This is a genomic window from Haloferax sp. Atlit-48N (assembly GCF_003383015.2).
GTDB lineage: Archaea > Halobacteriota > Halobacteria > Halobacteriales > Haloferacaceae > Haloferax > Haloferax volcanii.
Genome location: NZ_CP137689.1, coordinates 2076336 through 2297661 on the forward strand (window position 1 = coordinate 2076336; position 221326 = coordinate 2297661).

The 221326-nt window shown below is 67.7% G+C and carries 225 protein-coding genes, 3 tRNA genes and 1 pseudogene (2 of these 229 only partly in view); 112 read left to right on the forward strand and 117 right to left on the reverse strand.

The genetic code is table 11. From position 1 onward, the window contains the following. Together DEQ67_RS11205 and DEQ67_RS11210 are read right to left on the reverse strand one after the other, a co-directional pair. Positions 1–261, reverse strand: the 5' end (the start) of a protein-coding gene (locus DEQ67_RS11205; RefSeq protein WP_004042305.1) for a TatD family hydrolase. It extends 588 nt beyond the left edge of the window; the window shows 261 of its 849 coding nt (coding positions 1–261); the start codon lies at positions 259–261; its stop codon lies off the left edge, out of view. 106 nt (positions 262–367) lie between these two features. After that, entirely contained in the window at positions 368–844 is a 477-nt protein-coding gene (locus tag DEQ67_RS11210; RefSeq protein WP_115802953.1) for an NYN domain-containing protein, read from the reverse strand. Between the two features lie 422 nt (positions 845–1266). Here DEQ67_RS11210 and DEQ67_RS11215 point away from each other — a divergent pair, with 422 nt between their 5' ends. Beyond that, positions 1267–1518: a hypothetical protein gene (locus DEQ67_RS11215; protein ID WP_004062560.1), complete on the forward strand. Its 252-nt coding sequence runs from the start codon at positions 1267–1269 to the stop codon at positions 1516–1518. A 120-nt stretch (positions 1519–1638) separates the two neighbouring features. Here DEQ67_RS11215 and tuf read toward each other — a convergent pair whose 3' ends face one another. Beyond that, the gene (tuf, locus tag DEQ67_RS11220) at positions 1639–2901 is read right to left on the reverse strand and encodes a translation elongation factor EF-1 subunit alpha (protein WP_004042302.1); all 1263 of its coding nucleotides are present in this window, start codon (positions 2899–2901) and stop codon (positions 1639–1641) included. A 412-nt stretch (positions 2902–3313) separates the two neighbouring features. Here tuf and DEQ67_RS11225 point away from each other — a divergent pair, with 412 nt between their 5' ends. From DEQ67_RS11225 to DEQ67_RS11235, 3 genes are all read left to right on the forward strand, one after another. Beyond that, the gene (locus DEQ67_RS11225) at positions 3314–3799 is read left to right on the forward strand and encodes an Lrp/AsnC family transcriptional regulator (RefSeq protein WP_004042301.1); all 486 of its coding nucleotides are present in this window, start codon (positions 3314–3316) and stop codon (positions 3797–3799) included. Positions 3800–4176: 377 nt separating this feature from the next. After that, the gene (locus tag DEQ67_RS11230) at positions 4177–5661 is read left to right on the forward strand and encodes a proton-conducting transporter membrane subunit (protein WP_115860861.1); all 1485 of its coding nucleotides are present in this window, start codon (positions 4177–4179) and stop codon (positions 5659–5661) included. After that, entirely contained in the window at positions 5651–8098 is a 2448-nt protein-coding gene (locus DEQ67_RS11235) for a DUF2309 domain-containing protein (protein WP_115891471.1), read from the forward strand. Before DEQ67_RS11230 ends, DEQ67_RS11235 begins: the two co-directional genes overlap by 11 nt. Before the next feature lie 98 nt (positions 8099–8196). On the opposite strand, the gene DEQ67_RS11240 is transcribed toward DEQ67_RS11235, so the two are convergent. Then, positions 8197–8613 (reverse strand): CopG family ribbon-helix-helix protein, encoded by a 417-nt coding sequence (locus DEQ67_RS11240; protein ID WP_004062563.1) that lies wholly within the window; start codon positions 8611–8613, stop codon positions 8197–8199. 127 nt (positions 8614–8740) lie between these two features. Between DEQ67_RS11240 and DEQ67_RS11245 the strand changes: the two genes are divergently transcribed. From DEQ67_RS11245 to gcvPB, 8 genes are all read left to right on the forward strand, one after another. Continuing rightward, on the forward strand, positions 8741–9397 hold the full coding sequence (locus DEQ67_RS11245; RefSeq protein ID WP_115802957.1) for an energy-coupling factor ABC transporter permease: 657 nt from the start codon (positions 8741–8743) through the stop codon (positions 9395–9397). Further along, positions 9394–9693 carry a PDGLE domain-containing protein gene (locus DEQ67_RS11250; RefSeq protein WP_115860865.1) on the forward strand — a complete coding sequence of 100 codons (300 nt, stop codon included), beginning with the start codon at positions 9394–9396 and terminating at the stop codon, positions 9691–9693. Before DEQ67_RS11245 ends, DEQ67_RS11250 begins: the two co-directional genes overlap by 4 nt. Further along, complete coding sequence (gene cbiQ / locus DEQ67_RS11255; RefSeq protein ID WP_115802958.1) at positions 9690–10502, forward strand: cobalt ECF transporter T component CbiQ; 813 nt, start codon at positions 9690–9692, stop codon at positions 10500–10502. Before DEQ67_RS11250 ends, cbiQ begins: the two co-directional genes overlap by 4 nt. Next, entirely contained in the window at positions 10490–11290 is an 801-nt protein-coding gene (locus DEQ67_RS11260; RefSeq protein WP_006601389.1) for an energy-coupling factor ABC transporter ATP-binding protein, read from the forward strand. The genes cbiQ and DEQ67_RS11260 overlap by 13 nt, the downstream gene beginning before the upstream one ends. Before the next feature lie 230 nt (positions 11291–11520). After that, positions 11521–12612, forward strand: a complete 1092-nt coding sequence (gcvT, locus tag DEQ67_RS11265) for a glycine cleavage system aminomethyltransferase GcvT (RefSeq protein ID WP_004062568.1) — start codon at positions 11521–11523, stop codon at positions 12610–12612. Positions 12613–12614: 2 nt separating this feature from the next. Beyond that, the gene (gcvH, locus tag DEQ67_RS11270) at positions 12615–12995 is read left to right on the forward strand and encodes a glycine cleavage system protein GcvH (RefSeq protein WP_004062569.1); all 381 of its coding nucleotides are present in this window, start codon (positions 12615–12617) and stop codon (positions 12993–12995) included. Between the two features lies 1 nt (position 12996). Beyond that, positions 12997–14340, forward strand: a complete 1344-nt coding sequence (gcvPA, locus tag DEQ67_RS11275; RefSeq protein ID WP_049896299.1) for an aminomethyl-transferring glycine dehydrogenase subunit GcvPA — start codon at positions 12997–12999, stop codon at positions 14338–14340. Then, positions 14340–15761, forward strand: coding sequence for an aminomethyl-transferring glycine dehydrogenase subunit GcvPB (gcvPB, locus tag DEQ67_RS11280; RefSeq protein ID WP_115802962.1), 1422 nt, complete (start codon positions 14340–14342; stop codon positions 15759–15761). Before gcvPA ends, gcvPB begins: the two co-directional genes overlap by 1 nt. Positions 15762–15783: 22 nt before the next feature. Here gcvPB and DEQ67_RS11285 read toward each other — a convergent pair whose 3' ends face one another. The 4 genes from DEQ67_RS11285 to DEQ67_RS11300 all read right to left on the reverse strand — a co-directional run bounded on the left by DEQ67_RS11285 (position 15784) and on the right by DEQ67_RS11300 (position 19130). Next, positions 15784–15960 (reverse strand): hypothetical protein, encoded by a 177-nt coding sequence (locus DEQ67_RS11285; RefSeq protein WP_004042289.1) that lies wholly within the window; start codon positions 15958–15960, stop codon positions 15784–15786. Positions 15961–16135: 175 nt separating this feature from the next. Beyond that, positions 16136–17134 carry a metal ABC transporter permease gene (locus DEQ67_RS11290; RefSeq protein ID WP_004042288.1) on the reverse strand — a complete coding sequence of 333 codons (999 nt, stop codon included), beginning with the start codon at positions 17132–17134 and terminating at the stop codon, positions 16136–16138. Beyond that, positions 17131–18027 carry a metal ABC transporter ATP-binding protein gene (locus tag DEQ67_RS11295; protein ID WP_115802963.1) on the reverse strand — a complete coding sequence of 299 codons (897 nt, stop codon included), beginning with the start codon at positions 18025–18027 and terminating at the stop codon, positions 17131–17133. Before DEQ67_RS11295 ends, DEQ67_RS11290 begins: the two co-directional genes overlap by 4 nt. Next, the gene (locus DEQ67_RS11300; protein ID WP_115891470.1) at positions 18024–19130 is read right to left on the reverse strand and encodes a metal ABC transporter substrate-binding protein; all 1107 of its coding nucleotides are present in this window, start codon (positions 19128–19130) and stop codon (positions 18024–18026) included. The genes DEQ67_RS11295 and DEQ67_RS11300 overlap by 4 nt, the downstream gene beginning before the upstream one ends. Positions 19131–19318: 188 nt before the next feature. On the opposite strand from DEQ67_RS11300, the gene DEQ67_RS11305 reads away from it, so the two are divergent. The 4 genes from DEQ67_RS11305 (at position 19319) to DEQ67_RS11320 (ending at position 20745) form a co-directional block, all read left to right on the forward strand. Continuing rightward, positions 19319–19558, forward strand: coding sequence for a glutaredoxin family protein (locus tag DEQ67_RS11305; protein WP_004062574.1), 240 nt, complete (start codon positions 19319–19321; stop codon positions 19556–19558). Beyond that, the gene (locus DEQ67_RS11310; protein ID WP_004062575.1) at positions 19555–20088 is read left to right on the forward strand and encodes a cob(I)yrinic acid a,c-diamide adenosyltransferase; all 534 of its coding nucleotides are present in this window, start codon (positions 19555–19557) and stop codon (positions 20086–20088) included. The genes DEQ67_RS11305 and DEQ67_RS11310 overlap by 4 nt, the downstream gene beginning before the upstream one ends. A 259-nt stretch (positions 20089–20347) precedes the next feature. Then, positions 20348–20599: a hypothetical protein gene (locus tag DEQ67_RS11315; protein ID WP_004042283.1), complete on the forward strand. Its 252-nt coding sequence runs from the start codon at positions 20348–20350 to the stop codon at positions 20597–20599. 71 nt (positions 20600–20670) lie between these two features. Next, positions 20671–20745 (forward strand) — tRNA-Val (locus DEQ67_RS11320). Positions 20746–21662: 917 nt separating this feature from the next. Here DEQ67_RS11320 and DEQ67_RS11325 read toward each other — a convergent pair. Further along, a complete protein-coding gene (locus DEQ67_RS11325) occupies positions 21663–21950 on the reverse strand; it encodes a winged helix-turn-helix domain-containing protein (RefSeq protein ID WP_147298715.1) in 288 nt (95 codons plus the stop codon). A 109-nt stretch (positions 21951–22059) separates the two neighbouring features. On the opposite strand from DEQ67_RS11325, the gene DEQ67_RS11330 reads away from it, so the two are divergent. After that, positions 22060–22881 (forward strand): hypothetical protein, encoded by an 822-nt coding sequence (locus DEQ67_RS11330; protein WP_147298716.1) that lies wholly within the window; start codon positions 22060–22062, stop codon positions 22879–22881. Here the strand turns inward: DEQ67_RS11330 and DEQ67_RS11335 are convergent. From DEQ67_RS11335 to DEQ67_RS11345, 3 genes are all read right to left on the reverse strand, one after another. After that, complete coding sequence (locus DEQ67_RS11335; RefSeq protein WP_147298717.1) at positions 22864–24771, reverse strand: HsdM family class I SAM-dependent methyltransferase; 1908 nt, start codon at positions 24769–24771, stop codon at positions 22864–22866. The two genes, DEQ67_RS11330 and DEQ67_RS11335, sit on opposite strands and share 18 nt — an antisense overlap. 403 nt (positions 24772–25174) lie before the next feature. Next, a complete protein-coding gene (locus DEQ67_RS11340; RefSeq protein WP_013035537.1) occupies positions 25175–25363 on the reverse strand; it encodes a DUF7511 domain-containing protein in 189 nt (62 codons plus the stop codon). Next, positions 25363–25512, reverse strand: a complete 150-nt coding sequence (locus tag DEQ67_RS11345) for a hypothetical protein (RefSeq protein WP_171810347.1) — start codon at positions 25510–25512, stop codon at positions 25363–25365. Before DEQ67_RS11345 ends, DEQ67_RS11340 begins: the two co-directional genes overlap by 1 nt. Before the next feature lie 499 nt (positions 25513–26011). On the opposite strand from DEQ67_RS11345, the gene DEQ67_RS11350 reads away from it, so the two are divergent. Continuing rightward, positions 26012–27394 (forward strand): DUF7282 domain-containing protein, encoded by a 1383-nt coding sequence (locus tag DEQ67_RS11350; RefSeq protein ID WP_115891469.1) that lies wholly within the window; start codon positions 26012–26014, stop codon positions 27392–27394. Positions 27395–27477: 83 nt separating this feature from the next. On the opposite strand, the gene DEQ67_RS11355 is transcribed toward DEQ67_RS11350, so the two are convergent. From DEQ67_RS11355 to DEQ67_RS11380, 6 genes are all read right to left on the reverse strand, one after another. Next, positions 27478–27849, reverse strand: coding sequence for a hypothetical protein (locus DEQ67_RS11355; protein WP_115802967.1), 372 nt, complete (start codon positions 27847–27849; stop codon positions 27478–27480). An 81-nt stretch (positions 27850–27930) separates the two neighbouring features. Next, on the reverse strand, positions 27931–28635 hold the full coding sequence (locus tag DEQ67_RS11360) for a haloacid dehalogenase type II (protein WP_004062580.1): 705 nt from the start codon (positions 28633–28635) through the stop codon (positions 27931–27933). Positions 28636–28754: 119 nt separating this feature from the next. Further along, positions 28755–30485, reverse strand: coding sequence for an Ig-like domain-containing protein (locus DEQ67_RS11365; RefSeq protein WP_115860875.1), 1731 nt, complete (start codon positions 30483–30485; stop codon positions 28755–28757). Between the two features lie 3 nt (positions 30486–30488). Further along, positions 30489–32666, reverse strand: coding sequence for a hypothetical protein (locus tag DEQ67_RS11370; RefSeq protein ID WP_115860877.1), 2178 nt, complete (start codon positions 32664–32666; stop codon positions 30489–30491). Between the two features lie 4 nt (positions 32667–32670). Further along, positions 32671–34797: a type II secretion system F family protein gene (locus tag DEQ67_RS11375; protein WP_115802971.1), complete on the reverse strand. Its 2127-nt coding sequence runs from the start codon at positions 34795–34797 to the stop codon at positions 32671–32673. Beyond that, positions 34787–37060 carry a type II/IV secretion system ATPase subunit gene (locus tag DEQ67_RS11380; protein ID WP_115860879.1) on the reverse strand — a complete coding sequence of 758 codons (2274 nt, stop codon included), beginning with the start codon at positions 37058–37060 and terminating at the stop codon, positions 34787–34789. The genes DEQ67_RS11375 and DEQ67_RS11380 overlap by 11 nt, the downstream gene beginning before the upstream one ends. A 387-nt stretch (positions 37061–37447) precedes the next feature. Here DEQ67_RS11380 and DEQ67_RS11385 point away from each other — a divergent pair, with 387 nt between their 5' ends. Further along, the gene (locus DEQ67_RS11385) at positions 37448–38590 is read left to right on the forward strand and encodes a CBS domain-containing protein (RefSeq protein WP_004042273.1); all 1143 of its coding nucleotides are present in this window, start codon (positions 37448–37450) and stop codon (positions 38588–38590) included. Positions 38591–38707: 117 nt separating this feature from the next. Here the strand turns inward: DEQ67_RS11385 and radB are convergent, their stop codons facing one another. Then, entirely contained in the window at positions 38708–39397 is a 690-nt protein-coding gene (gene radB, locus DEQ67_RS11390) for a DNA repair and recombination protein RadB (protein ID WP_004042272.1), read from the reverse strand. 171 nt (positions 39398–39568) lie between these two features. Here radB and DEQ67_RS11395 point away from each other — a divergent pair, with 171 nt between their 5' ends. Further along, a complete protein-coding gene (locus DEQ67_RS11395) occupies positions 39569–40315 on the forward strand; it encodes a hypothetical protein (RefSeq protein WP_115802973.1) in 747 nt (248 codons plus the stop codon). Positions 40316–40466: 151 nt separating this feature from the next. On the opposite strand, the gene larC is transcribed toward DEQ67_RS11395, so the two are convergent. Next, a complete protein-coding gene (gene larC / locus DEQ67_RS11400; RefSeq protein ID WP_115802974.1) occupies positions 40467–41948 on the reverse strand; it encodes a nickel pincer cofactor biosynthesis protein LarC in 1482 nt (493 codons plus the stop codon). Between the two features lie 193 nt (positions 41949–42141). Here larC and DEQ67_RS11405 point away from each other — a divergent pair, with 193 nt between their 5' ends. Further along, a complete protein-coding gene (locus DEQ67_RS11405; protein WP_004042269.1) occupies positions 42142–44373 on the forward strand; it encodes a CDC48 family AAA ATPase in 2232 nt (743 codons plus the stop codon). A gap of 91 nt (positions 44374–44464) precedes the next feature. On the opposite strand, the gene phoU is transcribed toward DEQ67_RS11405, so the two are convergent. The 5 genes from phoU to DEQ67_RS11430 form a co-directional block, all read right to left on the reverse strand. Further along, a complete protein-coding gene (phoU, locus tag DEQ67_RS11410) occupies positions 44465–45145 on the reverse strand; it encodes a phosphate signaling complex protein PhoU (protein ID WP_004062587.1) in 681 nt (226 codons plus the stop codon). Between the two features lie 199 nt (positions 45146–45344). Next, on the reverse strand, positions 45345–46193 hold the full coding sequence (gene pstB / locus DEQ67_RS11415) for a phosphate ABC transporter ATP-binding protein PstB (protein WP_004042267.1): 849 nt from the start codon (positions 46191–46193) through the stop codon (positions 45345–45347). A gap of 51 nt (positions 46194–46244) precedes the next feature. Further along, positions 46245–47873, reverse strand: a complete 1629-nt coding sequence (gene pstA / locus DEQ67_RS11420) for a phosphate ABC transporter permease PstA (RefSeq protein ID WP_004062588.1) — start codon at positions 47871–47873, stop codon at positions 46245–46247. Between the two features lies 1 nt (position 47874). Beyond that, positions 47875–48834, reverse strand: coding sequence for a phosphate ABC transporter permease subunit PstC (pstC, locus tag DEQ67_RS11425; protein WP_004062589.1), 960 nt, complete (start codon positions 48832–48834; stop codon positions 47875–47877). 63 nt (positions 48835–48897) lie between these two features. Then, positions 48898–49953 (reverse strand): PstS family phosphate ABC transporter substrate-binding protein, encoded by a 1056-nt coding sequence (locus DEQ67_RS11430; protein ID WP_008605494.1) that lies wholly within the window; start codon positions 49951–49953, stop codon positions 48898–48900. A gap of 346 nt (positions 49954–50299) precedes the next feature. Between DEQ67_RS11430 and DEQ67_RS11435 the strand changes: the two genes are divergently transcribed. After that, complete coding sequence (locus DEQ67_RS11435; RefSeq protein ID WP_004062591.1) at positions 50300–51301, forward strand: phosphate uptake regulator PhoU; 1002 nt, start codon at positions 50300–50302, stop codon at positions 51299–51301. Between the two features lie 169 nt (positions 51302–51470). On the opposite strand, the gene DEQ67_RS11440 is transcribed toward DEQ67_RS11435, so the two are convergent. After that, entirely contained in the window at positions 51471–51848 is a 378-nt protein-coding gene (locus DEQ67_RS11440) for a 30S ribosomal protein S8e (RefSeq protein WP_004042262.1), read from the reverse strand. Positions 51849–51977: 129 nt separating this feature from the next. Here DEQ67_RS11440 and DEQ67_RS11445 point away from each other — a divergent pair, with 129 nt between their 5' ends. Continuing rightward, positions 51978–52424 carry a DUF2240 family protein gene (locus tag DEQ67_RS11445; protein ID WP_008605493.1) on the forward strand — a complete coding sequence of 149 codons (447 nt, stop codon included), beginning with the start codon at positions 51978–51980 and terminating at the stop codon, positions 52422–52424. A gap of 73 nt (positions 52425–52497) precedes the next feature. Next, positions 52498–52902, forward strand: coding sequence for a hypothetical protein (locus DEQ67_RS11450; RefSeq protein WP_115802977.1), 405 nt, complete (start codon positions 52498–52500; stop codon positions 52900–52902). A gap of 19 nt (positions 52903–52921) precedes the next feature. Here DEQ67_RS11450 and DEQ67_RS11455 read toward each other — a convergent pair whose 3' ends face one another. Next, a complete protein-coding gene (locus DEQ67_RS11455; protein ID WP_004062594.1) occupies positions 52922–53581 on the reverse strand; it encodes an HAD family hydrolase in 660 nt (219 codons plus the stop codon). Positions 53582–53730: 149 nt separating this feature from the next. Between DEQ67_RS11455 and DEQ67_RS11460 the strand changes: the two genes are divergently transcribed. Next, positions 53731–55005: a DNA double-strand break repair nuclease NurA gene (locus DEQ67_RS11460; protein WP_004042258.1), complete on the forward strand. Its 1275-nt coding sequence runs from the start codon at positions 53731–53733 to the stop codon at positions 55003–55005. 66 nt (positions 55006–55071) lie between these two features. Here DEQ67_RS11460 and DEQ67_RS11465 read toward each other — a convergent pair whose 3' ends face one another. After that, entirely contained in the window at positions 55072–55485 is a 414-nt protein-coding gene (locus tag DEQ67_RS11465; protein ID WP_115802978.1) for a DUF7113 family protein, read from the reverse strand. 135 nt (positions 55486–55620) lie between these two features. On the opposite strand from DEQ67_RS11465, the gene DEQ67_RS11470 reads away from it, so the two are divergent. From DEQ67_RS11470 to DEQ67_RS11480, 3 genes are all read left to right on the forward strand, one after another. After that, positions 55621–57582: an ATP-binding protein gene (locus DEQ67_RS11470; RefSeq protein WP_115860883.1), complete on the forward strand. Its 1962-nt coding sequence runs from the start codon at positions 55621–55623 to the stop codon at positions 57580–57582. 58 nt (positions 57583–57640) lie between these two features. Further along, complete coding sequence (locus DEQ67_RS11475; RefSeq protein WP_004062599.1) at positions 57641–58075, forward strand: universal stress protein; 435 nt, start codon at positions 57641–57643, stop codon at positions 58073–58075. A gap of 162 nt (positions 58076–58237) precedes the next feature. Continuing rightward, positions 58238–58909, forward strand: a complete 672-nt coding sequence (locus DEQ67_RS11480; RefSeq protein ID WP_006601371.1) for a nitroreductase family protein — start codon at positions 58238–58240, stop codon at positions 58907–58909. A 144-nt stretch (positions 58910–59053) separates the two neighbouring features. Here the strand turns inward: DEQ67_RS11480 and DEQ67_RS11485 are convergent, their stop codons facing one another. Further along, positions 59054–60253 (reverse strand): KaiC domain-containing protein, encoded by a 1200-nt coding sequence (locus DEQ67_RS11485; RefSeq protein WP_115860885.1) that lies wholly within the window; start codon positions 60251–60253, stop codon positions 59054–59056. Between the two features lie 210 nt (positions 60254–60463). Here DEQ67_RS11485 and DEQ67_RS11490 point away from each other — a divergent pair, with 210 nt between their 5' ends. Next, positions 60464–61285, forward strand: a complete 822-nt coding sequence (locus DEQ67_RS11490; RefSeq protein ID WP_004062602.1) for an NAD(+)/NADH kinase — start codon at positions 60464–60466, stop codon at positions 61283–61285. A 15-nt stretch (positions 61286–61300) separates the two neighbouring features. On the opposite strand, the gene DEQ67_RS11495 is transcribed toward DEQ67_RS11490, so the two are convergent. Both DEQ67_RS11495 and carB read right to left on the reverse strand, forming a co-directional pair. After that, positions 61301–62065: an SDR family oxidoreductase gene (locus DEQ67_RS11495; protein ID WP_115860887.1), complete on the reverse strand. Its 765-nt coding sequence runs from the start codon at positions 62063–62065 to the stop codon at positions 61301–61303. A 152-nt stretch (positions 62066–62217) separates the two neighbouring features. Further along, complete coding sequence (carB, locus tag DEQ67_RS11500) at positions 62218–65466, reverse strand: carbamoyl-phosphate synthase large subunit (protein WP_115802980.1); 3249 nt, start codon at positions 65464–65466, stop codon at positions 62218–62220. 144 nt (positions 65467–65610) lie between these two features. On the opposite strand from carB, the gene DEQ67_RS11505 reads away from it, so the two are divergent. Next, positions 65611–66633, forward strand: coding sequence for a S66 family peptidase (locus tag DEQ67_RS11505; protein ID WP_115891468.1), 1023 nt, complete (start codon positions 65611–65613; stop codon positions 66631–66633). A gap of 25 nt (positions 66634–66658) precedes the next feature. On the opposite strand, the gene DEQ67_RS11510 is transcribed toward DEQ67_RS11505, so the two are convergent. The 3 genes from DEQ67_RS11510 to DEQ67_RS11520 all read right to left on the reverse strand — a co-directional run bounded on the left by DEQ67_RS11510 (position 66659) and on the right by DEQ67_RS11520 (position 67988). After that, positions 66659–67189: a DUF5815 family protein gene (locus DEQ67_RS11510; protein ID WP_004042248.1), complete on the reverse strand. Its 531-nt coding sequence runs from the start codon at positions 67187–67189 to the stop codon at positions 66659–66661. Positions 67190–67349: 160 nt separating this feature from the next. Beyond that, entirely contained in the window at positions 67350–67601 is a 252-nt protein-coding gene (locus DEQ67_RS11515; protein ID WP_004062606.1) for a hypothetical protein, read from the reverse strand. A 165-nt stretch (positions 67602–67766) separates the two neighbouring features. Beyond that, entirely contained in the window at positions 67767–67988 is a 222-nt protein-coding gene (locus DEQ67_RS11520) for a hypothetical protein (protein ID WP_004042246.1), read from the reverse strand. A 139-nt stretch (positions 67989–68127) separates the two neighbouring features. On the opposite strand from DEQ67_RS11520, the gene DEQ67_RS11525 reads away from it, so the two are divergent. Together DEQ67_RS11525 and DEQ67_RS11530 are read left to right on the forward strand one after the other, a co-directional pair. Next, complete coding sequence (locus DEQ67_RS11525) at positions 68128–69351, forward strand: GNAT family N-acetyltransferase (RefSeq protein WP_115891521.1); 1224 nt, start codon at positions 68128–68130, stop codon at positions 69349–69351. A 69-nt stretch (positions 69352–69420) separates the two neighbouring features. Further along, the gene (locus DEQ67_RS11530; protein ID WP_006601370.1) at positions 69421–70443 is read left to right on the forward strand and encodes a sodium:calcium antiporter; all 1023 of its coding nucleotides are present in this window, start codon (positions 69421–69423) and stop codon (positions 70441–70443) included. A gap of 126 nt (positions 70444–70569) precedes the next feature. On the opposite strand, the gene DEQ67_RS11535 is transcribed toward DEQ67_RS11530, so the two are convergent. The 4 genes from DEQ67_RS11535 to DEQ67_RS11550 all read right to left on the reverse strand — a co-directional run bounded on the left by DEQ67_RS11535 (position 70570) and on the right by DEQ67_RS11550 (position 72232). Continuing rightward, positions 70570–70698 (reverse strand): hypothetical protein, encoded by a 129-nt coding sequence (locus DEQ67_RS11535; protein WP_004042243.1) that lies wholly within the window; start codon positions 70696–70698, stop codon positions 70570–70572. Between the two features lie 180 nt (positions 70699–70878). Beyond that, positions 70879–71067, reverse strand: a complete 189-nt coding sequence (locus DEQ67_RS11540; protein ID WP_004042242.1) for a hypothetical protein — start codon at positions 71065–71067, stop codon at positions 70879–70881. A gap of 326 nt (positions 71068–71393) precedes the next feature. Further along, a tRNA-Ile gene (locus DEQ67_RS11545) sits at positions 71394–71467 on the reverse strand. 180 nt (positions 71468–71647) lie between these two features. After that, positions 71648–72232: an FxsA family protein gene (locus DEQ67_RS11550; protein WP_013035598.1), complete on the reverse strand. Its 585-nt coding sequence runs from the start codon at positions 72230–72232 to the stop codon at positions 71648–71650. A gap of 171 nt (positions 72233–72403) precedes the next feature. Between DEQ67_RS11550 and DEQ67_RS11555 the strand changes: the two genes are divergently transcribed. Together DEQ67_RS11555 and DEQ67_RS11560 are read left to right on the forward strand one after the other, a co-directional pair. Next, complete coding sequence (locus DEQ67_RS11555; RefSeq protein WP_115802983.1) at positions 72404–74062, forward strand: DUF255 domain-containing protein; 1659 nt, start codon at positions 72404–72406, stop codon at positions 74060–74062. A 74-nt stretch (positions 74063–74136) separates the two neighbouring features. Then, the gene (locus DEQ67_RS11560; RefSeq protein ID WP_004062611.1) at positions 74137–74940 is read left to right on the forward strand and encodes a TrmB family transcriptional regulator; all 804 of its coding nucleotides are present in this window, start codon (positions 74137–74139) and stop codon (positions 74938–74940) included. Positions 74941–75000: 60 nt separating this feature from the next. Here DEQ67_RS11560 and mptA read toward each other — a convergent pair whose 3' ends face one another. From mptA to DEQ67_RS11590, 6 genes are all read right to left on the reverse strand, one after another. Further along, positions 75001–75927: a GTP cyclohydrolase MptA gene (gene mptA / locus DEQ67_RS11565; protein ID WP_115802984.1), complete on the reverse strand. Its 927-nt coding sequence runs from the start codon at positions 75925–75927 to the stop codon at positions 75001–75003. Positions 75928–76008: 81 nt separating this feature from the next. Next, entirely contained in the window at positions 76009–76404 is a 396-nt protein-coding gene (locus DEQ67_RS11570; protein ID WP_004042237.1) for a DUF7124 domain-containing protein, read from the reverse strand. 152 nt (positions 76405–76556) lie between these two features. After that, a complete protein-coding gene (locus DEQ67_RS11575; RefSeq protein WP_144858646.1) occupies positions 76557–76796 on the reverse strand; it encodes a hypothetical protein in 240 nt (79 codons plus the stop codon). 218 nt (positions 76797–77014) lie between these two features. Next, complete coding sequence (locus DEQ67_RS11580; RefSeq protein ID WP_115802985.1) at positions 77015–78256, reverse strand: NAD(P)/FAD-dependent oxidoreductase; 1242 nt, start codon at positions 78254–78256, stop codon at positions 77015–77017. 125 nt (positions 78257–78381) lie between these two features. Then, the gene (locus DEQ67_RS11585) at positions 78382–78750 is read right to left on the reverse strand and encodes a hypothetical protein (RefSeq protein ID WP_004062615.1); all 369 of its coding nucleotides are present in this window, start codon (positions 78748–78750) and stop codon (positions 78382–78384) included. An 88-nt stretch (positions 78751–78838) separates the two neighbouring features. Further along, positions 78839–79747, reverse strand: a complete 909-nt coding sequence (locus tag DEQ67_RS11590) for a winged helix-turn-helix domain-containing protein (protein ID WP_115802987.1) — start codon at positions 79745–79747, stop codon at positions 78839–78841. A 123-nt stretch (positions 79748–79870) separates the two neighbouring features. Between DEQ67_RS11590 and DEQ67_RS11595 the strand changes: the two genes are divergently transcribed. After that, positions 79871–80512, forward strand: coding sequence for a DUF6149 family protein (locus DEQ67_RS11595; RefSeq protein WP_199505989.1), 642 nt, complete (start codon positions 79871–79873; stop codon positions 80510–80512). Positions 80513–80539: 27 nt separating this feature from the next. Here DEQ67_RS11595 and DEQ67_RS11600 read toward each other — a convergent pair whose 3' ends face one another. The 3 genes from DEQ67_RS11600 to DEQ67_RS11610 all read right to left on the reverse strand — a co-directional run bounded on the left by DEQ67_RS11600 (position 80540) and on the right by DEQ67_RS11610 (position 84141). After that, on the reverse strand, positions 80540–82024 hold the full coding sequence (locus tag DEQ67_RS11600; RefSeq protein WP_004062618.1) for an MATE family efflux transporter: 1485 nt from the start codon (positions 82022–82024) through the stop codon (positions 80540–80542). Beyond that, complete coding sequence (locus DEQ67_RS11605; RefSeq protein ID WP_006601366.1) at positions 82021–82680, reverse strand: TetR/AcrR family transcriptional regulator; 660 nt, start codon at positions 82678–82680, stop codon at positions 82021–82023. Before DEQ67_RS11605 ends, DEQ67_RS11600 begins: the two co-directional genes overlap by 4 nt. 147 nt (positions 82681–82827) lie before the next feature. Then, positions 82828–84141 (reverse strand): NAD(P)/FAD-dependent oxidoreductase, encoded by a 1314-nt coding sequence (locus tag DEQ67_RS11610; RefSeq protein WP_115802988.1) that lies wholly within the window; start codon positions 84139–84141, stop codon positions 82828–82830. Positions 84142–84237: 96 nt separating this feature from the next. Between DEQ67_RS11610 and DEQ67_RS11615 the strand changes: the two genes are divergently transcribed. From DEQ67_RS11615 to DEQ67_RS11625, 3 genes are all read left to right on the forward strand, one after another. Continuing rightward, entirely contained in the window at positions 84238–86058 is a 1821-nt protein-coding gene (locus DEQ67_RS11615; protein ID WP_115891467.1) for a histidine kinase N-terminal 7TM domain-containing protein, read from the forward strand. Between the two features lie 55 nt (positions 86059–86113). Then, the gene (locus DEQ67_RS11620) at positions 86114–86995 is read left to right on the forward strand and encodes a homoserine kinase (protein WP_004062622.1); all 882 of its coding nucleotides are present in this window, start codon (positions 86114–86116) and stop codon (positions 86993–86995) included. A 133-nt stretch (positions 86996–87128) separates the two neighbouring features. Continuing rightward, positions 87129–87632 (forward strand): universal stress protein, encoded by a 504-nt coding sequence (locus tag DEQ67_RS11625; RefSeq protein WP_004042227.1) that lies wholly within the window; start codon positions 87129–87131, stop codon positions 87630–87632. Positions 87633–87723: 91 nt separating this feature from the next. Here the strand turns inward: DEQ67_RS11625 and pdxS are convergent, their stop codons facing one another. Both pdxS and DEQ67_RS11635 read right to left on the reverse strand, forming a co-directional pair. After that, positions 87724–88632, reverse strand: a complete 909-nt coding sequence (gene pdxS / locus DEQ67_RS11630) for a pyridoxal 5'-phosphate synthase lyase subunit PdxS (protein ID WP_115860905.1) — start codon at positions 88630–88632, stop codon at positions 87724–87726. A 173-nt stretch (positions 88633–88805) separates the two neighbouring features. Beyond that, entirely contained in the window at positions 88806–89177 is a 372-nt protein-coding gene (locus DEQ67_RS11635; protein WP_049896296.1) for a hypothetical protein, read from the reverse strand. 700 nt (positions 89178–89877) lie between these two features. Here DEQ67_RS11635 and DEQ67_RS11640 point away from each other — a divergent pair. Together DEQ67_RS11640 and DEQ67_RS11645 are read left to right on the forward strand one after the other, a co-directional pair. Further along, positions 89878–90597 carry a DUF1405 domain-containing protein gene (locus DEQ67_RS11640; protein ID WP_115891466.1) on the forward strand — a complete coding sequence of 240 codons (720 nt, stop codon included), beginning with the start codon at positions 89878–89880 and terminating at the stop codon, positions 90595–90597. 69 nt (positions 90598–90666) lie between these two features. Continuing rightward, the gene (locus tag DEQ67_RS11645) at positions 90667–91722 is read left to right on the forward strand and encodes a hypothetical protein (RefSeq protein ID WP_115860909.1); all 1056 of its coding nucleotides are present in this window, start codon (positions 90667–90669) and stop codon (positions 91720–91722) included. A gap of 42 nt (positions 91723–91764) precedes the next feature. Here the strand turns inward: DEQ67_RS11645 and DEQ67_RS11650 are convergent, their stop codons facing one another. The 9 genes from DEQ67_RS11650 to DEQ67_RS11690 form a co-directional block, all read right to left on the reverse strand. Next, positions 91765–92691, reverse strand: coding sequence for a DUF6293 family protein (locus tag DEQ67_RS11650; protein ID WP_004042223.1), 927 nt, complete (start codon positions 92689–92691; stop codon positions 91765–91767). Positions 92692–92742: 51 nt separating this feature from the next. Continuing rightward, positions 92743–93867, reverse strand: coding sequence for a putative sulfate/molybdate transporter (locus tag DEQ67_RS11655; RefSeq protein ID WP_115860911.1), 1125 nt, complete (start codon positions 93865–93867; stop codon positions 92743–92745). 114 nt (positions 93868–93981) lie between these two features. Next, complete coding sequence (locus DEQ67_RS11660; protein ID WP_115891465.1) at positions 93982–94365, reverse strand: hypothetical protein; 384 nt, start codon at positions 94363–94365, stop codon at positions 93982–93984. An 80-nt stretch (positions 94366–94445) separates the two neighbouring features. Then, positions 94446–95030, reverse strand: coding sequence for a cysteine hydrolase family protein (locus DEQ67_RS11665; protein ID WP_115860913.1), 585 nt, complete (start codon positions 95028–95030; stop codon positions 94446–94448). 28 nt (positions 95031–95058) lie between these two features. Then, on the reverse strand, positions 95059–95856 hold the full coding sequence (locus DEQ67_RS11670) for a YqcI/YcgG family protein (RefSeq protein WP_115802995.1): 798 nt from the start codon (positions 95854–95856) through the stop codon (positions 95059–95061). A gap of 156 nt (positions 95857–96012) precedes the next feature. Then, positions 96013–96510, reverse strand: a complete 498-nt coding sequence (locus tag DEQ67_RS11675) for a GNAT family N-acetyltransferase (protein WP_115860915.1) — start codon at positions 96508–96510, stop codon at positions 96013–96015. A 75-nt stretch (positions 96511–96585) separates the two neighbouring features. After that, positions 96586–96870 (reverse strand): amphi-Trp domain-containing protein, encoded by a 285-nt coding sequence (locus DEQ67_RS11680; protein WP_115860917.1) that lies wholly within the window; start codon positions 96868–96870, stop codon positions 96586–96588. A 69-nt stretch (positions 96871–96939) separates the two neighbouring features. Further along, positions 96940–98439, reverse strand: a complete 1500-nt coding sequence (locus DEQ67_RS11685) for a sodium:solute symporter family protein (RefSeq protein WP_004062631.1) — start codon at positions 98437–98439, stop codon at positions 96940–96942. Continuing rightward, positions 98439–98654: a DUF3311 domain-containing protein gene (locus tag DEQ67_RS11690; protein WP_004042215.1), complete on the reverse strand. Its 216-nt coding sequence runs from the start codon at positions 98652–98654 to the stop codon at positions 98439–98441. The genes DEQ67_RS11685 and DEQ67_RS11690 overlap by 1 nt, the downstream gene beginning before the upstream one ends. A 217-nt stretch (positions 98655–98871) precedes the next feature. On the opposite strand from DEQ67_RS11690, the gene DEQ67_RS11695 reads away from it, so the two are divergent. Further along, positions 98872–99621, forward strand: coding sequence for a sugar phosphate isomerase/epimerase family protein (locus DEQ67_RS11695; protein WP_115861305.1), 750 nt, complete (start codon positions 98872–98874; stop codon positions 99619–99621). Between the two features lie 223 nt (positions 99622–99844). Beyond that, complete coding sequence (gene dnaG, locus DEQ67_RS11700) at positions 99845–101263, forward strand: DNA primase DnaG (RefSeq protein ID WP_115802996.1); 1419 nt, start codon at positions 99845–99847, stop codon at positions 101261–101263. 62 nt (positions 101264–101325) lie between these two features. Here the strand turns inward: dnaG and DEQ67_RS11705 are convergent, their stop codons facing one another. Both DEQ67_RS11705 and DEQ67_RS11710 read right to left on the reverse strand, forming a co-directional pair. Then, positions 101326–101781: a GNAT family N-acetyltransferase gene (locus DEQ67_RS11705; RefSeq protein ID WP_233506042.1), complete on the reverse strand. Its 456-nt coding sequence runs from the start codon at positions 101779–101781 to the stop codon at positions 101326–101328. Beyond that, on the reverse strand, positions 101778–103091 hold the full coding sequence (locus tag DEQ67_RS11710) for a DUF92 domain-containing protein (RefSeq protein WP_115802997.1): 1314 nt from the start codon (positions 103089–103091) through the stop codon (positions 101778–101780). The genes DEQ67_RS11705 and DEQ67_RS11710 overlap by 4 nt, the downstream gene beginning before the upstream one ends. 148 nt (positions 103092–103239) lie before the next feature. Here DEQ67_RS11710 and DEQ67_RS11715 point away from each other — a divergent pair, with 148 nt between their 5' ends. The 3 genes from DEQ67_RS11715 (at position 103240) to DEQ67_RS11725 (ending at position 105789) form a co-directional block, all read left to right on the forward strand. Beyond that, positions 103240–103848, forward strand: a complete 609-nt coding sequence (locus DEQ67_RS11715) for an undecaprenyl diphosphate synthase family protein (RefSeq protein ID WP_115860919.1) — start codon at positions 103240–103242, stop codon at positions 103846–103848. A 140-nt stretch (positions 103849–103988) separates the two neighbouring features. Next, complete coding sequence (locus DEQ67_RS11720) at positions 103989–104351, forward strand: Rz1 protein precursor-related protein (RefSeq protein WP_115860922.1); 363 nt, start codon at positions 103989–103991, stop codon at positions 104349–104351. A 76-nt stretch (positions 104352–104427) separates the two neighbouring features. Continuing rightward, entirely contained in the window at positions 104428–105789 is a 1362-nt protein-coding gene (locus DEQ67_RS11725) for a serpin family protein (protein ID WP_115860924.1), read from the forward strand. A 26-nt stretch (positions 105790–105815) separates the two neighbouring features. Here DEQ67_RS11725 and uppS read toward each other — a convergent pair whose 3' ends face one another. Continuing rightward, positions 105816–106745 (reverse strand): polyprenyl diphosphate synthase, encoded by a 930-nt coding sequence (uppS, locus tag DEQ67_RS11730; protein WP_004062639.1) that lies wholly within the window; start codon positions 106743–106745, stop codon positions 105816–105818. A gap of 108 nt (positions 106746–106853) precedes the next feature. Between uppS and DEQ67_RS11735 the strand changes: the two genes are divergently transcribed. The 8 genes from DEQ67_RS11735 to DEQ67_RS11770 all read left to right on the forward strand — a co-directional run bounded on the left by DEQ67_RS11735 (position 106854) and on the right by DEQ67_RS11770 (position 112556). Then, entirely contained in the window at positions 106854–107252 is a 399-nt protein-coding gene (locus tag DEQ67_RS11735) for a DUF5778 family protein (RefSeq protein WP_008575434.1), read from the forward strand. A gap of 179 nt (positions 107253–107431) precedes the next feature. Further along, positions 107432–108493 (forward strand): Lrp/AsnC family transcriptional regulator, encoded by a 1062-nt coding sequence (locus DEQ67_RS11740; RefSeq protein ID WP_115803001.1) that lies wholly within the window; start codon positions 107432–107434, stop codon positions 108491–108493. Position 108494: 1 nt separating this feature from the next. Beyond that, a complete protein-coding gene (locus tag DEQ67_RS11745) occupies positions 108495–109142 on the forward strand; it encodes a precorrin-2 dehydrogenase/sirohydrochlorin ferrochelatase family protein (RefSeq protein WP_115891464.1) in 648 nt (215 codons plus the stop codon). Continuing rightward, the gene (gene hemA, locus DEQ67_RS11750; RefSeq protein ID WP_004062643.1) at positions 109139–110533 is read left to right on the forward strand and encodes a glutamyl-tRNA reductase; all 1395 of its coding nucleotides are present in this window, start codon (positions 109139–109141) and stop codon (positions 110531–110533) included. Before DEQ67_RS11745 ends, hemA begins: the two co-directional genes overlap by 4 nt. Before the next feature lie 61 nt (positions 110534–110594). Beyond that, positions 110595–111128, forward strand: a complete 534-nt coding sequence (locus DEQ67_RS11755) for a hypothetical protein (RefSeq protein WP_223173929.1) — start codon at positions 110595–110597, stop codon at positions 111126–111128. Between the two features lie 45 nt (positions 111129–111173). Continuing rightward, positions 111174–111449 (forward strand): 4a-hydroxytetrahydrobiopterin dehydratase, encoded by a 276-nt coding sequence (locus DEQ67_RS11760; protein WP_004042202.1) that lies wholly within the window; start codon positions 111174–111176, stop codon positions 111447–111449. After that, positions 111446–111841 (forward strand): LWR-salt protein, encoded by a 396-nt coding sequence (gene lwrS, locus DEQ67_RS11765; RefSeq protein WP_008575420.1) that lies wholly within the window; start codon positions 111446–111448, stop codon positions 111839–111841. The genes DEQ67_RS11760 and lwrS overlap by 4 nt, the downstream gene beginning before the upstream one ends. Positions 111842–111887: 46 nt before the next feature. Further along, the gene (locus DEQ67_RS11770) at positions 111888–112556 is read left to right on the forward strand and encodes an HAD family hydrolase (protein WP_004062646.1); all 669 of its coding nucleotides are present in this window, start codon (positions 111888–111890) and stop codon (positions 112554–112556) included. A 71-nt stretch (positions 112557–112627) separates the two neighbouring features. Here the strand turns inward: DEQ67_RS11770 and DEQ67_RS11775 are convergent, their stop codons facing one another. The 3 genes from DEQ67_RS11775 to glp form a co-directional block, all read right to left on the reverse strand. Next, positions 112628–113374 (reverse strand): response regulator, encoded by a 747-nt coding sequence (locus DEQ67_RS11775; RefSeq protein WP_008575417.1) that lies wholly within the window; start codon positions 113372–113374, stop codon positions 112628–112630. A 99-nt stretch (positions 113375–113473) separates the two neighbouring features. Then, a complete protein-coding gene (locus tag DEQ67_RS11780) occupies positions 113474–115378 on the reverse strand; it encodes a molybdopterin biosynthesis protein (protein ID WP_115803004.1) in 1905 nt (634 codons plus the stop codon). Next, positions 115375–116595 carry a gephyrin-like molybdotransferase Glp gene (gene glp, locus DEQ67_RS11785; RefSeq protein WP_115803005.1) on the reverse strand — a complete coding sequence of 407 codons (1221 nt, stop codon included), beginning with the start codon at positions 116593–116595 and terminating at the stop codon, positions 115375–115377. The genes DEQ67_RS11780 and glp overlap by 4 nt, the downstream gene beginning before the upstream one ends. A gap of 142 nt (positions 116596–116737) precedes the next feature. Here glp and DEQ67_RS11790 point away from each other — a divergent pair, with 142 nt between their 5' ends. The 17 genes and pseudogenes from DEQ67_RS11790 to DEQ67_RS11870 all read left to right on the forward strand — a co-directional run bounded on the left by DEQ67_RS11790 (position 116738) and on the right by DEQ67_RS11870 (position 132355). Further along, entirely contained in the window at positions 116738–117106 is a 369-nt protein-coding gene (locus DEQ67_RS11790; RefSeq protein WP_115803006.1) for an Hsp20/alpha crystallin family protein, read from the forward strand. Positions 117107–117114: 8 nt separating this feature from the next. After that, a complete protein-coding gene (locus DEQ67_RS11795; protein ID WP_008605327.1) occupies positions 117115–118791 on the forward strand; it encodes an ABC1 kinase family protein in 1677 nt (558 codons plus the stop codon). 57 nt (positions 118792–118848) lie between these two features. After that, a complete protein-coding gene (locus DEQ67_RS11800; RefSeq protein WP_004042194.1) occupies positions 118849–119277 on the forward strand; it encodes a DUF5518 domain-containing protein in 429 nt (142 codons plus the stop codon). 94 nt (positions 119278–119371) lie between these two features. Continuing rightward, the gene (locus tag DEQ67_RS11805; RefSeq protein ID WP_004062652.1) at positions 119372–119746 is read left to right on the forward strand and encodes a translation initiation factor IF-5A; all 375 of its coding nucleotides are present in this window, start codon (positions 119372–119374) and stop codon (positions 119744–119746) included. 15 nt (positions 119747–119761) lie between these two features. Continuing rightward, complete coding sequence (gene speB / locus DEQ67_RS11810; RefSeq protein WP_115860930.1) at positions 119762–120577, forward strand: agmatinase; 816 nt, start codon at positions 119762–119764, stop codon at positions 120575–120577. Between the two features lie 141 nt (positions 120578–120718). Beyond that, a complete protein-coding gene (locus tag DEQ67_RS11815; RefSeq protein ID WP_115891463.1) occupies positions 120719–121480 on the forward strand; it encodes a Nif3-like dinuclear metal center hexameric protein in 762 nt (253 codons plus the stop codon). 81 nt (positions 121481–121561) lie between these two features. Further along, positions 121562–122641 carry a deoxyhypusine synthase gene (locus DEQ67_RS11820; protein WP_004062654.1) on the forward strand — a complete coding sequence of 360 codons (1080 nt, stop codon included), beginning with the start codon at positions 121562–121564 and terminating at the stop codon, positions 122639–122641. 129 nt (positions 122642–122770) lie between these two features. Beyond that, positions 122771–123460, forward strand: a complete 690-nt coding sequence (locus DEQ67_RS11825) for a helix-turn-helix domain-containing protein (RefSeq protein ID WP_115891462.1) — start codon at positions 122771–122773, stop codon at positions 123458–123460. Positions 123461–123561: 101 nt separating this feature from the next. Then, positions 123562–123896: pseudogene (locus DEQ67_RS11830) on the forward strand (amino acid transporter); the annotation flags it as partial. A 108-nt stretch (positions 123897–124004) separates the two neighbouring features. Beyond that, positions 124005–125099, forward strand: a complete 1095-nt coding sequence (locus DEQ67_RS11835; RefSeq protein WP_115860936.1) for a hypothetical protein — start codon at positions 124005–124007, stop codon at positions 125097–125099. A gap of 290 nt (positions 125100–125389) precedes the next feature. After that, positions 125390–127084: an L-lactate permease gene (locus DEQ67_RS11840; protein WP_049921570.1), complete on the forward strand. Its 1695-nt coding sequence runs from the start codon at positions 125390–125392 to the stop codon at positions 127082–127084. Positions 127085–127153: 69 nt separating this feature from the next. Next, positions 127154–127699, forward strand: coding sequence for a hypoxanthine/guanine phosphoribosyltransferase (gene hpt / locus DEQ67_RS11845; protein ID WP_115803027.1), 546 nt, complete (start codon positions 127154–127156; stop codon positions 127697–127699). Positions 127700–127865: 166 nt separating this feature from the next. Next, entirely contained in the window at positions 127866–129254 is a 1389-nt protein-coding gene (locus DEQ67_RS11850; protein WP_006601296.1) for a uracil-xanthine permease family protein, read from the forward strand. 130 nt (positions 129255–129384) lie between these two features. Then, positions 129385–130200: a hypothetical protein gene (locus DEQ67_RS11855; protein WP_004062661.1), complete on the forward strand. Its 816-nt coding sequence runs from the start codon at positions 129385–129387 to the stop codon at positions 130198–130200. Positions 130201–130282: 82 nt separating this feature from the next. Further along, complete coding sequence (locus DEQ67_RS11860; protein ID WP_115803029.1) at positions 130283–131125, forward strand: ion transporter; 843 nt, start codon at positions 130283–130285, stop codon at positions 131123–131125. Positions 131126–131306: 181 nt separating this feature from the next. Then, positions 131307–131546 carry a hypothetical protein gene (locus DEQ67_RS11865; protein WP_006601294.1) on the forward strand — a complete coding sequence of 80 codons (240 nt, stop codon included), beginning with the start codon at positions 131307–131309 and terminating at the stop codon, positions 131544–131546. 89 nt (positions 131547–131635) lie between these two features. Then, entirely contained in the window at positions 131636–132355 is a 720-nt protein-coding gene (locus DEQ67_RS11870) for a fumarylacetoacetate hydrolase family protein (RefSeq protein WP_115860938.1), read from the forward strand. 61 nt (positions 132356–132416) lie between these two features. On the opposite strand, the gene DEQ67_RS11875 is transcribed toward DEQ67_RS11870, so the two are convergent. Further along, positions 132417–132635 carry a hypothetical protein gene (locus tag DEQ67_RS11875; RefSeq protein WP_004062665.1) on the reverse strand — a complete coding sequence of 73 codons (219 nt, stop codon included), beginning with the start codon at positions 132633–132635 and terminating at the stop codon, positions 132417–132419. A gap of 138 nt (positions 132636–132773) precedes the next feature. On the opposite strand from DEQ67_RS11875, the gene DEQ67_RS11880 reads away from it, so the two are divergent. Continuing rightward, a complete protein-coding gene (locus tag DEQ67_RS11880; RefSeq protein WP_004062666.1) occupies positions 132774–133382 on the forward strand; it encodes a translation initiation factor IF-2 subunit beta in 609 nt (202 codons plus the stop codon). 140 nt (positions 133383–133522) lie between these two features. Here the strand turns inward: DEQ67_RS11880 and DEQ67_RS11885 are convergent, their stop codons facing one another. Continuing rightward, positions 133523–133753 (reverse strand): hypothetical protein, encoded by a 231-nt coding sequence (locus DEQ67_RS11885; protein ID WP_004062667.1) that lies wholly within the window; start codon positions 133751–133753, stop codon positions 133523–133525. 96 nt (positions 133754–133849) lie between these two features. On the opposite strand from DEQ67_RS11885, the gene DEQ67_RS11890 reads away from it, so the two are divergent. Both DEQ67_RS11890 and DEQ67_RS11895 read left to right on the forward strand, forming a co-directional pair. Beyond that, positions 133850–134695: a helix-hairpin-helix domain-containing protein gene (locus tag DEQ67_RS11890; RefSeq protein ID WP_115860940.1), complete on the forward strand. Its 846-nt coding sequence runs from the start codon at positions 133850–133852 to the stop codon at positions 134693–134695. A gap of 120 nt (positions 134696–134815) precedes the next feature. Next, positions 134816–135244 carry a universal stress protein gene (locus DEQ67_RS11895; protein WP_115860942.1) on the forward strand — a complete coding sequence of 143 codons (429 nt, stop codon included), beginning with the start codon at positions 134816–134818 and terminating at the stop codon, positions 135242–135244. 138 nt (positions 135245–135382) lie between these two features. Here the strand turns inward: DEQ67_RS11895 and DEQ67_RS11900 are convergent, their stop codons facing one another. After that, positions 135383–135655, reverse strand: coding sequence for a hypothetical protein (locus DEQ67_RS11900; RefSeq protein ID WP_004042127.1), 273 nt, complete (start codon positions 135653–135655; stop codon positions 135383–135385). A 249-nt stretch (positions 135656–135904) separates the two neighbouring features. Between DEQ67_RS11900 and DEQ67_RS11905 the strand changes: the two genes are divergently transcribed. The 3 genes from DEQ67_RS11905 (at position 135905) to DEQ67_RS11915 (ending at position 137300) form a co-directional block, all read left to right on the forward strand. Next, the gene (locus tag DEQ67_RS11905) at positions 135905–136345 is read left to right on the forward strand and encodes a hypothetical protein (protein WP_004042126.1); all 441 of its coding nucleotides are present in this window, start codon (positions 135905–135907) and stop codon (positions 136343–136345) included. Between the two features lie 206 nt (positions 136346–136551). Continuing rightward, complete coding sequence (locus tag DEQ67_RS11910) at positions 136552–136851, forward strand: winged helix-turn-helix domain-containing protein (protein WP_004042125.1); 300 nt, start codon at positions 136552–136554, stop codon at positions 136849–136851. Then, on the forward strand, positions 136848–137300 hold the full coding sequence (locus DEQ67_RS11915; protein ID WP_004042124.1) for a hypothetical protein: 453 nt from the start codon (positions 136848–136850) through the stop codon (positions 137298–137300). The genes DEQ67_RS11910 and DEQ67_RS11915 overlap by 4 nt, the downstream gene beginning before the upstream one ends. Before the next feature lie 49 nt (positions 137301–137349). Here DEQ67_RS11915 and msrB read toward each other — a convergent pair whose 3' ends face one another. The 5 genes from msrB to DEQ67_RS11940 all read right to left on the reverse strand — a co-directional run bounded on the left by msrB (position 137350) and on the right by DEQ67_RS11940 (position 140546). Then, complete coding sequence (gene msrB / locus DEQ67_RS11920) at positions 137350–137751, reverse strand: peptide-methionine (R)-S-oxide reductase MsrB (RefSeq protein WP_004042123.1); 402 nt, start codon at positions 137749–137751, stop codon at positions 137350–137352. Between the two features lie 63 nt (positions 137752–137814). Next, positions 137815–138231: a hypothetical protein gene (locus DEQ67_RS11925; protein ID WP_008606181.1), complete on the reverse strand. Its 417-nt coding sequence runs from the start codon at positions 138229–138231 to the stop codon at positions 137815–137817. A gap of 10 nt (positions 138232–138241) precedes the next feature. Then, positions 138242–138946 (reverse strand): RAD55 family ATPase, encoded by a 705-nt coding sequence (locus DEQ67_RS11930; RefSeq protein ID WP_004062671.1) that lies wholly within the window; start codon positions 138944–138946, stop codon positions 138242–138244. An 86-nt stretch (positions 138947–139032) separates the two neighbouring features. After that, positions 139033–139809, reverse strand: a complete 777-nt coding sequence (locus DEQ67_RS11935; protein WP_004062672.1) for an aldo/keto reductase — start codon at positions 139807–139809, stop codon at positions 139033–139035. After that, positions 139806–140546 (reverse strand): HAD family hydrolase, encoded by a 741-nt coding sequence (locus DEQ67_RS11940; protein ID WP_115803032.1) that lies wholly within the window; start codon positions 140544–140546, stop codon positions 139806–139808. Before DEQ67_RS11940 ends, DEQ67_RS11935 begins: the two co-directional genes overlap by 4 nt. A 156-nt stretch (positions 140547–140702) precedes the next feature. Between DEQ67_RS11940 and DEQ67_RS11945 the strand changes: the two genes are divergently transcribed. Next, positions 140703–141737 (forward strand): NAD(P)/FAD-dependent oxidoreductase, encoded by a 1035-nt coding sequence (locus DEQ67_RS11945; RefSeq protein WP_006601290.1) that lies wholly within the window; start codon positions 140703–140705, stop codon positions 141735–141737. Positions 141738–141873: 136 nt separating this feature from the next. Next, positions 141874–142743 (forward strand): CehA/McbA family metallohydrolase, encoded by an 870-nt coding sequence (locus DEQ67_RS11950; RefSeq protein ID WP_004062675.1) that lies wholly within the window; start codon positions 141874–141876, stop codon positions 142741–142743. 66 nt (positions 142744–142809) lie between these two features. Here DEQ67_RS11950 and DEQ67_RS11955 read toward each other — a convergent pair whose 3' ends face one another. Further along, entirely contained in the window at positions 142810–143853 is a 1044-nt protein-coding gene (locus DEQ67_RS11955) for an Lrp/AsnC family transcriptional regulator (RefSeq protein WP_115860944.1), read from the reverse strand. Between the two features lie 108 nt (positions 143854–143961). On the opposite strand from DEQ67_RS11955, the gene DEQ67_RS11960 reads away from it, so the two are divergent. Next, complete coding sequence (locus DEQ67_RS11960; RefSeq protein ID WP_115860946.1) at positions 143962–145044, forward strand: anthranilate phosphoribosyltransferase; 1083 nt, start codon at positions 143962–143964, stop codon at positions 145042–145044. A gap of 69 nt (positions 145045–145113) precedes the next feature. Here DEQ67_RS11960 and DEQ67_RS11965 read toward each other — a convergent pair whose 3' ends face one another. From DEQ67_RS11965 to DEQ67_RS11975, 3 genes are all read right to left on the reverse strand, one after another. After that, entirely contained in the window at positions 145114–146139 is a 1026-nt protein-coding gene (locus DEQ67_RS11965; RefSeq protein WP_115860948.1) for a succinylglutamate desuccinylase/aspartoacylase family protein, read from the reverse strand. 91 nt (positions 146140–146230) lie between these two features. Next, the gene (locus DEQ67_RS11970) at positions 146231–146389 is read right to left on the reverse strand and encodes a YgaP-like transmembrane domain (RefSeq protein WP_006601286.1); all 159 of its coding nucleotides are present in this window, start codon (positions 146387–146389) and stop codon (positions 146231–146233) included. 90 nt (positions 146390–146479) lie between these two features. Beyond that, positions 146480–147457 (reverse strand): bile acid:sodium symporter family protein, encoded by a 978-nt coding sequence (locus tag DEQ67_RS11975; RefSeq protein WP_115860950.1) that lies wholly within the window; start codon positions 147455–147457, stop codon positions 146480–146482. A gap of 206 nt (positions 147458–147663) precedes the next feature. Here DEQ67_RS11975 and DEQ67_RS11980 point away from each other — a divergent pair, with 206 nt between their 5' ends. Beyond that, complete coding sequence (locus tag DEQ67_RS11980; RefSeq protein ID WP_004062681.1) at positions 147664–148182, forward strand: peptidylprolyl isomerase; 519 nt, start codon at positions 147664–147666, stop codon at positions 148180–148182. A 30-nt stretch (positions 148183–148212) separates the two neighbouring features. On the opposite strand, the gene DEQ67_RS11985 is transcribed toward DEQ67_RS11980, so the two are convergent. Together DEQ67_RS11985 and DEQ67_RS11990 are read right to left on the reverse strand one after the other, a co-directional pair. Beyond that, on the reverse strand, positions 148213–149556 hold the full coding sequence (locus DEQ67_RS11985; protein ID WP_004042110.1) for a hypothetical protein: 1344 nt from the start codon (positions 149554–149556) through the stop codon (positions 148213–148215). 124 nt (positions 149557–149680) lie between these two features. After that, entirely contained in the window at positions 149681–152242 is a 2562-nt protein-coding gene (locus DEQ67_RS11990; RefSeq protein WP_115860954.1) for a methyl-accepting chemotaxis protein, read from the reverse strand. Between the two features lie 291 nt (positions 152243–152533). Here DEQ67_RS11990 and DEQ67_RS11995 point away from each other — a divergent pair, with 291 nt between their 5' ends. From DEQ67_RS11995 to DEQ67_RS12020, 6 genes are all read left to right on the forward strand, one after another. After that, positions 152534–152878, forward strand: coding sequence for a ferredoxin (locus DEQ67_RS11995; protein ID WP_004062684.1), 345 nt, complete (start codon positions 152534–152536; stop codon positions 152876–152878). A gap of 41 nt (positions 152879–152919) precedes the next feature. Beyond that, positions 152920–153004 (forward strand) — tRNA-Leu (locus tag DEQ67_RS12000). Positions 153005–153229: 225 nt separating this feature from the next. Beyond that, the gene (locus DEQ67_RS12005; RefSeq protein ID WP_004062685.1) at positions 153230–153529 is read left to right on the forward strand and encodes a hypothetical protein; all 300 of its coding nucleotides are present in this window, start codon (positions 153230–153232) and stop codon (positions 153527–153529) included. Positions 153530–153598: 69 nt separating this feature from the next. Next, positions 153599–153775: a hypothetical protein gene (locus tag DEQ67_RS12010; RefSeq protein WP_004042107.1), complete on the forward strand. Its 177-nt coding sequence runs from the start codon at positions 153599–153601 to the stop codon at positions 153773–153775. Positions 153776–153886: 111 nt separating this feature from the next. After that, a complete protein-coding gene (locus DEQ67_RS12015) occupies positions 153887–154066 on the forward strand; it encodes a hypothetical protein (RefSeq protein WP_115860956.1) in 180 nt (59 codons plus the stop codon). Positions 154067–154294: 228 nt separating this feature from the next. Then, complete coding sequence (locus DEQ67_RS12020; RefSeq protein WP_004062688.1) at positions 154295–154792, forward strand: DUF5813 family protein; 498 nt, start codon at positions 154295–154297, stop codon at positions 154790–154792. A gap of 60 nt (positions 154793–154852) precedes the next feature. Here DEQ67_RS12020 and DEQ67_RS12025 read toward each other — a convergent pair whose 3' ends face one another. Both DEQ67_RS12025 and DEQ67_RS12030 read right to left on the reverse strand, forming a co-directional pair. Continuing rightward, complete coding sequence (locus tag DEQ67_RS12025) at positions 154853–155089, reverse strand: Lrp/AsnC ligand binding domain-containing protein (protein ID WP_004062689.1); 237 nt, start codon at positions 155087–155089, stop codon at positions 154853–154855. 2 nt (positions 155090–155091) lie between these two features. Beyond that, positions 155092–155775, reverse strand: coding sequence for a potassium channel family protein (locus DEQ67_RS12030; RefSeq protein ID WP_004062690.1), 684 nt, complete (start codon positions 155773–155775; stop codon positions 155092–155094). A 108-nt stretch (positions 155776–155883) separates the two neighbouring features. Between DEQ67_RS12030 and DEQ67_RS12035 the strand changes: the two genes are divergently transcribed. Continuing rightward, the gene (locus DEQ67_RS12035; protein WP_004042102.1) at positions 155884–156117 is read left to right on the forward strand and encodes an Lrp/AsnC ligand binding domain-containing protein; all 234 of its coding nucleotides are present in this window, start codon (positions 155884–155886) and stop codon (positions 156115–156117) included. Between the two features lie 16 nt (positions 156118–156133). Here DEQ67_RS12035 and DEQ67_RS12040 read toward each other — a convergent pair whose 3' ends face one another. Next, positions 156134–157180: a thiamine pyrophosphate-dependent dehydrogenase E1 component subunit alpha gene (locus DEQ67_RS12040; RefSeq protein WP_004062691.1), complete on the reverse strand. Its 1047-nt coding sequence runs from the start codon at positions 157178–157180 to the stop codon at positions 156134–156136. A 139-nt stretch (positions 157181–157319) separates the two neighbouring features. On the opposite strand from DEQ67_RS12040, the gene DEQ67_RS12045 reads away from it, so the two are divergent. After that, positions 157320–157640: a hypothetical protein gene (locus tag DEQ67_RS12045; protein ID WP_004042100.1), complete on the forward strand. Its 321-nt coding sequence runs from the start codon at positions 157320–157322 to the stop codon at positions 157638–157640. 19 nt (positions 157641–157659) lie between these two features. Here the strand turns inward: DEQ67_RS12045 and tmk are convergent, their stop codons facing one another. Then, positions 157660–158253 (reverse strand): dTMP kinase, encoded by a 594-nt coding sequence (gene tmk, locus DEQ67_RS12050; protein WP_004042099.1) that lies wholly within the window; start codon positions 158251–158253, stop codon positions 157660–157662. An 84-nt stretch (positions 158254–158337) separates the two neighbouring features. Between tmk and DEQ67_RS12055 the strand changes: the two genes are divergently transcribed. The 6 genes from DEQ67_RS12055 to cofG all read left to right on the forward strand — a co-directional run bounded on the left by DEQ67_RS12055 (position 158338) and on the right by cofG (position 163915). After that, the gene (locus DEQ67_RS12055; RefSeq protein WP_006601278.1) at positions 158338–158583 is read left to right on the forward strand and encodes a hypothetical protein; all 246 of its coding nucleotides are present in this window, start codon (positions 158338–158340) and stop codon (positions 158581–158583) included. 146 nt (positions 158584–158729) lie between these two features. Continuing rightward, a complete protein-coding gene (locus tag DEQ67_RS12060) occupies positions 158730–159635 on the forward strand; it encodes a complex I NDUFA9 subunit family protein (RefSeq protein ID WP_013035592.1) in 906 nt (301 codons plus the stop codon). A gap of 211 nt (positions 159636–159846) precedes the next feature. Continuing rightward, the gene (locus tag DEQ67_RS12065; RefSeq protein ID WP_004042096.1) at positions 159847–161034 is read left to right on the forward strand and encodes a tubulin/FtsZ family protein; all 1188 of its coding nucleotides are present in this window, start codon (positions 159847–159849) and stop codon (positions 161032–161034) included. Next, positions 161003–161797: a hypothetical protein gene (locus DEQ67_RS12070; RefSeq protein ID WP_049896265.1), complete on the forward strand. Its 795-nt coding sequence runs from the start codon at positions 161003–161005 to the stop codon at positions 161795–161797. The genes DEQ67_RS12065 and DEQ67_RS12070 overlap by 32 nt, the downstream gene beginning before the upstream one ends. Before the next feature lie 6 nt (positions 161798–161803). Next, positions 161804–162424: a 2-phospho-L-lactate guanylyltransferase gene (gene cofC / locus DEQ67_RS12075; RefSeq protein ID WP_004062695.1), complete on the forward strand. Its 621-nt coding sequence runs from the start codon at positions 161804–161806 to the stop codon at positions 162422–162424. A 315-nt stretch (positions 162425–162739) separates the two neighbouring features. Further along, positions 162740–163915, forward strand: a complete 1176-nt coding sequence (gene cofG, locus DEQ67_RS12080) for a 7,8-didemethyl-8-hydroxy-5-deazariboflavin synthase subunit CofG (RefSeq protein ID WP_115860958.1) — start codon at positions 162740–162742, stop codon at positions 163913–163915. A gap of 36 nt (positions 163916–163951) precedes the next feature. Here the strand turns inward: cofG and DEQ67_RS12085 are convergent, their stop codons facing one another. The 3 genes from DEQ67_RS12085 to cofH all read right to left on the reverse strand — a co-directional run bounded on the left by DEQ67_RS12085 (position 163952) and on the right by cofH (position 166607). After that, positions 163952–164554, reverse strand: coding sequence for a hypothetical protein (locus tag DEQ67_RS12085; protein WP_115891461.1), 603 nt, complete (start codon positions 164552–164554; stop codon positions 163952–163954). Between the two features lie 135 nt (positions 164555–164689). Further along, entirely contained in the window at positions 164690–165238 is a 549-nt protein-coding gene (locus DEQ67_RS12090) for a metal-dependent hydrolase (RefSeq protein WP_115891460.1), read from the reverse strand. A 1-nt stretch (position 165239) separates the two neighbouring features. After that, positions 165240–166607 carry a 7,8-didemethyl-8-hydroxy-5-deazariboflavin synthase subunit CofH gene (cofH, locus tag DEQ67_RS12095; RefSeq protein ID WP_004062699.1) on the reverse strand — a complete coding sequence of 456 codons (1368 nt, stop codon included), beginning with the start codon at positions 166605–166607 and terminating at the stop codon, positions 165240–165242. 126 nt (positions 166608–166733) lie between these two features. Between cofH and DEQ67_RS12100 the strand changes: the two genes are divergently transcribed. Continuing rightward, complete coding sequence (locus tag DEQ67_RS12100) at positions 166734–167156, forward strand: DUF5518 domain-containing protein (protein WP_004062700.1); 423 nt, start codon at positions 166734–166736, stop codon at positions 167154–167156. A 24-nt stretch (positions 167157–167180) separates the two neighbouring features. Here DEQ67_RS12100 and DEQ67_RS12105 read toward each other — a convergent pair whose 3' ends face one another. Together DEQ67_RS12105 and DEQ67_RS12110 are read right to left on the reverse strand one after the other, a co-directional pair. Next, positions 167181–169151, reverse strand: a complete 1971-nt coding sequence (locus tag DEQ67_RS12105) for a GAF domain-containing sensor histidine kinase (protein ID WP_115891459.1) — start codon at positions 169149–169151, stop codon at positions 167181–167183. A gap of 192 nt (positions 169152–169343) precedes the next feature. Continuing rightward, positions 169344–170102: an SIR2 family NAD-dependent protein deacylase gene (locus tag DEQ67_RS12110; protein WP_115803043.1), complete on the reverse strand. Its 759-nt coding sequence runs from the start codon at positions 170100–170102 to the stop codon at positions 169344–169346. A gap of 138 nt (positions 170103–170240) precedes the next feature. Here DEQ67_RS12110 and DEQ67_RS12115 point away from each other — a divergent pair, with 138 nt between their 5' ends. Continuing rightward, positions 170241–171260, forward strand: coding sequence for a phosphoribosylaminoimidazolesuccinocarboxamide synthase (locus tag DEQ67_RS12115; RefSeq protein WP_115891458.1), 1020 nt, complete (start codon positions 170241–170243; stop codon positions 171258–171260). 41 nt (positions 171261–171301) lie between these two features. Here DEQ67_RS12115 and DEQ67_RS12120 read toward each other — a convergent pair whose 3' ends face one another. The 3 genes from DEQ67_RS12120 to DEQ67_RS12130 all read right to left on the reverse strand — a co-directional run bounded on the left by DEQ67_RS12120 (position 171302) and on the right by DEQ67_RS12130 (position 174144). Next, a complete protein-coding gene (locus tag DEQ67_RS12120; RefSeq protein WP_115891457.1) occupies positions 171302–171517 on the reverse strand; it encodes a hypothetical protein in 216 nt (71 codons plus the stop codon). 76 nt (positions 171518–171593) lie between these two features. After that, positions 171594–172577 carry a formyltetrahydrofolate deformylase gene (locus DEQ67_RS12125; RefSeq protein WP_004062705.1) on the reverse strand — a complete coding sequence of 328 codons (984 nt, stop codon included), beginning with the start codon at positions 172575–172577 and terminating at the stop codon, positions 171594–171596. Between the two features lie 145 nt (positions 172578–172722). Beyond that, entirely contained in the window at positions 172723–174144 is a 1422-nt protein-coding gene (locus DEQ67_RS12130; protein ID WP_115803047.1) for a GntP family permease, read from the reverse strand. A gap of 281 nt (positions 174145–174425) precedes the next feature. Here DEQ67_RS12130 and purS point away from each other — a divergent pair, with 281 nt between their 5' ends. Beyond that, positions 174426–174677 carry a phosphoribosylformylglycinamidine synthase subunit PurS gene (gene purS, locus DEQ67_RS12135; RefSeq protein WP_004042081.1) on the forward strand — a complete coding sequence of 84 codons (252 nt, stop codon included), beginning with the start codon at positions 174426–174428 and terminating at the stop codon, positions 174675–174677. A gap of 1 nt (position 174678) precedes the next feature. Next, entirely contained in the window at positions 174679–175353 is a 675-nt protein-coding gene (gene purQ / locus DEQ67_RS12140) for a phosphoribosylformylglycinamidine synthase I (protein WP_004042080.1), read from the forward strand. Between the two features lie 504 nt (positions 175354–175857). Here purQ and DEQ67_RS12145 read toward each other — a convergent pair. After that, positions 175858–176940: an archaeosine biosynthesis radical SAM protein RaSEA gene (locus DEQ67_RS12145; protein ID WP_006601270.1), complete on the reverse strand. Its 1083-nt coding sequence runs from the start codon at positions 176938–176940 to the stop codon at positions 175858–175860. A gap of 78 nt (positions 176941–177018) precedes the next feature. Further along, positions 177019–177852, reverse strand: a complete 834-nt coding sequence (locus DEQ67_RS12150) for a DICT sensory domain-containing protein (protein WP_004062710.1) — start codon at positions 177850–177852, stop codon at positions 177019–177021. 130 nt (positions 177853–177982) lie between these two features. Between DEQ67_RS12150 and DEQ67_RS12155 the strand changes: the two genes are divergently transcribed. Next, the gene (locus DEQ67_RS12155) at positions 177983–179062 is read left to right on the forward strand and encodes a hypothetical protein (protein WP_115803049.1); all 1080 of its coding nucleotides are present in this window, start codon (positions 177983–177985) and stop codon (positions 179060–179062) included. A 126-nt stretch (positions 179063–179188) separates the two neighbouring features. Continuing rightward, the gene (locus DEQ67_RS12160; protein WP_004062712.1) at positions 179189–181120 is read left to right on the forward strand and encodes an aldehyde ferredoxin oxidoreductase family protein; all 1932 of its coding nucleotides are present in this window, start codon (positions 179189–179191) and stop codon (positions 181118–181120) included. 42 nt (positions 181121–181162) lie between these two features. On the opposite strand, the gene DEQ67_RS12165 is transcribed toward DEQ67_RS12160, so the two are convergent. From DEQ67_RS12165 to DEQ67_RS12215, 11 genes are all read right to left on the reverse strand, one after another. Next, complete coding sequence (locus tag DEQ67_RS12165) at positions 181163–181882, reverse strand: hypothetical protein (protein ID WP_115891456.1); 720 nt, start codon at positions 181880–181882, stop codon at positions 181163–181165. Between the two features lie 75 nt (positions 181883–181957). Continuing rightward, on the reverse strand, positions 181958–182296 hold the full coding sequence (locus tag DEQ67_RS12170) for an AzlD domain-containing protein (RefSeq protein WP_004042073.1): 339 nt from the start codon (positions 182294–182296) through the stop codon (positions 181958–181960). Then, positions 182297–182992, reverse strand: coding sequence for an AzlC family ABC transporter permease (locus tag DEQ67_RS12175; RefSeq protein ID WP_004042072.1), 696 nt, complete (start codon positions 182990–182992; stop codon positions 182297–182299). A gap of 36 nt (positions 182993–183028) precedes the next feature. Then, the gene (locus DEQ67_RS12180) at positions 183029–183499 is read right to left on the reverse strand and encodes a hypothetical protein (protein WP_008575287.1); all 471 of its coding nucleotides are present in this window, start codon (positions 183497–183499) and stop codon (positions 183029–183031) included. Continuing rightward, entirely contained in the window at positions 183496–183753 is a 258-nt protein-coding gene (locus DEQ67_RS12185) for a hypothetical protein (protein ID WP_004042070.1), read from the reverse strand. The genes DEQ67_RS12180 and DEQ67_RS12185 overlap by 4 nt, the downstream gene beginning before the upstream one ends. A gap of 1 nt (position 183754) precedes the next feature. Next, positions 183755–184033, reverse strand: a complete 279-nt coding sequence (gene samp3, locus DEQ67_RS12190) for a ubiquitin-like modifier protein SAMP3 (RefSeq protein ID WP_004042069.1) — start codon at positions 184031–184033, stop codon at positions 183755–183757. Positions 184034–184309: 276 nt separating this feature from the next. Further along, positions 184310–184663, reverse strand: coding sequence for a HalOD1 output domain-containing protein (locus DEQ67_RS12195; RefSeq protein ID WP_309139231.1), 354 nt, complete (start codon positions 184661–184663; stop codon positions 184310–184312). Between the two features lie 282 nt (positions 184664–184945). Continuing rightward, positions 184946–186910: an archaea-specific SMC-related protein gene (locus DEQ67_RS12200; protein WP_115860972.1), complete on the reverse strand. Its 1965-nt coding sequence runs from the start codon at positions 186908–186910 to the stop codon at positions 184946–184948. Between the two features lie 35 nt (positions 186911–186945). Continuing rightward, positions 186946–187593, reverse strand: a complete 648-nt coding sequence (gene rdfA / locus DEQ67_RS12205) for a rod-determining factor RdfA (protein ID WP_004062717.1) — start codon at positions 187591–187593, stop codon at positions 186946–186948. A 191-nt stretch (positions 187594–187784) separates the two neighbouring features. Beyond that, positions 187785–188789, reverse strand: coding sequence for a DUF1616 domain-containing protein (locus DEQ67_RS12210; protein WP_006601265.1), 1005 nt, complete (start codon positions 188787–188789; stop codon positions 187785–187787). A 61-nt stretch (positions 188790–188850) separates the two neighbouring features. Beyond that, positions 188851–191034 (reverse strand): DUF4129 domain-containing protein, encoded by a 2184-nt coding sequence (locus DEQ67_RS12215; protein ID WP_115860974.1) that lies wholly within the window; start codon positions 191032–191034, stop codon positions 188851–188853. Positions 191035–191292: 258 nt separating this feature from the next. On the opposite strand from DEQ67_RS12215, the gene DEQ67_RS12220 reads away from it, so the two are divergent. The 3 genes from DEQ67_RS12220 to DEQ67_RS12230 are packed head-to-tail and all read left to right on the forward strand — an operon-like array spanning position 191293 to position 194258. Next, positions 191293–192729 carry a DUF58 domain-containing protein gene (locus DEQ67_RS12220; RefSeq protein WP_115803053.1) on the forward strand — a complete coding sequence of 479 codons (1437 nt, stop codon included), beginning with the start codon at positions 191293–191295 and terminating at the stop codon, positions 192727–192729. Positions 192730–192747: 18 nt separating this feature from the next. Further along, entirely contained in the window at positions 192748–193242 is a 495-nt protein-coding gene (locus tag DEQ67_RS12225) for a hypothetical protein (RefSeq protein WP_004062721.1), read from the forward strand. Next, a complete protein-coding gene (locus DEQ67_RS12230) occupies positions 193239–194258 on the forward strand; it encodes a hypothetical protein (protein WP_115803054.1) in 1020 nt (339 codons plus the stop codon). Before DEQ67_RS12225 ends, DEQ67_RS12230 begins: the two co-directional genes overlap by 4 nt. Before the next feature lie 15 nt (positions 194259–194273). Here DEQ67_RS12230 and DEQ67_RS12235 read toward each other — a convergent pair whose 3' ends face one another. From DEQ67_RS12235 to DEQ67_RS12260, 6 genes are all read right to left on the reverse strand, one after another. Next, positions 194274–195263, reverse strand: a complete 990-nt coding sequence (locus tag DEQ67_RS12235) for an AAA family ATPase (protein ID WP_004062724.1) — start codon at positions 195261–195263, stop codon at positions 194274–194276. A 98-nt stretch (positions 195264–195361) separates the two neighbouring features. Then, positions 195362–196267 carry a DUF4350 domain-containing protein gene (locus DEQ67_RS12240; protein ID WP_006601261.1) on the reverse strand — a complete coding sequence of 302 codons (906 nt, stop codon included), beginning with the start codon at positions 196265–196267 and terminating at the stop codon, positions 195362–195364. Next, entirely contained in the window at positions 196268–196543 is a 276-nt protein-coding gene (locus DEQ67_RS12245) for a hypothetical protein (protein WP_008609409.1), read from the reverse strand. Positions 196544–196617: 74 nt separating this feature from the next. Further along, positions 196618–197907, reverse strand: a complete 1290-nt coding sequence (locus tag DEQ67_RS12250; protein ID WP_115860982.1) for an ABC transporter permease — start codon at positions 197905–197907, stop codon at positions 196618–196620. Continuing rightward, positions 197900–199135, reverse strand: a complete 1236-nt coding sequence (locus DEQ67_RS12255; RefSeq protein ID WP_004062727.1) for an FtsX-like permease family protein — start codon at positions 199133–199135, stop codon at positions 197900–197902. Before DEQ67_RS12255 ends, DEQ67_RS12250 begins: the two co-directional genes overlap by 8 nt. Continuing rightward, entirely contained in the window at positions 199128–199877 is a 750-nt protein-coding gene (locus tag DEQ67_RS12260; protein WP_004042048.1) for an ABC transporter ATP-binding protein, read from the reverse strand. Before DEQ67_RS12260 ends, DEQ67_RS12255 begins: the two co-directional genes overlap by 8 nt. A gap of 153 nt (positions 199878–200030) precedes the next feature. Between DEQ67_RS12260 and DEQ67_RS12265 the strand changes: the two genes are divergently transcribed. Next, positions 200031–200558: a metal-dependent hydrolase gene (locus DEQ67_RS12265; protein WP_004042046.1), complete on the forward strand. Its 528-nt coding sequence runs from the start codon at positions 200031–200033 to the stop codon at positions 200556–200558. 45 nt (positions 200559–200603) lie between these two features. Here the strand turns inward: DEQ67_RS12265 and DEQ67_RS12270 are convergent, their stop codons facing one another. Then, a complete protein-coding gene (locus DEQ67_RS12270; protein ID WP_115891455.1) occupies positions 200604–201680 on the reverse strand; it encodes a cell surface protein in 1077 nt (358 codons plus the stop codon). Positions 201681–201797: 117 nt separating this feature from the next. Continuing rightward, positions 201798–208520, reverse strand: coding sequence for a PGF-pre-PGF domain-containing protein (locus DEQ67_RS12275; RefSeq protein WP_115891454.1), 6723 nt, complete (start codon positions 208518–208520; stop codon positions 201798–201800). A 609-nt stretch (positions 208521–209129) separates the two neighbouring features. Here DEQ67_RS12275 and DEQ67_RS12280 point away from each other — a divergent pair. The 5 genes from DEQ67_RS12280 to DEQ67_RS12300 all read left to right on the forward strand — a co-directional run bounded on the left by DEQ67_RS12280 (position 209130) and on the right by DEQ67_RS12300 (position 213864). After that, positions 209130–209381: a hypothetical protein gene (locus tag DEQ67_RS12280; protein WP_049896263.1), complete on the forward strand. Its 252-nt coding sequence runs from the start codon at positions 209130–209132 to the stop codon at positions 209379–209381. Between the two features lie 450 nt (positions 209382–209831). Then, positions 209832–210122, forward strand: coding sequence for a hypothetical protein (locus DEQ67_RS12285; RefSeq protein ID WP_006601256.1), 291 nt, complete (start codon positions 209832–209834; stop codon positions 210120–210122). Positions 210123–210297: 175 nt separating this feature from the next. After that, positions 210298–212553, forward strand: a complete 2256-nt coding sequence (locus tag DEQ67_RS12290; RefSeq protein WP_115891453.1) for an NADP-dependent malic enzyme — start codon at positions 210298–210300, stop codon at positions 212551–212553. Positions 212554–212672: 119 nt separating this feature from the next. Beyond that, entirely contained in the window at positions 212673–212870 is a 198-nt protein-coding gene (locus tag DEQ67_RS12295) for a hypothetical protein (RefSeq protein ID WP_004042040.1), read from the forward strand. A gap of 88 nt (positions 212871–212958) precedes the next feature. Next, a complete protein-coding gene (locus DEQ67_RS12300; RefSeq protein WP_115803060.1) occupies positions 212959–213864 on the forward strand; it encodes a universal stress protein in 906 nt (301 codons plus the stop codon). Positions 213865–213935: 71 nt separating this feature from the next. Here DEQ67_RS12300 and DEQ67_RS12305 read toward each other — a convergent pair whose 3' ends face one another. The 3 genes from DEQ67_RS12305 to DEQ67_RS12315 form a co-directional block, all read right to left on the reverse strand. Further along, the gene (locus DEQ67_RS12305) at positions 213936–214970 is read right to left on the reverse strand and encodes a sodium:calcium antiporter (RefSeq protein WP_004062733.1); all 1035 of its coding nucleotides are present in this window, start codon (positions 214968–214970) and stop codon (positions 213936–213938) included. Between the two features lie 118 nt (positions 214971–215088). Continuing rightward, positions 215089–216537 carry a phosphomethylpyrimidine synthase ThiC gene (gene thiC, locus DEQ67_RS12310; RefSeq protein WP_049896262.1) on the reverse strand — a complete coding sequence of 483 codons (1449 nt, stop codon included), beginning with the start codon at positions 216535–216537 and terminating at the stop codon, positions 215089–215091. 113 nt (positions 216538–216650) lie between these two features. Beyond that, the gene (locus DEQ67_RS12315) at positions 216651–217808 is read right to left on the reverse strand and encodes a multicopper oxidase domain-containing protein (protein ID WP_004042036.1); all 1158 of its coding nucleotides are present in this window, start codon (positions 217806–217808) and stop codon (positions 216651–216653) included. A gap of 257 nt (positions 217809–218065) precedes the next feature. Here DEQ67_RS12315 and DEQ67_RS12320 point away from each other — a divergent pair, with 257 nt between their 5' ends. Continuing rightward, positions 218066–218434 carry a winged helix-turn-helix domain-containing protein gene (locus DEQ67_RS12320; RefSeq protein WP_049914811.1) on the forward strand — a complete coding sequence of 123 codons (369 nt, stop codon included), beginning with the start codon at positions 218066–218068 and terminating at the stop codon, positions 218432–218434. A gap of 3 nt (positions 218435–218437) precedes the next feature. Here the strand turns inward: DEQ67_RS12320 and DEQ67_RS12325 are convergent, their stop codons facing one another. Further along, complete coding sequence (locus DEQ67_RS12325) at positions 218438–219079, reverse strand: helix-turn-helix domain-containing protein (RefSeq protein ID WP_004042034.1); 642 nt, start codon at positions 219077–219079, stop codon at positions 218438–218440. Positions 219080–219235: 156 nt separating this feature from the next. Here DEQ67_RS12325 and DEQ67_RS12330 point away from each other — a divergent pair, with 156 nt between their 5' ends. After that, positions 219236–220339 carry a halocyanin domain-containing protein gene (locus DEQ67_RS12330; protein WP_115891452.1) on the forward strand — a complete coding sequence of 368 codons (1104 nt, stop codon included), beginning with the start codon at positions 219236–219238 and terminating at the stop codon, positions 220337–220339. A 64-nt stretch (positions 220340–220403) separates the two neighbouring features. Here DEQ67_RS12330 and DEQ67_RS12335 read toward each other — a convergent pair whose 3' ends face one another. Together DEQ67_RS12335 and DEQ67_RS12340 are read right to left on the reverse strand one after the other, a co-directional pair. Further along, positions 220404–220601, reverse strand: a complete 198-nt coding sequence (locus DEQ67_RS12335) for a XapX domain-containing protein (RefSeq protein WP_004042032.1) — start codon at positions 220599–220601, stop codon at positions 220404–220406. A gap of 7 nt (positions 220602–220608) precedes the next feature. Then, the gene (locus tag DEQ67_RS12340; protein WP_158543168.1) at positions 220609–220776 is read right to left on the reverse strand and encodes a hypothetical protein; all 168 of its coding nucleotides are present in this window, start codon (positions 220774–220776) and stop codon (positions 220609–220611) included. Positions 220777–220804: 28 nt separating this feature from the next. On the opposite strand from DEQ67_RS12340, the gene DEQ67_RS12345 reads away from it, so the two are divergent. Next, on the forward strand, positions 220805–221326 hold the 5' portion of the coding sequence (locus DEQ67_RS12345) for a hypothetical protein (RefSeq protein WP_115891451.1). Its footprint extends 102 nt past the window's final position; only the first 522 of its 624 coding nucleotides appear in the window; the start codon lies at positions 220805–220807; the stop codon falls past the right edge of the window.

The following is a 221326-nucleotide window of genomic DNA, read 5'->3' on the forward strand; positions in this document are numbered from 1 at the left end:
GGGGTGGACGCCGAGGACCGGCCACGCGCGCCCGGGGAGAAGCTCGGAGGCCTCGCGGACGACCTCGACCGTCGTCTCGAAGACCGGTCGGAAGTCCTCGCCGGTCTCGACCTCGTGGCCGAGGAGCCACGAGGGCTTGTTGACGACGAGGAGGTGCGTGCCGCCGCTCCGGGCGAAATCCTTCACCGCCTCCAGCCCGCGCCCGTGGTCCGGGTCGAGGTGGAGATGGTTGTCCACGACCGGCGTGTCGAACTCCTGCATGGACGTGTGGTCGGCCGGGGGAGGAAAAAGCGAACCGTTCGCGGTCGGTGCGGCGTCGGGTTGGGTCGGAGAGGGCAGGTCGCCGCCGACTCAGTCGTCTCCCGACTCAGTTGTCGTCGGCGGCGGACTCGTCGAGCGTCATCGCGTGGGTCGCCGCGTTCTGAAGCGCGTCCGAGCGGCCGTAGCTCCCCGGCGCGATGGCGACCGTCCGCAGGCCGTAGGCGTTGGCCGTCTCCAAGGCGGGCTTGAAGTCGGTGTCCCGCGAGGCGACCGCGATGACGTCGGCGCGGTCCTCGACGGCGTAGCGCGTGAGGTCGACCGCGAGCTTCACGTCCACGTCGCCGCTCGTGATGACGACCTCGAACCCGCGCGCTTCCGCGGCCTGAATCAGCCCCGGCGTGGCGTGCTCGTCGAGGTAGAGCCGCGCCGCGCTCAACTGCCCGCCGAGCGAGCGACCCGCCGCCCGGATGTCGTCTAAGTCCACGTCGAACTCGTCGCGGAGGACGTTCGGCCCGTCCACGAAGAGCGCCACTCGGCCCGAGGGAAGCCCGTCGGGGCCGACCAATCGCCGCAGGAGGTCCATACACCACCTCGCCCGGTTTCGGGTTTATAAATTTCGAGGGAGCCTCGCGGGCCAACCCCGTCGCGTCGGCGGCGCGGGCCACTAATGAGGCCGGATATATCAAGCCATTCGGTTAATTGGCTCCACCGCCTAGGATGACTGCGCCCCGTCCCCGATTCGAGAGGCCGTACTTACGCGATGCATTCGTTTCGACGACCCAGCCGCGCTCGACAGCGTGGCCGCGTCGCGTCACGTCCCACGCCGGTCGCAACCCAACCGCCGGCGCACGGCGCGTCGAATCGACCACCGGACGCGGGCCATTCTCGGAAAACCGATAGACGGCGAGCGGACAGTCCCGCCCGAGCGACAATTCTGAGACGGTTTATAATGATTTACCAAACGCGATGGCAGGTTTTATGTGTCTCATTAACATATAATCGAGCATGTCCCAGACAGCGTCCAAAAATAGCCCAGATACATTTACAATCGTAAACGAGGTAAACGACCACGGTGCGGCGACGCTCCGCGGCGACAACGGCTCGACGTACCACGTCACTTCCTACGAGAACAGCAGCTTCCGCGACTACCTCGCGAACCACCACGCCGGCGACCGCGTCCGGATGGATATCGTCAGGGCGGGCGTCCGCGCGAACGTCTGGCGGGTGTCGGCGCTCTACCCCGGCGCTGACGAGTGACGCCGGACGCGACGAACGCTCGCGCGCCGCGTGCGACCGTCGGTCGCGCCGACCGTCCCCGAGGACGGCGCGGTCGCTGTCGCGGCGGCGACGCGGAAAATCCGAGGTCGGGACCGGGCGCTACTCGTTGACTTCGAGCACTTTACCGGCCGCGATTGTCTGTCCCATGTCGCGGATGGCGAAGCTCCCGAGTTCGGCGATTTCTGAGGACGGCTCGATGCTGAGCGGCTTCTGCGGACGTAGCGTGACGACGGCGGCGTCGCCGGCCTTGATGAAGTCCGGCTCCTCTTCTGCGACCTCGCCCGACGCGGGGTCGAGCTTCTGGTCAAGCGACTCGAACGTGCAGGCGACCTGCGCGGTGTGCGCGTGGATGACCGGCGTGTAGCCCGCCGTGATGACCGAGGGGTGTTGCATCACGACGATTTGCGCCGTGAACGTCTTTGCGACCGACGGCGGGTCGTCGGCCGGGCCGCAGACGTCGCCGCGGCGGATGTCGTCTTTGCCGACGCCGCGGACGTTGAAGCCGACGTTGTCGCCGGGGCCGGCCTCCGGGACCTCCTCGTGGTGCATCTCGATGGTCTTCACTTCGCCACCCGCATCAGAGGGCATGAACCGGACGTTGTCGCCCGTCCTGAGCATCCCCGTCTCGACGCGGCCGACCGGGACCGTCCCGATGCCGGAGATGGTGTACACGTCCTGAATCGGGACGCGAAGCGGGGCGTCGGTCGGCGGCGACGGCTCCGGGAGGTTGTTCAGCGACTCCAGGACGGTCGGCCCGTCGAACCACGTCATGTTCTCCGAGGGTTCGGCGATGTTGTCGCCCTCGAACGCCGAGATGGGGATGAAGCCCGCGTCGTCGGAGTTGAACCGCACCTGCTGGAGGAGCTGTTGGACCTCCTCTTTGACCTGTTTGTAGGAGTCTTCGCTGTAATCGACGACGTCCATCTTGTTGACCGCGATGATGAGTTCCTCGATGCCGAGGGTCCGGGCGAGGAAGACGTGCTCGCGGGTCTGCGGCGCGACACCGTCGTCGGCGGCGACGACGAGAATCGCGTGGTCGGCCTGCGACGCGCCCGTAATCATGTTCTTCACGAAGTCGCGGTGACCGGGCGTGTCGACGATGGTGAAGTAGTACTTCTCCGTGTCGAAGCGCTGGTGGGCGATGTCGATGGTGACGCCGCGTTCGCGCTCCTCGGCGAGATTGTCCATCACGTAGGCGAACTCGAAACCCGACTTCCCCTTGGACGCCGCCTCCTCGCGGTGCTGTTCGATGATGTGTTCCGGGACGCTACCAGTCTCGAACAGGAGCCGGCCGACGAGCGTGGATTTCCCGTGGTCGACGTGTCCGATGATGGCTAAGTTCTGGTGTGGTTTGTCTGCCATGGCTATCAGGGCGGTGTCGCCCAGTTTGGTAGAATATGACACCCAAAGGTAAATCCGTTTTCCCGGCGAGAAACGCGTCTCGCGCCGGTTCGAACGGGTCGCTGAAACGGGTTGTCAGGAAACACGAAAACTCAGGAACGCCGTCACGTTACGACGCCGTCGGGCGAACCGAGCGGAGAATCGAAGCGGTAGCAGACGGCTCAGAACCCGCGCATCGTCGCGGCCATGTCGGCGAAGGTGGCCGTGCGGCGAACGGACTGCTCGTGAGCGTCGGACGTACCGGTGTTAGAATTTACAACAATCATAGTAACTAATTCTATCGTTTGGGTAATAAATCTGCCGCCGAGGGCGAGCCGCGACGGGTGTCGCGCGATATCAAAGGCTAAAGTGTCCTCCTCGCGGAGGGAGTGGTATGTCCGGCGAGGATATCGACGACGTCGACAGGGCGATTCTGTACGCACTTCAGGAGGACGCCCGGAACATGTCGTCCGGCGACATCGCAAAGCGAACGGGAACCTCGGACAGCACCGTCCGCAAGCGCATCCAGCGGCTCGAATCCGAGGGCGTGGTCAAGGGATACAGCGCGAGCGTCGACTATCAGAAGTCGGGCTATCCGCTCCGAATGCTGCTGTACTGCACCGCTTCGATTCCCAAGCGGGGCGAACTCGTCCCCGAGATTCTGAAGATGGATGGCGTCGTGGCGGTCCAGGAGTTAGTCACCGGCGAACAGAACCTCCTCGTGACCGCCGTCTGCGAGACGGACGATGACATCACGGCCATCGCACAGGAACTCCTCGACATGGGCGTCACCGTCGCCGACGAGGTTCTCGTCCGCACGCACGAGACGACGCCGTTCGGCGAGTTCGATGCCGAGAGGCACGCCGAGAACGACTCCTGAACGGGCGCGCGCTCGATATCCTCCGACGAACGAAGCGTTCACGAACCGCTCGCTGAGACCGACGAGCGACCGCAGTCGCCGGTCGCCGCGGCGAGGCGACACCGACCGGGCCGGCGCACGGATTCGGTCGCTCACGCCGCGTTATCGTGCTTCAGACCGCGAACAAGCTGTTCTACGCGGGTTTAGCTCGTCAGAGTCGACAGTCTTTGACGCTCCGTACCCGCGAAACCATAATGTTCTATAATGGCTAATTTGCGAACGATTTGTGAATGTAGGTAGATTTAATAGACAATCTGTTCTCGGATAGGCGTAAGGACGACCAATATCGGACGCCGAGTGCGTTTCGGTGACCGGTCTGGTCAACGACGAACCGAACGATGTCAGGACACAGCCCGAAACCGACGGTCGGAGCACTCCCGGACGCGACGGCGGATTCGCCGGTCGCGCCCGTCGCACTAACGCGGCTCGTGTGGGCGCTGTTCGCCGCGAGCGTCGCCGTGCTCTTCGCCCGACTCCGACTCGGCGGCGCGTGGGAGGTCCCCGGCGTCGTCGCCGTCGACGGCCTGACCGTGCTGCTGTGGGTGGTCGTGACGTTCTTCAGCGGTATCGTCCACAGCTACTCGCGCCGCTACATGGCAGGCTCCGTCCACGAGACGAAGTTCTTCGCCGCCGTGTTCGGCTTCACGGTCGCCGTGATGGCCCTCGTCGCGGCCGACCACGTCGCGCTGTTCTGGCTGTGCTGGCTGGCGATGGGACTCCTCATGGCGAAACTCATCGGCATCATCGACGGCTGGCCGCAGGCGCGGGCCGCCTCGAGCGTCGCCCGCAGGTACTTCCTCGCCAGTAGCGCGTTCCTCGGCGTCGCGCTCGCGGCGCTGTGGCAGGCGACCGGCGCGACGACGGTCTCCGGCATCGCCGCGAACGCCGACGGACTCGGCGGCCCGGTGTGGCTCGTCGCCTGTGTCGCGCTCGTGCTCGCGGCGATGATGCAGTCCGCGCTCGTCCCGTTCCACGGCTGGCTCCTCTCGTCGATGACCGCGCCGACGCCCGCCTCGGCGCTGATGCACGCCGGGTTCGTCAACGCCGGCGGCATCCTACTGCTCCGGTTCGCGCCGGTCGTGACCCTCGACGCCACGCTCATGCTCGGAATCGTGACTGTCGGCGCGACGAGCGCCCTCGTCGGAAAACTGCTCAAGAACGTCCAGTCGGACGTCAAGAGCGAACTCGGCTGCTCGACCATCGGCCAGATGGGCTTCATGATTATGCAGGCCGGGCTCGGCTTCTTCGGGGCCGCCATCACCCACCTCATCCTGCACGGCTTCTACAAGGCGTACCACTTCCTCAGCGCGGGCGGCGCGGTCGAACGGACCGCCCCGACCGACCACGAGGACCACGAGACCGGGGCCGTTGGTTCCGCGGTCATCGTGGCGACCGGACTGGCCGGCGGCGCGCTGTTCGCGGCGCTCACCGGGAAGGGCACGCACCTCGACAGCGGGCTCCTGCTCGTGGCGTTCGTCGTGCTCACCACGCTGCACGCGGCTCGCAACGTCGTCGCACACGCCGCGCTCCCGGCGACGGCCCGCTACGGCGCGGTGCCGCTGGTCTTCCTGCCGGCCATCGCCGTGTACGCCCTCGTCTATCAGGGAATTTCGAGCGTGCTGTCCGGGCTTCCGGTCGTCGAGGCCCCCGCCGAGCTGAGCGCGCTCCACGCGCTCGTCGCCGGCGTCTTCCTCGTGACTTACGTCGCGATAGAACTCGGCGTCCACGAACGCAGCCGGCGTCTCTACGTCGCGCTGTTGAACGCGAGCCAGCCCGCGTCCAGCACCATGCTGACCGCCACGGAGGACTACAATGAGTACTGAACACGCCATCGAAGACAGCATCGACAAAGCCGCGACGACCGTCGGCTCGGTCTGGCCGGTTCACTCGTTCGTCACGGCCAACCCGCTTTCGGGGTTCGAAGATATGCCGTTCAGCGAGGCGGTCACGCAGGCCGCGGACCTCGTCGGCGGCCGCGGCTACCCGAGTCCCGAGACGTTCGAAGCGGCCCTCGAAGGGGGGCAAATCGACCCCGCGGCGCTCGACGCGGAACTGGCCGACCGCGGCTACGACGGCGACCCCGAAGCCCTACTGGAGCGCATGGACGCCGGCGTCGAGTCCGCGGGCGCGGGCGACGACGCCGAGACTGACGCCGCCGACACGGACGCCGCGCGGGTCGACCGCGTGCTGACGAAGTGGCTGTCGGCGTTCCTCGACGAGGGTCAAGCCCACTGGCCGATGCCGGACCGCGAAGACGGGTTCTACAACGCCTTCCGGTCGATGGCCGCGTACGACGGCCAAATCCCCGACGACGGCGTCGTCTCCGACCTGCCCGAGTCGCCGGTCGAGACCATCGAGGCCGCGGTCGCGTCGTATCCCGAAAGCCAATGGGTGCCGATATTCGAGGAGCAGCTCGCCGCGCTCCCCGGCTGGACCGGCTTCATCAAGCAACGCGCCGCCGACGGCGGCGAGTGGCAGTCCGCGCACCCGATTTCGCTCGACGGCTACCTCGCGGCCCGCCTCGCGCTCCTCGACGCGTTCGGCGTCGACATCGCGCCGTCGACCGGGTCGAAGAGCGACGAGGCCGAGGCGGCCGACGAACTCGCCGATGCGTTCCTGAGCGCGTGGGAGGCGAGCTACCGCGACGAGGTTGTCGACCGCGTCGCCGCCGAGAGCGAGGCGCTCGACACCAGCGACGCCACGGGCCGCCCGGACGCGCAACTGGTGTTCTGTATCGACACGCGCTCGGAGGTCATCCGCCGGCACATCGAGGCGACCGGCGACTACGAGACCCACGGTTACGCCGGCTTCTTCGGCATCCCGATGGAGTACCGGGGGTACGACGCCGAGGTAGCGGTCGACGCCTGCCCGCCGATTGTCGACCCGCAGCACCGCGTCACCGAGGTCCCGACCGACAGGGACACCGAGGCGACCCGCGACCGTTGGTCGCGCCTCCGCGAGGCCGCGGGCGAGGCCATCGAGTCGCTGAAGACCAACCCCGCCACCGCCTTCGGCTTCGTCGAGAGCGCGGGGAGCGGATACGGGCTGGCTCTCGCGGCCCGCACGCTCGTCCCCGGTCGCGTCTCCGACCTGCTCGGAACCGCCGACGACGCGGTCCCCGACAACCACGAGTTCTGCGACCAAGTGGTCCACCACCAGCACTCGTACGCGGGCGACCTCCCGGTGGGGCTGACCGACGACGAGAAAGTCGAGTACGCCGCGAACGCCTTCGGGCTGATGGGTTGGGAGGAGTTCGGTCGCCTCGTCGTGTTCACCGGTCACGCCAGCGAGACGGCCAACAACCCCTACGATTCGAGTCTGGACTGCGGGGCCTGCGCCGGTCACCCCGGCGGCCCGAACGCCCGCGTCCTCGCGGCCATCTGTAACGACGAGACGGTCAAAGCCGAACTCCGCGACCGCGGGTTCGACATCCCCGAGGACACGGTGTTCGTCGCCGGCGAGCACAACACGACGACCGACGAAATCGAACTGTACGACGGCGACGTACCCGAGAGCCACGCCGAGGACCTCGACCAGTTGCGCGCGGACCTCGCGGTCGCCCGCGAGCACGCGGCCGCCGAGCGCGCCGAGACGATGGGAGCCGGCGGCTCCGCGGCCGTCAGCGAGACGGAGCGCCGCGCGGCCGACTGGGCCGAGACGCGTCCCGAATGGGGGCTGGCCGGCAACGCCGGCTTCGTCATCGGCCCCCGCGAACTGACGAGCGACCTCGACCTCGACGGCCGCGCGTTCCTCCACTCCTACGACCACGCGACGGACCCCGACGGCGACGCGCTCGAAGCGATTCTCACGGGGCCGATGGTCGTCACCCAGTGGATTAACGCGCAGTACTACTTCTCGACGGTCGACAACGCCGTCTACGGCAGCGGGTCGAAAGTGACCCAAAACCCCGTCGGCAACGTCGGCGTCTATCAGGGCAACGGCGGCGACCTGATGACCGGCCTCCCGCTCCAGTCGCTGATGGCCGCCGACGACAGACCGTACCACCAGCCGCTCCGTCTCTCGACGATTATCCACGCGCCGGTCGACCGCGTCACCGACGTGCTGGCCGACCACGCGGAACTGACCGAACTGCTCGACAACGACTGGCTCTCGCTGACGGTCGTCGACCCGACGCAGGACCACCGCGCGTTCCACTACGAAGAAGAACTGACGTGGACGCCGGCGTCCGAACAGGTCGAACCGGACCTCGAGCCGGAGACCCCAGAAACGCCGACCGCGACCGCCGTCGCGGACGACTAAGCGCTCCGAACTCGTCCCGAACGCGCTCTCGGTCGGGCGCTGTGGCTGTCACCCGAAGTTCCTTGGAAGGCCGTCAAAAATCGCTCACGGCTCGTCCGCTACCGGTCCGCTTCGACGACGGCGAGTTTGACCTGGTGGACGCCCTTCAGCGGCCGAATCCGCGAGAGCAACTCCTCGATTCGCTCGCCCGTCCCGTCGACGGCGATGGATTCCAGACAGAGGTGGTCGCCGAGATGGACGTGATGGACCGCGATGATGGTCTCGGTGAAGTCGTGTTGCAGTTCGGTCATCTCGTCGCTCACGCCGCTGTGGTCGTGCTCGTAGAGGACGACTACGGTTCCGCTGAGACTCCCGGAGAGCCCCGTCTGCTGATTGAACTCCGTGACGAACGCGCGAAGCGCGTCTCTGGTCGCTTCCGAGCGGCTGTCGTACTCGCCGGCGGCGACCACGTCGTCGAGTTCGGAGAGCAGACTCGGCGGGAGCGTGACGCTCATCCGGTCGACGTCCTGGCTCATAATCTCGACTTTTCCCAGCAGCCGTTTAGTCGTTGGCAGTAACGCTTTCGAATCGACACCATATCGGCCAGTATTACGATTTGGAAGAAAAGTATTATTGCTTGACCGAATCACACGTGTGATACGAATGCACATTCCGGACGGCTTCCTCGACCCCTGGGTGGCGGGTCTCTTCTGGCTCGGCTCCGGCATCGTAATCGGTATCGCGGTCAGACGCGCCCGCGGCGAACTCGGTGACGAACGGACGCCGCTTCTCGGCGTCGTTGCGGCAGGTATCTTCGCCGCGCAGATGCTGAACTGGCCGATTCCGGGCGGGACGAGCGCTCATTTCGTCGGCGGGGCGTTCGCGGGTATCCTCCTCGGACCGTATCTCGGCGTCCTCGCGATGAGTGCCGTCGTGACGATACAGGCGCTCGTGTTCGGTGACGGCGGCATCATCGCGCTCGGTGCGAACCTCTTTGCGATGGCCGTCGTCGACGTCCTCGTCGGGTACGCCCTCTTCCGGGCGCTCCGAGGGGTTCACGAAACCGGCGCTGCGTTCGTCGCCGGGTGGGGAGCGATTACCGTCTCGGCGCTGGTCGTCGGCGTCGGCATCGGCCTCTCGTCGGCGTTCGCCTACGAACTGAGCGTGACCGTGCTGATAATGGTCGTCGGCCACGCGCTCTTGGGGCTCGTCGAGGGCGCGATTACGGCCGCGGTCTACGGCTACGTCGCGGACGCTCGGCCGGACCTCGTGCTCGGGCGACTCGACGACGACTCGCTTTCCCCGGAGGTGGGCCTGTGAACGCGCTCGTGTCTGACACCTGGGGTCGGCGGGCGCTCATCGGGCTGCTCGTGCTCGTCGTCTTGGCTCCCGTGTTCGGCTGGGCGTCCGGCGCAGTCGGGTACGCCGAACCGCTCGAAAACGCCGCCGAAGAGACCGGGGCGGCCGACGCGGCCGACCCCGTCAGTCCCGGACTACTGCCGGACTACTCCGTCCCGGGGCTCAGTTCGCCGCTCGGAACGCTCGTCTCGGCGGTCGTCGGGACGGGGCTCACGCTGGCGGTCGGAGTCGGAGTCGGTCGCCTCCTCGAACAGTGACCGGCGTCGTCGGCCGCTCGGTCGAATCCATCACGGGGGCGCTTCGGTCCGTGTTCACGGCCGAGCAGGTGGCCTCGTCCGACGGGTTCCTCCAGCGACGGGACCCTCGCGTCTCCCTGTGTTCGGTCGCTGGCCTCGCGCTGGCGGTGATGATTACGCGAACCGTCGCGGTCACCCTCTGTTTCGGCGTCGTGACCGCCCTCTTGGCGCGGCTGTCGGCGGTTCCGCTCCGACAGTTGCTCGCGCGCTCGGCGGTCGTGCCGCTCGTCTCCGCCGGTATCGTCGTTCCCCAAGCCGTACTGCTCCCCGGGGACGCGCTCGTGCGGGCGTTCGGGTTCGCCGTCACTGACGCCGGCGTCGCGTACGTCGTGCTGTTCACGCTCCGCGTCGGCGTCGGCGTCGCGCTCCTGTCGCTCATCGTGATGACGACGCCGTTCTCGTCGGTGGTCGCGGCCATGCGGGAACTGCGCGTCCCGGTCGCGCTCGTCTGGGTTGTCGCCGTCACCTATCGCTACCTGTTCCTGTTTTTCGACGAGTTACAGCGACTCGTGCTCGCGCGGAACAGTCGCACGACCGGACAGTCGAGCCTCCGCGACGGGTGGCGCGATGCGAAGCGGCTCGTCGGGACGTTCCTGTTGCGGACGCTCGACCGCGGCGAACGGGTCGGCCGCGGGATGCGGGCCCGCGGCGGTTCCCGACCGCCGTCACCGTACAGCCGGTCGCGGGACGTCGACGAGGGCGACTACGCGCTGGTCGCGCTCGCCGTCGTGGCCGTCGCCGGCTCGGGGGTGATTCGATGGGGCCTGTAATCGAAGCCCGGGGACTGACACACGAGTACCCGGACGGAACGACGGCGCTCCGAGACGTGACGGTCACAATCGAGGCGGGAGAGCGAGTTGCCGTCATCGGTGCGAACGGGTCGGGAAAGAGCACGCTGCAACTCGTGCTCGGCGGCCTCGTCGAGCCGACGGCCGGAACGGTCGAGTACTTCGGTGAGACGGCGGATGCCGAAGCCGTCAGGGACCGCCTCGGCGTGCTCCTGCAAGACCCCGACGACTACCTGTTCAATACGACCGTCCGCGAGGACATCGAATACGGGCCGGCCCAGCTCGGGATGTCGCGGCAGGCGGCGACACAGCGGGTCGCACACCTCGCGGCCGAACTCGGGTTAGAGAGCCTGTTGGACCGCCCCCCGTTCCGTCTGTCGGGGGGCGAGAAACAGCGGGCGGCGGTCGCGAGCGTCCTCGCGTTCGAGCCGGCGGTGCTCCTTCTCGACGAGCCGTTCGGCGCTGTCGACGCCGGCTACCGAGAACGCATTTTGGAACTGGTGACCGGCCACGAGGGGACCGTGGTGCTGTTCACGCCGTCTGTGGACGCCGTGCCCGAGATTGCCGACCGAGTACTCGTCGTCGGGCAGGACGGGTCGATAGCCGCGGACGGCCCCGTTCGAGACGTGCTGACAGACACCTCCCTGCTGAGAGACAACGGTCTCCGGCCGCCGGCGACGGTGCAGTTGTTCGAGGGGATACTCGACGTTGACGACGTTCCGCTGACCGTCTCGGAGGCACGAGCCCACCTGCTGGACCAAACGCGGTAGCGAACTGTCCCCCGACGCACGCGCAGCGCGCCGAATTCGGTATCGCACTAATCGGTTTATCACGTCCACCGCGGTCCCGATCAGCGCCGCGTTCGGGCGGCAGATTTCGCCATGTGGTTGCGGGTTCGTGGTGTTTTACCCCGATTTGTCCCCCGTATTCATACAAGATACTGAACAGACCGAGCGAACAGATACCAAAGCATTACTTATCGCAGTTCGCAGGGGCGTGTATGGGCCTTCGCAAGCCGCCGTTGTACGACGTCCACGCGGACGCCGGGGCGACGTTCACCGAGTTCGGCGGATGGGACATGCCTGTGGAGTACGACTCCATCAAGGCCGAACACGCGGCCGTCCGCGAGTCGGTCGGCATCTTCGACGTTTCGCACATGAGCGAAATCGAGGTGTCCGGCCCGGACGCGACCGCGCTGATGCAACGCCTGACGACGAACGACGTGACGGCCCTCGAACCGGGTGACTCGCAGTACTCGGCCATCGTGAACGACGAGGGCGTCATCGTCGACGACACCGTCGTCTACCGACTCCCCGACCGCGACGAGCGGGTCTATCTCTTCGTCCCGAACGCCGGCCACGACGAGGAGATGTACGACCGATGGACCTCGTTCCGCGACGACTGGGACCTCGACGCCACCGTCGAGGACGTGACGGAGGACTGGGCGATGTTCGCGGTACAGGGCCCCGACGCCCTCGATTCGGTCACCGACGCCGCGCCCGACGCGGCCCTCGGGGACCTCTCGAAGTTCCAGGCGACGTTCGCCGACGTGGCGGGCGTCGAGTGCTGGGTGGCCCGGACGGGCTACACCGGCGAGGACGGCTTCGAGCTCCTCTGTCCGTGGGCCGACGCCGAGACCGTCTGGGCGGCGCTCGAGGCGACCCCCTGCGGGCTCGGCTCCCGCGACACGCTCCGACTGGAGATGGGCTACCTGCTTTCGGGACAGGACTTCGATCCCGAGACGGAGCCCCGGACCCCCTACGAGGCCGGCATCGGCTTCGTCGTCGACCTCGACACCGAGTTCGTGGGGCGCGACGCCCTCGAACGACAGCGCGAGGCCGGCGTCGACGAGACGTTCGTCGGCTTCGCCCTCCTCGACCGCGGCGTCCCGCGCCACGGCTACGACATCGCCAATTCGGACGGCGAGGTCATCGGCGTCGTGACGAGCGGGACGATGAGCCCGACGCTGTCGGAGCCCATCGGTCTCGGCTACGTCCCCGTCGAGTACGCCGACGACGAGACCGAGGTTTCGGTGCTCGTCCGCGGCCGCGAGAAGCGCGCAGTGATCGTGACACCCCCCTTCATCAACTGACAATGTTCGAAATCCCTGACGACCGGAAGTATCTGGAATCGCACGAATGGACCACCACCGAGGGCGACGCCGTCCGCATCGGCATCTCCGACTTCGCACAGGACGAACTGGGCGACGTCGTCTTCGTCGAACTCCCCGCCGAGGGCGACGAACTCGCCGCGGGCGAGGAGTTCGGCGTGGTCGAGAGCATCAAGGCCGTCTCGGACCTCTACGCCCCCATCTCGGGCACGGTCACGGCCGTCAACGAGGAACTGTTCGACGCCCCGGAACTCCTCAACGACGACCCCTACGGCGACGGCTGGATGCTCGAAGTCGAGCCGGCCGACGAAAGCGAGTTCGACGACCTCCTCGCCCCCGAGGAGTACCGCGAGCAGACGGAGTGAGATGACGGCTGGAAACGGACGGCGGGCCGGAAGCCCGTACGCCCCACACACCGACGCCGACGAGGAAGCGATGCTGGACGCCGTCGGCGTCGACAGCGTCGAAGCGCTCTTCGACATCCCCGAGGAAATCCGATTCGACGGCGAGTTCGGCGTCTCCGGCGCCGACGAACGCGAACTCAGGAACGCCATGGCCGACCTGTTTTCGCGCAACGAGGAGCTGACGGAGTTCCTCGGCCGCGGCCACCACGCCCACTACGTGCCGGCGCTGGTCGACGACCTCTCGCGGCGCTCGGAGTTCCTCACCTCCTACACGCAGTACCAGCCCGAAATCGCGCAGGGCTTCTTGCAGGTGCTGTTCGAGTACCAGTCGATGCTGGTCGAACTGACCGGCCTCCCGGTCGCCAACTGCTCGATGTACGACGCCGCGACGGCGCTCGCCGAGGCCGCGCTCCTCGCGAACCGCCTCCGCCGCGGCGCGAGCGGCCACCGCGTGCTCGTCCCCGAGCACCTCCACGAGGGTCGCCTCGGCGTCCTCGAGAACTACCTCGACGGCGCTGAGATGGAAATCGGCGAGTACCCGATGGCCGACGGCGCGGTCGACGTGGAGGCGCTCGCGGACCTCGTCGACGACGAGACCGCGATGGTGTACGCCGAGACCCCGACGGTCCGCGGCGTCATCGAGGAGCGACTCACCGACATCGGCGACCTCGCCCACGACAACGACGCGCTGTTCTGTCTCGGCAGCGACCTCGTGGCGCTCGCGCTGCTCGAAGAGCCCGCGAGCGTCGGTGCCGACGTGGTCGTCGGCGAGGCCGGCGCGCTCGGCATCGGCACGGCCTACGGCATGGGCCTCGGCATCTTCGCCACCCGCGAGGAGTACCTCCGGCAGGTCCCGGGCCGCCTCGTCGGCGTCTCCGAGGACAGCGCGGATATGCGGGCGTTCACGCTGACGCTCCAGACCCGCGAACAGCACATCCGCAAGGAGCGCGCGACCTCGAACATCTGTACGAATCAGGCGTGGGTCGCGCTCCGAACGGCCATGCACATGGCGTGGCTCGGCCCCGACCGCCTCGTCGACCTCGCGACGCAGGCCGTCACCGACGCGCGCGACCTCGCCGCCCGGCTGGACGAGCTTTCGGGCGTCAAAGCGCCGCTGTACGACCGCCACCACTTCCGCGAGTTCGTCGTCCGGACGGACCAGCCCGCGCCCGCCATCACGAACGACCTCGCGGGCCGCGGCTTCGCGGTCCACGCCCTCGACGACCACCACTTGCAGGTCTGTATCACCGACGCGAACGCCGACGCCGCGGACGGACTGGTCGCGGCCTTCGAGGAGGTCATCTGATGAACTTCGACCAAGCCCGATTCAGCCGCGACGACGAGTACGAACCGCTCCTGTCCGAAAAGGACAGCACCACCGTCGAGGTCGATTCGGAGGGCGTCCTCCCCGACGACCTGACCCGCGACGAACTGACGCTGCCGGCGCTGTCGGAGCCGCAACTGGCGCGGCACTACACGCGCCTGTCGCAGATGAACTACAGCGTCGAACTCGGGCCGTACCCGCTCGGGTCGTGTACGATGAAGTACAACCCCTCGTTCACGGAGGACGTGGCGGCGGACCCCAACGCCGGGGTTCACCCCGACCGCTCCGACCGGACGATTCAGGGAACGCTCGGCCTCCTGCACGGCCTCCAGGAGTACCTCGCCGATATCGGCGGGATGGACGCCGTGACGCTCCAGCCCCCGGCGGGTGCCGCGGGCGAGTTCACGGGCATCCTCGTCGCCAAGGCGTACCACGAGTCGCGCGGCGACGACCGCTCGGAGATTATCATCCCCTCGTCGGCCCACGGGACGAACTTCGCGTCGGCCGCGATGGCCGGCTACGACGTGGTCGAACTCCCCTCCGACGACGACGGCCGCGTCGACATGGAGGCGTTGGACGCCGCCGTCTCCTCGGAGACGGCCGCGCTCATGCTCACCAACCCCAACACGCTGGGGCTGTTCGAGCGCGACATCGTCGATATCGCTGAGCTGGTCCACGACGCGGGCGGCCTGCTGTACTACGACGGCGCGAACCTCAACGCGCTGCTCGGCCGCGCCCGCCCCGGCGACATGGGCTTCGACATCATGCACTACAACGTCCACAAGACGTTCGCCACGCCCCACGGCGGCGGCGGCCCCGGTGCCGGCCCGGTCGGCGTGGTCGACGAACTCGCGGAGTTCCTCCCGAGCCCGATGGTCCGCGAGACGGCCGCCGGCTACGAGCAGTACGAACCCGAGTCCTCTATCGGCAAGGTCCACGGCTTCGCCGGCAACTGGCTCGTGCTCGTGAAGGCGTACGCCTACATCGCCCGCCTCGGTGACGCGGGCCTCGCGGACGCCAGCGCGAAGGCCGTCCTCAACGCCAACTACCTCGCCTCACAGCTAGACCTCGACGTGCCGTACGGGCCGTTCCACCACGAGTTCGCGGCGACCTCGGGCGACCGCGACGCCGCCGACGTGGCGAAGCGCATGCTCGACTACGGCGTCCACCCGCCGACGACGAAGTGGCCCGAACTCGTCTCGCAGGCGATGCTCACGGAGCCGACGGAAGTCGAAGACAAGGCGTCGCTCGACGACCTCGCGCACGCCTTCAACGCGGCGTACGCCGACTCCGACGAGGCGCTCGAAACCGCGCCCTCGAAGACCAGCGCCCGCCGCATCGACCAGGTGTCGGCCGCGCGGAACCCGCGGCTCTCGTGGCGGGCGCTCGGCGACGACGAATAACGAGAAAAGCCTTTTTTCGCGGTTACGCTTCGGCCTTCGCGTACGTCTCGATGTCGTCCGTGATGTGGATGTAACCGTAGTCGCACTCCGTGCAGTGCCACTTCGTCTTCGTGCCGAGGTGAATCTCCATGCTGGCGGCGAGGTAGAACGTGTCGTTGCCGCAGGCCGGGCACTCGCGTTCGATTTCGAGGTCGCTCATGGGGTCGAATCCGTGGTAGTCGTTGTTGAAGATATTGGTTCGCGGACGCTGTGGAAGAGGAAATAAATCGAATATCGCGATAGCAAATCGGGATTGTGGTCGAATTCCACGTCAGTCCGCGTGCGACGACCGTCTACCGAGCGCAGACAGGAGAGAGTGCAGTCGAGTCCCGCGGCTACGCCTCGCGGGAGTCGATGCTCCCCAGTTCGGGGGTCGCGTCCGCTCCGGCGCGCGCCTGTACCTTGCCGATGGCGACGGCGACGACGTAGATGCCGACCGCGACGAGGACGATGACGCCGCCGGCGGTCGCCTCGCCGTAGTAGGACGCGCCGATGCCGAGGAGCACGGCGAGTTCGGCCAACACGACGGAGACGAGAAGCGACTCCGAGAAGCTCCGGGAGACCTGCGCCGCGCCCGCGACGGGGACGACGAGCATGGCGGCGACGAGGATGACGCCCATGATTTGCATCGCGCCGACGACGACCAGCGCGGTCAGCATGACCATCACGCGGTTGTACCACGTGACCGAGATACCCGAGACGGCGGCGGCCGTCTCGTCGAACGTCACGTAGAGCAGTTGGTTGCGCGTGAGCGCGACGGTGCCGACGATGACGGCGAACAGCACGAGCAGGATGGCGGCGTTCTCCGCCGAGACGGTCGAGAGGTTGCCGAAGAGGTACTGGTTGATGCCGACCGCGAGGCCGCCCGCGTTGAGGCTGATGAGGACGGTCCCCAGCGCGAACCCCGTCGAGAGCACGATAGCCATCGACACGTCGTTGTAGGCGTCGGTCGCCTCCGAGATGAGTTCGATGAGGAGCGCCGCGATGACGGCGACGACGACGGCGGTCAGATACGGCGAGACGCCGAGGCTGAACACGCCGTTGAGAAAGAGGCCGACGGCGACCCCGGCGAAGGCGGTGTGGGCGAGCGCGTCGCCGATGAGCGCGAGCTGTCTGTGGACGAGGAACGTCCCGATGAGGGGGGCCATCACGCCGATACAGAGGCCGACGAGGATGGCGCGGTGCATGAACCGGTAGTCGAGGAAGCCGAGGCCGGTCGCGTCGCCGACGGCGAAAAGCAGGTCGGACCACAGCGCGAGAAGCCAGTAGAGAGGCGCGAGGGCAGCGTCTAACGGCCCCGCCTGCAACGCGGCGACCAGTTCGACGGGTATCACGGGCGACCACCGCCCGAACCGCCTGTACCGCTCGAACTGCCCGAACCGCCTGTACCGCTCGAACTGCCCGAACCGCCCGCGAAGGAGGCCGCCGTCCCGAACGCCCGCGCGAGCGCGTCGCTGTCGACGAACTCGTCGGTCGGGCCGTCGAAGTAGACCTCGCGGTTGAGACAGACGACGCGCCGGGCGTGGTCGGTGACCGCGCCGAGGTCGTGTTCGATGAGGAGAATCGTGATGCCCTCCTCGTTGAGCGATTCGAGCAGGTCGTAGAAGGCGTCGACCGACTCGGCGTCGACGCCGACGGTCGGCTCGTCCAAGACGAGCAGGTCGGCCTCGCCGGCGAGCGCGCGGGCGATGAAGGCGCGCTGGCGCTGGCCGCCCGAGAGCTTCGTCACCCGGCGGTCCGCGAAGTCGGACATCCCGACCGTGGCGAGCGCCTCGTCGACGATGCGGTGGTCTTCGGCCGAGAGCCGGCCGAAGCCGACGTGGGGGAACCGACCCATCTTCACGACCTCGCGGACGGTGATGGGCATCTCCTTGGAGGCGCTGGCGTGCTGGGCGACGTAGCCGATGCGCGCGCCGTCGTCGAAGGCGTGGGCGGGCTCGCCGAACAGCCGCGCGGCCCCCTCGTCGGGCCGGAGCAGGCCGAGGATGAGCTTCATCAGCGTCGATTTGCCCGACCCGTTCGGCCCGACGATGGCGACGTACTCGCCGGGGTCGATGCGGAGCGAGATGTCTTCCACGACGGGCGTCGCGGTGTAGCCGAACTCGACGTCTGCGAGTTCGACGAGGGGGTCGGACGAGCCGCCGGCGTCTCGGCTCGCGTCGTCGGAGACGCCGGCGTCGGTGGACTCGGCAGACTCCGCGGATTCGCCGTTGCGGAGGGCGCTCATCCGAAGTTCCTCCATTCGTCGGCCCAGCCGTCGCCGCCGACCTCCTCGGGCGACTTGTTGCCGAGGACGACCTCGAACGTCGGCATGTTGATGTTGTCGGCGATTTCCTCGTAGCCCCAGTCGTTTGCGACCCAGTCCTCGCGGACGCCCGCGTACGGGGTGACGGGGAAGTACGCCTCGACGGGGGTCTCGGCGATGAGCTGTTTCGCCGGGCGGCGCGTCTCGAAGACGCCCGCGCCGATGTACCGGATGTCGTTGTCCTCGATGACGCGCTTCGCCTCGGTGATGTCCGAGGGCTTCACGTCGCCGCTGGCGGCGAGGTTGACGACGAGCGGGCGCATCTCGACGCCGTAGCGGACGCCGATGTACTGGAAGGCGTTGTGGGCCGCCAACTGGACGACCTTGCGCGACGCCCGGTCGAAGATATCCTGGTAGTCCCGGTCGATGCGGTCGAGTACGTCGGTTTTGTACGCGTCGGCGTTGTCGCGGAGCGTCTCTTCGTGTTCGGGGGCGAGTTCGACCAGCCCCTCGGTGATGTTGTCGACGGCGGTCTTGGCGCGCCGCGGGTCGAGCCAGAAGTGGGGGTCCTTCCCGCGACCCTTGCCGACGCCCTCCTCGTCGCGGTCGAGACTCGCCGCGAGTTCCACGAGTTCGACGCCCTCGCGGACGTTGATGAGTTGAGTGTCCACGTCGTCGTCTTTCAGCGTCTGGATGGCGCGGTCGGCCCACGGCTGGAAGTCCTTCCCGACGTGGACGAACGCGTCGGCCTCGATGATGTCGCGCGTGACGCTCGCGTCCGGTTCCCAGCCGTGGCCGTGGAGCCCCGTCGGGATGAGGTTCTTGAGCGTGACTGGCGTGTCGGCCGCGACCTTGCGCGCGAAGTCGTAGAAGCTGAAGAACGAGGCGACCACGACAGGGCCGTCTTCGGACTCGGACCCGCCGGAGGCGTCGTTCGAGTCGGTGTTCGAGCCGTCGCTTCCGCTTCCCGCGCCGCCACCGCCGCCGAGACAGCCCGCGAGACCGGCCGTCAACAGACCGGAACCGGCCGCGACGACCGACCGCCGAGAGAGTTTGGGGTCGGACGAATCTGCGTTCGTGTTCATCACTATGTGAAATAGATACAAGCCACCATATAGATTTGTTGCTCTAAGGTTGAATTTTGATGTGTCTAAAACATTCGAGTGGCGAGCCGTAACGGCTCACAGGGCACCGACGGCACGACGGTCGAGGCGCGGCGGTCGGACCGACCGGCGTGCAAATCTCTTTGGGTCGGCGCGTCCAACGGCGGGACATGGGAATCGAACTCTACGCGCTCGACGGCTGTCCGTACTGCGAGAAAGTCCACGACGCGCTCTCGGAGGCGGGCGTCGACTACGAGACGCAGTGGGTCGACGCGCTGCACTCGGAGCGAAACGAGGTCAAGCGCGTGAGCGGCCAGCGCGGCGTCCCGGTGCTCGTCGACGGCGACCGCGGCGTGACGATGTCCGAGAGCGAGAACATCCTCCGGTACGTCGACCAGACGCTGGCATGAAGATATACACCGGCCGCGGCGACGAGGGGATGACCGACCTGCGGGACATGACCCGCGTGTCGAAGACGAGCCACCGAATCGAGGCGTACGGAACGGTCGACGAGGTGAACGCGCTCATCGGGACGGTCCGTCCGACCGGCCACGACGACGTGGACGACGTACTCGAAGCCGTCCAGAACCACCTCCACATCGTGCAGGCCGACCTCGCGAACCCCGACCCCGACGAGGGCGACCCGCAGATAGCCGCCGACCACGTGGACGAACTCGAAGCGTGGATCGACGAGGCCGACGAGGAACTCGACCCGCTCACGTCGTTTATCCTCCCCGGCGGGAGCGAGACGGGGGCCAAACTCCACCACGCCCGCGCGGTGTCGCGGCGGGCCGAGCGCCGCGCCGTCTCGCTGGCGGCCGAAGAACCCGTCAACGAGGAAGTCGTCGCGTACCTCAACCGCCTCTCCGACGCGCTGTTCGTCTTCGCGCGACTGGTCAACAAGCGCGACGGGGTACCCGAGGAGTCACCGACGTACTGAGTCCGAGCGGCCGCCGCACCGGCCGGTGTCGGCGCGGTCGCTCGCGAGGATAATGGGACCAGGACGGACGAATCGTGCCCACGGTATCGCCGTCCCGGAAGGGGCCAGACGCTAACTGGGACCGACCACGAAGCGTGGCCTGCGTTCCCAGTTTTAGGTATGCCTAAGAATCACTAAAGTGTATCGCTCTTTCTCAGACATATGACTCTCGGTACCGTGTAACATAATCGTTTTCTCGTCGGCGGGACTATCCGGAGGTATGAACCGACATTTCACCGACGCGCGGTACTACTTCCGACGGGGGTTCGAGCACCTGTACGCCGGACTCGACGAGGAGACGGCACCGCTCCGTCGCCGCCTCATGGCGGCGCTCGGGCGCGAAGTCGAAGACGAGGAAGAACCTGCGCCGCAGACGCCGCGGGAACGCGTCGAGTACGGGGCGCGCCGGGCGGCGACGCGGAGTCGGCGGGTCGCCGGGCGGGTTCGGCGTCGCGTGCGGCGACCCGAGTAGGTGTGTCTGCGCCCCGAATCGGGGCACAACGTAAGTCTTAATTGGCGGCGCGGGAAATCGAAATCGTAGCCGGGTTGGTGGTCTAGCCAGGTTATGACGGCTCCTTCACACGGAGCAGGCCGGCGGTTCGAATCCGCCCCAACCCACTTTCTGGTACCTCGCAACGACGAGCGACAGCGAGGAGTCCGTGGTACCGAAAGTGGTGACGGCGGATTCGAAGCAGGGAGCGAACGGAGTGAGCGACCGAGGTTCGAATCCGCCCTGACCGATCACTCACTGTGTTCGTGCCGAGTACCCCAGGCGGCGGTATCGTGGTGTTCTCCCTTGTTCCCAACACACCAAGCAGGCGGTCGGTGCTGTCCTACTTGCCTCAACGATGCGAGAAGTGGAGGTGCTGCCCGACCACAAAGAACTATCCGTGTAAATCGAAACGGAATCGGTGTCCTCGCGCCAGACTCCGCGCCCAGGAGACGAGTGACGACGGAGACGGCCACTGCGTCATCGAGCACGTTGCCAACCAGATGGGATTCTCCGAGGAAGGTTTGGTTTCTTGCTACCAGATAGTTCTGTCCCGACTCCGGAAATGCCTCGACACCGACGATATCGAAGACTTGCTTAAAATTGGGGGGGAATAGACAGCTTCTCGTATTATAATAAGTAGCGGGCTACCCGGTGAGATACTCCGCGATACACATCGAGTTCGACTGTAAGCGGTTTACCGCATCAAGGGGTTGGAACACAACCGAGTGAGACAGAAAAAACAGAAACGTGATGCAGTAAAGCGCAGAGAGCAACACAGCAGAGTAAAATACGGCCAAGAGTTTCGCTTCTCAATCATTACGAGATATGGGTGAACTGAGATAAGATGCTGTCGACGGAGCAGTCTGACGATTGTAGCGCGACTAAGTCGGTCGATATAGACACAAATTGATGGACAACGAACGTGGCGTCTTTGTTGAAATCAGCAGTAACACCTTTCTCTTGTAATCCTGAACAGACTGCTGCGTCCCATTCACCTTCACCCAGAACAGACTGGATATACAATACTATCCTATATTTCTATTCATTCAGCCACCGATTCAACCTCCATGTCCTCAAGATTCAATTGGAGCTGAGCTATCCGGGCAGAATATCGAAGTCCGTCATCTTCATCATACGCTTTCTCAAGAAGGTTTGCCGATACTAACGTCTCTAACGATTTATATATCGACTCACGCCGGTACGTCTCAAACTTTCGTTGGTATATTTCGTGCGCCTGTTTACTACTCATCGGCCCTCTTGCAATTACTAATGACATAAGCCGTCGTCGGGTTGGGTTGGAGAGAGCAGAACAAACGTCCTCGATGTTCACAACCGGGTGTTGCGTTTAACGGGAAAATATGTTCGTTGCTCACTTAGGCAACTAGTTTCCAAAATTAGAAACATACCCGTTTCAACCAAGAGTGGAAACGAACAAAGGAATGTACGACCGAGATGAGCTTGGCAGTATTCTTGAGGGTATAAAAACTGACTTTGAGTCTGCTATCAGAGATCCGGACGAGAATCCAAGCTATTCTTTGATACGGAGTGAAAAGCTTATTGGACGTATTCATTCTTACATAATTGACCAGCTGGTGGATAACGGAGTGAATCCACAATATATCCACGAAGATTCCCATCCTAGTGACACATCTGCCACCGTATATGGATTTCCGAAGACAAAAAGCCAGGATATACTAGTTCATAGCTATGAGGAGGATGGCCCTGTTGTTGGTCCGCGAATGGCAATTAACGTTCGTAGCCAACTGAGCTCAATTGGCAAAAATTTTGACACGATTTTTGAGCGAATCTATGCCGAGTCACTTAATCTCCATAACCGATTCCCATATCTCCCTCTCGGGTACTTTTTCCTACTCCCAAAAAGGGGGTACGACTCATCAGCAAAACAGAAAAATATTGTCGAGCGTTCGGAGAATTTTGATATTCAAAAATTTATAAGCAGTTACTCGTCTCTTAGCGGTCGTGAAACTCCAGAGGATGAAAAGTGGAAATACGAAGCGATGTGCCTACTTATTGTTGATTTCGAGCAATCACCTCCCCGAATCATGGACGACATTGATGAGTTTGTTGAACAGGGACTTGTCACGCCGGAATTTGCTGAAATATATGGTTCTAATGTAATCTCTGTCGAGAACTTCTTCGAGAAGCTACTAAGCGATTATAAAAGACGGTACTCACAAATTCACGACTTTGACAAGAAAGCCGATACAGACGACTCGAAATCTTCAATTACTGACTTCTAAACTCAGACCATATTTTTTGATAAGGTACTGATCAATCTCCTTTTGGTCTGATAGGGATATCAGTTCATCTTTCTCCGATGAGGAGAATTCGGGAACAGAAAACTTCCTAATGAAATTCTTTTGATAGCATTGAAAGTCGCCTTGAATCTCTTTACTCGTGTTGCGGATATAGTAATCCATCACTTTCGAATTCAGAATTCGCTCAAGTATCTCAATATCAACCGTTTTTGGGAAAACAGCATAGCCATTCGCGAACAACGAATACTCCGTCTCATGATGGAGGAATTTCGGTCCACTGCTATATGTTGGTGTATAAAGCCTCTCACCGATATACTCTAACCCCTGTTCCCGACCATATTTATACCATGGCTCGTAATCGACACCATCGCCTTTCTCACGAGTTGCGAGTTCGTCGCGGGCTGCCTCAAGATACTCGTACGTCCCCGGGAATTCCTCTTTCAATTCATCTTCAGGGATTATAGTTGTCTCCACCTGCTTGCCGTCCCCAGCAAGTGTCCGTTGAATTTGCTTTTTATAGGGGACGATAATCCGTTTTGCGTTGTGTTTCAAGTCAGAGGAAGCTTCAATTGTAGATATTTTCACGAGTTCTTCTGTAATCTCTTTCTCGATTCTATATGTTTCTCCTTCGTATGTTATCGTGAAATACTCACTATCAAGGTCGACCGCATCTACGATGTACACGCTATCTTTGAGCGTTGCAATTCCCGTATGGATTCCAGAGACTTCATCCAGAGGCCGGAAGGACTCTATCTTCCGAATATTTCCAAACTCATCTTCATCTAACAACCTCCACTTTTCCGAATCAATAGAAGAATATTTTATATCGATGAAATCTCGGTCGGGGAGATTGTTGAGGTCATCAACGGAGTCAACCTTAATATAATCAAAGCTACTTTTGCTGCTTTTGGAGAATATGGAAATCGCAGTGTATGTTAATGCGTCATCAAATAACAAGGTGTCTCCGAAATCGACTATTTCGGACACATATTTGCCAGTTTGTAAATACTCTCGGAGGTCTTCTCCCGTCAGTGTTGTAAAGTAATTCAGTGGAAGTATATATCCGACTTTTCCTCCTTCATTAATTAGCTCAATACCTAACTCGATGAAGGGAATATATGTGTTGAAATTCCCTGATTGGACTGTGTCATATTGGTCTAAAACATGTTCTTTTGTTTTTTCATCCATCGTTTGGATATTAATATATGGCGGGTTTCCAACTATAACGTCAAATCCGCCATCATTAGCAATCTCAGGGAAGGCATCATTCCAATCCTGTCGGAGCGCATCGGCTTGGATAATATTGAAGTCATTATTATCCACAAGTTCCCCGTTCTCTGCTGCTAAGAGCGATAACGCAATTTTAGTTTCTCGAACGTTATTCTCCAGAATATCGGAGCCATACACGTTCTCACGTATGATGGTTTTAATTGACTTCTCGGTTATCTGGCGAAGACGAGTGGTAGCCTGAACCAAGAATGCACCTGCACCACAGGCACAGTCACAGACTGTGTCGTCGCCATGAATTGTTTGCTCAAGGATATAGTTTATAACCTTCTCAGGTGTGTAATATACACCGTTAATCTCGCGTTCTTCCTCCTCAACAGCTAGTTCGAATACTCTCAATACCGAATTGAGCGAAATACTCTCGGGCGTCCTACCGAATAGAATATGAACGATCTTGGAAATATCTTGGTCAGTGGCCAATGATGTGACATTATTGAGGAACTCTGAGCGGGAATAATCCACACCAACATTATCAAGATAAAACGTCACCAAATTTGCCTCCAGTTCCTCAAGCGCATACTGCTCCAAAACCCTCAACACATCATCTTTATCCATCGAATTCACATTTTGAGCTTCTGCCGACATAGACAAAGGTACCTTGGCTATGATTTACGAAGTAATCGTATTAACCCTCTGGTCGAAAGCGGTCAGCAGATGCCAAACGCCATACTCGTTAGTTTCCGTTCTTTGAGATACCGTTCGTCGGCGGCTTCGGGTTTCATTCGTCGGCTCATTGATTGCCTCTGAAGCGGACTCACGTCAGGAGGTACTGCCGAGGATGGCCACGTCTTCACCACTTCGTGCCGCGCCGTCCTACGACCCATTGTGGGCCATAATCGCTGAACTGCGCGGGCAGGAGTATGTTCGAACCCGCCCCACTGATCGTCTCATATCTCGCATGCTTAGCGAGCGAGACACCCGTGGAGTTGAAGGACACGATAGTCAAACCTCAAAAAACAAAAACGGAAAACCGTCGCCAGCCGAGCGCCTACGCGATATCGTCCAGTGAGACGGCGCTGCCGCGGTCGACCGTAATCCACGACGTGGTCAACTCCTCCGATTTCGGGGAGAACACGGTCAGTTCGGTCGGGTTCTCCGGGTCGTCGTAGATGCATTCGAGGTCGAACACGGGCGCATCCGCCAATTCGTCGGAACTGTGAGGTGCGGCCGTGCTCATCAGATGGAGACGTCCGTCTTGCAGCTCGCACACAGCGCGTCGCCGACCGCCTCCTTCGGGACCGAGGTCCCGCATCGGGGACACCGCGAACGGGTGCGCGAGTACTCCGTGTACGGTGCAATCCGCGAATTCTCGGTGGATTCGCTCATACACAGCCCAATACGGTACAGGTACAAGAAGTTTTGGATATAATGTATGCAATATCTCTGATTCGACCCCGAATGTAACGCCAACTGTACCTACGGTTCGAACTACTCAACATAATTGGACAATCGGCACCCGTATGAGAAGTCGCCCCTAGAGCTCCCGAGTAGTTCAGAGACAGCCAGCGATTCGACACCGTCCCGGTTTCGAAACGCTCAGTCGGCCGCGTCACTCAAACTGTCAGGACGTTCGAATAAACGAGAAGCTACCCCGTTAGCATTGGCGACAAACTCGATTTTCTGACAGTTAACGCGTAGCGTCTCGCGTGAAACATCGTGTTTCGTGAACTGTTGCGGAAAAATCGGTCGAGAGGCCACCAGTATCGGAATCAGAGGCGGACTAACCGTCTACACCGTCAGGTAAGTTGACAGCCAACGCGCGAAACTATTGAAACTATCTCGTCAGCTTTTGCCGGCGGCGTCGGTAGATTGTCATCGCAGACACATGAGCACACGAACACGTATCGCCGGCGTCCTCGTCGTCGTCGCCCTCGTCGCGGCGGCGTCGGGGACCGGTCTGGCGGCGGTCGATACACAGCAGGCACAGGTACAAGAACAGACGCAGACGCAGACGCAGACGCAGACACAGTACTGCACGTATCCGAGCAACGGTACGTATGAGTCGTTCGGGGTGAGCAATCTCTCCGCGCCGTCCGGCGTCGAAGCCGGTGAGCCGGTGACGGTGTCGGCCGATATCACCAATCCGAACGACGTGCCGATGATTCAGTGCGTCGAGTTCCGACTCGAAGGTGACGTGGTCGAACGGACCGGCTGGGCGCTGAACCCCAACGAGACCGAGACCATCGAGTTCGACGTCAACACGACGGACCTCGAAGACGGGACGTACATCCACGGCGTCGAGACGCGCGACTTCGGCGAGTTGGCGACGCTCACCGTGGGCGAACAGCCCGAGCCCGAACCCGAGGAGCCGACCGCGACGCTCCGGTTCGACGACCAAGAGTCCGACGGCACGAACGTGACCGTCGCGAGCGCCAACCTCTCCGACGGCGGCTACATCGCCATCCTCGATGAGAACGGTTCCGTGGTCGGCGCGACCGACTACCTCGACTCCGGCCCGCAGGAGAACGTCACCGTATCCCTCCTCGAACCGCTGAACGAGAGTGCCAACTTGACCGCGCAGGCGCACCTCGATACCAACGGCAACCAGACGCTCGACTTCCTCACCTCCAACGGGACCGAGGACGGTCCGTACACGATGAACGACACGCCCGTCACCGACGACGCAGTCGTGACCGTCAGCGAGGAGCCGACGAACGGAACCGACGAGCCGACCGCGACGCTCCAGTTCGACGACCAGGAGTCCGACGGCAGTAACGTGACCGTCACGAGCGCGAACCTCTCCGACGGTGGCTACATCGCCATCCTCGACGAGAATGGCTCGGTCGTCGGCGCGACCGACTACCTCGACTCCGGCCCACAGGAGAACGTTACCGTGCCGCTCCTCGAACCGCTGAGCGAGAACGAGAGCGTGAACCTCACGGCGCAGGCGCATCTCGACACCAACGACAACCAGACGCTCGACTTCCTCACCTCCAACGGAACTGAAGACGGCCCGTACACGGTCAACGGCACGCCCGTCACCGACGACGCAGTCGTGACTATCGGTGAGGAACCGACGACGGAGGAACCAACGACGACTGACGAACCGGAGACAACGACCACTGACGACGATACGGAGACAACGACCACTGACGACGACACGGAGACAACGACCACTGACGACGACACGGAGACAACGACCACTGACGACGACACGGAGACAGCACCGCCGACCGAGACACCCATCCATAACGAAACGGAGAGCTGAACCGCCGACTACCGGCCGACTCGGACCCACCACCGGGTCGGCTCGGAGCTATTTTCACACGGCGAGCGCCGGCCCGACCGAAGTCAGCGACCGAGCGCCGCGAGCAGGCCGTCGGGAACGCTGAGGAACCCGAGCCAGACCAACAGCACCACGAGTACGGTGTAGCCGACCGAGATGGCGAAATCCTTGGTGAACCGTCGGGCGGTGTACGGATGTGCCTCCGCCGAGACTGCGTCGACCGCGCCCTTGTGAAGCAGGACGAACCCGATGACGTTCGTCAGCCAGTAGCCCGCGACGACGCCCGGAAGGAACCAGCTTCTGGAGATGAGGCTCACCGCGACGCCGAACGCGTAGGCCAGCGGGAGGTTGACCACGAGGTCGTTCCACCACGAAAGCGGAGATAGAACGAACCCGATAGCGGCCAGAATGCCGCCTTTCACGCGCCGCCGTTCCATCCGGATAGATGTTCGGCCAGCGGTAATAGTATTGTGAGCATATGCCACGCGCCGTCTCGGGCGCGGCGGGAGCCGCGAGCGTCAGTCCGCCGCGCTCGGACCGCCGCCGGCGAGCGCCTCGACGAGCGTCGTGAGGTCGGAGACGGCGAGGTCGGGCTCCGGCCCGAACGGTTCCCACGGCGACGCTTTCCGGTCGACCCAGACGCCCTGCATTCCGGCGTGTTGCGCTCCCATCACGTCGAACCAGCCGGCGGTCGCGTGGGCGATTTCGTCGATGGGCGTCCCGGTCCGGGCGGCCGCGTGGCGGTAGATTTCCGCGTCGGGTTTGAACACTCCGACCTCGTCGGCGCTGACGACGCCGTCGAGGAGGTCGCGGATGTCGGCGTGGTCGACCATCGAATCGAGCATCTCGGGGTTCCCGTTGGAGACGACGTAGCAGTCGTAGCCGGCGTCGCGGAGGCGACCGACCGCGTCGCGTACGTCGTCGAACACGTCGAGTTCGTGGTACACCGAGAGAATCGCGTCGCGCTCGCTCGCGGAGACGGACACGTCGTGGGCCTCCAGCGCGTACTGGAGCGCCGCGCGGTTGACCTCGTAGAAGGGTTCGTACTCGTCGACGTGGTTGCCGACGAACGTGTATTCGAGCGACCGCGACCGCCACAGCTTCGAGACGGGTTCGGGGTCGTCGACGCGCTCGGCGAGCGCTTTCTCGGCGGCGTCGACATCCACGAGCGTGCTGTACGAGTCGAACGTGACCGTCGAGACGCGGTCGGGGTCGAACGACATACGCGACCCTACGGCGACGCGGATGTTAACGATACGGCGGTCGCGCGGACGCGACGAGAAAAAAGACCGAAGAATGGGTTGGCGCGCCTGACGAGCGCGACGGGCGGGTGGCGGCCGACTCAGTCGCCTCCCCCCCCGTCCTCCCAGAGGGTCACGAGGATGACCACGTCCTGCATATCGAACGCGGGACTGTGCGTGTCGGTCGTTCCGAGTTCGAACAGGAAGATGGCCTGGTTGCTGTCGAGTTCCATCGTCTTCCCGTCGTCGCTGATGTAGGGTGCGACGAACTCGGCGGCGTCGTCCTGTCCGTTGTAGCCCCGTATCCTCGGGACCCGGTCGCCGTCGCGGAGGACCGCGACCTGTCGGTGGTCCACCGACGAGTCGGCGGTGACGTAGCCGTCGGTGGCGGCGATGATGGCGAGCGAGTCACCGGCGTCGCCAACCACGCTGAACGAGTGCGACCGACGGTCGTTCACGTCGTCCCAGTCCGCGGAGTGGTGCTGCTCGCCGTCGACGACGAAGGTGACGGAGACGGGAACGGGACCCCGCCCGTCCGTGATGGCGCTGCCGAGCAGTTCGAAATCGCCCGTGAAGGCGTCCGACGGGACGACCTCGCCGTCGTCGATGTCGAAGTCGTCTTCGGGCTCCGGCGTCGACGCGGTGGTGTTTCGGACCTCGTAGCTCTCGCCCATCCCGCGGACTTCCAGCGGGATGGTGACCGTCGCGCCGGGGCCGGACGCCCCGTCGAGGGTGACGGTGACGGTGTCGCCTTCGATTTCGGTCACGTCGTCGGGCGCGGTGTACGTGAAGCTCGCGCGGCCGGACTCGTCGGTGACGGCGGTCGCCCCGGCGGTCGGGGCGACGGTGCCGCCGAGCGGGGTCGACGGGCTGACGGTCAGCGTCGCGCCCGCGGCGGGCGCGCCGTAGCGGTCGAACGCGCGGACGACGAGCGTCTCGCGGCCGCCCGAGGGGACCGCGGCGTCCTCGCCTTCGACCGCGACCGCGTAGGCGGCGGGGTCGGGTTCGACGGCCTCGCCGACGCCGAGACGGGCGACGCGGAAGTCGTAGCGGACGCCCGCGTCGAGTTCGATAGTGACGACCGCGTGGTCGCCGCTGGCGACGTGGGAGACGACTCGCGCGTGGGGTTCCTCGGCCATGAGGTCGACCCACGCGTCCTCAGAGAGGTAGGTCGGCACCGAGATACGCACCGGGTCGGTGGCGCTGTACACCGGCAGCGACTCGGAGCGCACGGAGACGGGAGCGAGCGCCACGGTGTCGCCGGCGGTCGTGTGACCGTCGAGGTCGCCCTCGAAGAACACGAGCGTGACGGTCGTGCCGCGGACGAGCGACTGGCGGTGGACGACGGGGGTCCCGTCGGTTTCGAGGTACGAGACGCCGCTTTCGAGCACCATCCGCGCCTCGTCGCGCTCGGCGTAGTCGGCCTCGTAGACGATGGCTCCGGTCTCGTAGGTGCGGGTCGTGCCGTCCCAGAACACCGCTTCGGGACCGACCGCGGAGACGCCCGTGACCGTCACGGCATCCGCGCCGTCGACCCGGAACGTCCCGACGCTGTCGGGCGGCGAGACCACGAGATACCGCTCGGGGTACGACACGTCCGAGTCGACCGCGACGCGGCTGCCGGCCTCGACGCCGGAGGCGCGGAACACCTGCGAGTCGAGCGACGCGAGGTCCGTCGAGACGCTGGCGCTGTGGTCGGCTTCGTCGCCGGCGGTCCAGACGGGCGTGCCCGCGAGTTGGACCACCGCGATGACCGACACGACCAGCCCGAACGCGAAGACTAACCCGAGGATTTCCGAGACGCCGCGGGAGTCGAGAGAGAGGCGAGACATGGCTCAGACCTCCACTTCGGGCGCGTTCAGTTCTGGCGTGTCCTCGTCTTCGATAGAGGAGTCGGGCAGGTGGATGCGGACCGCCGCGGTGATGACCACGTCGTCCTCGGCTGAGATGGCGGCCTCGCGGCCGCTGACCATCCCGCCATCGGAGGTTATCACCACGTCCGTCTTGGTCGAGGCGATGTTCGCGCCGACGACGAAGACGTTGCCCTCGGCGTCGACGACGATGTCGCCGTCGCCGAGCATGACCACGCCGTTGAGATTGACCCCGCCGCGCGCGGAGACGACGTCGAGCGCGCCGTTGTCCTTGACCCCCGAGAGGCCGGCCCCGGCGAGGTCGACGCCGTCCGTGCCGTCGATTCGGATGTCGCCCTTCCCGCTGATGTCGGCGCTCCGGGCGCTGACGAAGCCGTTCGTCGAGACGATACGGAGGCTGTTGCTGTCCTGTGCGACCGTCACCCCGGCGTTGTCGAGGTCGATGTCGCCGCCGGCCTCGATGGAGAGGCTGGCTTTGCTTCCCTGCGTGACCGACGCGCCGGAGAGGTCGATTTCGTCGCCCGCAACTACGGTGATGTCCTGGCCCGACACCGAGGTGACGCTCACGCCGACCGCGGCCAGCGAGCCGCTTCCGGCGTCGATGTCGATTCGGCTGTTCGAGCCGGTGGCGACGGTGTCGACGTGGAGCGAGACTCCGTCGCCCGCGAAGGTGATGTCGCGGTCGGAGACGATGGTCCCGGTGCTCGGCGGGACGACGAGCCGGTCGGTTCCGGCGTCGTATGTCACGTCGCCGCCCGTGCCGGTGTCGTTGACGCGGTAGTCAGCGCCGTCGAACTCGCCGTTTCCGTCGACATCGGCGTAGACGAATCCGGGGTCGTCGACGGCGGCCACGAGCCCGCGGAGCGGGTCGGTGACGCCGCCCTCGCGGAGCTGTACGTCGAAGGTCACGCGGTCGACGGTCGCGCCCGCGGCGTCCTCGACGACCACGTCGAACGCGTCGTTGACGACGCCGTCGACGCTTCCGGTCGCGGTGTAGACGAACGTCGCGCGGCCGTCCGAATCGGTGACGGTCGAGACGGTGCCGGTGTCACGTGCGACGATGCGCCCGCTTTCGGCGGTCAGGCCGGGGCTGGCCGTGACGACCGCGTTGGGGACGGGGTTGTTCTGCGCGTCGCGGACCTCGACGACGGCCCGGTGGCTCGCACCCGGCGGGACGACGGCGTTGTCGCCCTCGACGTCGACGATGTAGGCGGGCGCTTGGAGCGCGCCGGGGGTGTCGATGCCGACCCGCGAGAGCCGCAGGTCGTAGGTCTTGCCGGGTTCGAGTTCGACCGTCAGGGTGTTGGAATCGGTGCCGGTCGCGTAGGCGATAGAGCGGACGTTCGGCTCGTCCGCCAGCAGGTCGCGCCACGCGTCTTCGGAGAGCCGGGTGGGGACCGAGATGGTGATGGGCGCGCCCGCGTCGGTGACGGTGATGTAGTCGGTGCCGGCGCTCAGGGGGACGACGCCGAAGGTGGTCGCCTCGCTCGTCGCGGTGTCGATGTCGCCTTCGAGGAAGACGAGCGACACCTTGGTGCCGTCGACGAGCGACTGGGTCGCTCCGACCTCGCTACCCGCGTAGGCGGTGTACTGCGCGGTCCCCTCGTGGACGAGCGACGGTTCGCTCTGGAGGTACCGGTAGTCGGGGCGGTAGACGAACTGCTGGGTGTCGAACGCGTGCTCGGAGCCGTCCCAGTAGCTGCCGGTCTCGCCGGTCGCGACCGCGCCGGAGATGCGGGCCGTCGCGGGGTCGGTCGTCCGGAGGCTGCCGGAGCCGGCGGCGGGCGAGACGAACAGCGCGCGGGTCGGGTAGTCGACGCCGGCGTCGAGGGTCGCGCGGGTCTGCCGGCCGTCGACCGCCTTCGAGACGCTCTCGTCGAACGCGGCGAAGTCGGTCTCGGCGGCCGTGAGGTGTTCGAACTCGGTCTGTTGGTTCCACGCGGGGACCGCCGAGACCTGCACCATCGCGACGAGCGAGACGACGAGCGCGAACGCGAGCATCGTGCCGAGGATGGCCGAGGCTCCGCGGCGGTCACCGCGGAGGTGCGAGCCGCGGCGGGCCGCGCCCGCGACGAACCCGCGCAGTGCGTGCCTGCGGGGCGAGTGTGTGTATTGGGTGTTGTTGGGGGTGTTGTGAGTCATGGCCTTACACCAGTGCGAAGGCGACGAGCGCCAGCGCGGACAGTCCGAGGGCGTACTTCAGCCCGCTGAGGGCGCTGTTGTCGGCCAGTTTGCCGGCGAGGAGCCCGCTGCCGACCGCCTGAATCAGCGCGGAGTGGAAGAACACCACGTGGAAGTTCGCCAGCGGCACCGACGAGATGCCGATGGGGAGCGACTGTCCGTTCGACGCCGTCGTGGGCACGGACATCTCGGCGAGGGGGCCGAGGTAGCTCGCGCCGAGCATCAGGATGACGAACAGGTAGACGAAGTACCCGATGACGACGATGGCGATGTACGAGCCCATCGCGCGACGGCGGGACTTCTCCAGTTTGTAGCGGTTGCGGGTGTCCTCCGCGGCGACGCTGAGGACGCGCGAGAGGTCGCCGCTGGTGCGGCCGCCGCTGGCGATGAGCCGGATGACCCGCGAGAGCTGCGGGACGTTGAGCCGGGTGGCGAACGCCATGAGCGCCGCGTGGGCGTCGTGGTTCCAGCGGATGTCGTTGCGGAGCGCGCGGAGTTCGTCCGCGAGCGCGCCGGTCGACCAGCGGGAGACGAGCGCGAGCGACTCGACCAGCGAGATACCCATCTGGTTGGCGCTCGACAGCAGGTTCAGCGTGTCGGGGAAGCGCCGTTCGAGCGTGCGCTCGCGGCGGGTCCGAAGCTCGTGGAACACCGTCAGGGGGACCGCCACGATGGCGAACGGGAGGACGACGTACCAGACCGTCGTGTTGTACGGGTTCGCGAGCATGGCGTCGAGGGTCGGCGTCGCGAGGCCGAGCGCGTAGACGGCGACGACCGACAGGAGCGCGAGGGGAACCGTGGCGACCGCCGAGAGGTACGGCTGGCGGCGCATGATGTCCAGCGGGTCACCGATGAGCGTCCGAAGCTCGTACACCGCGTTTTCGAGGCGGTAGTCGTCGAGTCGCTCGTCGACGAAGCCGCCGTCGGAGGCGATGTCGTCGCTCCCCCAGCGGGCTTCGCGGGCGCGCTGGATTTCGCGGCGCATCGCGCCGAGGAAGTCGACCGCGACCGTCCGAAGCTCTTCGAGGACGGTCACGTCGTGTTTCGTCCGGACCGTGTCCTGCGTGTACGGCGAGGAGAGCACGTCCACGAGGAGCAGGAACAGCCCCATCCCCAGCGGGAAGATGAGGTAGTTCAGCGCGTACAGCTGGACGAGCGTGTCGCCGCCGAGGAAGCTGATGACCATCAGGGTGACGATGAGCAGGAGCGGCGCGGCGACGAACGCGGCGACGAACACCTCCGAGAGCATCGACAGCGTCTCGATGAAGTCCTCCTGTTCGTCGCGGGCCTCTTCGAGGTACGTCGCGGACTCGCGGTCGAGGAAGGCGGTCACGTCGCCGCCGGAGTCGAGGACCGAAAGCAGGTCGTCGAGGAACTGCTCGAAGTTAATCGAAGGCGTCAGGTTCCGCGAGTTGCGGAGCGCCGTGAACAGGTCGTTGCCGAACAGGTCCATGTCGCGGGCGATCATCTCGAACTCGCGGGACACCTCGCCGTAGTCGGGCGCGTCGGCGACGGAGCGGATGACTTCGAGGAAGCTCATCCCGCCGTGGCTGAGCGCGTACATGTAGACGATGGCGTGCGGGAGCAGGATGTCGATGCTGCGGCCGCGCATCTCGGCGCGGCTCTTGGGGAGGTAGTACCGGGCGTAGTAGGTCCCGGCGGCCGCTACCCCGCCGACGAGGGCGACGAGGGCCGCGCCGAGGATGGGCACCTTGTAGGGGGCAAGCGGGGCGACGTACCCCGCCGCGACGCCGAGGCTCACGGGGCTCGACGCGTTCGCCAGCACGCCCGTGCGGGCGAGGACGAACGTGAGCGCGAGGCCGACGAGCGAGCCGAACGCCGCGGTGACGAGCGCCAGCTTCATCGACTGGGTGAGATACAGGTCGTAGGTCGTGCCCACGCGGGTCTGGTTCAGCCAGCGCTGGAGATCGCGGTGGCCCGCCGGGTGGCGCTTGAAGTACGTGCGGACGTAGCCGTAGCGCTGGCGCAGTCGTTCGACCTCCTCGGGCGACTCGTCGAAGTGTTCGCGCGGGAAGTACTGCTCGACCTCGTAGTCGGGCAGGGGGACCGAAGTCGACGAGTCAGCGGGCATCGTCGGCCTCCCGGTCGTCGTCGGTCACGGTCTCGTCAGCGTCGTCGGGGTCGTCGGGCGACGCGTCCGAGGCGTCCGCGGCGACAGCGGAATCGGCTTCCGCGTCGTCTGCGCCGGCGTCGGCGTCGTCACCGACGACTTCCCAGTCGGTCCCGACATCGTCGGGGTCATCGGATTCGTCGGCGGCGTCGGGGGTGGCGGCTTCGCTTTCGTCGGCGGCGGGGGCGGCCTCCGCCTCGGCGGCGTCAGCCACCTCATCGTCGTCGGCATCGTCGTCCGAGTCGCCGTCCGCGTCGTCGTCTAACTCGATGTCGAACAGGTCCGCGAGCAGACGTTCGGTTTCGGGCGAGACCTCGATTTCGTCGTCGAAGTCGTCGGCCGCGGCGTCGTTTTCGCCCGCCGCGGGGTCGTCGCTCTCGTCGGCCTCGCCGTTTTCGTCGACGGAGACCAGCGAGGTCTCGGCGTAGACGTGCGCGAGGAGGCCTTCGCGGTCGCGCTCGAAGCGGCGAATCACGGCCGAGACGGTCAGGTAGTCGTCGACGCCCGAGGCGGCGATGTACCGGAGCACGTCGGCGCGAACGTCGAGTTCGTATTTGAGGTCGGCTTTCGTCCAGCCGCGCTCGGCGGCGATTTCGTCGAGGACGACCGAGTCACCGACGCGCTCGTGAGCGTCGTTCTCGGGGTTGCGCTTGAACACGTCGCGGAGTTCGACCTCGCCGTCGTCGTGGACGCCGGCGATTTCGGTGACGGCGATGTTCCGGCGGGTCCGGTCGCCGTCGAGGTGAATCTGCTTTTGGACCGAGATGATGTCGAGGTCCGACAGCATCTGGGCGGGCACGCCGAGGGGTTCGTTGCGCATGCGGTGGACCACGCCCTCCGAGGAGTCGGCGTGGAACGTCGTGTACGCGGTGTGGCCCGTGGCGATGGAGTGGAAGAACGTCAGGGCGACGCGCTCTTCCGTGCGAATCTCACCGACCAGCAGGTACTCGGGGCGCTGTCGGAGCGCGGCCTGCAAGAGCGCGTACATCGACACCTCGCCGCGGCCGTCCGCCGTGAACGTGTCGCGGGTGACGGACTGAATCCAGTTGTCGTGCGGGAGGGTGATTTCGCGGGTGTCCTCGATGGAGACGACCTTCGCGTGGCCGGGAACGAAGAAGGACACCGCGTTCATCGAGGTGGTCTTCCCGGAGCCCGTGCCGCCCGCGAAGATGAGCGACCGGTTGTTCTCGATGGCGAGCCAGAAGTACGCCATCTGCTCGACGCTGAAGGTGTTCCAGCGCACGAGGTCGACCGGCGACAGCGGCACGTCCGAGAACTTCCGGATGGTGAAGTTCGACCCGCGGGTGGCCACGTCGGAGCCGAGAGTCAACTGGACGCGGGAGCCGTCCGGGAGGCTCGCGTCCACGAGCGGGTCGGAGACGGTCACTTGCTTGCCCGCGCGTTGCGCGAGGCGGATGGTGAACGACGAGAGGTCGCCGTCGTCGAAGACGACGTTCGTCGGCACGTCCCGGTAGACGCTGTGGAAGACGTAGACGGGCACGTCGTCGCCGTCACAGGAGATGTCTTCGATGCCGGGGTCGCGCATCACGGGGTCGATGCGGCCGAAGTGGATGAAGTCCCGAAGCAGGAAGTAAAACAGCTTCCAGAGCGACCCGTCTTCGACCGTCGCCGCGTGTTCGGTGATTATCTCGCGGGCCTCGTCGTCGAACACGTCCTCGCGGTCGCCGTCGGCGTCGAGGTCGCGGTACAGGAGGCTGTTGCGCAGAATCTTCGTCAGGTCGTCGCGCACGAAGTCCTCGAAGTCGTCGAGGCGCGGTTCGCTCACGTGGTACCGGTGTTCGCGCTTCTCGTGGTCGTACAGGATGGAGACGAACGCGAAGGGCTTGTTCACCCAGTAGTGTTCGACGGTCTCGACGCCCTCGAGGAACGAGAAGTCGAAGAACTGGTCTTCGATGAACGCTTCGGAGGGAGCCGGCGCGAACGCCGTCTCGTCGACTTCAGCGAAGAACGCCTTCACTTCGCGGAGGACGGCCTCCCGGAGCGTCTCCGGGCGGTCGTCGTCCGCCGATTCGTCGACAGCGAGGTCTTCGACGGGGCCGTATTCGATGCGGTCCGACGCGGGGACCGGGAGTTCACTCGCGCGGGCGGCCATCGCCTCCGGCCCGGTCGTGGGGACCAGTTCGGCGGTGCCGGCACCGTCTGCTCGGAACGATTCTTCGCCATCGAGGCGGTCAGTTTGGGAGTTCTTGTCAGGAGACGCCATTCTCTGGAAATACTGAACGGTAGGAACGGCTGTAAGTATGGAGCGACTAGATGTCCGAATTCGGCCGGTTAGGCCGGGACTACCGCTGAATTCGGGGAACTAACTGGTTCGCTTTCGGCGGGGGCGAGACGGCTGTCGCCCCCGAGATGACCCGACGACGGCTGGCAATCGAATGACAGTACTGCTCCTCGCGGCCGACAGCACCGGCCGACGCGTCGGCAAGAAACGGTGATATTCATCGAGAGAGGTGTTACCAATGGTCATAGGCCGTCTGCCGGCGGAATTCGCTCCTTCAGCCCCGTCGTGGCCTTGCGATTTCGGTCCTTCCTAGCGGATGGAAACGGGACGAACCTTCAAGAGACGAGGCGTTGTATGTAAGGATGTATTATGGATATTGCTGATATCGCCACTCCTGATTTCATCGAGGTCGACGTTAACGAGCGATTAGGCAAAGTCCGCTCCATCTTCGAGCGGGAAAACCCTAAGGGCATCATCGTTCAGGACGACGGCGAGTACGCGGGCGTCATCGGTGAGAAGCAGCTCATCAACTCGCACGTCGAAGACAACACCAAAGCGGCCGCGCTGACGAAGGCCGTCCCCAAGATAGACCGTCACGAGAACGTGCGCGAGGTCGCGCGCATGCTCGTCGAGGGCGACACGAAGGTCGCGCCGGTCTACGAGGGCGAAAAACAGTACGGCATCATCACGCAGGACGCCATCCTCGAAGCCGTGCTCGACAACCTCGACGCGCTGACCGTCGAGCAGATTTACACCGACGACGTGGTCACCGTCGGCGAGCGCGACCACCTCGGGCAGGCCATCAACCGCCTCCGCGAACACGGCGTCTCGCGGCTGCCGGTCGTCAACGACGAGGGCCGCCTCGAAGGTATCCTGACCACCTACGACCTCGTCGAGTTCATGGTGCGCGACGAGGGTCGGCAGGGCAAACAGGACCGCCGCGGCGACACCGACCGGATGCTCGACCTCCCGGTCTACGACCTGATGACCAGCCCGGCGCGCACGGCGACGCCCGACGAGAGCGTCCGCGACGCGGTCGCGCGCATGCTGGAACACGACATCGCCGGGCTGGTCGTCACGCCCGCCGACGACGACGGCGAGGTGCTCGGCGTCGTGACGAAGACCGACGTGCTCCGCGCGCTCACCTACACCGAAGAAGAGCAGATGGACGTGCAGGTCACGAACATCGGCCTCATCGAGACGCTGAGCCGCGCCGACATCAACTCGGCTATCACCGAGGTCGCGGACAAGTACCAACGGATGAGCGTGCTCCACGCCCACGTCCGCTTCCACGAGCACAAAGAGAAGCTCCGCGGCACGCCGCTCATCCAGTGCCAGATTCGGCTCCGCACGAGCCACGGGCAACTGGCGGGCAGCGGCGAGGGCTACGGCGCAGAACACGCGTTCCACGTCGCGCTCGACAAGCTCGAACGCAACGTGCTCGAAGTCAAGGGCTTCGAGGCCGACGAGCGCTACCGCGGCCAGCTGCTCCGCAAGCTCAACGAGCTGTAAGCCGTAGCCTCGCCGGCACTCACCGGCGCGCCCGAACGGGAACGAGAACGGGAACGGAAATCGAAGACAGGAGCGGGATTCGGCCGGGTCGTCTCCCCGGCCGCGTCGACCCTTTTTCTACACGTCAGTCGCGGAGAGCCCGCGGTCGGTTATCTTGAACGTCGCCGTCTCCCCGGCGGGTTTCGCGCGGTGTTTCTCCAGCGTCGCCCGGCGGTTGCCGCCGCGGAAGCGGTCGAGGCGGACGACGGTCCCCGTCCAGTGTTCGAGGGTGTGGCCGCCGAGCGCGCGCGTCCGGTCGGAGTCGGGGTCGGCGTACACCTGGTTCGTCAGGACGACCGCGAGGTCGTGTTTGCGCGCGAGCGACAGCAGGTGGGTGACCTGCCGGGCCACCCGGCGCAGCGCCTCGCCGCCGTCGCCCTCGGCGGTTCGTTCGAGCCGGTAGAACCCGGTCGCGGAGTCGAGGACGATGAGGTCGGCGCTGGCGGCGAACTCCTCGGCGTCGCGGACGGCCTGCTCTTGGTCCTCGAAGTCGTACGCCTCGCTTATCATCAGCCGCGAGGTCACAGACTCCACGTCCTCGGGGGCGACCGCCTCCGCGAGCTGTTGGAAGCGGTCGACCGACAGGCCCTCGGTGTCGATGTAGACGACGGTGCCGCCCGCGGCGGCGACCCGGACCGCCGCCGAGAGCGCGACGTTCGTCTTGCCGGCCGCGGAGGGACCGTACACCTGCGTGACGGTGCCGCGTTCGAACCCGCCGTCGAGGAGGTCGTCGAGCGCGTCACAGCCGGTGGAGACTGACTCTGTCACGTCAGGAGGTGAGTGCCACCGGCCGAAAAAGACCCCGGTCCACCCCGGTCGTCGCCGGGCCGCCGCCGGCGCGTTCCGGCATCGCGCGGTCACCGAGTCGACGCCGGCTCCCGACCGCCGCGAGCGCCTCGCGCACAACGCTTTATTCGTCGCCGTCGCCAAGAGGCCCCCGTGATAGTCGTCGCCACCGCGGACTTCGACCTCTACCACGAGGCCGTGTCCGAACTCCGGAGCCGAGGTGTCACGTTTACGACCGTCGAGCCGGGCGACTCGCTTCCCGAGCGGGCGCGCGTCCTCCTCACCGGCCCGGACGACGACCTCGACGGCACGGGCTCCGACGGGAACGTGACCCGCGTGACCGCCACGGGCGACGACGTGCGCCGGGCCGTCGACGAGGCGCTCGCCAGCCTCCGCGGCGACGGCGGACAGACCGTCGTCGGCGTCGACCCCGGAACGAGACCGGGCATCGCGGTCCTCTCGGGCGAGACGGTCGTCGCCGCGTTCCACGTCCCGCTTGCGGACGCCGTCGACGTCATCCGAGAGGAGACCGACGACGCGGTCGACCCCGTGGTCCGCATCGGCGACGGCGCGCGCTTACAGGGCGCGAAGCTCATCAACGAACTCGACGGCGTCGCGGTCGAACTCGTCGACGAGACCGGGACGACGCCGTACCTCGGCAGCGGCGCTCGCGGCATGGGCGACGTGCTCGCCGCGGTGAACATCGCCCGCCGGGACGGCGAGCGCATCGAGTCCCGCGAGATAGAGCCGACCGAGGGCGAACTGACGCGCATCAAGGCGCGCTCCCGGGAGGCATCCGAAGACAACCGCACCATCGACGAGGACCTCGCGCGGCGCGTCGCCGGCGGCGAACTGAGCATCGACGAGGCGCTGGACGAACACCGCTCGCGCGAGGAATGAGCGTCCGCGGCGGCGGTTTCGACGCCGTTAACGGCCGCCTAACGGTCCGCTACGAGACCCAGAGAGTCCCCTGAGAGTTCGAGTGGTCGGCGGAAAAGAATGCTGTTAACCCGACTCTCGGTTTATGAGGCGCGCCGCGTCGGGTTCATAGCTACGTTCCACCGGCTTCTGACGCCACCGCGTCGACGGCGCGGCGCATGATTTCACGGACGGGAACCCCGGTCTCGTTCGCCACCGCGAGCGCGTCGTCGTACTCGGCGCTTCGGTCGTAGACGACGCCGTCGGCGTCGCTGGCGACCTTCACGCTCACCTCGTAGTCGTCGCCGTCGATGTCGAGCGTCGCCGTCTCGAACTCGCGGCGGGCGGTCCAGCGGTGGCCCGCGCCGTGCTCGCGGATGCCGAGCGTGCCGGTCTCGACCGCGAGGCGGTACGCGACGCGCTCGGCGTCTTCCGGCTTGACGACGACCTTGACGAGGTGGCCGGGCCGGGACTTCTTCATCGTCGTCGGGACGATGGTCACGTCGCGCGCGCCGGCGTCTTTCAGGGTCGCTTGGAGGCCGCCGAGGACTTCGGGCGGCGCGTCGTCGAGGTTCGTTTCGAGGACGGTAATCTCGTCGCGGACGAGCCGCGAGCCGCCGTCGCCGACGACCGCGCGGAGGACGTTCGGGTGGTCGGGGAACTCCCAGCCGCCGGCCCCGTAGCCCGACGACTCGACCGACATCGACGGGAGCGTCTCGACGCCCTCGGCGAGGTGCGCGAGGATGGCCGCGCCCGTGGGGGTGAGCAGTTCGGCCTCGACGGGGCCGCCGCGGACCGACCAGTCGGCCGCCGCGGTGATGTTGACCACGGCGGGCGCGGGGACCGGGTAGGTTCCGTGGCTCATCTCGGTTTCGCCGCCGCCGACGGCGACCGGACCGGTGACGACGCGGTCGACGCCGAGGTCGTCGAGGAGGAGACAGACCCCGACCACGTCGGCGACGGCGTCGTCCGCGCCGACCTCGTGGAAGTGCGTCGCGTCGAGGTTCGTGCCGTGGACCTCGGCCTCGGCCTCGCCGAGCACGCGGAAGATGGCCGTCGCGTCCGCGACGACGCCCGGCGGGAGATTCATCGACTCGACGAGGTCGACGACCTCGGGGTAGATCCGGTGCGGGCCGTGACCCTCGGCGTGGGCGTGGTCGTCGTGGGAGTGGTGGTGTTTGTGGTCGTCGTGAGAATGCGGGTGACTGTGGTCGTGGCCCTGCGACTGTCCGTGGCTGTCGTCGCCGTCGTGGTGAGTCTGCTCCTCGTCGTGAGCGTGGTCGTGGTGGTGGTACTGGTGCTGATGGCTGTGTTCGGCGTCGTCGCCGTCGCCACCGTCGTCGGAGTCTGCTCCGTCGTCGCCGTCGGCGCGCAGGCGTCGGTGGTCGTCGCCGTGACCCTCGCCGCGGGGGTCGCCCCCGTCGGCCTCCGCGAGGAGCACGTCCACCTTGGTCGCGAGGATACCGTTTTTGTCGACCTCGTGGACGCGGTAGGTCACGTCGAGGGCGTCTTCGACGGGCGAGAGGACCGACGGGTCAGCGCCGGCGGCGACGAGCGCGCCGAGGAGCATATCGCCGCTGGCACCCATCCGGCCGTCGAACGCGAGGAGTCGCATGCGTAAACCGTGGTGTTCGAGCGTAAAAACGCCAGCCATCGACGCGCCGTTCCCTGTCCAGTCGGCAGGGATTAGTAGCCGCCCGCCCTACGGTGTGCTAGGCTGTAACCACGAGAGGACGCTGCCTCGGGCCGACCGGGGAAGGACTTATCCGATGGCCTCTCACAGGTATCAGCATCCCCGCGAGGTAATCATGAACGAAGTCCAACTCGAAGTGGCGAAAGCGTACCCGAACGACTCGGGGCGCGGTATCGCCCGTCTTGATCCGGACACCTTGCTCCATCTCAAGCTCTCGCCGGGAGACATCATCGAGATCGAGGGAGGAAAAACGACCGCCGCGAAGGTGTGGCGGGCAGACCGGCAGGACTGGAACACGGATACGGTCCGCATCGACGGGTTCACGCGGCAGAACGCCGACGTGGGCATCGGTGAACGGGTCACTATCCGCAAAGCAGAGGCTACGAAGGCCGACAAACTCGTGCTCGCGCCGCCGGAGGAGGCGAGCGTGCAGTTCGGGTCCGACGCGGCCGGCATGGTCAAACGGCAGATTCTCAAGCGACCCGTGGTCGAACGCGACATCGTCCCGGTGATGTCGAGTACGAACCATCCGTTTATGCGGTCGCCCGGACAGGCGATTCCGCTCATCGCCGTCGAGACGAAACCCGAGGGCGTCGTCCTCGTCACCGAGGACACCGACGTGGAGCTCCGCGAGGAGCCCATCTCCGGCTTCGAGAAGGCCGGCGGCGGCATCACCTACGAGGACATCGGCGGGCTGACCAACGAGATTCAGCGCGTCCGCGAGATGGTCGAACTGCCGATGAAACACCCCCAGATATTCAAGAAGCTGGGCATCGAGCCCCCGCAGGGGGTGTTGCTCCACGGGCCGCCGGGCACCGGGAAGACGCTGCTCGCCCGCGCGGTCGCCAACGAGACCTCGGCGAGTTTCTTCTCTATCGCAGGGCCGGAAATCATCTCGAAGTACTACGGCGAGTCCGAACAACAGCTCCGCGAGATATTCGAGGACGCCAAAGAGGAGTCCCCGAGCATCATCTTCATCGACGAGCTCGACTCCATCGCGCCCAAGCGCGAGGACGTGACCGGCGAGGTCGAACGCCGGGTCGTCGCCCAACTGCTGACGATGATGGACGGGCTGGAAGCCCGCGGACAGGTCATCGTCATCGCGGCGACGAACCGCGTCGACTCGGTGGACCCCGCGCTCCGCCGTCCCGGTCGGTTCGACCGCGAAATCGAAATCGGCGTTCCGGACGAGGAGGGTCGCAAGGAAATCCTCCAGATTCACACCCGCGGGATGCCGCTTTCGGACGACGTGGACCTCGACGACCTCGCCGACGACACCCACGGCTTCGTCGGCGCGGACATCGAGGCGCTGACCAAGGAGGCCGCGATGAAGGCGCTGCGGCGCTACCTCCCCGAAATCGACCTCGACAGGGAGGACATCCCCCCGAGTCTCATCGACCGCATGGTCGTCAAGAACGACGACTTCGGCGGCGCGCTCGGTGAGGTCGAACCCTCGGCGATGCGCGAGGTGCTCGTCGAGATTCCGAAGGTGACGTGGAACGACGTGGGCGGGCTCGAAGGGCCCAAACAGAAGGTCCAAGAGAGCGTCGAGTGGCCGCTGACGACCCCCGAGAAGTTCCAGCGGATGGGTATCGAGGCTCCGAAAGGCGTGCTCCTCTACGGGCCGCCCGGCACGGGTAAGACCCTGATAGCGAAGGCCGTCGCCAACGAGACGAACGCGAATTTCATCTCGGTGCGTGGCCCGCAGCTGCTGTCGAAGTGGGTCGGTGAGTCGGAGAAAGCGATTCGGCAGACGTTCCGCAAGGCGCGGCAGGTCTCCCCGACCATCATCTTCTTCGACGAGCTCGACGCGCTCGCCCCGGCCCGCGGCAACGACATGGGCAACAACGTCTCCGAGCGCGTCGTCAACCAGCTCCTGACGGAGTTAGACGGCCTCGAAGACGCGGGCAACGTCATGGTCATCGCGGCGACCAACCGCCCGGACATGATCGACCCCGCGCTCATCCGCTCGGGCCGGTTCGACCGCCTCGTGCTCATCGGCCAGCCCGAAGAGGAGGGCCGCGAGCAGATTCTCGACATCCACACGCAGCAGAGTCCGCTCGCGCCGGACGTGAGCCTCCGCGAAATCGCGGAGATAACCGACGGCTACGTCGGCTCCGACCTCGAATCCATCTGCCGCGAGGCGGCCATCGAGGCGCTCCGCGAGGACTCCGACGCCGAGGAAATCGAGATGCGCCACTTCCGCAAGGCGATGGAGTCGGTCCGCCCGACCATCACCGAGGAACTGATGCGCTACTACGAGGACATCCAAGACCAGTTCAAAGGCGGCTCCCGCGAGGGGCTGTCGCCCGACACCCGCGACGGCGGCCGCATCGGCTTCCAGTAAGCCCGACGGCCGGCGTTCTGCGGTCGTGTTGTTCTCGCAATGTTCGACGAAGAGAGCGACGCGTCGGTACGCGTCGGTTCGAGACGCCCGCTCAGAACAGCAGCGAGTCGTCGTTGTCTATCATGTAGAGCGTCCGCGCCGCGACGTTGACGGCGTGGTCGCCGATGCGTTCGAGGTCGCGCACCGTCAGCAGGAGTCGGCGCACGTCGACGAGGGCGGTCTCGGGGTCGAGGTCGCCGTCGCCCTCGAAGTCGTCGCCGCTCATGAGGTCGCGGACGATGCTCTGGGAGGCGGTGTCGCACATCGCGTCGAGGTCGTCGTCGCGCTCCGCCACGGAGCGACAGAGGTCGGTGTCCTCGGACTCGTAGGCGTCCAGCGCCTGGTCGACCATGTCGAGGGCGGCGTCGCCGATGCGGCGGATGTCGACTTCCGCGTACACGTCGTTTTCGGCGTCGATGGCGTACTGCGCGAGGTTGGTCGCGAGGTCCCCGATGCGTTCGAGGTCGGTGATGATTTTGAACGACGCCGCGATGAACCGCAGGTCGCCCGCGACCGGCTGTTGGAGCGCGAGCAGGTCGATGCAGTCCTGTTCCAAGTCGAGGTAGATGCGGTTGATTTCGTGGTCGCCCTCGATGACTTCCTGTGCCTTCCGCTCGTCTTTGTCTTCGAGCGCGTCGAGGGCGTACCGGACCCGTTCGGCGGCGAGTTCGCTGAGGTACAACACGTCCTCTTCGAGCTGATTGAGGCGAGATTGGTACGTGTTTCTGGCCATACGTGACGTTCCGACAGGCGAAGTGAAATTCCTTGTGATGGTTTCGGTGGCCGCGCCGCCGATACCACCCGAACGACCGTGTCGGATGCGCGGCGGCGGGACGCGGCCGTCGCTCCGCGGGTACGAATCGAACGTCGCACAGAAGCGACCCGAGGGTCGGGCGAGCGCCGGTGAGCGCCGGTGAGCGCCGGCGACGGAGTTATCCGAACTTGCCGGTGATGTAGTCTTCGACGCGCTGGCTCTCGGGGTTCTCGAAGATTTTCTGGGTGTCGTCGAACTCGACGAGTTCGCCGCCGGTGAGGAAGACGGCGGTCTTGTCGGAGATGCGCGCCGCCTGCTGCATGTTGTGGGTGACGATGACGACCGTGTAGTCCTCGGCGAGCTCCTCGACGAGGTCTTCGATTTGCGAGGTCGCCACGGGGTCGAGCGCCGACGCGGGCTCGTCCATGAGCAGCACCTCGGGGTCGGTCGCGATGGCGCGGGCGATACAGAGGCGCTGTTGTTGGCCGCCGGAGAGGTCGAGTCCGGACTCGTGGAGGCGGTCTTTCACCTCGTCCCAGAGGGCGGCGCGCTTGAGCGACTCCTCGACGACCGCGTCGTAGTCGGCGTCGATGCCCTGAATCTTCAGGCCGTAGACGACGTTCTCGTAGATGCTCTTGGGGAACGGGTTCGGCTTCTGGAACACCATGCCGACGCGGCGGCGGAGGGCGACGGGGTCGACGTCGTCGTCGTAGACGTTCTTCCCGCGGAGCGTGAGTCGGCCCTCGACGCGGGCGACGTCGATGAGGTCGTTCATGCGGTTGATACAGCGGAGGAACGTGGACTTCCCGCAGCCGGAGGGTCCAATCATGGCGGTCACGCTGTTTTCGGGGATGTCCATCGTGATGTCGGTGAGCGCGTGGTCGTCGCCGTACCAGACGTTGATGTCCTCGGAGCTGATGACCGTCTCGACCCCTTGGCTCACCGAGTTCCCCGACGCAGAGAGCCCGTCGCTCACGTCGGTTTCGACGAGCATCTCGTCGTTCGTCGGGTCCTCTGTTCCGTTCATGGCTTGCTGTTCTCCCTCGGGTGCTTTGTCTCTTTGGCTCATTGGTGGTGTTCAGGATTCACTTTCGAACTTGTTGCGCAGGACGATGGCGATGGAGTTCATGGCGAGGAGGACCGCTAGGAGGACCACGACGCCCGCCGGGACGGCTTTCGTGTAGAAGTCCTCGCTGGCGAACAGGCTGGACCACGCGTACACCTGCAGGGGCATCGCGCTCACCTTCGAGGTGAGCTCCGTCGGCAGGTTGAAAAGCACGTTCGGCGCGCCGATCATGATGAGCGGCGCGGTCTCGCCGATGGCTCGGCCGAGCGCGAGGATGGTCCCGGTCAGGATGCCGGGGAACGCCTCCGGGAGGACGACGTTCTTCACGGTCTGCCAGCGCGTCGCGCCCATGCCGTAGGACGCCTGCCGCATATCGCTGGGGACCGCGCGAATCGCCTCGCGCGAGGAGATGATGACGATGGGCAGGATGAGGAGCGCGAGCGTCGCGCCGCCGATGAGGACCGTCCCCGTCGGCTGGCCGAGGTAGGTGACGAACACGCCGAGTCCGAGCAGGCCGTAGACGACCGAGGGGACGCCGGCGAGGTTCGAGATGTTCACGTCGATGAATCGGGTGAAGGCGTTGTCGGGGGCGTACTCTTCGAGGTACACCGCCGCGCCGACGCCGAGCGGGAACGAGAGGGCGGCGACCGTCGCCATCAGCAGGATGGAGCCGCCGATGGCCGGGTAGAGACCCGCGTTCTCGGCGGTTCCGCTGTGGGCGCTCGTGAGGAACTGCCAGTCGACCCACGACTGCGGGCCGGCGAAGCCGAGCACGTCGACCGCGACCGCGCCGACGAGCGAGCCGCCGACGACGGCCGCGGCGAGCAGGAGGCCGATTCGCTCCCGTTCGCGGGTGACCGCCGCGCCGCCGGCGTACGCCAGCGTGGGAACGAACGCGACCGACGTGACGACGGCGGCGGCGTTGGCGTCGACGCCGAGCGTCGGGCCGACGACGGCCGCGAGGCCGGTCAAGAGGAGCGCGGACGCGCCCGCGGCGAGGCCCGCGGTGGTGTCCTCACGGATGCGGGCGACGTACTGGCCGACGGCGACCGCGGCCACGCCGCCGAGGACGAGCGTCAGAATCACCCAGTCGGCGGGGACCACGGGAAGTTGGCGGACGATTTCGGGAATACTGTGGAAGTAGCCCGGCACGCCGACGAGCGAGAGGACGAACGCGGCCCCGGTCGCGGCGACGCGGAGGGTGAAGGAAATCCGCTGTTCGTACTTCGTCAGGACGACGACGAGCGCCGCCGGGACGAGGAGGCCGACGACGTACGAGAGGCCGGTCAGCGGCGGAACGATGTCGACGAAGACGATGGCGACGCCCCCGCTGAACAGCAGGAACACCGCGAGCATCCCGACGACCATGCCGCCGAGTTTGAGCGCCGGCACGTTCCGGCGCGCGAGATAGCCGCCGACGACCGCGGCGGGGACGACGAGCGTCAGGAAGAAGGTGAGATGCCAGCCGGGGTCGGCGGTGAGCGGGCGAATCGCGTCGTTGGCGACGTAGACGAGGAGGACCGCGAGCGTGACGATGCCGAACATCGTCGCGGCCAACAGCAGATACCGGAAGACGGTCCCGGTGGTTCGGCTGACCTGTCCGAAGCCGTCGATGTAGCCGGAGTCGGTGTCGGTCGCCATCTCAGTATGCCTCCCGGTAGCGCCGCGAGACGTAGTCGCTGATGACGTTCATGACGAGCGTGATGACGAACAGCACGAGGCCGATGGCGAACAGGCTGCGGTAGGCCAGCCCGCCGCCGGTGATGTCACCGGTGAGAAGCTGGACCATGGCGGCGGTCATCGGCAGCGCGCCTTCGAGATACGACGCGGGGTTGAGCGGGTTGAGGAACTTCGCCTGCGCGCCCGCGGCGACGGTGACGGCCATCGTCTCGCCGATGGCGCGAGAGAGCGCGAGGATGAACGAGGAGAAGATGCCGGACAGCGCGGCGGGGACGACGATGCCGGTGGACACGTCGAACTTCGTCGCGCCCATGCCGTAGCCCGCCTGCCGGAGTTCGTCGGGGACGGCGGACATCGCGTCCTCGCTGATAGAGGCGACCATCGGGATAATCATGATGCCGACGACGATGCTCGCAGACAGCATGTTGAACGTCCCGATGCTGGGGAAGACGACTTCCAGCGCCGGGGTGATGTAGATGAGCGCGAAGAAGCCGTAGACGACGGTCGGGACGCCGGCGAGGATTTCCAGCGCCGGCTTGAGGACCGACCGAGCCTGCGCGCTCGCGTACTCGCTGAGGTAGATGGCGGTGGCGACGCCGAGCGGGAGCGCGATGATGGCCGACCCGATAGTGACCATCAGCGTCGAAGACACGAGCGCCAGCACGCCGAACTCTTGGCTGTGTATCTGCCACGTGGTTCCGGTGAGGAAGTCGACGATAGAGGCCGTCTCCCCCGCGACACCCATCAGCGGGGCCGTCAGCGTGAAGAACTTGGCCGCCTCCGTGATGAGGAGTCCGACGATACTGAGGGTCGTCACGACGGACAACGCCGCGCACAGGAAGAAGAACGACCGCGTCAGTAGCTCACGCGGCGCGTTCTCCGTGTTCCGCGTGAGGTCGGTTTCGAGGTCATCTGTGCTCATTGGTTGGATTGAATCGTGGTGTATGAAAAAGCGCTTCGTTAGCTGATTCTGTCGAGAAAGCGGCTAGTTGGCTTCCTCGATGGCCGCGTTGAGGGTGTCGAGCATCTCCTGTTGCTCGTCTTCGCCCAGCGGGACGTAGCCGACCTCGTCGGCGACGATTTCGCGGCTGGTGGAGTTCTCCATCCAGTAGCGGGCGAACTCGGCGACGTGGTCCTCCGCGAGCGACTCGCGGGCGGGGTAGGTAAACAGCGGGCGGGAGAGGGGGTTGTACTCGCCGGACAGCGCCGTGTCGAGCGACGGCTCGACGAACTCGCCGGCGTCGTTCTCGATGGCGACCGCCTGCACGGCGTCGGTGTTCTCGCTGTAATACGCGAAGCCGAGGTAGCCAATCGCGTATTCGGAGCCTTCGACGCCCTGGATGATAGTGCGGTCCTGCTCGGTCGCGGAGTAGTCCTGACGGTGGCCCGGGCCCTCCTCCCCGATGATGGCCTCGATGAAGTAGTCGTAGGTACCGGAGGCGTCGGTGGGACCGTAAATCTCGATTTCCTCGTCGGGCCACTCGGAGTTGACGTCCGACCACGTCGTCGGCGTCGACTCGGCCGAGAAGATGGTTTGGAGCTGTTCGACGGTGAGCCCCTCGCCGAGGAAGTCGTTGTCGTTGTTGACGATGACGGTCAGCGCGTCGGTTGCGACCTTGAGTTCGACGGGCGTCACGTCGTTGTCCTCGCACTGCGTCTCTTCTTCGCCCTTGATGGGGCGCGAGGCGTTGTTGAAGTCGGTCTGCCCCGTACAGAAGTAGTTCGCGAAGCCGCCACCGGAGCCGGTGGACTGGAGGTTGATGTTGACCTCCGAATGCTCACTCTGGAAGCGCTCGCCCATCGCGGTTGCGAGCGGGAACACCGTCGAGGAACCGGCGATGTCGATGGTTCCCGAGAGCTCGTTGCTCCCGTCGCCCGACGAGTCCGTTCCCTCGGAGTCGCCGCCGGAGCCACCGTCGGAGCTCCCGCCCTCGCCGCCGGTGTTGTTCTCGGTACATCCGGCGAGTCCCGCGAGACCGGCCGCGCCCGAGGCAATCAGGAACTTACGCCGCGAAAGAACGCTGTCCGAGTTACGCGTCATCGATTTTGAGGAGCCGATTTTTCCGTAAATACCCTGCTATGACGACTATATAGTGGTACGTTCCGGTATGTCCCCAATGAATGCTAACGTGTGACAAGAACGGATTGAAATCGACAGAAACAGCCGATTGCCCCATTCATGGCCGTCTCGTGCGCGAACTTTCTCCGATGTGTCAGAAAACTCGGGGCGTTCGGGGCGACGGACGCGGGGCAAAATGACTACTGAGTGAGCGGCAGTTCGCGCTCGAATCGGCACGAGTCACGTTCGGTCGCACTCATCACATAAAAACGAACCCCAATATATAGACATAGACAGTTTTATTGTGGATTGAGAACCACCCACGGACATGGTCGAAACCCGAAAGGTGCAGGTGACGGGCGGTTCCACCTACACCGTCTCGATTCCCAAAGACTGGGCGACGGACAACGGCGTCTCGGCGGGGAGCGAAGTCGAGTTCTATCCGGAGGGCGACTCGCTGTTCTTGACGCCCCGTTCCGAGGAGGAACGCACCGAGGGAACCCTCGATATCGCGACCCTCGAAGGCGACGAACTCACGCGCGCCGTCATGACGATGTACGTGAGCGGGTTCGACATCATCGCGCTGGAGAGTTCGCGCATCACGACCGACCAGCGCCGGACCATCCGCGAGGCGACCCAGAGTCTCGTCGGGCTCGAAGTGCTCGAAGAGACGCGCGACCGGGTCGTCATCCGCGACCTGCTCGACTCCTCCGAGCTTTCCATCCACAACGCGGTCACTCGGATGCGACTCATCGCGCTTTCGATGCTCGAAGACGCCATCGCGGCCATCGCCGAGCAGGACGACGACATGGCCCGCGACGTCATCCAGCGCGACGACGACGTCGACCGTCTCTGGATGGTCGTCTCCCGCATCTTCCGGGCGACGCTCCGGACCCCGAAGGCCGCAGAAGAGCTCGGCCTCCCCCGCGAAATCTGCTTCGACTACCAGTCCGCCGCCCGGCAACTGGAGCGCATCGGCGACCACGCGACCAAAATCGCCCACCTCTCGTTGAACTTCGAGGAGCCCGTCGACGGCGAAATCGTCGAGGCGATTCAGGAGCTGTTCAAGGACACCGAGAGCGTCGTCAACGGCGGGATGGACGCGCTGTTCGCCGAGGAGAGCGACGAGGCGAGCCGCCTCGCCAACGAGTCCCGCGAGGCCGTCCAGGCCATCGACGCCAGCGCCCGCGGCATCGACGAACTCCTCCGTGACCTCGACCCGGCGCGCGCGCAGCTGCTCGGCCTCATCGTCGACTCCGTCTCGCGGAGCGCCGACTACGGCGGCAACATCGCCGAAACGGCGCTCCAGAAGGCCGCGCCGACGCCCTGACCGGCCGACCCGCCGCGTCGGCCCGCCGGTCGGTTCGTCGCACGATTCGATTCGGTACCGTCCAGTTCCGTGTTCGACTTCGACCAATCGCGCCCGCGAGCGACGGCCGCGCGGCTCGCGGGAGTAAAACAGTCGAGCCGCGCCGAAACGACGACGCGGGGAGAGAGAGTTACTCGTCGTCGACGACGACGGCGTTGACCTGTCCGTCCTGACCGGGGCGGGAGGTGACGCGGGCGCGACCGGCGCTCGTGTCGATGATGGAGCCCTTCGTGATGATGTTCCGGCGGGCGTAGTTGACGTTCGACGGGTTGTCGACGACGCCTTCGATGTCGGCCTGCGTCACGTCGGCACCGTCTGCGACCTGCGCGACGTTCGTCGAGAGCGCGCGGAGCTTCTCGTTGTTGCCGCGGGAGTCGATAATCTGGAACCGGGGCTCGCCGACCGTCGTGGCGGCGGGTTCGCGGCCCAGCTGGTATCGCTTCTTGTTTCGGGACGGCTTGCGCCGACCGCCGGTCCGCTTCCGCTTGGAGCGTCCTTGGTCCTTCATACGGGGTAAAAACCTCGGTGACTACTTGAATCGCTCGAATCGGTGCTCGGCGGAGACGGGTGCCACCACGTCGCTCGGGGGCGGAGGCAACACAAACCGTTTAGTTCGCCCGCGCCCGCCGTCGAAGCGATGAGTCTCGACGTCACCGTCGCCGTCCCCTTCCGGCAACACGGCTCGACCCGCCTCGGCGAGGGCGAGTTCGTCGTCGCCCTGTCGCTCGACCGCGACTGGTTCTCCCCGGACCAGGCCAAGCGCCTCATCGACCTCGCGGCGGGCCGCGGCCTCGTCGAACGCGACGACGGCGAGGTCGTCGCGACGTTCGACCCCGCCGACGTACAGATTCCCGAGGAGTTCGAACCCGACGCCGCCGTCCTCCGCGAGCAGTCGGCGTTCGAGCAGATTCTCGACGCCTGCGTCGCCGCCGGCGTCGAAAAGCAGGCCGCCGTCGCCGGCATCAACGAGCGGCAGTCGCGCCTCGGCATCACCGCCGAGGCCGCCGCGGTCCTCTTCGCGCGCTCGAACGACGTGAACGTCGACGACGCGGCCGCGAAAGCAAAGCGCTCGCTGGCGGAGTAGGTCACATTTTCCGCGCTCGTCTTCCCCCGCCGCGAAGCGACACCCCGAAACCGCCCGGGCGCGAACGACCGGCATGGTCGTCGATTCGCTCTCCGACGGGACACGCATCGCCCAACTGCTCGCCTCGGAGGTCACGGGCCACGAGGACGCCTTCTCGGTTCTCTCCGTCGTCGATTCCGACCCCGACGTGGAACCGACCGACGACGGCGCGCTCGCCTACGCGGTCGCCGCCGACGACGAACGCGTCGCCGAGGTGTACGTCCAACCGGACCGCGCCCGCGTCGAGTTCCTCGCCCACCCCGACGTGACCGCCGAGGCCGCCTCCGAGGCGGGGCTTCGCGTGCGCCCGAAGGCGGTCCGCCCGCCGCGAACGCTTGTGTTCGTCGAGGACGGCGCGCAGGTGAAGTGGACGCTCCCGGCGTTCCGCGCGCTGGTCGCGGCGCTCGACGCCGGGGAACGAGAGGAAGACGAAGGATAGACGCTCTCGCGCGACCGGTTCAGAGGTCCGCGAGGAGCTTCGGAAGCTCGGCCGGCAAGTCGTCGTGGTGGATATGTGCGATTGCTCGCGGGTCGGGGTCGTCACAGCCGTCGCCGAGCACCTGCACCGGACGCAGCCCGGCGTCGTGCGCGCCGGCGATGTCGTGGTGGACGCTGTCACCGACGTAGACGGTCTCGTCGGGGGCGGTTCCGAGGTCGTCGAGCAGGGCTTCGAACGCCCGCTCGTCCGGCTTGCCGGCGGGGAGCGCGCCCGTCACGAGCGCCGTGTCGAAGTGGTCGCGCCAGCCGAGTTTGTCGATTTTCGCTTCCTGGGCGACGACCGGCCCGTTGGTGAGGAGGCCGACGCGGTAGGTCGTCCGCAGGCCGGCGAGCATCGCCTCTACGCCCTCGACGGGGACGACCGCGTCGGTGATTCGCTCTCTGTACGCCGTCGCGACGCGCTCCGGGTCGACGGGAGAGCCGTGCTCGTCGAGGAGCGTCTCGAAGATGGGCGCGCGGGTCTCGCGCGTGAGATTCTCTTGGTGTGCCCGGAGATACGCCTCTCGGGTCAGCGGGGGCGCGCCCGCCGCCGCCGCCGCCTCCGAGAGAATCGTCTCGCGGTCCCGCGTCGGCACCGCGAGTGTGTAGTCGAGGTCGAACCCGACCGCGCTGACAGACATCGTCGGTGAAGCGTTGGCAACGGAGCGGTATGAGCGTGCCGGGACCTGTCGAGGGGACGAGTCGTCGCGCGCCGGCTCGCACCGGCCCCGTCGCGGCGACACCCACCGACGACGACAACCACTATACTCGTCGGCGACGACGCCGAGATATGACCCTCGACCCCGTCCACGTGGACGACATCGCGTCCATGGCGAGTTCCATCGCTGACTCGGTCGACGACGCCGACTACGACGACCTCGCGCGGACGGTCTGGGAGTCGTGGCTCGACCCCCTCGAATCGCCCGACGGGGGACTCCCAATCGTCGAGCCGCTCGGCGAAAAACAGCTCCACGCCGCCGATATCGACGACGTGGCGCTCACGGAGTCGCCGTTTCCGACCGTCCACGGCCTCGACTCGGGGACCATCAACCCGACGACGTTCAAAAACGGGCTCGTCCTCGACGTGGCCCACGCCGCGATGGCCGCCGAGCCGTCGAACCTCGACCTCCACCGCCACCGCTCTATCGTCATGGCGGCGCACACCCACGACCCGGTCCAGTTTTTCGACACCGACGAGTGGCTCCACTCCGACGAGGGCTACGGCCGCCGGCGCGTCCTGAGCGTCCCGCGGGTCAACCGCTACGCCGAGGGGGTCGTCCACGCGCTCGCGCTCTACCTCGCCGAGAGCGCCCACGCGCTCGAACACGCCGACGCCGTCTCCGACTTGCTCATCCTCGACGGGCCGGTGTATCCGAAGGAACTCCTGAACTGGCGCGACCGCGACGCCGAACTGAAGGACCTCGCGCGGGACGCCAAACCGAAGGCCGTCGTGGAGAACTACGTCCGCCTCGTCGAGCGCTTCGTCGAGCGCGACGTGCCCCTCGCCGGCTTCGTGAAAAATCCGGGCGCGAAACACGTCGTCCGCACGGTCAGGAAACAGCTCGACGGGAGCGACGCCGGCCGGCGGCCGTGGGTGGACGACGCCGCCTTCTTCGTCAGCCTGCTCGAACGCCGCGAGGGAGCCGACGGCGACGAGCGCCGCACCGACGAACTCACGTTCACGAGCTGGTTCGTCTCCCGCGGCGGCTCGGACCGCCAGCTGAGCGCCGAGGGCGAGGCGTTCGGCATCGAGCGGAAGCTCGACCCCGAGGCGTACGCGGTGACGTTCTTCGTGCTGTACGACCCCCGAACCGACGTGTGCTACCGGGTCGAAGCGCCCTACGCGTTCACGAAGGACCCCGACCGCCGCGCCGACCTGATGCACCACGTCGTCCGCGACGTGGCCGCCACGCGCGGGCCGCCGCTTGCGGTCGAGAAGGCGGACGAACTCGCGCGGGTGAGCGTCGGTGAGAAGGCGGCGCTCAGGCGCAAACTCTCCGATAAGCTCGATTCGGACCAGATGAAAAGCTACGATAACATCCGCTGGGTCGACGCCGACGAGTGAGTCTCGGGGCGTCGCCCGCGCGGCAGACCGGAATCGCATCGGGGCGCGCGCCCGACTCAGCGCGCCCTAGTGCGACGCGTCGCCCTCGGGAGAGCCTTCGTCGGCGGAGCGGTCCGTCGGGACCGGCTGTTCGGCCTCCGGCGTCCCCTCCTCTTCGGGCCTGACGACCTCGACCCGCACCTCGTCGGCCGGGACGCCGACCCGCGCGAACTGCGTCCTGACGTGTTCTTTCGCGGCCGACAGCGCCTGCTCGCGGGTGTCGAAGCCGCGGGGAAGCGGCGTGTCGAAGGCGACGCGAATCGTCCGCCCGTCGATTTCGGTCTCCGAGCCGCCGCTTTCGACCTCGTAGAACTCGTCGCAGACCCAGACGTAGGGCGCGTCCTCGTCCGGCGCGCCGCGGTAGGTCGGCGCTTGCTCCCCCCGTTCGAATATCGTCCCGGTGAGTGCCGTGCCGCCGCCGTGACCGCGGACCAATAACATAGCCGGGCTAGGTTCGCGAGACGGAAAAGTCGCACGCGACGCCCCGACTCCGCATCAGGCGGCACCCCGAGGCCGCCAGACCGCGCGCCGCCGCCGACGCGTGGCTTTTTACTCGCCGCCCGCAAGCGTTGGAACATGACCGACTTGGGGGATTTCAGCGACTTCGACGGCGACGACCCCGACAGTTCGTCCGATGCGGGTGGCGACGAGCAGGCGGGGTCCGCCGCCGGGAACGGGCGCTCGGCGCGGGCCGACCCCGTCTCGGAAACCGAGAGCGCGACCGCCGCGAGTTCGGCCGACGGCGACGGCGTCGATGCCGACCGCGACGACGACAGTTCGACGGGTGTGACCGGTGGGGCCGGCGCGACCGACGACGGGGACGACCTCCAGTTCGACGACTACGACGCCGACCCCGTCGGCGACGAGCGGGGCCTCGGTGCGATTGCGGTCTCGCAGGGCCTCCGCGTGTCGGAGGACTCGGACCGGACGGCGCTCCGGGCGTTCGTGACCGCGGGCAACCGCGAGCGCGTCCGCCTCGGGAAGTATCTGGTCGTCCCCTACCCCGACGACGAACTGCTGTTCTGCCGCATCGTCGGGCTGGAGTACGCCCAGGAGTTCCAGGCCGACGACGCGACGGAGATTCACGCCCGCCGGGCGATGCGCCGCCCCGCAGACGAGTTCGAGGAGCGCGATTTCAAATTCATGGCCGAACTCGAACCCATCGCCGTGCTGTTTTCCGACGACGGCGACCTCAAGCGCCGGATGGTCGACCGCGTGCCGAAACCGCAGGCGACGGTCGGTGAGGCCACCGACGCGACCCAGATTAAGACCGGCCTGAAGATTCCCGAGGCGGGCGTCTTCCTCGGCCACCTCTCGGTCGGCGGCGAGAAGGTCCGGACCGCGGCCCGGCCGCCGACTATCGACTACCGGCTGAAAGACGACTACACCGACGGCGACCCGCTCGTGTTCCGCCACACGCTCGTCGCCGGCGGCACCGGGTCGGGGAAGACCCACGCCTCGAAGAACATCCTGCGGCAGTATCTCTCCGAAGAGCGGAGCTACGAGATGGACGACGGCCGCGAGGTCCAGACCGCGGTCGTCCAGTTCGACCCGCAGGACGAGTACGCCCAGATGCACGACGACAACCCCGACATGGACGACGAGACGGCCCGGCGCTACGAGCGCGAGGGCGTCGCCCACGGCGGCCACGACGACACCGTCGCGCTCGTCCCCAAGATGGCCGGGTCGTCGTACCCGGGCGCGAACCACCGCGCCGAGCAGTTGGAGTTCACCGTCCCCTTCTCGATGGCGCGGGACCTCCCGTGGCTCGTCGCCGGCAGCAGCCTCAACGACAACCAGTACTCGGCGCTCACCGAGCTCCTGAACCGCTTTTTCCGGGACTACGGCGACGCGGGGACGTACAAGCAGTTCCTCCAGTACCTCGACGACCCGGCGCTGAAAGAGGAGCTTCACGAGTCGGGGCGGGTCCACGAGGCGACCTTCGACGCGGTGAAACGCCGGGTCCGCGGCGTGCCGAGCGGCGTGTTCGACCAGGACGCCCGGCCGATAACCGAACTCGACCACCAGCTCGTCCGCCCCGGCGGGCTGACGGTCGTGCCGACCTACCACCTCTCGTCGAGTCGGGCGAAGGAGCTGTTCGTCCTCGCGGTGTCGGCGCTGCTCATCGACGATAAGCTCTCGAACGACCCGTCGAGCGACCGCATCAAGGAGACGCCGGTCGTCCTCGGGATGGACGAGGCGCACAACTTCCTCACCGACGCCGATTCGGTGCAGGCGGAGAAAGTCGTCGATAAGTTCACCGAGGCGGCCAAGCAGGGCCGCAAGGAGCGCCTCGGCCTGTTTCTCATCACGCAGGACCCACAGGACATCGCCGACCCGGTGTTCAAGCAGGTGAACACGAAAGTCGTGCTCAACCTCGGCGACGAGGACGCCATCAAGAGCGTCAACATCCCGCCGAACCTCGAAGACAAGGTGCCGTACATGGAGAAGGGCCAGATGGTCGTCTACTCGCCCGACAACTCCGACCCCGTCGAACTGACGGGGCTTTCGACCTGCGTGACGCGACACGGCGACTGAGCGCCCGCAGCGCGGCGCGGCGGGCGGATTTTTAGCCCGCGCCCGAGTAGGCCGCGACATGGCCGAACACGTGCTCGTCCCAATCGACGGGTCGCCGCAGTCAGTCGCCGCGGTCCGCTTTGCCGCCTCGGAGTGGCCCGACGCCGAACTCACGCTGTTGAACGTCATCAACCCCGCCGACGCCGATTACAAAGAGCGGGCGCTCAGCGGCTCCGAGGAGTGGTTCCAAGCGGAGAAACGAAAGGCGAGAGAGACGTTCGCCGAGGTGAAAGCCGAAGTGGGACTCGTCGACGCCGACAGGCCGGTCACCGACCGCATCGAGGTCGGCAGCCCCCAGAAGCTCATCGTCGAGGTGCTGGCGGACGACGACGCCGGCTACGACCACGTCGTGATGGGCAGCCACGGTCGGACGGGCGTCTCGCGCATCCTGCTCGGCAGCGTCGCCGAGGAGGTCCTCCGGCGGTCGCCGGTGCCCGTGACCATCGTGCGGTGAGTCACGGCGCGCGACACGCCGCAACGGGACCGCGTATCCGACCCTTCGGTAACACCGGCGTCACCTAATGAGGCGATGTTATGAGTCCTGCGAGCACACCGGAATCGGCCGGTTCGACCGGATTGCAACGCCCTATTTCCGTGCCGTCCCTGGCGGCAACCGATGGAATTCACAGAGGTCGTGACGACTCGCCGCTCTATCCACGAGTACGCCGACGAGTCGCTCGATGACGAGACGCTCCGGACGATATTCGAAAACGCCGTGCAGGCCCCGTCGAGCTACAACCTCCAGCCGTGGGAGTTCGTCGTGCTGCGCGAAGACGAGACACAGCAGCTGCTCCGCGAGGCGGCCTACGACCAAGACCACGTCACCGGTGCCGCCGCGTCGGTCATCGTGCTCGGCAACAAGGACCCCGAAGCGCACGCCGAGACCGTCACCGACGACATGCTGGAGAAAGGCTACCTGCCGAGCGAAGAGGTCCGCGACGGCATCCTCGACAACATCGCCGGCATGGCCGACCTCCCCGAACAGGAGCGCCGCGTCTGGACCGTCCGCTCGACGTCGCTCGTCGCGATGTCGCTCATGTACGCCGCGTGGGACGAGGGCGTCGCCTCCTGTCCCGTCGGCGGCTTCGACGCCGACGCCGTCCTCGACGCGTTCGACATCGACGGCGAGCGGTACGAACCCGTGATGCTCCTGACGATGGGGTACCCCGCCGAGGACGCCGACGAACTGCAAGCGGAACGCAAGTACCGCCGCCCGGTCGACGAGGTCGTCCACTTCGAGAGCTTCGAGTCCGAGCAGTCGGCCGACCCTGCGACCGCCGACGACTGAGGTCTCGACGGCAACGCCGCCGCTCCCGGCGACGCTTTTTTGCCGCGGAGGCGCGCCCTTCAGCGGCCGACGCCACCGGAACACGGAACACGGAACACGGAGCACGGAGCACGGAACACGAAACGCGGAACGCCGGACGCGGACTCAGAAAATATTCGCCTGCTGGTAGACGCTGATGCCCTCATTCGTGAGTTCGTACGGTTTGGTCTCCCGGGAGTGGTTGGCGTCGCGTATCTTCTGAATCTCGATTGCGAGCCGGGTCTCCCGGAAGTCGTCGCCGCGGACGTACTGGAGGACGAACACGGCGTCCGAGAGGTACTCGACGATACCGTGGCGGGAGACGTACGGCGTCGACTGGTCCGCCTCGGAGGTGAGCATCGTCGTCACGCCGGCGTCCTTCAGCGACCGCGTGAAGTTGAACACCTCGCTGCGGCGCTTCGAGGGGTGGTCGTACATCATCTCCAGAAGCGAGACGGAGTCGAGGACGAGTCGGTCTGCGCCGAACTCCTCGACCAGCCGCGGGAGGTCGTTGCGGATGCTCGACAGGCTGTTGGCCATCTCCACGGGGTCGAGGTCGACGACGGCCAATCGGCCGTCGGCCTCGTACGTCGAGAACTCCCAGCCCTTCTCGTCGGCCGTATCGAGGATGCGCTCGCGGCTCTCTTCGAGCGTGATGTAGACGCCGCTGCCGCCGTCTTCGAGGGCTTTCCGGAGGAATTGTAGCCCGAACGTCGTCTTGCCGGTCCCGGCGCTCCCGATGGCCACCATCAGCGACCGTTTGGGGACGCCGCCGAGAATCATGTCGTCGAGTCCCTCGATGCCGATGTCGATGCGGTCGATGTCGGAGTCGAACTCCTCGTCGTCGAACGTCGGGGAGTCAGACCCCTCGGGACCGGAGCCGGGAGCGGGACCGAATCCGAAATCGTCGTCCGACGAGTCGCCGCCGAACCCGCCGCCCGCGTCGGGCATCGGCGCGTTGTTGAACGCCGTGGCGAAGTCGGTCGAAAACGGGTCGTCGTCGCCGTCGAGTGGGTCGTCGTCGCGTGAGTCGTCGCCCGTACTGTCCCCGAACGGGCCGTCACCGAACGACAGCGGCTCGTCGCGCTCGTCGGCGGCGTCGGCCCCCTCGCTTTCGGTCCCGAACTCGGCTCCCCCCGTCACCGACGAGTCCGGCGCGTCCGACTCCGCGGCCGAACCGCTGTCCGCGTCGCCCGCGTCGGTCCCGCCGTCGTCGGTCTCGCCGTCGTCACGCTGCTCGCTTTCCTCGGGGTCCGCGTCGTCTGCGTCGGTCTCGCCGTCGTCGGTCTCGCGGAGTGCCCGTTCGAACCAGTCGTCGTCACTCACGGGAGCCACCACCGAACGACAGCGCGGCCGGCGTCCGTGCCTGCCATCATCACATGGTGTGTCGGCGTCGTGATGAACGTTTCCCGTGCGCGGAGCTACCACGCAGCGTCACCGAGGGCGGCGAGCCGAGACTCGCCGGGACGAACCGAGCGAGCCGGGACCGGACGACGTGACGGTGGGCTTTTGCCCGGGGGCGTCAAATCGCGGGGCATGAAGGTCGGCATCGTCGCACAGAAGGGCAACAGCCGGGCCGCGTACCTCGCCGCGGAGACGTGCGAGGCGCTCGCCGGGGTCGACGCCGAGGCCGTCGTCGACGCGGCGACCGCCGAGGAGTTGGGCGTCGAGGGCACGCCCGTCGAGTCGTTCGACGACTGCGACCTCGTGGTGAGCATCGGCGGCGACGGAACGTTTCTCTACGCCGCCCGCGGTGCCGACGGCGTTCCCATTCTCGGCGTCAACCTCGGCGAGGTCGGCTTCCTGAACGCCGTCTCGCCCGCCGACGCCATCGACGAGGTGCTGGCCGAAGTCGCCGCGTTCCGGGAGGGGGACCAGTCGGTTCGAGAGGTCCCTCGCATCGTTGCCAGCGGCGACGGCTGGGAGATGGACCCGTCGATGAACGAGGTCGTCGTCCACGGGCCTCGGCGGGGTCACGGCGGCGGCGCGGACCTGGAAGTCCGCGTGGACGGCTCGCTGTACTCCGGGAGCCACGCCGACGGCGTACTCGTCACGACGCCCGCGGGGAGTTCCGCCTACAACCTCAGCGAGGGCGGCCCGCTCGTCCACCCCGGCGTCGAGGGACTCGTCGTCACCGAGATGGCGGCCGACGAGGGGATGCCGCCGCTGGTCGTCCCTCAGGGTGCCGCCGTGAGCGTCACCGTCACCGGCGCGGCGTCGGCGGTCGTCGTCGGCGACGGGCGGACCCGGCGGACGGTGTCGCCGCCGACGGAGGTTCGCATCGAGCGGTCCGACTCGCCGGTCCGACTCGCCGGTCCGACCTCCGACTTCTTCGAAGCGCTCGGCAAACTCGACTGACTGCGCCGCCGCCGACTACTCCGCGAGTTCTCGCTCTCGCTCTCGTTCGCTCTCGTCGCCCGCCGCCTCGGCTCGGGGCAGCGGCGTCCAATCAATATCGACCACGTTGTCGGCCCGCTTGCGGAGTCCGGGGCGAGAGACGACCTCGAACGTCCGGTTTTCCGTCTCGCGGGTGAAAAGCGAGTGCGCGAGGACGTTCGCCACGTCGGCGCGGGGGATGCTCCCGCGGACGGAGTCGCCGCCCTCCCCGACGACCACGTCGCCGGTCGCGGGGCCGTCGGTGAGCGCGCCGGGCCTGATAATCGTGTGGTCGAGCGGCGCGTCTCGGAGCCGGTTCTCGCTTCGTTCCTTCGCCGAGAGGACGCCCGCCGCCGTGAGAAGCGCGCGGAGCGACAGCGGGAGGCCGCCCTTCGAGTCGCCGACGCCGATAGAGGACGTGAGGACGAACCGCTGTGCGCCCGAAGCGGTCGCGGCGTCAACGAGGTTGACGACGCCCGCGCCGTCGACGAGGTCGCCGCGGATGGTTTCGAGCCCCGCCGAGACGCCGACCGCGGAGACGACGGCGTCGGCGTCGAGGACCGCCTGACGGGCGTCGTCGGGGTCGAGGAGGTCGCCGACGACGACCTCGTCCGCGCCGCGCGCTCTGAGCTCCGACTCGGCGTCGGCGTCGCGGGTCAGCGCCCTGACGACGAGGGGCGTCTCGGCCAGCGCGTCGAGGACGTGTCGGCCCGTCCGACCCGTCGCACCGGCGAGGAGGACGCGACCGCGATTGCGTGTCATACCCGCGCATGGGGGCGCGGCTCAATAACCTTCGGGAACGCGTCAAAAGTCCGGACCGGCGGCGGTCAGCGACCGCGAGAAAACACGGTCGAGTCGGCGGCGAGTCGAGGAATCGAGTCGGGTGGGTCGCGGGTCGCGCGCCGTACTGGCTCTTACTGGCCCCAGTTGGCGACGACGCGCGGGCGCTCGCCGACCGGGAGCACGTCGATGTCCTCGTCGGCCGCGCCGCGGGCTTCGAGCGCCGCCTTCGCGGAGGCGTACGTCGAGAAGTAGCTGACCTCCTCTTCGACGCAGTCGATGAGCGTGTCGCGGTCGCGGGAGACGACGAAGTCGAAGTCGCCCTCGCGGAGCATCGTGAGGAAGTCGTCGACGTCCTCGGGCGTGAGCACCTCGTAGTACTCGTTGAAGGCGTCGAGCAGTTCCTGTCCGGCCTCGCTGTCGGCGTCGGGGAACTCGGGGTCAGCGAGGTCCACGTAGACGGTGCCGTCGGCTGGAATCGGGTCGTTGGCTGCCGACTGGGCCTTCTCGTAGGCCTTGCCGAACGAGGTCGCGGTGCCCATGACCTCGCCCGTGGACTTCATCTCGGGGCCGAGACGCGGGTCCGAACCCGGCAGGCGGTCGAACGGGAGGACGACCTCCTTGACCGACACCTGCTCGGGAATCTGCTCGCTCACGTCGAGGTCGGCAAGCGAGTTGCCGGCCATGACCTTCGCCGCGAGTTTGGCGATTGGGACGCCCGTCGCCTTCGAGACGAACGGGACGGTCCGCGAGGAACGGGGGTTGGCTTCGAGGACGTACACGTCGTTCGAGCCGTCCTCGTTTTGCTTGACCGCGAGTTGGACGTTCATCAGGCCGACCGTGTCGAGGGCGCTGGCGATGTCCTCCGTGACCTCGCGGACGCGGGCCATCGTCTCGTCGTCGAGCGAGCGCGGCGGAATCATACACGCGGAGTCGCCGGAGTGGACGCCGGCGGCCTCGACGTGTTCCATCACGCCGCCGATGAGGACATCTTCGCCGTCGGAGACGGCGTCCACGTCGAGTTCGACGCCGTCGGCGAGGAACTCGTCGATGAGGATGGGCTTGTCGGGGGAGACGCGAACGGCCTCCTCGATGTACTCCTTGAGGTCCGCGTCGGAGTGGACGATTTCCATCGCGCGGCCGCCGAGGACGTACGACGGGCGAACGAGCACGGGGTAGCCGAGGTCGTTGGCGAGGTCGAGCGCCTCTGCCTCGCTGGTCGCGGAGCCGCCTTCGGGCTGGAGGATGCCGAGGTCGTCCATCAGGCGGTTGAAGCGGTCGCGGTCCTCGGCGAGGTCCATCGCGTCGATGGTCGTGCCGAGAATCTCGCAGTCGACGCCGCGGCGGTCGAGTTCGGATTCGAGCGGGTGGCCGATGTTGACCGAGGTCTGCCCGCCGAACTGGAGCATGACGCCGTCGGCGTCGATGGCCTCGATGACGTCGGCGACCTCTTCTGCCGTGATGGGCTCGAAAAAGAGGCCGTCGGAGGTGTCGTAGTCGGTCGACACCGTCTCGGGGTTGTTGTTGACGACGTGCGCGTCGATGCCCATGTCGCGGAGCGCCTGCACCGCGTGGACCGAACAGTAGTCGAACTCGACGCCCTGCCCGATGCGGATGGGACCGCCGCCGACGACGACGACGCTCTCCATGTCGCGGTCGACGCGGAGTTCGTTACCCGCCGAGTCGCCCTCGAAGGGGCCGCGGAAGAACTCGGGCTTGCGCGCGGAGTAGTAGTACGGCGTCTGCGCGGCGAACTCGCCGGCGCAGGTGTCGACCTGCTTGTAGGTGCGGCCGGGGACGTTCTGTTCGACCTCGCCGACGCTCGTGCCGGTCGCCGCGGCGATGCTGGCGTTGGTGTGGCCGGCGGAGGCGGCGGCGGCGAAGTCGCCCTCGGCGGCGGCCTCGACCGCCTCGACGACGCGGCCGAAGCGCTCGACGTACCACTCGTGGATGTCCGTGAGTTCGACCACGTCCTCCGTGGTGTAGCCGCGCTCGAACGCCTCGAAGATGGCGTACGGGCGGTCGGGAGTCGGTTTTTCGAGGTACTCGGCTTCGAGTTCCTCGTCGGACACCTCGTCCCAGTCGGCGGCGGGGTCGTACTCGGACGACCGAAGCGCCTTCAGAAGCGACTCCTCGAAGGTGCGCCCGATGGACATCGCCTCGCCGGTGGACTTCATGGCCGTCGAGAGCTCGAAGTCCACGTCGGTGAACTTGTCCTTGGGCCACCGCGGCACCTTCGTGACCACGTAGTCGATTGCCGGCTCGAAGGCGGCGGTGGTCTCGCCGGTGATTTCGTTGGTAATCTCGTGGAGGCGCTTGCCGAGGGCGACCTTCGCCGTGACGCGGGCGATGGGGTAGCCGGTCGCCTTGGATGCGAGCGCGGACGACCGCGAGACGCGCGGGTTCACCTCGACGACGCGGTACTCGCCGCCGGGCGTGCCGTCGTCGTGCCACGCGAACTGGATGTTACAGCCGCCCTGAATGCCGAGTTCGCGGATGACCTGGAGCGCGGCGTCGCGCATCTCTTGGTGGCCCTCGTCGGGGATGACCTGCGAGGGCGTGACGACGGTGGACTCGCCGGTGTGAATCCCCATCGGGTCGATGTTCTCCATGTTGCAGATGATGATACACGAGTCGTCGGCGTCGCGCATCACCTCGTATTCGAGTTCGACCCAGCCGGAGATGGACTCCGTGATGAGGACTTCGCTGTTGCGCGAGAGGCGAAGCCCCTTGCGGACGCGGGAGACGAGTTCGTCCATCTCGTGGACGACGCCGGAGCCGGAGCCGCCGAGCGTGTAGGTCGTCCGCGAGATGACCGGGAGACCGCCGACGGCGTCGACGGAGTCTTCGACGCGCTCTACAAGGGCCTCCTCGGTGATGTTCTCGACCGCCTCGCCTTCCTCCAGCGAGATGGTCGTCGACTTCGGGACGGGCTGGCCGATTTTCTCCATGCGCTGGCGGAACAGGTCGCGGTCCTCCGTCGCGTAGATGGTGTCGAGCGGCGTGCCCATGATGTCCACGTCGAACTCCTCTAAGACGCCCTCCTCCGCGAGTTCGGCCGTGACGTTGAGTCCGGTCTGCCCGCCGAGTCCGGCGATGACGCCGTCGGGGCGCTCGCGTTCGATAATCTCGGAGATGGCCTCGGTCGTGATGGGTTCGATGTAGACCTTGTCGGCCATCTCGGGGTCGGTCATGATGGTCGCGGGGTTCGAGTTGACGAGGACAACTCGCGCGCCTTCCTCTCGGAGCGCGCGGCAGGCCTGCGCGCCGGAGTAGTCGAATTCCGCCGCCTGTCCGATCTGGATTGGGCCGCTTCCGATGAGCAAAATCGTCCGGTCCTCCGTGCCTTCCTGAGGGCCGGTCGAGGTGTCCTCGTCAGTCATCGTCGGAATCCAATCCGCACATCGTAATAAGTCCGGCGAAAAATTACGAGGTCCGAAACTCGATTGCGAATTTCGAAAATGTTGCCGAACGCCGCTGTCGCGGCCGGGGAAGGCTTTTGACGGGTATCCGAGTACCGGCTACGCATGCCCGCGGTATTCACGACGCCGCCGCCGCTCGACGCCGGAGACCGAGTCGCGGTCGTCGCGCCGTCGCGCCCCATCGACGAGTCACAGTTGGACCGTGCGTGCGCGCGGCTCCGCGACGTGTTCTCGCTCGACCCCGTCGTCTTCGAGTCGGCCCGACGCGACTGGGAGTGGCTCCGGGACAACCCGGCGGCGCGCGCGGAGGACGTGATGGCGGCCTTCGAGGACCCGTCGATACGCGGCGTCATCGCTGTCACCGGCGGCGACGACCAGCTTCGAATCCTCCCGCATCTCGACCCGGCGCGGCTGACCGCGTCGCCGACGCGCTTCTTCGGCTTCAGCGACAACGACAATCTCCGGCTGTTCCTCTGGACCCACGGCGTCGTGAGCTACGGCGCGACGCTCCACCCGACGCTCACCGTGGACCCCGAAATCCACCCGTACGTCGAGCGATACCTCCGGCGGGCGTTCTTCGAGCGCTCTCTCGGCGTCGTCGAGCCCGCCTCGGAGTGGACCGACGACTGGTTCGACTTCGACACCGAAGAGCCCCGAGAGTGGCGCGATAACCCGGGTCGGACGTGGCGGGGCGACGAACGAGTGACCGGGCGACTCTGGGGCGGTAACTTCAGCGTCGTGAAGTGGCATCTCCAGACCGGCCGGTACCTCCCGAACCCCGACGAACTCGACGGGGCGGTGCTCGCGCTCGAAACCTCGGAGGACGTGCCGCTCCCCCGCGAGGTCCGGTACACGTTGCGGTCGATGGGCGAACGCGGCTTGTTAGAACGATTCGACGGCGTCGTGGTCGGTCGGCCGCGGACGTACTCGCCCGAACTGGAGTGGGAACCGCCGGCCGACTACGGCGCGCACCTCCGCGCGGAGCTGCTGTTGGTCCTCGACGCGTACAACCCCGACGCCACGGCGGTGTTCGACGTGGAGTTCGGCCACGCCGACCCGACGGTGCCGCTCCCGCTCGGCGCGAAGGCGACGCTGGACCCGGCGGTCGAGCGGCTTCGAATCGACTGAAAAGCGGGGCGTCCCCGCCCGAGCGCTACATGTACGGCTCGGGGTCGAGGTCGCGCTGGGCGCGGTACTGGTCGACGAACTCGCCCACGTCGAACTGGAGCATCTTCGACTCGAACTCCGAGACGACGTCGTCGTCGTCGGCGTGGCTGACGGCGTGTTCCATCAGCTCCACGACGAGTTCGACGATTATCTCGTGGAGCCTTCGAGAATCGAAATCGGTCACCCAGACGATGCCCGCGCCGAGTTCGCCGTCCTCGGACACGTCCTCGGAGACGACGGCTTCGGGGAACTCCTCCAAGACGATGCCCATGAGGTGGGCCGTCCCGAACTCGGGCATGTCGTCGCTCGTGGTCTCGATGGTCTCCTGAAGGATGTCGACGAGGAACTCCGGGAGGAAGCGGTCGGGCGGGTGGACGTCCATGACGACTGCGTGGCTGTCGCCGCACGGACAGTCGAACTCCCGTTTGCCCAAGTCGAGTTCCCGGACGCGCTTCGTCTCGCCGCAGGGGAGGTCCAAGACGGCCCCGCGGCCGCCGGGAACGCTCGGTTCAGACATACCCGTGGGTTGCGGTTCTCGCCGTTTAAACGTCGCGTTCTTCGGAATCGGCGCGAGCGAAAAACGAGGCGCGGACCGTCGGTTGCGGTCGGTCGGTCGGTCCGTCGGACTGTCGCGAAAAACGGCGGTGAGTCGGGCGAAACCGCCCGTCGGCGTCCCCTCAGCGACGGCCCGAGACGTAGACGATGGGGCCGACGACGAGGAGCGTGATGCCGAGGAACATGTAGTGGGGCTTGGCCAGCGTCACCGGGGTCAGAAGGAAGATGAGCCCGAACAGCGTGGCGTTGATGCCGAGGATGTGCCGGGACTTCAGCGGCAGCGTTCCGACCGTCGACAGGACGAACACGAGCAACAGCGCCTGCCCGATGTTGTAGTCGAGCAGGAAGGTGTCTACGAGCTGAAGGGGAAGCATTCTTGTTTTCTCGATCGGTTCGAATCGACTATCAAAGTTCCGTTATTCTCGTTGGAAACCGGCGGTCGAACCCCCCGATATTGGGGCGACCGGGCGGTCGGTGCGGTCCCGGGAGTCGGTGAACACCGCTGTCGGTGCGGGTGACGCCCGACGGACGGGGGCGCGCTACTCGGCCGGACCGGTGATGTCGAGCGGGCGAATCCACCCGTACCAGACGATAACGACCATGCCCGCGTAGCCGAGCGTGAACACGACCATCCCGAGGTCGTTGTAGCCGGCCTCGCCGAGGAGGCGTCGCGCCACGCCCGGGAGGACGATGCCGAGCGTCACGACCGCCGCGAGGAGGAGGTTCCCCCGCGACAGAAACGACTGCTTCGTCTCGCTCATGAGCGGGACTCGGGACCGAGGCGACGTGAATCGCACGGTTCCGAGAGCGACCCCGAACTCCGGTCCCGACGCGCCCGAATCGCTGGACCGCGCGCCCGCGGCACCGAAAACCTATATCGTCCCCCGACGCACCGCGGGTATGCACCTCCGTCCCCTCCCCGAGGAGCACCGCGAGACGTACCGCGAGTTCCTCAACTACGCCTTCCGGCCCGAGAACGGCCCCGACTGGTCGGACGAGCGACTGCCCGACCCGGAGAGCTACCGCCCGCGGGGGTTCTACGACGCCCCGCCCGACGCGCCCGTCGAGGACCTCGACGCGGCCGACCTGCGGACGGTGTGTGCTTTCTACGACTTCACGGCCCGCGTCCGCGGCGAGTGGCACCCGCTCCCCGGTATCTCGGCGGTCGCCTCACCTCCGGAGGCGCGCCGACAGGGCCACGTCGCCGCGATGCTCGACGCCCTCCTCGCGGAGTTCCGCGACACCGGCCGGTATCTCTCGGCGCTCTGGCCGTTCGAGTACGCTTTCTACCGCCGGTTCGGCTGGGCGACGGCGAGCAACTACGCGAAGACGACGGTGCCGCCCGACGAACTCGGGGCGGTCGCCGCCGACCCGGCCGGGGAGTTCGTCCGACTCGACGCCGACGACTGGGGGCGGGTCAAAGACGTATCCGCGGCCGCGGCGACCGAAGACCTCGCGGTGGACCGAAGCGAGGGCTGGATTCGCCACCGGCTGTTCCGCGGGTGGGACGACGACCCGTTCGTCTACGGCTGGGAGCGAGACGGCGACCTCCGCGGCTACGTCGTCTACGACGTGACCGGCGACTGGGAGTCGCGGACGCTGTCCGTGGACGAACTCGTCGCCGCCGACGCCGAGGCCCGCGCCCACCTGTTTCGGTTCCTCCGGGACCACGACTCGCAGGTCGACGAGGTCGTCCTCTCGTCGGAACACGAATCCTCCCGGCTCATCGACGACCTGACCGACCCGCGGGCGGCGACGGTCGAACTCAAGCCCGGCCCGATGGTCCGCATCGTGGACGTGCCGGCCGCCCTCGAAGCCGTCTCGTTCCCCGCCGACGCCGCCTGCGACCTCGTCCTCGCGGTCGAAGACGGCCGGTGCGACTGGAACGACGGCCCGTTCAGCCTCATCGTCGCCGACGGCGCGGCGAGCGTCGAATCGGTTGGCCGCGACGCCGACCCCGACGCGACCGTCGAAATCGGGGCGCTCTCGCAACTCCTCGTCGGCGCGCGGGCCGTCGAGGCGCTCGCTCGCACCGACCGCCTCTCGGTCGCTGATGCGGAGGCGGCCGACGCCCTCGCCTCGGTGTTCACAGAGCGGGACCGCTACCTGCGCGAGGGGTTCTGAGCGAGCGGAGCGTCGAATCCGACACCCGGCCGGGTCGGGTTTTTTCTCACCGGCCGCCGAAATCCGGGCGTGGCATCAGTTCCGATTCTCGTCGGGTTCACAGTCGTCGGGGCGATTCTCGCGTGGAAGGGCGGCGACATGCTCGTGCAGGCCTCGGACCGGTTGGGCGCGTACTACGGACTCCCCGCCATCGTGCAGGGGGCTATCATCGCCGCCGTGGGGTCGAGCTTCCCCGAGCTATCGAGTATCGTCATCGCCACGCTCCGGTACCAGTCGTTCGACATCGGGGTCGGTGCGGTCGTCGGGTCGGCCGTCTACAACATCCTCATCATCCCGGCCGTGTCGGCGCTGGTCGGTGAGGGCCAGCGGCTCGCCTCGAACCGCGACTTAGTCTACAAGGAAGCGCAGTTCTACTTGCTTTCTATCGCCGTCCTCGTGCTCACGTTCTCGCTTGCGGTCATCTACCGCCCCGCCGCCGACACCGCGGGCCTCGACGGGTTCGTCACGCGCCCGCTGGCGTGCATCCCGCTCGGGCTGTACGGGCTGTATCTGTTCATGCAGTACCACGACACGCTGGAGCACCGCGCCGGACTCACCGCCGTCGTCGACGACGTGAACCCGAAACGCGAGTGGCTCGCGCTCGGCGGGTCGCTCGCGGTCATCCTCGTCGGAGCCGAACTGCTCGTCCGCGCGGCGGTCGGTCTCGGCGACGCCTTCGGCACGTCGCCGTTCCTCTGGGGGCTGACGGTCGTCGCCGCCGGCACGAGCCTGCCGGACACCTTCGTCAGCGTCGGAGCCGCTCGGCAGGGCAACGCGCCGATGAGCCTCGCCAACGTCTTCGGGAGCAACGTCTTCGCGCTCCTCGTCGCCCTCCCCGTCGGCATCCTCGTCGCCGGGGGCGCGGTCATCGCGTTCGAGGAGGTCGTTCCGATGATGAGTTTCCTCACGGGCGCGTCGGTCGTCTTCTTCGCCGTCCTCCGGACCGAGATGGCGCTGACGCGCGGCGAGGCGTACGTCCTCCTCGGAACCTACGCGCTGTTCGTCGCGTGGCTGGTCGCAGAGAGCCTCGGCGTGACGGGCGTTCTCGGCTGAGGCGACGCTCGGGAGCAACCACTCAGAAAACGGAAAACGGACTCGCCGCAGGAAGGGCAGTCGCGGCGAGCGAGGTTGATGATGACTGCACGCGCAGTCGGGGGTCGAGGGTCGGTCCGAACCCTGTTAGTCGCCGGGCGTGTTACCACGCTGGTACCGGCCGACCATCTTCCACATCGCCGCGTCGAGATCCTCGCCGTCGGCGGCGGACTCAATCTGGCGGTACAGGTGTTCGGAGACGTCGATGGTTGGCATCACCAACACGTATGGCGTGTACGGATTTAATACTACTGGGATACAGAACTGAGTAAATTTGTTCGGGAGGGACGGACGCGTAGCCACGAGACCGGGCGACAGCGCCGCCGTTCGGAGGTGTGAAACGGTTGGTGCCGAGAGAAACTCGGAGTGGAAGACGTGACAGAAGCCAGAGTGTTGCTACTGCCGCGCCTGCCGGAGCGACGCGCCGTCGAAGCGCTTCAACGCGAGTTCGCCCGCTTCGAGCGGGTCGACGGGCGTGTCGTGTTCGTCGTCCATGTGTTCCATCGCGAGAACGCCGACGCTCTCGCGGGAGTCGGCCGTGGAGGTGTGGCCGCACCCGTACAGACAGGTGAGTTCGTATTCCATGTTATTCAGTACCACAATCTATTGCGTGATATATCTTTCTCCGTATTCGTCCGTTCGACCAACCAGATGCCGATAAATGCGAACGAATCTGCGTAAAGAGACGTGAGTTTGTGCGAAACAATCGGATATCTGAGTCAAACATTAGTGATTCTCTGTATCGGGTCGTCGTCGGTCGGATGGGGGAGTCGAGACTCCGTCGCTGATTCGTCCCGACGACACGAACGATAGACCGAGCGTTCTCTCGGTCGGTGATATTCGCAGAAGTTGGGTGGCCGGGGAGTTTCAGCCCCTGACTCGCATCGGCAACGAAACGTTATCGATGGGAGTGGGCCAACGCGGATTTGAACCGCGGGCCTCCCGGTTATCAGCCGAGCGCTCAACCTGACTGAGCTATTGGCCCAGGTAAGCGCATTCACTCGTTGTGCGCTGTTGATTTTAAGACTTTCTTTTCGGAGGCGCGTTGGTGCGTGTTAGTGAATGTCGTCGCCGTCGGTCGATTGCGGGACTCGAAACGCCGGCCAATCGCGTGACTGCGCGGGTGAAACACTCGGAACAACCGACACGAGAGCGGCGAAAACGGTTACGTGGAGTCGTTGCTGTCGCGGTCGAACCGATACGAGTCGGGGTCGGCGTCGTAGACGCCGTCACCGCCGCTGCTACTGCCGGAACTGCCGCTGCCGCTGGAACCGCTTCCGCCGCTCGGGCCGGGCGAGCCACCGGGACCGCCGGGACCGAAGTCGCCCTGCGGGAAGCCGGTCGTCCAGACGTTGCCGGTGACGAAGCCGTCGGCGCGCTTGTCGAGGTACGGCTTGACGACGAAGCGCTTGAGCACCTCGCGGATGGGGTACCGCGTCACCGGGATGGCGAGCAGGAAGCCGATGGTGTCGGTGACGAGCCCCGGCGTGAGGAGGAACGCGCCCGCGGCGATGAGCAGGCCGCCGTCCATGACCTCGTTCGTCGGGAGGTCGCCGCCGGCGAACTTCGACTGGAGGCTTCTGAGGGTGTGTCGCCCCTCGGCGCGGACGATGAGCATCCCGACGAGCCCAGTCAGGACGACGAGCGCGACGGTCGGCACGAGGTCGATGTACTGCGCGACGACCACGAGCAGCAACGCGTCGGAGAGGGGGATGAGGAGCAAGAGCGCCATCAGCGTGCGCGTTCGCATGGGCGACACTACCGGGCCGCGGCCCATAGCCCTTTTGTCCCGCCCGCGGCGCGCCGGGTTCTCGCATCCGTCCGCGACGGTCGTCGAGGGGTTCGCGCGACCCGCGGACGGCGACCGGTCGTGCCACGAGGGCTCGAAGCGCTTACCCGCGTCCACCGCGGATGGGTGGACATGACCGACGAGACGCGCGTCGAATGGCGAGAGTGGGGTCCCGACGCGTTCGCCGAGGCGCGAGCGGCGGACAAGCCAATCTTGCTTTCGCTGTCGGCGACGTGGTGCGAGGACTGTCACGAGATGGACGCCGAGACGTACGCCGAACCGCGCATCGCGGCGAACCTCAACGACGGCTTCGTCCCGATTCGGGTGAACGTGGACCGCCAACCGCGCATCCGCGAGCGGTACAACATGGGCGGCTTCCCCTCGACCGTCTTCCTCGCGCCCGACGGCCACCCCATCACGGGCGCGACGTTCATCGGCCCCGACGGCATGCGGCAGGTTATCGACCGCGTACGCGAGGTGTGGGACAAGAAGGGCGCAGAGGCCGGCCGCCTCCCGCGGGCGCTCAGGGGCGACCTCCCGCCCGCGGGCGAGGTGTCGCCGCAGATCGAATCGCACCTCGCCGGCCAGTTGGAAGTCGCCTTCGACGAGGCCCACGGCGGCTGGGGCGACGCCGCGAAGTTCCCGCTCCCGCGGACCGTCGAGTTCGCGCTGAAGCGCGACCGAAGCCGGGCGCTCCGGTCCCTCGACGCGATTCGCGACGGGCTGTACGACCCCGTCGAGGGCGGCTTCTTCCGCTACGCCGACGACGCCGCGTGGTCGAAGCCGAACCGCGAGAAGACGCTCGAATCGAACGCCGCGCTCCTGCGGGCGTTCGCCAACGGCTACCGCTACACCGGCGAGGACGCCTACCTCGACCCCGCGTCGGGGACCGCCGACTTCCTCGTCGACTCGCTGTGGACCGGGACCGGCTTCGCCGGGAGCATGGGCCCCGCGGCGGGGACGGACTACTACCTCCTCGGGAAGGAGGGCCGCGACAACGCGCCCGGCCCGCGAACCGACCTCACGGTGTACGCCGGCGGCAACGCCCTCGCCGCGGACGCGCTGTTGGTGCTGGCGGGGCTCACCGACGACGAGCGGGCCCGCGAGTTCGGTTCGCGCGCGCTCTCGCGGGTCGCAGAGGACCTCGTCGACGACGGCGTCGTGACGCACTTCCGGTCCGGCGGCGACGCGGGCGAGGACCTCCTGCTCGAAGACCAGGCGCGCGTGGTCGCCGCGGCCTGCCGCGCCCGGCAGGTGCTCGGCGACGAAACGGTGGCGGGCGACCCGCTTCTGGACTTCGCCGCCGAGGTTGCCGACGCCGCCATCGACGAACTGTTCGACGAGGGCTCGTTCCTCGACGGCCCCGCGAGCGGCGAGGCGCTCCTGTCGTCGCCGCTGCGCCCGCTCGACGGGAACGTGGAGATGGCGAACGCGCTCGTCGACCTCGCGGCGCTCACCGGCGACGAGCGCTACCGCGAGGTCGCACAGGAGACCATCGCCGCGTTCGCTGGCGCGTGGGACCGCATCGGCGTGCAGGTCGCCGCCTACGGAACCGCGGCGGCGCGGCTGCTCCGCGACCCGCTTCTCGTCGAACTCAACGACGGCGTCGGCTCCGACCTCCACCGGGCGGCGCTCCGCGTCGCGGACCACGAGGCGCTCGTGGTTCCGGATGCCGATGCCGACGGTCTCCCGGCGGGGACCGCGCGCGTCAGCGCCGGCGAGACGGCGGTGGAGGCAACCACTCCCGAGGAGTTGATGGAGGCGGTCTCCACGGTGACGCCCGACGCCTGACCGCGACCCGCGGCAACCGCAGACGGGTGTAAACATCCGGTTTGTTTATCAGGGAGAAACGAGACGGACGGTGCATGACCAGTTTGCGAGACCTCGGGCTGTCCGAGTACGAGGCCCGAGCCTATCGCGCCCTCCTGCGGACGGGCGCGACGACGGCCAAGGAGTTATCCCGCGCCAGCGACGTGCCGATGGGCCGCGTCTACGACGTGCTGAACAGCCTCGAACAGTACCACCTCATCCGGAGTCAGGCGGCCAGCCGGCCGAAGAAGTACGTCGCCGTCGAGCCCGACACGGCGCTCGACCGCCTACTCGAATCGAAGCGCCAAGAGCTGGCCGAGAAGGCCGAGCAGTACGAGAACGTCGTCGCCGAGCTGACCGACGAACTCGACGCCGCCGAGCCGGTTCACGACCAGTTCTGGACGGCCGCGGTCGGCGCTGACGAGACCATCGACCTGCTCGTGGAGCGACTCGCGGCGGCCGACGACTCGCTCGTGATGGTCGCCGGGACGCCCTCGCCGCAGTTCGACCTCGACGCCGTCGGCGACCTCGTCGTGGACGAACTGGAGGCGGCGCTCGACCGCGGGGTCGACGTGTCGATGCTCATGTCGCCGGGGCTCGTCGACAGCCTGCCCGAGAGCGTCGGCCAGAGCTACATGGACCGGCTGTCGAGCAGGTCGAACTTCCGCGCGCGCACCGCGGAGAACGTCACGGGCGTGTTCAACCTCATCGACGACGTGGAGGTCTGTATCGAGGTGCCGAACCCCCTCAACCCCGGACAGGCGTTCGCCATGATAGACCTGAAAGACCCCGAGTTCGCCGCCGACCTCCGCGCGACGTTCGACCCGCGCTGGGAGGAAGCGGCACCGCTCCCGTTGTAGCGGTTCGCGGCGGTACAGAATCGAGGTTCGAAAAACGAGCGTCTCGGGCGTCGAGGGCGTTCAGGCGTCGAGTTCGTCGCGGAGCTGTCCCAGCGTCACCTCGCGCTCGGCGTGGGCGTTGTGCTGGTGAATCGACTCGTCGTTCGACTGTTTCATGTGGACCACCGCGTCGTCCCCGAGGTGGTCGAGCGCCTCGAGGGACAGCTCGGCCATCGAGCGGACGCAGTCCTCGACGAACTTCGCGTTGGCGTGGGCGTGGTAGGTCATGTGGTCCTCGTCGGGGCGCTTGGCGAGGTTGTAGATGCGCGCCGACATCGAGTCGCGGGCGATGTCGATGAGGTCCATGAGGTCGACCTCCGGCGAGCCCTCGGTCTCGACGGTGAGCGTGGCGTGGCCGCGCTGGGAGTGACCCGGCTGGGGGACCTTGTCGAGGAACTCCTCGATGGTGTCGTCGTCGACGGCGAGGTCCTGCAACACGTCGCGGGCGCGGGAGGCGGACATGCCCTGCGAGCAGGGACAGACGGTCATGCCGACCACTTCCGCGCCGATTTCCTCGCGAGTGCCCTCGTCGGTCGCGGTGGCGCTGGCGATGATTTCGGCGGTGCTCTGGGTGGAGAGGCCGCTTGCGGGGGTGTCCTCGCGGACGACGAGTTCGGCGGTCATGCTGACCTCGGCGGTCGTCGTGTACTCGTGTTTGGCGAGGAGGCGCTCGGCGGCGTCGCCGCACATGTCCTCGACGCGGTAGGCCGGCTCGGAGACGGCGGCTTCGAGGACCTCGTCGATGACCTGCATATTTCGGCTCATGTCGATGCCCTTGCGGCCGCCGGGGAGGTCGACGAACACTTCGAACTCCGCCATCAAGACGAGGGGTCGCTTCCCGTCGCGGGCGATCTTGACGAGCTTCTCGACGCCCGTGACGCCGACCTGGCTCAGCCCGACGGTCACGTCCGGCTGGGAGGCCTGTACGTCAGGCAACTGGTGACTCATCGAGGAGTAAAAAGTGCCGTTGCTGATTAGTGCTTTCGATAGGGGAACGGAATCGCGGGCGAACGCGCCGCTGTGTTCCGACTAGGGCCAGTCGTCGCGCCCCTCGGCCTCGAAGGGGTCGGCGGGGGCGTCGTCGTCGCCGGCGAGCACCCACTCGGCGGCCTCGGCGGCGTCCTCGACCGGGAGGTACTCCCAGCCGGTTTCTTCGGCCACCGCGCGGTCCTCGTCGGACGTGCCGATGAAGACGTGCCGGTCGGTGTCGAACTGGCGCATCACGTTTTCGAGGCTCTCTTCGACGCCGCGCGGTCCGGAGAAGAAGTCCTGCCGGATGCGCTCTTTCCGGGTGAAGTTCGTCACGACGTAGGTCGGCTTCTCGCTCACCACGCCGATGTACTTCGTCCACGTTCGCGCGTCCGAAAACGCCGCGTTCGGGTCGCCGAGCTGTTTGAGCGCGGAGAGTTCGAACGCGAGCGTCATCGTTCCTTGGCCGCCACCTGTTGCCATACCCGGCGATAGGCGGCGACGCGTGGAAAACGACTTCGGTCCCGGCCGTCCGCGAGCGGGGGACCGCCGGCTCGGAGGCGACCGGGACGGGCGGCGAACGCGAGCAACGGGGCGGCGCAGAGAACTTACTTGACGCGAACGTAGTCGGTGAACACCACGATATCGCCCCGCGAGAGCCGCGAGGTGGTCGTGTCGATGTCGAGCGTGCCGGCGGGGGTCGCGGTCGCGAGCGCGCGCTGGGTCCGCTCGCTCAGCTCGTCGAAGTGATGGACGCGCACGCCGGGCGGTACGTCAGAGACGGGTGCGACGGTCGGCGGTGCGGTGGCGTCTGGAGAAGACGGCGGCTGTCCGTCTTTAGATGACATGTGGTAACACACTACACAGACAGAGATAAATGTTTGGCCGTTGGGGCGTCGGACGACGAGGGACGAGACGAGACGGGACGGGACGGTGAGTGCGCCGGACGAAAGAGAGCCAAAACGGGAGCGAGCGAACCGCGAGTCGCGGGCGGCGCGCGAGCCCGGACCGGCGGACACGCGCAGACGCGGCTGGCCGGGTGAAAACAGCGGGAACGGGTCCCGAGTTACTGTTCGGCCGCCGCGCCTTCGAGGTCGTCGAGTTGGAAGTCCTGTTTCACGAGGATTTCCTTTTGGCCGCTCACGTCGACCTGTTCGCGCATGAGCTTCTTGTACTTCGTCTGCGGCGAGAGGTCGCCGATGAGGACGCCGCCGACGATTTTGCCGTCCTTGATGGCGAGCCGCCGCCACTCGGTGTCGGAGTACTTGGCCTCGACGTGGTCGTCGCCGAGCGTCGGGTGGCCGAACGAGAGGAACGGGAAGTCGAAGTGAGTGATGGAGTACGACGAGACCCAGCGGAACTCCTCGGAGCCGTAGTCGACCATGTTCTTGGCCGCGATGGTCCCCTGTTCCTTGGCGGAGCCCCACGCGCCGTTCTGGGCGCGGTCACCGAGGATGAGGTCGTGGAACTCGGTGATGTCACCGGCCGCGAAGATGTCATCGTGGTTCGTCCGCATGAACTCGTCCGTGTAGATGCCGTTGTCGTACTCGATGTCGGTGCCGCCGAGAATCTCCGTGTTGAAGTTCAGGCCGATGGCGATGCCGACGAAGTCGGCGTCGTAGCGGTCGCCGTTGGGGTCGACGGCGGTCGTGACGCGGTCGTTCTCGTCGACCTCGAAGTGGTCGACGCCGGAGTCGAAGACGGGTTCGACGTTGCGCTCGCGGAGCGCCTCGTGGATGATTTCCGCGCCCTCCTCGGAGAGGGCGTAGCGCCACCACGCCTTGCCGCGCATGAGGTACTTGCCCTCGACCTCTTGGGCGGCCGTGATGGCCGCGAGGTCGATGCCGAGCAGGCCCGCACCGATGACGACGGAGTTGTCCGCGCCCTCGATGTGCTCTTTGATGTCCCGGGCGTCCTGGAACGTCCAGAAGTGGTGGATGCCCTCCGCGTCGGAGTTCTCGACGGGGAGCTGGGTCGGCGTGCCGCCGACGGCGAGGAGGAGTTTGTCGTAGTCGTACTCGGTGCCGTCGTGGGCGGTGACGGTGTGGCCCTCGGGGTCGATGTCCGTGACGAGCGTGTCGAGTTCGAGGTCCACGTCGCGGTCGTCGTACCACGACTCGTCGTGGATGGAGATGGGGGCCTCGGGCAGTTTGCCCTTGGCGAATTCCTTGATGAGAATGCGGTTGTACAGCGGTTCGCCCTCGTCCGTGATGATGGTGATGTCGGCGTCGGGTTCCTCTTCGCGGAGTGTCTCAGCCGCTGAGGCCCCGGCGATACCGTCGCCGACGATCACGTACGATTGGCTCATGACCCGACGTTTGTATTCGGGGTTAATGTGGATTGCTATCTCCCTCATGATTGTTTTGCAGGCGGAACTCGGGGCGAGATGGCGAGACGGGAGCCGAATCGCGGGCGTTGCTGCGGCTCACCGAGTCACTCGGTGAAGCCGCCGTCGGCGGCAGCGGGGCACTCCGACGGTCCCGACGCCGCGTCGTCGTCGCCGCGAGCGAGTGCGTCGCGGGCGAGGCCGCGAACGCGGCCGGGAACGCCGCTGGCAGCGACGACACCGACGGCCCCGCGAACGACGGCGATGCCGACCGCGAGGCCGAGCGGCCAGCCCAAGAACAGCGCCACGAGACCGAGACCGGGTACGAGCGGGGCGACGAGCGTCGCGACGGCAGTGGCCGCGAAGACGCCGACGACCGCCGCGACCGCGGCGAGAGCGGTCTCCGAAAGCGTCCTGAACCGCTGCGGGAGCGTCGCTCGCACGTCGTCGCGGCCGAGATGAGTATCGTCGAACATGGTCGTTCTCCTCGTGTGGAGAGACGACCGTCGACACCAAAATAGTAATCTGAATTACATTTCTGTAAGCGGGTTTACCGTAGCGAGCTTATGAAATTCGCTCGATAGGTTCGACCGCGGAGTCGACGACCGACAGGTCGCCGTCGAGTTCGACGACGAGATGCTCGTCGTCCGCGTCGATGCGGACGCGGATGCGCCACGGCTCCTCGGAGACGACGGTGAGCGCCTCGTCTCCGACGACCCACGGGAACCGCCAGAACGGCGTCCCGCACACGTCTTCGCCCCGCGAGGAGAGGAAGCCGAGGACCGTCGACTCGTCGAGGAGCACCAGTCCCACGGGCGAGACGGCCTCGTAGGCGCACTGGGCGCAGCGGTGAGTGACGACTACCTCGAGGTCGAACGGGTCGGCGTCGCGGGACAGCGCGGTGCTCGTCGTCCCGCCGCACTCGGGGCAGACGCCGTCGGCGGCGAGGCAGTGGAGGTGTCGCACGCGCTGGTCGAACGCCGACAGGAGCGCCTCCGACGAGCGGCCTTCGAGACCGCCGGGCGGGAACTCCTCGTGGGCGTGGACCCGAGCGCAGTCGGCACAGGAGATGGTGAGTTTCTCGTCGCCGTAGTCGGCTTCGAGCGAGCCGCCGCAGGCGACACAGGAGCCGGGGGCCGGAAAGGCGGGGAGGACGGGGTCCTCGTTGAACGTCCCCGCGAGCACGGCGCGGACGACCTTCTCGCCGGCGTGCCGGAAGTCGTAGCCCTCGTCGGTCTTGCGGACGAACTGGCCGCGGAGCTTTCCGAGGTGGTAGTTGAACCGTGCGCTGTCGTCGACGCCGACCCGTCGGCGGAGCTCGGAGAAGGGGATGGGGCGGTCGGGTGACTCCCAGAGCGCTTCGAGGATGGTGAGTCGAGTCTCGTCGGCGACGATGCCGAACGCTTCGGCCGGCGAGATGCAGTCGTCGCAGTCGAGGACCGAGTCCTCGCGGACGGATGCGGAGTCGCTCATACCCCCCTCATTCGGGCGAGTCGCATTAAATCACCTCGTCAAATCTCGTTCGGGAGCTTCGCGGGCCGCGACGGGGTCGGTCCGTCTCGCTCGGGGCGAACGCGCGTCGTCGTCCCCGGAGACGTGGTCTTTACGTGTATTCGACCCGAAGCGAACGACGAAATGAAGATTCGCCAGAACATCCGCCACTTCGCGACGAAAAAGGCGCTCACCATGCCGGTCATCGGCGACATCGCCACCGAGAAGATGGTGGACCTCCACGTTCGCATCTTCAGCGAGCGCGCGGACCCCGACCGCCGAGACGAGCGCGAGGACCACATGGCGGCGTTCTTCGAGTGCACCTTCGACACCTACCTCGCGGCGCTCGACGTCGGCTTCCCCGAGGCCGAGGCCCGCGAGATAACCCACGTGCAGGCCAACTTCGACTTCTACAACCACGGCTGGACCGAGATGATGGAGATTCCGGTCGACGAAATCGAGGCCCACTACGAGCGCTACAAGGAGTTCTTCGAGCGCCACGGCATCGACATCGCGGAGCCGCTCGGCGAGTTCCGCACCATCGATATCCCCGACGCGCCCGCGACGCTGGACAAACTCGACGACCCCGACCACCCCCACGCTGAGGGCGGCTTCGCCGACGACGTGTACGTCGAAGACGACTCGGGCGAGGTCGGAGTCGGCGGGGCCGACGAGCCCGAGGACGTGGACGTGTCGGCCGCGCCGGGGATGCAGGACGTCGACCGCACCGACGAGAAGACCGCTTAAAAGGGACCGCGCGGAGTCGTTTCTCGCTTAGTCGTCGGTCGGCACGGCGGGGCCGACGTCGACGACGCTGTTTTTCCACGTGCCGCGGGTGAACCACGCGAAGGCGAGCAGCGCCACCCCGACGTTCGAGAAGGCGATGCCGTACCAGATGCCGGTCGGGCCCATCGAGAAGAACTCCACGAGGACGAACGCCGCGGGGATGCGAAGCACCCACAGCGAGATGAGCGAGAACACCATCGCCGTCCGGGTCGAGCCGCTGCCGCGGAACCCGCCGTTGACGACGTTGAACGCCCCGAGGAACAGGAACGTCGGGCCGATGATTCGCAGGTAGTCCACGCCGATGGCGATGACCGCCGGCTCGCCGGGGATGAACACCGCGACGATGGGTTCGGCGAACAGGTAGGCGGCGGCGGAGACGAACACCAGCGCGGTGACGATGATGCCGACGCCCCAGAACACGGCGTGTTCGGCGCGCTCGGCCTGGTCAGCGCCGAGGTTCTGGCCGACGACCGTCGAGGTCCCCTGCGCGAGGCCGATTGCCGGCAGGAACACCAGCGAGTTGAGGCGGTTGCCGATACCGAACGCGGCGACCGCGGTCTCGGTGCTGGCTCCGCCGGCGTTGACCGCGGCGTAGGCGACGAGCGCCGTGAGGGCGGTCACGCCGAGCGCGCGGGTCGACTGTTCGATGCTCGACGGCGCGCCGATGCGGACGATGCGCTCGACCATCTCGCGCTCCGGAATCAGGTCGCGCGGCGAGAGGCTGATGCCGACCCGGCCCGACAGCAGGAGCCAGAAGCCGACGAGCGCGCCGACGCCGCGGGAGAACACCGTGGCGATGGCCGCGCCCTGCACGCCGAAGCCGGTGAAGCCGGTCGCGGCGAACAGCGACTGTCCGAGGCTTTCGAGCCCGAGGAGGCCGAATATCGGGTTCGCGTTGAACCCGAGGATGAGAAACGGGTCGAGAAAGACGTTGATGACGACGCCGAGCCCCATCAGGTACATCGGCGTCTTGGTGTCGCCCCACCCGCGGAGCAGCGCCTGGAAGATGAAGAAGCCGAACATGAACGCGACGCCGAGGAAGATGGTGCGCGTGTACTCGACCGCCAACTGGTGGACTTCGGTGCCGGGCGTCGTCCCGATGAGCGGGAGCAGTATCGGCGTCAACAGATAGCCGATGACCGCGAACCCGGCCGAAAGCAGGATGACGAACCCGAGGGTCTGGCCGGCGGCGTGGTCGACTTCGTCGTGGTTGCCCGCGCCCTTGTTCTGGGCGACGAGGACCGTCCCGGCGACGGTGAACCCGCCGCCGAACGAAATCATGAGGAAGACGAGCGGCCACGAAAACGACAGCGCCGAGACGGCCTCGGAGCCGACGCGCCCGACCCAGAAGGTGTCGGCGAGGTTGTACGCGACCTGCATAATCTGCGAGAAGACGAGCGGGAGCGACAGCACCAACATCGGCTTGACGAGGTCGCCGTCGACGAGGTTGACGTCCTTGGCCTTCGCGCTCATTCGTCACCTCCCTCGCGAACGAGGTTCTCGACGACGAACTCGTCGAGCGCGGCGCGGACCTCGGTCGGCGCGTCGAAGGCGGACTGACTCGCCGTCTCGGTTCCCGAGGGGTCGGTCACGGCGACGCGCTGGAGGCGCGCGCCGTCGAGCGCGGCGAAGAGGAGCGACGCCGTTCGGTCGGCGTCGACCTCGCGGAAATCCCCCTTCTCGACGCCCTCGCGGATGATGTCGGCGAGGCGGCGGCGGATGACCGCCTCGTTGCGGGCGACCCGCTCGCGGTAGGTCTCGACGTAGGGGGCCTGCGTCCGCAGTTCGTTGAGGGCCAGTCCGAAGCGGTCGTAGTCGCCGTCGTAGTCGCCGTCCGGGACCATCTTGTCGAGGAGGACCCGGAGCCGCGTCTCGGGGGCGTCGCCCTCCGTCGCGGCGACCCGCGCCTCGAAGCGGTCGAACAGGTAGTCGAGAAAGGCGACGAGCAGTTCCTGTTTCGTCCCGTAGTGGTAGTGGAGGAGGGACTTGCTCTTTCCGGCCTCGTCTGCGATTCGTTGCATCGTCAGGTCCGCGTAGCCGTGGGCGCACAGCGCCCGGTAGGTCGCGGCCATCAGTTCCTCGTGGACCTCGTCGGGGACCGACTGGTCCGGCGTCTCGTCTGCACTCACTAACTGACTAGTCAGTCAGCAGCTTAAAAAGCAGTTGCGAACGGGAAACCGATTGCCGGTAAGCGTGCGACTAAGCGGCACGAGAGACCGTTGCACGCCACGACGACGAACCGCGCTGAAACGGCTTCGAAAGCGGCGCTGTGACGGCTACTGGCTGCGGTCGATGCGGTCCGCGACCTCGTAGCCGGCCACGATACCGCCGTTCAGCGACCGCTCGGGGTACTGCGCCTCCGACGCCATCCCCGCGTAGTAGACGCCCTCGGCCACGTCGTCGCCGAGGTCGTACGGGACCACGAGGTCGAGATAGCCGCGTTCGTACACCGGGCCGGCGCGGGGGTTACGAGCGATTTTGAACTCCTCGACCGCCGACCGGTCGAAGTCGGGGAACATCTCCTCGATTTCGTCGAACCACGCGTCTTCGACCTCCTCGTCGCTCATCTGCCAGAGCTCTTCGTGCGGTCCCTGCACGTAACTGGCGACGTACAGCAGGTGGTCGCCGCCGTAGCGCTCTTTCGGCACGAAGTTCGTGTGCTCGATGAGCGACCCGAACGGCGCGTCGTGGGCGATGTTGAGCCAGTAGGTGTCCATCAGCGACTCCGACATGGTCGCCAGCCCGCAGACCGCCCCTTGGAAGTCGATGTCGCAGGGGAAGCCCGTGAGGTCTTCGAGCACGTTCGGCATCGTCGCCACGACGACCGACTCGACCTCGTGGGTCTCGGTCCCGTCGTCCGTCTCGACGGTCAGCGTCGAGACCGCCTCGCCGTCGGTGTCGAGTTCGGTCACGCGCGCGCCGGTCTCGATGTGCTCGCGGCCGACCGCCTCGACCAGCGCGTCGATGAAGGGCGCGAAGCCGCCGTCGAAGTAGCCGAGTTTCTCGCCGCGCAGCAGGTCGCGCTCGCCGCGGAAGCGCACGCGCCCGAGGAACCACGACGCCGACACGTCGCGTTTGCGCTCACCGAACTTGCCGTCGAGAAGCGGGTCGACGAAGTTGTCGTAGACGCCGCGGGTCGTGTGCTCGACGACGAACTCCTCGATTGGGGTGTGTTCGTACTCCGCGAGTTCCTCGTAGGCGTCGAAGTCGGGGATACCCCCGCGCACGTCGACGCCGAGGGTGAGCATGCCGAGGCGGAACTTGTCGTAGAGGCTCATGTGGGGGTACGCGGCGATTTGCCACGCGGTGTCCAGCGGGTGGACGACGCCGTCGACGTAGTAGGCGTTCTTGCCGATGCGCCACTCCAAGTCGTCTTCGAGGCCGAGTTCCGCGGCGAGTTCGACGATGGTTTCTTCGGACTTCGAGAGGTGGTGGTAGAACTTCTCGATGTCGTCGCCGTTCGTCTCGTAGGTCGCTGCGAGGCCGCCGAGGGAGTCGGCCGCCTCGAAGACTCGAACGTCGTGACCCCGGTTCTGGAGTCGGTACGCCGCGGCGAGGCCCGCGATGCCGCCGCCGACGATGCCTATCATGCCCCGAGGTTCGGCGTGGGGTGGAAAGTCCTTTCTGATTGGCCGGTTCCGGCGCCGACGGTGGGAGTTTTAACCCCTGTCGATAGAAAGCGGGGCATGCACGGCGCTCCGTACTGGCAAACGACGCCGTACACGATTCCCATCGGAATCGGTGCGCTCCTCTTTGTCGTCCTCGCCGCCTCCCTCTTCCGCCGCCGGACGGAGCGCCGCCTCGTGCCCGGCGCGACCCTCGGCGCGCTCCTGTTGGTCGCGTCCGGGCTCTGGATGGGGACGTACGCGCTCGAACTCTCCGTGACCGACTTCTCGACGAAGGTGCTGTTGAACCAGCTCGGCTACGTCGGCATCGCGCCGCTGCCTCTCCTGTGGTTCGCGTACGTGTTGCGCCACGCCGGCGTGAAACTGAACTCGCGGGCCGCGTGGGTCGCACTCGGGTCCGTGCCGGTCGCCGTCGTCGCGCTCGTGGTGACGAACCCGTGGCACGGGCTCATCTGGACCGACCTCTGGGTCGACGCCGACCACGGCTACGCCGTCCTCGTCAACGAACACGGCGTCGCGTTCGACGGCTTCATCGCCTACGCCTACGCGCTCATCCTGCTCGGGTGCGGCGTCCTCGGCCGGACGCTCCTGCGGGCCGACGGCATCTACCGGGAGCAGACGCTCGCGCTCCTCGGCGGCGGTCTGGTCCCAGCCGTCGGCGGCGTCGTCTGCGTCGCCGGACTGAGTCCGGTCCCCGGTCTCGACCTCCCCGTGTTGGCCTTCTCCGTCACCTCGGCCGCCGTCGCGTGGAGCGTCTTCCACCACCGGCTGTTCACGCTCGTCCCCGTCGCGTGGGAATCGGCCGTCGAGTCGATGCACGACGCCGCGCTCGTCCTCGACGGCGACGGGCGCGTCATCGACGTCAACCCCGCGGGCGAGCGGTTCCTCTCGCTCCCCCTCTCGGACGCCTACGGGCAGTCCGTCGCGCGCGTCCTCCCCACGGAACTGGTCGACGCGTTGGGCGGCGTCCCGACCGCTGGGTCGGAGGCGGAGGCGACCCTCACGACGGAGGACGGCGAGCGCGCCCTCCTCGTCGAGACGACGCCGCTGGGCGACGAGTCCGACATGTCGGGGTCGCTCGTGCTCGTCCGCGACGTGACCGAACGGGTCGAACGCGAGCGACGGCTCGAACGCCAAAACGAGCGGCTCGACGAGTTCGCGTCGGTCGTCTCCCACGACCTTCGGAACCCGCTTACCGTCGCCCGCGGCTATCTCGAACTGGCGGCCGAGACCGGCGACGCGGAGTACTTCGAGCGAATCGAGAACGCCCACGACCGGATGGAGACCATCATCGAGGACCTCCTCACGCTGGCGCGGCAGGGCGAGACGCTCACGGACGTGACGCCGGTCGCCCTCCGAACCGTCGCACAGGAGGCGTGGGACGGCACGGTCGTCGGCGACGCGACCCTCGACGTTCGGGTCGACCGGACTATCGCGGCCGACCGCGGCCGCCTCCGACAACTGCTCGAAAACCTGTTTCGGAACGCCGTCGAGCACGGCTCGACGGGCAGTCGGGATACTCCCGACGACGCCGTCGAACATGGTTCCACGGGCAACCTGACTGCGTCTGGTGACGCCGTCGAGCACGGCTCCGACGGCGGCTCGCTCACCGTCGTCGTCGCGGGAGTCGACGGCGGCTTCACCGTCGAAGACGACGGCTCCGGCATCTCCGAGGCGGAGCGCGCCGACGTGTTCGAGCGGGGGTACACGACCCACGAAAACGGGACGGGCTTCGGCCTGCCCATCGTCAAGACGGTCGCGGACGCCCACGGCTGGTCGGTCAAACTCACCGAGTCGGACGCCGGCGGCGCGCGGTTCGAGTTCACCGGCGTCGAGACCGAACCCGAGCCCGCGAACGCGGAACAGTCGACAAACGACTGAGGGGTCGGTTGCGACGTTCGCCACATTTTTATCTGCGATAAGGCAACAGCGGGGCATGGTTACGGTCCGCGCACCCGCCACGAGCGCCAACCTCGGAAGTGGGTTCGATGTTTTCGGCGTGGCTCTCGACCGCCCCGCCGACATCGTGCACGTCGAACGGGCGGACCGGACGACAATCGAAGTGACCGGCGTCGGCAGCCAGTACATCCCGACCGACCCCGACCGGAACGTCGTCGGTGCGGTCGCGGAGGCGCTCGACGCCCCCGCGCGCATCCGCATCGACAAGGGCGTCCGCCCGTCGTCCGGCCTCGGGTCGTCGGCGGCGAGCTCGGCCGCCGCCGCGGTCGCGCTGAACGAACTGTACGACCGCGGCCTCTCCCGGGAGGAACTCGTCCCCGTCGCCGCCGAGGGCGAAGCGGTCGTCTCCGGCGAGGCCCACGCCGACAACGTCGCGCCCGCGCTCCTCGGCGGGTTCACCGTCGCGACCGACGAGGGCGTCACGACCGTCGACGCCGACATCCCGCTCGTCGCCTGCCTCCCCGAAATCGCCGTCTCGACCCGCGACGCCCGCCGCGTCGTCCCGAGCGACGCCAGCATCGAGGACATGGTCCACACGGTCGGCCGGGCGGCGACCCTCGCGGTCGGGATGTGCCGCCGCGACGCCGACCTCGTCGGCGCGGGGATGGACGACCGCGTCGTCACGCCCGCGCGGGCGGAACTCATCAACGGCTACCACGACGTCCGCGAGGCCGCCCTCGCTGCGGGCGCGACCGGCGTCACCGTCTCCGGTGCCGGCCCGTCGGTCCTCGGCGTCTGCCAAGCCGCCGACCGCACCCGCGTCGCCGGCGCGATGCTCGAAGCGTTCGACGAGGCCGACGTGGCCGCCCGCGCCTACAAGACGCGGGTCGGTCGCGGGGCCGAAGTATTCGAATCCTGAGTGGTACAGAGAGAACCACTCGCACACTCGTATCTCGCCTTTTCTCGCGCCTGAGTCACTGTAACGCGTTGTCGCGGCCGGTGGTAACACGATTCCGAGAAGACTTTTCTCATTATCACGATATATTCGAATCATGGAACGAGCACTCGTCGTCGTCTCCCCCGAAGAACGGTCGCAGCGAATCCTCCGCGAGGCGGGCGAACTCGCCGCCGGCAGCGGCGCGGAACTCGTCGTCCTCACGGTTCTCCCGGACGAGGAGTTCGAGCGAACCCGCTCGGCGCTCGCCAGCGTCGGCTCCTCGGACGTGGTGTACGGCATCGACCAGGCCATCGAGTCGGCCACCCGCCGCGCCAAGCGCGTCGCCCGCGAGGCGTTCGAGGGGCTGGACCTCGACTACCGCATCGTCGCGGACATCGGCCCCGAGGCCGACACCATCTTAGAGACGGCCCGCTGGGAAGGCTGTGACCACCTCTTTATCGCCGGTCGCCGCCGCTCGCCCGCCGGAAAGCTAATCTCCCGGGACATGACGCAGTCGGTCATGCTCAACTTCGACGGCCCGGTCACCGTCCTCCTCGGCGAGGCGTCGTCCGACGACGCGAAGGGGAACGAAAAGGGGAAGTCGGGACTCCTCGCCTGAGAGCGGAGCGCCGAGACCGAAGAAAAGCGGAACCGGAAGGAATCGAAAACCGAGACGGTGAGTCAGTCGGCGGCCGCCGGATACCGCCGCGTTAGACGCCGCGGCCCTGAAGTTTGTCCTCGTCGGCCATGCCGACGTTCGCCTCGCCCTTCATGCCCTTGCCGATGCCGGCGGCGATGTCGGCGAGCGTGTCCGGGTCGTCCCAGTTGTTGACGGCCTCGACGATGGCCTCGCCCATCCGTTCTGGGTCCTCCGCGCCGAAGATACCGGAGCCCACGAAGATGCCGTCGCACTCGTGGTACATCATGAGCGCGGCGTCCGCGGGCGTGGCGATGCCGCCGGCCGCGAAGTTGACGACCGGCAGGCGTCCCATCTCCGCCGTCTCGTGGACGAGTTCGGCGGGCGCTTCGTGCTCGCGGGCCCACTTCTCGCGCTCGTCGAAGTTGAGGCCGGTCAGGCTGCGAATCTGGTGTTTGATGGTGCGCTGGTGGGTGACGGCCTGGTTCACGTCGCCCGTGCCGGCCTCGCCCTTGGTGCGAATCATCGCCGCGCCCTCGTTGATGCGGCGGAGCGCCTCGGGGAGGTTGCGCGCGCCGCAGACGAACGGCGAGGTGAACTCGCGCTTGTCGATGTGGTAGTCGTTGTCCGCCGGGGTGAGCACCTCGCTCTCGTCTATCATGTCCACGCCGATGGATTCGAGAATCTGCGCCTCGGTGTGGTGGCCGATGCGGGCCTTCCCCATCACCGGGATGGAGACGTCGTCGATAATCTCCGTGACCGTCTCGGGGTCGGCCATCCGGGAGACCCCGCCGCGCTTGCGGATGTCGGCCGGGACGGCTTCGAGCGCCATGACGGCGACCGCGCCGGCTTCCTCCGCGATTTTCGCTTGCTCTGCGTTCACGACGTCCATGATGACGCCGCCCTTCTGCATCTGGGCGAACCCGCGCTTGACGAGTTCGGTCCCGCGCCGAAGCTCCTCTAGGTCGGTCTCCTCTGGCATATCCGTCGCTTGCGACCGGGTTCACTTAAGCGGTCGCTTCCACACGCCAACCGTTCGCATTCCGCACAGGTCGTGTTTCGCGGTGGGCGGGTCGGGGTGTCGTGATTCTGTTGAACTACTCAGATTTTGACAGATGGAGCGTACAACACTCAGAGGGTGTATCTGTCAACAGGTCAGTCAGCGGGTGCTACCGTGGCACTCTGTTCTTCAGCGGCTGATTCACTCATCTCTGCTCCGAGTCCGATTCCTGCAACTGCGACGCCCATTACAAGCAGTTCGAGCGGACTTCGAAGGCTCCCGAGTAGAAGGTCGGAGTGAACACCGAACTGAGGGACACACACCACTAATAGAGCGAACAGAATCTGTGGGAGAGTGTTCACGTTCTTCAAAACGGACTGATTTCGAGCCACTAACCACCCAGCCATGAGCCAAGTAACTCCGAGAAACAACAGTAACTGTGAGTCCCACGAACCATCGAGATAGTACACCCCAGACACGAATGCTCCAGCAATAACACCGATAAAGAGGGCTTTGGAGTTCACCATATTATCGAGACAGCGTATAGGAACAAAAACATTGACTCAGCCACTAACTGAATCTCAATAAAGCGAATCCGATATCGACATTGTGACCGACTTGCGCGCTGAATTCAGCACGACCGTAGAAACCTCACCGAACGCTGTCAGAAGTGGCGTACAACACTCAGAGCATCAATACAGCAGACAACGCATGTTCTATTCACGCTAAAATGACTGAATCAGCTGTGAGAACGCGCTTGCCTATTGTGTGATCGTGTATAGCGATTGTGCGGCCTGAACGAATAGTAGTAACGCAATCCCTAGTCCAATCCCTCGGGTAGCGATTCCGGTAGTGAAAATAGCTATAACGAGAAACAGGCCGTACAACACTGCCACCGCGGTCACTAGAATTAGGAAAACTTCGCTCGTAGTGTCGATCGAAAAGTTTGCGTTGGTGTCAGCCATTCAATCACTCGGTGTTTGGTGTGTGAATCTAGGGATCAGCACTTATACAATACGATATGTACTCCTCCTGTATTGACCGATCCGAACTGCCAGATTTCTGTAAACCCCTCATGCAAGATACGTGCCCTGTATTCAGCACGCCCTCAGCAAACTATCAGCGGCTGAGGACTTCAACAGCGCCACCAGCATAATCTCCCAACCGACACCGGCCGCAGTCACCGAGACCGGCATCACTTTTGCGTCCCCCTGCTTCGGCGTGGGTATGGACGCGGCGACCCGACTGCGCCGACTGCTCGACGACGACGGCCTCCCGGCGAAAACCGACCTGCCGCGGTGGCTCGCGCCTCTGCCGGAGTGGTTGGAGAACTTCGGCCTCAACATCGCGTGGCTCGTGGTCGTCATCAACCTCGTCGGGACCGCCTTCGGCTTCTGGTACTACGGCTACCAGTTCGGCATCGAACCGACCGCGATGTGGCCGCTCGTCCCCGACAGCCCGGTCGCCACGCTGTTTATCGCGCTGTCGCTCGCGCTCTGGAAACTCGGGCGCTCGAACGAGTACGTCAACGCCCTCGCCTTCTTCGGCTGTCTCAAACTCGGGCTGTGGACGCCGTACGTCCTCCTCGCCTTCAAAAGCGACTTCTCGTACCTCCACTGGGCGATGTACAACTTCCTCTTCTGGAGCCACCTCGCCATGGTCGTCGAGGCCTTCCTCATCCAGCGGTACGCCGAGTTCCCGTCTCTCGCCGTCCTCGTCGCGGTCGGCTGGTACGCCCTCAACGACCTCGTGGACTACTTCGTTCCCATCGTGGGCACGCCGCACCACACCCTCATCCCGGCCGAGCCGGTCGTCGACGGCGTCGTCCAGCACGTCTCGCCCGCCCACGAGTACGCCGCGGCGGGCGCGGTCCTCCTGACCGTCGCGGCGACGTTCCTCGCGCTCGCGACGCGTGTCGCAAAGCTCGAACGGGGCGGCATCGACTGACCGAGAACCGACGACGCGTCGGCCGACTCGGACGTAGCCTTTTGCCTCGCCCCGCCCAACCGACACGCCATGAGCCTCTTCGACCGCGTGGCCGACCTGCCGGTGACCGTCGAGTCCGTCTCCCGCGACCGCTTCGAGAGCGACACGTCGAGCGGTTTTCTCCGCAAGACGACGGTGTTCTCGCTCGCCGGCGACGGCGCGGTCGGCCGCGGCGAGGACGTGACCTACGACACGGAAGACCACGACGCTCTCGCTGACGCCCCCGAAGACGCTTTCGACCTCGCCGGGAGCTACGATTCCTTCGCCGCCTTCTCCGCGGCGCTCGACGGCGTGGACCTGTTTCCGACGAAAGCCCCCGAGCGCGAGACGGCCGAACACTACCGGCGCTGGGCGCTCGAATCCGCCGGCCTCGACCTCGCGCTCCGGCAGGCCGACACCGACCTCGCGTCCGCCGTCTCCCGCGAGCGCGACCCGCTCCGGTTCGTCGTCAGCACCCGTCTCGGGAACCCGCCGTCGGCCGACCGCGTCGAACTGCTCCTCGACCGCGACCCCGACTGCGAGTTCAAACTCGACCCGACAACTGACTGGGACGATGAGCTTGTGGCGTCGCTCGCCGCCCGCGCCCGCGTCCGCATCCTCGACCTCAAAGGCTACTACGAGGGGACCGACGTGGACCAAGCCCCCGACCCGGAACTGTACGAGCGCATCCTGTCGGGGTTCCCGGACGCCGTCGTCGAGGACCCGGCGTTCACCGACGAGACGCGCCCGCTGTTCGACGGCCGCGAGGGTCGCGTCTCGTGGGACGCCCCGATTACCGGCGTCGAATCCGTCGAGCGCCTCCCGTTCGAGCCGTCGTGGCTGAACATCAAACCCTCGCGGTTCGGCACGGTCGAGTCGCTGTTCGACACCATCGAGTACGCCGACGAGCGCGGGATGTCGCTGTACGGCGGCGGCCAGTTCGAACTCGACGCGGGGCGCGACCACATCCAACTGCTCGCGTCGGTGTTCTATCCCGACGGCCCGAACGACGTGGCCCCCCGCGAGTACAACCTCCCCGACCCGCCGGCGGACCTGCCGACGAGTCCGCTCGTGCCGTCGGCTGACCCGTCCGGCCTGGAGTTCTGACGCCGCGACTCGGTCGGAGGAAAAACGACGACCGCCCGCCGCCTACTCGTCGCTGTCGGCGTGGGCGCGGACCCACAGTTCACCGATGCGGGAGAGGCGCGTCCGGTAGGACTTCCCGCGTTCTTCCTGTTCGATGTAGCCCTTGCCGCCGGGGCCGAGGCGGTCGACGTTGTAGATGACCTTCGACCGGAAGGAGTCGGTGTACTCCTCGTTCATCTCGCGGGCGAGCGCCTCCGCGAGTTCGGAGACCGACCCGAACTCGCCGTGCTCACCGAGTTTGAACAGGATGACCTCCTCGAACGGCTTGACGTTGGAGAAGGAGGCCACCGGGAGTTCGACGATGTGGCGGCCGTCTATCTGCTTCGCGCCGATGGTCGTCCCGCGCTCGTCGAACTCCGACAGCAGGTCGGAGGTGGCGTCGAGGCGCTCGCGGATGCGGTCGGCGTCGATTTCGCCGGAGTCGAGGAGGTCCTGGAGAAGGGCGCGCTCGGTCCGCAACTCCTCTGCGAGTTCGGTTTCGAGGTACTTCTCGGGGGCCGTGTAGTAGGTGTGGATGCGCTCGCGGTCGGCCTGTCGCTCGACCATGATGGAGTGGGCGGCGGTGGCGAAGGCGAAGGAGACCGGCCGGGGCATCGCGCTCACGTTGACCCACACCTCGCCGGGTTCGTCGTCGTCGCCGCGGAGTTCGTCGTCGGCGTCGAGTTCGGCGTTGATGAGGTCGTACGCCTGCTCGAACGCCGCGTCGTAGTCGTACACGTCGTCGACGATGACGCGTTCGGTCTCCGCGCCGAGGAGGTTCTCGAAGTCCTTTTCGAGCTTTCCCGAGAGATTCCGCGAGTACTCGACGTTCGCCTCGCTCCCGACGGCCCCTTCGAGGAGGATGACGCGGTCCACGTCCAACTGATCGCGGATGAGCGGCGCGATGAGTCGGTCGTAGTCGAACCCGACGGGAACGATGTGCGTCTGCATACGTGGTACGTGGGCGGGGTCGGTTATGAAACCGACCAACTGACCCGACTATCACATCCCGTCCCACACCGCGCGACCCCACCGCTCCCACGCCAGCCACGCGACCACCCCGCCGACGAACGCGACGCCCAGATTCACCGCGACGCCGACGACGCCGATGGCGACCACGAGGGGGTAGCCGTCCGCGCGGGACAGACTGGTCAGACTCGTCCGCGCCAGTTGCAGGCCGATAATCGCCAAAATGACGCCGAGCATGGCGACCGGGTAGGCGGCGACCACGTCCGCGGCGAACAGGGCGACGACGACGTAGCCGACGCCGAGAATCACGTTCGCGCCGGCGGTCCGCGCGCCGAAGGCGTACTTGCCGGCGACGCCGCCGCTGCCGTGGCACATCGGAAAGCCGCCGAGAGGGACCGCAAGAAGGTTCATCGCCCCCATGCTGGTGGCGAGTTCGTCGGCCGAAACGTCGCGGTCGAAGTAGTCCGCGAGCAGGACCGACGTGGCGAGCGCGGCGTTGCCGACGGTCATCGCCAACTGGGCGACCGCGGCCTCAACGACGGCGAACGAGAGGTTCCCGAGCGAGAACAGACCGGCGTCCCGGACCGGCGGAACGGCGAGCGACAGGTGGCCCACGTCGGAAAAAGCGACCGCGCCGCCGACCGCGAGGACCGCGAGGGCGCTCACGTTCGAGCGTCTGGTGAGGAGGGCGACGGCGGCGACGGCGACCGCGAGGCCGGCGAGCGGGAGGTCGCCCGCGCCGAGTTCGAGACCCGTCGAGAGGAGGACGAGCGCGACGCCGAACTGGACGCCGCGGACGACCGGCGCGCCGATGTAGCGACTCACGCGGCCGAGCGAGCGCGTCCGGCCGATAGCGAGGAGGACGACGCCGAGGCCGAGCCCGGCGAGGAGCGCTTCGCCGGTCGTGACCGTCTCCGCGAGGACGAGCGCGGCCAGCGCCTTCATCGGTTCGACCGACAGCGGGGCCGCGTAGTACAGCCCCCAGACGACCTGAAACACGCCGAACCAAACGAGCACGACCGCCAGCGAGAGGTCCGTCAGGCGGGCGACGGCGACGACGATAGGGAGGACCGTAACCGAATCACCCACCGCGCCGGTGAACTCGTGCCACTCGAAGTCCACCGCGAGCTCGTCGCCGTACGGGAAGGAAACGCCCATCGAGATGGGGATTCCGCGTCGACGGGCAAATGCATTTGCGTAATCGAGAGACGGAACGACGGTCGGTCAGAGAAACCGGATTAGGTTACGCGCATCCGCGGTCGAACCCCGCGCTCATTCGAACGTCGAGAGGTCGAAGTGGACGCCGCCGCGGAGGTAATCGACGCCCATGAACAGCATCACGGGGGCGAGCAGGAGCGCGAACAGCCCGCCGAAATACGGGTCGCCGCGGGCGTCGAGGACGGACGAGAGGCCGTTTGCGAGCACGGCCAGCCCGAAGCAGACGTAGCCCGCGCCCGCGACGACGTGCCACCGGAGCGTCGTCGACCCGAGGCCGACCGACTCGCGGACGCCGGCGACGACCAACAGCACGCCGGCGGCGGCGAACAGCGCGAACCGGGCGAACGAAATCGGGTGGGCGGGCGGCCCGAGAAACGCGAGGCCGCCCGCGATAAGGAGGTCGAACACCCCGACGACGGCGAGAAATCGACGGTCCATGTGCGCCGGTCTCGACGCGGAGATGTAAAACTAGCTACAACCCAGCGGCCGCCCGGCGGCGACGGCAGCCCGCCGACCGCTCACCGCGTCGTCGACAGGTCGGCCGACTCGACGACTGTCGCGAACTCCCGGTTCAGATGTGCCAGCGCGGTTCGGTGCATCTCGTCGGCCGAAAAGCGCTCGCCGTCGTGGCCCTCGCGGTCGAACGTCGCGGTCGCGTCCGCGGGGAGGTACACGTCGAAGCCGAGGTTCTCGGCCATCCGCGTCGTCGTCGAGACGCAGTGGTCGGTCGTGAGGCCGCAGACGACGAGCGTCGAGTGGTCGCGCTCGCGGAGCCACGCTTCGAGGTCGGTCCCGATGAAGCCGCTGTTGACGCGCTTCGTGAACACCGGTTCGCCGTCGACGGGTTCGGCCTCGGGCTTCCACGCGAAGCCTTCCCCGTCACTTCGGAGCGGCGAGTCGGGCTCGGCGGAGTCGTGGCGGACGTGGACGACGGGGCGGTCGGCCGCGCGCCACGCCGCGAGCAGGTCGGCGACGCGCGCCTCCATCTCGGGGTTGTTGCGGTCGCCCCACGCGGGGTCGTCGAAGCCGACCTGCATGTCGATGCAGACGAGCACGGCGTCGTCGGGGAGGTCGGCGGCGGCCGGGAGGTCGGCGGCGGTCATCGCTCACCCTTCGAATCGGACCCCGACATCAGTCGTCCGCCGGGGCCGTCGGCACCTTCGGGTGTTCGCGGGTGATGCGAATCGGGCACTCGTCGGGCGCTTGCGACTCGTCGGCGGAGAACATGTACTGCGGCCACTCGCGGTCGCCCTCGACGCCCCAGTCACCGAGGTCGGCGTGGGGGCAGACGCCGTCGTACTCCTCGATGCGGTTCTGGATGACCGCGCGGGCCTGCTGGCCGGCCTCGGTGTCGGCGGTGATGCCGTCGAACAGCGCCCGCGGCTGGAAGGTGATTTCGAGGCCCCACGGGCAGTAGCGACTGATGCGCTCGTCGTAGAACGGCGCGCGGGTCGTCGGGAACATGGGTTCGCCGCCGAAGGAGAACTCCCACGTCGGGTCGTCGGGGTCGGTCGGGATGTCTGCGGGCCACGGCTCCGGGTCGTTGACGTGGAGGAACTGGAGGATGTGCCAGAGGCGTTCGTGGTAGTCGGCCTCGGTGAGGTCCGCCGCCGGCGGCTTGAAGAACGTGACGAGCGAGCACGCCTCGGAGTAGTCCGGGTACACGTCGAGGTATTCGAGGAGGGTGTCGCGGAGCGCCAACAGCGCGTCCTTGTCGGTCATCGAATCGACGAACGTGTAGAGGGCGTCGCCGTTTCGCTCCGACTCGATGCCGAAGTAACACGGGAACGGCGCGCCGTCGCGGTCGCCGAGCATCGTCTCGCGGAACGTCTCGTAGTGCTTTCTCGCCCAGTCGGGGAGGTCGCCGTCGTCGAGGCGGCGGCGGAGCACGTCCTGCTCCACGAGCACTTGGTGACCCGACTCGTTCATGCGCGTCAATTGGATTCAGCGGCTTTGAGAGTTCGGGTTCGCGGGGCGAACACGACCCTCGAAGCGGCGGGCGACGACACCCGATTCGGCAGTCGGAGTCGCCGTCGGCCCCAGCTTCAGAGTAGGCGGTCGAGTTTCACAGCGGGCGGTCGAGTTTCACAGCGGGCGGTCGAGTTTCAGATAGCGCGTCTCGTACCCCACCGACTCGTAACACGACCGGGCGGCGTCGTTGTCGGCGTGGACGCTCAGCGCGGCGCGCTCGCAGCCGCGGTCGCGGCCCCACTCGTGGGCTCGTTCGAGGAGCTCCGTGCCGACGCCCTCGCCCCGCGCCGCGGGCGCGACGTAGAGGTCTTTCACCTTGGCGACCGGCCCGCGGGCGAACACCGGCGGCGACTCGGACGCGGCGACGGTGACGTAGCCGCGGAGGTCGTCGATGGCGTCAGCTTCCGCACCCGTGTCCGCGACGGCGACGAACGTCTGAACGCCCTCGGCGTCCACCTGCTCGCCCCGGTAGTCGAGCGCCTCGGCGCGGGCATCGACGTCCTCGGCCAGCGCGTCGTAGTCGTCGACCTCGCCCATCTCCGCGGCGAACGGGAGCCACAGGTCGTCTACCAGCGCGTCCACCTCGTCGGCCTGAAGCGGTCGAATTCCCATGAATCACCGACGACTCGCGGCGGTGTCAAAAGAGTAACTATATTCGGCGGTCGCCGGCGGCGAGTGTCGGCCGCCTCACTCGATTTCGAGGCCGCCCCCGTCGGCACCGTCGTCAGCGCCCTCGTCCCACTCCAGTTCGAACTCGATGCTCAGTTCGTAGGGGCCGCCGGCGGGGCCCTCGCGCTCGGCTTTCACCTCGAACGTCGGTGATGCGGGCGGCTCCATCGTGACGGTCTGGTCGCCGGCTTTCAGCGTAATCGGCTCGCCCGCGTCGAGTTTGTCTGCGACGGTGCGGAGGTACGACGCGATTTCGGCGCGGGCCTGTCGGTTCTCTGACTCGAACAGCACTTCTTCGGGCATGGAGTGGAGGTTACTCGCGCAGGCAGATAAGGTTCGTTGCGGAGCAGAGCGGACCGGCGCGACCCGGCGTCAGTCGGCCCGGAGGCCGTCGGTGAACCGGGACTGGTTTTCCTCGGGCGCGGCGGCGGTCATCGCGGAGACGCCGACGGTCAGAAGCGCCGACAGCGCCATCCCCCAGAGGGCGTAGTCCCACGTGAGGTAGGTCGCGCCGAACAGCGTCACGGAGCCGACTTCGACCGCGGGGACGAACACGTGCGCGAGGTAGAACGCCTGCGAGCCGAGGATGCCGGCGAACATGCCCGTCCGCGTCGTCTTCGCCCAGTAGAGCGCGACGATGACCGGCAGGGCCATCTGGGCGAACCCGCCGAACGCGGTGTCGCCGACGGAGACGAGCGTGCCGGGCCGGAACAGGCTGGCGACGAACGTGAGCGTGGCGAACAGGGCGACGCCGATGCGGGCCAGCCACGCCTCGCGGGCGTCGCTCGCGTCGGGGTTGACGAACGGCCGGTAGAGGTCGCGGGTGAAGTACGACGACCCCGAGAGAAGCATCGAGTCCGACGAGGACATCATCGCGGCCATCGCGCCGGCGACGACGAGCGCGGCGAACCACACCGGCGTGTACTCGTTGAGGAGCACCGGAAGGACGTTCGCGCCCTCGGGGACGGCGACGCCGAGGCCGGCGGCCCACGTACCGAGGATGAACGCGGGGACGAACAGCAGGACGACGAGGACGGGCCACAGCGCGAACGAGCGCTTGAGGACCGCGCCCGACTTGGCGACGAAGAAGCGCTGGTTTATCTGCGGGAACATCGCCACGCCGAAGGCGATGGTGACGGCCGACGCGATGATGTACTGCGGCGAGTAGAGGCCGCCGCCGAGCGCGAGGAACTCGGGTTTGTTGGTCGCGAGGGCGTTCGACAGCGCCGTGGGGCCGCCGGCCGCGGCGGCGACCCAGCCGACCGCAATCCAGACGACGCCGAGCATGAACAGCCCTTGGAGGGTGTCGGTCCACGCGACCCCGCGGAGGCCCGCGATGACGACGTAGGCAATCATGAACACGGTGATGCCGGCCGCGCCGGCCCAGTAGGGAACCATCCCGTTCGTCAGCCCGACGATGGCCTCGCCCGCGCCCATCTGCTGGAGCATCACGTACGGGAACAGCCAAAACAGGCTGATGCCGGCGACGACGGCGCGCAGGCGGGTCGAACCGAAGCGGTCGCCGAGCATCTCGCCGAGGGTGACGTAGCCGTGGGCGCGGCCGACGAGCCACTGCTTGTAGCCGACGACGTACCAGAGGATGGCGAACAGCACGCCGTCCATGACACCCATCACGAGAATCCACTCGGGGCCGGCCCGGTAGGCGAGGTCGGGGCCGCCGAAGAACGTGAACGCAGAGAGGAGCGTCGCAAACGTGGTGAACAGGAGGACGACGGTCCCGATGGAGCGACCGGCGAGGTAGTAGTCCTCCGCGTCGCGGCTGGTCAGGCGGTAGGCGAGCAGGCCGACCGCGAGCGCGACCACGAGGTACGCGCCGACGACGCCGAGTTGGATACCGAGCGCCGAGACCATCAGCGACCCTCCCCGACGATGCCGCGGTCCCACGCCGTCCGGGTGAACAGGTGGAAGACGACGGCGGTCAGCCCCATCCAGCCGATGTGCCACCAGAGCCACAGCGGCAGACCGGCGAAGACCCGGCTGTCGCCCCAGAGGAACCACGGAACGGCGAACGTCACGAGGATTGCGAAGACGGCAACCCAGCGGTAGTCGATGCGCACTCGCGTCATTCGTAGGAACGATAATCGATAATGATGCGTAAATCTTACTCTATCGACCTACGTTGCCCCTGATTGAAGAACTATTTTCTTCAACAACGGGTGTCGAACGACAGTGTTCTCCCCGTGTCGCGGTCGCGGTGCGGGTGGCGGTCCCGTCGGTCAGTCGGTCGGTCACGGCGACCCGAGCGCCGAAACAGTTTCCAGCGGCGCGGACGAGCGGACGCACATGAACTTCGGCATCCAGCTCTACTCGCTTCGAGACCTCGACGAGTCGACCGCGGCGCTCGTGCGCCGGGCCGCGGACGCCGGCTTCGACGGCGTGGAGTTCGCGGGCGTCGACGACGCGGCGGCGGTCCGCGCGGCCCTCGACGACGCCGGGGTCGGCGCACCCGCCGCCCACGTCCCCATCGAGGACCTCGAAGCCGACCTCGACGCCGTCTGCGAGCGCTACGGCGCGCTCGGCGTCGAGACGCTCGTCGTTCCGTTCCTGCCCCCGGAGGCGTTCGCCGACGCCGACGCGGTCGACGAGACCGCACACCGGCTGGACGACCTGACCGCGAAGTGCGACGACCGAGGCGTCAGACTGCTCTACCACAACCACGACCACGAACTCGTCACGGTCGAGGGCGAACCCGCGCTCGACCGGCTCGCCGAGGAGTCGGGAATCGGCTTCGAACTCGACCTCGCGTGGATTCTCGCCGCCGGCTACGACCCCGTCGCGTACATCGACCGCTACGCCGACCGAACCCCGGTCGTCCACCTGAAAGACGTGGTACTCGACGCCGACGCGAAACGCGGCGGGCGACCCGTCCCGCTCGGCGAGGGAGAACTCGACATCGACCGCTGTCTCGCGGCCGCCCGCGAGGGATTCGTCGAGTGGGCCGTCGCCGAACACGACTTCCCCGAAGACCCGGCGGCGTTCTGCCGGGACGCCGGCGAGTTCGTCGGCGCGCACCGAACTGACGAGGAGGCGTAACGAATCGGGCGGTCGGCGGCGGTCGCTGGCGGCGGACGGAACGCGGGGATTCGCCGGCGACGGAGCGGATTTCGGGGACGAGACGAACGACTAACTGACGTTCGAACCGTCGGCCACGATAGATATTTCCCTCGGGCGCAACTTATATAATGACGTTCGTGGGTTCCGCCCATGACGCCATCACAATCATCACATCACCACCCCCAGCGGGGTGACTTCACCAATGGACGACACTTCAAAATATCTCATTCACGCTTCCATCTCCGCCGACGGGGTCGTCGAACGGAGCGACGTCGTCGGGGCCGTCTTCGGGCAGACCGAGGGCCTCCTCGGCGACGAACTCGACCTCCGCGACCTCCAACAGTCCTCCAAGGTCGGTCGGATAGACGTACAGATAGACTCGGAAAACGGCCACTCGTTCGGCCAGATGACCATCGCCAGCAGCCTCGACAAGGCCGAGACGGCCATCCTCGCGGCCTCGCTGGAGACGCTGACCCGCGTCGGTCCCTGCCAGGCCGTCATCGAGGTCACGAACATCGAGGACGTGCGCGAGGCCAAGCGCCGGATGGTCGTCGAGCGCGCCAAGGAACTGCTCGCGGAGTCGTTCGACGACACCGTGATGTCTTCGACGGAAATCCTCGAAGCGGTCAAAGAGAGCGTCCGCGTCGAGGATATCACCGAGTACCAGGGCCTCCCGGCGGGCCCCCGCGTCGCCGATTCCGACGCCATCATCGTCGTCGAGGGACGCGCCGACGTGCTCACCCTCCTCCGCTACGGCATCAAAAACGCCGTCGCCGTCGAGGGAACGAACGTCCCCGACGCGGTCGCCGGCCTCACCCAAGAGCGGACCGTCACGGCGTTCCTCGACGGCGACCGCGGCGGCGAACTCATCCTGCGTGAACTCTCGCAGGTCGGCGACGTTGATTACGTCGCGTTCGCGCCCGACGGCCGATCGGTCGAGGACCTCGACCGCGCGTCGGTCGTCCGCGCCCTCCGGAACAAGGTCGCGCTCTCGTCGCTTCCGGACGACGGCGACGGGGACTTCCGGGCCGCCGTCGCCGCCGCCAACGGGACGGGGGCGGGGGAGGCTCCGACGGACCCTCACACGGAGTCGCCGACGACTGAGGCGTCGTCGACTCCACCCGCAGACGGCCCCATCAACGGGTCGGCCGACGCGGTCACCGACACCACCGCCGAGGGCGGTAACGGTGGCACCGTCGCGGTCGAGCGGCCCGCGGACGCCGCGAGCGAGAACGCGGCGGCCGACGGCGACGCCGCCGACGCGGAGGTGTTCACCGAGTCCGAGGTCGATGCCGTCACCGAGGCGGTCGACCCCGCCGACGAGCGACCCTCGCTCACCGACCACGTGCAGGCGGTCATCGCCGACGAGAGCGGCATGGCACGCCTCCTGAACGACGGCCTCGACATCGACGACGAGGTCGCGGTCGAGAAGGTCTACGACACCGTCGAGTACGCCGACCCCGCCCCGGCAATCGTCGTCGTCGACGGCGAGGCGAGTCAGAAACTCGTCGACATCGCGGCCCAGCGCGGCGTCGGGCACGTCGTGGCGCGCTCGGCCGGCGAGTACGTCAAAAAGCCCGTCAGCGTCCGCGTCAGAACCGCGGACCAGCTCCTCGACTGAAGCGACTGAAGACCCGACGGGACAAGCCACACCGCGACATCGACCGAGGCGACCGGCCGCAATCAGTCGAGGACGAGCCGAAGCCCGTCGTCGCCGTCGAACGCGTCGGGGACGCGGGCGTCCCGCCGGAACCCGAGCGCCTCGTAGCAGGCGCGCGCGCCGTCGTTCTCCGGATGGACTAACAACGTGAGCGGCGCGTCAGCCGCGTCAGCGCCCGAGCGGTGCGCGTCGCGGAAGGCTTCCACGAGCGCGGTGGCGCGCCCCTCGCGCCGGTGGTCCGGCGAGACGGCGAGTTCGGTCAGGTGCGCGCCGACGCCGAGCAGGTAGCCGACCGGCCGGTCGTCGGCGCCGACGGCGACGAGCAGCGTGCCGACGGCGGGCCACGCGTCCAAGAGGCCGGGCGACGGATGAGAGACGAATCGCTGGAGCGACTCGACGGCCGGCAGGTCGGTGTCGCGGGCGGGTCGAACGCCCGCCACGTCGGCGTCGCCCCCGTCACGGCCGTGTCCCCCCGTCACAGCGGAATCCAGACGATGACCGCGCCCAGCGCGCCGGCGAACGTGGCGAGGAAGTTGACCGCCTGATTGCCGAGGCCGGCCCCTTCGACCGTCGCGCCGAGGAGGCTATCGACGGTCATGCCGACGAGGCCGCCGGCGAGAATCGCGATGGCGGCCGTCTGAGCCGGGATGGGGAGCACCAGCACGCTCACGCCGGCCACGAAGGCAGCGCCCACCGCGCCGGCGACCTCGCCCTGCCACGTCACCGCGCCGTCGGTCCCCGCCGGGACGGGCTTGAGCGAGGTGATGAGCCGCGGCTGGTCGAACAGCCCGCCGATTTCGCTGGAGAGGGTGTCGCTCATCGCGGCGGCGGCCGACCCGGCGAACGCGAGGACGAGCAGGTCGCTGACGAACGGATAGCCGAGGGTTTGCGCCGCGGCGTAGCCGACGACGGAGACGAGCGAGACCCCCGAGTTGCCGAGGACGTTGCCGGTGCCGCGAGCGCCGTCGTTGTCCTCGGCGACGCCGCGTTCGGCCTTGCTGTCGTACCGGAACTTGGTGGCGAGCGCGCCGACGCCGAAGAAGGAGACGAGCACGAGCGCCCAGCCGAAGCCGCCGAAGACGACCGCGAAGAGGAGGAGGAGCACGCCGGTTATCATGCCGGCGACGGAGGCCGTTCCGAGGGCGTAGGCGGCGTAGCCGAGCGCGACCGTGAGAGCGAGCGCGACGCCGGTCTGCGTCGGTGATACCGGCCCCGCGAGCACCTCGACGCCCCAGAGGACGAGCCCGATAGAGAGCATGACGAGCGGGTCGTCGCGCTCGTAGAGGGCCGTCCGGAGCACCGCGCCGACGAGGCCGCCGACGGCCGCGAGCAGGGTGAATCGGGCGAAGAGCATCGCCTCGCCCGTCAGCGACGCGATTGCCGCCTGTCCCGCGGTCCCTGCGAGGACCGCGGCCGCGACGAAGCCCGCCGCGCGAAGCGACTCGTCGGACGTTCTCGAATCCACCAGTCGCGCGCCGAGGTTGCCGTAGGCGAGTATCAACACCGCGGCGGCGAACACCGAAAGCGGCATCGTGACGCGCGGGACCGTCGCCAAGAGGGCGAGGCCGGTCGCGGCCAGCGCGAACCCGGCGAGCCCGTTGAGCCGGCCGTCCTGCCGGTCGCCGGGGCGCGCGAACAGCTCGAACAGCGGGCCGTCGTCGACGACGAACGCCGCCAAGAGCGCGACTGCGGCGAAGGGCGCGAACGCGGCCGCGCCGAGACTGGGGGCCGCGAGGGCCAACGTCCCGACGACCGCGAACCCGCCCGCTCGCCGTACCGTGGAAGTCACACCATTCGGTATCCCCGACGCGCACTTAACCCTCCCGACATCACCGACGACCGCACAACCGCGGGTCTGCGGGCCGGTGCCGAGGGGCGGAATCTCGGGCCGACGCCGAACCCGAAGCGTTAGGAGAATCGCCGCGAGAACGATTCCCGTGGGACTGTACGACTCCTATCTCGCCCTCCGGTTCCGCCTCGACGACGCCGACGCCCCCGAGCACGTCGCGCTCGTCATCACCGAGCGCGACCTGCTGGAACAGGGCGCCTACGAGACGCTCGAAGCGTTCGTCGGCTGGGCGTTCGAGTTCGGGAGCGACCGCGTCACCATCTCCGTGAGCGTCCTCGACGAGGCGGTCGTCCCGACGCTCGCCCGCGAACTCCGCGACCTCGACGTTCCGCACCGAGTCGAGCTTCGCGAGCCGGGCGACACCGAACGCGCCGACGCCCCCGTGCAGGTCAGCATCGGCCTCGGCGGGAAACGCGAGTTCGCGTCGGTGGTGCAGTCGCTGGCCGAGGAGGTCGACGAGGGCGCGCTCGACCCCGACGACATCGACGCCGCGGACATCGAACAGCGGCTCGTGTTCCCCGACGAACCCGACTTCGTGGTGAAGACGGGGGCAGAACGCCTGTCGGACTTCATGATTTGGCAGTCGGTGTACGCGGAACTCTACTTCACCGACGTGAACTGGCGGGACTTCAGGAAGCGGGACTACCTGCGGGCGTTGCGGGACTATCAGGACCGCCAGCGGAGGTTTGGCCGATGAGCGTCAGCGAATCGGCCAACCGTTGTCGCGCTCGAAGAGTGCGACAGAAGTTCGGCCGCTAGGGCGAATCGCGTGGCGGCGTTGCCGACGCGTCCTCCTCGACCGCACACATAAGTTGATTGAGTGGCAATCCGAGTCAAATGCCCTCCACCTCGACCGACAGAACGGACCTTCTCCCGCCGCCACCGCCGGCCAGCGAGTGGCTCGAAGACGGACACGTCATGTTCGCGCTCACAGTGCCGCTCGTTCTCTGGCTCAATCAGCCCGCCCAGCCGGACTGGCCGTGGGCGCTCGTCGGCGTCGCTGTCGTCCCGCCGTGGCTGTTCCTCGAATCGCGTTACGAGGGCTGGCGCTCGTGGGATCCGACCGTCGCCTACGGCGGGGCGGTGCTACTGTTGGGGCCGCGGTACGAAGCCGAGTTCGTCGCCATCGTGCTCGGCCAGAGCGCCACGCTACTGGCGTGGTTCTGCTGGCGGACGTTCCGACGGCGGATTCGCCGGTAGGGTGACCCGCCGCCGTCTCTCAAACGGCTGTTTGTGCGTACAGAAGACATATTGTTAGACAGTTGAACGCTCCAACATGAACCGCCGCGAGATGTTGACGTTGTCGGGGGCGCTCGCCGCCGCGACGATAGCCGGCTGTACGGGCGACGGGCAGTCGTCCGCGGAGACCGAGACCGAGACGACGACCACCGCGACTGCGACCACGGACGCGCCGACAGAGACCCCGAACGACGAACCGCCGACCGGCAAACCGAGCGTGGACGACGAGCGACTCGCCGCGCTCGCGGCCGGCAACGCCGAGTTCGCCCTCGACCTGCACCGACAGGTGGCGACCGAGCAGGGCGGCAACCAGTTCCTCTCGCCGTACAGCATCTCCGTCGCGTTGGCGATGACCTACGCGGGCGCTCGCGGGAAGACCCGCGAACAGATGGAAGCGACGCTCCGCTACACGCTCGGCGAGGACGTTCACCCGGCGTTCGCAGACCTACGGGCGGCGCTCGAAGAGCGAGAGACGGCTCGGGCCCCAATCGACGGCGGCGAAGCCGACGCCTTCCGATTGGCCGTGGCGAACGCCCTGTGGGGGCGCGAGGGGTTCGCGTTCTCGGACGCGTTCCTCGACAGCCTCGAATCGAACTACGGGGCCGGGCTTCGACGGGCCGACTTCGCCGGCGACCCGGACGGCGAGCGGGAACGAATCAACGAGTGGGTCGCCGACCAGACCGAGGGCCGAATCGAGGACTTGCTTCCGGCTGGCTCCGTCACGCCCGACACGGCGCTCGTGCTCACCAACGCCATCTACTTCATGGCGCAGTGGGCGCACACGTTCGACTCCGAGGACACCGAGGACGGGACGTTCACCGCGCTGGACGGGTCCGAGTCGACGGTGCCGCTCATGCGGCAGGAACTCAAGGCGAACTACGCCGACTTCCCGAGCGCGCAGGCCGTCGAACTCCCGTACGTCGGCCGGGACGTGTCGATGGTGCTTTTGCTCCCGGACGAAGGCGAGTTCGAGTCGTTCGAACAAAGTCTGACCGCGAGCCGACTGTTCGGCGTCTTCGAGGAGATGCGAGAGCGAATCGGGGACGTCGTGCTCCCGCGGTTCGAGTTCGAGACCGAGGTCCAACTCTCGGAGGCGCTGTCGGATCTCGGGATGCCCGCCGCGTTCGGCCCGGATGCCGACTTCGGCGGCATGACCGAGGGTGACGGGTCAGGTCTCGCCATCGACGAGGTGTTCCACAAGTCGTTCGTCTCCGTGGACGAGGAGGGGACCGAGGCCGCGGCGGCCACGGGCGTCGTCGTCGAATCGTCGCTGCCGCCGAGCTGGGGCGAACTCCGGTTCGACCGACCGTTCCTGTTCTGCATCCGCGACAGGCCGACGGACGCGATACTGTTCTACGGCCGCGTCGTCGACGCCGGGGCTGCGCAGGGCGACGAATAGCCGCGAAAACAGTTCGGACGGCCGACTCAGTCGGCCGTCTCGTCGGTCCGCTTCGCCAACTCGGCGGACACCTCGTCGGCCCCGGACGAGGGGAGTTGCTCGCGGAGGCGACCCGCGACCGTGCGGGCGTCCTCTAACTCGACTTCGGCGACGGCCCGGACGAGCGTGACGGCGCGCTCGGTCCGGGTGCGCTGCCACGACTGCTCTCTGGACTCGTAGGTGCGGATGCCGCGCAGGAAGTCGACCTTCGAGAACTCCGGCCAGTAGGGCGCACAGAAGTAGACCGCGGCCTCGTTGCCGTTGGCGTGCCACGGCAGGAAGTTCGAGGTGCGCTCGTCGCCGCCGGGGCGGATGATGAGGTCCACGTCGCGGACGGGCTTTCTGGACAGGCGGCGGTCGACGGCCGACACGTCCACCTCGTCGGGCGAGAGGTCGCCGCGCTCGACCGCCCGGCAGACGTCGCGGGCGGCCCCGAGGAGTTCCGCCCGGCCGCCGTACGCGAGGGCGATGTTGAGGGTGAAGCCGTCGTAGTCGGCGGTCCGGGACTCCGCGTACTCGACGGCGTCGCGGACGCGGTCGGGGAGCAGGTGGACCTCACCGATGGCGCGGACGGCGACCTCGCGGTCGTGGACGCGCTCGGAGTCGGCGAACTCGTAGAGCTTGTCCTCGATGAGGTCGAAGAGGGGTTCGCGCTCGTGTTCCGGGCGGTCGAAGTTCTCGGTCGAGAAGGTGTACAGCGTCAGCTCCTCGATGCCGAGTTCCTCGCACCACGTCAACACGTCCTCGGTCGTCTGCGCGCCGGCCTTGTGGCCGTCGGGGGCGTCGTCGCCGTTCTTCCGGGCGTACCGGCGGTTGCCGTCCTGAATGATGGCGACGTGGGTCGGTCCGTCGTCTATCTCCCGGTCGAGCACCCGCTCGTAGGCGCGTCGAAAGCCGCGTCGGACCCACCCGAACATATACCGCCGGTCGTCTCCCGGGGCAATGTGTCTTGTGGGTTACACCGTCGCACGGTGCGGCGGGCGACGAATCGCCACCCGTTTGTACCTCCCCGAGAAGACTCGGACATGAGCGAGACCATCGACGAGGACCTCTACCAGCGGACCCTCGCGCTGCTCGAACCCGGCGATATCGAACTCGTCGGGGCCATCGTCCACACCGACCTCACCAGTCGCGAGGACCTGGAGATGCAGGAGCTGACCGTCGAAATCAACGATGTCATCGCGGAGCACGCGGGGAAGGGCGACGCGTGGATTTACGCCGGAAACGACGACACCGACTTCTCGTCGAACCAGTTCCAGGGCCTCTCCGTCGAGGACGACGAGTTCGTCTGGGAGTGCCAACAGCTCGTCCGCGACGGCACGTTCGACCTCGTGTTCTACTACGAGGCCATCGCCGACCAGGACGCCATCGTCGAGGGCCTCGAAGCGCTCGACGACATCGACCGCGTCACGCCGGTCCCCTGACGCGGCCCCTCGACGCGGGCCGCGACCCCTCGACGCTCGAACGTCCTTTTTTACCCACGGGCCGGGCGCTCGCGCCGCCCGCGTCGAGCGTTCACGGACGGCTCGCCGGGCGTTCGGGTCTGTTCGCCGCGGTGAGAACAAGCGAGGCGTTTATCCGCCTCGCATCCCGAGTGACGCCCATGATACAGGCGGACGCGGACCTCTCTCGTCTCGACCGCGCCATCGTCAACGCCTTCCAGGGCGGCTTCCCCGTCGTCGAACGTCCCTTCGAGCCAGCGGCGGCCGCGCTCCGCGAGCGCGGGGTGGACGTGTCGGCGGCCGACCTCTGCGAGCGGGTGCGGACGCTCGACGAGGAGGGCGTTCTCTCGCGGTTCGGCGCGCTCGTCAACGCCGAGGAAATCGGCGGCACGGCGACGCTCGTCGCCATGCACGCGCCGCCCGAGCGATTCGACGAGGTGGCCGAGCAGGTGAACGACCACCGCGAGGTCGCGCACAACTACGAGCGCGAGCATCCCCACCTGAACATGTGGTTCGTCGTCTCGGTCGCCGACGAGTCGCGGGTCGAGGAGGTGCTCGGTGACATCGAGGACGAGACGGGCCAAGCGACGTACAACATGCCCAAGCGCCACGAGTTCCACGTCGGCGCGAAGTTCCTCCTCGACGGTCCCATCTCGGACGGCGACCTCGACCTCTCACAGCTCGGCCCCGACGTGGAGCCGACGGACGCGCGCACCCTGACGCCCGACGAGCGCGACCTCGTCATGGAGATTCAGGGCGGCCTGCCGATTACGGAGACGCCCTACGCCGACGTGGCGGCGGCCATCGGACAGGAGCCGGCGTGGGTCGTCGAGACCATCAAGCGGTTCAATCTGGAGGGGAAGGTCCGCCGCGTCGGCGTCATCCCGAACCACTACGCGCTCGGCTACTCGGAAAACGGGATGACCGTCTGGAACGTCCCCGACGACCTCGTGATGGAGGTCGGCCCCGAAATCGCCTCGCTGGACTTCGTCACCCACTGCTACCGCCGGCCGCGACACGAGGGCGTCTGGCCGTACAACTTCTTCGCCATGACCCACGGCCGCTCCGAGGCGGAAAGCGAAGCCCGCATCGAGCAGGTGCGCGAGGTCATGAGCGACTACTGGGACGTGGGCGACGACGACTGGGACACCCTGTTTTCGACGCGCATCCTGAAGAAGACGGGAATCAGACTGGACGAACGAGCCGAGGCGAACACGGAGTGAGATGATTCCGCTGGTCCACGACCTCTCCGACGAGACGGTCGTCGTCTTCGGCGGGGGGCCCGTCGGCGCGCGGAAGGCCCGCCGGTTCGCCCGCGAGGCGCGGACCGTCGTCGTCAGCCCCGCGTTCGCTGACCGCGACTTCGGCGACGCGGAACGCGTCCGGGCGGCCCCCGCGCCCGACGAGGTTTCCGACTGGGTCGAACGGTTCGCCCCGGCGCTCGTCGTCGCGGCGACCGACGACGACGACGTGAACGACGCGGTCGTCGCAGCCGCCCGAGACGCCGGCGCACTCGTCAACCGGGCCGACCGGAGCGGCGAGCGCGACGCGGGGAGCGTGGTCGTCCCGGCCACCGTCGAGGACGGCGACGTGTCGGTCGTGATTACGACCGGCGGGGCGAGCCCGGCGCTCTCGAAGCACCTCCGAGAGCGCGTCGAAGCCGAGTTGGCGGGAGCCGGCGAGATGGCCGCGTTGACCGCGGAGCTTCGGGCGGAGCTCAAGGCGTCCGACCGGTCGCCGGCCGAGCGCCGTGATGCGATTCGCGCGGTCGTGCGAGACCCGTCGGTTTGGAAGGCTTTACGTACCGGCGATGCAAATCCCCGCCAAGAGGCAGCGCGCGTGATACGAGACACACAGCGAGGTGATTCATGAGAGATTCGGGCGTCATCTCCGGTGTGAGCGTCGCCCACGACCGGGCCAGCGTTCGCGAGATAGAAGCCGCGTCGAGCGACGACGTTCAGACCGTCGTCGAGCGACTCCTCGCCCGCGACGGCGTCTCCGAGGCGTTCTCGCTCCAGACGTGTAACCGCGCCGAGGCGTACGTCGTCACCGACGACGCGGCCGACGGCCGCCGCGCGCTCGACGATTTCGCTCCCGACGTTCGAGACGGGAGCGTCCGCCACATGGACCACGAAGAGACCCTGCGCCACCTCATGCGCGTGGCGTCGGGGCTCGAATCGCTCGTCCTCGGCGAGGACCAGATTCTCGGACAGGTCAAAGCCGGCATCGAGGCCGCCCGCGAACAGGACGCCATCGGTCCGATGCTCGAAGACGCGCTCATGAAGGCCGTCCACGTCGGCGAGCGCGCCCGCGACGAGACGGCCATCAACGAGGGGGCCGTCTCCCTCGGGAGCGCCGCCGTCAGGCTCGCGCGGGCCGAACTCGACGCCCCCATCGGGGAGGTCGAAGCCCTCGTCGTCGGGGCCGGCGAGATGGGCACGCTCGCGACGAAGGCGCTCGCGTCGGTCGACGTGGGCGACCTCGTCGTCGCGAACCGGACGGTCGCCAACGCCCGCCACCTCGCCCGCGAGGTGCCGGGCGTCTCGAAGGCCGTCGGACTGGGCGACCTCGGCGGTCGCCTCCGCGACGCCGACCTCGTCATCACGGCCACGAGCAGCCCCGACTACGTCGTCACCCCGAACCAGTTGGACGACGCCGGCGAGACGATGCTCATCGACATCGCCCAGCCGCGGGACGTCGACCCCGACGCCAGCGACCTCGCCGGCGTCCGCGTCCGCGACATCGACGATTTGGAGACGGTGACCGACCGGACCGCGGAGCGCCGCGAGCGCGCCGCCAGCGAGGTCGAGGCGATGATAGACGAGGAGTTCGACCGCCTGCTCGCCGCCTACAAGCGCAAGCGCGCCGACGAGGCCATCAGTTCGATGTACGAGGCCGCAGAGCACGTCAAGCGCCGCGAGGTGTCGACGGCGCTGTCGAAGCTCGAATCGCAGGGCGACCTCACCGACGAGCAACGCGAGACGGTCGAGTCGCTCGCGGACGCGCTCGTCGGCCAAATCCTCGCCGCGCCGACCAAGAGCCTCCGCGACGCCGCCGGCGACGACGACTGGACGACCATCCAGACCGCCATGCAGCTGTTCAATCCCGACTTCGGCGACCTCGGGGCGTCGGAGTCGGCCGGGCCGTCCGAGCCGTCCGGACCGTCCATCGAGTTTTCGGGTGAGCCGCCGGAGGACCTCGACCGCGAGGCGCTCGAAGGCGAGGTCCCGCGGCGCGTTCTCGAACAGCTCTCCGACGACTGACGGCGGCCGAAGCGGCCGACGACCGAACCTTCTTATCCGAACGCGGGACCACTCCGCGACGATGTTACCACGCCGACCGAAAGCGACGAGCCTCGTGTGTGGCTCCCGTTTCGACGCCGACCACCGAGGAGCCGCGGCCAGCGCGTTCCCGGCCGTCGGCCGGCGTCTCGTGAACCGCCTCCGGGCGCGAGCGCGTCGCCGCCTCGTCGGGGCGACCCCGGAACGACGAGTTCACGACCTCGACGGCGTCGCTCGGGCGACCGTCGTCGGCACGGTCGCGGGCGTCGCGGGCGACGGGCCGGCGGTCGAGGTCTGGCGGGGCAAGGCGAGCGCCGGCGACGGCCGACGAGGGGACGGCGGTCGGCCGGTCGTCGGCCGTGCGACGCGCCCGTTCGTCCTCCGCGACGCGACCGGCGAGGTTCGGGTTCGCGTCCCGCCGGGCGGGCACGTCGCGTTCGGCGGCGAGGAAGTGACGGGGGTCGTCGCCCGCGGCGACGAGGTCTCGGTGACGGGACGCGTCGTCCGCGGCCGCGACCGCGAGCGACGACGGCTCCTGACGGGGCCGCGGTTCGTCGTCCGCGCGGGCGACACCTGACAATCCGGCAGAATCCTTATCGGGGTGCCACCCGACGGGTTCGGCATGGCAGAGCTGCTCTCGGACGACGAAATCGACGCACAGCTCGGGTCGGATTGGGAACGCGACGGCGACGAAATCGTCCGCGTCTACGAGTTCGACGACTACCTCGACGGCGTGGCGTTCGCCGCCAGCGTGGGCGAGGTGGCCGAAGAGGAGTTCCACCACCCCGAGATAACGATTCGGTACCAGGAGGTCGAAGTCCGCCTCACGAGCCACGAGGAAGGCGGCATCACGGATAAGGACCTCCGACTCGCTGACCTGTTCGACGACGAGCTGTGAGCGACGGGGAGACCGCGGAACTCACCTACGTCTTCCGGGTTCGCTTCCGCCTCGACGCCGCCGCCGGTGTCGAGACCGACCCGCGGGAGTTCGAGACGACGGTCCGCATCACGCCGCCGCCGCCCGGCGAGGAGGGCTGGCTGTTGTTCCGCGACGCGCTGTGGCGCGGCGAGGTGAACGACGAGCGGCACGCCCGCGACCTCGCGTCGTCGTGGCTCGACGCCCCCGTCGTCTCGTGTTCGTTCTCCGAGGTCCGGGCCGACGAGGCGTCGCTGGACGCGTTCCGCGAGGCCGTCGCCGCGGACCTCGACGCGTTCAACGCCGACTCGGTCCGCGAGGTGCTCCACAAGTACTTCGGGAGCGCGATTCGCGTCGAATCGAGCGATTCGTGACGCGGGGCAAGACATTTATCCACGCCTGACGTACTGTGTTGTCCGAATGGTCGCCGATGACTACGATTTCTGGCTGTTCGACCTCGACGGAACCCTCGTCGACGCCGAGTGGTCGTACACGCGCGACGTGTTCGACCGCGTCGGTGACCGACTGGGTCGTCAGTTCACGGACCGCGAAGCCGAGACCATCTGGCACGGACTCGGCGGCGCGCGCGACCCGATGCTCCGCGAGTGGGGCATCGACCCCGCCGAGTTCTGGCCCGCGTTCCACCGCGAGGAAGACCCCGTAAAGCGAGCCGAAGTGACGTACCTCCACGACGACGCCGAGCGCCTCATCGAGGAGATTCACGCCGCCGGCCGGCCGGTCGGCATCGTCACGCACTGTCAGCAGTTCCTGACTGACCCCGTGTTGGACCATCTCGACGTGCGCGACTGGTTCGACACCGTCGTCTGCTGCACCGAGGAGACGGGGTGGAAACCCGACGCCGCGCCGGTGCGGCGGGCTATCGGCGGGCTGGGGTTGGACGACCGGCTCCTGACCGACGGCGGCACCGCGGGCGTGCTCGCCGGCGACGGCGAAAGCGACATCGGGGCCGCGTGGAACGCCGGTTTGGACGGCATCCACGTCGAGCGCCACGGTCCGGAACACCGCGGGCGCTGCGTGCTCGGGGAGTACCGCGTCGAGAGCTTCGACGACCTCGTTCGCTCCGGATAGGTCGGCCGATTCCGCTCACAGAGACAGAGTCCACGGGAATCGCGGGGGCAGCGGCCGAGAAGAGTCGACGCTCAGGACAGCGTGTGTTCGGGCGTCGGGCGGGCGAAGATGTCGCCGGTGCTCGTGACGGCGACCTGAACGTCTTCGTACGGGAACCGGACCTCGATGCCGGGGCGCTCTTCGTCCTCGACGACGGGTCGGAGCAGTTCTTCGAGCGCGTCGGTGTCGATGTACTCGTACAGCGGCGTCTCGATGGCCGAGAGTCCGCCGTAAGACTCGACGGCTTCCACGATGACGATGCCGAGTTCCTCGTCACCGAACCATTGCCCGACGAGTTCCCAGTTATCGTCGAGGCCGAACGTGGCCTCGGCGGCCGCGTCGGCGTGGTCTTCGAGGGCCTGCGTGACCGCGGAGGCGCCGACGGCGAGCGCGGAGTCGGCGCTGTCGTCGTCGACGATGCCGCGCACGCGCTGGAGGACCGTCGCGAGGTCGCCGGGGCCGGCCTTCTGGACGTACTCGGTGACGCCGGCGGTCGAGGCGACATCGGCAACCTCTGGCCATTCTTTCGCCGTGAACAGGAGGATGGGGATGTCCGCGTGCTCCTGTCGGACGGCCTTGACGAGCGGCACTCCGTTGGGGAGGACGAGCGAGTCGCTCACGACGCAGTCGACCGACTCGGCGGCGATGACGTCGAGCGCCTCCGTCGCCGTCTCGGCGGTGAGAAAGGAGACGGCGTCGAGTTGGCGGAACGCGGCGGCCGAGAGGGCGAGCATCTCGGGGTCGTCGTCGACGTGTAGGACCTTTAGCGGGCGGTTCATATACCAGTTATACACGCTACGTGGATAAAAACGTTCCACTTAGTTTATACTTCAGCGGAACGCGACTATCTGAACCGCTCGCGGCGACTTTCTAAAGGGTTACCGGGGTGTTTGGCCCCTCTCGAACCCTGCGAGGTCGGCAAAGGCATCGTCGCTCGCCGCGAGCGCGTCGCGGAGCGAGTCGACGCCGGGTTTCTCGATCCGGGCCGGATTCGCGAGGACGGCGACCGGCTGTGTCCCGAGCGAGACGAAGTCGAGTCCGAGCAAGTCGGCGGTCGCGCGGAGGCCGAGTCCCGCGTCGGCGCGGCCGGCGGCGACCGTCCGCGCCGGGCTCTCGAACGCCTTCGTCCCGCGGTCGAACCCTTCGATTGACTCCACGAGTTCGTGGCGGGTCGTCCCGCGCTCGTCGGCGAGGGCGGCGACCGCGTTGCCGAGGTCGGTCCGCAGGCCGGAGTTCGAATCCCGGTTGATAAAGCGGAGGTCGTCGTCCACGAGGTCCGCGAGGCCGGACACGCCGTCGGGGTTGCCGGCGGGGACGACGAGGCCCCACTCGCGGGTCCACGAGCCGAGTTCGACCGCGTCGATGTCGTCGATGGCGTCGCCCCGGTCGCCCGCGACGACGGCCACGTCCGAGATACCGTCTCGGAGCCGTCGCAGGCCCTCGCGGGAGCCGAACGGGAGATACCGCGGCGACGACACGCGGTCGAGGACGCGCGAGAGCGCGGGGTCGTCCTCGCCGACGCCGAGCAGGTCCGGCGCGCGAACGTCGGGCGAGAACAGGTGGACCGTCACCGACTCGCCTTCCGCGAGGTACTCCACGTCGGCCGGGACCTCGACGACGCCGTCGGCCTCGACGAGGCTCGTCGTCGCGCCGGACCCCTTGTCGACGGGGTAGACGAGCGTGTTGCCGTCGCCGTCGGCGACGAGTCCGACGGGCATGAGCCGCGTCCGGCCCTCTGCGTACCGCTCGCGGGCGGCCATCGTCCCCTCGACCGTCGCGGTCCGGGGTTCCGGAAGGCCCGCGGCGTCGCGGACCGCCGGCGCGACGAACGTCCGGAAGATGGTGAGCGCCGACACCGGGTAGCCCGGCAGGCCGATGTAGGCGCTCCCCTCCCCGAGCGTGCCGACGAGCATGGGTTTGCCGGGCTTGACGGAGACGCCGTGGAGCAGGAGTTCGCCGCGCTCTTCGACCACGCGGTAGATGACGTCGACCGCGCTCGCGGACGTGGAGCCAGACGAGAGCACGAGGTCGCACTCGTCGGCCGCCCGCCGAAGCAGGCGCTCCATCTCCTCGTAGTCGTCGCCCGCGTGGGGGTAGAGCTTCGGCACGCCGCCGGCCTCCTCGACCCCCGCGGCGATGGTGTAGGAGTTCACGTCGTAGATTTCGCCCGCCTCGGGGCGTAGTTCGTCGCCCGGCCGGACGAGTTCGTCGCCGGTCGAGACGATGCCCACGGTGGGCTTCCCGCGGACCGGAACCTCGTCGACGCCGAGCGCCGACAGCAGGCCGATTTCGCGGGGCGTCAGGCGCGTCCCGGGGCCGAGGGCGCGCGCGCCGGCGGCGATGTCGGTCCCGGCGGGCATCACGCTGTCGCCGGGGGCGACCGACGAGTAGACGACGAGCGAGCCGTCTCGCTCCTCGGTTCGTTCCACGATGACGACGGCGTCCGCGCCCGGCGGCATCACCGCGCCGGTGGAGATTTCGACGGCGGTTCCGGAGTCGACCGCCACGTCCGGTTCGGTGCCGGCGTGGACCGCTCCGGCGAGGTCGAGTTCGACCGGGTCGGACTCGTCCGCGCCGAAGGTGTCGCGGGCGCGGACCGCGTAGCCGTCCATGCTCGCGCGGTCGAAGCCGGGCACGTCGAGTTCGGCGTCGATGCGCTCGGCGAGGACGCGGCCGCGGGCGTCGTCGAGCGCCACGGTCTCGGCGTCGGGCGTCAGGTCGAGCGACGCGATGGCCTCGCGGGCGTCCTCGGGGGAGGCGAGGTCGCGGAACTGCTTTCTCATGCGGACCACTCCCAGCCCTCGACGGCGACCGTGTCGCCCTCGTCGTAGCCCTCTATCTCCTCGGGGACGACGACCCAGCCGTCCGCGAGCGCGACGCTGGAGAGGATGCCCGACCCGCTCGTCCGGGTCGGCTCGGCGGTCGGCTCGTCGCCCGACGCGTCGAGTTTGACGCGGGCGAACGTCCGCGTGCCGGGGGAACTCGGGAGTTTTCTGGTGAGCGTCGCCTCCTGCGTCGGCAGGGGGCGCTCGGGGAGCGAGCCGACGTGCTTCAGCACCGGTCGGAGGAACTGGAAGGCGTTGACGACGCAGGCGACCGGGTAGCCGGGAAGCATCACGACGGGCGTGCCCTCGACCACGCCGACCGCGACGGGGTGGCCGGGTTTGAGGGCGACGCCGTGGACCAACACCTCACCGATATCGTCGATGACCTCGGGGATGAGGTCGCGTTCACCGACCGACGACCCGCCGGTGGTGACGACAACGTCGTGGTCGAGGTCGGACTCGACGGCCTCGCGGAGCAGGTCGGCGTCGTCGACGACGATGTCGCGGTAGCTCGCTTCGCCGCCCCAGCGTTCGACCAGCCGGGAGACGGTCAGGCCGTTGGTCTCGATGACCTCGCCGGGGCCGGGGTCGGACTCGACGAGCTCCTCGCCGGTCGGGATGACGGAGACGCGGGGGCGCTCGAACAGCGTCACCTCCTCGACGCCGACGGAGCGAAGCAGGCCGATGTCCGACGGGCGAAGCTCGTGACCGGCCTCGAACAGCGGGGTTCCCTCGCGGACGTCTTCGCCGCGCTCCCCGACGTTCTCGCCCTCCGCGAGCGCGTCGAACACTTCGAGTTCGTCGCCGAGGCGCTCGGTGTGTTCGACCATCACGACGGCGTCGGCCCCGTCGGGCACGTCGCTGCCGGTGTGGACGCGGGCGGCGGTCCCCGGTTCGACCGGGCCGTCGACGATTCGGAGGACGTTCGGTGAGCGGCCGCTCGCGCCGAAAGTGTCCGACGCGCGGACGGCGTAGCCGTCCATGGCGGCGCGGTCGTAGCCGGGCACGTCGGCGGGGGCGACCGCGTCCTCGGCCAGCGCCCGGCCGTCGGCCTCGGCGAGCGGTCGGCGCACGGTTCGGTCGTGCGGCGTCGCCGCCGCGAGAAGTTCCTCGCGGGCGTCCGACAGCCGCGTTCGTTGCTTGAACCCGGCCGTGCGTCGGTCGTCGTGGTTCATACCGACCCTTCGGTTCGGGGGGCAAAAAGCGTCGGCCTCGGGCGCGGCGGCTGGCGATTCCAGAACCGGACGATGGTGTCTCGCGCTCGCGCGAGCGCGCGAGACCGCCGGGTTTTTCGACCCCGGCTCCCTATGAGCGTTCATGTCAGCACTGCGCGACGCGCTGTCCGACCTCCCGGACGCGGTGTTCGCCGACCTGTTGGAGTCCGAGACGGCCTACCTCTTGGTCCTCGACCTCCCGGGCGTGACCGCCGAGACGGCGGAGCTTCGGGTCGAGAAAGGCCGATTGGTCGTCGAAGCGCGACGCGACAAACAGCTTCCCGCCGAGTTCGACTACGTCCGCGAGGAACGACCGCTGTTCCTCGACGCCGAAGTTCCCCTCCCGCCTGACGCCGTGGCCGACGAGGCCGAGGCGTCGATGGAACGCGGGACGCTGGAAATCCGGCTCCCCAAGCGCGAGGCCGCCTCCGAGCGGACCATCCCCATTACCACCGGCGACGAAGACGCCTGACGAGGCGGGTGGTCACGCTGGTCAACCTCCGCGCCTACTGGCGGTTCCTCGTCGTCCTGTATCAGTTCTTTCCGCTCATCGTCGCGTACACCCGTGACAAGCGGAAGTACCTCCTGTTCGGCGGCGGCCGACGCGTCACGACCGAGATGCGCGTCGAGCGCGCCGACGTCCTCCTGGAGTCGCTACTGACGCTCGGGCCGACGTTCATCAAGCTCGGACAGCTCCTGTCGACGCGCCCCGACATCCTCCCGCCGGAGTACATCGAGGTGCTCGGCAGCCTCCAAGACGACGTGCCGGCCGCGCCGTGGGACGAGTCGAAGGCCGTCCTCGAAGCCGAACTCGGCCCGGTCGAAGAAGCGTTCGACGCGTTCGACAGCGACCCGATAAGCGGCGCGAGCCTCGGTCAGGTGTACGTCGCGGAGTACGAAGGCGAGAAGGTCGCCGTCAAGGTCCGTCGCCCCGGCATCGAAGACCTCGTCGAGGCCGACCTCCGGGTGATTCGGTGGTCGATGCCGCTTCTCATGCGCTTTATCGGTGAGGGGCGGGCGTTCTCGCTTGAGAACCTCGCCGACGAGTTCGCCAAGACCATCCGCGAGGAGATGGACTACGCCGAGGAGGCCGAGACGCTCGTCGAGATTCAGGAGAACTTCGCGGACGACGACACGCTCGTCATCCCCGAGCCGATTCCCGAGCGCTCCGGCGACCGGGTGCTCACGATGGAGTACCTCCCCGGAACCAAGATAAACGACATCGACGCGCTGGACGACCGCGGCATCGACCGCACGGAGTTGGCGACGAACCTCCAGCGAATCTACCTCCAGATGATCGTCGACGACGGCGTCTTCCACGCCGACCCCCACCCGGGGAACCTCTCCGTGACCGACGACGGCCGCATCATCTTCTACGACTTCGGGATGCACGGCGAGGTCGACCCGTTCATCCAGGAGAAAATCGTGGAGTTCTACATCGCCGTCGCCAACCAGGACGTCGACGGCATCCTCGACACGCTCATCGAGATGGGGACGCTCAGCCCGAACGTCGACCGGCAGGTGATGGGCGACGTGATGGAACTCGCCATCGCCGACGCCCGCGGCGACGACATCGAGCAGTACCGCGTCAACCAAATCCTCGAACAGGTCGAATCGACCATCTACGAGTTCCCGCTTCGGCTCCCGCGGAACCTCGCGCTCGTGCTCCGGGTCGCCGGCGTCGTCGAGGGCGTCTGCGTCACGCTCGACCCCGAGTTCGACTTCATCTCGGTGGCGACCGACTACCTGACCGAGGAGGGCTACCGCGAGGAGAGCGTCCAGAAAATCATCGAGGGCGTCGGCCAGCAGGGCCAAAAGACCGCCCAGTCGCTGTTCCGCGTGCCGCCCAAACTCGAACGCGTCCTCGACCGGGCGGACCGCGACAACCTGACGCTCAACGTCCGGCTGGAGGACAACCGCGGCGTCCTCGACAAGCTGGCGAAGCGACTCATCTACGGCATCTTCCTGTCGTTCGGCTTCGTCTCGACAGTCATCATCTACGCGCTGAACCCGGAGAACCTCGTCGCGGTCGGCGCGGCGGGCGTACCGACGGGCGTCGTCGCCCTGCTCCTGTGGCGGTCGTTCCGCTCGCGGAGGGGCATCCGGACGACGCCGCAGTTCACCCGGCAGAACCTCAAAGAGCGCCGCAGAGAGTAATCAAAGCTGAGAATCGGGCGCGTAAGTTTATCGGCTCTCGCGGACACACTCTCGGTTATGACGGAGTGGCGAGCGGTGTCCGTGGGGGTGTGTCTCGCCGCGTGCACCGAATCGCTCGTCTACGCGATGACGGGGCAGTTCACGCTCGTCGGCGGGGTCACGGGGAGCGCGCTCGCCGGCTACGTCGTCGGCACCGACCCCGCCGACGGCGGCTGGCACGGCCTCATGGCCGGCGTCGTCTGGGGCTGTCTGCTCATGCCGCTGTCGGTGCTTTTGACGTTTCTCGAACGGACGCCGATTCTCTTTCCGTTCCAGTACGTCATCCCGCTTGTCGAGACGCCCGGCGAGCTGACGACCGCCATCATGCTCGCGCTCGCGCTGCCGAACGTCGCGTCCGGGGCGCTCGGGAGCCGCGCCAGACGCGACGCGACGGGGACGTGGTTCGACCCGGAGATGGCCGAGGTCGACGCGGTCGAAGACGCCTGACCGAACCGGCCGACGGCCGCGCATTCCACGGCAGAGATTCGCGTGCGAAGACGGTTCCAAACCGTTTATACCCTCCATCCGATAACGGAGAGACATGGCGAAAGAGCAGAAGCAGGTGCGCGAGCTCCAAGAAGGAAGCTACGTCATGATGGAAGAAAAGCCGTGCAAAATCAACGCTTACAGTACCGCCAAGCCGGGCAAGCACGGCAGCGCGAAGGCGCGCGTCGAAGCCCGCGGCGTCTTCGACAGCAAGAAGCGCTCGCTCTCCCAGCCTGTCGACGCGAAGGTGTGGGTGCCCATCATCGAGCGGAAGCAGGGTCAGGTCGTCTCCGTCACCGGTGAGGACGCCCAGATTATGGACCTCGAGACGTACCAGACGTTCACGATGCGCATCCCCGAGGAGGAAGACCTCAACCCCGAAGACGAGATCGAGTACCTCGAGTACGAAGGCCAGCGAAAGATCGTCTAAACGGGGGCCACAGAGATGTTCCCCGGAGCAATCGCAGACCGCGAGGTCGCTGACTACGTCCTTCTCGGCGCTCCGCTCGACATCTCGACGTCCTTCGAACCCGGAACCCGTTTCGGACCGAATCGAATCCGTCGGTTCGCCGGGTCGTTCGACGACTACGACCGGCGCACCGACCAGTTTTTCACCGACTTGCGCGTCCACGACGCGGGCGACGTCCGCGCGTGGGACGACGCACCTGAGTACGTCGAATGGCTCGCCGGGAGCGTCCGCGACGCCGTCTGGGACGACGCCGTCCCCGTCGTCCTCGGCGGCGAACACACCGTCACCGCCGCCGGCGTCACCGGCGTCGACCCCGACGTGTTCGTCTGCCTCGACGCCCACCTCGACCTCCGCCGCGCGTACGACGGCAACGAGTGGAGCCACGCCACCGTCACCCGCCGCGTCCTCGACGAACTCGGCGTCGACGAGGCCGTGATTCTCGGCGCGCGAACCGGCTCGCCAGACGAGTGGGAGCGCGCCGCGGCCGACGACGTGACCGTGGTCGAACCCGAGGCCGTCCCCGACTGGGAGCCGGCGTTCGACGGCGACCAGTCCGTCTATCTGAGCGTCGATATCGACGCCGCGGACCCGGCGTTCGCGCCCGGCACGGGCACCACAGAGCCGTTCGGCCTCACCTCCCGGGAGATGCGAGACGTGGTCCGAGCGGTCGCACCTCACGCCGACGGTTTCGACGTGGTGGAAGTCAACGACCGCGACGACGGACAGGCCGCGTCGCTGGCGGCGAAGCTCCTCCGGGAGTTCGTCTTCTCGCACGCCGCCGGGCGGTCGTAAGCGACTGACGGTCGGGCGGAGCGCCGACCGCTGGACGGTCGCCACGAACCGCCGAGTCGCGCGCGTCGCCGCCGACATCGCGAACCACCGAACCGCGCACCGTCCCGTTCCTTACAAGTCCCCGAGCCACCACTCCCCGGTATGCAGCTCTCCGACATCGTCGCCCGACTCGACGAGACGCTCGCGACCGACGACTTCGCCGACGTGGACGCCAGCGCCAACGGCTTGCAGGTCGGCCCCGACGAGAAATCGGTCGAGAAAGTCGCCTTCGCCGTCGACGCCGCGGAGGCGACCATCGACGCCGCGCTCGACGCCGACGCCGACCTGCTCGTCGTCCACCACGGCCTCGTCTGGGGCGGCCTCGACCGAGTGACCGGCCGCGACTTCGACCGCATCGAGCCGCTGGTTCGCGGCGACCTCGCGCTCTACGTCTCGCACCTCCCGCTTGACGGCCATCAGGAACTCGGCAACGCCGCCGGCGTCGCGGACCACCTCGGCCTCGGGGACACCGAGCCGTTCGGCTCGCTCGGCCCGATTCACATCGGGCAGACGGGGAGCTTCGAGTCGCCGCAGACGGCCGACGAGATTCGGGCGGCGCTCGACGAACTCGACGGGAGCGCGGGGACGACCGTCCTCGACTTCGGCCCCGACGAGCTTTCGTCGGTCGGAGTCGTCACCGGCTCCGGCGTCGACTGGCTGGACGAAGCCATCGACCGCGGCGTCGACGCGCTCGTCACCGGCGAGGGCAAACAGAAGGTGTACCACGAGGCGCGCGAGGCCGGCGTCTCGGTGTTCCTCGCGGGCCACTACGCGACCGAGACGTTCGGGGTGCGAAGCCTGCGCGACCTCGCAGACGAGTGGGGGCTCGAAACCGAGTACGTCAGCCATCCGACCGGGCTGTAAGGCCGAGCGAACGCCTGCCAACCCGCGGCACGGCCTCGTCGGACCGGGGCGTTCAAACGCTCGGCCGACGCACTCCCTCGCATGAGCGACCACGACGATGACGGCTACGAGATGCCGGACCGCGAGGAGTTCCAACACGACCCGCTGGGCCACGCCGAGGTCCGCGGCGGTATGACCGTCGGCGAGTTGGTCGAGCAGTACGGCCACGCGGGCATCGGCGCGGCCGACGTACACGAGGCCGCCGACATCTACGCCGAGATGCTGGCCGACGACGACTGCACGGTGTTCATGTCGCTGGCCGGCGCGATGGTCCCGACCGGGATGCGCAAGGTCGTCTCCGACCTCATCCGCGACGGCCACGTCGACGCGCTGGTGACGACGGGCGCGAACCTCACCCACGACGCCATCGAGGCCATCGGCGGCAAGCACCACCACGGACGGGCCCATCCGGACCCGTCCAGCTCCCCCTCGCACGGCTCGCGGGAACACGGAGCCGAGCACCACGGCGAGAAGACCGAACGCGAGCACGACGAGACGCTCCGCGACGAGGAGGTCGACCGCATCTACAACGTCTACCTCCCGCAGGAGCACTTCGCGCTGTTCGAGTCGCACCTTCGCGACGAGGTGTTCCCGGCGCTGGAAGCGGAGGGGACCGTCAGCATCGCCGCCCTCTGCCGCGAACTCGGTCGCGCCAACAGCGAGGTCAACGACCGCGAGGGAATCGAGGAGGACGCCGGCGTCGCCGCCGCGGCCTACGAGGCCGACGTGCCCATCTACTGTCCGGCGGTGCAGGACTCCGTCCTCGGCTTGCAGGCGTGGATGTACTCGCAGACCTCGTCGTTCTCGCTGGACGCGCTGGCCGACATGACGCCGCTGACCGACCTCGCGTACGACGCCGACACGGCCGGCTGTCTCCTCGTCGGCGGCGGCGTCCCGAAGAACTTCACGCTCCAGACGATGCTCGTCACGCCCGGCGCGTACGACTACGGCGTCCAGATTACGATGGACCCCGCCGCGACCGGCGGGCTCTCGGGCGCGACGCTCGACGAGGCGCGCTCGTGGGGCAAACTGGAGAAGGACGCCCGCAACACGACGGTCCTCGGCGACGCGACCATCATGCTCCCGCTGCTCGTCGCCGCGGCGCGCGAGCGAATCGAGTAACGCCGCGAGGTACCACGACCGGCCGCAGACGGGCGCGACTGCCGCGGCCGTCCGCCCTCTCGGCCGTCGCGGCCCGTCGCGTCAGGTGGGATACCTTTTTGCCCGGCGAGCATCCTTCCATGCCAACGAATGGCACGAAAGGGTGCGCAGGGCGTTCGCGTCTGTCTCGACATCTGGCACCCCGACTGCTGGACGCTCCAAGTGACCGCGGAGACGAGCGGCGGCCTGCTCGGTTACGGCGTCCACGAGATAGACGGCCTCGCCAACGGGCGTTTCACCGCCTACGCCGACACGGTCGAGGAGGTGGACGACCTGCTCGCAGCCGTCCGCGAGTCCCCACTGACCGAGTCGGTGTGGGAGACCGACGACCACGACGGCGACGCCGGGGTGCCGGGGAGCGCGGCCCGCGGCATCGTCGTCCGCTACGACCTCGGGAACTCCATCAACGACGCCCTCGTCTCCCGCGGGTTCATCCCCGACGAGCCGGTTCGGATGGAGGGCGGCTGCGAGCGCTGGACCGTGCTCGTCCACGAGACGCGCCAGACGGTCCACGAGCGGCTAGAGGAGATTCGAGCGGAGCGAAACGCCGACATCGACGTGGAACTCATCACCGCACCCGAAGACGGCGGCGGCATGTTCCGCACCGACGCGCTCTCCGAACGCCAGCGCGAGGTGTACGAGTTGGCCCGCCGCCGCGACTACTACACGTGGCCCCGCGAGGTGAGCGCGGCGTCGCTGGCGGCGGAGTTGGACATCTCGAAGGCGACGCTCCTCGAACACCTCCGGAAAGCCGAATCGAAACTGCTCGGAGACTACTGACGCCGCGTTTCGGTTCTCCGGGCCGAAAGCCGACGGGTCGGCGCTCACCCCACTCATGAGAGGGAGGGGTACTTTACGCGACAACTGACCCATGTGATAGCATGTCATCGATAGACGTGAACGACGGACGGAGCCTCTCGCGGGACATCGGGTTGTTCGGCGCGGTGAGCACCGTGGCGCGGGCACCCTCGGCGCGGGGCTGTTCGTCACCCTCGGCACGGCGAGTTCGACGACGGGACCGAGCGTCATCCTCGTCGTCGTCCTCTCGGGGCTGCTGGCGATGAGTATCGCGCTCAACTATGGCTGGATGACGACGATTTTCCCCGGCGCGGCGGGGTCGTACGCCTACGTCTCGGGGGCGTTCGACAGCCGCCTCCCCGGGTTCGTGGTGACGTGGTCGAAGTGGCTCGGCTACATGGCCGCCGACGCCGCCGTCCGATTCCTCGGCTGAGGCGGCGTCCGTGCCCGCTCCCGAGGCCGCGCGTTCTCAACGCCGAGAACCGGGCGCAAACACCTAACAGCCTCGCCCGGCACCTCGGACGCAATGACAGCGCCCCGTCTCACGTCGGTCGTTTCGGACCGCACCGACGTCGAACTCGCCGCCGTCTTCGAGCGCGTCTGGAGGGCGCGGGGCTACCAGACGCGCGTCCGCTTCCGCGGTCCTGACGTGCACGTGGACGCTGTCGGGAAGACGCCCGAGGGCGCGAAACGCGAGCTCCGAATCTGGATGACGTCGACGGGAACTGTCACCGCGGACAAGGCGAGCGCGTTCGTCCGGCGGTGCGAGCGCGCCGGTATCGAACCCTACGTGGCGGCGGTCGGCGGCGGCCGCGTCGCACCCGACGCCCACCGCCCCGGGCTCGTCGTCCTCGACGCGCCGGCCATCGCCGTCGAAATCCGCGAGACGGGCGTCGAGTCGTTCGTCCGCGACCTCGCCGCCGAGGGAGACGGTGCGAGCGACGGCGAGGGCGGGGGTCTCGGCTCCGAGGGCGACGACGACGCCGAAGACCCAGAAGACGATGAGGCCGACGAGAACGACGCGGCCGACCGACTCACCCGCCGCGAGGCACTCACGAAGGTCGGCACCTACGTCGCCGGCGGCCTCGTCACCTACCTCGCCGTCGAGCGCGTCTCCGATTTCGTCCAGCGGTCCCCGAAACTCCGCGCCGCGGTCGCCCGCCGTGTGGCGTGGCTCGACGCCCGCCTCCCGGACGTGCGCCTCCCGACCGTCGAGTGGTCGGTCCCGACGCCACAGCCGCTCTCGGAGGAGTCGACCCTGCCGAACCGAACGACTGCGGTCTCGACGCCGGCGAACGCGACGACGATTCCTTACGCCGACCTCCGGGAGCGCCCCGAGACGTACACGGGGACGGCCGTCACCTACGCCGGCCGCGTCGAGGAGACGATGGAACGCGACGAGGTCCGACTGGCGCTCGTCGCCGTCGAGGACGACCGGGGGCGACTCAGCGGCGACGTGGTCGCTCGCTGGCCGACCGGCCGGTTCTTCGACGACGACATCGGCTTTCGACTGCTCGCCGACGAGCGCGTCCGGTTCTGGGGCGTCGTCGCCGGCGAAGGCTCGATTTCGGGCGGCGTGCAGTATCCCCGCATCGACGTGTCCGTGTTAGAGAAGTCGTGAGTGAGTCGGTTGCGGGGCGGGCGAGACCGATGGTGATTACTCGGTTGCGAGGCGAGAGCGAGGTGGCCGATGACGACGGCACCGTTCCGAACCGAACTAGGCACTCGGTGATGCGGAGCCCTATGAGTGCCGAGGCCACTTTCTCACTCGAAGTCCATCAGCCCGTAGCCTGTGTCACGCGACCCGGTGACTTTGTCGCTCGACTCTCTTAAGCCTGCTTTCGGTTCGACGGGACAGAGAACGGTGCGCGTACTACAACAAACTCGGTCACAAACACACAGAAAGACACAATGACTTCAGTCGTGATTTTGGCACTCGCGGCGAGCGTCCCAATCGTCGTCGCGTTCGTCCTCCTCGCCGGGCTTCGGTGGTCGGCGGCGCGGTCGATGGGGGTCGGGTGGGTGTTGGCGACGGCGCTGGCGTTCGCAGTGTGGGGTATGGAGCCGACAGCGTGGGCGGGAGCCGCGGTGTACGGCGCGCTTGAGGGGCTCAACATCGTCCTCATCGTCTTCGGGGCGATTCTGCTCATGAACTACTTGGAGGTCAGCGGCTCCATCGAGACGATTCGGTGGTACTTCCGCCGGCTGGAGCGCGACCGCCGCATCCAGTTGCTCCTCATCGGCCTCGGCTTCGAGACGATTATCGAGGGCGTCGCGGGCTTCGGGACGCCGGGAGCGCTGGCCGCGCCGCTGTTTATCGGCCTCGGCTTCCCGCCGCTGGCGGCGGCGGTGTTCGGGCTGTTTTTCAACGCGCCGAACCCGCAGTTCGGGGCCGCGGGGACGCCGATTATCGGCGGCGTCAGCCAAATCGAGTCGATTCTCCCGGCGGCGATGGCGGGCGGGCCGTTCCGGCAGTTAGTCTCGGCGTGGACCGGCGTCATGACCGGGCTGACGTTCGCGTTCTGGGGGCTCCTCGGCGTGTTCCTGCTGGTCTACTGGTTCGGTGACGACGACGAGCGGTCGGTTCGCGGGGCCGCGCGAGCCGCCGCGCCCATCGCGCCGTTCGCGCTCGTCCTCGGCGGGCTGACCGGCGCGGTGCAGCTCGCCGTCGCGTGGTTCATCGGCCCGGCGCTCCCCGATATCGCCGCCGGGTTCGCCGTCCTCGCCGTCGGCGTCGTGATGGCCGACCGGGGCGTGCTCGTCCCGTCCGAGCGATGGACGTTCCCCGACCGGCGGGGCTGGCTCGACGAGTGGTTAGGCGGCCTCGACCCGTCGTCGCTCGACACCGAAGAACCGCGAAAGCGGATGCCGGTCTGGATGGCGTGGGCACCGTACGTCGCCGTCGCGCTCGTGTTACTGGTCACGCGCTGGCCGACGCTCGACCTCGTGTCCGTCTTACAGGGGTTCACGGTCGGCCCCTACCGGATATTCGGGTACGAGACGATGGAGTGGTCGCTGGCGTATCTCTACCTCCCGGGGACGATGCCGTTTCTCCCCGTCGCCGTCCTGACCGGCCTGTTCTACCGGATGGACGCCGGCGAGATGGCCGACGCCTGGGTCGAGTCCGGGCGGCAGGTCGCGACGGCGGCGGTGACGCTCGTCGTCGCCGTCTCGCTCACGCAGGTCATGATTCAGTCGAGCATCAACCCCACCGACACCGTCGGGATGATGAACGTCCTCTCGTTGGTGTTAGCCGAAGGGGCGGGGGCGGCGCTTCCCGTCGTCGCCCCGTGGATCGGCGCGCTCGGGACGTTCGTCACCGGGAGCAACACCACGTCGGACATCCTGTTCAACGCCCTGCAGTACAACGCGGCCGCCGACGTCGGTATCTCCCGCGCGCTCGTCGTCGCTATTCAGAACGTCGGCGGCGGCGTCGGCAACATGATATCGGTCCTCAACATCGCCGCCATCTCCGGCGTCATCGGCATCGCGGGCCGCGAGGGCGACATCCTCCGGAAGGTGGTCGTGCCGACCGTCGTCTTCGCGCTGTTCGTCGGTGTCGTCGGGTCGCTTCTGGTCTACGTCGTCGCCCCCGGCGTGTTCTAGGCGGCGGTGGGGCGACGCCGGTCCCCGAGAGAGCGAACCACTTTTGGGCCGATTCGTGAAACGGACCCCATGCAGCGACTCGAGGAGTCCCTACACGAAGCGCCCATCATCGACAAGGACGGTTACTCCTACCTCGTCCATCCCATCAGCAACGGCGTGCCGATGCTCGACCCGCAACTCCTGCGCGAGGTCGTCGTCGGCATCACCCGCGCCGCCGACCTCGACGTGGACAAAATCGTCGCCCCGGAGGCGATGGGAATCCACATCGCCACCGCGCTCTCCCTTCAGACGGACGTGCCGCTCGTCGTCATCCGCAAGCGCGAGTACGGCCTCGACGGCGAAGTCGCGCTCCACCAGACGACCGGCTACTCCGAGTCGGAGATGTTCATCAACGACATCGAAGACGGGGACCGCGTGCTCATCGTGGACGACCTGCTTTCGACCGGCGGAACGCTCGCGGCCATCTGCGGCGCGCTCGACGACATCGGCGCGGAGGTCTCCGACATCGTCGTCGCCATCCGGAAAGTCGGCGAGACGGCGCTGGACGACACCGACTACGAGGCGACGAGCCTCGTGGACATCAGCGTCGACGAAGAGGGCGTCGAGATTCACTGAGCGGAGCCAGTTGCGGTCGGTGCAGTCGGTGCAGTCGGTGCGATGTCAGTTCCCCCACTCGCCCGTCAAGTATGCACGTCTGTGTCCAATACCTCGAACCAAGTGCAGTGAAATACGCTCGAACGCGAAACTATTATTGAACGGGAGTCGCTCGTGGCGAGTACAGATGGCAGACGAGAGCGGTGAACTCGGCCTCGAATACGAAATCGACGACCGGCCACCGTTGCTGGAGTCGATTCTCCTCGGGATACAGCACGTCTCGGTGATGATCGTCCCGGCGACCGCTGTGGCGTTCATCGTCGCGGGCGCGGTCGGTCTCGGCGTCGCCGACACGGCCTACGTGGTCCAGATGGTGCTCCTGTTTTCGGGGCTCGCCACCGTGGTCCAGGCGTACGCCGTCGGGCCGGTCGGCTCGCGGCTCCCCATCGTGATGGGGACGAGCTTCACCTTCGTCGGCGCGGCGACGACCATCGGCGTCGACTACGGCCTGAGCGCGGTGTTCGGCGCGATTCTCGTCACCGGCTTCCTCGTCGAGGGACTCATCGGCTGGCAGTTCGACCGCATCAAACCCTTCTTCCCGCCGTTGGTGACGGGCCTCGTCGTCGTCATCATCGGTCTCTACCTCGTCCCGGTCGGGATGGACTACGCCGCCGGCGGGGTCGGTGCCGCCGACTACGGCGCGACCCACAACATCGGCCTCGCGGCGCTCGTCCTCGGGGTCGCCATCGCGCTCAACCTCTTTACCGACGGCATCACGCGACTCCTGAGCACGCTCGTCGGCATCGCCGTCGGCTACGCGGTCGCCGTCCCGCTCGGCGTGGTGGACTTCTCGCCCGTCGCCGACGCGGCGTGGTTCGCGATTCCCCGCCCCGGGGCGTTCGGCGTCACCTTCGAACCCGTCCCCATCGTCACCTTCGCGTTCCTGTTTCTCGTCTCCGCGATGGAGACCGTCGGCGACATGTCCGGCATCACCGCCGCCGAGGGACGCAACCCGACCGACGAGGAGTTCCGCGGCGGCCTCTTTACCGACGGTCTCATGAGCTCCGTCGCCTCGGTGTTCGGCGCGTTCCCCGTCACCTCGTTCTCGCAGAACGTGGGTATCGTCAACTTCACCGGCGTGATGAGCCGCTACGTCGTCGGCATCGCGGGCGTCGTCCTCGCCGTTCTCGGCCTCAGCCCGAAAGTCGGCGCGGCGGTCGCGACCATCCCGAGCGCCGTCTTCGGCGGCGCGGTCCTGCTCATGGCCGGCATGGTCGCCGCCAGCGGCGTCCGCCTCGTCTTCCTCCACACGAACCTCGACCGCCGCAACATGGTCGTCGTCGCCGCCTCGCTCGGCCTCGGACTCGGCGTCGCCACGCGACCCGACGCGCTCTCGGGGCTCCCGCAGGCCGCCGCGACGTTCTTCGGCGAGCCGGTCATCGTGACCGCGCTGACGGCGCTCGTGCTCAACACGCTCGCGCCGGGCGACCAGAGCCCGCTTTTCGACGCGGCCGACGAGTCGGTCGCCGCGGACGCCGCCGACGGCGCGGACGGTCGCGCGTCAACCGACGACTGACACGCATCGAACAGATGGTAACTGGTTCCGGTTTCAACGGGTGGGTTATAGTTCGTGTCTCACGACTGTCGGGAAAGAGTCCGGATTACCGACGAGTTCATTTCTGTCCGCAGCCTTACCGGTGTACGAGATGAGCGAGCAGCGGGTCACATTCAACGGGGATACGCGGGTGCTGTACCGGCAGGCAGTCAGAACGCCGCTGCCGAACGAGGACGCCGAGCGGCTGTTTCACGAGAACATGATGAACATCGCGGACGCCCAAGAGCGGAAGGCGGATATGCTCGCCGACCCCGACATCTCCCTGCTCGAAGCCTACGAGACGCAACTCGAAGGGATTGCCAAGAGCTACAAGCGACGCTGTCGACACATCGCCGGCGACGACTACGAGGAGATTGCGATGGCGTACAACCGCGGGGAGCGCGACGACCGCGTCGGCGCGCTCACGGCCTACTACTTCGAGGGGCTCTGGCGGATGCAACAGCGAATCACCGTCACCGATATGCTGTTTTTCCCCATCATCCTGCGGTATCCCGACTGCTTCACCGTCAACATCCGCTTCGCCAGCGGCCACACGACCACGGAGTCCGTCCTCTACGAGTCGCCGGAACACTCCACCGAGGAACTCGACGACGAGTACGCCGAGCGCTACTACAACGAGAGCCTCTACTCGCAGAAGGAGGCCGCCGAGTACATCAGAGACACCGCGGAAATCATCCGCGAGGAGTTCCCCAGCCCCGACGAGTCGACGTTCGAGGAGCGACAGTACGGCGGTATCACCTCCGCCGGCGGCCGGAAGGGGCCGGTGTTCTCGTCGATGCTCAAGCGGGTCGAACCGGACCCGAACCGGTTTTCGGAGCCGGTCGACCAGCCGACGCTCGTCGAGGAGGGCAAGGAGGCCCGGCGGACCGAGCGTGAGCTACTCCCCGAGGGCGCTATCGTCCTCTGAGACGGTCGCCGCCGGGTCCCCCCGCCGTCGGGCCATCACCTCGCGGACGACTGTATAAGTAGCCCAGCCCCGAAGACGGTGTATGGACGGTCACGCGCGGAGGTCGCGCCGCGAGACGCCGCGGGACGTGGTCAGGTTCTATCTCCTCGACCATCGAACCGCGGTCGGCAAGGCCATCGACATCGCGCTCCTCGGGCTCAACTTGCTTTTCGTCGGGGTGTTCGTCGCCGAGACCTACCCGCTTTCGGCGTCGGTCCAGTCGACGCTCTGGTCGGTCGAGGCCGCCGTCTCCATCGTGTTCCTCGCGGAGTACCTCCTCCGACTCTACGGCGCGCGGGACCGGACCGCCGAACTGCTCAACGTCTACTCGTTCGTCGACCTGCTGGCTATCCTGCCGACGCTGGCGGTGCTCGTGCTTCCCGTCTCGTCGGTCGCCGCCAACATCGGCTTCCTGCGGGCGATTCGCGTGGTCCGCGTCCTCCGGTTTTACCGCTTTACGCGCGACGAGGAGTTCTTCTTCGGCACCGTCTCGGTCGGGACGCTCCGCGTCATGAAACTGCTGTTGACGGTGCTCACCATCTTCTTCGTCGCCGCGGGGATGTTCTACTCGTTCGAACACCGGGTGAATCCCAACATCGGGTCGTTCGGCGACGCCTTCTACTTCGTCGTCGTCGCGCTCTCGACGGTCGGCTTCGGTGACATCGTCCCGGTGACCGAGGCGGGGCGGTGGGTGACGGTCGCCGCCATCCTCGCGGGCGTCATCCTCATCCCGTGGCAGGCGAGCAAAATCGTCAAGGAGTGGGGCCACCGCGACAAGGTCAACGTCACCTGCCAGAACTGCGGGCTGGCCTACCACGACGCCGACGCCTCGCACTGCAAGTCCTGCGGCCACGTCATCTATCAGGAGTACGACTCGCGGGAGTGAAGGCGAGGCTCCGGCCGGGCAGACGGTTCGCGGGCCGAGAACGCGCCCGCTGTTCGAACATGAATATTTATTATAGATTGGTCTGTACTGCCGGGTACAACAATGTCGGTCGTACGCGTACGTCGCTAACTCTTCTCGTCGCCGCACAGCCGTCCGACCGACCCGAACCCATCCCGAAATCGTGAGCACACACGCCACCCCGACCTACGAACCGACCCTGCGAACCGACCGCGAACGGTCCGCCGAACGCGAGACCACTACCCCCGACCGCGCCGCCCCTGTCGACCCCGCCGACTCCGCGTCGGGCGTCGCCCGGTGTCAGCGCCAGTTCGAATCGACGCGCACCGAGCGCATCCACAACCTCGTCGACCGCGAGAACCGGTCGATGCCCCGGATGAATCGGGCGTCCGCGACCGACTGAGTCGCGGCGGCGGCCCGCGCGTCCGGTTTTCTCGTACCCGCTTGCGGAGACACGTCGCTTGAAGTGAGTGGCCGACGCAGGGGCGAGTAATGCGATTGGCACGGATTCGAACCGACGGCGGAGTGGTCTCGGGCCGGTACGACGACGGCGTCGTGACGGCCGACGGCGAGGAGTACGAAGTCGGCGTCGACGCCGAGTTGCTCGCGCCCTGCGAACCGACCGCGCTCTACTGCGTGGGCCGGAACTACGCGGCGACGGTCGACCAGATGGACTACGATATCCCCGACCAGCCCGACTGGTTCATCAAGCCGCCGGTGTCGGTGCTCGACCCCGGCGCGGACATCGAGTACCCCGACTGGACCGACGAGCTGACGTACGCCGGCGAACTGGCCGCCGTCATCGACCGCGAGTGCTCTGACGTGGCCGAAGAAGACGTGGACGAGGTGGTCCGCGGCTACACGATTCTCAACGACCTCGACGCGCTCGACCAGCCCGGCCGAACGGCTCGAAAAGCGTTCGACGGCTCCGGGCCGCTCGGCCCGTGGATTGAGACCGACGTGGAGCCGTCGAACATCGACATGACGACCCACGTCGGCGGCGAACTCCGGCAGGAGGCCAACACCGAGCGGATGCTCTTTTCGCCCGCCGAAGTGGTCTCGTTCCTCTCGGAGCGCTACACCTTCCAGCCGGGCGACGTGATTTCGTTCGGCAGCCCGGCGAATCCCGGACTGGTCGAACCCGGCGACGACGTGGAAATCTGGTACGAGGGCGTCGGCACGCTCACGAATCGCGTCGTCGACGGCGAGTGAGGTGGCTGCCGGCGACCGATTGCGGGCGGTGGCGGTGGCCGGCGGCCGTCAGTCGCCCGGCTCAGTTCAGCGCCTCGACCTCGTCGCCGAGGTCGGCCGGTTCGTCCACGGGGCCGTTGACGAACAGGCCGTGCGCCATCACGACCGCGGCGAGGGCGCTGAAGCCGACGAGCGTCGTCTGCGGCTCCATCGGCGTGAGTTGGCCGACGACGACGCCGGCGAGGAGGCTCCCGAGGATGCCGAGAAGTACGAGGTCGTAGTACTGCCACGTGTAGCCCATGACGAGTCGTTCGAGGGCCAGCGCCGAAGGCGTGGCGTTCGGTTCCGTCGTCGGAGATGCTGAAACGAAGTCGGCGCGTCGGTGCCGCGGCAAAGACGGTCACGGAACGGCTATACGTCGCCAGACACTCGAACCCCTATGGAGTATCAGACTGCGCTCGACCGAGCGCTCAACGTCCTACCGGAACGAAACGTCGAACAGGAACGCCTCACGGTGCCGGATCCGTCCGGCGAAACCGACGGCGCGTTTACCCGCCTCACCAACCTCGGGGAAATCGCGGACGCGCTCTCGCGGACGCCCGCGCACCTCCACAGCGCCATCCAGCGCACGCTCGGGACCAGCGGCCAGTTGGAAGGCGACCGCGCCCGATACAGCGGGTCGTTCTCCATCAACGACTTCGAGGAGGCCATCGACGGCTACGTCGAGGAGTACGTCATCTGCTCGGAGTGCGGCCTGCCGGACACTCGCCTCGTCACCGAGGACGGCGTCGACATGCTTCGCTGTGAGGCCTGCGGTGCCTTCCGCCCGGTCCAGAAGCGCTCCAGCGTGAGCAACAAGCGCCAGCGCGAGGCCGTCGAAGAGGGTCGTACCTACGAGGTCGAAATCACCGGGACCGGCCGCAAGGGCGACGGCGTCGCCCAGCGCGGGAAGTACACCATCTTCGTGCCCGGCGCGCAGGAAGGTCAGACCGTCCGCGTCTACATCAAGAACACGAGCGGGTCGCTCGCGTTCGCGCGACTCGCCTGAATCGGTCGCACGCGTCGCGCCGACGCGCCGGACCACGAGTCGCTCGGCGACCGACTGCCGCGCACAGTCTCATATTCTCTCGCCGCGGTCGCTTCTTTCGCGGGCCGGATTACCGCCGTCGCGACGCCCGCGAGACGCAGTTATGCGTCGTCGCCTTCGCTGTCGTCGCCGTCACCGCCGCACCGACCGCGGAGGCCGACGAGCGCGACCAACAGGAGCACCGCTCCCTCGACGCGCGCCGCCGTCGTCACCCACGGTTTCGCCGTCATCTCGCCGCCGTCCTCGTAGGCGAGGCGCGTCATCACGGCGACGAGTTTATCCGGAACGAGCAGTTCCACCAGACCGAACGCCGCCAACAGGGCTCGGAGCATACCCGAATATCGGCGCGGAATCGGTGAAAAACCGCCGTTCGTTCTCACACAACGGGAGCGGCAACACTCATTCTGCCCTGAAGCCAATGATTGATTATGAAAGTATACCTCACAGACGGAACCAGCTTCGAGTGCGGCGGCTACAAGGCGCTCGACTCCGGCGGGGTCGTCCTCACCGCAGACAGGAAGCGCAAACAGGTCGTCGGCTACGTGCCGGCGGACGCGCTGGTCTACGTCCTCCCCGACGACGTGGCACCGGGCGATTCGCTCGCCGATGCGGACGACGGCAACGGAGACGAGCCCGAAGACGACGACGCCGACACCGATGCGGACGACGCCTCCGAAGATGACGAAGACGAAAACGAGGGCGAAGCCGACGAGGCCGGCGACGGCGAGACAGACGACAGCGGCAGCGACGACTCCGACCGGACCACCGTCGAAGCCGGGGTCGACCCGGACGTGGCCGGCGTGACCGGCGTCGCCGACGAGGAGACCGAACACACTCACGACGACCTCGCGGCGCGCATCGACGAAATCGACGGCCGAGTTGACGGTCTCGACGGCCGGGTGGACGAGATGACCGAACAGCTCGCGGCGGTCGTCTCGGCGGGCGGCGTCGATGCCGAGGAGGCCGAAGAAGCACGCGACCCCGAGGACCCGCGGAACATCCGCGGCATCGGCGAGGCGTACGCGACCCGGCTCCGGGCGGCGGGCATCCACACCGTGACGGCGCTCCGCGAGGCGTCGGACGAGGAACTCGCCGCCGCCGCAGACGTGTCGGCGCGGCGGGCCGCCGACTGGAAACGGCGGGCCGAGCGGTACGCCGAGCGACCGGCGTCGGAACGCGAGGCCGAACCGGAAAGCGACGCGGCAACCAAGTCCGAAACTGACGCGGCCAGCGACCCCGAGACAGACGCCGACGACGCGACCGGTGACGGATAGCCGCCTGCACCGCACCCGTCTCCGGAATCGCGTCTCCCCGGTCGAGACTCGTCCCGCGTAGTTCCCATCGCGCGGGAACTGGCGAAGAGGGTGATACTGTCCCCGCCTAATCCCCAGTTGATGTACGACACAATCCTCGTGCCGATAGACGGGAGCGACTCGATGCAGCCGGTCGTCGAAGACGCCGCGGAACTCGCCGCAGAGCGCGACGCCGCCGTCTCCCTGCTCTACGTCGTCGACGAACGAGCCTTCTTGACGCTCGCCGACGAGCGCGTCGACGAGGTGTACGAGGAACTCAGGTCGCAGGGCGAGGCCGCGCTCACCGAGGCCGCCGAGACGATGGCCGAGTACGGCGTCGACGCCGCCACCGAACTCCGCCGCGGCGACCCGGCCGAGGAGATTCTCGCGTTCGCCGAGAAGATAGACGCGGCGCTCATCTCGATGGGCACCCACGCCCGGTTCGAGGACAACATCCTCGGAAGCGTCTCGCGGTCGGTCGTCGTCCAGTCGAAGATACCCGTGCTCGCCACCCCCATCGAACGACAGTAATCCGGCCGCGCCGGGTGGGCGAACACGTCGCACCACCGAAGCGGGTTCCGAGGTCCCGCGTCTCGCGTACTCTTCTGCGGTTTCCCGAGTTCGACCGACCTTCGAGTCTCGCCGCGTGCCCCGGGGTCAAACCGCGATTCAGAGCCGAAGGAGCAACAGGAGGACGCCGAAGAACGTCGAGGCGGCGCTGATGAGCAGCAGGCCGCCGCTGAGGACCAGCGTGCCGCCGTCGAACGCCGGGGTCGCCCCGCTGACGGCGACGTTCATCACCGTCAGGCCCGCCGAGAGGTCGGCGACGGGAGCGAGGACGGCGATACAGAACGTCACGAGACCGGCGACGACGAGGGCGTACGGCGTGAACGGCGGGCCCCGCCGTGTCGGGTGACGACTGGCCGGGTAGCTGCGAGACATACAGCACGTACGTCGCCACCCTAGTTTGGTACGTGTCGACTACCCACAAGGCGTGTGCGTTAGACCCGTCCTACCGCCGCGAAAGCGGGCTTCTCGATGCGTCGTGCGCGCCGGCAGTTCGTCCGCGCCGGGCGAGCGGTTTTCGGCGTAATTTGGGCCTAACCCCGGGCGGATTCACGACCGACTCGTGTTCGAGTTCGGAAAATCCTCTTTTAACCCCCCAACGACCGGACAGACGAGGAACGAATCATGAACAGACTCACAACGCTCGGGGTGGCGTTCGTCGTCGCCTCGCTCGTCTTCGCGGGGACGGTCGCCGCCGCCGGCGGCCTCGCGGCCCAGACCCACGCCTCGGAGACCGTCTACGCGACCGACGGGACCGCCGTCCGAGCCGCCGGCGGCTGGCACGGCCCGTTCAACGGGTCCGCGAACGAAACCCGATACGCCCCGGGCGACCGCCTGCAAGACCGCTACGACCTGACCGACGAGCAGACCGACGAGGTTTGGACGCTCGTCGCCGACATGCGCGACGACGGCGCGACGGCCGAGGAGATTCGGACCGCCGTCGACGAGCAACTCACCGAGTTCGGCGTCGACACGTCGACGCTCGCCTGCGACGGCGGTGGCGGCCCACGACAACACGCGGGCGGCCCCGGCGCACCCGGCGGCTTCGGGCCGCGCGGTAACTAACCCCCGTGTCCCTCGCTGACGCCCCTGTGTCCCTCGCTGACGACTGCCCCCCAACGCGACCGGCGCACTCCCTCAGTCCCCATGCCGAACACACCCACTCGCCCGACTCCCGCCACACACGACTCCACTGCGGGCCGCCGAAGACGCGGAGCCGAGGCCTGCCGTTTTATTACGTCCGGATTTGACGAGTTAGCCGGATGCGACGTGTGCTGTGGTGGCTTATCGGCGGGTCGCGCGGGGGACGAAACCGCCTGCGAATTATCCGCGCGCTCGACGACATGCCGATGAACGCCAACCAACTCTCGAACGAACTCGACCTCGACTACAAGACCACACAGCACCACTTGGAACTCCTCGTCGAGAACAACGTGTTGATGACTATGGGTGACAACTACGGAAAGACGTACTTTCTGACCGACCAGATGGAAGCCAACCTCGACGTACTCGACGAGGTGGCTCGAAAGGCCGACTTAGACGACGTGACGGTCGGAGGTGACGACGCGTGAGCGACACGTCCAACCGCGACCCGGTTCGGCGGACCGCGGTCGTCGTGGGCGTCTCGCTCGCCATCGCGGCGCTCGTGACGTGGTTCACGCCCGACCTCGTGGCGTGGTTCGCCCCCGACCTGTTCGGCCCGCACAAGCCGGGCGGCCACGGCGGTCCGCCCATCCCGGACCTGTTCATCCAGTTGAAGCTGTTCGTCTCGACGTACAACCTCGTCGCGCTCGGCTTCCTCGCGGGAACCTACGCGATGCTCTACCGGGAGCTGCCGAACCGCTTTACGCTGAGCTTACTCCTCTTTACGGCGGCGCTGCTCCTGTACGCACTCACGTCGAACCCGCTGGCGTCGCTGTTCCTCGGGTTCAGAGGCAGCGGGCTGGGACCCTTCACGTTCCTGCCCGACCTGTTTGCGGCCGTCGCCGTGACGTTCCTCACGTACCAGAGTTCGGCGTGAGGAAGGCGGGGTGGTGTTCGATGGTTGGGCGTTCTGGTTCTGTCGACGCTTAGTTCTCGTCCGCCTCGAAGTCGAGCGCGACCGAGTTGATACAGAAGCGCTTGCCGGTCGGCTCCGGTCCGTCGTCGAAGACGTGCCCGAGGTGGCCGTCGCAGGTCGAACAGACGACCTCGGTGCGGTCCATGCCGTGGCTCAGGTCGCGCCGAAGCTCGATGTTCGAGTCCTCGGCGGCGTAGAAGCTCGGCCACCCGCAGTTCGAGTCGTACTTCGTCTCCGAGTCGAACAGCTCGGCCCCGCAGCCGGCGCATCGGTAGACGCCGTCGTCGCTCCGGTCGACGTGCTCGCCGGAGAACCGCGGCTCGGTCCCCTGTTCGCGGAGGACGCGATAGGCGTCCTCAGAGAGTCGCTCGCGCCACTCGGACTCGGAGAGGCTGAATTCGCTGTCGCTCATGCGTCGAGAGAGGGTTCGGACGCCCAAAGGTTCGTCGGCTACCCGCGTCGGCCGTGTGGCCGGCTACCCGCGTCGGAGGAACTCCGGCAGCCGAATCCGAGAGAAGTCGTCGCCGCCGCCGTCGAGGGCGGACGCCCGACCGACGGCGTCGGGGATGCCCTGTTTGTCCGTCGGCTTCTGCATCGTCACGTCGGCGCGACCCGTCGTGGCGGGCGTCGTCTCCTCGTCGACGAGCGCCTCCCACACGTCCTGTTTCGAGTCGTACTCCGACTCGTTGCGGGCGACGCGCTGTTTGCCCTCCTCGAAGGCGAGCTGGAGGACGCTCCGACCGTAGGCGGTGCCGGCCTGCCGGCGGATACGCTCGAACTCCCCGCGGTTCGGGTGCCCGAGCGCGCTGGAGACGCCGAGGGCGTACATCCGGCGGATGGCCTCCTCGTCCGAAATCGTCCGCCAGTCCGTTCCGAAGACCCGTTCGTACATTGTTGTTACCTCAGAGGTCGACCTTCGACCGGGGGTCGACGACCAGTCCGTTGTCGGTGAACTCGAGCGACCGGATGTCGCAGTCGATGTTCGTTCCGCGCATCTTGATGACCTGAATGCCGCGTGTCATCCCCGTCGCCTCCAGATAGTTGTGGAAGAACACCACGCCGTGGGCGAGGAAGTGCTCGTCGGAGTACGACGAGGGGTCCGTCATCTCGGAGATGAGAAGCGTCGTGGCGTCGCCCTGCTTGAGCGCCGTCAGAAACCGCGTCATCTCCTCGGAGCCGTTGGCGAAAAACAGCCGAAGCAGCATCGTCGAGTCGATGACGAGGCGGTCGACCTGCCGGGAGTTGACGAACGCGACGATTTTGTCGGTGAGGCTCTGGACGCTCGACGACCCCCCGGTCTGTGAGAACTGATTGAGGATGTGTTTCCCCTTCGGGCTCACGAGGTTGATGAAGCGAAAGCCCTCGGAACTGGCGAGCGTCTCGAAGCCGAAGTCGAAACTCGACATGTCGTTGACGAGTTCGTCTTCGGTCTCGTGCATGGTGATGTACATACACTTCTCGCCGTTGCGAAGTCCCTCGGCCATGAACTGCGCCGTGAACGTCGTCTTTCCGCTCCCCGGCGGTCCGCTCAGGACGTACAGTCGGCGCGGAAGGAAGCCACCCTGAATGAGCTCGTCGAACCCGCTTACCCCACTCGGAATCCGCATGGTCGGACACTCGCCCGCCGTGTTATAATCGTTCCGGGACCGGTATCGAAATTGAGACTTCGAGACGGCACCGAGCGGCTGAACCGTCACTCGGGGAACAGTTCGACTTCAGATTCGATACTGTCGATGGCCGCCACGTCGGCCGCGTCGAGTTCCAGCGAGACGGCGTCGAGGTTCGCCCGGAGGTGGCGCTCGCTCGACGCCTTCGGGATGGGACACAGCCCCTTCGCGGCCAGCCACGCGAGGCTCACCGCCTCGGGCGTCGCGTCGTGTTTCTCCGCGACCGCGACGACTTCGTCCACGTCGCGGACGCGGCCCCCCGAAAGCGGCGAGTACGCGACCACGTCGTAGCCGCGTTCCTCGGCGTGGTCGAGGAGTTCGGAGCGCTGGAACAGCGGGTGGTACTCCGTCTGGTGAGCGACGAGCGGCGCGTCGAGCAGGTCGAGCGCCTCGTCCAACTCGGCGGCGGTGAAGTTGCTCACGCCGACCCCGCGGGCGAGGCCGTCGTCGACGAGTTCGTCGAAGGCCGCAAGCGTCGCCTCGGGGTCGTAAGTGTCGATGGGGCGGTGGACGTACAGGAGGTCGACGGAGTCGGTTCCGAGCTTTTCGAGGCTCTCGCGGGTCGTCCGGCGCACGTCGGCGGGCGCGAGGCTGTCCGCCCAGACCTTGGTGGCGAGCGTCACGTCCTCACGGGGGACGTCGGCGGCCGCGAGCGCGTCGCCGACGACCGCCTCGTTCCCGTAAATCTGCGCGGTGTCGACGTGTCGGTAACCCAACTCCAGCGCCGTCGTCACGGCGGCGGCCTCGTCGGGCGTGTCGAGGCCCATCGTCCCGAGACCGATGCGGGGGAGCGAGGCGGTCATCGGGACGACGCACCGCCCTCGCGGCCGCCGTCGGCCGCGGGGTCGGACGGTGCGGACGCGCCCGCCTCGCCGGCCGCGACCGGGACGCCGTCGAGTTCGAGCAGGTCGTCGAGGCCGGCGATTTCGTGGGTCGGGTCGGGCGTCGGCGTGTGGTCGGCGCGGTGGCCCCGACGGATGAACGCGGAATCGACGCCCGCGGCCTCGGCGGCGGCGATGTCGCTGTCGCTGTCGCCGACGAACAGCGGCGACTCGACGCCGAGGTCGGCCATGGCGCGTTCGAGGTAGTAGGGTTCGGGCTTCTTGCGGTGGAGGCTCGTCATCGAGGGCTCGCGGCCGTAGGCGGTGCCGAACAGGTCCGCGGCGTCGAGGTGGTCGACGACGAAGTCGATGGTCGCCTGCTGGTTGCTGGAGACGATGCCCATCGGGGCGTCGATGCGGCGGAGCGCGTCGAAGTCGTCGTAGGGGACTTTCCGGCCGTCGGCGATGGCCCGCCGTTGGGCGGCCGACTGGCGTTCGTCGCGGACGCGGAACAGCGCCTCGGGGTCGAGGCCGTAGGGCTCGGCGGCGGCGCGCACGTCCTCGGGCGTGACGTGGATGACCACCTGCTCGACGTGGTCCGGGTCGGGGTCCGAAACGCCGAGTTCGTCGAAGGCGTCCCACGTCGCGTCGCGGAGGGGAGAGAGTTCGACGAGCGTCGTCAACACGCCGTCGTGGTCGAAGATGACCGAGTCGTACATACACGGACTCCGGCGGCGCGACGTGAATCGTTTTCGCCTCCGGGCGCGGTCGCGGGCGCGAACACGGTCACCAATCCCGCCGCGTTGCGAGTCTTTTAGCGCCTCGAAGCCTCACGTCTGACCGATGCTGGCTGGACTCACACGCGGGGTGGCGAGATGACTCGCGACGTGTGCATCGTCGGAGCCGGGGCCGCTGGGGCTGGCGCGGCCTACGCGCTCCGCGAGGCGAACGCGAACGTCACGATTCTCGAGAAGAGCCGCGGGGTGTGCGGGCGCGCCGCGACGCGCCGCCGACACGGCTGTCGGTACGACCACGGCGCGAACTACGTGAAAGACTACGACCGCCGCACCGAACGGCTCGTCCGCGGACTGGGAACAGAGGGGCTGGTCGACATCGAAGAGCCGGTCTGGACGTTCGACGGCGACGGCGTCGTCTCCGAGGGCGACGACCGCGACCAACACAAGTGGACGTGGACCGAGGGCATCACCCAACTGGCGAAGCGCCTGCTCGCGGAGACCGACGCGACCGTCGAGCGGGAGACGCGCGTCGCCGCAATCGACCACAACCCCGACAGCGGCTACTGGTCCGTCGTCGACGAGGCGGGGACGCGCCACGGCCCGTTCGACTCGGTGCTCCTGACGCCGCCGGCCCCGCAGACGGCCGGGATTCTCACCGAGATGGGCTGGGGCGACCAGTGCATGGTCGCGCTCCGCGAGGCCATCGGAAGCGTCGAGTACCGGACGATTCGAACCGTCGTCCTCCACTACCCCTTCGAGCGCGAGGAGCCGTGGTACGCGCTCGTCAACACCGACAAGACCCACCCGGTCGGCTGGGTCGCCCGCGAGGAGTGCAAGGAGGGCCACGTCCCCGACGGCGAGAGCCTGCTCGTCGTCCAACCGAGCCCCGAGTGGTCCGAGGCGCACTACGACGACCCGCTCTCTGACGCGGCCGACGAGGTCGCGGGGATGGTCGCTGGACTCCTCGACGACGAGCGCCTGCGCGACCCCGACTGGGTGGACGACCAGGGCTGGCGGTACGCGCTGCCCGACGGCGTCGCCGACCGCGAGATACTCCGCCGCGGGGAGTCTCACGGCCTCTACTTCGCTGGCGACTGGACGGTCGGTGAGGGCCGGGTCCACGCCGCGCTCTGGAGCGGCGTCGACGCGGGCGAGCGAATCGCCGAGCAGTAGCGCCCGCGGACACAGTTCGACGTTTCCGCCGCCGGAGTACCGTGTCTGCCCCGACTGAGACGCCGTCCGCTAGGGATGCCGCGAGCTAGCACGATTCGGGCGTGTCTTTTTCGTTGCCGAAGCCTAACGAGGAGTCGTGTCCGCGCTGACCGTCCGCATCGACCCCCACGTACACTCGGAAGGCTCGTACGACGCGCACGACCCGGTGGAGCTCATCTTGGAGCAGGCCGCCGAAATCGGGTTGGACGCCGTCGTCGTCACCGACCACGACGTCATCGACGAGTCGCTCCGAGCGGCGCAACTCGCCCCCATGTACGGTCTCGTCGGCATCCCCGGCGTGGAAGTCTCGACGGCCGACGGCCACCTCCTCGCGCTCGGCGTGGAGGAGCTACCGCCGCGGCGTCGCCCGCTGGACGAGACGGCGCGCTGGGTGCGCGAGCGCGGCGGCGTCGCCATCGTCCCCCACCCGTTCCAGCGGAGCCGACACGGCATCGGTCGCCGTCGGCTCGGCCGGTATCACGACGCCGCGGGCGGCGACGCCTTCGACGCCATCGAGACGTACAACTCGTGGCTGTTCACGGGCTACAAGAACCGCCGCGCCCGCCGGTTCGCGGCGAAGCGCCAGTACCCCGGCGTCGCCGGCAGCGACGCCCACCGGGTCGGGTACGTCGGCCGCGCCTACACGGAAATCGACATCCCCGACGTGTCGCGCGCTTCGCTCACGGCCGACGACATCCTGACCGCCATCCGCAGCGGCTCGACCGAGGTACAGGGCCGCCGGACGCCGATTCCGACGAGCACGAAACACTACGCCGGCGCGGCCGGCCGGAAGTCCGCGTACTACGCCAAACGCGGGGCGCTCGGGAGCGCGCTCCTCGCCAAGAAGGGCGCGTTCAAGTCCGGCTACTACGCGAAACTCGGCGCGCTCAAAAGCGGGTCGATAGCGAAGACCGGCGTCGCGCAGGCCGCTCGGATGCTCTACCGGCTGTCGCCGCTCTCGCGGTAGCGCCCTGATTCGGCGCGGACGGCGGCGCGGCGGCGCGGGCGTCGAAACGCGAATTTTGTTCTGTCCTCAGTCGTCAGAACCCACGAGTTTCTCGTACTGCGCGCCGGTCTGCTTGAGTTTCGCCGTCGAGTACAGTCGCTCGTGGTCGAACGGCAGGTGGTCGGCGGCGAGTTCGTCTATCTTCTCGTCGACGGCGTCGGCGTCCCGGCCGTGAATCATGGTAAACAGGTTGTACTCCCAGCCCTGCTCGGGGCGGCGCGGCCGGTGGTAACAGAGCGTGACGTACGGGAGGCTGCCGACGGCCTCGCCGCGGGCGTCGAGTTCGTCGTCGGGGACGTTCCAGACGACCATGCAGTTGTTCCGAAAGCCGGTGACGATGTGGTTGACGACGCAGCCGATGCGCTTGATACAGCCGTCCGCGAGCAGGCGCTCGACGGCGACGAGCACGTCGTCGACCGCGGCGTCGAGGGCGTCGGCCACGTCGTGGTAGGGCGTCTTCGTAAGCGGGAAACCGCCCTGAATCTCCACGAGCAGGCGGGCTTCGAGGTCCGAGAGGTCGCCGGTCGCGTCCTCGGAGATGCGGGTGGCGCTCACGTCGGTCGCGCCGAGGCTCTCGCGGGCGAAGCGGTCGTCGTTGACGATGGGGAATTCGAGGTCGATGTAGTAGTCGGTGAGCATCGGGAGGTTCAGCACCTCGCAGCCCGTGCGCTCCTCGATTTCGTCGAGGATGCGGTCGCGCGTCTCGCGGGAGCCGGCGGTGACGACGAACCACATGTTCCAGTCGTGGGCGCGGCGGTAGTTGTGGTTCACCTGCCGGTAACCGTTGATAATCTCCGCGACCTCGTCGAAGCGTTCCTCGGGCGCGGCGACGGCCGCGAGCGTCGAACTCCCGATGACCGGCGGGTTGAGCACCGGCCCGAACCGCCGGAAGACGCCGTCGTCGCGGAGCCGGCGGACGCGGTCGAGGGCGTCGTCCTCGTCGATACCTAGCTCCGCGGCGACGACGCGGAACGGCCGTCGCTCGACCGGAAAGCCGCTCTGGTAGCCGTCGATAAGCGCCGCATCGACCTCGTCGATGGCGTCCCGCCAATCATCCGACAACGCGCTCATTATCCGGCGTTAGGAGTCGGGAAGCCTATCGCTTTCGGATGGTGTCGACGCTCCCGGGCGACGGGACCGAACGGGACGTTTTTTGACCGCTCGCCCGAACACAGGGGCATGGCAGTAGTCGAAAGCGAGTTCGGGGAATGGCCGCTGAAGCGTCTGATGACGGAAGTCGTCGGCACGGGCACGAAGTCCGCCGAGGACATGACCCGCGAGCAGGCGTCCGAGGCGATGCGCCGCATCCTCGCCGGCGAACCGGACCACACGACGCTCGGCGCGTTCTGGCTCGCCAACCGCTGGAAGCACAACAACGCCGAGGAACTCGCCGCCTACGCCGACGTGATGGCCGAGCACGTCGAGTACGCCGAACCTGACGCCGACCCCGTCGACTGCGGCGCGAACTACGACGGCAAGGGCACGACCGCCATCCTCGGCGTCGCCGCCGGCGTCGTCGCCGCCGCGGCCGGCACGCCCGTCGTCGTCCACTCCGGCGACCGCGTCCCGACACAGAAGCAGGACGCCTACAAGCACGTCCTCGACGAACTCGGCGTCCGCACGGAACTCGACCCCGAGGAGTCCGCCGACATGGTCGACGACACCGGCTTCGGCTTCTACTATCAGCCGCGGTTCAACCCCGCCATCCACGCCCTCTGGGAGCGCCGCGACAACATGGGCGTTCGGACGTTCGTCAACACCATCGAGACCATCGCCAACCCCGCGAACGCCTCGGTTCACCTCGGGTCGTTCTACCACCTCGCGTTCGCCAAGAAGATGGTCAACACCTTCGAGGCGAGCGAGCACCACGACCTCGACCGCGTGCTCATGTTCCAAGGCATGGAGGGCTACGACGACATCCGCCCCGGCTACACGAAGGTCGCCGAGTGGACCGCCGGCGACGACGGCGACGCCACCTTCGACGACTTCGACATCGAGACCGCCGAGTACGGCATGGACTTCGAGTACGACGACCTCGGCGTCGACGAGGACGACGTGGCCGGCGACTCCGCCGAAATCACCGAAGCCGTGCTCGCCGGCGAGCGCGAGGACCGCTTCGCCGACGCCGTCGCCCTCAACGCGGCGCTCCGCATCTACGCCCGCGAGGACGCGGAAACCATCGACGAGGGGCTGGAGATGGCCCGCGAGACCATCGCCTCCGGCGACGCGGAAGCCGTGCTCGAAGACCTGCGCGACTTCTGAAGTCGCAGTCGACTCGAACGCTTTCGCTTCGACACGCCGGTCCCTCCCGTTCGACCGACCGGCTTTTTTCTAGATGTCGAGGTCGCCGTCGGCCTCGTCGAAGGGGTCGTCCCCTTCGGTGTCGCCCTCGCCGTCGTCCAGCGGGAGCGCGATGCCGACGAGCGTCTCGCCGGCCGTGACGGTCGCCTCGCGGGCGATAGAGTAGACGAGACCCGCGCGCTCGGCTTCGACCTCTTGGAGCACCTCGTAGGTGGTCGGGTCGTACACCCAGCCGAGGTGGTCGCCGGGGCGGACCTCGCGGGCGAGTTCGACGTCCTCGCGGGCGACGAACAGGCCCGAGGCGGCGGCTTGCACGCGGCCGAGGTGGTTGCGATAGGTGCGGCCGTCCCACGGTTCGACCGCGCCCGAGAGGATGCCCATGTCGCGGCAGACGTTGAGGACGCCCTCGACGCCGGCGACGATGGCTGGCTCGACGAGCTGTTTGTTGTGGGCGAGTTCGGGCGTGATGGAGGGGATGCCCGCGCTCGTGGCCGCGACGCGGAGTTTGCCGTCGAAGCTCCGCTCGGTCCACTCGTCGTCGGCCTCGTCGCCGGCGGCCTCCGCGAGGAGGATGTCGACGCCGAACGCCCGCGCGAGGTCGCGGGATTCCTCGTCGCCCCGGAGGTAGACCGTGTGGGTGAGCATGTCCGGACTCCCCGTGTGGAGGTCGACGATGGCGTCGGCGTCGCTGATGTACTCCCAGAGCGTCGCGGCCATGCGCTGGTGCAGCGAGCCGTCGGGGTCGCCCGGCCAGACGCGGTTCATGTTGGAGTTGACGGAGTCGAGCACCTCGGGGGTGACGTAGGAGACGCGGTCGAACGTCAGCGGGTCGGCCACGGGGACGGCGACGACGCGGCCCGAGAGCTCTGCGCGTTCGAGGTGGCCGTGGAGTCGGCGGAGCACTTCGGTGCCGTTGATTTCCCGGCCGTGCTGGGCGGCCTGCACGTAGAGCGTGGGACCGTCGGTCCCGTCGGCTGGTTCGTAGGTGTGAACTGTCGTCTGTACCGGGACGCCGGAGGGGAGGCGAGTGAGCGTCACGGTCTCCGCGGTGTGCATATCCGACGCATCGCGGTGGGGTGTCTTGTAGTTAGGGGAGCGAGAAAGGCAGACGGAGCGGAGCGCGGCGGGGCGGGGCGAGCCGCAGGCGTCAGTCCCGGTCGTCGAACGTGTCGATGCCGAACGGCAGGTACAGCGGGCAAATCCGGCCGGCCCCGGTCACGAGCAAGACGACGCCGGCGACGGCGACGAACGCGGCACCGAGCGCGAGGCGAACAGTCCGGTCGAGCGTGCCGACGTTTCGAATCACACAGTGATGTTTACCCCTCACAATACATTACCCCCGAATCGATTCCGACCCGACGAGACGGGGCGCAACGACGCGACTGCGACGAACGATTCAGTCGTCAGCCGGCGCGCCACCAGCGGAGTCGCTCGCAGTTCGCGCGAAGTAGCTGGCGAGGAGCGGGCCGGTGATGTTGTGCCAGACGCTGAACAGCGCGGGCGGCAGGGCGGCGGCGGGCGAGAAGAACGACAGCGCGAGGGCCGCCGCGAGCCCGCTGTTCTGGAGGCCGACTTCGAACGTGGTCGTTCGGACGCGGTCCGCGGACATCCCGGCGAGGCGGCCGGTGCCGTAGCCGGTGCCGAGGCCGATAGCGTTGTGGAGGACGACGGCTCCGATGGCGGCCGCGCCCGCGCCGAGGATGGTATCGACGTTGAGGCCGACGACGGCCGCGACGATGGCGACGATGCTCAGGACCGAGACGAGCGGGAACACGTCGAGGCCGACTTTGGCAACCTCGGGCGCGTTGCGGTCGAGCACGACTCGGAGCGCGAAGCCGAGGACGACCGGGATGAAGACGATTTGGACGATGTTGAGAAACAGGTCCACGAAGCCGACTTGAAGCTGTTCGCCGGCGAGCGCGACGACCCACGCGGGCATGACCAGCGGCGCGGCCAGCGTGGTGACGGTCGTGATGGCGACCGACAGCGCCACGTCGCCTTTCCCGAGGTAGGCCATGACGTTCGAGGCGGTGCCGCCGGGGGCCGCGCCGACGAGGATGACGCCGACGGCGAGCTCCGGCGGGAGCGACAGAACCACCGTGAGCGCGTAGGCGGCGGTCGGCATGACGAGCCACTGCGCGAGCGCGCCGATGGCCACGTCTCGCGGGCGCTCCGCGAGTCGGCGGAAGTCCGCGGGCTGGAGCGTCAGCCCCATCCCGAGCATGATGAGCCCGAGCAGCGGCGAGATGTAGGGCGCAATCCACGTGAACAGGTCCGGCTGCGCCAACGCGGCGGCCGACGCGAGGAGCACGAGGCCGACGAAGTAGGTGTTTGCGAGCTCCGAGAGGCGTTCGAGCGTCGAGCGGGCGTTCATTCCGACCGCCCTCCGTCGAGTTGTGATGTCATCTCACACCACTCGGTCGCGGGGGAGAAAAACGTCTGTCGGTGTGACAGTCCGCGGTGCCGACCGAAAGACGCGGACCGAACGGAGTCGTGTCACCGAGGATGAAACAAGCGCCGCGTCACCGGCGACGAACCGGAGGCGGCACGGTTTTCACTCGCCCGCCCGACGGGTCGAGTATGAGCGACAACCCAACGGCCACGCTCCACACGAACAAGGGCGACATCACGGTCGAACTCTTCGAGGACAAGGTCCCGAACACGGTCGAGAACTTCGTCGGCCTCGCGACGGGCGAAAAGACGTGGGTCCACCCCGAGACCGACGAGACGATGGAAGGCGAACCCCTCTACGAGGACATCCTCTTTCACCGCATCATCTCGGACTTCATGATTCAGGGCGGCGACCCGACGGGGACCGGCCGCGGCGGCCCCGGCTACACCTTCGACGACGAGTTCCACTCGGACCTCAGCCACGACGGCCCCGGCGTGCTCTCGATGGCGAACCGCGGCCCCAACACGAACGGCTCGCAGTTCTTCATCACGCTCGACGCCCAGCCCCACCTCGACGGCAAGCACGCCGTCTTCGGGAAGGTCACGGACGGCATGGACGTCGTCGAGGACATCGGCTCGGTCCCGACCGACCGCGAGGACAAGCCGGTGTCCGACGTGGTCCTCGAATCGGTCGACGTCGAGCAGTAAACGCCTCGACTCACGGGACGCGCTCGGTCGCTACCCGCTCGCGTTCGTCGGGACCACAGTCCGACCGCCGGTCGACCCGTCGGCGCGGTCGAGCCACGCCGGTCGCGTGACCGTCGTCCCGCCGACCGCGTCGTACGCGAACCAGACCTCGACGCCGAGGCCGTCGCGGGTCTCGTAGGCGACGCGCATCGAGCGGACGAACCCGCTTTCTTCGACGACTGCTTCGACCCGATAGTCGCGCGACCGCGGGAAGTCGGTGCCAAGTCCCCGAACTCGGTACAGCGCGGTCCCGCTTTCGGCAGTCTCGTTCGTCACGCTCTCTACGCGCGTCACGCTCGTCTCGTCGGTCGAGAGATACCAGTCGAGATAGCGGGCGGCGCGGGAAGCCTGCCGCCCCGGGCCGTCGCGCACGTCGGGGTCGAGGACGCGGGCGGCGACGCCGTCCGGTTCGGCGGGCCGGCGGGCGTAGCGCGTGGTCCCGTCGGCGTAGGAGTCCTCCGAGGCGGTCGGACGCGGAAAAGCCCGGAGTCGCCCGGTGCGCCGGACCTCCGAGACGTAGACGTGCGGGGCCTCGACGCGGACGACCTCCACCTCGCGGCCCGTCTCGTCGCCGGCGATTGACTCGCGGTAGCCGAGCGTCCAGCGGTACGACCGATTCGCCGCGGCCCGGCGGTGGGCCGCCGCGAGGCGCGTCGCGTTCTCGACGCCCGCGGTTGTCACGCCGGGGGCGACCGCCCGCGGTTCGGGCGTCGGCGTCGGCTCGGGAGTCGTCGCGGCCGGCGTCGGTGTCGACGACCCATGACCGCCCAGCGCCTCGCCGAGCACCGGTACGCCGCCCGGCCCGGCGGTCACGACGACCGCCGCGAGCAGGAGCGCGACGAAGACGAGCGGCGCGACCGGGAGCGACGAAAGCCGGCGAGAAAGCGGAGAGACGACTGCGCCACCCGCCTCGTCCGCACCCCTCGCACCGACGCCGCGGTCATCGGCCGGGAGGTCGTCGAGGCGGACGCCGAAGTGGTCTGCGACGAGGTCGTCGCCGCGGCCCGCCGGGAGACCGTACCGGACGAGGTCGTAGAACTCGTCGACCGAGAGAACCCGGGCGTCGTCGGGGGCCGCGCGCCGGGTTCGCTCGGGGTCGCCGAGGGCGACGACGACGGTCGCCTCGGCGGGGACCGTTGGCGACGGGCGGAGCCGAGACCGAGAGACGACCGCGAGTCGCTCGGTTCGGTCGCCGCGGCGGGCGACGACCACGGACCCCTCGACGGTCGTCTCCCACCCGCGGGCGGTCCAGAGGTCGGCCAGAAATCGGCGGCGGTCGCTGGGGCCGGCGGCGCGAATCAGGTCGCCGAAGCGCGAGCGACGGGACTGCCGCATCGCTCTGAATTAGGACTCGATGGCGAAAGCATCACCGGGCGAGTCGCGGTTCGGTCGGGGTCGGTCGGGGTCGGTCGGGGTCGGTCGACACTGACGCGGTCGGGTCGGTTGCGCCCGCGCCGAGTCAGCGGTTCGCTGAGTGCTCGTACTCCGACAGGCGGGCCGACACCTGCTCGTCCATCGTCGCCAACACGGCGTCGAGGTCGCGGCCGTCGAACAGTTCGGACAGGCCCTCGGAGACGATGGTCCTGACGGTCGTGAAGGGGCCGACGCGAGCGCCGCGGGTGGCCGGGGTGTCGTCGGTCTCGACCAGTTGGTCGAACGCGACCGCGAAGCCGGGGTGTTCGTCGAACCAGCCGTCGTCGCGGAGGAGGCCCCTCGTCCGGCGGTGGACCGGGAAGTAACCGGTCTGGCGGTGCCAGCGACGCTGTTGTTCGGGGCGGGTCAGCCACGCGATGAACTCGCCCGCGGCGGCCCGTTTCCGGGATTCGACGCCGTCTGCGACCCACAGCGACGCGCCGCCGACGACCACGCCCTCGCGGGACGACCCGGGCGCGGGGAACCGGCCGACTTCGGCGGTGAACCCGCGGTCGGCGGCCCCCCGAACGACCGACGCGGCGCTCGAACTGGAGTCCACGAGCATCGCGGCGCGGCCGTCGAGGAACGCCTCGCGGGCGTCTCGTCGGGCCTCGACGCCGGGGTCGAACAGCAAGTCGTTCCGTTCGAGGTCGCGCCACCACTCGAACACGCGCGTCCCGACCGGGCCGTCGAGGTTCGAGGTGCGGGCGGTGCCGCTCCGGCCGTTGTCGGCGTCGAACAGACACTCCCCGGCGGCCGCGAACCACTGCTCGACGAACCAACTGTAATTCGCCCACGTCGCGCCGTAGTCGACCGCCCCGCTCGTCTTCAGCGTCGCCGCGGCCGAGGTGACTTGGTCGAACGTCGCCGGCGGGTCGTCGGGGTCGAGGCCGGCCCGCTCGAACGCGTCGGCGTTGTAGTACAACACGGGGTTCGAGGCGTTGAACGGCATCGACCAGAGCGCGCCGTCGTGGCGGTAGTAGTTGGCGATTTCGGGGACGAGTTCGCCCGCCGATGCCCTGTCCGGAAGCACCGATTCGACGGGGGTGAACGCCCCGCTGTCGAGGGCGCGCTGGGTGCCGACCTCGTACAGTTGCGCGATGGTCGGCGGCGTCCCCGACCGGGCCGCGGCGAGGGTCGCGTCGAACGTGCCGCGGTAGCTCCCCTTCGACGCGGTGTCGACGCGGACGCCGTCGTGGCTGGCGTTGAACTCGTCAACGAGCGACTCCAGGACCGCCGCCTTGTCGCCGGACATGCCGTGCCAGAACTGGACGACGGTCTGGCCCGAGTCGGTCGCCTCGGCGTGGAGGCGGTAGTCGTCGATGGAGTCCCGGAGGTGGTCGGCCTGGTCCGAAAGCGCGTCTATCTTCGTCACCGCCTCGGAGAGCGAGACGGTCTGGCGGCGCGCCGACCCCGCGGCGTCGGCCGCGAGCGCCGCGGTCTCGTCGCTTATCTCGCCGACGCCGTCGGCCTGACTCACGACCTCTTGGGAGGTCGCCGCCTGCGAGTCCGTGGCGTCGGAAATCTCGTGGAGGCTCCCGTTCGTCTCTTCGAGGTCGGAGACGACGCCGTCGAGCGCCGACAGCGCCTCCTGAATCGTCTCGCTGCCCTCGTCGAGGCGCTCGCTCGTGTCGGTGATGTCCTCGACCGTCGCGGCCGACCGGGTCCGAACCGTCTCGATGGTCGATTCGATGTCGGCGGTCGCGGCCTGCGTCTCCTCGGCGAGCGCCTTCACTTCGTCGGCGACGACGGCGAAGCCGGAGCCGGCCTCGCCGGCGCGGGCGGCCTCGATGGAGGCGTTGAGCGCGAGGATGTTCGTCTGCTCCGCGATGTCGGAGATTTTGGTCGCGATGCCGGTGATGTCGTCGATGTGGTCGTCGAGTTCCGCGACGCGCTCGACGGTCGCGTCGGTCCGCTCGCCGATGACCGCCAACTCGTCGATAGCGGTCTCGGCGGCGCGCTTGCCGCGGTCGCCGCGCTCGACGGCCTCGTCGGTCGCGTGCCTGATTTCGTCGGCGGAGGCGGCGACCTCCTCGATGGTCGCAGACAGGTTCCGCATCTCGTCTGCGACCTCCTCGACGCTCTCGCTTTGCCGGCGCGCGCCCGCCGCAATGTCGTCGACGGAGGCGGCGACCGACCGGCTCTCCTCGCGGCTCTCCGCGGCGGCGTCGGCCACGATTCGGGTCGACGCCGAGACCTGGTCTGCGAAGGCGTCGACGTTCCGCATGGCGGTCTGCCACTCCTCGAACAGTTCGTTGAGGAGGCGGCCGTGACGCGCGAGCGCCGGGTCGTCGGGAACGTCGACGCGGACCGTCAGGTCGCCCTCGATGCAGCGCTCGATGGCCGCGGAGAAGTCGTCGAGACCGTCGAGCGCGGCGGCGTCCGGGGGCGACGACGCGGCGACATCGTCGGCGGGAGACTCCCCGCGTCCCGATTCGACGGCGACCGAGGGAGTGCCCCCGCCGTCGCTTCGCGCGTCGTCGGCGCGCGCCGTCTCGTCTGCGGCGTCCGATTCGGATTCGTCGTCGGTCGCGCGTGCGCCGAGCGCGGCCCGGACGGAGGCGCGAACCGACGACGCTCGTCTCCGGAGCTGGCTGTCGTCGTCCATTGGTCCAGAAGATTTCTGGTCAGTGATAAGACCACCCTCCCGGGTATCATATCTGAGAACGAATTCGTGACTGGTACTGTGTCTGTCGATGATTCATGTGACGGGAGTATCCCACTGTTACGTGATGCCACGGATAGAATACGGTACGCCCGCTCGCCGCCGCTCGGATTCGAAGCACGACAAGCGGGCTTCGACAGATGTACCAGAAGTTCGAGGCGTCTCGCGGGTTCCGGGGCGCGCCGTCGCCGCGCGACCGACAGCGCAAAGACCACCGCGCGGTAAGGGCCGACGATGAGCGAGGAGTCCGACCGTCCGAAGCCGAGCGACTTCGGAACCGACGAGAACGCCCCGCCGGTCGACGAAAAGCCCTACAAGATAATCTTCGAGGCGAACAAGTGCTTCGGGGCCGGCCGGTGCGCGGAGGTCGCCGACAACTGGGAGATGGACCTCGAAACCGGCCTCGCCCGCGCCAAATCGTACTTCGTCGGTGAGGACGAACTCGACGAAAACGTCGAGGCGGCGGAGGTCTGCCCGGCGAAGAAGGGCCGCGGCGTCATCCACGTCATCGACCGCCGAACCGACGAGGAGCTCTCGCCGGACCCCCACGGCGACGGGACGCTCTCGGTCGACTGGTAAAGCGAAAGCACTTTTCTCCCCCTCGAAGAACGGGAGAGTGCGCGGGGGTGGCTGAGCCAGGCCAAAAGCGGCGGACTTAAGATCCGCTCCCGTAGGGGTTCGCGAGTTCGAATCTCGTCCCCCGCATTTTCGTCGCCGAGCGACAGCGAGGCGTGAGAACAGGACGACGCGTTCGAACTAGGGAGCGTAGCGAACGGCGTGAGCGGAGCGAGTGGAGTTCGAATCTCGTCCCCCGCATTTTCGTCGCCGAGTGACGGTGAACCGAGCGACGCGTTCCCGCTCCGTCTCTGTCGCCCGGGTCCTCGTGGGACCGCCGACCACGTTATCTCGGTTCCCCGCCAACTGGTACGAATGGCTTCGACGCGTAGACACCGCTATTCGGAGGGACAAGGGTTCGGAGACCCCTACGACGGGTTCGGCCTCGACCCGCCGACGTATCGGGTCAACGGGCGACTCGTCGACCCGATGGACGACCACGTTCTCAGCGAGTTCGTGGACGCGGCGGGAATCGACCCCGAGGCGGTCGACCCGGCGGCGCTCGTCGAGGTCGGACTGGCCTACGTCGCCATCGAGGAGTACGAGCAGGCTATCGACAGTTTCGGACGGGCGGTCGCCTACGCCGACGCGGACGCCTCTGACGCCCGGGCGTGAGAGAGGGAGGCGAGTAGGGCCGCACCCGCAAATATTTTGACAGTTCGGATAATGAGATGTAATTAGACCGTGTCACCCGGACTCCTCATCACGCGTTTCGACGCCACGCTCCTCGGCATGGCCGTCTGTCTCCTCGCCGGGGCCGTCGCCGGCGTCCTGTCCGCGCTGCCGACGGCGCTGGCCGCGGGCGGCGGTGCGACCGGGGCCGCCGCCCTCGCACTCGGGGTCACCGTGAGCGAACTGTAACGATTCTCGGAACTCGTCTTCGGTGAGAGCGGCGCATATCGGGTCCCTCTGCTATCAGAACTGATAGTTAGCGGGACAACGCTTTACGTCGGTCTCTTGCTACCGAGTGGCATGAAGTTCGCCACGCTGGTTCCGAGGGTACTCAGGCGGAGTTACCTCCGGAAATTTCTGTTCGTTATCCTCCTCGTGGCCGCGGTGATGGGCGGGTTCGGCCTGTACGTCTCAGACGTGGTCGGGACCGAGGTTCGATTCGAGCGCGCGCGAATACGAGCCGGCGGCTCTCCGGTGTGAGTTTTGCGAGAAAGGGATAGGCAGCCGCACGGGAGCGGCCCGCGCGGCAAATGCCGCCCTAGATTGGTCCCCGCTGACGCTTCGGCCCTCCAAAGCGAAGCGTCACCTGAACGGAGTGCCGCGAGATACTTAAACGTGCCGCCATTCACCCAAAACCGCCGCAGGCGGGCGATTCGGGAGCGCTCGCGACGCAACGGGCTTTTCTCCCGTCGGGACCTTCGTCCGGGCATGAGCGAAGACGACATCCCCGGTCGAGTCCGCCGCGCGTTCGGCGACCACGGGTCGTTCGAGCGGGTCGATGACCGAACCTTCGAGTCCGTGACGACGCCGTTCGACGGCACCGTCGGCGTCGCGGCGCAGGACAGCGGCCGCGTCGAGTTCGACGTGGAGGTGCGTGTCCCGATGCTCTCGGCGGTCGCAGACGACGTGGCCCCAGTGGTCGAAGACGGCTGGTACGAGACGTTCGAACTCCGCCTCGAAGACGTGGGCGGCGTCGTCGCCGGCGACCACGACCTCGACCCCGACGTGACTCGCGCGGGCGACGAGGCGGTCGTTCGGGCGAGCTTTGCCGACATCAACGAGCGCCGCGGCGTCGACGACGCCGGCGCGGTCATCGACTACGTCGAAGGCACGTTCGTCGAGGGCATCATCCCCGGCTACGACTACGGCGAACCGGTGACGAGCCTCATTCAGAACGCGAAAGACGCCGCCGGCGCGGGCTTCTGAAGAACAAGTCGGTGACAGTCGGTCGAGCCGGGGCGGACCGCCGCGTGGCGACGCGCCGACTCAGTCCATCGCGATGTACGTCTGGGTGTCTTCGATGCCCGCCACCGACTGGATGCCACCGGCGATGCCCTTCACGTCGGCGGGCGAGTCAACCTCGACTTTCACGATGAAGTCCACGTCGCCGGCGACGATGTGCGCGCTGACGATGCCGTCGGAGACGGCCAAGAGGTCCTGTTTCAGCTGGTCGATGCCGTCGGAGACGGGCGCGGCCTTGACCATGATGTAGGCGTAGACCATCGTCACGCACCCCCCGCCGCGGTGACGACCTCGTCGCCGACGAGCAGTTGTCGCACGTCGTTGAGTACGTCGAAGTCCGCGAGGACGGCCACGCGGTCGCCCGTCTCCAGCGAGTCGTCCGAAAGCGGGATGCCCATCGGCCCGTCTTTCTTCCCGAACGCGAGGATGCGGGCGTTCGCCGGGAGCGCAACCTCTTCGATACTGTACCCGTTCATCGGTGACTCTTCCGTCACCGTCACGAGGATGACCTGCAAGTGTTGGGCGATATCCGCGATGGCGCGGATGGAGCCGCCGAGAAGCGCGTTCTTCGCGCCGATAGCGCCGAGGCGCTCGGGGTAGACGATTTCGTCGACCTCCTTGGCGTACTTCTGGTACACCTCCTCGCGGTAGTCCTCGTCGACCCGGAGCACCGTCCGACAGCCGAAGTGCTTGCCGATCATGCAGGCCGCGAAGTTCACGTTGAGGTCGGCGGTGAGCGCGCCGAGGGCGTCGGCCGCCTCGATGCCGGCGTCGACGAGCACCTCCTCGCGGGAGCCGTCGCCTTCGACCACCTCGAAGTTCGCCTCGCGGGCCCGCTTGAGCCGGTCGCGGTCCAACTCCACCAGGACGATATCGTGACCCTCCTCGCGGAGGACGCGAGCGGTGCGCAGCCCAACCCGTCCAGCACCAATGATAACGAACCGCATGATAAGACGGTATGTCGGCGGAGGCAAATAACCTTCCCCCGGCTCGGACGAACGGGCCGCGCTCGGTCGAAGCAAGGCTTTTGACGACTGTGGTAGAATATCTCACGCATGGTTCACGCGTTCATCATGGTGAAGACCGGAGCCGGCGAGTCGGAACAGTTGCTCGGTCCCATCCGCGACTTCGAGACGGTGACCGAGGCCCACATCGTCGCGGGCGCGTACGACATCATCGCGGAGGTCGACACCGACGCGGTCTACGAGGTGCTGAAGACCGCGTCGAGCCGCGTGCAGGGGTTAGAGGGCGTCGCAGACACGAAGACGTACATCTCGCTGGACGACTGAGACGACTCGCCGCGGCTCAGCGCTCGATGTCGAACGGGCCGTTGCGCTCGACGAACGCGACGTGTTCCTCGCGCTGGCGGGCGAGTTCGGGCGGCAGTTCCTCGTAGACGTTGTCGAACAGCTCGTCGGTCCCCGGTTCGGGCGTCGCCTCGGCGCGCTCGACGGCCTCGCGCAGTTCCTCGTCGGCGTCGTCGCGCATGGCGTCGAGCGCCGCGTCGTCGACGACGCCCGCCTCGCGGCAGAACGACTCGAAGCGGTCGAGGGGGTCGCGCGTCCGCCAGTCGGGGAGGTCCGGCTCGTCGTCGCGGTAGCGCGAGGGGTCGTCGGCGGTCGTGTGCGGCCCCTGCCGGTAGGTGAGGCTCTCGATGAGCACCGGCTCCCCGGCGCGGGCCTTCTCGAAGCCGCGCTCGACGGCCTCCCTGACCGCGAGGGGGTCGTTGCCGTCGACCTGCATCCCGTCCATCCCGTAGGCGTCGGCCTTCGCCGCGATGGACTCGCTTGCGGTCTGGCGCTCGCGGGGGAGCGAAATCGCCCAGCCGTTGTTCTCGCAGAAGAAGACGACCGGCGCGTCGAAGACGCCGGCGAAGTTCAGCCCCTCGTGGAAGTCGCCCTCGGAGGTCGCGCCGTCACCGAAACAGACCAGCGCCGCGCGGTCGTCGCCGCGGTAGTTCGCGGCCATGCCGACGCCGGCGGCGTGGGGAATCTGCGAGGCGATGGGGACCGCCTGCGGGAACACCGGCACGTCGTGGTCCGAGGCGTACTCGGCGTGACCGCGCCGAAAGAGGAGGATGTCGCTCGGCGGCACGCCGCGGGCGAGTTGGAGGGCGTTCGACCGATACGTCGGCAGCAACACGTCGTCGTCGCGCATGGCGTGGGCGGCCCCGATTTGCGAGGCCTCCTGTCCGCGGAAGGGCGGATAGCCGCTCATCCAGCCGCGTCGCTGGAGGGCGAGTGCGCGCTCGTCGAACCGTCGCGCTCGAATCATGTCGCGGAGGGCGGCGCGGGCGTCGTCTGCGGTGAACTCCGTATCGTCCAGCCCGCGCTCTGCGATGAGTCGGTGCATGGCGGTGAGTCACGGTCCTTCGTGATAAACGTCACCCGTTGCGGGGGCGGACCCGGCTGGCGGTTCGACCGACGGCGGCGCGGGACGAGCGGGCCGCCGAGAGCGACAGGCCAAAGACCACCGCCTCCCTACGTCGGCTATGGTCTCGGTGGTCAACCTCGTGCTCATGGGCGCGCTCATCGTCCTCCACACGCTCATCGCGGCGGTCATGACCCGCTTTTTCCGCCTGCGGTTGAAGACGCAGTGGGGGTACATCCTGTACGCCCTGTTTCTGATTCCGCTCGTGCTACTCGTCTCGACGCTGGTGTTCTCCGGCGTCTTCGGCATCGGCGTGAACCTCGGCAGCCCCACGGCCGCTCTCGGCGTGATGATAGGGATGCCGCTCGCGCTCGGCTTTACCATCGACACGCTCTACGTCCCGCCGCCGGAGGAGTACGAGAACCTCCCGAACTCGCGGTGAACTGCGAGTCGGTCGGCGGCTACTGTTCCGCGAGAATCGCTTCGAGCGCCGCTTCGACCGCGTCGAGCACGTCCTCGGGCGACTGCGTCGCGTCGATGCGGACGAACCGCTCCGGTTCGGCCTCGACGAGTCGCTCGTAGTTCTCGCGCACGTCCGCGAGGTACGCCGCCTGTTCGAACTTGTTCGTCGCGCCGCTGCGCGCGGCGGCCGTCTCGGGGTCGACGTCGAGGTAGATAGTCTTGTCCGGCGGACGGGTGAACGCCGTGTGGATGCCTCTGATGTACTCCATCGGGCGTCTGAGGTCGCTGTCGCGCAGCGCGGCGGCCTGATAGGCGTACCGCGAGTCGGAGTAGCGGTCGGAGACGACGAGCTTCCCGTCGGCGAGGGCGGGTCGGACGACCCGCGAGAGGTGGTCGGCGTGGTCGGCGGTGAAGAGAAACAGCGTGGCGAGCGGGTCGGCGCCGTCGTCGTCGATGGCGCGGTTGACGGCCTCTCCGTACCACGAGTCCGACGTGGGCTCGCGCGTGAAGACGGCGTCGGGGTACGCGTCGTGGAGCGCCTCCCAGACGGTCGTCTTCCCGCTCCCGTCGAGCCCTTCGAGTGTGACGAGCATATCCTACCAACTCGGCGCTCCGGAAAAAGCGCGCCGAAGCGAGACGCCGCAATGATAATGTCAACGCGACCCGACATGTGTGGTGTGCCACCCGCCCGCGAGCGGTGGGACGACCTCCGTCCGAGCGAAAAGCCGTTCACCGTCGTCCGGTTCGACGAGAGCGTCCCCCCGACGGACGCGTCGTTCGCGACGAAGCAGACGGAGGTCGACCACCCGGCCGACGCGCCCGACGACTGCCCCGACCCGTCCGAGGAGCTCGTCGTCTACGACCGAGTCGGTCGGATGGTGAAACGCACCGACGGACCGGTCGCGCCCTCGATACTGTTTTGAGCGCGGTCGCGGACGGCGCGGGTGCGGGCCGGTGGCGCGGTCTGACGCGCCCGCCCGGAAGAGCGTCGTTCCCATCGGGGTGTTCTCCGGCGAAATCGACCCCGATTCCCCGTTAGCTTTACCCTCATTCCGCCGAATATTACGGCATGAAAGTCCTTGTTGTCGGCGGAAGCGGATTCATCGGGAGCCACCTCTGCCGCGAACTACAATCGCGGGGACACAGCGTGACCGCGATGTCGCGGAGTCCGAACAGCGAGGACCTCCCCGACGGCGTCGAAAAGGCGATGGGGGACGTGACGGACTACGACTCCATCGCGGGCGCGTTCGAGGGGAAAGACGCGGTCGTCAACCTCGTCGCGCTGTCGCCGCTGTTCGAACCGAGCGGCGGCAATCGAATGCACGACATCGTCCACTGGCAGGGGACCGAAAACGTCGTGAAGGCCGCGGAGGCTAACGACGTGCCCCGACTCGTCCAGATGAGCGCGCTCGGAGCCGACTCCGACGGCGACACGGCCTACATCCGCTCGAAGGGGAAAGCCGAGGGGGCGGTCAAGTCGTCCGGGCTCGATTGGGTCATCTTCCGGCCCTCGGTCGTCTTCGGAGACGGCGGCGAGTTCGTCTCCTTCACGAAGCGGCTCAAGGGGATGTTCGCGCCCGGCGTCCCGCTCTACCCGCTTCCCGGAAACGGGGAGACGCGGTTCCAACCCATCTGGGTCGGAGACCTCGTGCCGATGCTCGCGGACGCCGTCGAGGGCGACGACCACGCCGGCGAGACCTACCGCATCGGCGGCCCGGAAAAGCTCACGCTCCGCGAAATCACGGAGATGGTGTACGACGCCGAGAACAAGTCCATCACCATCGTTCCGCTGCCGATGGGTCTCGCGGGCGTCGGCCTGACCGTCCTCGGGGCGGTCCCCGGCTTCCCGATGGGGAAAGACCAGTACCGGTCGCTCCAGTTCGACAACACGACCGACCGGAACGACGTGGGCGTCTTCGGCGTCGACACCTCGTCGATGAAGACGCTCGGCGCGTATCTCGGCGAGCGAAACTGACACCGAAGTGACGACTCGGCGGCGTTAAGCAGCCGTGAACTGCGGCTCATTTTACCGGAATTGGCGGTTCTCACGGGATAACGACTGATTAACACCGGTTTCGAGTCGCCGCGTTCCGCCGATAATCTGATGGTGGTTCGACACGTCCCCATCACAACGCTTATGTCCGCGTTCGTACTGCAATTCACGCAATGGCGAGGGGACTGAACCTATGAAGCTCGCAATGATCGGATTCGGGCAAGCCGGGGGAAAAGTAGTCGACAAGTTCGTCGAGTACGACCGGGAACGCAACGCCGGAATCGTCCGCGCTGCGGTCGCGGTGAACTCCGCGAAAGCCGACTTGCTCGGACTGAAGAACATCCCGAAGGACCAGCGCGTCCTCATCGGCCAATCCCGCGTGAAGGGACACGGCGTCGGTGCGGACAACGAACTCGGTGCCGAAATCGCCGAGGAGGACATCGACGAGGTACAGGGTGCCATCGACAGCATCCCCGTCCACGAAGTCGACGCCTTCCTCGTCGTGTCCGGGCTCGGTGGCGGCACCGGCTCCGGCGGCGCGCCGGTCCTCGCGAAACACCTCAAGCGCATCTACACCGAACCCGTCTACGGGCTCGGCATCCTGCCGGGGTCCGACGAGGGTGGTATCTACACGCTCAACGCCGCGCGCTCCTTCCAGACGTTCGTCCGCGAGGTCGACAACCTCCTCGTGTTCGACAACGACGCCTGGCGGAAGACCGGCGAGTCGGTACAGGGGGGATACGACGAGATCAACGAGGAGATCGTCAACCGGTTCGGCGTGCTCTTCGGAGCTGGCGAAGTCCAAGACGGACAGGAAGTCGCGGAGTCCGTCGTCGACTCCTCGGAGATTATCAACACGCTGGCCGGCGGCGGCGTTTCGACGGTCGGCTACGCCTCCGAGGGGGTCGAGCCGCGGAAGAACAACGGCGGCGGCCTCCTGTCTCGGCTGACGGGCGGCGACGAGCCCGACGACAATCTCGACACCGCCCACACGACCAACCGAATCACGAGCCTCGTCCGCAAGGCCGCGCTCGGTCGGCTCACGCTCCCGTGTGAAATCGAAGGCGCGGAGCGCGCGCTGCTCGTGCTCGCTGGTCCGCCGGAGCATCTGAACCGGAAAGGCATAGAGCGCGGGCGGAAGTGGATCGAGGAGCAGACCGGTTCCATGGAAGTTCGCGGCGGCGACTACCCCATCCCGGGCGCGGAGAAGGTGGCGGGTGTCATCCTTCTGTCGGGCGTGACGAACGTCCCGCGCATCAAGGAGCTGCAGCAGGTCGCCATCGAAGCACAGGATAACATCGAAGAGATCCGTCAAGAGAGTGATTCGAATCTGGAGACCCTCATAAACGATGACGAGGACGAACTGGAGTCGCTTTTCTAAGCTGGCGCTCGCGCTCGTCGTACTCCTGTCGGCCTTCGCAGGGCAGGCAGGGGCGGTGAGCGTCGCGTCCGACGACGTCCCCGACGAGGCGCAGGTCGGTTCGCAGGTGACCGCGTCGGTCACCCTCGAAGAGCTATACCGGAGCCCACAACTCGAATCGTGGACGCTCGCGGGCCAGACCGACCTGGAGGACGTGACGTGGACCGTCGCGTACTACGACCAGACGGGCGCGAGAGTCGACCAGCAGTCCTTCGACGGGCAGAACTTCAGCGGCGCGCAGATCGCCACTGCCGACGGGACGAGCGAAGTGGAGGTCACCGTAACGGGAATCGTTCCCGAAGTGGAGTCGTTCAGCTACGACCCCGCACAGACGTTCACGATAATCTCGCTCGACCAGACCCGCGAAGGCGGCTCCAGTAACGATATCGACTCGTGGTCGGTCCACCACTACACCGAAGAAAGCGCCGCCGCGCGCGACGAACTCGACAGCGCGCGGGACGCGATTGAGCGTGCGAGTGGGGCCAACACGCAACAAGCCGAGCAGACGTTTGCCAACGCTGTCGAAGCGTTCAACGGCGAGGAGTTCAATCTCACGACGAACCTCGCCAACGAGGCGGAGACGAGCGCAAACCAGGCCCGGCAGTCGAGTCAGACGACCCAACTGCTCATCTACGCGGCGGGCGGTCTGCTCGTCGTCGCGCTCATCGTCGGTGGATTCCTCTACTGGCGGTCCCAGCAGACGACCTACGACAAACTGGGCTGATTCCCCGTGCGAGTCGTCGTTCCCTTCGGGGGACGCGATCCGAAGACCCGACTCGCCCCGTTTTTCGACGCCGACGAGCGACGCGAGTTCGCCGTCTCGATGCTCCGCGACGTGCTCGACGCGGTCCGCGCGGTCGGCGGCGACCCGGCGGTCGTCGCGGACGCGCCCGTGACCGTCGACGCGCCCGTCACCGTGGACGACCGACCGCTCACCGAAGTCGTCGGCGGCGAACTCGACGACCTCGGCGGCGGCCCCGTCGCGGTCGTCATGGCCGACCTCGCGCTCGCGACGCCCGCGGCGCTGTCGCGGCTGTTCGAAACCGACGCCGACGTGGTCGCCGCGCCCGGCCTCGGCGGAGGGACGAACGCGCTCGTCGTCCGCCACCCCGAGTTCTCCGTGGACTACCACGGCGCGTCCATTCTCGACCACCGACGAATCGCCCGCGACGCCGGCTGTTCGTTCGCCGAGGTGGACTCGATGCGACTCGCCGTCGACGTGGACGAGCCGAGCGACCTCGTCGAAGTGCTCGTCCACGGCGAGGGGCGGGCCCGCGAGTGGCTGGTCGACGCCGGCGTCCGGCTCGCACGCGGGTCCGGTCGGGTCGAGGCCGTCCGCGAGCGCCGATAGGACCTTAACGGTCCGCGATAAACAGCGTCTGGCGCGGTTGTCCGTCTGCCCGGCGGGAACTGAGGCAACGTGCGCCGCGCGCTCCCGCGTCGCGAAGACGACGCGAGAGTCGAAGTGGAGTCCGAACGTCGCGACGACGACGCGAGTCTCACTCGCAACCAACTCGGGGCGAGCGCCTGACGGCGCTTCGGACGGGCCGGAGACGTGTCTGGCACCAACTATCCGGTCCCGAACTCGACTTCCGCGCTTCGGTCTCGACGCCGCCGTATCGCCGCGAATGACACGCTTTTAGTGGTTCGTCACGCACCGAGAGATATGTTCACGGGTGCCGACGAGTACGGAGTCGACCTGACTATCGACGATGCCGACGTGGAGCGACTGCTCGCCGTCACCCCCGACGACGCCGACCCGCCGGCGTCGCTTTCGTTCTCGCGGAACGTCTTCGTCCCGCTGACGACCGCCTGTCGGTACACCTGCACCTACTGCACCTACTACGACGTGCCCGGCGAGGCGACGCTCATGTCGCTCGACGAGGTCCGCGAGGTGGTCCGCACGGGCGCGGACGCCGGCTGCACGGAGGCGCTGTTCACCTTCGGAGACGCCCCCGACGAGCGCTACACGGAGATTCACCGCCAACTCGACGAGTGGGGCTACGACGACATCCTCGACTACCTCGCGGCGGCCTGCGAAGTCGCGCTCGACGAGGGCCTGCTCCCGCACTCGAACCCCGGCGACCTGACCCGCGAGGCGTTCGCTGACCTCGCGCCCCTGAACGCCAGCATGGGCGTGATGCTGGAGACGACCGCCGACGTGGCCGCCCACTCGGGCAGTCGGCGGAAGACGCCGGGCCAGCGGCTCAACACCATCCGCGCCGCGGGCGAGGTGGGCGTCCCCTTCACGACGGGCATCCTCGTCGGCATCGGCGAGACGTGGCGCGACCGGGCCGAGAGCCTGCTGGCCATCCGCGCGCTCCACGAGCGCTACGGCCACGTCCAGGAGGTCATCGTCCAGAACGTCGTCCCCAACGAGCGGTCGGACTACGGGCGCCCGTCGCTCGACACGATGCGCCGGGTCGTGGCGATGGCGCGGGTCGCGCTCCCCGAGGAGGTGTCGGTGCAGGTGCCGCCGAACCTCTCGGCGGCGGCCGACCTCGTCGCCTGCGGCGTCGACGACCTCGGCGGCGTCTCGCCGGTCACGGACGACTACGTCAACCCCGACTACGAGTGGCCCGCGCTCCGGGAACTCGCAGACATCGCCGACGAGGCGGGCGTCCCGCTCCGCGAGCGACTGCCGGTCTACGAGCGGTTCCTGCCGAACGGGGCGCTCGGAGCGGCCGACGAACCCGGCGAGAGCGGCGGCGCGCTCGCGGCCGCGCCGGACCGCGAGTGGCTCCGCGGCCCGATTACCGACCGGCTCGCCGCCGACGACGTTCACGGACGGCGGTTCCGAAACGTCGCCCGCGGCGACGGCCCGCTGTCGATTCCGCGGTGAGAGCGACGCCGCGTCGGCCGACCGTGTGGTCGTCTGCTACCGACGACGACCGAGAACTGAGTAGAGCGCGACGACCGCGGCGGTCACGGCGGGCGCGCGCCCCGAGAGTTGGGGCACGCGTTTTCTGACGAGTGTGTAGATGACGCCGACGGCGAGGCTGACGAGGAGAACCCCTCGCGAGTCGCCGCCGAGCGTCAGGAGGCCCGGCACCGACAGCGCCGCGGCGAGCGCGAGGTCGCCGGGAGAGCCGTCGTAGGCGGCGAGGCGGCGGGGTTCGACCCAGCCGCCGAGGCTGCGGACGTAGACGCCGCGGTCGGTCCGCGCCTCCCACGGGCGAGCCTCGCTGCTGCCGCCGAGGTAGTCGGCCGCGCAGTGGAGCGCCGCCGCGACGAACCCGGTCGCCGCGGCCGCGGCCAGCGGGTCGCCGGTGACGACCGCGACCGCGCCGAACCCGACCGAGCCGCCGACGAACGCCTCGACCTGATGGAGCGTCCTACGGTGGACGCCGACGACCATGTCGAGGTCGGGGAAGACGCCGCCGACGAGCGCCGCCGCGACGACGAGCGGCGCGGCCGCGGGGGCGACGACCGCGACGGCGGCGGCGAGCGCGAGGCTCATCGCCACGTGCGTCGGGGCCATCACGGGGCGACCACCTCCCGAGCCGGTCGGAGCCGTCGAGTCGTCATCGCTTCGACCACTCGGCGACCGAGACGTATGAGTTTCGTGGTTGCGCCGAGCGCTCGCGGGCGCGGCGGGTCACGCAGACGCCGCGCCTCAGATGCCGAACCACTCGGGCATCCGCTTTCTGAAGCCCGTGTAGAACAGCGCGACGGCGACGCCGACCGCGATGGCGACCCGGACGCCGCCGGAGAAGGCGAGGAAGCCGGGGACCGAAAACAGGAGCGTCAGCGCGAGGTCCTCTGGCGCGCCGTCGTAGCGGACGAGATAATGGGGGCGGAGCCACCGCTTCGCGGGATGGACGTACACCGCGCGGTCGGAGGTGCGGTCCCACGGCCGGAGTTCGCCGCCCGCGCCGAGCCAGTCGGACGCGGAGTGGAGCCCCGCCGAGAGGCAGAAAAAGGCGACGCCGACGGTGAGCGTCGAAGGCGAGACGGCGGCGACGCCCCCGAAGACCGCGGCGGCGACGCTGTAATAGACGGGGAAGTGCAGCGTCTTGCGGTGGACGCCGACGAAGAGGTCCACGTCGGGGAAGACGCCGCCGACGAGCGCGCCGACGGCCGCCGCTGTGGCGAGGTCGGGCGCGACCCACGCGAGCGGCGCGGCGAGGGTCAGCCCCACGGCCGCGTGGGTGGTCGCCATCATCTCAGTCGTCTGCGGTCGCCGGGTCGCGGCGGCCGTCGAGCAGGGGCGTCCCGTCGGCGCGCGGGCCGAGCGTCGGGCCGTGCGGGCCGTCGTCGGGGTCGATTGGCCGGCGGGTCCGGTAGTCGGTCGAGCGCTCGACCGGCCGGCGGCCGATGGCGGTTATCATGTCGACGTAGTCGTCGAACGAGCGGAACTCGCCGAAGCCGCCGCCGGCGCGCTTCGTTATCTCCTCGGAGAGAATCGTCCCCATCAGGTCGTCCGCGCCGCAGTTGAGGAGCTTCAGCGCCTTCGCGTTCCCGAACTTCACCCACGACGACTGGATGTGGTCGACGTTGTCGAGGTAGAGCCGCGCGACGGCGACCATCAGTTCGTCCTCGTCGTCGGACGCGCCGCCGGTCACGAGGCCGCGGTCGTACAGCGGCGTGTTCTGGTGGATGAACGACAGCGGGACGAACTCGGTGATGCCACCGTAGCGGTCTTGCAGGTCGCGAATCACGTCGAGGTGGAGCACGCGGTGTTTCTCGGTCTCGACGTGGCCGTACATGATGGTCGCCGTCACGTCGAGGTCGGCTTCCATCGCGCCCTCTATCCCGGCGACCCACTCGTCGGTGCCGATTTTCCCCGGGCAGATGACCTCGCGCACCTCGGGGACGAGAATCTCCGCGGCGGTGCCGGGCGCGCTGGCGAGGCCGGCGTCCGCGAGGCGGCGGTAGACCTCCTCGTAGCTCCAGTCGGTGCCGCGCTTGGCGTGATGGGCCTCTTCCGGCGTCATCGAGTGGACGTGCGCGCCGGCGGCCGACATAGCAGAGAGCTGTTCGGCGTAGCTCGCGGGGTCGGTGTCGTACGCCTCGGGCGGCTTGTAGTTCACCTCGGCGGCGGGGTTGTCGTAGGCTTCGAGAATCTCGCGGTGTTCCTCGTCGAGCACGAGCGCGGGGTGGAGGCCGGAGACGGACGTGACCTCGTAGATGCCCATCTCGACCGCGTCGGCGACGATGTCGCGGGACTCGGCGGGCGTCTTCGTGAAGCCGCCGTGGTCGGCGTCGGAGTCGGCCTCGAACAGGTGGGCGGTGTTCTTGAAGTTACAGAACAGACACCCCGTGTTGCAGGCCGTCGTCACGTTGTTGTTGAGGTTGGCGACGAACGTCACGTCGTTTCCGACCACCTCGGCGCGCCGCCGGTCGGCGGCTTCGAGCACGAGCTCCTTGCGTTCGGGGTCGATTCCCTCGCGGTCGGTCCCCGTCGTGATGAGTTCGACGCCGTCGTCGACCGTGAGGCGCTCGCCCGCTCGCGCCTTCGCTAAGGCGTTCTCGAACGACTGGTCTGTCTCCGGGACGTGTTCGAACCCGAAGTCGTGGGCGGCACCAGACATGCTCGTTGGCAACGCGCCACGGTCGTAAAAACGGGGCGGTACCGGAACTCCGGCCGCCGGATACAGCGGGACGCCGCGGGACGCCGCGGAGAAAGCGTTAGGCCCTCCCGCCGTGTTGGGTCGCACATGGAACACTCCCCGACTTCGACGACCGAGTCGGCTCTCGACGACGGAGGAGAGAGCCTGCTGTTTTCGGCCCTCGTCGGCGCGGTCGCCAGCGTCGTCCTCTCGCCGCTTCCTGGGTCGACCGTCCTCGGCGGGGCACTCGCCGGCTACCTGACCGGAAGCGACCGCGAACTGGGCGTGAAATCCGGCGCGGTCTCGGGGCTGTTCGTGAGCCTCGTCGGGACGGTCCTCGGCGTCGTCGTCCTCGGGTTCTTCAGCATCTTCGCCATCGGCGTCACTCCGTTCGAGTTGGGCTTCGGCCTCGGCATCCTCGGAATCGTCATCGTCGCGCTGTTCGGCCTCCTCGCGCTGCTCGTCTACACCGTCGGCCTCGGCGCGCTCGGCGGCTACCTCGGCGCGTACCTCCACGAGGAGTTCGCCTGAGTCCGGGTCGCTCCGACCCGCCACTCAGCCACCGGCACCGACGCCGGTGAACTCGAAGCGAGCGCCGCCCGCGGCGCTCTCCCCCACCGAAACCGTCCAGCCGTGCGCGTCGACGACGTTCGAGACGATTGTCAGCCCGAAGCCGATGCCCGCGGTGCCGGTCGAAAAGCCGGTGTCGAAGATGCGCGAGCGGAGTTCGGGGGGGATGCCCGCGCCGTCGTCTTCGACGTAGAAACCGTCGTCGAGCGCGCCGACGGTGACGGTGACGCGGTCCTGCCCGCCGTCGGCAGACCCGGATTCGTCCGGCGAGCCGTGTTCGACAGCGTTCCGCATCAGGTTCTCGAACAGTTGGTGGAGCCGGCCCGCGTCGGCGACGACGGTCCGGTCGGACGCGACGACGAGCGCCGTGTCCCCGGTTTCGACGTGATCCCAGCACCGCTCTGCGGTCTCCGCGAGAGAGACCGGCGTCGTGGCGAACGCGTCGGTGCCCTGTCGCGCGAGCACGAGCAGTTCCTCCGTCAGCGCGGTCATCCGGTCGTGGGCCCGCGCCACCGCCGCGAGGTGGTCGTTGTCGATTTCCTCGCGGGCGAGGTCGAGGTGGCCCGTGGCGACCGAAAGCGGGTTGCGGAGGTCGTGCGAGACGACGCTCGTGAACTCGTCGAGTCGGCGGTTCTGGGCTTCCATCTCGCGTTCGATGTCCCGGCGCGCCGTGATGTCCGTGTACACCGCGTATATCGTGTCCTCGCCGACCGGGACCGACCGGAGGAGGAAGTCCCGCTCGCCGTTCGCGGTCTGTCTGCGCACCTCCGTCTGGACGAAGTCGCCGGCGCGGACCATCTCGGTGAGCTTCGCGGCCTCGTCGAGACGGTCGTCCGGCGCGACCACGTCGTCGATGGCGCGGCCGACGACCTCGGATTCGTCGTAGCCGAACGTCGCCTCGAACGCCGGGTTCACCGCGCGGATGACGGACTCGCCGTCGACGAACTCCGAGTCGATGATGCAGTCGGCGCTGTTCTCGAACAGGGCGGCGTACTGGTCGCGTTCGACCCGAAGCCGGCGCTCGAAACTGAGCCGCTGGAGCGCCGCGTTCGTGTGGGCGACGAGCAGTTCCGCGAGTTCGAGGTCGATTTCGTCGAACGCGCCGGTCTGCTCGGAGACCGCCTGAAACACGCCGAACGAACCGATAGCGACGCTGAGGCCGGAGCGGTAGTCACCGAACTCGGGGCGGCCGAACGCGTGGAGTTCCATGTCGACCGCGCGGTGGGACTCGCCGGTGCGGAACGTCTCGCCCATCGCGCCCGCGTCTTTCGGGACCGGTCGGAGTTCGCGGTCGGTCGGCGTCGACGACTGCGCCCGCGGGACGAACCGGTCCGCCTCGGCCGCGAAGGCGAAACAGATGTCGAGGTTGAGGATGCGCTCCGCGGCCTCGACGGTCTCCGCGTAGATGTCGTCGGCGTCGGAGACCGACGCGAGTCGCATGGCGACGCCGTGGAGCGACGTTATCTTCCGCTCGGTGCGCTGAATGCGGCGTTCGAGCCGGCTGACGATGTCGCGTTCGGTGCGCTGGGCCTCCGAACTCCGATAGCGGGCGACCGCCGCCCGAACCCGGTCGGCGAGGCGGTCGTAGGAGATGGATTCGATGTCGCCGGAAACGCGGTGGGCGGCGGGGTCGTCCGCGAGTGCGTCACCGTCGCTCCCGTCGTCGCTCCCGCCGGAACCGAGGAGGACGACCGGCACGTCGGGATGGCGCTCGCGGACCAGCGCGACCACGTCGGCGGCGGTGTGTCGGCCGAACTGACCGGGAATCAAAAGGCAGTCGACCGTCCGGTCGACGACGCGTCCGAGGGCCGTCCCGAGGTCGAACTCGACGGTGACGGACACGTCGTGGCGGTCGAGCGCGGCCGCGACGGCGTCCGCCCGGGTGCGGTCGGGAGCGACGAAGAGAACGGACGGTGCCGTCCCCGCCGACGAACCCGGCGAGGGTGACCGAGTCATGCACCGACATGCTTGGGAGAGAGCATCAATTGATTGGTGAGTGCGACCGGCGGTTCGTGACAGTTGGCCGCCGGTAATCTGCCGCGAGTGAGGAGAACAGGGAGCCCGCTGTCCGACGACACCGACGCGTCGTCGCCCGAGGCGTCCGAGGCGGTCGACGCCGAGAGCCCGGGCGGGCGGCACCGGTCGCGCTCAGATTCGTTTTTCGACTTCGGGGAGGAACGCCGCGAGGTCGCCGCGGACGACCCGGTCGGCGCGGTCGTCGTACTGCGTCGCGTCGAAGTTGACGACGACGAGCGAGCCGACCTCGGCGGCCCGGCCGGCGAGACCCGCCGCGGGGTGAACCGTCAGCGACGAGCCGAGCGACAGGAACACGTCGGCGTCGCCGGCGAGGCGGTTCGCCTCGCTGTAAGCGACGCGGGGGAGGCGCTCGCCGAACAGGACGACGCCGGGCTTGAGCAGGCCGCCGCAGTCGTCGCACGTCGGCGGCGCGTCGCCGGCGCGGACCGTCTCGAACGCGGGGGCCGCGTCGGTTCGCGCGCCGCAGTCCTCGCAGACGACTTCGGCGGCGTTCCCGTGGAGTTCGACGACGCGGTCGGAGCCGGCCTCGCGGTGGAGGCCGTCGGTGTTCTGCGTCACGACCGCGTCGAGGACGTCCCGCGATTCGAGGGCCGAAAGCGCCTCGTGGCCGGGGTTCGGCTCGACGCCGTCGGGGAACATGCGCTCCTGTAAGTGGACGCGGTCGCGCCAGAAGCCGGCGGGGTCGTTGACGAAGCGGTCGCGGTGGAACGACGCCGGGTCGAACTCGGTCTCCCAGATGCCGTCGTCGCCGCGGAAGTCGGGGATGCCCGAGGCCGTGCTCATCCCCGCGCCGGTGAAGGCGACTGCGGTGTCGGCCTCGCGGAGTCGGCGGGCGACCCACGCGGCGTCTGATTCGAGGGCAGCGTCCATAGCCCAACGGACGGGCCAGCCGCGAAAAAGCGATACGATTCGCCCGGTAAGCGCATTCGTGCATAGATTGGTCGCGTATCCGACCGAGATACGCACGGAAGTGGAAGCTTCTTAGTGGGATGAGCCCAGAGGACGACCATGACCAGCGTGAAGGACTTCCGTGTCGAGGAGGAGCCGACGGCGACCGACCTCGGGCGGGGCCGCTTCGTCTTCTCGGACCGCTACTCCGTGTTCGACTGGGGCGAGATGCCCGACCACGTCCCGAACAAGGGCGCGAGCCTCTGTCTCATGGGCGCGTACAACTTCGAACTGCTCGACGTGAACCACGTCCCGACCCACTACCTCGGCGTGGTCGAAGACGGCGAGGTGAAGGAACTCGGTGAGTGCGAGTCGCCGCCGACGGAGATGGCCATCGAACTCACGCAGGTGCCCGACCTCCCGCACGCCGACGGCGCGTACGACTACGACGCCTACCACGAGGCCGCCGGCGACAACTACCTCATCCCGCTGGAAATCGTCTTCCGCAACACCGTCCCGGTGGGGTCGAGCCTCCGGCGGCGCGGCGACCCCGCAGACTACGGCCTCGACGCCGACGAGTGGCCCGACGAGGCCGTCTCCCTCCCCGAGCCGGTCGTGGAGTTCTCCACGAAGTACGAAGAACAGGACCGGTATCTCTCCCGCGCGGAGGCCGACGACATCGCCGGGAAAGTCGACCTCGACCGCCTCGAAGAGCTGGCGCTCGCCGTGAACCACGTGCTGACGGAGCGCGCCGACGAAGCCGGCTTCGACCACGAGGACGGCAAAATCGAGTGTCTCTACCACGACGGCACCGTCAAGGTCGGCGACGTGGTCGGCACGTTCGACGAAAACCGGTTTTCCTACGGCGGACAGCAGGTCTCGAAGGAGGTCGTCCGCCAGTACTACAAGCGCGTCCAGCCCGAGTGGGTCGAGGCCGTGAAAGACGCGAAGGCCGAGGCCATCGAGACGGGCGAGCCGAACTGGCGCGAGCACTGTGCGGTCGAACCCGACCGCCTGCCCGCCGACATCGTCAAGGCGCTGTCGGACCTCTACTGCGCCGGCACCAACGCCTACGTCGACCACGACTGGTTCGACGCCCCGACCATCGAGGACGCCGTGGCGCGCGTCCGCGACCTGTAACCGGGCGGCTCGAGCGACTCCGCTTTTCGTCTGTCCCCTTCTCACGCCGCGTCGTCGCCGACGAGGAACCGCCAGCCGCGGTGGGAGCGTCGGACGACGCCGAGCGCGAAAAACACCGTCGCGCCGGTCACGACGCCCGGTTCGACGCCGGGAAAGAGCGGGATGAGTCCGAGTTCGTGCGCGGCGAGGAGGACGGTCGCCACGAGCCACAGCGCGTAACAGCCGAGCGCGACGCGGTAGCGGGGAGAGACGGGCACGCCTCCGAGTCGTGTCGGCGGCAAAATAGGGCTGGTGTCTGGCGGGGGTCGCCCCGCCGTCGCTGCCGCAGTCGCCTCAGTCCTCGGACGGTTCGGGCGCGAGCGCCTCGCGCTCCCCGAGGGCGTCGATGATGCCGTCGACCGGGCGGTCGGGGTTCGACGCCTGCGCCTCGCGGGTGAGGCCGAGTTGGTAGCGCTCGGGGTCGGCGCTCTCGCGGAGGCTGGTGCGCCCGCGGTGGACCGACACGTCGTTGTTGAGGTGGAGCTTCACGGCTTCGAGGAGCGCGTCGGCCTCCAGCGGCTGGCCGCGCTCTTTGATTTCGTCGATGGAGGCGTCGTCCGGCACGTCGAAGGCGCGCTGGGCGATGATGGGCCCTTGGTCGAGGTCGGTCGTCACGTAGTGGGCGGTGACGCCGGCGATGCGGACGCCCTCCTCTTTCGCCTGCCGGTAGGCGGCCGCGCCGGGGAACGCCGGGAGCAGCGACGGGTGGATGTTGATGATGCGGTCCTCGTAGCGGAAGACGACGTTCGGGCCGAGGATGCGCATGTAGCGCGCGAGGACGATGAGGTCCACGTCGTACCGTTCGAGGAGGTCGAGCAGGCGCTCTTCGTTGGCGGTCCCTTTCTCGTCGCCGATGTCGTGGAACGGCACGTCGTAGTGGCTCGCCAGCGGTTCGAGCGTGTCGTGGTTGCCGATGACGACCGAGATTTCCGCGCCGAGGTCGTCGTTGGCCCACGCCTCGAACAGCGCTTCGAGGCAGTGGGACTCCTTCGTGACGAGGACGGCGATTTCGCGGGTCTCGCGGTCCGAGGGGAACCGGACCTGCACGTCGACGCCGAGGTCGTCGCCGAGGTCGGACAGCGCCGCCCGAAGCTCGTCGCGGGAGCAGGTCATCTCCGCGGTGTCGGCGTGGAGGGTCATCCGGAAGATTCCCTCGCGGACCGCCTGGTCCAAGTCCTCGACGTTGATTCCGCGCTCGAACAGCAGGGTGGTCACGTTCGCGATGAGTCCGGTCTTGTCTCCTCCGATGACCGTGATTTCGGTGAGTTCGCGAGTCATACCGTCACCTCCAGCTGTTCGAAGCTGAACATACCCGTCCTGCGTCGGCGAACGGTAAACCGCTGTCGTTCTCCGCAAGCGAATCCCTCGGGAACGACCGTGAATCACCCGTCAAAAGGAAAAGCCGGCGTGCGCGCGTTGTCGCCTACGCCAGCGGCAGCACCGACGAGACGACGAGGACGACGACGAGCCCGGTCACGGAGATAATCGTCGTCAGCGCGGTCCACGTCTTCAGCGTCTCCGCCTGCGTGAGCCCGCCGATTTCCTTGACGAGCCAGAAGCCGGAGTCGTTGTACCACGAGCAGATGTTGCCGCCCGCGCCGATGACCATCACCAGATACGCGGTGTGGACCGGAAGCTGGCCGGTGAGCGGGGCCATGATGCCGGCGGCCGTGAGCATCGCCGCGGTCGCGGAGCCCTGCGCGATGCGGACGATGGCGGCGATGAGCCACGCGGTCACGAGCATCGGGATGCCGAAGACTTCGAGCCCGTTGGCGAGGTACGTGCCGATTCCGGAGGCCGCGAGGAGCGCGCCGAACGCGCCGCCCATCGAGGTGATGGCCGCGATGTTGCCGCCGCTTTTGAGCGCCTCGGTGAGTTCGTCTTCCCAGTCGGACCGCGAGAGGTCGGACCAGCGGTAGTACGTGTAGGCCGCGGCGAGCGCGGCGATAGTCAGCGCGACGTTCTTGTCGCCGATGAACGCGACGAACGGCCGGTTGTCCACGATGAACGAGACGAACGGCCGGAACGGTTCGGCCACCGTCACGCCTTCGAGGGCGTTGACGACGGTGAGCGAGCCGACGAGCGCGACGGCGATGATGATGGGCGCGGTGGATTCGAGGAAACTCGGCAGGGACGACACGTCGCGCTGGGCGCGCTCTTGCAGTTCCTCCGTGGTCGTCCCCATCGCGTCGCGGAGGGGGATATCGACGTGACGGTTAATCCAGCGGCCGTAGACGAGGCCGCCCATGGTGGCCGACGGGACGGCGACCGTGACGCCGATGAGCATCGTGGTGCCGATGTCGGCCCCGATTTCGCTGGCGACCGCGAGCGGGCCGGGCGTCGGCGGGATGAACACGTGAGCCGTCGCCGCGCCGGCCCCGACGACGACGAGGTAGAGCGCGTAGTTGTCGCCCATCCGGGCCCGCATCGACCGCGCGAGCGGGGCCATGAGGTAGAAGACGCTGTCGAAGAACACGGGGATGGCGAGCACCGTACTGCTGCCCCACAGCGCGATGTCGCTGTTTTCTCGCCCGACGAGCGACTGGAAAGCGCGGACGATTCGCTGGGCGGAGCCGCTTTCGAGCATCGACTTCCCGATGATGGCGGCCATCAGGATGGGAATCCCGATGCCGGCCATCCCGTCGCCGAAGGCAGACGCCGTCCGCGTCGCCGCGTCCGCGAGCGCGAAGTCGGGGACGAACGCCGCGTTGACGAGGCCGACCGCGAACGCGGCTATCGCCAAACCGACGAACGCGGGGAGGTCTAACACGACCAGTAGCAACACGACCAACGCAAGTCCGATGACGAACGTCAAGAGCGGACTCTGTGCGAATTCGAGTGCCATACGTGAGACGGCGTCTCACTCGTGCTATAAAAATGATTATCATATATCATGTATGTAATTATTATATTAAAAATTGAGAGAAATAATTTGTATAGTACGTATAACAACGAATATGAATCAGGGGGAGAGCCGCCGCGGAGTCCTGCCCGTCAGAGACCAACGGCGGCGGTGTAGCGCGGTTGCCGGCGGCGTCGTCGCCGGTTCGCGCGTTGATACCCACATCTGTGCATATCAAACTCGACCCAAAACCGTTTTTGCACATGACCGCGCATCGCCACCTGATGACCACTTACACCGCGACGGTGACGGTGCGCCTCAAGCGCGGCGTGCTCGACCCGGAGGCGGAGACGACGAAGCGCGCGCTGGAACGACTCGGGTTCGAACTCGAGGCGCTGCGCTTCACCGAACGCTACGAGGTGGACCTCGACGCGGCCGACGCCGACGAGGCCGAGGCCCGCGCCGACGAGATGGCAGAACGCTTGCTGGCGAACCCGACCATCCACGACTACGAGGTCGCGGTCGCCGAGGCCTGAGATGATTGCAGTCGTGCAGTTCGGCGGCTCGAACTGCGACCGCGACGCCGTGCGCGCGCTGTCGGACCTCGGGTTCGAGGCCGAGCGCGTCTGGCACGAAGACCCCCTGCCCGAGGAGACGACGGGTATCGTGCTCCCCGGCGGCTTCTCGTACGGCGACTACCTGCGCGGCGGCGCGATGGCCGCCCGCTCGCCCATCATGGAGTCGGTCCGCGAGGCGGCCGACGACGGCGTCCCCGTCCTCGGCGTCTGCAACGGCGCACAAATCGGCTGCGAGTCCGGGCTCACCCCCGGCGCGTTCACGACGAACGCGAGCGCCCGCTTCCAGTGCGAACACGTCTACCTCCGCGTCGAGAACGCCGACACGCGCTGGACCGCGGCGTACGACGAAGGCGAGGTCATCGAACTGCCCATCGCCCACGGCGAGGGTCGCTTCGAACTCGACGCCGAGCGCTACGAAGAACTCGAAGCCGACGACCGAATCCTGTTCCGCTACTGCGACGCGGAGGGCAACGTCACCGACGAGGCGAACCCCAACGGGTCGCTCGGCAACGTCGCGGGCGTCCTCGGCGACAGCGAGTCCGTCGCGGTGCTGATGCCCCACCCCGAGCGGGCGTCGCTACCGCAACTCGGCAACACCGACGGTCGGGGCGTGCTGGCGGGCTTCGAGGGATAGTAGTATAAAAAAGACCGTCCGCCGCGGTGGCGGACGGCACGGGGCCGGTGAGCGAACGGAGCGGCGTACACGATGAGCGATGTTGGAGTGTCGAGGGTTCCGGCCCGCGTGCCGTGTGCTATGGAGCGAGAGCGCAGGGAGCGTCCGTGGCGACCCACGCCTCGGCGTTCTCCTCCTCGCGAATCTCGAACCACCCATCCGCGTAGTAGACGGTCTTGTACGTGTGTTTCGTCATGATGGCGGGCGGTTCGGATGGACACGTCCGAACCACCGAATATGACAACGACTCACACCCTCTTTGATACGAATATCCTATTCGACGGTTAGGAGCCTGTTACTTTCGGATAGCACCCCCTAACGCGGCCGAATGAGGGAAAACGACGCGGGATTGTGGACGAACGGTCGGAGATGCGGACGGGCGACGCTGCGGTTCGGGTTCAGCGAGTGTACGCCCGCGCGAAGGCGAACGTCGGCGGTGGCGCTCAGTCGCGCGACTCGGCGCGCTTACTTCACGAGCGGCATGTTGTAGCTCGTCTCGTTGTCGAGGACGAACTCCCAGGTCGCCTCGCAGTCGCAGGACACCTGGTCGAAGACGCTCGGGTCCTGCCGGAGGTTGAAGTCCTTGACCGCCTTGAACACGAGTTCGTCGCAGTCGCCGCAGTTGTGCGCGCCGCGCTCTTGGCCGCCGCCGACGGGGTCGGAGACGACGATGGCGTCCACGTCAACCGTCTCGCGGAGCGCCTCTGCGACCGACCAGAGCCACGGCGGGCGGTAGCCGCCGTTGAAGAATAGCTCGTCGACCATCGTGTAGCGCTGGACGTTCGTCGGGTTCATCGAGACGGTGTGGCAGTTGTCGACCGCCGCACACCGGCGGATGGAGGACTTCATGTCGTCGAGCGCCTCGGGCTCCGAGAGGAACGGCGGCTTCATCAGGAGGTACGCCTTGACGCCGCCGCCGGCCGCGGCGGCCTCCTCGCAGGCGTCCTCGAAGTCCGCGAAGTCGAAGTACTTGTTCACGCAGTCGTGGCGGACGCGGTCGGTGGCGGTTTCGAGGCCGATTGCCACGTCGGTGTCGAGGCCGCGGTCGGTGAAGTCCGCGAGTTTCTCGCGCGTGACGAAATCCGGCAGCGACTCGACGACCATCCGGTCGCGGTCGGCAAACGTCTCGGCGATGGCGTCTCGGGTCTCGGCGGGCACCTCGCGCTCGTCGAGGAACGAGCCGGAGGTGTAAATCTTGATGAGCCCCGCCTTTTCGCCGTCGTCCATCTCCTCGGCCTCGTGGTCGAGACAGACCTGAATCTGGTCCATCAGCGCCTCGTGGGCGACGGTGCCGCCCTCGACGGACTCCGCGACGTAGCCGCACATCGTACAGCCGCCGGCGCGGGCCCACCGGCAGCCGCCGGTGTTGAGGATAATCGTCAGCGAGTCGTAGACGCCGTCGGGCGTGTTGTCCTCGTCTATCCACACCCGAGTGGGCTCGTGGGGGTCGTAGGTCTTCTGCTTTTGCGAACGGATGTCGCGCATCACCTTGTTGTGCGCGTCCATCCCGCGTCCCCGTTCGTAGACCTCGGGGCTCGGCTTACTCATTGGATACCCGTATCGGACGGGTGCGTAAAGCGGCTTCGTCTGGGGGCGGCGGGCGGCGGTCGCCGGCCCGTCCCGCCGTCACATGTTCCGCGAGATGTAGCGGTCGATGTCGGAAACGAGCGACGGCCGGAACGTCCAGTAGCCCTCCCAGCGCTTCGGCTCGGTCTCCAAGGCGAGGAGGGCGACGGGCTGGTCCGGTTCCACGTCGTCGAGACGCCCGTCGCTCGCCGCAGTTCGGTCGCCCGGTTCCGCCTCGACCGACTCGTCTTCGGGCGGCGTGTAGACGACGAACCACGAGTCGTAGAAGTCGTCCGTGTAGCCGCCGTGGGTCACGAGGTTCGAGTTGGTCGGCGGCGACCAGTCCGGGATGCCGTAGATGTGGGTCTGCACGTCGGTCGACGCGACCTTCTTGTAGACCGCTCGCGTCCCGCGCTCGTCTTCGATTCGGGAGAGTCGCTGGAACGACGACCGGAGCCTGCCGTTGCCGGCGCGCCACGCGTGGCGCTCGATGTACCGCGAAATCGCCACGAGGAGCAGTTTCTCCTTGTCCGATTCGGGATAGCCACGAAGCGAGAACGGCACGTCGTCGAGTCGGGTGAGCACCGACGGAAGTTCGAACTCGTCGAGCTTCGCCTGCCCCGTCTTGTAGAGGTCGGAGTTCACGAGGAGGACGGAGTTCATCACCTCCTCCAGCGGCGAGGTCGCGACGACCTCGTGCCCCTCGGCCGTCTGCTCGGTGAGCACGACCACGTCGTCGCCGCGCGCGTCGTCGGAGAGTTCGTCGACGTCGACCGGCTGGTCGGCGAACGTGGTTTCGAGCATCCGCTGTACGGGGTCGGGAGCCGAGCGATTGACTACCGAGAGCGACCGGCTCGCGGTGTCAATCGCGCCGAGGAAGCTGGCGAGTCCCATCGATTCGTGAGAACGACTGACCGCCGACGGAATAGCTGTTTTGGAGGCCGGTGTCGCGGCGGCGGAGCGCCGCGTCGCGGGGGGCGGCGGCCGCGACAGACGTTCATATGCGCCGCGCCCTATGAGGGGTATGGAGCGCCGCACGCTCCTCTCGCTTCTCGCGGGCGGCGTCGCCGGGCTCGCCGGCTGTGGGACGCCAGACGGAGAGACGGAGACGCCGACGCCCGAAGAGGGGACCGACGCGCCGACCGCGACGCCGACGCCCGAAGCGCGCGTCGAGCGGTCGCTGACGCTCTGGAACCCGACGCCGGACCCCGTGTTTACCACCGTCGTCGGCGTCCGCGACGGCCGCGACGTGTTCTTCGAGAACCGCGACCTCGTGCCCGGCGAGCGCGCCGCGCTGTCGGTGTCGGTGCCGACCGGGGAGACGGCGGTGCTCGTCGAGACGGACACCGGCGTGCGGGCCCGGTCGGAGTGGGTCGTCGACGCGGCGTTCGAGGGACTGGAGGTCGTCCTCGGCCGGGACGGCGCGGCGTTCTGGCAGACCGTCTCGTGCGACGCGCGAGGGGAGTGTTCGCTCGCGGCGGCGACCCCCGACGACGGGCCGCGAATCGACCTCCCGCTCGTCGGCGACGGCTCCGCCCGGTGGTACGCGCCCGCGGGCGTCGTCGTGGAGAACGCCGGTCCCGAGACGACCGCGCGGCTCCGCATCGACCTCGGGGACGCGTCGCTGGTCGACCGGGCGTACCGCGTCCCCACGGGAGCGCGGCTGTCGATTCCGGTGACGTACCGAAGCGGGACCTACCGCGTCGCCGTCGAGACCGACGAGCGACGCGTCGAGACGGCGTGGCCGGTGCCCGACCAGCCGACGAAGTACGTCGACGTGTCGAGCGGGACGACCGGCTGCGGCCCCGCGAACACGACGCTCACGGTCGCCAACCGCGACGACGAACCGCACCGGCTCTCGCTCCGGGTCGACGCCGCGGGCGGCGGCGAGTCGTTCGACCGCACGCTCGCGCTCGACCCCGACGAGGCCCGCGAACTCGTCCCCGTGACGACCTCCGGGCCGCACGCCGTCTCGGTGAGCCTCGAAACCGGCGCGGCAACCTCGGGAACGTGGTGGTCCTGTCCGCCGCGCGGCCCCGCGAGCGTCGTCGTCGACGCCACCGGAACCGTCTCGCTCCGGGCCGCCGGCCCGCAACCGGGATGAGTCGCACGGATTGCCGCAATCCCGAGACAGTCCGGCGTCGGCTCGCGTCGGCGTAACCTCGAACGGTTACGTCGAGGTGGGAATCACTAACCCGACAGCGACCGTATATAATCAACGAGGATTACAATGACTGAACTCGGTGGTTATCACGACAGGGTCGCTCGGGTGGACCTGTCGTCCGGCGACATCGCGTACGAGGGAATCGACGACGAGGACGCAAAGAAGTACATCGGGGCCCGCGGCCTCGGCGTGAAGTACGTCTTCGACCAGGGACCGGACGTGGACCCGCTCGGACCGGACAACCTCCTCGCGTTCATGACCGGCCCGCTCACCGGCACGCAGACCGTGATGAGCGGCCGAATCGCGGTCGTGACGAAATCCCCGCTCACGGGGACCGTCACCGACTCGCACCACGGCGGTTGGAGCGGCGCGCGGCTCAAGTGGTCCGGCTTCGACGGCCTCCTGTTCACGGGCAAGGCCGAGCGGCCGAGCTACGCCGTCGTCGAAGACGGCGAACTGACGCTCCACGACGCCGAACACCTCTGGGGTAAGGGCGTCCACGAGACAATCGAGGAGCTCGAAGGCGAGGTCGACGGGAGCCTCGGCAAGAACCTCTCGATAATGGCTATCGGCCCCGGCGGCGAAAACGAGGTCAAGTACGGCTGTATCGTCAACGAGGACGACCGCGCGTCCGGCCGCGGCGGTACGGGGGCGGTCATGGGCTCGAAGAACCTCAAGGCGATCGTCGTGAAGTCCGGCACGCGGATGCCGAAGCCCGCCGACGCCGACACGTTCAAGCAGGGCTACCAGCAGGCGATGCAGCTCATCCGCGAGTCCGAAGTCACCGCACCCAACGAGGGCGGCCTGTCGCTGTACGGGACGAACGTCCTGATGAACGCGGGCGAGGAGCTCGACGGCCTCCCGACGAAAAACGGGAAGTACACCTCGACCGCGGCGATGCGAGACGCCGAGGGCGCGGACATCGACTCCGAGCGCGTCTCCGGCGAGAACGTCCGCGAGAACATCCTCGTGGACGAGCCGACGTGTCACTCCTGCCCGGTCGCCTGTAAGAAGGAAGTCGAGGTGTCGGTGATGCACAAAGGCGAGGAGATGAACGTCCGCGGCGAGTCCTACGAGTACGAGTCCGCCTACGCGCTGGGCCCGAACTCCGGGCACACCGAGCGCGACGAAATCGCCGTCATGATCGACCGCTGTAACGACATGGGGGTCGACACCATCGAGGTGGGCAACATGATGGCGATGGCGATGGAGATGTCCGAACAGGGCAAGCTCGACGGCCTGAGCGAGCAGCTCGACTGGGGCGACACCGAGCGCATGATAGATCTCATCACCGAGATTGCGAACCGCGACGGCGACCTCGCGGACGCGCTCGCGGAGGGCGCAAACGGCCTCGCCGAGCGCTTCGACGCCCACGACAACTCGCTTGCCGTCAAGGGTCAGACCATCCCGGCGTACGACCCCCGCTGCATGAAGGGCATGGGCATCGGCTACGCCACCTCGAACCGCGGCGCGTGTCACCTCCGCGGCTACACGCCGTCCGCCGAGATTCTCGGCATCCCGGAGAAACACGACCCCCACGAGTGGCGCGGGAAGGGCGAACTCGTGGCGCTGTTCCAGGACATGCACGCCATCTCGGACTCGTTCGACATCTGCAAGTTCAACGCGTTCGCGGAGGGCATCGAGGAGTACGTCCTGCAGTACAACGGCATGACCGGCCGCGACGTGACCGAAGAGGAACTGCTCGAAACCGGTGACCGCATCTACACGTTAGAGCGGTACTACAACAACCTCGCCGGCTTCGACGGTGCCGACGACTCGCTGCCGGGACGCTTCGTCGAGGGCGACGAGGCGATTCCGGGACAGGGCGCGTCCGAGGGGCAGCTGTGCGAACTCGACGAGATGAAAGAGGAGTACTACGCCCGCCGCCAGTGGGTCGACGGCGTCGTCCCCGACGAGCGCCTCGACGAACTCGGAATCGACATCGGCCCCGGCACGGGCGTCTCCCGCGGCGACTCGCCCGCGCCCGCCGACGACTGAGCCGACGCCGTTCGGTCCAATCGGCTCCCGCGCGAATCCGAATCACGCCTTTTTCGACCGATTGCGAACCGCGGAGACGAGTCGCCCGACGAGCGACGCCACCGCCCCGCCGAGTCCGCCGAAGACGACGCCGTACACCAGCCCGGAGAACGCCCCCCAAAACGGGAGGCCGACGGAGTCGCCGTCGAGGTCGGTCGGGTGGAACCCGGTCGAACCGACGCGGACGAACCCCTCCGCGTTCGGGGGCACGTCACCGAGGCCGACGCGGGCGACGAGCGCGGTGACTGCGACGGCGGCGGCGAAGCCGACGGCGACGGACGACCCGGTGGCGAACCCCTCGGCGGGGCGTCGAGACCACGCCGTGAGGCGCGCCGTGACGACGCCGGCGAGAAAGAGGCAGGCGGGCGGGAGCGCGCCCAGCCAGTACCACGGGTCGGCGGGGCCGTCGAGTCCGTCGACGAGGTTGCGGAGGACGACCGCGCGACCGGGGCCGGTCGTCTCGACGAGGCGGACGGGCAGGCCCATCGCGCCGCCGAACGCCCAGACGGGGACGAACGGGGCCGGAACGAGCTTGCCGCCGGTCATCTCGGTCGCGGCGTCGAGCGTGGAAAACGGGCCGTCGGTGGCGAGGACGAGCCAGCCGGCGACCGCGACCGTGCCGACGGCGAACGCGGCGACGCCGGCGGCGAACCCGGTCGGCAGGAGAGGGCGACCCTCGTCGTCGCGGGGGAGCGAGAAGAGGCGCGGGAACGGAGAGGACATACGTGCGGTCGTGGTCGCCCGCGGGACGAGTATCTTGGGGGAGGCGACGGGTCAACGAACAGGGCTGACAGCGGCTCAGACGACGAACCGGAGGACCCAGAGCGCGCCCATGCCGACGAGGATGGTGGCGAGCACGCGTTCTGTGTACCACGCGGCGAGCGCGGCCAGCGCGCCCGCGACGAGTTTGTCGTTGCCGACGGAGACCGCGAGGTCGCCGGATGGAGCCAAGAGCGCGGGGAAGACGAGCGCGGCGAACACGGCCGCGGGGACGTACTCCAAGGCCGACTCGACCGCCGGCGGCACGTCGTCGATGCGGCCGAACAGGTAGATGAACGACCCGCGGATGGCGAACGTGAGGACGCCCGCGAGGGCGATGACGAGCCAGACGGTCGCCGAGTCGTAGCCGGTCGGCATTCAGGCATCGCCTCCGAGCGAGTCGACCGCGAGGCCGGCGAGGACGCCGACGACGGCCGCGACGATGATGTCGAGGTGGAACGGGACGCCCGCGACGACGACGCCGGTGGCGACGAGGCCGCCGACCAGACACGACGCGCCGGACGCGCGGTCCTTCAGCGTGGGGACGAGCAGGGCGAGAAAGACCAGCGGCGCGGCGAAGTCGAAGCCCCACTCGGGCGGGAGCCCGGAGCCGAGGAGCGCGCCGGCGACGGTCGTCACCTGCCAGACGAGCCACAGCGACGCGCCCGCGCCGACGTAGTACGCGAAGCGGTCGGTCTCGCCGTCGCGGCCGTAGCGAGCGATTGAGACGGCGTACGCCTGGTCGGTCAGCAGGTACGACGCGAGCGCCTTCGACCGGGCGGTCAGGTCGCGGAAGTAGGGCGCGATAGAGGCCGAGTACATCATCGTCCGCAGGTTGATGACGACCGCCGTGCCGACGACGATAGCCAGCGGCGCGTCCGCACCGAGGAGCTCTATCATGGCGAGCTGCGACGCGCCGGCGAAGACGACACTGGAGAACCCGAGGGCGTGCGCGACTGACAGCCCCTGCTCGACGGCCGCGACGCCGGCGACGAGGCCGAACGGCGCGATGCCGAGTTGGAGCGGCCCCGCGGCCCGGACGCCGTCGAGGAGGTCGGAGGAAACGGTTGGCATCTGTCGGTAGCAGGGCACCGTCCCCAAAATAGCCGTCTATCGTCGGGCGGATTGCCGGCTTTTTCCCTCCCGACTGACGACGGCGACCTCGCGGATTTCGAGCGCCGTCTCGAACTCGTCGCGGCGGTCGGCGTCCGCGCCGACCCGCCGGAGGTGTTCGGCGTGCGCCCGGCGGACGGCGTCGACCTCACGGTGGGAAAAGTCGAGGTCGAGCCCCTTCGTGTCCCAGTGGCCCAGCGGGACGAGATACACCGCCGCGTCGTCGTCCTCGTGGACGCACTCGAACCCCTGTGCGTACTCGGTCGCCCGCCCGTCGAGGTACGCCTGCGCCCGGTCGAGCAGCCGCGGCAGACTGCTGGCGGGGACGCTCGCCTTCGCGGCCGCGAGCATGATGGCCGTGCCGTCGATGGCACCCCCGCGGGGCGCGCCGTCGTCGCCGTCCGGAGCGAGGCGCTCGCTGAGTCGTTCGCGACCCGGCCGCCGGTCGCCGTCGGCCCCCACGGTCATCCCCCCGCGCGCATCGCCTTGCGGGCGAACCGCTCGACGAGGTCGTCGAGCGTCTCCTCGTCGCCCTCGAACGCGAGTTGCACTTCGGTGAGCTGGATACTGCTCGTTATCGTGACCTCCTCGGTCTCGATGTCGACGGCCCAGTCGGGACCGACCACGCGGCCGTCGCCGTCGGCCTCGCCGCCGAGCCCTTCGAGGTACTGAATCGCGAGGCGGGGCGAGATGCCGCGGAAGGCCCGCTGTCGGCGCGCCACGTCAGCCCCCCGCGACCGGCGGGAAGACGCTCACGGCGTCCCCGTCGTCGAGCGCCGTGGCCATCCCGTCGAGGTGGACCACCTCGCGCCCGTTTTTCAGCACGTTCACGTGCGGCTTGACCTCGCCGTCCTCGATGAGTCGGCCGGCGAGGCCGTCGTACTCCGCTTCCAGCGACCGGAGGACATCTCCGACCGTCGCGTCGTCGTCGACCCGCCAGTAGATGGACTTCTGACCCACCACCTCTCGAAACGTCGCGAAGAAGCGTAATTCGAGTTCCATACCCCTTGTCGGCGTCCACGAGACAAAAAGGTACGTCGCGGCGAGGACGCGGAGGCGTCTCACTCGCCGTTATTCGGGACAGTAATTCAAATAAACTGCAAGATTTCTGCCAGAAAGTTCTTAACTGATAACGTTGAGACCGCGTCCGGTGGTCTCGTTCGAACGAACATCTCAGACGACTTCGAGAGCGATTGGCGCGGGTCGAGGCGGCGAGGGCGAGCGGTCCCGCCGGCGACGCTCGACCCGTCACAGCGTCGTGCCGAACGACCCGGCAGATTACCGGCCCGCGTCCCGAACTTCGATGCGGCCGACGGACTCGACGGTGACGACGAAATCGGCGTAGTCGAATTCGAGCGAGGCACCCGAGACGCGCGGCGCGCCCGGCGTGTCGCGGCCGAACAGCGTATCGAGGGCGTCGGTGTCTACGTGGTCTGTGAGCGGCGGCAGGTCCGCGTCGCCGCGGGCGTGTTTGTCCACGGCTGCGGCGACCGCCTCAGAGACCGGTTCGGTACGCTCGCAGTCGTACCAAACACGCGTCGGTTCGTACTCAGTTCGTGTCCGTGTGTCAGATGTGATGATGGTCTCGTCCCCCCAGTATCGTCCGTCTGATACGTCGTCTCGATGTGTTATATTTCTTGCGTACTATCGGTATGTTCCCTTGATAGTGCCGTTCTAATGCAATACTGTGCTGGCGAGCGGGGACCGGCGACGCAGCGAACGCGCGTTCGGTGTCGTGGAAACGAGCGGACGGCTGGAAGAACGGAGAGAAGCGCGTGACCGAACCGAGAATCGACCGAAACGGGATGTGGGTCGGGACGGGACGAAGCGGAGCAGAATGAGACGATAGGACGAAGCGGAGACGCGGGAGACGCACCTAGCCCCTCGCAAGCTCGCGCTGTCAGGGCACGTCAGTCAGGCGGCCGGCGTCACGTCGGTGCCCCACGTGACGCGCCGGTACGACGCGTCGAGCGCCTGTGCGTCCTCCGGGAGGAGCGCCGCGACGAGGAACGTCGGGTACTGCTCGAAGTGGTCGACCAGCGCGGCGATGCGCCCGGCGTCGATGGCCTCGACCGAGTCGAGGAGCATGAACGGAACCTCCTCGTACACCTCGTGGACGAGGTAGCCCGCGAGGGCGAACACGAGGCCGACGACCTCGCGCTCGCTTTCGCTGAGGTGGTCGATGGAGTCTTCGTACACCGCGCCGGAGTCGGACGCGCGGACGATGTGGAGTTCGAACTGGGCTTTTTCGACCTTGCGACGCCCCTCGCGGACCCGACGTTCGACGCGCTCCAGCCAGACGCGCTCGATGTTGTCGTAGCCGAGGAGGTCGAGCACCGTCTCCATCTCCTCGTTGAACGACTCGACCGCCGCGGCCGTGAGCGACCGAATCCGGGTCCGTGCGGCTTCGAGCTCCTCGTTCACCTGTTCGCGTTCGCGTTCGAGTTCCTCGCGTTCGTCGAACCGGTCGTCGAGTTCGTCGAGTTCGTCGTGGACCGACGCGAGGTCGTCGCGCGTCCGGTCGAGAGCGAACTCGACTTCGTTGAGCTCTCTGTGGAGTTCGATGAGGTCGCCTTCCCCTCCGCTCTGTCCGCGGAGTTCGGACGCGTCGGCTTCGAGCGCGTCGACTTGTTCGGCGAGCTCCTCGCGCCGGTCGGTCAGCGACTCGATTTGTCCCGTTCGGCGGTCGAGTTCGTCTTCGAGCCGCCGGAGTTTATCGCGGAGCTTCCGGCGGTCGCGCTCGGCCTGTTCCGCCGCCCGCATCGAGCGTTCGAGCTCGTCGAGTTCGCGGCGGAGCTCGGCGCGTTCCTCGCGCTTTTCGTCTCTGACCTCGCGGAGCCGGTCGGTCGTCCCCCGAATCTGGTCGCGGTCGACCTCGGTGCCGCAGGTCCAGCAGGTGGTCGTCTCCGACGAGACGAGTTGGTCCGTCACCGAACCGTCGCCGTCCGCGCCCAGCGAATCCTCGACGAGACCCGCCTTCCCGTCGAGCACGTCTTCGGTGTACTGGACGACGGTCTGAAGCTCCGAAATCGTCGAGTTGAGCGACTCGATGCGCGACCGAACCGACTCGATTCGGTCGCTCGCCTCGCCGCGGTCGACCGCCTCGGCGTCGAACGAGTCGAGTTCCAACTGGAGTTCGGAGCGCTCCTCGCGGAGCGATTCGACGCTCTCGCGCTCGCTCTGGAGGCGGAAACGGACGCTCTCGAGGTCCGACCGCGCGGACTGGAGCTCCGAAAGCACCTCGTCTAATTCGGCTTGGTGCTCGCGTTGCGTCTCGACCGTCCGATCTTCGGCCTCGATTTCGGCTTCGATGTCGTCCCGCTCGGCTTCGAGCGCCTCGATTTCGGCTTCGAGGTCGTCGCGTTTCGATTCGAGCGACCGCCGGTCGGCGTCGAGCGAGTCCAGCGAGTCGAGTCGGCGCTCGACCTGCGTGCGACGCGACTGGAGGCGCTCGATTTCGGCCTCGATGGCATCGGTGTCGACCGGGGACATGATGACGTCGTAGAGGTCGCGCTCCGCGACGACCGCCCGCCGCGCCTCGTTCGAGCCGAGGAGGAACGCAAAGCGGTCCGCGGTCGCCGCGTCTCGGAGATAGGGCGTCCCGTCGGTCGAGACTGTCCCGTTCTCACGCGAGAGGAGGCGAGTGTACGTCCGGCCGTCGAGTTCGAGTTCGACCGACCCCTCGTCGGCGTCGCCTTTGAGGCTGATCGCGTCGCTCCCGCACGCACCCATGAGCGCCCGCAGGAACGACGTTCGGTTCGTCGCGTTGCGGCCGGTGAGCACGGTCACGCCGGGGTCGAGTCTGACGCGCCGCTCGTCGATACCGCCGATGTTTCGTATGCGTACAGTCGCCGCCTGAAGTGCCTCTGAATCGTTCATGTGTCGGATGTGGATGTGTTGGTGAGCCCGAATCGCTACTCGTCTCGCTCGCGTTCGCAGTCGCAGTGCCCGGAGGAGAGAAGCGCCGTCGGGGTCATTCGAGTGTCACAGTCGGTACAGGTGACTCTGATGTCGACTTCGACCTCGTACGCGCCGATGAAGACCCGCTCGGCCTTCACCAAGCGGTCGACGACGTCGATGGTCACGGTACGAAGTCGGGACCGGAGCTTTCGAATCGTCGCGAGTCCCGCCTCGGTGGCGTCCGTCTCGTCGTCGTCATCGTCTTCGCGTTCGACGTTTCGGTGTCGCTTGAGGTAGTTGTACACCGACTGGTAGGAGATGATGTCGGCCTCTAGCTGCTCGACATCGACGCCGCGTTCGCGGAGCGTGTTCCGCGCGTCGGTTCGACTCCCTGCGGTCACGTCGTCGCTGGTCAGGAGGCGGTAGAAGTTCTCCGCCTCCCCGTCGAGGACGTGTGCGCCGGCCTCATCGAGTGCGGCCCGGATGAGGCGCTTGTTCACGTCGCCTTCCAGTTCGCGGAGGCTCCGCTGCGCTCGGCCATCGCCGAGCCACGCATCGACGAGGTCGTCGCCGAGACCGTCGAGGCCGTAGCGATTCGCGATGCGTTCTATCTTCGGACCTCGGCCGCCGCGGCGGGAAACCGACCTTCCAGAGTCTCGCATTGTGACTTCGCCGGCGGAAGCTTAGCGTGCAGTACCCTAAACGTTACCCATGGATTATCAGACGTGATAAAACTAGAACACAAACGAGTTACACGATTTGAGTCCTCGTTCGTGCGGATTTCGAGGTGGAACGTCGAAATATCAGAAGGTGAGATAGCCGAGACCCACCCGACTGCGGTCGGTTTTTACCATCACTCCGCCCGAACTGTCACCCAGAGGTGGACTTCGCGGTAGGCGTTGTCCGCCGTCGGTGCCGCCGGCGGCGCGCCCTCGTAGAGGAGGTACGTCAGCCGCAGGCGCTCGCCCGTCATCGTCGGGCGGACCTCGTGCGGTTCGTGCCACGTCTCGTTGTGTTCGAGTCGGGGCGTGAACGTCCGAAGTCGCTCGGACTCCAGGACGGTCGTCGAGTTGTTCGACACCTCGACGCGCTGGAGCACGGTGACGACGGTGTAGTTCACCGTCCGGTGTTCTTGGTTGCCGACGCCGAGGACGAGCGACGCCGGCTCGCCGCGGACGAGTTCCTCGGGGTAGTTGTCGGCGGTGAGTTCGTCGTTCCCGTCTTCGGTCAGGAGGTACAGTTCGGTGAACGACTCGCCGTCTTTCGGCACCGCCACCGCGTAGCCGACGCTGGCGGTCGCGAGCACCACGCTCACGACGAGGACGACGTTCAGCATCGCGTCGGTCCGCGACGCCGGGTTGAACAGTTCGTCGCGCGCGGCGGCGAACCAGCGCTCGTACGGAACCACAAGCCGCTCGTCCTCGGGGAGCGCCGACCGCCGGGTCGCCGCGAACGCCGTCGCGACGAGCGTGAAGCCGCTCAGGGTGACGAGGATAGGACCGAGTCGAAGCCCCCACGGCGTGAAGTTGAGGACGAGACCGAGGAGCGGGACGACGGCGATGCTCGTTCCGAACGACAGCGCCACCCGTTCGATACCGTCGATACCGCCCATTCGGTCGCGGTCCTCGGCGTCTATCGGCGGGCCGCGCTCGGGAAACAGCGCCGCGATGAGCGCGTAGCCGGGGAGGAAAAGCGAGAACACCAAGCCGGCGATGTCCCGGAGCGGCGTCTCCGCCAGTCCGGGCGTGAGCGTCACGACGAGCGTGAGCGCGACCCCCGCGACGACGACCGCGAGGTCGGCCGGAAGGCTGCGGACAGGCTCGGGGAGGAACAACCGCCAGTCTCGGCGCTGCGACATCTACTCGAGGTGGGAGGCACGAACACAAAAATCATTTGTCACCCGCGGCTCCGCGAGCGCGCTACTCGACCGCGCCGACCGCTTCCGAGGCGTCCGCATCGCCGTCGGAATCTGGCGAGTCCGTCGCGTCGGGCGCTGCCGTGCCGGCGAGCGAGCGGGCCGTCTCGACCAGTTCGGCGGCCGCTTCGTCGCTCACCGACAGCCCGCTGTAAGCCGCGCGCTCGTAGCCCGCGGTCAGCGATTCGAGCGCGTCGGCGGGCGCGACGCCGGCGTCGACACACCGGTCGCAGAACTCCCAGTGGGTCGCGGCGTCGTCCACGCCTGCGGCGGGTCCGAGCGACTGTCTGACGCCCGCGTAGGCGACGACCACCGCGTCGTTCGGCCGGCCAGCGTCGAGCGCGTCGACCGCCGCGTCCAGCGCCGGTGTCCCCGTCGTCACCGAGTCCGGCTCGGACGAGTCGTCGGTGTCCGACGCGGTCGGTTCGTCGTCAACCGTCGTTGTCGTCGCCGACGCGCCGGCGCGGTTCCGCCGGAGGAGAACGGCGGCGACGAGGCCGACCACCGCGGTCCCGGCGACGACCCACGCGAGGTCGAGCGGAAGGCCGCCGGACGCGTCGTTTCCGGCTCCGGCCGCGGCGGGACCGTCCACGAGCCGGACGCTCGCCGTCGCGGCGGACGACTCGAGGTTCGTCCCCCCGCCGTCGAACGCGGCCGAGACGGTCGCGTTCTCGGCGCTGGCGTCGCTCGGGAGGTCGAACGTCGCCCGGTACGCCCCCGACTCGTTGGTCGACGCCGACGCGACCTCCCGCCCGGCGACGCTGACGGCGACCGTCTGGCCGGACACGGCCTCGCCCTCGTCGGTTTCGAGGCGGCCGTCGACGACGACCGTCCCGTTCCCGGCCTCGCGGGCGCTCGCGTCGAGCGCCGTCCCCTCGGTTTCGAGCGGGACCGACACCGCCGCCGGGGCGAACGTCACCGCCCTACCGTCGCCGTCGGGCGCGACGCGAATCGACGCCGCGCCCGTCGCGGTCGCCGGGACGGTCGTCGAGACGGTCGACTGGCCGCTCGCGTTCGTCGCCGGCGCGGTCGCCGACGACTCGGCAAAACTCGCGGCGAGCGGGTAGTTCGGAACCGGCGTCCCGTTCACGCGGAGCGTCGCGCGAACCGAGACGCCGTCGGCGTAGCCGTAGGCCGGCGCGGCCGGCTCCGACAGCCCCGCGGTCGCGTTCACCTGCGAGACGGCGACGGGGACGACCCGCTCCGTCGCCTGATACACCGACGTGTCGTTCGGGAGATACCGGAGGGTGACCGAGGAACTGCCGGCCGGAATCCGCGCCGGCCGGTAGGTCAGTTCGAACGAGCCGTCGGCGTCGACCGCGGTTCGAATCGTCTGTCCGCCGACCGCGAAGCGGGCAGTCGACCCCGTCACCGGCGTGCCGTCGTCGGCGACGAGCGACCCCGAAAGCACGAGCGGGTCGGTAAAGGAGATGTTCCGGTCGTAGTCGTCGACGGTGAGGCTGGTGGCGACGAACTCGCGGGAGACGATTTCGTCGCGCTGTTCGGAGACGTTCGCCTGCACCGCCTCGATTTGGGTGCTGCTCTCCGTCAGGTCGCCGTCCGTCCGGTTCGAGATGACGTCGAACGCCGTCAGCAGTCGGTCGGACTGCGACTCGCCGTCCTCGGCGAGCCGCGTCAGCTCGCGGGCGAGTTCGCGGGCGCGCTCGTCGTCTCCGGCCCGCCTCGCCGCCTCGTACTCGCGACGGGTCTCGCGGAACTCGCTGACGGTGTCGACGTACGCCCGCTGGGTCTCGCCGACGGTCCGGTACTCCTCGCTCGCGCCGTCGCCGTCGGTCTCGGTCTCGCCTTCGACGTCGACGTACTTGCCGAGCGAGTCGTCGTAGTCGTCGCCGAGCGCCGCCCGCGCGGCCTCGTACTCGCCCCGACTGAGTCGCAGCGTGCTCGCGCCGATGTCGCCGTTGAGCTCGCCCGAGAGGTACGAGAGCAGGCGGTCGAGTTCGTTCTCTCCGTCGACCTCGTCGGGGTTCTCGTGGATGACGCCGGTGCTGTTGTCCGTCTCGTTCCCGGTCTGTCGCGGCGGGGTCGCGGCCGTCCCGAGTGCCGACCGGTCAGCGTCTGCTCCGGGCGACGCCGGGACGGTCGCGGACTGCGCGGCAGTGTCGGCGGCCGCTCCCGCGGGGACTGCCGCCGCCGACGCTGTCGCGACGAGACAGGCGACGACCAACATCGTCCAAAGCAACCGTGCCGGGCGGCCCCATGCTCCACGCACTACTCGTAGTCAGACGGGGGGACGTAATGGGTTTTGGCATTCGGCTGACGCTCGGCCGCGACCTCGGAGGCGCGATTCGCAGACTGCGATGCGTTAACGTCGGGTTTAACCTCCGGTTGAAGCCGCGACCGCGGCGTGAATCGCGGGGTCCGCGCGACCGACTGCGGCCCGCTCCAACACAAACATTCAACTTCGGGGGCACGAATCGAATCCACGATGCTTCCGACCCGCCGGTGGGCCGCACTCGCAGGCGTCGCCTGCTTCCTCGCCGTCTACGCGGTCGTCCTCGACGAGCCGACGCCGCTCGTCGCCGCCTGCGGTCTCGTCGCGTGGCTCGTCGTCGCGCAGGTCGAGGCCGTCGGGGCGATGCGCGCCGTCGACCGCGACCTCTCGGCGTCCGTCTCGGTCGAGCCCACGTCGGTGTTCGTCGGCGACCGCGCCGCGGTGACGCTGACGGCGTCGCTGTCCGAGGCCGTCGACGCGCCCGTCGAAGTCGAACTCGTCGCGCCGCCGAGCGTGAACGCACCGGAGCGGGCGCGCCGGACGGTCAGTCTCGCCCCCGGCGAGACCGAGGGGTCGGTCACGTGCAGCGTCGAACTCCCCGTCGCCGGGCGAATCGCCTTCGACGAGGTCGCCGTCGATATCGACGGGCGCGCCGGCTTCTTCACCGAGTCGGTGACGCTCGACGCCGACGCCCGCTGTCTGGTCGAACCGCCGGCCCCCGAGGGAATCCACGTCGGGCGCGGCGGCGAACTGGTCGGCACGACGTTCGGTGACCACTCCAGCGACCAGACCGGACCGGGGCTCGTCCCCCACGAGACGCGGCAGTACCTCCCCGGCGACACGCTGTCGCAGATTGACTGGAAGACCACCGCCCGGATGAACCACCCGTACATCCGCGAGTTCGAATCTGAGTCCGACTACCTACTGTCGCTCGTGGTCGACTGCGGGTCGCACATGAACCGCGGCCCGACCGGGCGGACGATGCTGTCGTACGCGCGCGAAATCGCGCTCGGCCTCGTCGACGCCGCGGAGTCCCACGGCGACCCCGTCTCGACGCAGTTCGTCGGCGACGACGCGATGGAGTGGGAGTTCGGCCCCTCCTCCTCGTCGAACGCCTACCAGACGGTTCGGCGGCGACTGCTCTCGATGGAGCCGACCGCCAGCCCGCGCCGCCCGGTCGACGCGTCCCGCCCGGTCGCCCCGGAAGACGCCCGCAAGCGGAGTCGCCTCCTCGACGACGACTCGGCGTTCGCGGCGACGCTCCGCCCGTATCTCCGCGACGGCGAAAGCTACGTCTCGCGGGTCAGCGACCGGCCGCTTTTCGACGCGGTGAAATCCGCGTGCTCGCGGTCGAACAGACAGGACCACCTCGTGCTCGTCACCGACGACTCGGCGAAAGTCGAGACCTACGAGGCGGTCGTCGTCGCATCGAAGCGGAGCAGCCAGACGAGCGTCTTCCTCACGCCGACGACGTTCTTCGACGACGCCGCCGACGCCGTCGACGCGGGGGCCACGGACTTCGCGGCCGGATTCGTCGCCTTCGAGGAGTTCAGAAAGCGCCTCGAACGGCTGCCGAACGTCACCGCCTACGAGGTCGCCCCGAAGAGCGCGATGGCACTGGCGACGGCGCGGGCCACCACAGCGGAGTGAACACCGATGGAGACACCTGTGAACCAGAGCGAACTGACGATTCGAACCGTGTTGGACGCGAACGAGCTCACCCCGATGGACGCGGCGGGCGTCCTCTGTTTCACGCTCGCGGTGGGGCTGACCAGCGGGCCGTGGGGCGTCGCCGCCGGCGTCCTCGTCCTCGTCGCGGCGGCGGCGACCGGGGGACCGCTCGCGTTCGTCGTCGCCCAACTGACCGCCGTCTCGCTGTTCGGAGACGCCGGCCTCGTCGCGGTCGGGGGCGCGCAGCTCGCCGCGTTCCCGCTCCTCGCGAGCGCCGCGTTCGCGTGGCCGCCGGACCGCGCTCGACTCGCCCGGCTGGCGGCGGGCTACGTCGTCGCCCTCGGGGTCGCGTGGGCGCTGTGGTCGACGCTTCGGTGGGCGTGGCAGGCCGCGGCGGTCGCCGCCGTCCTCGCCGCGGCGGTCGCCTACGGGCTCCACCGATACGAGCGCGTCGCCCTCGGTCTCGTTGACGCGCCGGAGGCGGAGCGATGAGCGCGGACGACCCCGACCGTCTCGACGAGGGGCTGGCGAACGGCGAGACCCACGCGGTCGTGTCGGCTGCGACCGAACGCGACGGCGACGCCGGCCGAACCGACACCGGCGACCCCGACGCCGACCGCGCCGAACTCGCCGGGCTCCGGCGCGAGAACGTCCGGCTCAGACAGCGCTACGAAGCGCTCCGAGAGGGGCAGTACCGGCGGACCGCGGTCGCGCTGGCCGCGCTCGGCGTCGCCGGACTGCTCGGCGGGGCGCTGTTTCCGCCCGTTCGCGAGACGCTCGTCGTCCTCGGGGCGATCGGGCTGTTCGCCGCCGCGGTGACCCGGTATCTCAGCCCCGAGCGGTTCATCCCCGTCGGCGTCGGCGCGTCGGTGTTCGGCGCGCACGCGGGCAACCACGCCGCCGTCGTCGACGAGCTCGGATTGCAGGACGCGACCGTCTACGTCCCCGACGCCGACCGCGACAGCGTCCGCCTGTTCGTCCCGGAGCACCGCGCCTACGCGCTTCCCGACGCCGAGGCGCTCCGGGACACCTTCGTCGTCACCGACGACGAACTGGCCCGCGGCGTCGCGTTCGACCCCAGCGGCGGCGGCCTGTTCGACGAGTTCGAGCGAAGTCTCGACGGTCCCCTCGGCGACGACCCCGAGACGCTGGCGCGACAGGCGACCGACGCCCTCGTGGAACTGTTCGAACTCGCCGGGGCCGCGACCGCCGAGACGGACGCCGCGGACGGTCGCCTGACGGTCCGCGTCGAGGACTGTCGGTTCGCCGCCGCCGAGACGTTCGACACGCCGGTCGCGTCGTTCGTCGCCGTGGTCGTCGCCCGCGGCCTCGACGCGCCGGTCGTCACAGAGGTCGCCGCCGGCGAGGAGATGGATTTCGCCGTCACCTGCCGGTGGGAGGTCGGAGGCGACGAAGAGACTGAGACCGAGCCGTCGGCGGACGCGGCGGACGGCACGACCGAAACGAGAAGAGAGACCGAGAACGCAGACCCCGACGAGCGCCGATAGGTCGCCGGCTCGCGCTCAGTCGTCGTCGCCCGCGACCGAGGTCGTCGTCGACTCGTCGAGACCGACTTCGGGCGTCGGAACGGTGTCGACGACCTCTTCGACGACGTCTCGGGGGTCGCGCCCGCTGATGTCCGCCTCGGTCCCGAGAACGAGGCGGTGCGACATGATGATGGGCGCGAGTCGCTTCACGTCGTCCGGAATCACGTAGTCGCGGCCGCGAATCGCCGCGGCGGCCTTCCCGGCCCGCAGGAAGGCCAGCGAGGCGCGGGGCGACGCGCCGAAATCGACCGCGGCGTGCGTCCGCGTCGCGCCGACGAGGTCGAGGATGTAGTCGAACACCTTGTCGTCGACGTGGACGCCCGTGACGACCTGCCGGGCCTTCCCGATGTCGGCGTCGTCGATGACGTTCGAGATGTCCGAGGGCTTGAGCGACGGCGAGCGGTCGAACCGTTCGAGAATCTCCCGCTCGTCGGCCCGTTCGGGGAGGTCGACGACGACCTTGAACTGGAAGCGGTCGCGCTGGGCCTCCGGGAGATTGAACGTCCCCTCGTACTCGATGGGGTTCTGCGTGGCGACGACCATGAACGGATAGGGGAGCTTGAGCGTCTCGCCCTCGATTGTCACCTGTCCCTCCTCCATCGCTTCGAGGAGCGCGGACTGCGTCTTCGGCGTCGCGCGGTTTATCTCGTCCGCGAGGACGACGTTCGAGAACACCGGCCCCCGCTGGAGTTCGAACTCGCCGAGGTTCTCGCGGTAGATGTGGGTGCCCGTGATGTCGGCAGGCAACACGTCGGGCGTCATCTGAATCCGCTGGTAGTCGAGGTTCGCGGCGTGGGCGAACAGGTTGGCAATCGTCGTCTTAGCCACGCCCGGAACCCCTTCGAGGAGGACGTGCCCGTTCGTCAGCAACGCGATGGTGAGCGCCTCAATCGCGTCTTCGTTCCCGACGAGGAGTTGCGACGTCTCGTCCAGGATGGCCTCGTAGACCTCTTCGGGAGCACTCATATGGCAACAGTCGGGACGGCGGCCACATATAACTGCGGTCTCCGCGACCCCGCGAGACGGACAGCGAGGCGACAGCGCCGGCCGAGCGTCGAGACGGCCTACGAGAGCCGTCCCTGCCGGGCGACCAACGCGACCGCACCGGCGGCGACGACGCCGAACAGCAGTTGCAGCGCGCCCGAGTCGCGGAGCGCCCGAAGCGCGACTTGCAGCGGCGGGCGCTCCTCGGCGTGCGAGAAGTCCAACACGACGGTCGCCCGGTCAGAGACGAGCGCCGTCGCGAACGCCCGGTTGTCCGGCCGGTCGAGCATCGCGTTGATGAACACGCTCGGGTCGCTCACGACGACCACGTCGCCCGCGCCGAGGCGCTCTCTGGTCACGACGGGGTGCGATTGGAGCGTCTCGTCGTCGTCGAGTTCGCCGTCGTCGTCGCGGTCGAGATACGAGAAGTTCGACGAGCGGACGAGGACGGTGCTTTCGTTCGCCGTCACCGTCGCCGGGTGGTTCAAGCTGAGTTGCGTCACGTTTCGGGTCAGCGGGTCCGCGGCGACACGCGTGGCGACCGGGAGCGCGCCCGATTTGTACTGGTGGCGGTCGTCGCGGAGCGGCGTCCGGTCGATGCGCGCCGACGCGCCCAGTCGGGCGAGCAGGTCGTTGCCGTGCGGCCTGAAGTCGTCGGCGACGACGACGGTCCCGCCGGCGCGGACGAACGCCTCGATGCGGGCGGCCTCGGCGTCGGTGTATCCCCGCTCGGGCGAGATGACGAACGCGACGGAGCCCGCCGGGTCGACCGCGTCGTACTCGGTGGTGTTGTAGACGACCTCGGTCTCTGCGCCCGCGTCGGCCGCGACCCCGCGGACGCCGGAGCCGCCGTCCCACGCGGCGTTGAACGCGCCGTAGGTGGACGACGAGGTGCCCGCGCCGACGCCGACGCCGACGAGCATCGCGACGAGGAGCGCCGCGACCAACAGGTGCGGATAGCCGACCTCGCGGGAGCCGAGGCGCACTCAGAACACCCCCGGCGGGAGGATGTCGAGGATGCGTCTGACCACGATGTAGCCGAAGGCGACGAGGCCGCCGCCGATGAGCCACAGGAGCCGTCGTCGCCACGCGGGCGTCACCGCGACCGGCGCGGTGAGTTCGACGACGACGAGAAAGCCGATGAGCGACACGACGAACACCAACTCGTAGGAGAGCGAATCGAGGAGGGCCAAGACGAGGGTCGCGCCGAGCATCCAGGCGAGCTGGGCGCGGATGAATCGCTCGCGTCGTGCCGTTGCCATGTACGGTCGTGGACGGGGCGGGATAACTAAACTATCGCTTGCGGGGGTCGGGCGACGCCCGGATGGCCCCGCGATTACAGGTGGTCGAGCGGCCGGATGCCGGCTATCTGCCGGCTGACCGCGAGCGACGACACGAGGCTCATCACGAACGCGATGGCGAAGCCGCCGGCGAGCACCGCCCGCGGGAGGACGACCACGTCACCGAAGCCGACGAGGAGCTGTGCCAGTCGGTTCAGGCCGACCGCCGCCGGGAACGACAGCGCCACCCCGAGCAGACCGCCGAACGTGCCGAGGACGAGCGCCTGCGCGACGAGCGTCAGCGACAGCGTCGACGACGACGTACCCAGCGCCTTCAGCGCCGCGAGCTCCCGCTTTTGGTGGTAGACGTGCGACAGCAGGACGTTCACGCTGAGCGCCAGCCCCGCGAGGAGCGCGAGGAAGACGAGGCTCCCGCCGGCGGCCATCACGACCGCCTGGTCGCGCAGAATCTCCGTGAGCTGTTCCTGGTTCGTCCGCACGTCGTAGTCCGGATAGTCCGCTTGGATGTCGGCCGCGACCGCCTCGGGGTCGGCCCCGTCGGCGACGGTGAGCGTCATGAGCGTGGCCGTGTCCGCGCCGGTCGAGCCCGTCACCTCCTGAAGCTCGCTCAGGTGGACCACGACGCTCGGCGTGCCGAGGAACCGCGAGAACGTCGGCGAGACGCCGACGACGGTGAACTCGTTTTCGCGGGCGATGCCCGTGGTGCCGCCGACGTACAGCGAATCACCGACGGAGACGTTCATCATCTCGGCGGTCCGCTGGTCGATGACGACCTCGTGGGTCATCGGCCCGGTGTAGTTGCCGCCGGCGTAGTGGACGTCCGGTCGGCTGAAGCCCGAGCCGTTCGTAATCTGGACCGAGCCGCCGCGGGCGGGTGCGCCGACGCCGACGAGCGTCTCGTAGTCCGATTCGTTGGACCTGACGTACACCGTCTGGAACGACATCGGCGTGACGACTTTCACGTCCTCGCGGGCCTCCAGTTCGGCGTCTAACCCGTGGGCGTCGACGATGCTGTTTTCGAAGCCGCCGACGCCGGTCGGTGAGAACCGGACCGGGCCGCCGGTAATCCACACGTCGCGACCCGCCGCGTCGAACTGCTGTTGGCCCGTCTGTATCACGCCGATACCCGTCCCCGCCAAGAGCGTCGCCGCGAGGACCGCGAGCGTGATGCCGAGGACGGTCAGGACCGTCCGCCCGCGGGCGTGAGAGAGCTGTGAGACCGCGATGCCCGCAGACGCGCGGACCCGAGAGAGTCGCGGGAACCGCGACGACACCGGGGTCGTGGCTGCGTCCGAACCGCGGTTCGGGTCGGCGCCCTCAGTCATGCGACATCGCCTCCAGAGTGGGGGTCCGCCAGGTGAGCCACGCCGGATAAATCGAGGAGACGAGGCCGATGAGCGCCGCGACCGCGACGCTGTATCCGACGAGCACCGGGTCGAACAGCGCGACCTGCACGCCGAGGAGCTCCCGCGTAATCGCGTTCGTCAGGTGGATGCCGCCGATGCCGGCCACGACGCCGACGACGCCGCCGACGGTGGCGACGACCACCGTCTCGGCGACGACGAGCAACATCTGCGAACTCGTCCGGTAGCCCATCGCCGAGAGCACGGCGAGGTTGCGGCGGTCCGCGTTTACTTCGAGGCCCATCATCGTGGCGACGAACAGCACGCCGACGAGGACGGCGACGACGAGCGAGACGGCGGCCATCGCCAGCGGGAGGCTGGAGGTCGACGCGCCGCGGACGGCGAGGCCGGTCTGGGTGACGACCGAGGTCCGCGGGTAGAGCGCCTCGATGTCGGACCGCACGCCCGCCGAGTCGGTGCTGACGAGCAGTTGGTCCGCGAGGTCGCCCTCGGTCGAGCCGGTCATGGTTTGCAGTTCCGAGAGGTGGACGAGCGCGACCGGGACGGGGCCGACGCCCGACGACAGCGACCCCTCGCGGACGTCGGCGACGGTGAACTCGGCCCGCGAGCCGCCGACGCTCGCGGTCACCTCGTCGCCGGCCGAGACGCCGAGCAGCTCCGCGGCGGCGTCGTTGAGGACGAGTTCGCCGGTTCGGGGACCGTCGTAGCTCCCGTTCGCGTAGTGGGGGTCGCCCGGCGTGAGCGCCTCCGTCGAGACGCCGACGACCGAGGTCGGTTCCTCGGGCGGGATGATGCCCGCCGCGAGGACGTACTCGTCGGTCGAGCCGTCTTCGGGCGCGAGCGTCACCAACTGCGTCTGGACCGGCGTGGCGTAGTCCACCCGCTCGTCGCGTGAGAGCCGGTCGGTAATCGCGTGGGTGTCGCCGAGTTGCGGGCTGCCGACCGAGACGGCGACCGACGAGGCCGTGCTGGCCTCGGGGACGACCCAGTAGTCGACGCCCTCGCTCTGGATGGCGTTTTCCGCGCCGAGACCGAGGGCGATGCCGCTGACGGTCGTCATGAGCGTCACGGCGAGGGCGACGCCGATGACGCTCAGAAGCACCTGCTTCGAGGACGTGGTCCGCAGGCGACCGAGGACGCGCCGGCCCGCGAGGCCGACGACGCCGAACAGCCGGTGTCGCCTAGCCATCGCTCACCACGCGGCCGTCGCGGAGGCGGACGACGCGGTCGGCCCGCTCGATGACGTGTTCGTCGTGCGTGGCGACGACGACCGCCCGCTCCGTGGCGGTCTGTTCGATGTAGTCGAGGACGCGTTGGCCCGTCTCGGTGTCCAACTCGCCGGTCGGCTCGTCGGCGATGAGGACCGCGGGGTCGGAGACGAGCGCGCGGGCGATGGCGACGCGCTGTTGCTCGCCGCCGGAGAGTTCCCCCGGCTTGTGGCCGGCGCGGTCGCCGAGTCCCACCTGTTCGAGGAGGTCTTCGGCGCGGGCGCGGCGGTCGCGCTTCGACGCGCCGCGTTCGATGAGCGGGAGCGCGACGTTGCCGCGGGCCGAAAGCGAGGGCAGCAGGTGGAAATGCTGGAAGACGATGCCGATGGTGTCGCGGCGGAGTTTCGTCCGCCCGCGGTTCGACAGCGACCGAACGTCGGTGCCCGCGACCCGGATGTCGCCGCGGGTGGGCGTGTCGAGCGCGGCGAGGAGGTGCAACAGCGTGGACTTACCGCTCCCGCTCGGCCCGGCGATGGCGACGAACTCGCCCGTCGAGACCGAAAGCGAGACGCCGTCGAGCGCGCGGACCGTCGGGGCGTCGGACCCGCGGGAGAAAAACGAGTCGGAGCCGCGGGTGTACTCGCGGACGACCCGCTCGCAACGGAGCGTCGCCGCCGAGTCCGCCGCGGCGGGAGGGCGGTGTTCGGAGACCGAATCAGACATACTGCCACGTGGTCCCCGACGTGACATATACTTGGTGCGTGGAGTCGCGAGCGCCGAGAGTCCAGCGCGATTCGACGAACGTCCAGATTCGCGGGTCGTGCGGCCCCGCGCCGTCCACACGGTTGAATAGCCTCGGTGCCGTCCACCTCGGTAGTGTTCCCAATCGGCCACCTCGCGCTCGGATATCTCTCGGTCGCGCTCTTCCGGGTCGGCCGGCGTCGCCCGCTGCCGACCGGGTGGACGCTGGCCGCCGCGCTCGTCGGGTCGCAGTTGCCCGACCTCATCGACAAACCGCTCGCGTACTACGGCGTCCTCGTCAGCGGCCGCTCGCTCGGCCACTCGCTTCTCGTGATGCTGCCCGTGCTCGTCGTCCTCGTCGGCGTCGGCTATCGGCTGGGCTACGGCGAGCACGCGACCGCCCTCGTCGTCGCGACGCTCTCGCACTACCTCGGCGACACCTCCCGGGCGCTCCTCGCCGGCGACTGGGGTTCGATGCAGTTCCTCCTGTGGCCCCTGTTCCCGGCGACCGACTACGCCGCGGACTCGGTGCCGCCGTGGGTCCGCGTCCTCGAATCGCTCGGCGACCCGCGATACAACTTCCAGTACGCCCTCGCCGCCGTCGCGTTCGGTATCTGGCTGGTCAACCGACTCGACAATCGGCGCGCGCGAGCGGAGCGCTGAGAGGCACAGAAAAACAGGGAGTGACGCGGGGGCGCGGGGGGCGCGTTAGCCGACGAGGCGGCGACCGACCGCGAAGACGACGAGCGCGCCGAACAGGACGTGGAGCGCCGTGTTCGGGACTTCCGAAGACGTCGTCGTCTGGGCCGTCGTCGTGGACTCGTTGGGCGTCACGACGTTATCGGTCGTCGTGGTCGCCGTCGGCTCGGTGGCGTCGGTCGTCTCGGTCGACTCGGTGGTCGACGGCTCGTCGTCGTCGTCGGTCGTCGCCGCGGTGTCGGTCGTCGATGTCGACGTGTCGTCGGACTCCGTGGTGGTCGTCTCAGTGGCGTCGTCCGCGGCGCCACCGCCGCCACCGCCAGCACCGCCGGAGCCCTCGTCGGGCGTCGACGTGTCGCTCTGTTCGACCACCTCGACCGTCGAGGCGTCGCTCACGCCGATGAGTTCGTTCTCGCCGAGGGCCTGGTCGTCGCCGCGGACGACCGCGTACAGCGAGTAGTCGCCGGCGTCCACGTCGTCGGTGGAGACGGACGCCGAGTAGTGCGTGTCGTTGACCGCCGAGGCGTCGACGCGGAGGTTCTCGGAGTCGTCCGCGAGGACGACCTCGACGGCCTCGATGGACTCACCCGACTCGACCTCGTCGAGTTCGACGGTCACGTCGAGGTCGTCCGACTGCTCGACGCTCTCGGCGGCCTGCGTCGAGACCGCGTAGGCGCGAATCACGAGCGGTTCGCCGGCGTAGACCTCTTCTGTCGACTGGTTGCCGGCGACGACGGCGTAGGTTCCGGGCTCGAGTCCACCGGTTCCGAACTCGCGGCTCGCGTCGCCGGTGGCGTCGGCGGTCCGCCGGAATCGCTGTTCGGAGTCGAGAATCGTGATTGTGTAGTCGCTGTCGCTCGGCGCGTCCACGGAGACCGAGACGGTGTCGCCGGCGTCGGCGCGGCCGACTTGGGTGACGGTGAACTCGCCTTGCGAGGTCGAGACGGTTCTGTCGACGGTGTCGATCGAGCCGTCGATGTCGATGTCGTAGTCGTGGGTCGTCCCCACGGCGGGGGGCGCGACGGCCGCGAGGAGCATCGCGGCAACCACGAGAACGGGAATCGAGACGCGGGGTCGTAGCATCATCGTTCGTTTTGCTCACCGGTGGTAAAAGCTTGTAGGCAGTCGCGCCGGCCGCGGGCGTCGCTGGACCGGTCGAAGAAATGAGAGATGAAAAAAGGGACGAACCGCGCGGTGCGGTCGTTAGTCGTTCCGACGGACGGCGAGGAGCGCGGCCGCGAGGAGCGCGACCACGGCGAGCGCCGCGCCGAATCCGGGAACGGGGGAGTCGGTCGTGTCGCTCGCTGCCGTCGACGTTTCATCGTCGAAGCCGGCAGTGCCAGTCGTCGTGTCGGTGCCGTCGTCCGGCGTCGTCGTCGTCGTCGTGCCGTCGTCGTCGTCCGGCGTCGTCGTCGTGACGGCCTGCCTCGACGTCACGGCGAAGTACGAGAAGCCGGGCGTGTCGGCCTCGAGGACGACCGCGCCGTTACCGCTGTCGACGACGCTGGTTTCGAGGTCTTCCCACGAACCGGCGTCCTCGTTGAACCGCCGGACCACGAGGTCGGACGATTCGATGCCGAGTTCGTCGAGCCGGCTCTGTTTGACGGTGAACCGGAGGGTCGACGCGCGGTCGCGCGCGCTGTCGGGCACGTCAATCCGCACGTAGCTGACGGCCGTGCCATCGGGCTGTCCCACGCTGCCGGGGACTCCCGACCGTTCGCTGACGACGACCTCGCCGGTCGTCTGCTCGCTGAACGTGATGCTCACCGCGGAGACGCCCTGTCCGCCGTCGAACTGGGCGTCGAAGCCGCGTGCCGAGAACAGCCGGTCGCTGTCGGTCGTGTCGTCGTGGGGGAGGCTGCTCCCGCCGGCACCGCCGCCGCCGCCACCGACGTTCGGTTCCTCGACGGTGATGCTGCCGACCGTGACGTTGTCGACCTGGAGGTCGTACGTGCCGGCGTCGTCGATAGAGACGGTGTACGTCAGCGTGCCGGAGGAACCGGGGCCGACGGTGACGCTCTCCGTGGCCAGCGTCGTGCCGTCAGCCGTGAGCGCTTTGGTGTACGTCCCCTCCGCGGTTCCGGTGTTGTTCACGCGCACCGAGACCGTGAACGTCTCTTCGGTGTCCACGGTCGACTGCGAGATGGAACTCGCGCCCGCGTCGATGCTGAACGCCGGGAGACGCGCCGAGACGCTGACCGTCTCGATGGTCTCGCCGCCGAACGCGTAGACGTAGTCGCCGGTTCCCGGCGGCGTGTCGGTGAAGGTGAACGTCCGCTGTGCGCCGGACGCGAGCGAGGTCGAGACGTTCCCGACCGTCGTCCCGTTCCGGGTCACGTCGCCGGAGATGTTGCCGCTCGCGCCGCCGAGGTTACCGAGTTTGACCGTGACGGTCGTCTCCTCGTCTTCGAGGAGCGTCGACGGGCTGGCCGACGAGTCGCTGAGCAGTTGGATGTCGGCGGTCGGCGAACTCACGTCGAGCGCGTTCTCCGTGGTCGTTTCGTCGACCGCGATGGAGTAGGTGCCCGCGCTCGTCGGCTCGATGACGAGGCTCACGGACTGGTTCTCACCAGTGTCGAGGGTCACGGACTTCGTGACGCCGAAGTCGGTGGTGCCCGCCTGACTGGTGCCGGCGACGCCGATGTCGAGCGACCCGGTCTCGTCACCGAAGTTCTCGACCTGCGCGGTCACCTCGACTTGGTCGCCGGTCTGCACGCTGGTCGCGTTGAGGTCCGCGGCGGTCACGGCGATGTCCGGACCCTGATTGACCGAGAACGTGGTGTCGTTCGTGGTCGTGTCACCGTTGTTGTTCGTGACGCGCACGCTGAGTAGGTGTTCGCCCGAGTCGATTTCGGACGAGTTGAGGTCGAGCGTCGCGCCGGGGTTCGAGAACACCGTCGCGTCGTCGGTCACGTCCTCACCGTCGAGCAGCAGCGTCACCGCGGAGGCGTCGATGCCGCTCTCGGGGTCGGAGTAGTTCACTTCGACCGAGACGTTAGCGTCGCTCTCGAAGGTGGCGTTCTGGGAACTGACCCGCGTGACGTTCGGTGCCGTCAGGTCGGGCGCGACGGTGAAGTTCACCGTCGAGACGTTCTCGTTCCCGCTCTCGTCGGCCGCCGAGACGGACACCGTGTGGCTGGTGCCCGGTTCGAGACCGGTCTCGTTGAGCCGGATGTTCGAGAGGTCGTCGAGGGCCGCCTCGCTCGTGACGTCGGTCCCGTCGAAGGTGACGGTCACGGAGCTGAGGTTGACGCCGCTTTCGGCGTCGTCGACGCTCGCGGTCACGTTGACCGAACTCGTCGTGTTCGAGAGTTCCTCGTCCTCGACGGGGCTCGAAATCTCGACCGTCGGCTCGGCGTCGTCAGCGGCGATGCTGAAGTTCGTCGTGTCCTCGACGCTGTTACCGGCGTTGTCGAGCACGCGAACGGTGAGGTTGTGCGTCTCGTTTCCGTCCACGGAGACGGTCGTGTTGAACCCGGTCGCGTCGGGCGCGGCCGAGGCCGAGATGTCCTGTCCGTCGTACAGGACGGTGACGTTCTCCGCGTCGACGCCGGTGTCGTTCACCGCGTCACTCGCTTCCTCGTAGGTCGCGTTGAGTTCCACCGTGTCGGTGCCGAACGGGAAGGTCGTGCCGTTGGTCGGGCCGAGCGCGGTGATCGTCGGCGGTTCGCGGTCGTCCTGCACGGTGAAGTTGACCTGTTCGGTCGCCGTGTTGGCGGTCAGGTTCGTGTCGGACGCCTCGATGGTGACGGTGTAGTCCGCCGGCGAGAGACCGGACGCGGTGTAGTTGACCGACTCGTTCGTGACCGTCGCGTTGTCGGTCACGTCCACGTTACTGACCGGTCCGTCGCTGTCGAGCGTCACCGACACCGAGGAGGTGTTGACCTCCACGTTGTCGGAGAGCGTCGCGTTCACCGAGACCGTGTCGTTGACCTCGGAGAACTCGGCGCCTTCCGTCGGGTCGTCGTAGCTGATGGTCGGCGCTTCCGTGTCGTTTTCGACCGCGCCGTAGGTCGACAGACCGGTTCGGGTCGCGGTGTAGTAGTTACCGGACAGGCCGAACGGGTCGGTCTGGAGCGTCGTCGGCAGCACCTGCGTGCCGCCGCGCTCGATGTAGACGATGTTGAAGCCGTTTCCGGAGGTGTCGAGGTCTTCGTTGAAGCCGTAGGTGACGCTCTCGATTTGGTCCTCGGTGAGTCCGGCGTTGGCTTCGAGGTACTTCGTCGCCGCCGTGCCCTGCGAGAGCGCGTTCGGCGGGACGTTCGTGTCGGTCAGCGTGATGACGGTCTGCCCAGCGGGCAGGTCGGCGTCGTCGCTGGCGTTAATGCGGATGAACGTGTCGCCGCTCGCGCTCACGAGCAGCACCGACGACTGCTCCGAGAAGTTGTTGCTCGTGACGGTCGCGGTACTGGAGTCGCTCGCCGTGTTTCCGGCGCGGTCGGTCCCCGTCACGTCGAGTGCGTACTCGCCGGACTCGGTCGTGTCGAGTTCGGCGGTCCACGTCGTCGAGTCCTGTTCCGTGAGGTTCAGCGACTCGACGTTACTGTTCGGGTCGGTGAGTTCCGCGTCGGGGGTGCCGGCGAGCGGTTCCGTGCTGGCGACGCTGACCGAGAGGGTGCCGGACTCGGTCGTGTTGAGCGTCGCGGTGAGTCCGGGGTCGGTCGTGTCGACCACGACGGGGTCGGCCCGTTCCACGGTGACCTGGTTGTTACCGAGGTCGGTGGCGGTCGCCGTCATCGTGTAGTTCCCGTCGGGGAGCGCCGACGCCACGTCGAGCGTGTGGTTGCCCGTCCCGTTGTCGGGCGTCCGTTCGAACGTCGCCGTCACGCCCGAGTCGGACTCGAACGCGTATTCGACGGTGACGCTCTCCGAGGTGCTGTACGCGACATCGACGCTGCCGTTCGTGTAGACGGGGTCCGTCGTTCCGTCGACGGCCGACACGTCGTAGGTCGGCTCATCGTTGTCCACGCAGACCGTGGCGTTGGCGACGCCGGTGTTACCGCCGGCGTCCGTGCTCACGAGCGTGAGGTTGTAGGAACAGCTGTCGACGAGACTGCTGTCGTCGCTCGTGCCGTCCCACTCGATTTCGAACTCGCCGGTCGAACTGGCGAGGGAGGTCACGTCGCGCGTGTACACCGCCTCGTCGTCCGAGTCACGGACGACGAACGCCGCGGATTCGAGGTTGTCGTCGGCGCTGTCGAGCGTTATGTCGACGGGGTTGTTCGCGCTCACGTCCTCGCGGTCCTCGTCGTAGTCGGGGTCGAGCGTGAGACTCGCGGTCGGCGCGGTCTCGTCGTACTCGAACTCGAACAGCCGCGAGGTGGCGTGGCCGGCCTCGTCGACGACGGTCAGTCTCGCGGTCGTCGGCCCCTCGTCGAGCGAGACGCCGAGTTCGGAGACGTTGATTTCGAGCGTCGAGTTGTCGTTCGTCGTCGCGCCCGAGAGGTCGACGGCCGTGCCGTTGACCACGAGCGTCGTCGCGCTGGCGTTGATGCCTGACTCCGCGTCGCCGTTGCGGTCGTCCGCGAAGGACGCCGAGATAGTGCTCGACGGCCCGACGACGTCGGTCGGTTCGACGCTCGTGACGCGCGGCGAGGAGACGAAGTCGAAGCTGAACGTCCGGGTAATCGTGTTCCCGGCCGTGTCGGTCGCGTTGACCGTCAGCGTCGTCTCTCCCTCGTCGAGGTCGCCGGTCGGGACGGTCGCACTCCCGTTGGCGTCGAGCGAGAGCGGCTGCGAGCCGTTACCGAAGCTGTACGTCGCGCGCCTGATGTCCGACTCGTCGCTCACGTTGAGCGTGATGGGCGTGCCGAAGGGAACCGCGCCCTGTGCGGGTTCCGGAAGCCGGACGGTCGGCGGAAGCCGGTCGCGCCGCGTGACCGTCAGCGTCGAATCCGCTTCGACGCCGTTGACGGCGACGGTGAAGTTTCCGACGTCGTCGGCACCGAGCGCGGTCGGCGCGAGCGTGGTCACGTTTCTCGTGACCGTGGAATCAGCGCCCACGACGACGGTTCGGGTGGTGTTGGAGACCTCCGTGCCCGAGTCGTCGGTCGTCGTGTACGTGAGCCGGACCAGGTCGGAGCGACCGCCGGTGTTCTCGACGGTCGCCGAAGTGGTGTAGCGCTCGGTCGTGTTGACGCTCGTCGGCTCGACGGTGACGTCGGTCACGGTCGAGTTCGCCGGCGCGATGACGCGGACGGTCCGCGAGACGAGTTCGGCGTCGTCGGTCGAGAGCTCGTCGATGGAGACGTTGTAGGTGCCGGGGTCCTCGAACGAGGTGGTGAAGCTCACCTCGGTCGACTCGTTGGGCTGGAGCTCGCCGGTGTCGGAGGACGGCTGCGGCTCGCCATCGACGGTGAGCGCCGCCTCGTAGCTCCCGTTGACTTCACCGACGTTCTCGACGGTCGCGTTCGCGACTACGTCGGTTCCGGGAACGACCTGTTTCGGTTCGATGGTGAGGTTGCTGTACTCGAAGGTCGCCGGCTCGAACACGTCGAGCGCGAGCGCGTCGCCGGCGAACGCCTCGCCGTTCGTCGCGTTCTTCGAGACGGTGGCGTTGTACTCGCCCGCCGTCGGGACGGTGACGACCGCGACGCCGTTGGCGTTCGTCTGGACGGTCGTTCCGCCGACGGTGACCTCGGCGTTCTCGACGGCCGCGCCGGTGTCTTCGCGCGTGACGGCGAACTCCACGTCCTCACCCGCGACGGGCGTGGTCGTGTTCGCCGTCAGGTTCAGTTGGACGCTCTGGGCGACTTGCAGCGGCGCGCGGTTCGTCACCGACTCGGTGCCCGACTGGTTCGTCGCGACGTGCATCACGACGTAGTCACCGGGCGTGGCGTCGTCGGCGATGGGGACCTCGACGGTCGTCTGGTTCCCCGCGACCTCGGTGACGGCCGAACCGTAGACGGTCGCGCCCGGGGAGACGACGGTCACGTCGTCGAACCGGGACGTGCTGTCGTTGAGCTGGTCGAAAATCGAAACGGCCGTCTCGCTGCCGACGAACGAGCGCGAACCGGGCGTGACGCCCATGATGTTCGCGTTCGACGGCATCCGACTGGTCCCGTTGACCCGCGCGATTTCGGTTTCGAGCGAGATGCTCGACCGGTCGGTCGCGTTGATGGTCTGGTCGTAGTTCGAGAGGTCGGACTCGTTGAAGATTGCGACGGTGTGGCTGACCTCGGTCGCGTCGAGCGACGAGGCGTCCACCGTAACCGTCACGTTCTGGCCGTTGCCCGCGAGCGACGGCGCGCTCACCGACGACGACCCCTGCTGAACGGGCAGGGCGTCGACGCCGACGAACGTGACGTTGCCGTCGGTTTCGAGGTTCCCGTCGCCGTTGGCGTCCGAAAAGCCGGTGCCGTCGTCGACGGTGACGACCGCGAACATCCACATGCCTGACTCGTCGGGCGTGAACGCGAACGAGTTGTCGTCCGACGTGCCCTGCGCCGAGCCGACGACCGAGGAACTCACGTCGTCGTCGCTCGTGAGCGTCTGGGCGATGCCGGGGACGCTCCGGGGAATCGTCGCGCCCTTATCGAGCTTTGCCGCGACGAGTTGGACGTCCTGGCCCTCGATGGCTCGGGGCGCACCGGCGCTCGAACCGGAGAACGTGAACGGGACCTCCTGTCCGACGTTGTACACGTACATCGGATTCTTTTCGAGGGACCGCTCCCTCCCGTCTACCCGCACGTACGTGTTGGTCGACTGGACCTGATACGCCGCGGCCGAGTCGAGCCGCGAGTCGGTGTCGTCAGGCCGGAGCGACAGGAACGCGCCGTCCCAGACGCTAATGTTCTCCGACGCCCGGGTCAGTTGGTCGTCGTCGACCGTGTCGAGTTGGTTAGCGGGCGGTCCACCCAGTTGTGCCTCACCTGTGGCGGTCCCGGCGCTCGCAGAGACTGGCCCTGCGATAACCGAGAGTACCACGATGAGAGTGAGTGCAAGACTCAACCCTTGTCGGGAGAGCCTGCGGTAGCGACTCATATCTCACCCAACAGATAGAAACGGCATAATACTTTTGAATGTGAAAATTTCTGAAAGGTCGATGCCTGGTCTCGGGCGGACCTCACGCCGTTGAAATCAACCCCCGTCGTCGCAAGCGACACGGCGCGGTCGCCGCCGACGTGCGAATATCCATAATATATGTTATGATATCGGCGGTGTCGACTTGGCTCCCGCGTAAGCGAGGGGCGTTGCGAGGCGACCGCGGGTGGCGGTTGCGAGGCGACCGCGGTGGACGGAACGCGAGTGACCGACAGAGATGTAACAGACGTATCTTCATCACACTGGGACAGCCGACCACGGTTTGGCGCGTTCGACCTCGGCCGAGAACACGCGTGTCGGACGCTCTCGAACGCGATGAGACTCGCGGTCACGACCACCCGACCGTGTGAGACCCGTTCGGCCGCCGCTCTCGTCCGCTTGGGGGGAACGATTATCATCGTGGTCGTTGGAGTTGTAGTCGAAACTCGATAGGATATCTCAAGGGGTGGGTGAGATACTGCTCAGAGCCGCCACAAAGGGTGGGTAATCAGAATGGTTAACAAGCGATACGAAGCAGGAGAGAACGTACCGACGGATATCTGCTCGGTTCCCGCTGCCGAGGATGTGCTGACGTTCGCCGTGCCGGTCGAAGTGTACCACGGCTACGGCAGCGCGAAGCACGTCTATCCGACAGAACAGATCGAACGCGTCTCGGACCTATTCGTCACGGACGGTGAACCCGCCGAGATGACCGTCGCGGACGAGGTCCGACTCTACACGATTCCGCACGACGCCCTCCGCTGAGCCCGATGTCGCATTCGCGGGTCGCGTGCGACACGAACTGTCCGCAAGCTGATGGTCGACTATCAGGCCGCGCGCACGACGACGTACCAGGGAGACGACTAGACAGTTGACGGGGAGTTCACCCGGCGACGCGTCGGTGAACGCTCGGGTTCTCGCCCGGGCCGGGAGCGTCGGCTGTCGAGTTCATCGCCCCCGAGGCGGGCGAAGAGACACACCACGGGCGTCGGCCAGCGGTCGGCGGCCCGCGGTTCGGTTCCGACGCAGTGACTCGACGCACGCGAGTCAACGCGCCGCCGAACGTATCAACTACTCATATAGTTCTGGCGGTTGAGTAATAGTTATCACGGTGCTCGTTGGACATATGGCTGAAACTTGAGCAGTGTGTTCCCGAAGAGTGGGCGGGGAGAAACACGGTTCAAGGTAATGAAAAATAGTGTGGGTTGTCAACGGATGGTCAAAGAGATATACGATGCAGGGGATACGGTACCATCAACTATCTGTACAGTTGTCGATGAGGACGACGAGCTGACGTTCGGTGCGACAGTCGAAGTCGACGAGGGAGAGATTGCGTTCGCCGTGCCGGTCGAGGTGTACCACGGCTACGGCAGCGCGAAGCATATCTATCCCATCGAGCAAGTCGACTCGGTCTCGGACCTGTTCGTCACGGAGAGTCACTTCGAGGAGGTGTCGATAGCGGACAACGTTCAGCTCTACACGATGCCGCACGAAGCGCTCCGGTGAGCGCGCGGGTGGGGCGTGCCAACGACGCTGCCGCCCGTACGCACCAGCCGGACCCGTACATTCATCACCCCGGCGGGGAAACGGCGCGACGAGCGGCGGCGCTGTGCGTGACTCTCGTTGACGTGGCGCTGTCGGAGCGAAGGGTCTACTTACCTCACCGTTCCCATCACGAGCAATGACACTCGGAGACGACGCCCGAGACTACCATCGGCGTCCGCCCGCGGGGAAAGTAGAGATAGCGACGACGAAGCCGACGAACACACAGCGCGACCTGAGTCTGGCGTACTCGCCGGGCGTGGCCGCGCCGTGCCGCGACATCGCGGAGGACGAAGACGCCGCCTACGAGTACACCGCGAAGGGTAATCTGGTCGGCGTCGTCTCCAACGGCTCGGCGGTGCTCGGGCTGGGTGACATCGGAGCGCAGGCGTCGAAGCCGGTGATGGAAGGCAAGGGCGTGCTGTTCAAGCGCTTCGCCGACATCGACGTGTTCGACGTCGAGTTCGACCACGACGACCCCCAAGCGTTCGTGGAGTCGGTCGCCGCGATGGAGCCGACGTTCGGCGGCATCAACCTAGAGGACATCCGCGCGCCCGAGTGCTTCGAAATCGAGGAGTCCCTGCGCGACCGGATGGACATCCCCGTGTTCCACGACGACCAGCACGGCACGGCTATCATCTCCGGGGCGGCGCTTTTGAACGCCGCCGACATCGCGGACAAGGAGCTGTCGTCGCTGAACGTCACCTTCTCGGGGGCGGGCGCGGCCGCGACCGCGACGGCGCGGTTCTACGTCTCGCTGGGCATCCCTCACGAGAACATCACGCTGTGCGACATCGACGGCGTCCTCTCGGAGTCGCGGGCCGAAGCCGGCGAACTCGACGAGTACGCCGAGCCGTTCGCCCGCGGCGTCGACGACGGCGACCTCGAAGACGCAATCGAGGGTGCGGACGTGCTCGTCGGTCTCTCGGTCGGCGGCATCGTCAGCCAGGAGATGGTGCGGTCGATGGCCGACGACCCAATCATCTTCGCCATGGCGAACCCGGAGCCCGAAATCACCTACGAGGACGCGAAGGACGCCCGCGACGACACGGTTATCATGGCCACCGGGCGCTCCGACTATCCGAATCAGGTGAACAACGTCCTCGGGTTCCCCTTCATCTTCCGCGGCGCGCTCGACGTGCGCGCGACCGAGATCAACGAGGAGATGAAGCGCGCCGCCGCCGAGGCGCTGGCGAACCTCGCGCGACAGGACGTGCCCGACGCGGTCGTCAAGGCCTACGGCGACGGCCCGCTCCAGTTCGGCCCCGACTACCTCATCCCCAAGCCGCTCGACCAGCGCGTCCTCTACGAGGTGACGCCCGCCGTCGCCGAGGCGGCCATGGAGAGCGGCGCGGCCCGCCGCGAGCGCGACCTCGACGCCTACCGCGAGGAGTTGGAAGCCCGCCTCGGGAAGTCCCGCGAGATGATGCGCGTCGTCCTCAACAAGGCGGCGTCGAACCCCAAGCGCGTCGTCCTCGCGGAGGGCGAAGACGAGAAGATGATTCGCGCCGCGAGCCAGCTAGTCGAGGAGGGCATCGCCGAACCGATTCTCGTCGGCCGGACGAAAGAGATTCTCCGCACCGCCGAGGACCTCGGCCTCGACTTCGACCCGACCATCGCGGACCCCGAAAGCGGCGAGTGGAACCACTACGTCGACCACCTCTACGAGCGCCGCCAGCGCAAGGGCCTCACCCGGACCGAGGCGGCCGAACTCGTGCGGGGCGACTCGAACTACTTCGCCAGCGTGATGGTCGAAGTCGGTGACGCGGACGCGATGCTGACGGGCCTCACGCACCACTACCCGTCGGCGCTGCGCCCGCCGCTCCAGATTATCGGCACGGCCGACGACGCCGACTACGCCGCCGGCGTCTACATGCTGACGTTCCGGAACCGCGTCGTCTTCTGCGCCGACGCGACGGTCAACCTCGACCCCGACGAGAACGTGCTCGCCGAGGTGACGAAACACACCGCCGAGCTCGCCCGGCGCTTCAACGTCGAACCGCGCGCGGCGCTCCTCTCGTACTCGGACTTCGGCAGCGTCACGAACGAGGGGACGCGCAAGCCCCGAAACGCCGTCGAACAACTGCACGCCGACCCCGACGTGGACTTCCCGGTCGACGGCGAGATGCAGGCCGACACCGCCCTCGTCGAGGAGATGCTGACCGACACCTACGACTTCGCGGAACTCGACGACCCCGCGAACGTCCTCGTGTTCCCGAACCTCGAAGCCGGGAACATCGGCTACAAGCTGCTCCAGCGGCTCGGCGGCGCGGAGGCCATCGGCCCGATGCTCGTCGGCATGGACAAACCGGTTCACGTCCTCCAGCGCGGCGACGAGGTCAAAGACATCGTCAATCTGGCGGGGGTCGCCGTGGTGGACGCCCAATCGGAGTAGCGGCCCCGAGCGGAACAACACGACCCAATCGGAGTAACCCGGCCGTCGACGGCGCACCCGACCGCCCGCTCGGGCGCGCCAGCACGAGAAATTAAATAGATTCGGCCGAGTCAGGGAGTATGGTCGAGTTGGGCACACACACGTCGGCGTCGGAGCGCCGGTTCGCACTCGGGTGGGTCGGGATGGCCATCGTGATGTCGTTCGCGGTCGCTGCCATCGATTTCCTCGAACTGCCGTTACAGACGGTGTACGTGTTCGCGGCGGGCGTGACGCTCCGGGAAGCCATCGGACTGGCGGTCTGGGCGCTCCGACGCTGACGGCGGACGGGGGCGGGGGCGCGGTCGGCTTCTCACCCCGTGGCGACCAGCCTCCTCGCTTTTGTGCGTTCGCTGAGAATATCGAACCATGTTCGACCAACTCCTCTTTCCGACCGACGGGAGCGACGGCGCGGACGCCGTCCTCGACCACGTCGTCGACATGGCCGCCGCCCACGACGCGACCCTCCACCTACTGCACGTCGCCCCGCCGGAGCCCGAGCGCCGCCCGAGCCTGACCGGCGGCTCCGAGGGCGACGGCGCCGGCGACGACCCCAGCGAACGCCGCCGAAGCGACGGCGAGCGATTCGTGAGCGACGCCGCGGCCCGCGCGTCGCAGTCCGACGTGACGGCCGTGACGAGCGTCGAGCGCGGCGAGCCGTATCAGGTCATCACCGAGTACGCGGCCGAGCGGGACGCCGACCTCGTGGTCATGCCGACCCACGGGCGGACGGGGCTGAGCCGCCTCCTCCTCGGGAGCACCACGGAGCGCGTCGTCCGGCGGTCGGACGTGCCCGTGCTCACCGTTCGGCCGGACGCGGCGACCGACCTCGCGTACCCCTACGCCGACGTGCTGACGCCCACCGACGGGAGCGCCTGCGCGACCGCGGCGGTCACGTTCGGGAGCGAGTTGGCCGCGGCGACCGACGCGGCGCTCCACGCGGTGTCGGTCGTCAACGTCGCCGCCTTCGGCGCGGACATCCGCGGCCCGCTCCTCCTCGACGAACTCGAAGAGCGGGCGAGCGACGCGGTCGACGCGGCGAGCGACACGGCGGCCGCCGCGGGCGTCGAGACTATCAGGAAGTCGGTCGGCCGCGACGTGTCGATTCACGACGGCATCCTCGCGTACATCGACGAGTACGACGTGGACATCGTGGTGATGGGGACCCACGGCCACACGGGGTTCGACCGCTACATGCTCGGGAGCGTCGCCGAGAAGCTGGTTCGGAGTTCGCCGGTGCCGGTGGTGACGGTCAGACAGCCGCGAGAGGAGTAGGGCGGGGTCGCCGGGCGTCGGGGCGAGTCGGCCCGAGTCGGCGGACCCGACGGACCGACCGCGTCCGCCCGTCAGTTCCGAAGGAGCGACGTGACGCCCGCGGTCTCGGCGATAACCCAGCCGACGAAGACGAGATACGCCGCGCCGAGCGCGTACGACTCCAGTCGGGTGAGCGATAGGTCCGTCCGGAGCAGGCCGAAAAGCAGGACGGTCGCCAGCGTCAGCACGCCCAGCATGGGGACGGCGACGGCGAAGTCCACCGGGACGCTCCCGACGATGAGCACGCCCACGGGGATGGCGACGAGCAGGTCGAACGTGTTCGACCCGAGGACGTTGCCGAGGCTCGTCGCGCTGTTGCCGTCGGCGGCCGAACGGACGCTGACGAGCGTGTCGGGGAGGCTCGTCGCGGCGGCGACGACCGTGACGCCCGCGAGGAACGTCGGGACGCCGAACGTCGCGCTGAGCGACTCGACGCTCCCGACCAGTTGCTCGACGCCGACGAGGATGACGAGGAGGCCGCCGAGGAGCCGCGCCCACTCGCGGCCGATGCCGTCAGCGACGCCAGCGTCCTCGGCTTCGTGCTCCGACACGTCCTGCCACTGGATGAATAGATAGAGCCCGTAGAGGAGCAGTGGGATGAGCGCGATGGGGCGGGTGAGTTCTCCCGTCAGGGGCGGGCCGTCGGGCACGGGGAAGTAGATGACCGCCAGCGAGAAGGTGACGACGAGCGTGGCCACGGCGACCATGTAGAACTGCGCCTCCTTGTAGACGACGAGGCGACTGGTTTCGAGGTCGCCGTCGGTGGCGAGCCCCGACAGCGCCGGAATCACGAGAATGTTGAAGATGGCCGAGCCGACGATTGCGCCGACGCCCATGTCGAAGACGCCCGCGGCCGCGGCGACGGCGACGCTGGCGAACTCGGGAAAGCTCGACCCGAGGGCGACGATGATAGAGCCCTGCACGACCGCCGGGAGGCCGTAGTACGCCGCGAGGTGGTCGGCTGACGCTTCGAGCCACCCGCTGCCGACCCAGATGAGACCGGTCATCAGGAGAATCACGGCGACGTTCGCGAGCGGCGACGACGGGAGGAGACTGCCGAGGACCATTGGTACTCCCTTTCAGCGACCCGGAAAAAGAAGCCACCGACACGGGGTGGTCGCGCGGTGGGTTCGGTCGATTGCCCGCGGAGTCGGTTGGTCGGCGGGCCGCGGACGCGGCGGGTCGTCAGTCGTCGCCGTGGGCGGACTCGGGCGTGAACGTGACGCCGCCGATTTCGATTTCGTCGGGGACGCGGTCGGTGTCGTGCGCGCCGACCGGCGGGAGGTTCGCGTCGGCCGCGGGCGACGCGTCGAGGTCGGTCGCGGACTCGATTGTCTCCATCTCGCCGTCGGCCTCGCGCGCGTCCTGGTCGATGCGCATCGAGCAGAACTCGACGCCGCACATCGAGCAGAAGCGCGCCTCCTTGTAGTTGTCGCCGGGGAGCGTCTGGTCGTGGTACGACCGCGCCCGCTCGGGGTCGAGCGCGAGGTCGAACTGCCGCGCCCAGTCGAACTCGTAGCGGGCCTCCGAGAGCGCGTCGTCCCAGTCGCGCGCGCCGGGGAGGTCGTTCGCCACGTCGGCCGCGTGGGCGGCGATTCGGTAGGCCGCGAGCCCCTCGCGCACGTCCTCGCGGTCGGGGAGGCCGAGGTGTTCCTTGGGCGTGACGTAACACAGCATCGCCGCGCCGGCGCGTCCCGCCTCGGTCGCGCCGATGGCGCTCGTGATGTGGTCGTAGCCCGGAGCCACGTCGGTGACGAGCGGCCCGAGCACGTAGAACGGCGCGCCGTCGCAGACTTCCCGCTGGCGCTCGACGTTCTCGGCAATCTGGTCCATCGGGACGTGGCCGGGTCCCTCGACCATCACCTGCACGCCGTGGTCCCACGCGGTCCGCGTGAGTTCGCCCAGCGTGTCGAGTTCGGCGAACTGCGCGTCGTCGCCGGCGTCGGCCAGACAGCCGGGTCGGAGGCCGTCGCCGAGCGAGAACGTCACGTCGTGCTCAGCGAAGATATCGCAGATGTCCTCGAACGCGACGTACAGGGGGTTCTGATCGCCGTGTTCTTCCATCCACTGGGCGAGGATAGAGCCGCCGCGGGAGACGATGCCCGTCTTCCGGCCGTCGGTAAGCGGGAGGTGCTCCATCAGCACGCCCGCGTGAATCGTCATGTAGTCGACGCCCTGTTCGGCCTGTTTCTCGATGATGTCGAGGAGCAGGTCGCGGGTGATGTCTTCGGGGCTGTCGACGCGCTTGACCGCCTCGTAGATGGGGACGGTGCCGATGGGGACCGGCGAGTACGCGACGTTCGCCTCGCGTATCTCGTCGAGGTTCGACCCCGTCGAGAGGTCCATCACCGTGTCCGCACCGTAGTGGACCGCGGTGTGGAGTTTCTCCAACTCCTCGGTGAGGTCGCTCGTCGTCTCGCTGTTGCCGATGTTCGCGTTGACTTTCGTGGCGAACTCGCGGCCGATAACCATCGGGTCCAGCGAGTCGTGATTGCGGTTCGCGGGGACGACCGCCTGCCCCTCGGCGACCTGCTCCCTGACGAACTCGGGGTCACGGTTCTCGCGCGCTGCGACCCGTTTCATCGCCGGGGTGACGGTTCCCGCTCGGGCGTGTTGGAGCTGTGTCGACGCCATTGATTAGCTAGTGATACAACTGATTAATAACAGTTGTGACGGGCGGGTCGGAAACGGGGGACCGACAAGCGGGCGACCTGCTTACCGGCTCCGGCGACACGAGGGTGCGTCGTTCAGCCCTCGTAGCCGGCGTACTCCATCAGGCTCGCGAAGATGTCGGTGTCCATCGCCTCCTTGTAGACGACGCCGCTCAGCATGCCGCCGGGGTAGAAGCCCCCGTTCATGACGTGGTTGACCTTGTGGCAGTGCATGAGGTAGATACCGGGTTGGGCGTCCGCCGTGAACTCGATGGTGTGGCGCTCCGCGGGCGCGATGTTCGTCACGTCCATGTCGTGGCGGGCGGCCTCGGGGACGACGCCGCCGTCCTTCTCGACGACCTGGAAGCGGTGGTTGTGGATGTGCATCGGGTGGCTCATGTAGCCCGCGTTGACGTAGTGGACCCGGACGGTGTCGCCCTGCTCGACGATGATGGGCGAGCCGTCTTCGGGGTGGAGCGTCCGCGGCGCGCTCTTCCCGTTGACGGTGAACACGTCCGGCTTCCGGTCCCGGGGGTCGTACGTCACGTTCTCGCCGGCCATCTGCCGGGGGAGCCGCGAGTCCCAGTCGCGGACGGTCATGAAGTACTCCCGGTCGGCCGGCTCGTACCCCTTCGGGTCGACGCGGAGGATGCCGTACATCCCCATCTCGATGTGCCGGTGGGTCTGGTAGTGACAGTGGTAGAGGTGCGTTCCGGGCACGTTCGCCGGGATGGTGTAGGTGTGTTTCTCGCCGGGGTCGACTCGGATGCCCGTCGTCGTCGGCACGCCGTCGTCCTTCCAGGCCTTGCGCACGCCGTGGAAGTGGACCGTGTGCGGGCGCATCCCGTCGGTGTTGTCCAGCGTGACCTCCATGTCGTTGCCCTCGGTCGTCCGGAGAATCGGCCCGGGGACGCTCGGCTCGCCGTCGTCGGCGCTGAACGCCCACACCTGCGGGAGTTCGACCGGCCCGCCCATCGTTTCGAGGGGGTGGGCCGCGTGGCGCGCCGGCGCGCTCTTGAGGGTGACCTGCCCGCCCTGTTCGTCCACCTGCACGACCTCCGGCGGACTGGTGTACGGCAGACTCGACTCGCTCGTCTGGGCGACCGTCGTCTCGTCCGTGCCGACGGCGGCGTTGCCGTCATCGTTCGTGGGCGCGGCGCACCCCGCGAGGCCGAGCGCTCCGACGCTTCCCGTTGCGGCGAGGAATTCGCGACGCGATACCGTCGAACCGGGTGCACCGACGTAGTTTCGCATTACGGTCGGTCGTTGTCCGGGGGTATGGAATACGGTCTCGCCGGTTCCCGACGCACAGGAGTTCACCGAACATGTTCGGCATGGTCGATACGTACCGGGCGGGAAAACAGTCGAGTCGGGCGTACCAGTCAGAATCGACGGCCATCGGTTCGACCGCACCGACGCTGGTGCCCCACGACTTTCATACGCCCCGGAGGTGTATCGGGAATCGAACCGACGGCGCGCGGGTCGCCGCCGAGCAATCCACTCTCACGCAGATGTCGACCAATCCACTCTCAGACGCGCTCGAACCGGACTTCGAGACGGTGTTCGCCGCCCTCACCAGCCCGCAGTGTCGGGCGGTCCTCAGGCGGCTCGACGGGCCGATGACCGCCTCGGACATCGCCGCCGCGTGCGACCTCCCGCGGTCGACGGTGTACCGAAAGCTCGAACAGATGGTCGAGGCGGGGCTCCTCGAAAAACGCGACCGCGGCCGCGACGCCGCCCGCTACGCGCTCGGCTTCGAGGAGGTCGTCGTGACGCGCGAACCCGGCGACCTCTCGCTTTCGGTGTCGTCGCCGTCGCGGTCGGCCTCGGACCAGCTCTCGACGATGTGGTCGGCCGTCAGCGACCAAGCCGACGACTGAGACCTACCCGACCGTCGCGTCGTCCCGCGCGAGAAACGCCTTCATCACTTTGCCCTCCGCCCGGTGGAGCTTCTCGCTCGTCGTCGACTTCGCCAGCCCCACGGCCTCGGCGAGTTCGGTGAGCGTGCACGTCCTCGGCGTGTCGTAGTAGCCCTCGGAGACGGCCGTTTCGAGGAGGTCGTACTGGTCGTCGGTGAGAAGCGACTCCGTGTCTATCGACTGGTGGATGGAGACGAGGTCGAACGGGATGCCGAACTGCGTGAGCTGTTCGCCCAACTCCGAGAGGTTCTCCCGCGGCGCGGTCACCTCGACTGTCACCTCGCCGTCGACGATGGTGATGGGCAGTTCCAGCGGGATGCCCACCTCGCTGAGCGTGAGAATCAACAGCGGCTCGGTCGTCTCGAACTGCACGAGCGCGCGCTCCGGCTGCGCTTCGAGAATCGTCACCGAGACGACCGACTCGTACTCGTCGATGGTGGTGACGACGGGTTCGATGTCGGCCGCTCGTATCTCGACGAGGCCGACGCCCGTCTCGTCGGCCGGCATCGCCGCGAGCACGGTGAACTCGGCGTCCGGATAGCGGCCCGAGAGGTCGGAGACCCAGACCTGCTCGGGGAGCGTGATGGAGAGTGTTGCCCGGGGCATCGGTAGTGAAACGAAGTCGTCCCCGCCGCACAAAGATAGTTCCGAACATGTTCGGCTTCCGGCCGCGGTTCGAGAACCACCGAGACGGGCTTTTCACCGGACCCCCAACCGTCGAGTGTCGAGCGGGGCGGGTCCACCGCCTCGCCATCCTCAATCATGAGTTCGAACGACACCACATCTCCGACGCTCGGCCGGCGAACCGTACTTCGACTCCTCGGCGGCGCGGCCGTCTCTACGACCGCGCTGGGAGGCGTCACCGATTCCGCACGAGCGCAGTCGGGGTCCGACCTCGACTCGTGGTTCGCACAGACCTCGAACTACGACGGGGTGGTGGACGAGACGGGACGCTCGACGGTGACGGTGACGGTGGGGTCACAGGCCAACGGCGGGGCGTTCGGGTTCGGCCCGGCCGCCGTGCGCGTCGACCCCGGAACGACCGTCGTTTGGGAGTGGTCCGGGAAGGGCGGGTCGCACAACGTCGCCGCCGAGGACGGGAGCTTCGAGTCCGACCTCGTCGGCGACAGCGGCCACACGTTCGAGCGGACGTTCGATTCGACCGGCGTCTACACCTACGTCTGCACGCCGCACAAGACGCTCGGCATGAAGGGTGCAATCGTCGTCGGCGACGTCGGCGGCGCGACCGCGACCGAGGCAGCCGACTCGACCGACTCGGCCGGCGAGGGCGAGTCGGAGTCCACCGAGAGCGCCGGCGAGGGAGACGCGGACCTCGACGCGTGGTTCGAAAACACCTCGAACTTCGACGGCGTGGAGGCGCAGACCGGCCTCCAGCGCGTGACGGTCGAGGTCGGGTCGCAGGCCAACGGCGGGGCGTTCGGCTTCGGCCCCGCGGCGATTCGCGTCTCGAAGGGGACGACCGTCGCGTGGACGTGGACCGGCGAGGGCGGGTCGCACAACGTCGCCGCCGAGGACGGGAGCTTCGAATCCGACCTCGTCAGCGCCGGCGACCACACGTTCGAACACACCTTCGAGGAGGCCGGGACGTACACCTACGCCTGCACGCCGCACAAGACGCTCGGCATGAAAGGGGCAGTCGTCGTCACCGACGACGAGGGCGGGTCGAACGCGCAGGTGGCCGAACCGTTCGGTGACCCCGGGACCGAGCGCCTCGGCGGCATCGCGCTGGCCGGGACGTTCGGCGCGATGTTGGCGTCGCCCGCGCTGTTCGGCGCGTTCATGTGGCTCAAGGGCGAGGGCGACGAGTCGGCGGGTGAGACGTATCCGAAGGGGAAGTCGGAGTAACTCGTCCGCGGGAGGAGTCGGGGGTTTCAGTATCGGGCCGAACTGTTTTTCTCGGACTGCGCGCTCAGAACAGCGACGCGAGCACCCCCGAGATATCGACGTGGAACCCCAACCGCTGGACGCCCTTGTATCCGAGGTAGATGCCGACGATACCTAGTATCCCGGCGAGGTTGGGCGGGGCCGGAATCGGTGTTTCTATGAGGCCGAACAGGGCTCCGGCGAAGACGCCTGCCAGCAGGGCCAAAACGAGTTGCGAGGCCATAGGAGAGTCATCCGCGTTCCCCGATAAATAGGTACAGCATCGACGCGAGCGCGGCGACCGCCTCCGCAACAACCAGGTCGCGGTCGGCGGTGTGCCGCGGTTGTGACCGGACGACAGCGAACAGAACCGGGACGCTGCCGAAGCACTCACAGCGCGTGTCATCGGTCCAGAACATTGTTACTGCCACCAACGTGTTGACAACTATGCGCCGCCGCGCGTTCCTCGCGTCCGCCCTGATCGCAGCCTCCACCCTGACCGCAGGATGTAGCTCTCTCGGCCCGCAAACCGAACGCACGGACCCGGTAGTCGAGACCGACGACAACCCCCGAGACAGGGGAAAATACCTCAAATTCGGGGCCGGAGACGACGGAGACCTCGCCACCGTGGGCGTCGACCCCACTTCCGGCCCCCTTCCGAGACCGCTCGCCGTCTCGATTTCGCATACAGACGACACCGAACTCCGGTCGCTCACACAGCGGTTCGTGGCACCGGACGGCGACGGGTCTCCGCCGAAACTCTCACTCCGAGGGCCGTTCGAGGGAGGCCACGAGCCCCACCCGTCTGTGTCGCTGTTCCGAGACGATACGGCCACGGTCTTCGAGGTCCACCGGTTCGGCGAGCTCGCCGACGAGACCGCGTTCATCAACCTCGCGGTCACCGAATGGCCGGACTCGGCCCGCAGACTCGTCGTCGATAGTACCGTGGAACTCGTCAAGACGGGGGCG

Excerpts from the sequence above, each read along its gene's own strand:
- DEQ67_RS11210 (WP_115802953.1), bottom strand. The coding sequence starts at position 844 with ATGGACCTCCTGCGGCGATTGGTCGGCCCCGACGGGCTTCCCTCGGGC.
- DEQ67_RS11215 (WP_004062560.1), top strand. The coding sequence starts at position 1,267 with ATGTCCCAGACAGCGTCCAAAAATAGCCCAGATACATTTACAATCGTA.
- tuf (WP_004042302.1), bottom strand. The coding sequence starts at position 2,901 with ATGGCAGACAAACCACACCAGAACTTAGCCATCATCGGACACGTCGAC.
- DEQ67_RS11225 (WP_004042301.1), top strand. The coding sequence starts at position 3,314 with ATGTCCGGCGAGGATATCGACGACGTCGACAGGGCGATTCTGTACGCA.
- DEQ67_RS11230 (WP_115860861.1), top strand. The coding sequence starts at position 4,177 with ATGTCAGGACACAGCCCGAAACCGACGGTCGGAGCACTCCCGGACGCG.
- DEQ67_RS11235 (WP_115891471.1), top strand. The coding sequence starts at position 5,651 with ATGAGTACTGAACACGCCATCGAAGACAGCATCGACAAAGCCGCGACG.
- DEQ67_RS11240 (WP_004062563.1), bottom strand. The coding sequence starts at position 8,613 with ATGAGCCAGGACGTCGACCGGATGAGCGTCACGCTCCCGCCGAGTCTG.
- DEQ67_RS11245 (WP_115802957.1), top strand. The coding sequence starts at position 8,741 with ATGCACATTCCGGACGGCTTCCTCGACCCCTGGGTGGCGGGTCTCTTC.
- DEQ67_RS11260 (WP_006601389.1), top strand. The coding sequence starts at position 10,490 with ATGGGGCCTGTAATCGAAGCCCGGGGACTGACACACGAGTACCCGGAC.
- gcvT (WP_004062568.1), top strand. The coding sequence starts at position 11,521 with ATGGGCCTTCGCAAGCCGCCGTTGTACGACGTCCACGCGGACGCCGGG.
- gcvH (WP_004062569.1), top strand. The coding sequence starts at position 12,615 with ATGTTCGAAATCCCTGACGACCGGAAGTATCTGGAATCGCACGAATGG.
- gcvPA (WP_049896299.1), top strand. The coding sequence starts at position 12,997 with ATGACGGCTGGAAACGGACGGCGGGCCGGAAGCCCGTACGCCCCACAC.
- gcvPB (WP_115802962.1), top strand. The coding sequence starts at position 14,340 with ATGAACTTCGACCAAGCCCGATTCAGCCGCGACGACGAGTACGAACCG.
- DEQ67_RS11285 (WP_004042289.1), bottom strand. The coding sequence starts at position 15,960 with ATGAGCGACCTCGAAATCGAACGCGAGTGCCCGGCCTGCGGCAACGAC.
- DEQ67_RS11295 (WP_115802963.1), bottom strand. The coding sequence starts at position 18,027 with ATGAGCGCCCTCCGCAACGGCGAATCCGCGGAGTCTGCCGAGTCCACC.
- DEQ67_RS11300 (WP_115891470.1), bottom strand. The coding sequence starts at position 19,130 with ATGAACACGAACGCAGATTCGTCCGACCCCAAACTCTCTCGGCGGTCG.
- DEQ67_RS11305 (WP_004062574.1), top strand. The coding sequence starts at position 19,319 with ATGGGAATCGAACTCTACGCGCTCGACGGCTGTCCGTACTGCGAGAAA.
- DEQ67_RS11310 (WP_004062575.1), top strand. The coding sequence starts at position 19,555 with ATGAAGATATACACCGGCCGCGGCGACGAGGGGATGACCGACCTGCGG.
- DEQ67_RS11315 (WP_004042283.1), top strand. The coding sequence starts at position 20,348 with ATGAACCGACATTTCACCGACGCGCGGTACTACTTCCGACGGGGGTTC.
- DEQ67_RS11330 (WP_147298716.1), top strand. The coding sequence starts at position 22,060 with ATGTACGACCGAGATGAGCTTGGCAGTATTCTTGAGGGTATAAAAACT.
- DEQ67_RS11335 (WP_147298717.1), bottom strand. The coding sequence starts at position 24,771 with ATGTCGGCAGAAGCTCAAAATGTGAATTCGATGGATAAAGATGATGTG.
- DEQ67_RS11340 (WP_013035537.1), bottom strand. The coding sequence starts at position 25,363 with ATGAGCACGGCCGCACCTCACAGTTCCGACGAATTGGCGGATGCGCCC.
- DEQ67_RS11345 (WP_171810347.1), bottom strand. The coding sequence starts at position 25,512 with ATGAGCGAATCCACCGAGAATTCGCGGATTGCACCGTACACGGAGTAC.
- DEQ67_RS11350 (WP_115891469.1), top strand. The coding sequence starts at position 26,012 with ATGAGCACACGAACACGTATCGCCGGCGTCCTCGTCGTCGTCGCCCTC.
- DEQ67_RS11355 (WP_115802967.1), bottom strand. The coding sequence starts at position 27,849 with ATGGAACGGCGGCGCGTGAAAGGCGGCATTCTGGCCGCTATCGGGTTC.
- DEQ67_RS11360 (WP_004062580.1), bottom strand. The coding sequence starts at position 28,635 with ATGTCGTTCGACCCCGACCGCGTCTCGACGGTCACGTTCGACTCGTAC.
- DEQ67_RS11365 (WP_115860875.1), bottom strand. The coding sequence starts at position 30,485 with ATGTCTCGCCTCTCTCTCGACTCCCGCGGCGTCTCGGAAATCCTCGGG.
- DEQ67_RS11370 (WP_115860877.1), bottom strand. The coding sequence starts at position 32,666 with ATGACTCACAACACCCCCAACAACACCCAATACACACACTCGCCCCGC.
- DEQ67_RS11375 (WP_115802971.1), bottom strand. The coding sequence starts at position 34,797 with ATGCCCGCTGACTCGTCGACTTCGGTCCCCCTGCCCGACTACGAGGTC.
- DEQ67_RS11380 (WP_115860879.1), bottom strand. The coding sequence starts at position 37,060 with ATGGCGTCTCCTGACAAGAACTCCCAAACTGACCGCCTCGATGGCGAA.
- DEQ67_RS11385 (WP_004042273.1), top strand. The coding sequence starts at position 37,448 with ATGGATATTGCTGATATCGCCACTCCTGATTTCATCGAGGTCGACGTT.
- larC (WP_115802974.1), bottom strand. The coding sequence starts at position 41,948 with ATGCGACTCCTCGCGTTCGACGGCCGGATGGGTGCCAGCGGCGATATG.
- DEQ67_RS11405 (WP_004042269.1), top strand. The coding sequence starts at position 42,142 with ATGAACGAAGTCCAACTCGAAGTGGCGAAAGCGTACCCGAACGACTCG.
- phoU (WP_004062587.1), bottom strand. The coding sequence starts at position 45,145 with ATGGCCAGAAACACGTACCAATCTCGCCTCAATCAGCTCGAAGAGGAC.
- pstB (WP_004042267.1), bottom strand. The coding sequence starts at position 46,193 with ATGAACGGAACAGAGGACCCGACGAACGACGAGATGCTCGTCGAAACC.
- pstA (WP_004062588.1), bottom strand. The coding sequence starts at position 47,873 with ATGGCGACCGACACCGACTCCGGCTACATCGACGGCTTCGGACAGGTC.
- pstC (WP_004062589.1), bottom strand. The coding sequence starts at position 48,834 with ATGAGCACAGATGACCTCGAAACCGACCTCACGCGGAACACGGAGAAC.
- DEQ67_RS11430 (WP_008605494.1), bottom strand. The coding sequence starts at position 49,953 with ATGACGCGTAACTCGGACAGCGTTCTTTCGCGGCGTAAGTTCCTGATT.
- DEQ67_RS11435 (WP_004062591.1), top strand. The coding sequence starts at position 50,300 with ATGGTCGAAACCCGAAAGGTGCAGGTGACGGGCGGTTCCACCTACACC.
- DEQ67_RS11440 (WP_004042262.1), bottom strand. The coding sequence starts at position 51,848 with ATGAAGGACCAAGGACGCTCCAAGCGGAAGCGGACCGGCGGTCGGCGC.
- DEQ67_RS11445 (WP_008605493.1), top strand. The coding sequence starts at position 51,978 with ATGAGTCTCGACGTCACCGTCGCCGTCCCCTTCCGGCAACACGGCTCG.
- DEQ67_RS11450 (WP_115802977.1), top strand. The coding sequence starts at position 52,498 with ATGGTCGTCGATTCGCTCTCCGACGGGACACGCATCGCCCAACTGCTC.
- DEQ67_RS11455 (WP_004062594.1), bottom strand. The coding sequence starts at position 53,581 with ATGTCTGTCAGCGCGGTCGGGTTCGACCTCGACTACACACTCGCGGTG.
- DEQ67_RS11460 (WP_004042258.1), top strand. The coding sequence starts at position 53,731 with ATGACCCTCGACCCCGTCCACGTGGACGACATCGCGTCCATGGCGAGT.
- DEQ67_RS11465 (WP_115802978.1), bottom strand. The coding sequence starts at position 55,485 with ATGTTATTGGTCCGCGGTCACGGCGGCGGCACGGCACTCACCGGGACG.
- DEQ67_RS11470 (WP_115860883.1), top strand. The coding sequence starts at position 55,621 with ATGACCGACTTGGGGGATTTCAGCGACTTCGACGGCGACGACCCCGAC.
- DEQ67_RS11475 (WP_004062599.1), top strand. The coding sequence starts at position 57,641 with ATGGCCGAACACGTGCTCGTCCCAATCGACGGGTCGCCGCAGTCAGTC.
- DEQ67_RS11480 (WP_006601371.1), top strand. The coding sequence starts at position 58,238 with ATGGAATTCACAGAGGTCGTGACGACTCGCCGCTCTATCCACGAGTAC.
- DEQ67_RS11490 (WP_004062602.1), top strand. The coding sequence starts at position 60,464 with ATGAAGGTCGGCATCGTCGCACAGAAGGGCAACAGCCGGGCCGCGTAC.
- DEQ67_RS11495 (WP_115860887.1), bottom strand. The coding sequence starts at position 62,065 with ATGACACGCAATCGCGGTCGCGTCCTCCTCGCCGGTGCGACGGGTCGG.
- carB (WP_115802980.1), bottom strand. The coding sequence starts at position 65,466 with ATGACTGACGAGGACACCTCGACCGGCCCTCAGGAAGGCACGGAGGAC.
- DEQ67_RS11505 (WP_115891468.1), top strand. The coding sequence starts at position 65,611 with ATGCCCGCGGTATTCACGACGCCGCCGCCGCTCGACGCCGGAGACCGA.
- DEQ67_RS11510 (WP_004042248.1), bottom strand. The coding sequence starts at position 67,189 with ATGTCTGAACCGAGCGTTCCCGGCGGCCGCGGGGCCGTCTTGGACCTC.
- DEQ67_RS11515 (WP_004062606.1), bottom strand. The coding sequence starts at position 67,601 with ATGCTTCCCCTTCAGCTCGTAGACACCTTCCTGCTCGACTACAACATC.
- DEQ67_RS11520 (WP_004042246.1), bottom strand. The coding sequence starts at position 67,988 with ATGAGCGAGACGAAGCAGTCGTTTCTGTCGCGGGGGAACCTCCTCCTC.
- DEQ67_RS11525 (WP_115891521.1), top strand. The coding sequence starts at position 68,128 with ATGCACCTCCGTCCCCTCCCCGAGGAGCACCGCGAGACGTACCGCGAG.
- DEQ67_RS11535 (WP_004042243.1), bottom strand. The coding sequence starts at position 70,698 with ATGCCAACCATCGACGTCTCCGAACACCTGTACCGCCAGATTGAGTCC.
- DEQ67_RS11540 (WP_004042242.1), bottom strand. The coding sequence starts at position 71,067 with ATGGAATACGAACTCACCTGTCTGTACGGGTGCGGCCACACCTCCACG.
- DEQ67_RS11550 (WP_013035598.1), bottom strand. The coding sequence starts at position 72,232 with ATGCGAACGCGCACGCTGATGGCGCTCTTGCTCCTCATCCCCCTCTCC.
- DEQ67_RS11555 (WP_115802983.1), top strand. The coding sequence starts at position 72,404 with ATGACCGACGAGACGCGCGTCGAATGGCGAGAGTGGGGTCCCGACGCG.
- DEQ67_RS11560 (WP_004062611.1), top strand. The coding sequence starts at position 74,137 with ATGACCAGTTTGCGAGACCTCGGGCTGTCCGAGTACGAGGCCCGAGCC.
- mptA (WP_115802984.1), bottom strand. The coding sequence starts at position 75,927 with ATGAGTCACCAGTTGCCTGACGTACAGGCCTCCCAGCCGGACGTGACC.
- DEQ67_RS11570 (WP_004042237.1), bottom strand. The coding sequence starts at position 76,404 with ATGACGCTCGCGTTCGAACTCTCCGCGCTCAAACAGCTCGGCGACCCG.
- DEQ67_RS11575 (WP_144858646.1), bottom strand. The coding sequence starts at position 76,796 with ATGTCATCTAAAGACGGACAGCCGCCGTCTTCTCCAGACGCCACCGCA.
- DEQ67_RS11580 (WP_115802985.1), bottom strand. The coding sequence starts at position 78,256 with ATGAGCCAATCGTACGTGATCGTCGGCGACGGTATCGCCGGGGCCTCA.
- DEQ67_RS11585 (WP_004062615.1), bottom strand. The coding sequence starts at position 78,750 with ATGTTCGACGATACTCATCTCGGCCGCGACGACGTGCGAGCGACGCTC.
- DEQ67_RS11590 (WP_115802987.1), bottom strand. The coding sequence starts at position 79,747 with ATGAGCGACTCCGCATCCGTCCGCGAGGACTCGGTCCTCGACTGCGAC.
- DEQ67_RS11600 (WP_004062618.1), bottom strand. The coding sequence starts at position 82,024 with ATGAGCGCGAAGGCCAAGGACGTCAACCTCGTCGACGGCGACCTCGTC.
- DEQ67_RS11610 (WP_115802988.1), bottom strand. The coding sequence starts at position 84,141 with ATGATAGGCATCGTCGGCGGCGGCATCGCGGGCCTCGCCGCGGCGTAC.
- DEQ67_RS11615 (WP_115891467.1), top strand. The coding sequence starts at position 84,238 with ATGCACGGCGCTCCGTACTGGCAAACGACGCCGTACACGATTCCCATC.
- DEQ67_RS11620 (WP_004062622.1), top strand. The coding sequence starts at position 86,114 with ATGGTTACGGTCCGCGCACCCGCCACGAGCGCCAACCTCGGAAGTGGG.
- DEQ67_RS11625 (WP_004042227.1), top strand. The coding sequence starts at position 87,129 with ATGGAACGAGCACTCGTCGTCGTCTCCCCCGAAGAACGGTCGCAGCGA.
- pdxS (WP_115860905.1), bottom strand. The coding sequence starts at position 88,632 with ATGCCAGAGGAGACCGACCTAGAGGAGCTTCGGCGCGGGACCGAACTC.
- DEQ67_RS11635 (WP_049896296.1), bottom strand. The coding sequence starts at position 89,177 with ATGGTGAACTCCAAAGCCCTCTTTATCGGTGTTATTGCTGGAGCATTC.
- DEQ67_RS11640 (WP_115891466.1), top strand. The coding sequence starts at position 89,878 with ATGGACGCGGCGACCCGACTGCGCCGACTGCTCGACGACGACGGCCTC.
- DEQ67_RS11645 (WP_115860909.1), top strand. The coding sequence starts at position 90,667 with ATGAGCCTCTTCGACCGCGTGGCCGACCTGCCGGTGACCGTCGAGTCC.
- DEQ67_RS11650 (WP_004042223.1), bottom strand. The coding sequence starts at position 92,691 with ATGCAGACGCACATCGTTCCCGTCGGGTTCGACTACGACCGACTCATC.
- DEQ67_RS11655 (WP_115860911.1), bottom strand. The coding sequence starts at position 93,867 with ATGGGCGTTTCCTTCCCGTACGGCGACGAGCTCGCGGTGGACTTCGAG.
- DEQ67_RS11660 (WP_115891465.1), bottom strand. The coding sequence starts at position 94,365 with ATGGACCGTCGATTTCTCGCCGTCGTCGGGGTGTTCGACCTCCTTATC.
- DEQ67_RS11665 (WP_115860913.1), bottom strand. The coding sequence starts at position 95,030 with ATGACCGCCGCCGACCTCCCGGCCGCCGCCGACCTCCCCGACGACGCC.
- DEQ67_RS11670 (WP_115802995.1), bottom strand. The coding sequence starts at position 95,856 with ATGAACGAGTCGGGTCACCAAGTGCTCGTGGAGCAGGACGTGCTCCGC.
- DEQ67_RS11675 (WP_115860915.1), bottom strand. The coding sequence starts at position 96,510 with ATGGGAATTCGACCGCTTCAGGCCGACGAGGTGGACGCGCTGGTAGAC.
- DEQ67_RS11680 (WP_115860917.1), bottom strand. The coding sequence starts at position 96,870 with ATGCCCGAAGAAGTGCTGTTCGAGTCAGAGAACCGACAGGCCCGCGCC.
- DEQ67_RS11685 (WP_004062631.1), bottom strand. The coding sequence starts at position 98,439 with ATGGTCTCGGCGCTCGGTATCCAACTCGGCGTCGTCGGCGCGTACCTC.
- DEQ67_RS11690 (WP_004042215.1), bottom strand. The coding sequence starts at position 98,654 with ATGACGCGAGTGCGCATCGACTACCGCTGGGTTGCCGTCTTCGCAATC.
- DEQ67_RS11695 (WP_115861305.1), top strand. The coding sequence starts at position 98,872 with ATGAACTTCGGCATCCAGCTCTACTCGCTTCGAGACCTCGACGAGTCG.
- dnaG (WP_115802996.1), top strand. The coding sequence starts at position 99,845 with ATGGACGACACTTCAAAATATCTCATTCACGCTTCCATCTCCGCCGAC.
- DEQ67_RS11720 (WP_115860922.1), top strand. The coding sequence starts at position 103,989 with ATGCCCTCCACCTCGACCGACAGAACGGACCTTCTCCCGCCGCCACCG.
- DEQ67_RS11725 (WP_115860924.1), top strand. The coding sequence starts at position 104,428 with ATGAACCGCCGCGAGATGTTGACGTTGTCGGGGGCGCTCGCCGCCGCG.
- uppS (WP_004062639.1), bottom strand. The coding sequence starts at position 106,745 with ATGTTCGGGTGGGTCCGACGCGGCTTTCGACGCGCCTACGAGCGGGTG.
- DEQ67_RS11735 (WP_008575434.1), top strand. The coding sequence starts at position 106,854 with ATGAGCGAGACCATCGACGAGGACCTCTACCAGCGGACCCTCGCGCTG.
- DEQ67_RS11740 (WP_115803001.1), top strand. The coding sequence starts at position 107,432 with ATGATACAGGCGGACGCGGACCTCTCTCGTCTCGACCGCGCCATCGTC.
- DEQ67_RS11745 (WP_115891464.1), top strand. The coding sequence starts at position 108,495 with ATGATTCCGCTGGTCCACGACCTCTCCGACGAGACGGTCGTCGTCTTC.
- hemA (WP_004062643.1), top strand. The coding sequence starts at position 109,139 with ATGAGAGATTCGGGCGTCATCTCCGGTGTGAGCGTCGCCCACGACCGG.
- DEQ67_RS11755 (WP_223173929.1), top strand. The coding sequence starts at position 110,595 with ATGTTACCACGCCGACCGAAAGCGACGAGCCTCGTGTGTGGCTCCCGT.
- DEQ67_RS11760 (WP_004042202.1), top strand. The coding sequence starts at position 111,174 with ATGGCAGAGCTGCTCTCGGACGACGAAATCGACGCACAGCTCGGGTCG.
- DEQ67_RS11770 (WP_004062646.1), top strand. The coding sequence starts at position 111,888 with ATGGTCGCCGATGACTACGATTTCTGGCTGTTCGACCTCGACGGAACC.
- DEQ67_RS11775 (WP_008575417.1), bottom strand. The coding sequence starts at position 113,374 with ATGAACCGCCCGCTAAAGGTCCTACACGTCGACGACGACCCCGAGATG.
- DEQ67_RS11780 (WP_115803004.1), bottom strand. The coding sequence starts at position 115,378 with ATGAGAAAGCAGTTCCGCGACCTCGCCTCCCCCGAGGACGCCCGCGAG.
- glp (WP_115803005.1), bottom strand. The coding sequence starts at position 116,595 with ATGAACCACGACGACCGACGCACGGCCGGGTTCAAGCAACGAACGCGG.
- DEQ67_RS11790 (WP_115803006.1), top strand. The coding sequence starts at position 116,738 with ATGTCAGCACTGCGCGACGCGCTGTCCGACCTCCCGGACGCGGTGTTC.
- DEQ67_RS11800 (WP_004042194.1), top strand. The coding sequence starts at position 118,849 with ATGACGGAGTGGCGAGCGGTGTCCGTGGGGGTGTGTCTCGCCGCGTGC.
- DEQ67_RS11805 (WP_004062652.1), top strand. The coding sequence starts at position 119,372 with ATGGCGAAAGAGCAGAAGCAGGTGCGCGAGCTCCAAGAAGGAAGCTAC.
- speB (WP_115860930.1), top strand. The coding sequence starts at position 119,762 with ATGTTCCCCGGAGCAATCGCAGACCGCGAGGTCGCTGACTACGTCCTT.
- DEQ67_RS11815 (WP_115891463.1), top strand. The coding sequence starts at position 120,719 with ATGCAGCTCTCCGACATCGTCGCCCGACTCGACGAGACGCTCGCGACC.
- DEQ67_RS11820 (WP_004062654.1), top strand. The coding sequence starts at position 121,562 with ATGAGCGACCACGACGATGACGGCTACGAGATGCCGGACCGCGAGGAG.
- DEQ67_RS11825 (WP_115891462.1), top strand. The coding sequence starts at position 122,771 with ATGGCACGAAAGGGTGCGCAGGGCGTTCGCGTCTGTCTCGACATCTGG.
- DEQ67_RS11835 (WP_115860936.1), top strand. The coding sequence starts at position 124,005 with ATGACAGCGCCCCGTCTCACGTCGGTCGTTTCGGACCGCACCGACGTC.
- DEQ67_RS11840 (WP_049921570.1), top strand. The coding sequence starts at position 125,390 with ATGACTTCAGTCGTGATTTTGGCACTCGCGGCGAGCGTCCCAATCGTC.
- hpt (WP_115803027.1), top strand. The coding sequence starts at position 127,154 with ATGCAGCGACTCGAGGAGTCCCTACACGAAGCGCCCATCATCGACAAG.
- DEQ67_RS11850 (WP_006601296.1), top strand. The coding sequence starts at position 127,866 with ATGGCAGACGAGAGCGGTGAACTCGGCCTCGAATACGAAATCGACGAC.
- DEQ67_RS11855 (WP_004062661.1), top strand. The coding sequence starts at position 129,385 with ATGAGCGAGCAGCGGGTCACATTCAACGGGGATACGCGGGTGCTGTAC.
- DEQ67_RS11860 (WP_115803029.1), top strand. The coding sequence starts at position 130,283 with ATGGACGGTCACGCGCGGAGGTCGCGCCGCGAGACGCCGCGGGACGTG.
- DEQ67_RS11870 (WP_115860938.1), top strand. The coding sequence starts at position 131,636 with ATGCGATTGGCACGGATTCGAACCGACGGCGGAGTGGTCTCGGGCCGG.
- DEQ67_RS11875 (WP_004062665.1), bottom strand. The coding sequence starts at position 132,635 with ATGGGCTACACGTGGCAGTACTACGACCTCGTACTTCTCGGCATCCTC.
- DEQ67_RS11880 (WP_004062666.1), top strand. The coding sequence starts at position 132,774 with ATGGAGTATCAGACTGCGCTCGACCGAGCGCTCAACGTCCTACCGGAA.
- DEQ67_RS11885 (WP_004062667.1), bottom strand. The coding sequence starts at position 133,753 with ATGCTCCGAGCCCTGTTGGCGGCGTTCGGTCTGGTGGAACTGCTCGTT.
- DEQ67_RS11890 (WP_115860940.1), top strand. The coding sequence starts at position 133,850 with ATGAAAGTATACCTCACAGACGGAACCAGCTTCGAGTGCGGCGGCTAC.
- DEQ67_RS11895 (WP_115860942.1), top strand. The coding sequence starts at position 134,816 with ATGTACGACACAATCCTCGTGCCGATAGACGGGAGCGACTCGATGCAG.
- DEQ67_RS11900 (WP_004042127.1), bottom strand. The coding sequence starts at position 135,655 with ATGTCTCGCAGCTACCCGGCCAGTCGTCACCCGACACGGCGGGGCCCG.
- DEQ67_RS11905 (WP_004042126.1), top strand. The coding sequence starts at position 135,905 with ATGAACAGACTCACAACGCTCGGGGTGGCGTTCGTCGTCGCCTCGCTC.
- msrB (WP_004042123.1), bottom strand. The coding sequence starts at position 137,751 with ATGAGCGACAGCGAATTCAGCCTCTCCGAGTCCGAGTGGCGCGAGCGA.
- DEQ67_RS11925 (WP_008606181.1), bottom strand. The coding sequence starts at position 138,231 with ATGTACGAACGGGTCTTCGGAACGGACTGGCGGACGATTTCGGACGAG.
- DEQ67_RS11930 (WP_004062671.1), bottom strand. The coding sequence starts at position 138,946 with ATGCGGATTCCGAGTGGGGTAAGCGGGTTCGACGAGCTCATTCAGGGT.
- DEQ67_RS11935 (WP_004062672.1), bottom strand. The coding sequence starts at position 139,809 with ATGACCGCCTCGCTCCCCCGCATCGGTCTCGGGACGATGGGCCTCGAC.
- DEQ67_RS11940 (WP_115803032.1), bottom strand. The coding sequence starts at position 140,546 with ATGTACGACTCGGTCATCTTCGACCACGACGGCGTGTTGACGACGCTC.
- DEQ67_RS11945 (WP_006601290.1), top strand. The coding sequence starts at position 140,703 with ATGACTCGCGACGTGTGCATCGTCGGAGCCGGGGCCGCTGGGGCTGGC.
- DEQ67_RS11955 (WP_115860944.1), bottom strand. The coding sequence starts at position 143,853 with ATGAGCGCGTTGTCGGATGATTGGCGGGACGCCATCGACGAGGTCGAT.
- DEQ67_RS11960 (WP_115860946.1), top strand. The coding sequence starts at position 143,962 with ATGGCAGTAGTCGAAAGCGAGTTCGGGGAATGGCCGCTGAAGCGTCTG.
- DEQ67_RS11965 (WP_115860948.1), bottom strand. The coding sequence starts at position 146,139 with ATGCACACCGCGGAGACCGTGACGCTCACTCGCCTCCCCTCCGGCGTC.
- DEQ67_RS11975 (WP_115860950.1), bottom strand. The coding sequence starts at position 147,457 with ATGAACGCCCGCTCGACGCTCGAACGCCTCTCGGAGCTCGCAAACACC.
- DEQ67_RS11980 (WP_004062681.1), top strand. The coding sequence starts at position 147,664 with ATGAGCGACAACCCAACGGCCACGCTCCACACGAACAAGGGCGACATC.
- DEQ67_RS11985 (WP_004042110.1), bottom strand. The coding sequence starts at position 149,556 with ATGCGGCAGTCCCGTCGCTCGCGCTTCGGCGACCTGATTCGCGCCGCC.
- DEQ67_RS11990 (WP_115860954.1), bottom strand. The coding sequence starts at position 152,242 with ATGGACGACGACAGCCAGCTCCGGAGACGAGCGTCGTCGGTTCGCGCC.
- DEQ67_RS11995 (WP_004062684.1), top strand. The coding sequence starts at position 152,534 with ATGAGCGAGGAGTCCGACCGTCCGAAGCCGAGCGACTTCGGAACCGAC.
- DEQ67_RS12005 (WP_004062685.1), top strand. The coding sequence starts at position 153,230 with ATGGCTTCGACGCGTAGACACCGCTATTCGGAGGGACAAGGGTTCGGA.
- DEQ67_RS12015 (WP_115860956.1), top strand. The coding sequence starts at position 153,887 with ATGAAGTTCGCCACGCTGGTTCCGAGGGTACTCAGGCGGAGTTACCTC.
- DEQ67_RS12020 (WP_004062688.1), top strand. The coding sequence starts at position 154,295 with ATGAGCGAAGACGACATCCCCGGTCGAGTCCGCCGCGCGTTCGGCGAC.
- DEQ67_RS12025 (WP_004062689.1), bottom strand. The coding sequence starts at position 155,089 with ATGGTCTACGCCTACATCATGGTCAAGGCCGCGCCCGTCTCCGACGGC.
- DEQ67_RS12030 (WP_004062690.1), bottom strand. The coding sequence starts at position 155,775 with ATGCGGTTCGTTATCATTGGTGCTGGACGGGTTGGGCTGCGCACCGCT.
- DEQ67_RS12035 (WP_004042102.1), top strand. The coding sequence starts at position 155,884 with ATGGTTCACGCGTTCATCATGGTGAAGACCGGAGCCGGCGAGTCGGAA.
- DEQ67_RS12040 (WP_004062691.1), bottom strand. The coding sequence starts at position 157,180 with ATGCACCGACTCATCGCAGAGCGCGGGCTGGACGATACGGAGTTCACC.
- DEQ67_RS12045 (WP_004042100.1), top strand. The coding sequence starts at position 157,320 with ATGGTCTCGGTGGTCAACCTCGTGCTCATGGGCGCGCTCATCGTCCTC.
- tmk (WP_004042099.1), bottom strand. The coding sequence starts at position 158,253 with ATGCTCGTCACACTCGAAGGGCTCGACGGGAGCGGGAAGACGACCGTC.
- DEQ67_RS12060 (WP_013035592.1), top strand. The coding sequence starts at position 158,730 with ATGAAAGTCCTTGTTGTCGGCGGAAGCGGATTCATCGGGAGCCACCTC.
- DEQ67_RS12065 (WP_004042096.1), top strand. The coding sequence starts at position 159,847 with ATGAAGCTCGCAATGATCGGATTCGGGCAAGCCGGGGGAAAAGTAGTC.
- DEQ67_RS12070 (WP_049896265.1), top strand. The coding sequence starts at position 161,003 with ATGACGAGGACGAACTGGAGTCGCTTTTCTAAGCTGGCGCTCGCGCTC.
- cofG (WP_115860958.1), top strand. The coding sequence starts at position 162,740 with ATGTTCACGGGTGCCGACGAGTACGGAGTCGACCTGACTATCGACGAT.
- DEQ67_RS12085 (WP_115891461.1), bottom strand. The coding sequence starts at position 164,554 with ATGGCCCCGACGCACGTGGCGATGAGCCTCGCGCTCGCCGCCGCCGTC.
- DEQ67_RS12090 (WP_115891460.1), bottom strand. The coding sequence starts at position 165,238 with ATGATGGCGACCACCCACGCGGCCGTGGGGCTGACCCTCGCCGCGCCG.
- cofH (WP_004062699.1), bottom strand. The coding sequence starts at position 166,607 with ATGTCTGGTGCCGCCCACGACTTCGGGTTCGAACACGTCCCGGAGACA.
- DEQ67_RS12100 (WP_004062700.1), top strand. The coding sequence starts at position 166,734 with ATGGAACACTCCCCGACTTCGACGACCGAGTCGGCTCTCGACGACGGA.
- DEQ67_RS12105 (WP_115891459.1), bottom strand. The coding sequence starts at position 169,151 with ATGACTCGGTCACCCTCGCCGGGTTCGTCGGCGGGGACGGCACCGTCC.
- DEQ67_RS12110 (WP_115803043.1), bottom strand. The coding sequence starts at position 170,102 with ATGGACGCTGCCCTCGAATCAGACGCCGCGTGGGTCGCCCGCCGACTC.
- DEQ67_RS12115 (WP_115891458.1), top strand. The coding sequence starts at position 170,241 with ATGACCAGCGTGAAGGACTTCCGTGTCGAGGAGGAGCCGACGGCGACC.
- DEQ67_RS12125 (WP_004062705.1), bottom strand. The coding sequence starts at position 172,577 with ATGACTCGCGAACTCACCGAAATCACGGTCATCGGAGGAGACAAGACC.
- DEQ67_RS12130 (WP_115803047.1), bottom strand. The coding sequence starts at position 174,144 with ATGGCACTCGAATTCGCACAGAGTCCGCTCTTGACGTTCGTCATCGGA.
- purS (WP_004042081.1), top strand. The coding sequence starts at position 174,426 with ATGACCACTTACACCGCGACGGTGACGGTGCGCCTCAAGCGCGGCGTG.
- purQ (WP_004042080.1), top strand. The coding sequence starts at position 174,679 with ATGATTGCAGTCGTGCAGTTCGGCGGCTCGAACTGCGACCGCGACGCC.
- DEQ67_RS12145 (WP_006601270.1), bottom strand. The coding sequence starts at position 176,940 with ATGAGTAAGCCGAGCCCCGAGGTCTACGAACGGGGACGCGGGATGGAC.
- DEQ67_RS12150 (WP_004062710.1), bottom strand. The coding sequence starts at position 177,852 with ATGGGACTCGCCAGCTTCCTCGGCGCGATTGACACCGCGAGCCGGTCG.
- DEQ67_RS12155 (WP_115803049.1), top strand. The coding sequence starts at position 177,983 with ATGGAGCGCCGCACGCTCCTCTCGCTTCTCGCGGGCGGCGTCGCCGGG.
- DEQ67_RS12160 (WP_004062712.1), top strand. The coding sequence starts at position 179,189 with ATGACTGAACTCGGTGGTTATCACGACAGGGTCGCTCGGGTGGACCTG.
- DEQ67_RS12165 (WP_115891456.1), bottom strand. The coding sequence starts at position 181,882 with ATGTCCTCTCCGTTCCCGCGCCTCTTCTCGCTCCCCCGCGACGACGAG.
- DEQ67_RS12170 (WP_004042073.1), bottom strand. The coding sequence starts at position 182,296 with ATGCCGACCGGCTACGACTCGGCGACCGTCTGGCTCGTCATCGCCCTC.
- DEQ67_RS12175 (WP_004042072.1), bottom strand. The coding sequence starts at position 182,992 with ATGCCAACCGTTTCCTCCGACCTCCTCGACGGCGTCCGGGCCGCGGGG.
- DEQ67_RS12180 (WP_008575287.1), bottom strand. The coding sequence starts at position 183,499 with ATGACCGTGGGGGCCGACGGCGACCGGCGGCCGGGTCGCGAACGACTC.
- samp3 (WP_004042069.1), bottom strand. The coding sequence starts at position 184,033 with ATGGAACTCGAATTACGCTTCTTCGCGACGTTTCGAGAGGTGGTGGGT.
- DEQ67_RS12200 (WP_115860972.1), bottom strand. The coding sequence starts at position 186,910 with ATGAACGATTCAGAGGCACTTCAGGCGGCGACTGTACGCATACGAAAC.
- rdfA (WP_004062717.1), bottom strand. The coding sequence starts at position 187,593 with ATGCGAGACTCTGGAAGGTCGGTTTCCCGCCGCGGCGGCCGAGGTCCG.
- DEQ67_RS12210 (WP_006601265.1), bottom strand. The coding sequence starts at position 188,789 with ATGTCGCAGCGCCGAGACTGGCGGTTGTTCCTCCCCGAGCCTGTCCGC.
- DEQ67_RS12215 (WP_115860974.1), bottom strand. The coding sequence starts at position 191,034 with ATGTTGGTCGTCGCCTGTCTCGTCGCGACAGCGTCGGCGGCGGCAGTC.
- DEQ67_RS12220 (WP_115803053.1), top strand. The coding sequence starts at position 191,293 with ATGCTTCCGACCCGCCGGTGGGCCGCACTCGCAGGCGTCGCCTGCTTC.
- DEQ67_RS12230 (WP_115803054.1), top strand. The coding sequence starts at position 193,239 with ATGAGCGCGGACGACCCCGACCGTCTCGACGAGGGGCTGGCGAACGGC.
- DEQ67_RS12235 (WP_004062724.1), bottom strand. The coding sequence starts at position 195,263 with ATGAGTGCTCCCGAAGAGGTCTACGAGGCCATCCTGGACGAGACGTCG.
- DEQ67_RS12245 (WP_008609409.1), bottom strand. The coding sequence starts at position 196,543 with ATGGCAACGGCACGACGCGAGCGATTCATCCGCGCCCAGCTCGCCTGG.
- DEQ67_RS12250 (WP_115860982.1), bottom strand. The coding sequence starts at position 197,907 with ATGACTGAGGGCGCCGACCCGAACCGCGGTTCGGACGCAGCCACGACC.
- DEQ67_RS12255 (WP_004062727.1), bottom strand. The coding sequence starts at position 199,135 with ATGGCTAGGCGACACCGGCTGTTCGGCGTCGTCGGCCTCGCGGGCCGG.
- DEQ67_RS12260 (WP_004042048.1), bottom strand. The coding sequence starts at position 199,877 with ATGTCTGATTCGGTCTCCGAACACCGCCCTCCCGCCGCGGCGGACTCG.
- DEQ67_RS12270 (WP_115891455.1), bottom strand. The coding sequence starts at position 201,680 with ATGATGCTACGACCCCGCGTCTCGATTCCCGTTCTCGTGGTTGCCGCG.
- DEQ67_RS12280 (WP_049896263.1), top strand. The coding sequence starts at position 209,130 with ATGGTTAACAAGCGATACGAAGCAGGAGAGAACGTACCGACGGATATC.
- DEQ67_RS12285 (WP_006601256.1), top strand. The coding sequence starts at position 209,832 with ATGGTCAAAGAGATATACGATGCAGGGGATACGGTACCATCAACTATC.
- DEQ67_RS12290 (WP_115891453.1), top strand. The coding sequence starts at position 210,298 with ATGACACTCGGAGACGACGCCCGAGACTACCATCGGCGTCCGCCCGCG.
- DEQ67_RS12295 (WP_004042040.1), top strand. The coding sequence starts at position 212,673 with ATGGTCGAGTTGGGCACACACACGTCGGCGTCGGAGCGCCGGTTCGCA.
- DEQ67_RS12300 (WP_115803060.1), top strand. The coding sequence starts at position 212,959 with ATGTTCGACCAACTCCTCTTTCCGACCGACGGGAGCGACGGCGCGGAC.
- DEQ67_RS12305 (WP_004062733.1), bottom strand. The coding sequence starts at position 214,970 with ATGGTCCTCGGCAGTCTCCTCCCGTCGTCGCCGCTCGCGAACGTCGCC.
- thiC (WP_049896262.1), bottom strand. The coding sequence starts at position 216,537 with ATGGCGTCGACACAGCTCCAACACGCCCGAGCGGGAACCGTCACCCCG.
- DEQ67_RS12315 (WP_004042036.1), bottom strand. The coding sequence starts at position 217,808 with ATGCGAAACTACGTCGGTGCACCCGGTTCGACGGTATCGCGTCGCGAA.
- DEQ67_RS12320 (WP_049914811.1), top strand. The coding sequence starts at position 218,066 with ATGTCGACCAATCCACTCTCAGACGCGCTCGAACCGGACTTCGAGACG.
- DEQ67_RS12325 (WP_004042034.1), bottom strand. The coding sequence starts at position 219,079 with ATGCCCCGGGCAACACTCTCCATCACGCTCCCCGAGCAGGTCTGGGTC.
- DEQ67_RS12330 (WP_115891452.1), top strand. The coding sequence starts at position 219,236 with ATGAGTTCGAACGACACCACATCTCCGACGCTCGGCCGGCGAACCGTA.
- DEQ67_RS12335 (WP_004042032.1), bottom strand. The coding sequence starts at position 220,601 with ATGGCCTCGCAACTCGTTTTGGCCCTGCTGGCAGGCGTCTTCGCCGGA.
- DEQ67_RS12340 (WP_158543168.1), bottom strand. The coding sequence starts at position 220,776 with ATGTTCTGGACCGATGACACGCGCTGTGAGTGCTTCGGCAGCGTCCCG.